Here is a 230686-nt window from a genome sequence, read left to right on the forward strand (position 1 = left end):
AGGAGACGCCCGGTCTCCGACGAACCCGTGAACATCAGGTAGTCGGTGTTCTCGACGATCGCGGTGCCCACCACGGTTCCGGGCCCGGTGACCACGGCGAAGACGTCGCGGGGAACGCCGGCCTCGTAGAGGAGTTCGACGACGGCGAGCGCGCAGTAGGGCGTCTGGCTGTCGGGCTTGAGCACCACACTGTTGCCGGCGAGCAGCGCCGGGATCGCGTCGGACACGGCGAGCGTCATCGGGTAGTTCCACGGTGCGATCACGCCGACGACACCCTTGGGATGGTGCAGGACGGTGGTCTTCGTCAGGCCCGGCAGCATGCCCGTGGCTTTGCGGGGGCGCAGCAGCTTCGGTGCGACGCGCGCGTAGAACCGCGCGGTCATCGAGATGTCGAGCACCTCCTCCTGCGCGGAGACACGGGACTTGCCGGTCTCGGCCTGCGCCATGTCCATGAGCTGCTCGCGCCGGGAGAGCACGAGTTCGCGGTAGCGGTGCATGATCGCGGCGCGCTTCTCCACGGGTAGCTTCGCCCAGGCGACCTGCGCGGTGCGGGCCCGGTCGATCGCGGCCTTCGTGTCCTCGGCCGTGCCGACCGGCACGGTGGCCAGTTCCCGTCCGGTGAACGCCTCGACGACGGGGCGGGTGGTCCGCTCGGCGGCGTCGGGGATCGCGATGAGGTCGGCAAGACGCTGGAAGGTCGCAGCGCTCGGAGCTGGCATGATGCACCCCTACCGGTGAGTAGTACTTGCGGTTTCACCAAACCTACCCGGGCGGGGTGTGTGCTGTCACACAGACGTGGGGTCGGCCCCCGCCTCGTGCTCGTGCTCGCCGCCCTTGCGCTCGGGACCGGCCTCGACGATCCGCTGGGCGACCTCGGCGAGGGGGACGTTGCTGTCCTGCGAGAGCCTGCGCAGAAGTTCGAAGGCCGCGACGGCGTCGATACCGAAACGTTCCATGATCATGCCCTTGGCCTGCCCGATGATGTCGCGGGTCGCCAGGGCGGAGGCGAACTGTCCCTGGCTGCGCGCCGCACTCATCGCCATCGCCGCGTGGGCGGCCAGGACCTCGGCGGTCGCCTCCGCGAGCGGATCGAACGCATCGGCCTCGAAGGAGAACATGTTCAGCGCACCCATGCTCTCCTGCTCGAGATACAACTGGAACGACAACGTGCTGAGTACACCCGCATCCACCGCGGCCTTCGCGAAACGCGGCCAGCGCGTCTCCGATCGAAGATCTTCCGAGCGCACCACCAGGTACTGGAAGCTCGCATCGAGGCACGGGCCCTCACCGAACTGCTCCTGGACGTCGTCGAGGTGTTCGGCGAGTTCCGAGGTCGCGGCGAGGGAACGGAACTGCTTGCGGCCGGTCACGATGAGGATGTCGGCGCAATCGGCCCCCTCCACCAGTTCGACCGCGGCCGCCGTCACGCCGCGCAGGGTCTCGTCGAGATCGGTGGGGTGGTAGAAACCGCGCGCGAGCTGCGCCATACGGCGTCCGATATCACCCGCTTCCGACGAACGTGTCATCGTTTCATCCCTTCTCCACAGAACTCGTCGCCCGCGGATTCGAGACCGGATTGCCCGATTCCGCGAGTTCTACACCGCCGCACTCCTCGTCGGAACACGGCCTCTTCAGTTTTTACCCCGATAGTCTGGACTGATGGATCCGCCGGTGACCCGGTATCTGCCCCGCGACGGTCACAATCTGGCCTACGGGGTGGTCGGAACGGGCCCGACCGACGTCGTGTGGTTCTTCGAGGTCCAGATGCATCTGGACCTGTTGTGGACCGATCCGTACATGCACTCGCTCTTCGAACGACTCGCCACCTATTCGCGCGCCGTCTACTTCCAGCGCCGCGGTTTCGGGCTCTCCGATCCCGTCGACCACGTGCCCACGATCGAACAGCAGGCCGAGGACGTCCTCGCCGTCATGGACGCCGAGCAGATCCGGCACGCCACCCTTGTCGGGATCCACAGCACGTGCGGCCCCCAAGTGCTCGTCGCGGCGACCGCCCCCGAACGGGTCAATGCGTTGATGCTGATCGCGCCGTACTGCGAACCGCTGCTCGACCACGACCGGCCACCGCACGGGTGGACGGAGGCCGAGATCGCCGAGTTCGTCGAGCTGTGGCGCGACGCCGTCCGGCACTGGGGTGAGGGACGCACGGTTCCGTTGACCGACGGCCACGTCGACAGTCCCTACAACCGCCGGTTGATGGCCATGCTCGAGCGGTGCTCCGCGTCGCCGAGCACGATGAGCGCGCACCTCGAGGCGAGCCTGCGGATCGACTATTCGCACGCCCTCGGCTCGGTGCAGTGCCCGACGAAGGTGGTGCTGGTCGCCGGGGGTTCGATACCGGTGGGTCCGGCGAGACATCTGGCCGATCTGGTGCCTCACGGAGAGCTCGTGATCACCCGGCCGTCACCGCGTGGCGCCGCGCTCGGCGAAGCGTGGTCGCAGGTCCAGACGATGGTCGAGGAACTCGTCCGCGGGTCCGTCCCACCCGTCGACGCCGGCCGGCGCTTCGCGGCGACCCTGTTCACCGACATCGTCGGGTCGACCAAGCTCCTCGCACGCATCGGCGACACCTCCTACCGGGCACTGCTCGCACGTCACGAACGCGACGTGCGGTTCGCCGTGACCGAAACGGGCGGGCAACTGGTGAGCACCGTCGGGGACGGCACCTTCAGCCTGTTCGACGGACCCGTGGCCGCCGTGCAGTGCGCGGCGCGGATCGTCGCGGAGGCCCGCCGCCTCGGGTTCGAGGTGCGCGCCGGGGTGCACGCCGGCACCGTCGAGCCGACCGGGACGGACGTCACCGGCCTGACGGTGCACGTGGGGGCGCGCATCGGCGCGGCGGCCCGTCCCGGCGAGGTGCTCGTCTCGAGCCACGTGCGTGAGCTGGCCGGTGGGTCGGGACTGCAGTTCGCCGACAGGGGATCGCATCGGCTCGCCGGTGTGCCGGGCAAGGTCCGCCTCTTCGCCCTGACCGGCGGCCGCCCGTCCCTGCAGGCACCGCGGAAGCGGGTCTCGCTCAACCCCTTCGACCGCGCCGTTCTCCGGGCGGCGCGACGCACGCCGCAGGTGCTGCGTTCGGCTGCCGCACACGCGAACGCCCGGCAGCGGCGTCGCTCGGACGACTGAACACGGCCTGCTGAGCACGAACATCGAGGACCGTTCGGCCCGACCGCGCTCACCGGATCGCGACCGCGCTCACCGGATCGACACCCACACACCCCACCCATATGGTCTGCGTCACATTCGATCGCGGAACGGTTCGCGGCAACGCGGCCGGAGGGGAGCGTGCACATGTGTGATGTTCTGGGACGGCTGCACACGGCCGGGGTATCCCGGCGAAAGTTGTTGGCCAGTTTCGCCGTCGGCGCGACGGCCGTGGCGGCCACCGCATGCAGTCCCGGTGCCGACACCGCTGTTGCGGCTCCGACACCCGATCGCCGGGTCGCGCCGGAGCCGTATCGAGGGCAACGGACACGCCTGGTCCTGCTCGGCACCTCGGGTGGTCCTCCCTACTGGCCCGGGAGCGAACGCGAAGGCATCTCCTCCGCCGTCGTGGTCGGAGACCGGTACTACCTCGTCGACGCCGGTCACGGTGTCATGCGACGCCTACGCGGGGCGGAACTCGGACCCAACTTCGCCACCGACCTCGACGGCCCCCTCGACGCGCTGGGCGGCATCTTCCTGACGCATCTCCATTCCGATCACGTTGTCGACCTCAACAACATCCTCACCGAGGGGATCTACAACGGACTGCAGCACGTGGAGAAGATCCCCGTCTACGGCCCGGGCAATCGCGGAGTACTTCCACCCCTGTTCGGGGAGGGCCCCGCACCGGAACCCGTGGCACCGGGCAATCCCACACCGGGCACCCGGGAGATGACCGACCTGCTCGTGCAGGCGTTCGCCACCGACTTCAACGACCGCCTGTTCGACAACCGTAAGCCCGCCCCCGACGCCTTGTGGGAGGCCTTCGACGTTCCGGTACCGGCGCAGTATCTCGCCGATCCGAACGGTAATCCCTGCCCGGACATGGAACCGTTCACCTTCTTCGAGGACGACCGCGTCCGGGTGTCCGCGATCCTGGTCGACCACGCTCCCGTCTTTCCCGCTCTCGCCTACCGTTTCGACAGCGACGACGGGTCGATCGTCTTCTCCGGGGACACCGGCCCCACCCCCAATCTCGTGAAACTCGCACGGGGAGCGGACGTTCTGGTGCATGAGGTGATCGACCCCGCCTGGCCGGAATCGTTGTTCCCCGAACCCCGCACGGATGCTCAGGAAGGGCTCTACCAGCACCTCATCCAATCCCACACCCTCATTGAGGATCTCGGTCCGATCGCCCAGGAAGCCGGCGTGGGAACCTTGGTGCTCTCGCACATGGTCCCGGGCAATCGCCCCGATTCCACTTGGGAAGGATGCGGCGCCGGATTCGACGGGCGCCTGGTCATCGGCCACGACCTCGACGTGGTCGGCGTCGGAGCCCCCGCCTGACCCACGTGCGTCGGAGACGCAGCCTGAGTCCGTTCTATCCGCCCGTGTAGAACGCACTCGTCCGCTCGGCGGCGGCGCGTGCCTGTTCGGGGTCCTCGCCCGCGGCGATGTCGGCCTCGCACCAGGCCGCGCTGCTGTCGCGGACGAACTGCAGACCTTCCTCGGACATCGACCACGTCTCGAATTCCTTCGGATCCACCGCCTCTCCCGATTCGATGTGCAGGCCGAGTCCGAGAAGGGCCTGATCCCAACCGATACCGACCGCGCCGGGTCCGTACTGCTCCCAGTGCTCGTCGGGACGGGCGATGTGTGTCAGTTCCAGGCGCGCACGGTCTCCCGGTTCGGGCAGGACCGACACCTCGATCCAACTCACCTGACCCGCGAATTCCCAGGTGGCCGTGAACGTCCGGGGCGGTTCGCAGGTGAGGACCTCGCCACCGGCGTTGCCCTGGAGTTGGTACCGGCCACCGACCTCGAGGTCGCCCTCGACGGGCAGGAACCAGCGGGGGATGCGCCGGGGGTCGGTGCACGCCTCCCACAGGTCCTCGGCGCTCGTGCGGTAGCTGCGCGAGATCGTGACGACCTTGGCCTCGTGGCCCTCGACGGTGCGACGACCGACCGTGCGGCGACTCGTCTCGTTGCTCGTGATCACGTTCTTCATGAGGATTTCCTTCTCTCGTCGGAAGCAGGGAGCGCGGGCGGGACGGCGTCGCGGCTCCGCCGCTCACGCTTGCCGCGCGCGATCTCGGTCTCCAGCGCGTCCAGAGCCGCGAAGACCGGGGGATGCAGACCCGCGAGCCAGTCCTCGAGCTCGACGAGGACCGCGGGATCGAGTTCGTAGTAGCGGCGGGTGCCGTCCTTGTGGACGACGGCGAACCGCTGGTCGCGCAGGATCTTGAGATGTTGCGAGACCGCCGGCTGGGAGATCGAGAACTCCCGGCCGATCGCCGCGACGATCTCGCCGGCCGCCTGTGGACCGCCCGCGAGCAGTTCGAGAATGCGGCGGCGAACCGGATCTGCGAGGACCTCGAACCCGTGCATGGCCCCACTATATAAGTTCCTACTTATATTCGCCAGAAGGACGGTTCCGCTACCTAGACTTCGAGTATGACGACAACGACGCGCGTCTCCGAGGAAAAGGTCGACCGAGCGGTCATCGACAAACGGGCCCCCTCGGTCGCCCGCCTGTTGATCGATCGAGTGGCCGCCACACCCGACGCCGAGGCCTTCCGCTTCCCCGACGGGAAGGACGGCTGGACGTCGGTCACCTGGGAACAGACCGGCGATCGGGTACGCCTGCTCGCGGCCGGCCTGATCTCCCTGGGTATCGAGCCCGAGGACCGCGTGGCCCTCGCGTCGTCCACCCGCTACGAATGGGTGCTCGGCGACCTCGCCGTCATGTGCGCGGGCGCCGCGACCACCACCGTCTACCCCACCACCCACGCCGACGACGTCGCGTTCATCGTCGCCGACTCCGGCAGCCGGATCGTCATCGCCGAGGACACCGGTCAGGTCGAGAAACTCGTGGGCCACCGAGACGATCTACCCGACGTGACGAAGGTCGTGGTCCTCGACGGCACCGGCGACGGCGACTGGGTCATCACCTTCGACGAGCTCGCCGAACTGGGCCGCGGCCTGCTCGCCGAGGACTCCGGAGCAGTGCTGAACCGGATCCACAGCATCAGGGCCGAGCACCTGGCCACCCTCATCTACACCTCGGGCACCACCGGCAAGCCCAAGGGAGTGCGCCTGCCGCACTCGGCGTGGACCTACGAGGCCGCCGCCATCGACGCTCTGCACATGCTCACCTCCGACGACCTGCAGTATCTGTGGCTGCCGCTGTCGCACGTCTTCGGCAAGGTGCTGCTCACCCTCCCCCTGCAGATCGGCTTCCCCACCGCAGTGGACGGACGCGTCGACAAGATCGTCGAGAACCTCGCGGTCGTCCGCCCGACCTTCATGGGTGCGGCCCCGCGCATCTTCGAGAAGGCCCACGCACGCGTCGAGGGAATGATGGAGGAGGAAGGCGGCGCCAAGAAGAAGATCTTCGACTGGGCCGTGGGCGTGGGCCGGAACGTGTCGAAGGCGACGCAGGCCGGCAGGTCGCCCAGACTGCTCGACAAGCTGCAGCACGGCCTCGCCGACAAGCTGGTCTTCTCCACCGTCCGCGAACGCTTCGGCGGCCGCCTGCGGTTCTTCATCTCCGGTTCGGCGGCGCTCAATCCCGAGGTCGGCGAGTGGTTCGACGCCGTCGGCATCCCCGTCCTCGAAGGTTACGGTCTCACCGAGACCTCGGCGGCGACGTTCGTCAACCGTCCCTACGCCAACCGGATCGGCACGGTGGGCTGGCCCGTCCCGGGCTCCGAGGTCCGCATCGCGGAGGACGGTGAGGTGCTCGTTCGCGGTCCCGGCGTGATGACCGGCTACCACAACCGGCCCGACGCGACCGCGGAGTCGCTCTCCGACGACGGGTGGTTCCGCACCGGCGACATCGGCAGCCTCGACGACGAGGGCTACCTGCGCATCACCGACCGCAAGAAGGACATGTTCAAGACGTCGCAGGGCAAGTACGTCGCGCCGTCGTCGCTGGCAGCGACGTTCAAGGGCATGTGCCCCTACGCCTCGGAGATCGTCGTCTACGGCGAGGGCAAGCCCTACTGCGTGGCGCTCGTGGCCCTGGATCCGGAGTCCGTCGGTGAGTGGGCGAACAGGAACGATGCGGGCGGTTCGTTCGAGGAGATCGCGCGGCACGAGAAGACCCACGGGCTGATCTCCGGGTACATCGACGAGCTGAACCTGCAGCTCAACCGGTGGGAGCAGATCAAGAAGTTCACGATCATCGAACGCGAACTGTCGGTCGAGTCGGGCGATCTGACGCCGAGTATGAAGCTGCGCCGGAAGGTCGTCGTCGACAACTTCGCGGACAGGCTGACCGGCCTGTACGAGAGGTGACGGCCTATCCTGGATCTCATGATGAGTAGTGCACGACCGAATTTCCCGCGGCGGATCGGCTACATGTTCGGTCGCACGCTACCGCCCGAGATGCGGGAGTGGGTACGCGACGACATCCTGGGCCCCGGCGGATCACGCCGGTACCTGCTGCGATGGAATCTTCCGGCGATCCCCTTGCTCCTGCTGTTCCTGCTGATCCCGGGACCGGTGTGGATCCCGATCTCGATGATGCTGTTGCTGCTGCTGCCGTGGACGTACTTCTCGGTGGCGTTGATGCCCATCTGGCAACGGCACCGGCTCCAGCAGCACGGCCTCGACCCGGAGCTGCTCAGCGCGAAGGCACGCGCACGCGCCGACCGCGAACGAGAGGACTACGAGCGTCGTTTCGGTCGCGCGTCCTGACCGGGCCTCCCACCGTGCGGGGAACCGCGCCCGCCTATCCTCACACCATGAGTGACGCCACTGCCTTCACAGCCACCGCCGACCTCGCCGACGAGATCGGCCCGGACATCCGCAGCTGCGACACGCAGTTCATCCAGTTCGGCGGCCGCACCGAGTTCGTCGGCCCCATCACCACCATCCGCTGCTTCCAGGACAACCTGCTCGTCAAGCAGACCCTTTCCGAGCCGGGCAACGGCGGCGTGCTCGTCGTCGACGGCGGCGGCAGCATCCACACCGCGCTCGTCGGCGACATCATCGCCGGTCGCGGTGTCGACAACGGCTGGGCCGGGGTCATCGTCAACGGCGCGGTCCGCGACTCCGCGATCCTGCGCACCCTCGACATCGGTATCAAGGCCCTCGGCACCAACCCGCGCAAGAGCACCCAGACCGGTTCGGGCGAGAAGAACGTGCCCGTCGAGATCGGCGGCGTGACGTTCAACCCCGGCGAGATCGTCTACAGCGACTCCGACGGCGTCGTCGTCCGCGCCGAGAACTGATCGCCGGGCGCGCGGGTCACCACATCATTCGTGCGCGACCCGCGCGCTCGCACCGGCGATCTCCACCACGTCGCCCACCTTCAGCTGACGGCCGCGACGCTCCTCCACCTCACCGTTGACCGACACGAGGCCGTCGGCGATCACTTCCTTGGCTTCTGCACCCGATTCGATGAGGCTCGCGAGCTTGAGGAACTGACCGAGCCGGATCGACTCGTCACGGATCGGTACATCGAATGCGTCGGACATGGCACCCATTGTCCCCGACACTGGATCCATGGCCCGCCCCAGCATCATCTGGTTCCGTCGTGATCTCCGGCTGAACGATCTGCCCACTCTGCTCACCGCCACCGAGGCCGCCGACGAGGTCCTCGCTCTGTTCGTCCTCGACGACGCACTGCTCCGGCCCTCCGGGGCGCGTCGTCGCGACTTCCTCACAGGTTGCCTGCGAGCACTCGACCGGGATCTCGGCGGGCGCCTGCTCGTCGTCCGGGGGGACCCCGCGACGGTCGTGCCGTCGGTGGTCGCCGAGTTCGACGCGACCGCAGTCCACATCAGTTCCGACCACGGCCCCTACGGCACGCGACGCGACCGGGCGGTCGCCGAGGCGCTCGGCGACGTCCCGTTGGTGGCCACCGGTTCCCCCTACGCCGTCACGCCGGGCCGCGTGACGAAACCCGACGGCACTGCATACAAGGTCTTCTCGGCCTTCCGCCGCGCCTGGAACGACCACGGATGGCACTCCCCCGCGGCGACCGGCCCGGACACCGCCGAGTGGGTGGACCCGAGCGGCTGCTCCGCACGCGTGCCGATTCCCGAGGCCGGTGACGAACCCGCACCTCCCGCCGGAGAAGCCGCCGCGCTGGAACGGTGGCGCGAATTCCTCGACGACGGTCTCGAGCGGTACGCCACCGACCGCGACCGGCCGGCCTTCGACGGCACGAGCGGCCTGTCCCCCTATCTGAAGTTTGGCTGCATCCATCCGCGGACCCTGCTGCACGACATGAGGAACCGGTCGGACGACGGGGCCGTCACCTTCCGCAGCGAACTGGCGTGGCGGGACTTCTACGCCGACGTCCTGTTCCAGCGGCCCGAGACCGCCCGGACCAACTACAACAGCGACTTCGACGCCATCACCTACGATTCCGGGCCCGACGCCGACGCCCTGTTCGCCGCGTGGTGCGAGGGCCGGACGGGATTCCCGATCGTGGACGCCGGGATGCGGCAGCTCCTCGCCGAGGGTGTCATGCACAACCGGGTGCGGATGATCGTCGCGTCGTTCCTGACGAAGGACCTGCACCTGCCGTGGTGGCGCGGGGCCCGGCATTTCATGAAGCATCTGGTGGACGGCGATCTGGCGTCCAACCAACACAATTGGCAGTGGACGGCGGGCAGCGGCACCGACGCCGCTCCCTACTTCCGGGTGTTCAATCCGACCCGGCAGGGTGAGAAGTTCGATCCGACGGGTGAATACGTGCGCAGGTGGGTACCCGAACTGCGGAGCATCGACGGCGCTCGTGTGCACAGCCTGCCCGACGGCCCTCCGGACGGATATCCGGAACCGGTCGTCGATCACGCACACGAACGTCGCGCCGCTCTGGACAGATACGAGCGGATTCGCTCGGCCCGATGAAAAAGACGGCGAAACGACCCATCCGGTCGTGGCGGTGCTCCGAACAACTTCTGGACGGACAACGTGTTCGCCGTACACCCAACGAAAGGACACCGCAGTGCGCGCTCTCGTCGAGGCAGCTTTCATGGCCATCCACACCCCGCTCGTCGATGCATACACCTTCCTGATCAGCGTCCTTCCTGCTTGAGTGGATACGGCGCCGGAGTTCGCTCCGGCGCCGTCACCACCGGGCGCTCCGGCGCCGTGACCACCGGGTGAGCACTCTGCAAACGGAGGTAGGGCATGGGCATCGAATTCTCGAGCGTCGTCGACGCACCGCGTGACGAAGTGTTCGACTGGCACTCCCGTCCCGGCGCCATCCTCCGTCTGATCCCGCCCTGGCAACCGATGAGCGTCGTCGCCGAGGCCGACTCCCTCGAATCCGGCACCGCCGTCCTCGGTCTCCCCGGCGGACTGCGCTGGATCTCCCGGCACAGACCCGACGATTACGATCCACCAGCACGTTTCGTCGACGAACTCTCACACGACGGCCTGTGGTCGCGCCCCGCCACCGTCATCGGCTCGTGGCGCCACGAACACCGCTTCGACGTCGTCGACGAATTCCGCACCCGCGTCACCGATCGCGTCGACACACCGGTACCGGGTCGTTTCCTCACCCAGACCTTCCGCTACCGGCACCGCCAGCTCGCCGACGATCTCGCGAGCCACCGCTGGTCGCACGCGCAGGGCATCCGGCCCGCGACGGTCGCGGTGACCGGATCGAGCGGGCTCGTGGGCACCGCCCTGACAGCCTTCCTGTCCACGGGTGGCTACCAGGTCGTCCGCCTGGTGCGCCGGGAACCGCGACGGTCCGACGAACGTCGCTGGGACCCGCAGGATCCGGCGCCCGATCTGCTCGAAGGCGTCGACGCCGTCGTCCATCTCGCGGGCGAGTCGATCGCGGGACGGTTCACCGACTCCCACAAGGCCGCGATCCGCGACAGCCGCATCGAACCGACACGCCGACTCGCCGAACTCGCCGCGAGGACACCCAACGGTCCCGCGACCTTCGTCTCCGCATCCGCGATCGGTCTCTACGGCTACGACCGGGGAGACACGCCACTCGACGAGAACGCATCGCATGGAACGGGTTTCCTCGCCGACGTCGTCGCCGACTGGGAGGCCGCGACGCATCCCGCGGAGAAGAAGGGCCTGCGGGTCGTGCACGTACGCACCGGCATCGTCCAGACACCCCGTGGTGGAACGCTGCAGTTGATGCGACCGCTGTTCGCGAGCGGTCTCGGAGGCCGGCTCGGCGACGGCCGGCAGTGGTTCTCCTGGATCGACATCGACGATCTCCTCGAGGTGTACCACCGCGCCCTCACCGATCCCGGGCTGGCCGGACCGGTGAACGCCGTTGCACCGCAACCGGTGCGCAACGAGGAGTACACCCGGGTCCTGGCGTCGGTGCTGCACCGTCCCGCGCTGCTGCCCGTCCCCGGTTTCGGCCCCCGTCTGTTGCTCGGCGACGAGGGTGCGCGGGAGGTCGCCCAGGCCGATCAGTTCGTCGTCCCGAAGGCGCTGATCGACGTCGGGCACCGGTTCCGGCGTCCCGATCTCGAAGCGTCGCTGCGCCACCAACTCGGCCACATCCTGGAGGAGCCGTGAGCGGAAAGCGTGTCCTGGTCACCGGAGCGACCGGCTACATCGGTGGCCGGCTCGCTCCGCGCCTGCTCGAGGCGGGTTACCGGGTACGGGTGCTCGCGCGCAGCCCCGACAAACTGCGCGACGTGCCGTGGGCCGGCGACGTCGAGATCGTCCGCGGCGACCTCGACGACGCCGAATCGCTGCGCGAGGCGTGCCGCGACATCGACGTCGTGTACTACCTGGTGCATTCGATGGGTGGCCGCGACGAGTTCGTCGACGCGGAGAAGCGAGCGGCGCAGAACGTCGCCGACGCGGCACGCGACAACGGCGTCTCCCGCATCGTGTACCTCGGTGGGCTGCACCCGGAGTCGGGTGATCTCTCACCGCACCTGTATTCACGTGCCCAGGTCGGACGCATCCTCATGGATTCCGGTGTGCCGACGCTCGTGTTGCAGGCCGGCGTCGTGATCGGTTCGGGTTCGGCGTCGTTCGAGATGATCCGGCATCTGAGCAACCGGCTCCCCGTCATGACGACCCCGCGCTGGGTGAACAACCGGATCCAGCCCATCGCGGTGCGCGACGTCCTGCACTATCTGCTCGCCGCCGCCGATGCACCCCTCTCCGGCAGCGGCACCTACGACATCGGTGGGCCCGACGTGCTGCGGTACGGCGAGATGATGCAGCAGTACTCGGAGGTCGCCGGTCTGACGAAACGCCGGATCCTCGTCCTGCCCGTCCTCACCCCGAAGCTCGCCGGCCTGTGGATCGGTCTGGTCACACCGATCCCTCCGCCCCTCGGTCGCGCGCTCCTCGAATCGCTGTCGACCGACGCGGTGATGCGCAACCACGACATCGACTCGATCATCCCCCCACCGGAATCCGGCCTCACCGGCTACCGCGACGCCGTCCGGCTCGCCCTCGGCCGTATCGAACGGGGAGAGGTCGAGACGACGTGGACGAACGCGTCCCCGGTCGGCGCACCCGCCGATCCGCTTCCGTCCGACCCGGACTGGGCCGGTGAGGTCGTCTTCACCGACGAACGGTCGCTCGAGTCGGATTCGTCTCCGGAGAAGGTGTTCGCCGTCGTCGAGAGCATCGGTGGCGAGAACGGGTGGTACTCCTTCCCGTTGGCGTGGACCATCCGGGGCTGGCTCGACCGCTTCGTCGGCGGCGTCGGTCTCGACCGGGGTCGCCGCGACCCGAAGACCCTGCACACCGGCGATGCCCTGGACTTCTGGCGCGTCGAACTGATCGAACGCCCGACGCTGCTGCGTCTGCGCGCGGAGATGCGGGCACCCGGTGGGGCGTGGCTCGAGTGGCGGGTCGAACCGCTGGAGTCGGGCCGGTCGCGTGTGCACCAGCGGGCGATCTTCTTCCCACGTGGAGTCGCCGGCCGTCTCTACTGGTACGTGCTGGTTCCCTTCCACGGCATCATCTTCCGGGGAATGCTCGAGAACATCGCAGGCACCGCCGGCCGCTAGAGTGATCCGCTACGTTCTTCGCCATCCGCCGCAGCAATTTGCCGTAGCGGATGGCGAATTCGTGAGCGGATAGTGCAGAGACAGCGAATCGGGGTGGTGTGCGGATCTTCCTCGGGATCCGCACACCACCCCGGTCGCCCCGAGAGTTACACGGTGCAGAGCGGTTTGATGTCCTGCAGTCCCTCGGTGGTGGGCGAGGTGAGCATCAGGCACGAGTTGTACCCGCTCGCCTCGACGACGTTCCGGATCTCGCGCCACGCGTCGTCACCGACGACGGGTGAACGCGACAGCACGAATCCGGAGATGCGCGTCGGGTCACCGACGAATGCCCACGAGTAATCGTCCGCGAGGTACGTGACGATGTAGTTGCTCGGTCCGTCGAGCGAATCCTGGAACGGCACCCCCGGGAACGACACGTGCAGTGCGGCAGTGTCGTTCACACGGGCGTTCCCGATGATCCCGCGACGATCACCGGTGAACGTGGTGCACGAGTTCTCCACGCGCACGTTGCGTTCGTCGAGCAGCGTGTAGAACGCCGTCGTGTCGCGAGCGCAGTCGATGTTGTAGGGAGCCGGATTGGCGGCGAGCTGATACCACTGCCCCACATACCGGTTCACGTCGAGCTGGGGAACCGGGGTGAGCGGCGCTGCGGCGGCGGGCGTGGCGAACAGGAGCGCGCCTGCGGCGGCGCCGATCGCCGCCGCAAGCCCCCGAACGCCGTGTCGGGACCAACGCATGTCTTCTACCTTTCCGTCGACCGGGTGGTGATTACTGGGGCTGGAGGACACCGTCGATCAGGTACACGGTGGCGTTCTCGGTCTCGATGCCACCGCAGATGACGTTGGCGTCGTTGACGGTCCACATGTCACCCTCACCGGCGACCTCGACGGTGCCGCCCTGGACGGTGGTCTGTGTGCCGGCGATGTCGGCGGTGGTCAGCTCACCGGGAACCACGTGGTAGGTGAGAATGTCGGTGAGCAGAGCCGAATCCGTCTGCAGCGTCTGGACGGTCTCCGGCGGCAGGGCGGCGAACGCGTCGTCGACCGGCGCGAAGACGGTGAACTCGCCACCGTTGAGCGTCTCGACCAGGTTGACGTCGGGGTTGAGCTGGCCGGACAGGGCCTGCGTGAGAGTGGTCAGGATCGGCACATTTCCGGCGGCCTCGGCGACGGGCTGGTTCGCGAGTTCCTCGACGGACGACGGGCCGGTCGGGTTCGCGGCGACATAGTCGGCACAACCCGGGCCGACGGGGCCGGCAGCGGGAGCAGCGGTTCCCGTTGCAGCAGTGGTGGTTTCCTCGACGATGGTCTCCTCGACGGTTTCCTCCATCGTGGTCTCGTTCGTGTCGCTTCCCGAATCGTCGGAACATGCAGCGACACCCAGGAGGGACATCGCACCGATTCCGACGGCGGCCAGGCTCTTGCGCGCAGTGATGTTCATGATCGTGGTTCCCTTCGTATGCCGTGACCGGAGAAGCGGCCACGTCGACCAGGTGTGTCACTGAGCATTCGATCCCCGGGGCGGTGCGGATGGGTCGGATCGAAAGAATTTTTTTCGGATCGGTATCCGGTGTTCGACCCATCCGTATCGCGGTCGGCTCCGAATGCAGGTCATGGACAATGTCGAGGATCTCCGACCGGCTCACGTACTCGTGCTGCCCGGTGGGCGTCCGGTCGGCACCACACCGCCGCGTGCGTGGCATCTGTCGCAGCTGCGCATGCGTCTGTTCACCGATGCCCTGCGCCTGCGGCTGAGCAGGTACGACATCGCGGTCGACCTCGTCGACTACCGGTACTGCGGGTGGAACGACGACCACATGAGCCCGGTCCGCGACGGTCTGCGGGCGATCGAGTCGGTGACCCGGCGTCGTGGGGACGTCCGGTTCGGTCTGGTCGGGCACGCGATGGGTGCGCGGGCGATCGCGCATCTCGCGGCCCAGCACGGGGTCGAGTCGCTCGTCGCTCTGGCACCGTGGTGGCCGGCCGACGACGCCGACCTGATCCCGGCGGGCCGGCACCTGCTGGTCGCGCACGGTACGGAGGACACCCGGACCGACCCGCGGATGGCGCAGAGCCAGACGATGGCGGCGGGAGACCGGGGCGTGAACACGCGCTGGCGTCCCCTGCCCGGAGCCGGGCACTTCCTCCTCACCGACCCGCGCTGGTGGGCCGACACCACAGCCGATTTCCTCACGTGCACACTGTCGGGGAAACCGACCACGTGCCCCGGAGACGACCATGCATCCTGACCTTCCCCGCGCAGTCGCGATGATCGGCGACGACGTCGAGTTCCCGGGTGGCCGGGAGGCGGTCGTGCCGGCGATCTACCGGACCTTCGTCCGCCACGCGCAGGGCTCGGCCGAGCGCCCCTCGCTCGAGTACCGCGGCTTCAGCTGGGTCATGGACGTCGACGAGTCGACGCCCTCGCCCTGGTGGCTGCGCACGCTGATGCGATTCGAGCCGTGGGACCACTTCGTCGCGAGCGATTCCGACACCTTCCGCGGCCGGGTCGAGGACCAGCTCGTGGCCGACGGGATGCGGGTTCCGGGCGGGCGGATCACAGCGCTGCTGAACATCCGGCGCCTCGGTCTCGGATCGGATCCGCTGAACCTGTTCTGGTGCCACGATCCGAGCGACTCGCTCGCGTGCGTGGTCGCGGAGATCCATACGCGCCGGAACGGACGGCACTGCTACACGCTGCGCTCGGACGAGATCGACATCATCACCCGGGCCGGAGACATGTTCGCGGTCTCGGTCGCCCTGCGGCGGCCCGGCGTCCCGGTGTTCACCGCGACCGTCAGCGGCGAACGACTGCCGGTCGATCTCGCGACGGTCCTGCGTGCTCGGATGTGGATGGGGTGACGCTCGTGGTCGACACGGTTGCCTTGAGTGGAGGGAATGTCCCGGCTAGGCTTTCCCCCGATGAGCGGACTGAGCCGATGACCGGCGTCGGAGGCCACACCGATACCCTCGGCGAACTGCTCGGGCGGGTGGCCCGGCAAGACCCCACGGCGTTCGCCGAACTGTACGACGCGACGCGTTCCCGAGTCTTCGGCATGGTGCTTCGGGTCCTGCGGGATCCCGGCTACAGCGAGGAGACCACCCAGGAGGTCTACCTCCAGGTGTGGAGGTCGGCCGACAAGTACGACCCGCGCCAGGGTTCCGCTCTGTCGTGGATCATCACGCTCGCCCATCGGCGCGCCGTCGACCGGGTCCGCAGCGAGCAGTCCGGAGCCGACCGCGAGTCGCACTACGGTTCGACGAACGTCGACGCGGCCTTCGACTCGGTCAGCGAGGAGGTCGCGCAGCGCGACGACCGCCGCCGGGTGAACGAGTGTCTGGGTTCTCTCACCGAACTGCAGCGACGCTCGGTCGAGCTCGCCTACTACAGAGGCTTTACATACACCGAAGTGGCAGAAGAACTTTCGTCCCCGTTGCCGACGGTCAAGTCGCGCATCCGGGACGGCCTGAAACGACTGAAGAATTGTCTGGGGGTGACCGTGGATGGCTGACGAGGCGAACGATTCCTCGCGCGACCTGCTCGACATGGCACCCGTCTTCGCATTGGATGCCGTCACACCCGACGAGCGTCGGAAGATCGCCGAGCGGCTCGCGGAAGCAGACCCGGAGGTGTCCGAACGGTTCGACGCCGAGGTCCGCGAGGTCCACGAGACCCTCGCAGCGATGTCGGCCGGTACCGCGACCGAGCCGCCGCCCGAACTCCGGGTGCGACTGCTCGATCTGGTCCACGCCGAACTCACCGCGAAGACGCCCGCCGAGAAGACGCACACGGAACGACCCGGTGAGCCGGAGGCGACCGAGGCACCTCGGGCGGAGGACGATCACCTTCCCCCGCCCGTCTCCCTCGACGAGCGCCGCCAGGCCCGGCGGCGGAACTTCCTGCTCGCCGCGGCAGCGGCCGTGATCGTCGCGATCGGCGGCGTCGTGGTGGCCGGTCAGTGGCAGACCACGACCGAGCCGGGCACGAGCGAGCGGGTCTTCGCCGCCGAGGACGTACGGACCTCGTCGGGCGAGCTCGACGGTGGCGGCACCGCGACCGTGGTGTTCTCGAAGGAGGAGGACGCGGGCGTGCTGGTGATGAACAACGTCGCCCCGCCGGCCGAGGGCAGCGTCTACCAGATGTGGCTGGTCGGCCCCGAGGGGATGGAACCCGCGGGCACGATGACACCCGACGACGTCGCGCCGTCGACGACCGCGGTGCTCGAGGACATCTCGGGTGCCACCGCGCTCGCCTTCAGCGTCGAGCCGACGGGCGGATCGACCCAGCCGACCGCGATCTTCGCTCAGCTGCCGCTCGACTGACATGTTCGCGGCAGCGAGCACGTCATCGGCGGGTGCCGATGACGACCGTCGCGTCGGCCTCCTCGGAACCCCGCGTGTCGGCGTCCAGTCCGGCCCGGGTCATGAGGTCGCGCACGACGGGCGCCTGCGACGCGGCCGACTCGACGAGCAGCGACCCACCCTCGGTGAGCCACCGGCCCGCGCCGGCGACGAGCCGGCGATGGACGTCCAGTCCGTCGGGTCCGCCGTCCAGTGCATGTCGCGGCTCGCTGCAGCGCGCCTCCCGCGGCATCGACCCGATCGACCCCGACGGCACATAGGGCGCGTTGGCGACGAGCACGTCGACGCGACCGCGCAGCGTGCCCGGCAGGGCGTCGAACAGATCGCCGTCGAACACCCGATGGGGCGGCAGGTTCAGGCGGGCACACGCGGTGGCGACGGGATCGATGTCGGTCGCGTAGACCTCGCAGTCCTCGACGGCGGTGGCGAGCGCGGCACCGACGGCACCGCACCCGCAACACATGTCGACGATCACGGCACCGGGCCGCGCGAGTTCGATCGCGCAGTCCACCAGATACTCGGTGCGTCGGCGAGGGACGAACACCCCCTCTCCCACCGCGATGCGCCTGCCGTGGAAGAAGACCTGCCCCAGTACGTGTTCGAGCGGTTCGCCGCCGACCCGCCGCGCGATGAGCCGCTCCAGATCCGCGGGTGTAGGAGCGGCTTCGACGAGCAGCTGCGCTTCCTCCTCGGCGAACACGCACCCGGCTGCTCGCAGTGCGGAGACGACGTCGGCGTGGGTCCGGGGTGCGGAGACCATGCGGCACCCTACCGCGCGCGCTTCGGGCGGATCTTCTCGTTTTCCGGAGAGGGTGGCAGCTCACATCCGGTGGAGGGGTGGACTCTCCCGATCCTGGGTACCCCCGGGGCTGTCACGAGGAGTGCTGTGCGAACGAACGATTTCGAGCAGGAGCCGGCGCAGGGTCGCCGGGTCCGACACCGCGACCGGAGAATCACCGCCGGGCGCGTCGTCGCGTTCGAGTTCGATCACCCGCCGATAGGCGTCCACGCCCGACGGCGTGATCTCCACCCGCATCCGGCGCTCGTCCTCCGGATCGACGGTGCGCGTGACGAAACCGCCGCGGACGAGATGGTCGACGGTCCGGCTCATGGTCTGGTCGGTCACCCGGCACGCGCGCGCCATCTCCCGTTGCGACAGCGGGGCGTGGGCCACCGCGTGCAGTGCGATCACCCCCGCGTGGGTGAGCCCTCGCCGTCGCAAGGACTGCTCCCAGGCCTGCTCGACGAGCCGGGCCGCGGTGGACAGCAGACGTCCGGTGGGCCACTCGTCGAGGTCGTCTCCACCCCCATCGTTCAGCACGCTGAATAATCTAGTTCCGACACATTCGCTCACGCCAGGAGGAATCTTGAGCACTGCTACCGAGCCCCCACGCAGAACCAGCCGATGGCGGTGGCTCCTACCTGCCCTGTTGCTCATCGCGTGGCTCGTGGCCGCCGGTGGCGGCGGTCCGTTCGCAGGCAAGCTCAGCGAGGTCGCCTCCAACGACGCGAGCACCTTCCTCCCGGCTTCCGCCGAATCCACCCGCGCGGACGAGCTGTACGCGCAGTTCAACGAGAGCGAGTTCATCCCCGCGATCGTCGTCGCCGAACGCGACGGCGGGATCACCGACGAGGACCTCGCCTTCCTTGCCACCGAATCCGCAGGACCGCCGCCGATCCCGGCCGAGGACGGCGCAGCGGCGCAGATGATCGTGCCGCTCGACGCCTCCGGGGAGGTCCAGGAGGCCGTCGAGGAACTCCGGACTGCCCTCGAAGGCGCACCGGACGGCCTGACCGTCTACGTCACCGGCCCCGCCGGGCAGGCCGCCGACCTGTCGTCTGCCTTCGGCGGCATCGACGGACTGCTCCTGCTCGTCGCGGGCGGAGTCGTCCTCGTCATCCTCATCGTGGTCTACCGCAGCCCGATCCTGCCGTTCGTCGTCATCATCTCGGCGGTGTTCGCTCTCGCGCTGGCCAGCCTGATCGTCTATCTGCTCGCCGATGCCGGAGCCATCGCCCTCAACGGCCAGAGCCAGGGCATCATGTTCATCCTGGTCTTCGGCGCCGCCACCGACTACGCCCTGCTGCTGGTCTCCCGGTTCCGGGAAGAACTGCGCATCGAACAGAACAAGTACGCGGCGATGCGTGCCGCGCTGCGTGGTGCGATCGAACCGATCGCGGCATCGGCCGGCACGGTGATCCTCGGTGTGCTGTGCCTGCTGCTGTCGGACCTGAACTCCAACCGCGGCCTCGGCCCGGTGGCCGCCATCGGCATCGCGACGTCCTTCCTGGCGTCGCTCACCTTCCTGCCCGCCGCTCTCGTCCTGCTCGGTCGCGCCGCGTTCTGGCCCAGTCGGCCCCGCTTCGAGCCGGACACCGATCGCAGCGATCTACAGAGCTCCCACAAGTTCTGGGGCCGCGTCGCCGGCTTCGTCGGATCGAAGCCGCGCCCCATCTGGATCGTGTGCAGCCTCGTGCTCGTCGCGTTCGCACTGTTCGCCCCGCAGTTCAAGGCGAGCGGTGTGGCCTCGTCGGATCTGTTCCTCCTGCAGACCGATTCGAAGTCCGGCCAGGAAGTGCTCGGTGAACACTTCGACGCCGGCACCGGTTCGCCCAGCATCGTCGTCGCCCGCGAAGGCGCGCTCGAGGGTGTCGTCAGCGCCACCGAGAGCGTCGAGGGCGTGACGACCGTCCAGCCCGTCCCCGGCCCCGACGGCGCACCGCGTGTGGTCGACGGACTCGTCGCGGTGCAGGCGACCCTGTCGGATCCCGCCGACTCCCTCGCCGCCGAGCAGACCGTCGAGCGCATCCGCGAGGCGGTGGGCTCCGTGCCCGACGCGGAGGCACTCGTCGGCGGACCCACGGCCGTCGACCTCGACACGAAGGACACCGCGACCCGCGACCGCACCGTCATCATCCCGGTGGTCACGATCGTGGTCCTGCTGGTGCTCATCGCACTGCTGCGGGCGATCGTCGCGCCGATCCTGCTGATGCTCACCGTGATCGTCTCGTTCGCGGCGACCCTCGGCGTCTCCTCGCTCGTGTTCAACCACCTGTTCGACTTCCCCGGTGCCGACCCGGTGGTGCCGCTGTTCGGCTTCGTCTTCCTCGTGGCGCTGGGCATCGACTACAACATCTTCCTCATGACCCGCGTCCGGGAGGAGACGAAGAGAGTCGGCACCCGCGACGGAACGCTGCGGGCCCTGACCGTGACCGGCGGCGTCATCACCTCCGCAGGAATCGTTCTCGCTGCCACCTTCTCCGCGCTGGCCGTGATTCCGCTGCTGTTCCTGGCGCAGATCGCGTTCATCGTCGCCTTCGGTGTCCTGCTCGACGCACTGCTCGTGCGGTCGCTGGTGGTACCGGCCCTGACGATCGACATCGGGAAGAAGATCTGGTGGCCGAGCAAGCTGGCGCGGACCGAACCGTCCGAGCCCGATGCCACCGAGGACGTCGCGACTGCGGGAGCGCCGCGCTCCTGACAGGCTCATGAGCGGATGAGAACGGCCGCGGGACCGGGAATGTGACCCGGTCCCGCGGCCGTTCGTCCCACGGCTGCCGCGTTTGCCCGTTACCGTTCTATTCCATGTCTGCGGATTCCGCCGCTCCTGTCGAGCGCCCGCGTCCGGTGGAGGACGCCCGACCGCCCTCACGGCCGTCGCTGACCGACCGCATCGGTGGACGTCTGTCCGCCGTACCGCACATCCTCGGCCTGATCCTGGGCGTCTACGCGGTCGTGGTCGCGCTGTGGTCGCTCTCGCCCACCTTGCGCTACTGGATCCATGCCCCGCGCGAATATCTCGACGAGTACTACTTCGACGCTCCCGACACGAGCCTGTCGTTCGCTCTCGTGCTCGGCCTGCTCGCCGGTGCCGTCGCCGGCCGCAAGCGCATCGCGTGGTGGATCCTCACGATCTACCTCGGCGGATTCACCATCACCAATCTCGTGATGAGCATCGTCGAGCGCGACCCGAACCACCTCGTCGCGTTGGTCGTCCACCTGCTGATCGTCGCGCTCCTGCTGCTGTCCTATCCCGAGTTCTACACGCGCGTGCGTCGCGGAAACGTCTGGGCCGCACTCGGTGTGCTCGTGGGTGGCCTGGTCGTCGGGACGCTGATCGGCTGGGGTCTGGTGGAGCTGTTCCCCGGCACCCTGCCCCCTCCCGACCGGTTCCTGTGGGCGCTCAACCGCGTCACCGCACTGACGTTCATCGACAACGACCAATTCGGTGGCCGCCCGAACGGGCTGGTCAACACGGTCCTCGGTCTGCTCGGTGCGCTCGCCGTGCTCGCGGCCGTCGTGGTGCTGTTCCGCTCGCAGCGAGCGAGCAACGCGCTCACCGGCAGTGACGAATCCGCCATCCGCGGCCTGCTCGCCCACAGCGACGATTCGCTCGGCTACTTCGCGACGCGCCGCGACAAGGCCGTCGTGTTCGCCCCCAGCGGCAAGGCCGCGGTGACCTATCGCGTCGAACTCGGGGTGTGCCTCGCGAGCGGTGATCCGGTCGGCAACCCCGAGGCGTGGCCGCACGCCATCGACGAATGGCTCGACCTCGCCCGCGCCTACGGCTGGACCCCCGCGGTGATGGGGGCGAGCGAGGACGGCGCGACGGCCTACCACCGGGCGGGGCTGAACGCGCTGCAACTCGGCGACGAGGCAGTCCTGCTCACCCGCGACTTCAGTCTCGCCGGACGCGACATGCGACCGGTGCGGCAGGCCGTCAACCGTGCCCGCAAACACGGTGTGACCGCGCGGATCATGCGTCACCGCGAACTGTCGCCCATCGAACTGTCGGCAGCGATCCAGCGCGCCGAGGCCTGGCGCGACACCGAGAACGAGCGCGGTTTCTCGATGGCCCTCGGCCGGCTCGGTGACCCGCTCGACGGCGACTGTCTGCTCGTCGAAGCGGTCGCGGACGGCAAGGTCGTCGCGATGCTCTCGCTCGTGCCGTGGGGATCGGACGGGGTGTCGCTCGACCTCATGCGCCGCGACCCGCAGGCCCCCAACGGCGTCGTCGAACTCATGGTCTCCGAACTCGCCTCACGCGGCGCCGAATTCGACGTCGAGCGGATCTCGCTGAACTTCGCGGTCTTCCGGTCGGTCTTCGAGGAGGGCGCACGGATCGGAGCCGGTCCGATCCTGCGGTTGTGGCGGTCGATCCTGCTGTTCTTCTCACGGTGGTGGCAGCTCGAGGCGCTGTACCGGTCCAACGTCAAGTACCACCCCGAATGGGTACCCCGCTTCCTGTGTTTCCGCGACAACCGGCTCATCCCGCGCGTCGCGCTCGCGTCGGCGATCGCCGAGGGCTTCCTCACCCTCCCCACCTTCGGTCGCCGGAACACCCAGCAGCACACGGGAACACACTCGGCGTTCCCCGAGGATCAGGTGGTCGCGGCGGAACTGCACGACGACGGCAGCGCACCCGGCGTCGAACTCACCGACGGCACGCCGGCCGTCGCGCACGGACGTCGCCGCCCCGAGCAGGTCCAGGTGCGGATGAACACCCTGCAGCGGATCGTCGAGCACGGTGTCGATCCCTATCCGGTCGCGCATCCCCCGACCCACACGGCCGCCGAGGCCCGGACCGCGAAGTCCGGCACCCCGGTGACCGTGGCGGGACGCCTACTGCGCATCCGCAACTTCGGCGGTGTGCTGTTCGCGGTGCTGCGCGACTGGTCGGGCGACATCCAGATCCTCGTCGACCGACAACGGGTTGCCGGACAACGCTTCCTGTTCGACCTGGGCGACCTCGTCGAGGTGTCCGGCGAGACGGGGCGCAGCCGCACCGGCGAGATCTCGGTGCTCGCCGATTCATGGCGCATCGACGGCAAGTGTCTGCACCCGCTGCCCGACAAATTTCACGGCCTCGTCGACCCGGAAGCCCGCGTGCGGCAACGCTATCTGCATCTCGCGATCGACCGCGGCGCACGCGACCACCTCGCGGCGCGCAGCGCGGTGGTGCGGTCGCTGCGCGACGAACTGCAGGCCCGCGGCTATCTCGAGGTGGAGACCCCGATCCTGCAGTCGGTGCACGGCGGCGCGAACGCCGCACCGTTCATCACGCACATCAACGCCTACGACGCCGATCTGTACCTGCGGATCGCACCCGAGTTGTACCTGAAACGGTTGTGCGTCGCGGGCATGGCGAAGGTCTTCGAGATCGGCCGGGTGTTCCGCAACGAGGGTGCGGATTTCAAGCACAACCCGGAGTTCACGATCCTCGAGGCGTACGAGGCACACAGCGACTACGAGAAGATGCGGGTCGTCGCACGCGAGTTGATCCAGGCAGCAGCCCGCGCGGCACACGGACGCGAGATCATCCTGCGGCCCGGACCCGACGGCACCCCGGTCGAGATCGACATCTCCGGCGAGTGGCCCGTCAAGACCTTCCACGACGCGATCTCCGAGGCGCTCGGGACGTTCGTCGACGCGCAGACCCCCGTCGACGTCCTGCGGCGCCTGTGCGACGAACACGAGATCCCCTACAACCCGGCCTGGGACGCCGGCGCCACCGCGCAGGAGATGTACGAGCACCTCGTCGAATCGAAGACGGAGTTCCCCACCTTCTACACCGACTTCCCGACCTCGGTGTCGCCGCTGACCCGGCCGCACCCCCGCAAGCCGGGGGTCGCGGCGAAGTGGGACCTGGTGGCCTGGGGTGTCGAGCTGGGGACCGCCTACAGCGAGCTCACCGATCCCCTCGACCAGCGTGCCCGCCTCACCGAGCAGTCGCTGCTCGCCGCGGGCGGTGACGAGGAGGCGATGGAACTCGACGAGGAGTTCCTCGAAGCCCTCGAATACGCGATGCCTCCCACCGGCGGCCTCGGCATGGGTGTCGACCGGATCGTGATGCTCGTGCTCGGAGGCAGCATCCGCGAGTCGCTGGCGTTCCCGTTCACGAAGCCGCGACGCTCCTGACGGGTGGTTTCACGTGAAACCGCTCCACCTGGCATCGTGAGGTCGTGCAGCTACTCCTGATCCGCCACGCCGAGCCGAACAACGCCCGCGCCGAGACCGGGGTCGCCGACCCGCCGCTCACGGAGACCGGTCGTCTCCAGGCGTCGCGGTTGCCGGACGCACTGTCCCCGTACAACATCACCCGCCTGTTCTCGAGCCCGCAGTTGCGGGCCCTGCAGACGGCCGAGCCGGTCGCGGAACGACGCGGGCTCGACGTGGAGAAGATGGAGGACATCGCCGAGTACGACTACGGCCACGACCACTACTTCACGATCGACGCCGCGAAGGACGTCGCACCGGCCGCCTACAAGCGCATCCTGGCAGGTCACCTGCCCGATTTCGTGGACGGGGACGCCTTCCGCACGCGGGTACTGCAAGGGATCGACCACGTGGTGGACACGTGCGACCACGCCGAGACCGTGGCGCTGTTCGTCCACGGCGGGGTCGTGAACATCGTGCTGCAGCACCTGCTCGAGCTGCCCCGGCCGTTGATGTTCCCCATCGAGTACGCGTCGGTGACGCGCATCCTCGTCTCACGCAGCGGCGCGCGCCGCGTCGCGTCGATCAACGAGACCGGGCACGTGCGCGACACCCTGCGCGTCTGAACCCCGGCAGCCGGCCGCGGGTGAGCCCCCAGCGCCCACCCGCGAGTCGTGGGTTCAGCGCCGTGCGCTCGCGAGGAGATCGCGGGCGGCGGTGCTGCCGTCGAGCAACCGCGACGTGCGGCGCACAATCTTCCAGCTGCCGTCGATCCGGGCGAGTTCGAAACGATTGGCGCTCACCCGCCACACCCGGAACGAATCCGAATCGGTGTTGCGGCGCAGCAGCAGGGAGTGACAGGTCGCGACGGCGGTGTCGCCGTCGACCCGGATGTGCACCGGGTCGAGCAGGTGACCACAGCCCTCCTCGATGTAGTCCTGGTGTGGCCGGGTGCGCACCATCTTCATGATGGCGTCGCGACCCTCCATCAGGCGGATGTCGACGTCGTAGATGGCGTCCTCGGCCCACAGTTCCCCCACCGCCTCGGCGTCACCGGCGTCGACGGCCGGGCCATAGGCCGTGAGGACCTCGTGGATCGCAGCCTTGTCCTCGAGGAGCTGCACGCGTTCGAGGAGGGAGGCCAGCAGGGCGGAGTCGGTCATCTCGATCCTTCCGGACGGGGGCGTCGCCACTCGTTCTACCGGGATCCGGAGCCCTGCCTCCCGGGCCGTCCCGGTGACCGGAAGCGCGGCCCTGACCAGGGGACGACCCAGGCGCCGACGTGATCTTCCCGCGCAGGATTGGTACGGTCACCGCCGGAGGTGCACCGGATGGATGCGGACAGGATCGACGAGCTCGTACAGGGCGGGATACGGACACAGGGCGAGCTCGAGGCCGTCCTGGGCATTCCGCACCCGGCGATCGTCGACAAGGCACGACCACACCTGACCCCGCTCATCAGGCATTTCTTGTCGCTGGCGCGGTTCTTCACGATCGCCACCGCCGACGCCGTCGGCAACTGCGACTGCTCGCCGCGTGGCGACATCGAGTCGGCGGTGCTCGTCCTCGACGACCACACGATCGCGCTGCCCGACCGGCCCGGCAACCGCCGCGCCGACTCGTACCGGAACATCCTCGAGAATCCTCACGTCGGGCTGCTGTTCTTCGTCCCCGGCGACGAGGAGGTGCTGCGGATCAACGGCCGCGCCACCCTGTCGACCGACCCCGACCTGCTCGAGAAGCTGTCGCTGCAGAACAAGCCGGCGCAGCTCGCTGTGATCGTGCAGATCGACGAGGTCTTCCTGCACTGCGCGCGGGCGTTGCTGCGCGCCAAACTGTGGGATCCGTCGACCTATCCCGACCGCGCGGCGGTCCCGTCGATGCGCGACATGCACGCCGAACTCCACTCGATCGAGATCCCGGCCGACGCCGAGCCGGGCAAGCGCGAGCTCTACCGCGAGTTCCTGTACTGACCGGACCACACGCGGCGAGTGCGTCACGATGGTGGGGTGCCCTCTCGGATCGCTCAGATACGCCGCTGGCGCGCCGGCGCTGCACTACGCAGCCGTCTGCGCGACTTGACCGGCGCCCTCGTCGTCGTCACCGGCGGCGGTAGCGGGATCGGCCGGGCGTCGGCGATCGCCTTCGCCGCCGAAGGCGCCATCGTCGTCGTCGCCGACAAGGATCTCGACAGTGCCCGCGAGACGGTGGCGCTCGTGAACGTCCCGGCTCCCGGCGCCGGCGGTTCCGAGGCCGTCTTCGGCGGCGCCGCCCACGCCTACGAACTCGACGTCTCCGACGAACAGCAGGTCCGGAAGTTCGCGCAGACCGTCCGCGAGCGGCACGGCGTCGCCGACGTGCTCGTCAACAACGCGGGCATCGGTGTCATCGGTGCCTTCGCCGACACCCCGCAGAGCGTCTTCGAGAACGTGATGGACGTGAACTTCTGGGGCGTGGTCTACGGCTGCCGTGCCTTCACCGAGCAGATGATCGAAGCCGGCACGGGCGGGCAGATCGTCAACGTCTCGTCGGCGGCGGCGTACATGCCGCAACGCAACCTCGCCGCCTACACGACGAGCAAGGCCGGGGTGTTCATGTTGTCGGAGTGCCTGCGCGCCGAACTGCTCGAACACGGGATCGGCGTGACCGTCGTGTGTCCCGACCTGGTGGACACCAACCTCACCCGGGCGACGGAGTACGTCGCGCCGAACAAGGAACTACGAGCAGCGCGACGCACCCGCACCCTCGCGATGTACCGGCGCCTGCACATCGCGCCGGAGAAGGTGGCCAAGGCGATCGTCGGGGCGGTCCGTCACAACAAACCTGTGGTGACGGTCGCCCCGGGTGCGAAGGTCCGCAAGTGGCTGATGCGCTTCGCGCCCCGTGTCATGCGTGTGGGCGCACGATTCGATATCGACTGATGGTCAGGCCTTGGAGGCGATCCAGTCGTGCAGCCACCGTGTGGCCGTCGTTCCGCGACCGTCGACCACGTAGTTCGAGTAGTCCTGGTGGATCTGCGACTCGTAGAAGGTGCGGATCTTCTGCTCGCGCAGCTCGTTCGCCTCGGGCGTGAGCTGCAGCTGCAGCATCGGGATGCCCCCGGCGGTCATGATGTCGTTGTAGAGCGCGGTCGCCTCGTCGCGGTAGTTCTCGAGCTGCTCGAACGGGCTGCCCGCCGAGATGGCGAGGAAGCCGGCCAGTCGCGTGACGAAGTCCTCCGGCGGCGTCGAGCAATAGAGGTCGCCCACCGCGCAGATGGTGCGCACGTTGGGCGTTACGAATCCGAAGCCTCCCGCGCGGGCACCTCCCGCACCGGTGCCGGCGACGGGCGGACCGACGAACGGGTCGAGTTCGGAGCGCCGCGGATCGGACAGCAGCCCCACCGCGACGAGGCGGTGCGGACCGATCACTCCCAGCCCGGTGCCGATCTCGGCAGCGAGATCGCCTGCGGCATCGGCACCCTGGCTGTAACCGACGAGGGCGAAGTTCGTGAGGGGGCACCGCTCGGCGGTGGCCGCGATGATGCCGCGCGCGTTGTCGACGGCGCGGTTGCGGGAGGCCGCGTACACGTCGCCCTCCCACGGGAAGGCGGTGGCGGGATACGCGACGTAGTCGACACGCGCCCCGGCGGGAAGATTGGACGTGACCTGGGCGAGCATGCCGTTCCCGCGGTCGGGGTCGGGGGTGTTCGAGGTCTCCCACGTGCCGGGCACAGCGACCACGTTCAGGGTCGGACATCCGGGCGGATTCGCTTGCGCTGCAGGCATTGCGACGAATACTGCTGCGCATGCTGCCACTGCGGCCACCGTTGCCGCCCACACTCTTCTCATAACCATGTCCCCGCCCCGCTACTGTCCTGGTGCCGCGTCCCTCCCCGGCAGTATCGAGTAGAAGGATGACATATTCGTGAACCGGATGTGATGTATCCGAGTCCGGAACGTTGTCGGGAAACGACGGCGCCGGCGGATCAGCCGCGGACGACGGTCACCTGTCCCCCGCCGATGTTCGTCACGAAGACGTTGCCCGTCCCGTAGTCGACCGCCGTTCCCGGGACCGGTCGCTCGACCACGCTCCCTTCGGCGGTCGAGGCGGGTTCTGCGACGACGATGTCGGGCCCGAAGAGGTTTGTAACATAGATGTTTCCGCTGAACGGATCGGTGACGACCGCACCCGGCGGAGGCGGAGGCGGGGGCGGGAGCTCCGCCGGCGCGACGGCACGGTCGACGACGGTGACACCGCCCGTACCGACGTTCGTGACGAAGACGCCGTCGGTTCCCGCGTCGAGGATCAGCTCCGGCATCCCGGGGATCGGGGCCTGCGCTGGTGCCGCGACCGGCTCGGGCGTGACCTCCGTCCGGTGCACCGTGACCGCGCCGGTACCGACGTTGGTGACGGCGACGTTACCGAGCCCGCCGTCGACCCGCATCTCCACGAGCGCGGTGGACACCTCGGTGCGTCCCGGGACGCGTCCCTCGGGGTGCGTGACGGTCACGGCTCCGGGCCCCACGTTGGTGATGCACGCGTTGCCGGCTCCGCCCTGGAGTCCGAGCAGGCGGGGGCCGTCGAATCCGAAAACCGGTGGGACGGGCTCGGCGCCGTCGATCGTCACGAGCCCACCACCGTTGCGGATGCACGCGTCCGCAGGGTCCGCGGCCGCGGCGGGAGCCGCCGCGACGGCGGCCACGACGGCACCCGCACCCATCACGACCATCGCCAGTGCCCGTCTCGTAGCCGTCATGCGCAGAACCATAACGGGTGCGACGCCCGGCGACACGGAAATATCACAGCGCAGCGCGTCCGGCGGTTGCTGTTGAACCGCGGAACGATGACCAAGCACCCTGTATGTAAGGGTAGGCATGCTTTACTTCCGCACGTGATGAACTCAGTGCGCCACTGGCCGGACCGTTTCGGCGACCACGCCGTCGCCGCCTTCCGCATCGTCGTCGGTTTCCTGTTCTTGTGCCACGGCACCACGAGCCTGTGGGCGTGGCCGACGGAACCCTACGGCGGAGCCACCGCACAACTCGGCGCATGGCCCGGCTGGTGGGGCGCGATCATCCAGGTCGTGTGCGGCACCGCCCTGATCCTCGGTCTCGGTACCCGGCTCGCGGCCTTCCTCGGCTCCGGATCGATGGCGTACGCCTACTTCTGGGGCCATCAGGCCGACGGCGCACTGCCCATCCAGAACGACGGTGAATCCGCCGCGCTGTTCTGCTGGGCGATGTTCGTCCTGATCTTCGTCGGCTCCGGATCGTGGGCCGTCGACCGCCTCCTCGCGCGGCGGCGCGAGGTGGCCACACCCGAACCGGCGCCGGCCACCGCATCCGACACCGATCCCGCGTCACTCGTCGACGCCTGACCTCACCCACGAACACCGCTGGGCCGCACACCTTCCGGTGTGCGGCCCAGCGGTCGTACCTCGTTCAGCGCTGCGACGCTGGAGCGCTCAACTCTCCGGCGCCACTCGGACGCCGGCAGATTCCGCGCTCAGCGCTGCGGCATCGTGGTGGTCGCGATCGGCGCCGGCAGTGCCGTCTCACCCTCGAGGAAGCGGTCCACCGCAGCGGCGCACGCGCGACCCTCGGCGATCGCCCAGACGATGAGCGACTGTCCGCGACCCATGTCGCCGGCGACGAAGACACCGTCGACGTTGGTGGCCCACTCCGACGAGCGGGCGACGTTGCCGCGCTGGTCGAAGTCGACACCGAGATCGGTGAGCAGACCGGGCTTCTCGGCACCGGTGAAGCCCATGGCGAGCAGCACCAGATCGGCCTCGAGTTCGAAGTCGCTGCCTTCGACCTTCTCGAAGCGACCGTCGACCATCTGTACCTCGTGTGCCTTGAGCGCGGCGACCTTGCCGTCCTTACCGACGAATTCCTCGGTGTTGACGGAGAAGACGCGCTCGCCGCCCTCCTCGTGCGCCGACGAGACGCGGTACATGAGGGGGTAGGTCGGCCACGGGGTGGACTCGGCGCGCTGCTCCGGCGGCCGCGGCATGATCTCGAACTGGTGGACGCTCGCCGCACCCTGACGGTGCGAGGTGCCCAGGCAGTCTGCGCCGGTGTCGCCACCGCCGATGATGACGACCTTCTTACCCTCGGCCGTGATGGTCGGGGCCGGCAGGTCGCCGAGCTGCACGCGGTTGGCGATCGGCAGGAATTCCATCGCCTGGTGGATGCCCTCGAGCTCGCGTCCGGGGATCTGCAGGTCTCGGGCGACGGTCGCGCCACCGGCGAGCACCACGGCGTCGAACTGCTCGCGCAGCTCGTCGGCGGTGATGTCGACACCCACGTTCACGCCCGGCTTGAAGACGGTGCCCTCGGCCTCCATCTGCGCGAGACGGCGGTCGATGAAGCGCTTCTCCATCTTGAACTCGGGGATGCCGTATCGGAGCAGACCACCGATGCGGTCGGCCCGCTCGAACACCGTCACGGAGTGACCGGCACGCGTGAGCTGCTGTGCCGCAGCGAGACCCGCAGGGCCGGAGCCGACGACCGCGACCTTGCGGCCGGTGAGCTTCGACGGCGGGACCGGCTTGACGCGGCCGTCGTCGAAGGCCTTCTCGATCAGCTCGACCTCGACCTGCTTGATGGTCACCGGGTCCTGGTTGATGCCGAGCACGCACGACGCCTCGCAGGGCGCCGGGCAGAGCCGGCCGGTGAACTCGGGGAAGTTGTTCGTGGCGTGGAGACGCTCGATCCCGTCCTCCCACTTGCCCTTGTAGGCGAGGTCGTTCCACTCGGGGATGAGATTCCCGAGCGGGCAACCGTTGTGGCAGAAGGGGATACCGCAATCCATGCAACGGCTGGCCTGGGTCTGGAGGGTGTCGAGCGGGAACGGCTCGTAGACCTCCTTCCAGTCGAGGAGTCGCAGCGGGACGGGCCGGCGGACCGGGGTCTCGCGGGAACCGTGCTTGAGGAAACCGGTGGGATCAGCCACGAGCAGCCTCCATGATCGCCTCGTCCACGTTCGCACCACGGATGGTGGCGTCCTTGATAGCCATGAGTACCTTCTTGTAATCGCGAGGCATGACCTTCGCGAAGTGGCTGACCTGTTGTGACCAGTCGGCCAGGATGCGGGCTGCGACCTCGGAGCCCGTTTCGTCACGATGCCGTTCGACGGCGCCCTTGAGCCACGCGAAGTCCTCGCCCTCGAGATCCTCGAGGTCGACGAGCTCGGTGTTCAGGTTGTTCTCGAAGTCCTTGTCCGGGTTGTACACGAACGCGACGCCACCGGACATGCCCGCACCGAAGTTGCGGCCGGTCTTGCCGAGGATGACGACCTTGCCACCCGTCATGTACTCGCAGCCGTGGTCGCCGACGCCTTCGACGACGGCCGTGGCTCCGGAGTTGCGGACCGCGAAGCGTTCACCCGCGATGCCGCGGATGAGGGCCTCGCCGCCGGTGGCACCGAACAGGATGACGTTGCCGGCGATGATGTTGTCCTCGGGTACGAAGCCCTCGGCCGCATTGTGCGGCGGGCGCACGATGATGCGACCACCCGACAGGCCCTTGCCGACGAAGTCGTTCGCGTCGCCATGGAGCCGCATCGTGATGCCGCGCGGGACGAACGCACCGAAGCTGTTGCCGGCCGAACCCGTGAAGGTGATGTCGATCGTGTTGTCCGGCAACCCTTCCGCACCGTACTTCTTGGTGAGCTCGTGGCCGAGCATCGTGCCGACGGTGCGGTTGACGTTGGTGATCGGGGTGTCGAACGAGACCGGCGTGCCCGACTCGAGAGCGGGCTGCGCCTTCGCGATCAGCTCGTTGTCGAGTGCCTTGTCGAGAGCGTGGTACTGCTCCTTGGTGCAGTGCATGTCCTGCTCCCCGTAGATCGGGGAGGTGACCTTCTCGAGCAGCGGCGACAGGTCGAGCTTCGACGCGCGGTAGTGCTCGACGGCCTTGCGGGTGTCGAGGACGTCCACCTGGCCGATGGCCTCGTCGAGGCTGCGGAAACCGAGCTCGGCGAGGTACTCGCGCACCTCTTCGGCGATGTACAGCATGAAGTTCTCGACGAACTCCGGCTTGCCGGTGAACCGCTTGCGCAGCACCGGGTTCTGCGTCGCGACACCCACGGGGCAGGTGTCGAGGTGGCACACGCGCATCATGATGCAGCCCGAGACCACGAGCGGCGCGGTCGCGAAACCGTACTCCTCGGCACCGAGGAGAGCGGCGACGACGACGTCGCGGCCGGTCTTCATCTGACCGTCGACCTGCACGACGATGCGGTCGCGCAGACCGTTGAGCATCAGCGTCTGCTGGGTCTCGGCGAGACCGATCTCCCAGGGAGCACCCGCGTGCTTGAGGGAGGTCAGCGGCGACGCACCGGTACCACCGTCGTGACCCGAGATGAGCACGACGTCGGCGTGTGCCTTCGACACACCCGCGGCGACCGTGCCGACACCGAGCTCGGAGACCAGCTTCACGTGGATGCGGGCCTTCGGGTTGGCGTTCTTCAGGTCGTGGATCAGCTGCGCGAGATCCTCGATCGAGTAGATGTCGTGGTGCGGCGGCGGCGAGATCAGGCCGACGCCCGGCGTCGAACCACGGACCTCGGCGACCCACGGGTACACCTTGTGCGGCGGCAGCTGGCCGCCCTCACCGGGCTTCGCGCCCTGCGCCATCTTGATCTGGATGTCGGTGCAGTTGCTCAGGTAGTGCGCGGTCACACCGAAGCGACCCGAGGCGACCTGCTTGATCGCCGAGCGCCGCCAGTCGCCGTTCTCGTCCGGGGTGAAACGGCTCGGGTGCTCGCCGCCCTCACCGGAGTTCGAGCGGCCACCGAGACGGTTCATCGCGATCGCGAGGGTCTCGTGCGCCTCGGCCGAGATGGAGCCGTAGCTCATCGCGCCGGTCGAGAAGCGCTTGACGATCTCGCTCGCCGGCTCGACCTCGTCGATCGGCACCGGTTGACGCACGCCCTTCTTGAACTCGAACAGACCGCGCAGCGACGCGAGTCGCTCCGACTGGTCGTCGACGAGCTTCGTGTACTCCTTGAAGATCGAGTACTGGCCGGTGCGGGTCGCGTGCTGGAGCTTGAACACCGTGTCCGGGTTGAACAGGTGGTACTCGCCCTCGCGACGCCACTGGTACTCGCCGCCCACCTCGAGTTCGCGGTGCGCGCGCTCGGACTGGCGGTCGAGGAAGGCCGTGCGGTGACGGGCCGCGACGTCCGCGGCGATCTCGTCGAGACCGACGCCGCCGAGCTGCGACTGCAGACCGGTGAAGTACTCGTCGACGAGTTCCTGCGACAGGCCGATGACCTGGAACAGCTGCGCACCGGTGTAGGAGGCGAGCGTGGAGATGCCCATCTTGGACATCACCTTGAGCACGCCCTTCGAGGCCGCCTTGATGTAGTTGGCGATGGCCTTGTCGAGGGTCATGCCCTCGGGCAGGTCGCCGTTCTGCAGCAGCTCGTCGATGCTCTCGAACGCCATGTACGGGTTGACCACGGCCGCACCGAAACCGCACAGGGCGGCGATGTGGTGGACCTCGCGGGCGTCGCCGGCCTCGACGAGCAGACCGACCTTGGTGCGGGTCTTCTCGCGGACGAGGTGGTGGTGCACGGCGGAGGTGAGCAGCAGCGACGGGATCGGCGCCAGCTTCTCGTCGGACTCGCGGTCGGACAGCACGATCAGGCGTGCGCCCTTCTCGATGGCCTGCGAGACCTGCTCGCGGATCGAGGCGAGCGCGCGACGCAGACCCTCACCGCCCTCCGCGACCGGGTACAGGCCGCGGATGATGACGCTGTTGAAGCCGGGGAACTGCTTCTCGTCGTTGACGTGGATGAGCTTCTGCAGGTCGTCGTTGTCGATGACCGGCGCACCGATGAGGATCTGCCGGCACGACGCCTCGGTCGGGTTCAGCAGGTCGCCCTCGGGGCCGAGCATGCCGCCCATGCTGGTGACGATCTCCTCGCGGATCGCGTCGAGCGGCGGGTTGGTGACCTGGGCGAACAGCTGCGAGAAGAAGTCGAAGAGCTGACGCGGACGCGACGACAGCACGGCGATCGGCGTGTCGGTGCCCATCGAGCCGAGTGCCTCGGCACCGGAGGCCGCCATCGGCTTGACGAGGAGGTCGACCTCTTCGCGGGTGTAGCCGAAGACCTGCTGCCGCAGCACGACACGCTCGTGCGACATGTAGGTGTACTTGCTCTCCGGCAGGTCCTCGAGACGGGTGACGCCGTTGGCGACCCATTCCTCGTAGGGATGCTCGGCGGCGAGCTCGCGCTTGATCTCCTCGTCCTCGACGATGCGGCCCTTGGCCGTGTCGACGAGGAACATGCGGCCCGGCTGCAGGCGGCGCTTGCTGACGATCTTCTCGGTGGGGATGTCGAGCACACCCACCTCGGAGGCCATGACGACGAGGCCGTCGTCGGTGACCCAGGCACGCGAGGGGCGCAGGCCGTTGCGGTCGAGCACGGCGCCGATGACGGTGCCGTCGGTGAAGCACACCGAGGCCGGTCCGTCCCACGGCTCCATGAGGGCCGCGTGGTACTCGTAGAACGCGCGACGGGCCGGATCCATCGAGTCGTGGCGCTCCCACGCCTCGGGGATCATCATGAGCACGGCGTGCGGCAGGCTGCGGCCACCGAGGTGCAGCAGTTCGAGCACCTCGTCGAAACGCGCGGTGTCGGACGCGCCCGGCGTGCAGACCGGGAAGATCTTCTCGAGCTTGTCGCGACCGCCGAAGACCTCGGTGTCGATGAGTGCCTCACGGGCGCGCATCCAGTTGGCGTTGCCCGTGACGGTGTTGATCTCGCCGTTGTGCGCCACGCGGCGGAAGGGATGCGCGAGCGGCCACGACGGGAACGTGTTGGTGGAGAACCGCGAGTGCACGAGGCCGAGGGCCGAGACGACGCGCTCGTCCTGCAGGTCGCGGTAGAAGCCCTTCATCTGGGGCGTGGTGAGCATGCCCTTGTAGACGAACGTCGACGCCGACAGGCTGGGGAAGTAGACGGTCTCGCTGCCGGGACCGTCCTCGCCCGCGCCGTGGTGGCCGAGCTCGTGCTCGGTGCGCTTGCGCACGACGTACGCGCGGCGCTCGAGCTCGAGGCCGGTGAGCGCGCGGGCGCCGGAGGCGACGAAGATCTGCCGGAAGGTGGGCATGGCGTCCTTGGCCATGGAACCCAGCTCGGACTCGTCGATCGGCACCTCGCGCCAGCCGAGGACCTCGAGGCCCTCTTCGGCGACGATGCGGTCGACCTCGGCGGCCGCGGCGTCGGCCTTGGCGGTGTCCTTGGGCAGGAACGCGATACCGGTCGCGTATGCGCCTTCGGCGGGAAGATCGAAGTCGACGACCTCACGGAAGTAGGCGTCGGGGACCTGGATCAGGATGCCGGCGCCGTCGCCGGTGTTCTGTTCCGCTCCCGCTGCACCGCGGTGTTCGAGATTCACCAGGGCGGTGATCGCCTTTTCCACGATGTCGCGACTGCGACGACCGTGCATGTCGACGACGAACGCGACGCCACAGGAGTCGTGCTCGTTCGCCGGGTGGTAGAGCCCTCGAGGCCCGGGGAGATGAGTCATACCTAGCCTTCGTTGATGCGATAGCACCGACGACCAGCAGCGCTGATGGCCATCTACTGCCGTAGACGGGTATCGGCCGGGTGCCCGATACCTTCGACATCGCCAGTATCCGCTCATCCGCGACGGTGCGGGTGCCTTTTTCGGCAGCACGAGCGTGGACCCGGCGACCGGTGGGACGTCGTGGTCCCACCGTCTTCGAAATGAACGATATGCCAGGTGGCAGGGGGTAATGCAAGCAAGCCTGCCCTATTCTCCCGCCCACCTGCGGAAACGCAGCCGTAACGCACCGGAATCGCGGGCGTCACCCGGCTGTGGGTAGCAACATGTGCACCATTCGGGACACGCCGTCGCGCGGGTCCGGTCCGTCGTCGTGCGAGGTGCAGCGATGCAGGATCAGTCCGTCCAGGTAGTCGATGAGAACCCGCGCGGCGGTGGCGGAATCGTCGACGCCGAGGCCCGCGAGCACGGTTCCGATCCATCCGCGCAGTTCGCTGCGGCGGGTCTCGACCCCGGCACGCAGTTCCGGCGTCGCCATCGCCTCGACGAACATCGCAAAGCGTGCGCGGGTTCGCACGAGGTCGTCCCCCGTCACGAACATCACATATCCGTGCATCAGGTCTTCGAGCTCACGCGCGTCGCCCGGCAACGCGGCGCCGATCGCGGCGAGCTGGATCCGGTCCTGCTCGAGGAGCCTGTCGAGCACCCCTTCTACGAGGGCCTGGCGGGTACGGAAGTAGTTGGACGTGGAGCCGGCGGGCACACCCGCGATGACATCGACGCGGCGGTGGGTGAGGGCGCGCAATCCTTCGGTCCCCACGAGTTCGATTGCGGCGTCGAGGACGGTGGCGCGTTTGTCGGTCACGAGAGGCATTCTACGAGGATCACTACAGGGGTAGTGACTGTCCACTACATACGTAGTACCGTCATGACATGACCGTGAAGCCAGGCAGTGCGGCGATCCTCGGCGGCGGAATCGGAGGGCTCACCGCCGCAAACACCCTCCTCCGCCACGGATGGCACATCGACGTGTTCGAACGATCTCCGGAGCCTCCGCGCACCGGCACCGCGCTCGGGATGTGGCCTCCTGCCCTGGCCGCACTCGAAGTTGCCGGCGTCGGCGGACGGGTGGAACAACTCGGCGTGACACAGCGCTCCGCGACGCTCAGACGCTGGGACGGTGTGGTGCTCGCCCACGTCGGGGACCTTCGTCGGGCACCGGTCATGGTTTCCCGGCCCGCCCTCCTCGACATCCTGCTGTCCGGCCTCCCCGACCACATCGTGAAGTTCGACGCCCCCGCGCCACCGCTCACGGCCCTCGCCGGATACGACGTGATGATCGGCGCGGACGGAATCGGCAGTGCGGTACGTGACGAGGTGTTCGGTCCGGCCTACCGGCCCGTGCACACCGGGTACGGAGCGTGGCGCGGCTGGGTCGGCGGCGCCACCACGAACCATGGAGAAACCTGGGGTCCCGGCGCGCTCTTCGGAATCACCGACCGCGACGGCGACCTCACCAACTGGTTCGCCGCCGTCCGCACCACCGAAGGCACCGGCGGCACCCTCGACGACCTGTACGGCCGCTTCCACGACTGGCACCCCGGCGTACGCGACATCCTCGGCCGCCTCGACCCCGACGACGTCATGTACCACGACCTGTACGAATCCCCCCGCCTCCCGTCGTACGTCCGCGGCAACACCGCACTGATCGGCGACGCGGCGCATGCGATGGCACCGAATCTCGGCCGCGGCGCATGCGAAGCAATCGTCGACGCCACGACACTCGCGACGCTGTTGTCCGAGCATCCGGTACCGATCGCTCTGCAGCGCTATGACCGTGCCCGTCGACGCCGCACCCAGCTCCTCGTGCCCGCGTCACGGGCGGTCGCCAGGATCGCGACCGCGTCCCGGCTGACATCTCTCCGCGACTCCTCCATCACAGCATTCGGCCGCATCGCCTGAAACGTTCCGAAAATCACCCGGTCGAGGGAACCGATCGTCACGCTGCTGCGTCCAACCCTGATGGAACGTCTGCCGGACAGGAGTTGGTGAGCTGATGTCAGCGCTGAAGGTCGACCCGGACTCGTTGAAGAGCCTGGCCCATGCCCTGGAGGGAGAAGCCGAGACCATCTACGCTTTGGAACCGTCCGCGGCGCTCGGGTCGGTAGCGGGCGCGATGCCATCCTCAGCGGTCGGTGGGGTCGCCGGACGCGCGGGAGCACCACTCGACACCGCCTACCGCGCTATGGCCAACTGCCTGCGACGCATGGCCGAGGCCACCGAAGCGGCCGCACGGAACTACGAGGTGGCCGAGGAGGAATTCGGCCGCCAACTCGCGGCCGTCGGATCCGACTTCGAAGGAACGGCCCCGTAGATGTTGTCTCCTTCCGCGATCCGCTCGCTCGATCCGGCTGCGCTCACCACGGCTGCCGACGCGGTCGAGTCCGCAAACAACACATTCCGGGAGTCGACCCACCGCGTCGACCGGAATGTGGATGCCACGTTCGGTGGATGGGACGGTGAAGGCGGGGCAGCCGCCGCGGCACGTGCGTGGAGTGATCGGGTGGCCGGCCAAGGCATCAGCCGCGCTGTCAGCGAGCAGGTCGACGCCCTCCGCGACGCTGCGAACACGCTCATTCCCGCCCGCGCCACCGTCGTCGGAATCGTCGACAATGCGGTTGCAGCCGGCTTCACCGTCCACGACGACGCGCGGGTCGAGGCACCCCGAACCCACACGGGCGACGCGCAGACCGACCTCGTCGTGCAAGCGGGTCTCGACGACACCGCCATGAACTTCGAGGTCCAACTGAAATCGGCGGTGCGCACATTCGACAAACTGGATCGAGACGCCGCCGCCCGACTCGAGCAGGTCAGCATCCGACTCTCCACGTTCGGCGGGGAATTCCGTTCCCAGAACACACATTCCATCGATGCTCCGGACGGTGCTGCCGACGCTGCGCTCCTAGCATCCGGGGCTGCACGCGATACCGATCTCGAACGCATCGGACGCACCCTGTCGCTACCGTCGGGTGCGAGCATCGAGTACCTCGACGCCTTCTACAACAGCCTCGACGAGGACGAACTGGCGAACCTGCACGAGACGTACAAGACATGGGAAGCCGAAGGCAACCCCGACGCGGCGCGCTGGGCCGACGGTCTCGGCAACGGTCTGCTCATCCTGTCGAATCCCGAATACGGCGGGTCGTGGGAGTCGGTGCCGCAGGACATCCGAGACACCATTCGATACGGCTACGAACCCGACCCGAACGCCGAGCACCCCGGTGAACCACTGGACCGGCTGGATCGACTCGGCGCGATACTCGGCGAGGCCAACCCTCAGTATCGACCCGGAACCGAGATGGGCATCGAGATGAGCCGGGTCGCCGGATATATGGCGGGCATCCCCACCTACGCCGATCCCCACATCATTCCCACCCCCGACCCTTCCTATTACGACCACACGGCAAGCACATTCCTCGACATCGCCACCCGGAACACCGACACGTCGTATCACCTGCTCACCGGCACCGACGTCGACGGCAGCCCTGCGGACTTCAGTAGGGACGAGGTGCTCGTTCCGCTGCTCACCCGCGAATGGGCCGACGACGGAGCAACTCTGGCCGGCCTTACGGATTGGATCGCTGCCGACGCGTTGCCCGCCGACCCGGGTGACCCCGTCGCAGTAATCCGAGCCGAACGTGCGGGCGAGGCAGCATTCGGTTTGGCCGAGGTGTTGTCTGCGCCGGAATCGGAGTGGAACTCCGACAACAACTTCAACCGTTTCCTCCATATGCCGGGTGCCTTCCGGGAGGAAACCGACCTGACCATAGGTGAAGTCAATCCTGTTGCTGTCCGTTCCTTCGCGACCGCCCTGTCACCGTTCGTCGGCGACATGGTCGGTTCCGTCGACGACGCCACCGCCACCAGCGGCTTCGGTGAACTCGGCCCCGTCCCGGCGACGCGCGTATTCACCCTCATGAACACCGACCCTGCGGCAGGTGCCCTTCTCAACGGTGCAGCAATCGCGCAGGCCACCGATTTCGACCGCCGGTTCGCTCTCGAACAACTCGACGGTGTGAACAAGTACAGCTACGGAACGTATTCGGGCCGGTTGCAAAGCCTCGTCGAGGTCGGTTTGAGCAGCACCTACGAGAACGAGAAGCTGGTCGAGCAGGCGGCGATCGACAACCGGAACCAGTCCAGAGCAGACGCGTATGCCGTGGCCCAAACCCTCGTCACCGGTGCGGTGACGGCGTTGCCGGGTGGCGTGGTCACGGGTCCGCTCGTGTACTCGACAGGGGTTCTGTTGCAATCCGAAATCGTCGATGCTGAAGGGCGATACGTGGGGCATCCGTCGGGGGTCGAGGGGTTCGATTCCGAAATGTATCTGACGGAGACGGGTGCTGAGAATACTCGGAGATACAACATGATCGGCGCGTTGGTCGATTCTGGCACAGTCGATCCGGCGAACCTCCCATTGGCATGGCACGAGAACGGCGTCCTCAAAGATCGCAACAACATCGGGGACGCTGCCTTGGCGAATATCGGGGATAACACGCTGGTCGAGTCAGGGATAGAACGGCATGCTATCGACGGCTATCTCCGTAGTTCCTTCTTGGGTCAGGGCGACCTCCGGAACATTGTCTACGCAGATCAAAGAGACGGTGAGGACAGTTTCCGCGACATTGTCGTGAACGATGTCGTTCCGCACGGAGGCGAACGCTGGAACTACGGTGCGTGATTTCGTGGCTGTATCTTCGTCGTCATCTTCACGAATACACGTTATCGAAAGGTCCGCAATGAATTATCCGCCGAGGCTATTCGTAGCGGTAATGAGTGCTCTTGCAATCGCTGCAACGGCATGTACAACCAACGAGATCACACCGGTCGAGACCAGCCGGCCTCCCGCCACGCCGACGATCTATCAGCCACCCGGACAGGTCCGAAACTCCACCTTCGTGTGGTCCGCAGAACCGGGAATCGACCTTGCGGATCAACGCGGCATCCTCACCCGAGCCGCGTACGAATCCATGATCATCGCCCACTACGGCGGACTCGATACCACCTATCCCGGGTTCGCCGGAGCACTCGTCCCTTCCTACGCACGCAAAGTCCCAACTGCGCTGGAAACGTCCCTCGTCGGAACATTTCGGGCGCACATCCTCCAGGTGCTCGATACGGCGGCTGGGTTCAAAGCAACCGTGTGCACCCAATGGTCGAAGGTGGGCATCAGGGTCCGAGACGGCGACTATCGCATCAACCAATTTTCCGGGCAGGAGGAATTTGTCGAGTTCACCCGTGACACCGAGGAACATCGGCTCGAAGGGCAACTCCACAGGCACGACCCGGAACCACCGACACCAAGCGATCAGTACCTGACTTCTCTCCCCACCACCGAGCACCAATGGTCCGCTCCTACGGAAGATCTGTTCACCGATACCGGACTCAGAATCGACTTCGGGGGCGACTTGGGCGAAACGATGTATCGATGCGAAGCATGGGGTCGCAGCATCGAACCCAGCTTGCCGCCCTACAGAAGTTCCGAAACCATCATCTCCCCCACCCCACCCGAAACCCTGCCCGCCTACCCGGGCTGGTGAGCACATGAACCGAATTATCTGCGCTGCAATAGCATTCCTTGTCGGATCATCCCTCCTTGCAAGCTGCACACCCGATCGAGCGCCGGCACCGGTTGCGCCCCAGACCATCATCACCGCCGAGTACGAACCACCCGGACAGGTCCGAAATACCACGTTCGTGTGGTCCGCAGAACCCGACGTCGACCTGTTCGATGAACGTGGCAGGTTGATTCGTGCAGCACAGGAATCGAAGATTATCGCCTACTACGCAGGAATCGATGTCACATACCCGGGCTTCGCCGAGGCGCTCGATCCACACTACGCAATCGGGATCAGTACAACACTGCAGACATCTCTCGCTGGCACCATCCGCGCACATATCCTCGAAATCAACGACATACACGAGGGATTCAAAGCGACCATCTGCAGTCAAGAATCGAATTTGGCCACACGAGTACGCGATGAGGACTATCGGATCAAGGTTTTCTCCGGCCGTGAAGAGTTTGTGGAATTCGGCCCGACAACCGAAGCGCACCGCCACGAAAAATGGATGCAACGGCACGAACCACCGCGCCCCGCGCCGGAAACACAATACTTGTCGGCGCTCCCCACCTCTGAGCATCGATGGTCTGCCCCAACGGAAGATCTGTTCACCGGAACGGGACTGACAGTCACCTTCGGCTCCGACCTCGGCGAGACGATGCATCGCTGCGAGGAGTGGGGTCGCAGTATCGAACCCGATGTGCCGGACAGAGGGTCCGAGCTCATCATCTCCCCCACCCCACCCGAAACTCTCCCCGCCTACCCGGGCTGGTGAGAAAGGAACCGTGTTGACGTATCCAGAAGAACTCTCTGTCACCGTCAGGCGTGTGCAGGACACGATCGAACGGATAGTAGGCAACGGATCGGTCCACGACATCCGTATCAGCGTCACCCCGACCGGCCGCATCGTCGCCCTCGAGATCCCGCCCGAGGCGTACAACTGGTCGCCGGACGTGCTCGCGACTCGCATTACCGCCGCCCACGACCTCGCATCCGCGGACGCCGACGAGCAGGCCCGCTACGCGCGCGTCGAGTTGGCCGACGACCCGCGTATCCGGCGCATCGTCTCTGGGATCGGGCAGCGCTGACCTCGAGGTGAACGGCCCGTAAATAACAACTGGCCGCAGCGATAAGAATCAGCTGCGGCCAGAGGTAACGAAAGAATAACTTGGGGCACCCGAAACCGTAAGCCCGTCTCAGGTGAGGTCTGTCACAAAGTGTCTCGTTCCCACACCCGGTGGGTACCGAGCAGATCGAGCACCTGCGTAACCGCCGTCTGGGGATCGTCCGCGACGACGACACCCGGTGCCGCCAGACCCTCGAGTGCCGCAGCTCCCGGACCCCACGCCGCCAGCGTTTTCTGGTGGCGGAACGTCTCGTCCACGAGGATCTGCACCCTCTTATCTGCGGGTGCAGCGGCCAGAATGACCGCGTCGAACTCGATCGAGCGGGCCGTGAGGAAGGTGCGCGAGATCGGCACGACTCCCCCGAGCATCCCACCGTGCGGGGCGACGACCAGCGGGACGCAGTCGGCCGCGTCCACGGCCTGCACGGCCGCGAGCACCTGGTCGACGTCGGTGGTGTCGTCGGCGACGATGCCGATCAATCGGCCCTGCACGGGCCACGTCTTGCCGACCTGCGCCAGCGCGGGGCTCTGCGGGAGATCGGAGACCTCGACGGTCGGCTTCGGAGCGGGCAGACCGAGACCGGCGGCCACCTTCTCGCACAGCCCGGTGTCGATGTTCGCCAGGATCTGCAGCTGCCGTTCCTTGATGGACTGCTCGTAGCACTTGCCCAGCTCGAAGGTGTAGGCGTAGGCCACGTGGTCCTGCTCGATCTCCGACAGGCTGAGGTAGAACTGGCGGACCTGCGTGTAGTGGTCGTCGAACGACCGGGAGACCTCACGCTCCTTCTTCGCCGCCGGCACCTCCACCGGCAGGTCGACGAAGGCACCCTCGGTGACGCCGGCCATGAACGGGCATCCCGCGTCGAGCGAGTTCGGCTTGTACGGAGCGACACCCGTGTGGACGGCGTGCTGGTGGAAGCCGTCACGGAACATGTCGTTGACGGGTGCGTGCGGACGGTTGATCGGGATCTGCCCGAAGTTCGGTCCGCCGAGTCGCGTCAGCTGGGTGTCGAGGTAGGAGAACAGACGGCCCTGCAGCAGCGGATCGTCGGTGACGTCGATGCCCGGAACGAGATGGCCCGGGTGGAAGGCGACCTGCTCGGTCTCGGCGAAGAAGTTGGTGGGGTTGGCGTTGAGGACCATCGTGCCGATGATCTGCACGGGAGCCAGTTCCTCGGGGACGATCTTGGTGGGATCGAGCAGGTCGATGCCCTCGAAGGTCTGCTCCGGGGTGTCCGGGAAGACCTGCACACCCAGATCCCACTCGGGGTAGGCACCGGCCTCGATCGCGTCGGCGAGGTCGCGGCGGTGGAAGTCGGGGTCGAAGCCGTTGATGAGCTGGGCTTCCTCCCACACCAGCGAATGCACGCCGAGGCGCGGCTTCCAGTGGAACTTCACCAGCGCGGTGTCGCCCTCGGCATTGACCACGCGGAAGGTGTGGACGCCGAAGCCCTCCATCATGCGGTAGGAGCGCGGGATGCCGCGATCGGACATGTTCCACATCGTGTGGGCCGTGGCCTCGGTGTGGAGCGAGACGAAGTCCCAGAAGGTGTCGTGGGCGCTCTGCGCCTGCGGGATCTCACGATCCGGGTGCGGCTTGCCCGCGTGGATGATGTCGGGGAACTTGATGGCGTCCTGGATGAAGAACACCGGGATGTTGTTGCCGACGAGGTCGAAAGTGCCTTCCTCGGTGTAGAACTTCGTCGCGAAACCGCGGGTGTCGCGCACCGTGTCGGCCGAGCCTCGGGAGCCGAGCACCGTCGAGAACCGCACGAACACCGGTGTCTCCACGTCCTTTTGGAGGAACTGGGCACGTGTGATCGAGCTCGCGGCGCCCGTCGCGCGGAAGACACCGTGGGCGCCGGCGCCGCGGGCGTGCACCACGCGTTCCGGGATGCGTTCGTGGTCGAAGTGGGTGATCTTCTCACGGAAGTGGTGATCCTGCAACAGGATCGGTCCGCGTCGACCGGCCTTGAGGGAGTGGTCGGTGTCCGTCAGCCGCGCACCCTGAGCCGTAGTCAGGTACTCCCCCTGCTGGGCACGACCGCGCGGCAGATCCGCGGGAGTACCGGTGGCCGTCCTGACCTCGGGCTCGGCCTGATCCGGCTTGGGCTCGGGCGGAGTCGTGGGCGTCGTGGGTTCCTCCACGGGCGGCACGGTGGACGAGGGAACACCGGGGATCTTCGGGGTGTCGGCGGGCATGGGAACTCCGATTCGTGGCTGTCGTCTGTCGAGTGGATATCCGGGGCTGGACACGTCTTTCCCCCGACTACCCGGGACGACGTAGATCAAACTCGGTCAGCGAATTCCGTCCCACAGCGTCCGCAGATCGGCCTCGTGGTCGTCGACGGTCGCACACGTGTCACCGAAGAGCATCTCGGTGCGTTCGTCCCCGTAGGGCGGCCATCCCGGTGAACCCGTGGTCGCGAAGTCCACCCACGCCCGGTGCATCCGCGTCGCCAGCTCCTGCGGAGGTGCGGATCCCGCGAGCGCCGCGGCCTGAGGGAGATGGAGATTGTCGAACACGAAACCGATGTCGAGCGCGTGGGTCGCGCCGAGCCGACCGTCGAACAGCGGCGACTTCCAATCGAACCGGTAGACATGGGTTTCGGCGTCGTGCACGGTACGCGCCTCGGCGACGCGGAGCACCGGGATGCGGTACATCCAGTCGCGCACGATGTGCATGGCCGTATCGCCGGGACGAGCATCGGGCCGAGCGCGACGGTAGGCGTCGAACGCCTCCGGATCGGTGAGTCCGTAGGCGGCGACGAGTCCGCGCGCAGCGGCCTCGTCGAGCAGTCCGTCGACCCCGAAGGGCACGAAGAACAACGTCATCTCGTCGTCGTTGTGGCCGATGAGCACATCGACGTCGGATCCCGCGCCCTTCCCCACGAGATCGATCGGCCGGCCCGGGAGCACGGTCCCGTCCACGCACGGTTCGAAGGCCATCGAATCGGTGGCGATCTCACCCCAGGTCGCCGGGTCGCGCTCACCGCGGCTCCGGGCCGTGAGACGTTCCTGCGCGTCGACGAGCACCTTCGGATCGATCCCGGCGAACGCCGCGCGGGTCGGGGCGACGCCGAGCATGTCGCCCAGCGCACCGGCGACCGTCCGCGCGGTGCCGGCCGACATCACCGAATGTCCGGCGCCGCTCTGGGCGATCGCGCGACGGAACAGCCCGCGCGCGGCGGGCATCGCCAGCAGCGAGACCACACTCATCGCCCCTGCGGATTCACCGGCGATCGTCACGCGGTCCGGATCGCCGCCGAAGGCCGCGATGTTGTCGCGGACCCATTCGAGCGCGGCGACCTGATCGAGGAGACCGCGGTTCGCCGGCGCGTCGTCGAGGAGCGCGAATCCCTCTGCGCCGAGCCGGTAGTTGATGCTGACGAAGACGACACCGTCGCGCGCGAAGTTCGCACCGTCGTACAGCGCCACCGCGCTGCTGCCGTGCACGAACGCGCCACCGTGGATCCACACGATCACGGGCAGCGAGCCCGAGAGATCGGGACTCCACACGTTGAGGCCGAGGACGTCCTCGCCCGGGATCGACGGTTCGTGCAGGAGCCGGTCGATCGGCGGGGCGTACGGCGCCTTCGGGGCGGTGGGACCGAACTCGGTCGCGGGACGCACGCCGTCCCATCGGGGAACAGGTGCGGGCGCCGCGAATCTCATCTCACCGAAAGGTGCGGCGGCGTACGGGACGCCCTTGAAGACGGCGGTGCCGCCGACGGTCGTACCGCGTACTCGGCCGCCGGTGGTGTCGACGACGGGTTCCATCCACGCTCCTCCTTCACCGGTTCCGGCGTCAGCATGGCACGGAAGACGTTCGCTCGAACCCGATTCGCGGCACGAGAACGGTCCGGCGGGTTGTCGTCACCCACCGGACCGTCGGGTCGTCACTGCGTCGTTCGGGTCAGAAGTCCTCGTCGATGCAGGCGAGCCGGTCGCCGGCCTGCCCGGCCTCACCCGGTGCGGTCATGGTGTGCTGAGCGTGGAGCACCACCGAGTTGGCCTCGCCGTCGCGGAACTCCCAGTCGACGGTCGTGGACGCCTCGGCATTGCCCTGCGCGTCGGTGGTGATGTCGAGCCAGATCTCGTTCTGCGGATTGGCGTAGGCGGGATCGGTGGACGGCGAGTCGGGGCTCGCCGCCGGGTCGACCTGGTTCTGGTAGTGCGGTCCCGAATCGGACGGGTTCGGCCCGCACGGCTGCGTGTGGACGTGCGCCCCGAAGTCCCGATCGGGTTGCAGACCCATCACCCTGAGAGTGACGGTGGTCCGGCCGTCCTCCTCCTCGGATTCGACGTCGAAGGTCGCGCCGACCGGCACGGCCGCTTCGTCGTAGGTGAAGGCGTTGTCGTCGTCGCCTCCCTCGTTCGGGAGACCGAAGGCGTCGCCGCTCATCCCGGGCAGCGGCGTGGGCATGGAGTCGGTGGTGGTGGTCGTGAGCGAAGTGGGTGGGGTCTCGACGGTGGTCTCGGTGTCGGTGGACGAGTCGTCGCTGCTGCACCCGGCGGCCACGAGCGTGGCGACGGAGAAGCCCGCGACGAGACATGCGTGGCGTGTGTTCATGACTTCGACATACCCCGAGGGGGCCGTCGGCGAACCTGGTCGCAGGGAACGTGCCCGCGCCGGGGGCGCGCAGGTCCTGCCCGGTGCTACGTCCCGGCCTCGCCGTCCTCGGCCTTCTGTGCCTCGACGATCGCGGCGAGATCCTCCGCGACCTTCTTCTCCACGGCGCTCCTGCTCACGCCGGCCGTCGAGAGCACACCGTCGCCGTTCTCGAGTTCGAGGAGCGCGAGGAGGATGTGTTCGGTGCCGATGTAGTTGTGCCCGAGGCGCAGGGCTTCGCGGAAGGTCAGTTCGAGGGCCTTGCGGGCGCCCGCGTCGTACGGGATGAGTTCGGGGACGTCGCTCGACGGTTCGGGGAGCGTCGCCACCGCGGCGGAACGCAGCGCCGCGAAGTCGACATCCTGGGCCGCGAGTGCGCGCGCGGCGAGCGACTCGGTGTCGACGAGCAGACCGAGGATCAGATGGACGGGCGTGATCTCGGGGCTACCCGTGGCACGCGCTTCGTTCATCGACGCCATCACGGTGTTCTGCGCGCGCGGTGTGAATCGCGAGAACCCCTGCTCGGGGTCGAGGTCGTTGTCGCTCTTCGACACGAACCGTTTCTGCGCGGCCTGCTTGGACACGCCCATGCTCTGGCCGATCTCGGACCACGACCTGCCGGACCGTCGGGCCTGGTCGACGAAGTGCCCGATCAGGTGATCGGCGACCTCACCGAGGTGCTCGGCCGCGATGGCGGCATCGGAGAGCTGTTGGAGTGGATCGTCGTGGACCTTCTTGATCGCATCGATGAGGTCGTCGAGCCGGATGGGATGGGAAGGACGAATGGGTTCCATGCGTCAACTCTAAGTTGACGCGTGGCTTCCGTCAACCTTGGGTTGACGATCAGGTTTGCGCGGTCGTCGTAGCAGAGAGCGTGACCTCGATGCGCGTGCCCTCGCCTCCCACCGCGAGCACGTCACCGAAGCCCTCCACCAGCGACTCGACGAGGACGGGCAGGTCGGGGACGGCGGCGGAGTCGGCGTTGATTCCGATGCAGCAGTGGCTCGTGTGCGACATCAGCGTGATGTTGACGGCCGAGCCGACGGTGGGAGCGAACGGGTAGTACCTCAGCACCTCCGCCCCGGCCATGTACAGCGGGATCGGGGAACCCGGGACGTTCGACGCGAGAAAGTCGATGTGCTCGAGGATCCCACCCAGCACACCGGCCGGGAGCACGTTCAGCACACCCGCGATTGCGGACGAGAGCGGCACGGCCGGTTCGTCCCGCCACGACCGGACGATCCGGCCCACCCGGTGCATCGACGCGACCGGATCGGCGACATCGAGGGGAAGAGCGAACCGCGCCAGGGTGATCCGGTTTCCTCCGATCGCGTCACTCTCGCGCCGGAGACTGATCGGCAGCGTCGTCCTCAGTTCGGCGACCTGCGCGCCGTGCCGGGAATGGTAGTGCCTCAGCCCCAACAGGATTCCGGCCAGGAAGGCGTCGTTGAGCGAGGAGTCCGCTGCCCGTCCGGCCTGCCGCAGAGCGTCGAGCGGCAGATCGAGGGCCGCGACCTCCCGAACGGTGCTGCGGCCGACCATCACCGGGGATAGCGTCGCGAACACCGGTTGCACGAACCGGGCCGTCGAGCGGGCCGTGTCCACCACGCTGCGCAGCGCTGCGACCGGATTCGTCACCGACCTCAGACCGGAACGCACGAGCCACGGCACACCCCTCCCCACCATCTCGCCGGCCGTCGAGAGGTACCAACCCACGGAATCGGCGAGATTCGATGCCGGAGCCGAGGTCGGCGGATCCTCGGGCAGTGGCCCGCGGTCGGTACCGTCGCGCTCGAAGTCGACCATCTCGTTCGCGATCTGGATGCCACCGATGCCGTCGGTGAGCGAGTGGTGCACCTTGAGAACGATCGCGGCGCGACCGTCGTCGAGGCCGTCGACGATCGTCGCCTCCCAGAGGGGACGGTCCTTGTCGAAGGCCGACATCGCCGCGGCGCGCACGAGCGGGAGCACGGCGTCCAATCCCCCGGGATGCGGGAGCGCGATGCGCCGCAGATGCCAGGACAGCTCGAAGTCGGGGTCGTCCACCCATCGCGGTGGGGTCCGCCCGAACGGGGATTCGACGAGCTTGCGGCGGAAGCTCGGCACCGCACGTGTTCCGCGCTCCATCATCCGGACGAAGCGCTCCTGGTCGGGTGACCGGTCGAGCAGAGCCACCGCGACGATCGTGGACCGCAGGACGGGGTCCTTCTCCATCCGCCAGGACATCAGATCCGGCTGCGACATGTGCCGACCGTCCGCACCCACGCGCACCACCTCCCCGGCCTCCGGTCTCCCTCGCACGGTAACCGCCGCGATGTGCGGATACCGGCGATATCGGCCCGCGAACAGCGCCGATTGGCCGGATCGAGGACCTTTCGCTCACGCTGACGCAAACCCTGGTTCCCCGCCGACGGATCGCACAGGATCGGTGACGACTTCGACGCCGTCGAAGAGCGCTCCCCATCGCCAGAACCGTGAGGAAGTCCATGCCCCGTCTACGTCGTGCCGGATCGACGGCCATCATCGCGCTCCTTCTGACCGCGGTCGCGGCATGTAGCTCCGGTTCCTCGGGCGACGGCCTCGCTTCCGACAGCGCGCTGCCCACGGAGATCCCGGCGGGCACCAAGCTCGTCATCGCCGACCAGGGTGAGCGGCAGCTGTCCCTCCTCACCGGCTCCGGACAGCTCGACGCGCTGCCGTTCGAGCACGAGTTCGCGACCTTCCAGGGCGCGCCCGCGATCCTCGAGGCGTTCCGCGCCGACGCGGTCGACGTCGCATGGGCCGGCGAGATCATGACCGTCCAGTCGCTGGTCGCCGGTGACGACGTGCAGGTCGTCGCGGCCATGCAGACGAACAACGGCCTCAACATGGGCATCGCTTCGAACGCTTCGGACATCGAGACGCTCGCGGACCTGAAGGGCAAGCGCATCGGCTACGCCGAGGGCACCTCGCAGCAGGCCTTCGTGCTCCGTGGCCTCGACAAGGCCGGCCTGTCGGTCGACGACGTCGAGCTCGTGTCGATGTCGCTGCCGGACTTCCCGGACGCACTGCGCTCCAACCAGATCGACGCTGCCCCGATGAGCGAACCGGTCTTCTCCCGCTACATGCAGACCCCGGGCGCGACGTCGCTGCCGCGCCCCGAGATCGAGGACCTCAGCGAAGGCATCTCGTACCTCTACTCGAGCAAGAAGGCCCTGTCCGACCCGGCGACCGCCGCAGCGGTCCGCGCCTACGTCACCGCGTACATCACGTCCGTCGACTGGGCCAACAACAACCGCGACGCGTACATCGACACCTACTTCGTGAAGAGCCAGGGCCTGACGGCCGAGGACGGCGAGCGCATCCTCGACACCTCCGGGATCACCACCTTCCCGCACCTCGACGAGGAGCTCATCGCGACCCAGCAGCACACCATCGACGTGATCGATGCCGCCGGTGAACTGCCCAAGCCCGTCGACGCCGCCGACGCCTTCGACCTGCGCTTCGACGAGGTCGTCACCGAAGCGGTCGCCGAGACCGGCGCCTCCCACACCCGCAGCTGACCTTCCGAGGGGAAATCCGACATGACGAACCGCCAGCTCAACCTCAACGCCTTCATCTACCCGACCGGCCACCACGAGGCCTCGTGGCGCCACTCCGGCAGCGTGCCCGAGCGTCTCTACGACGTCACCTACTTCCAGGAGCTCGCCCGCCTCGCGGAGAGCGCGAAGCTCGACGCGGTCTTCTTCGCGGACGGTCCGGCCCTGCGCACCGAGGTGAAGTACCGTCCGGACTACGGCCTCGAACCGATCACCACGCTGGTCGCGATGGCCACGGTCACCACGCATCTCGGGCTGATCGCCACCGCGTCGACCACCTATTACGAGCCCTACAACCTCGCCCGGTTGTTCTCCTCGCTCGACCACATCTCCGGTGGCCGCGCCGCCTGGAACATCGTCACCACCGCGACCGACGCCGCAGCGGCGAACTTCGGGTACACCGAACACCCCGACGTGCACGAGCGGTACGCCCGGGCACGCGAATTCGTCGACGCCGCGATCAAGCTGTGGGATTCGTGGGAGGACGACGCACTCGTCCTCGACAAGGCCGCCGGCGTCTACGCCGACCCGGACAAGATCCACCGCATCGACGTCGAGGGTGACTACGTCAAGGTGCGCGGCCCGTTCGGTTCGGCCCGCTCCCCGCAGGGACGACCGGTGCTCGTGCAGGCCGGCTCCTCCAACGACGGGCGCGATTTCGCGTCGACCTACGCCGAGGCGATCTTCACCGCGCACCAGCGCATCGAGGACGCCCAGGCCTTCTACACCGACATCAAGACCCGCGCAGCGGCATTCGGGCGCAACCCCGATCACGTGAAGATCCTTCCCGGCCTGAGCCCGTTCATCGGTGCGACCGAGGCCGAGGCGAAGGAACTGCAGCGCGAGTTCAACGAGCTGACCATCGTCGAATACGGCCTCGGGCAGCTCCAGAAGATGGGCCGCATCGACGTGTCCCGACTCGAGCTGGACGAGAAGGTGCCGGTCGAGTTGTTCGCCGGCGCAGGCGACATCACCGACAACAACAACAGCCGCCGCCTGGTCTTCGCGAAGATCGTCGAGCGCGAACAGCCGACCCTGCGTCAGCTGCTGCACAAGCTCGCCGGCGCACGCGGCCACAACGTCGTCGCGGGCACGCCGGTGCAGATCGCCGACATCATCGAGGAGTGGTTCACCAACGGTGCCGCGGACGGCTTCAACATCATGCCGCCGCAGTACCCGCAGGGCCTCGAGGCGTTCGCTTCCCAGGTGGTGCCGATCCTGCAGGAGCGCGGCCTGTTCCGGACCGAGTACACCGGCACCACGCTGCGCGACCACTACGGCCTGCCGCGTCCGGAGAGCCAGTACGCACACGAACTCGCTCCGGCCGGCGCCACCGGCGACTTCGCACTGTCCGGCGTCTGATCGAACCGACGAAAGGACTGGAGCCATGAGCGTCTCCGTCGAACCCCGGCGTTTCGGCAGTGGCCTGGCCGGTGACGCCGACACCGACCAGAAGCCCGATCCCGGCGCGACGGCCGACCTGTCGCCGCGCACGACCCGCAGCCGCCTCGCTCCCGGCAAGCCGATCAAGTTCGGCCTGGCGATCGGCCCGGCGCTGCTGCTGGTGGCATGGATCGTCACCTCGGCCACCGGGGTACTCGATCCGAAGACCCTCTCGGCGCCGTGGACGGTCGTCACCACCGCATGGGAACTGATCGGCGACGGGCGACTGCAGTCGAACCTGTGGACCTCCGTCCAGCGCGCCCTGATCGGCGGGGTCATCGGCGTCGCCCTCGGACTGGTGCTCGCCCTGGCCGCCGGCCTGTCGCGCATCGGTGAGGCGCTGATCGACGGTCCGGTGCAGATCAAGCGCTCCATCCCAACCCTGGCGTTGATGCCGCTGGCGATCCTGTGGTTCGGCATCGGCGAGGAGATGAAGATCCTGCTCATCGCCCTGTCGGTGTTCGTCCCCGTCTACATCAACACCTATTCGGCGCTGCGCGGCATCGACGCCCGCTACGTCGAACTGGCCGAGACGCTGGATCTGTCCCGCGCCCAGTTCGTCCGGCGCATCGCCCTACCGGGGGCGCTGCCCGGTTTCTTCACCGGCCTGCGCCTGGCGGTGACCATCGCATGGCTGGCCCTGGTGGTCGTCGAACAGGTCAATGCCTCGAGCGGCATCGGCTACCTGATGTACCAGGCCCGCAACTACGGCATGACCGAGATCATCATCGTCGGACTGGTGGTCTACGCGATCCTCGGATTCGGCAGCGACCTGCTGGTCCGTGCGGCAGAGAGGAAGGCGCTGGCATGGCGCAGGACGATCGGCAACTGACCGTACGCACCCGGGGCCTCAGCCGCGGCTTCGACGGCCGGGCGGTGCTGAACAACATCGACCTCGAGATCGCCCCCGGCGAGTTCGTGGCACTGCTCGGCCGCAGCGGCTCGGGCAAGAGCACCCTGTTGCGTGCCCTGGCCGAACTCGACCACGGCGTGCCCGGTTCCGGCACCCTCGAGGTGCCCCAGAAACGGGCGGTGGTCTTCCAGGACTCGCGACTGCTGCCCTGGGCTCGGGTGCTCGACAACGTGATCCTCGGTCTCGACGGCGACGACGCCGCCGAACGCGGCCGCACCGCCCTGGCGGAGGTCGGGCTCGCCGGACGCGAGAAGGCCTGGCCCACCGAACTGTCCGGTGGTGAACAGCAGCGGGTGTCGCTGGCGCGGTCGCTCGTGCGCGAACCCGAACTGCTGCTCGCCGACGAGCCGTTCGGCGCCCTCGACGCACTGACGAAGATCAAGATGCACGGACTGCTGCAGGAACTGTGCGCCAAGCACCGGCCCGCCGTGCTGCTCGTCACCCATGACGTGGACGAGGCCATCGCTCTCGCCGACCGCGTGCTCGTGCTCGACCACGGCTCGTTCGCCGTCGAACTGACCATCGACCTGCCGCACCCGCGGGCCGATCACGTCGTCGAGATCGCGGAGTACCGCCGCACCCTGCTCGAGGCACTGGGAGTCGAGGTCTCCGTCTGAGCGATCCGCTCCGGAGCGACCGGTGAGAGAGAATCGAATCGTCGCTCCGGAGTCGCCGACGGGAGATGCATCGTGTGTGGACGCTATGCCAGCACCAGTACCCGCGGGGATCTGCTTGCGGCCTACGACGCCGTCGAGGCCGTGGGTGAGGAACTGCCCCCGTCGTACAACATCGCGCCCACCCAGCGCGTGAACGTCGTGCTCGAGCGAGCGCCGCGCGAGGAACCGGACGCCGAACCGATCCGGATCGTGTCCTCGCAGATCAAATGGGGACTCGTGCCGTTCTGGGCGAAGGACCCGAAGATCGGGTCACGGATGATCAACGCCCGCTCCGAGACCATCACCCAGAAACCCGCCTTCAAGGCGGCCGCGGCGAAGCGTCGGTGCGTGCTGCCGGCCGACGGGTACTACGAGTGGATGAAGGGCGAGGACGGGAAGAAGATCCCGTTCTTCCTGCACGCGGACGGACCGATCTCCATGGCCGGGCTCTACGAGCTGTGGCCGGACCCGGAGTTGCCGGAGGACCATCCCGACCGCTGGTTGTGGACGTGCACCGTGCTCACCCGTCCCGCGACCGACGCCGCCGGGCACATCCACGAACGGTCGCCGGTGATCCTGCCCGACACCTTTGTCGATCCGTGGCTCGATCCCGAGCTGAACGACCGCGACGACGTCGACGCCCTGCTGAATTCGATTCCCGAACCGACCCTCGAACCGTACGAGGTGAGCACCGCGGTCAATTCGCCTCGGAACAACAATCCCGACCTGCTGCGACCTGTCGATTCGTGACATTCCGACCGTATGGCGTTCCCCACGTCGGACCGGAACGATTATCGGAATTGACTAAAGTTGCCGGGTGCGACAATCACGGCAGACTCCGATCGGTTCGACGACGCCTCCGTTCCTCACCGGACAGCGCGGTACCGCCGTCGCGGTGATCGCGTCGCTCGTCTCCGTGGGTGTGCTCGTCGCGATCCTCGTCGGGAGCGAACTCATCGACTTCCTGGTCTACCGGATGGGCGCGCGGGTCCTGCTCGACGGCGCCGACATCTACGGGCAGATGCCTCCGGTGACCGACGACTTCGCGTTGCCGTTCACCTACCCGCCGCTGTCGGCGATGCTCTTCGCTCCCCTGGCGCTGATCCCCGTGACGTTCGGCAAGATCGTCTTCACCCTCGTCTCGGTCGCGGCGCTCGTCATCACCCTGCGGGTCGTGCTGGATCGGCTCCGCCCGGACTTCGAGACGCGGACGGCGTGGATCGTCACGGCGGTCGCGGTCGCCGGAGCACTGTTGCTCGAACCTGTGCGCGAGACGATCTCGTTCGGGCAGATCAACCTCGTCCTGATGGCGCTCGTCGCCCTCGACGTCCTGGTGAAGACCCCGAAGTGGCCGCGCGGACTGCTGATCGGACTGGCCGCCGCCGTCAAGCTCACGCCGATCGCGTTCCTGCTGCTGTTCCTGCTGCGACGCGACCGGCGGACCAGCGCCACCATCATCGCGTCGACCTTCGGTTTCACCGCCCTCGCGTTCGCCGTGATGCCCGCGACCTCCACGAAGTACTGGCTGGACACCCTGCCCGACACCGGCCGGATCGGCGCGGCGTACTTCGCCACCAACCAGTCCTTCAAGGCCGTGATCTCCCGCTTCGGGCCGCCCGAACTCATGGGTTCCGTGCTGTGGCTGCTCGCCGTCGCGGTGATGCTGCTGGTCGCGGTGGTGGCCATCCGGCGTGCCCTCGAGCAGGGCGATCTCGTGCTCGCCCTGTTCGCGAACGCGACGGCTGTGCTGCTGGCGTCGCCGGTGTCGTGGTCGCACCACTGGGTGTGGGTCGCGCCGGCACTGTCGGCCCTCGCGCTCGCGGCGTGGCGCGCAACCGATGCGCAGAGGCTCACGGCGGTCGCCGCCGGTGTCGCGCTCGTATTCCTGATCGGCCCGCACCACCTGTTCCCCACGGGTGGCGATCTCGAACTCGGCTGGGCCGCATGGCAGCACCTGCTCGGCACGCTCTACGTCACGGCCGGATTCGGATTCCTGCTCTGGCTCGCCTTCGGTCGGCGGACCGATCCGGACTCCGCCTCGCCGGAACAACTGCCGAACGCGGAGACCGCGAGCTGATCGTGTAGACGGTGCGCCGGTTGTCGGGCATCCGGGTCGTTGTTCGCGAAAGGCCGACGGGAACCCGGAAAGAGCGTAATAGTGAGAGGGATGTCGCCGCCGCACAGGACGGTCGACAACTCGATTACGAGAAAGCCCATCAACTGCATCCGAGGGGAGAACACCGTGACCGATGTTTCGTCGCAGGGCCCGGCCCGGAGAGACGACCGACGTGTGTTGACCAACCGCCAGGGCCACCCCGTATACGACAACCAGAATCAGAGGACGGTGGGCCCACGCGGACCCGCGACGCTGGAGAACTATCAGTTCCTCGAAAAGATCAGCCATTTCGATCGAGAACGCATTCCGGAAAGAGTGGTGCACGCGCGCGGTTTCGTCGCCTACGGATATTTCGAAGCCACCGGGAAATGGGGCGATGAACCCATCACGAACTACACGCGCGCGAAACTCTTCGCCGAGCCGGGGAAGCGGACCGACGTCGCCATCCGGCTCTCCACGGTCATCGGTGGACGCGACTCGTCGGAAACCGCCCGCGATCCACGAGGTTTCGCGGTCAAGTTCTACACCGAGGACGGTAACTGGGATCTCGTCGGAAACAACCTCGCGGTCTTCTTCATTCGCGACGCGATCAAGTTCCCCGACGTCATCCATTCGCTGAAGCCCGACCCCGTCACTTTCCGGCAGGAACCCGCACGCATCTTCGACTTCATGTCGCAGACACCCGAAGCGATGCACATGCTGGTGAATCTGTTCAGTCCCCGGGGCATTCCGGCCAATTACCGGACTCAGCAGGGCTTCGGGGTCAACACCTACAAGTGGGTCAACGCCGAGGGTGTGACACACCTCGTGAAATACCATTGGATTCCGAAGATCGGTGTCAAGAGCCTGACAGAGGACGACGCGGCGGCCATTCAGGCGCACGATCTCGGGCATGCCAGCAAGGACATGTACGAGGCCATCGAGCGCGGTGACCACCCCGAATGGGAACTGCGCGTACAGATGATGAGCGACGACGACCATCCGGAGTTGAACTTCGATCCCCTGGACGACACGAAGGTCTGGCCTGAGAACGAGTTCCCCGCCAAGCCGGTGGGCAGGATGGTGATCGACCGCAACGTCGAGAACCACTTCCTCGAGAACGAACAGATCTCCTTCGGCACCGGCGTCCTCGTCGACGGACTCGACTTCTCCGACGACAAGATGCTCGTGGGACGCACGTTCTCCTATTCCGACACGCAGCGTTACCGGGTGGGTCCCAACTACCTGCAACTTCCGGTCAACTCGGCGAAGAACGCCCACGTGGCCACCAATCAGCAGGGCGGACCGATGGCATACGGCGTCGACGATGTCGGCGACAACCCGCACGTGAACTACGAACCGTCCATCACCGGCGGTCTGCGCGAGGCCGAGTTCCCGACCCACGATGATCAGGGGCCGGAGATCCGGGGTCGTCTCACGCGCAAACGTATTCCGCGTACCAACGACTACGAGCAGGCCGGTCAGCGCTACCAGCTCATGGAGCAGTGGGAGAAGGACGACCTGGTGAAGAATCTCGTCGGCGGTATCGGGCAGGCCGTCCGCGAGGTGCAGGAGCGGATGGTGTGGCATTTCTTCATGTGCGACGACGAGCTCGGACAACGCGTCGGCGACGGACTCGGTATCAGTGCCGACGACGTACGGGATCTACCGCCGTTGCAGAGCCAGACCCTCGATGAGGACGAACTGCAACGCGCAGCGAATCTCGGCAAGAACGGTCCCCGTGATGTGACCGGATTGCAGATGACGCATTGCGTGCCCAACGAGCGCGAGGTCCACGCGTCCTCGTAGCGTCCGTCCGTCTCGGCCCCGGTGGGCAGTCACTTGTCGAAGTGGCTGCCCACCGGTCGTTCTCCGGAACCGTTCTCAGGCGGTGACGTCGACGACCACCCGGCCGCGCACCTTGCCCGCCAGGATCTCCTCTGCGAGTCGCGGGACGTCCGAGAGCGGTTCGACCCGCGACAGCGAATCCAGGGTGCTCGCAGGCAGATCGCGGGCGAGACGATCCCACGCCGACCGGCGCAGCGAAGCCGGCGCCATCACCGAGTCGACGCCCAGCAAGGCGACGCCGCGCAGGATGTGCGGCATCACCGTGGCATCGGGCATCGACGGCGACTCCGTGAGACCGCACGCGGCAACCGCGCCGCCGTAGCGGATCTGCGACAGCACGTTCACGAGCGTCGAACCGCCCACCGCGTCCACCGCGGCATCCCAGCGTTCCTTACCCAGGGGCCGGCCCTTGCCCTGCAGTTCGGCGCGGTCGACGAACGACGACGCACCGAGTTCGCTCAGGAAGTCGTGGGTCTCGGGACGGCCGGTCGCGGCGACGACCGTGTGTCCCGCGGCAGCGGCGAGCGCGACGGCGATCGACCCGACGCCACCGGCCGCGCCGGTGACGAGCAGTTCCGCGTCGGATGCGATCCCGTACCGTTCGAGCGCGTCGAGGCACAGGGCAGAGGTGTAGCCGGCGGTGCCGATGGCCATGGCGTCGCGGGTGGAGAAGGCGTCGGGGATGCGCACGAGCCACTCGGGCTTCACGCGCTGGCGCCGGGTGTACCCGCCCGACTGGGTCTCGGACAGACCCCAGCCGTTGACGACGACGCGGTCGCCCGGCTTCCAGTCGGGGTTGCTGCTCTCGAGGACGGTGCCGGCGAGATCGGCTCCGGCGACCAGCGGGGTGCGTCGCGCCATCTTCTGCGGTCCCGCGATCACGAGACCGTCCTTGTAGTTCAGCGAGGAGTACTCGACCTCGACGAGGACGTCGTGGTCGGGAAGGTCGGTGTCGGTCAGTTCGCGGAACTGTGCCACCTGGCCGTCGTCGGTGTCGTCGACGACCAGGGCACGGAAGGAGGACGGCTGTGTCATGGATCCGATCCTGACAGGCCGTCCTCCTCGTTGCAGCCGAAAACGGTCAGGCTGCGTGTGCGCGGAACCGTCGCAGTCGCAGGCTGTTGGAGACCACGAACACCGACGAGAAGGCCATCGCGGCACCGGCCAGCATCGGGTTGAGCAGGCCCGCGGCCGCCAGCGGCAGAGCCGCGACGTTGTACGCGAACGCCCAGAACAGGTTGCCCTTGATCGTCGTCAGCGTGCGACGTGACAACCGGATGGCGTCGACCGCGACCATCAGGTCGCCGCGGACCAACGTCAGGTCGCTCGCCTCGATCGCGACGTCGGTGCCCGTGCCCATCGCCAGACCCAGGTCGGCCCGGGCGAGCGCCGCAGCGTCGTTGACACCGTCGCCGACCATCGCGACCACCGCACCTTCGCGCTGGAGTCGCTCGACCACGTCGACCTTGTCGGTGGGCAGCACGTCGGCGATCACGTCGGCCTCGTCGATGCCGACCTCGGCCGCCACGGTGTGCGCGACGGCGGCGTTGTCGCCGGTGAGCAGAATCGGACGCAGACCGAGTTCCCGCAGTTCGGCGACGGCCTTCGCAGAGGTCGGCTTGACCGCGTCCGCCACGACGACGATGCCGCGGGCCTTGCCGTCCCAGCCGACGGCGATGGCCGTGCCACCGGACTTCTGGGCCTGCTCGAACGCCTGCTGCAACTTCTCGGAGAGATGCTGCGACCAGTCGGCCAGCAACTTCGGGCGTCCCACCAGCACGGCGCGGCTCGTGTCGCCGTCGACGAGCACTCCCTGAACGCCGAGACCCTCGACGTTCGTGAAGTCCTCGACCTCGGGCAGACCGCCGAACCTGTCCGCCGCATCGCTGACGGCACGTGCGATCGGGTGTTCCGACGCCGACTCGAGTGCCCCGGCGTACCGCAGCACGTCGTCGGCGTTCTCACCGTCGTCGGCGACGACCTCGCGCAGGGTCATCCGGCCGGTGGTGACCGTACCGGTCTTGTCGAGGACCACGGTGTCGACCGAACGGGTCGACTCGAGGACCTCGGGTCCCTTGATGAGGATGCCGAGCTGGGCGCCGCGACCGGTACCGACCATCAGCGCGGTCGGGGTGGCGAGGCCGAGGGCACAGGGGCAGGCGATGATCAGCACCGCGACCGCCGCGGTGAAGGCCGCCGCGGGTCCGTTGCCGGTGCCGAGCCAGAAACCGAGTGTGCCGGCGGCGATCAGCAGGACGATCGGCACGAAGATGCCGGAGATCCGGTCGGCCAGGCGCTGCACCTGGGCCTTGCCGTTCTGGGCGTCCTCCACCAGCTTCGCCATCTGCGCGAGCTGGGTGTCGGAGCCGACGCGGGTCGCGCGCACCACGAGTCGTCCACCCACGTCGACCGTGCCGCCCACGACACTGTCGCCCACACCGACCTCGACGGGAACGGATTCACCGGTCAGCATCGACGCGTCGACCGCCGACGTGCCCCGCTCGATCACACCATCGGTGGCGATCTTCTCGCCCGGCCGCACGACGAACAGATCCCCGACCACCAACTGCTCCACCGGAACCCGGGTCTCGGTGGTCCCGTCCGGTCCGAGGACCGCGACGTCCTTGGCACCGAGTTCGAGCAGGGCACGCAGGGCGGCGCCTGCGCGTCGCTTCGACCGTTGCTCGAAGTAGCGTCCGGCGAGAATGAACGTCGTGACACCGGCCGCGGCCTCGAGATAGATGTTGCCGCTGCCGTCGCCCCGCGCGATGGTGAACTCGAACGGGTGGACCATCCCCGGTTCACCCGCCGTGCCCCAGAACAGGGCGTAGACCGACCATCCCAGGGCGGCAAGGGTTCCCAGCGACACGAGGGTGTCCATGGTGGACGTGCCGTGGCGCAGGTTGATCCACGCCGCCCGGTGGAACGGCCACGCACCCCACACCACGACCGGGGCGGCGAGGGTGAGCGAGAGCCACTGCCAGTTGGTGAACTGCAGGGCCGGGATCATCGCCATCGCGATCACCGGCACCGTCAGGATCGCCGAGACGACGAGCCTGTGACGAAGCGCCGCAACGGGATCGGCTTCGGGCACGTCATCGGTCCGGTCGGCCGCCTGCGCGGGCGGCGGCGGCAGTGCGGCGCCGTAGCCGGCCTGTTCGACGACCGTGACGAGATCCTCGGGTGTCACGTCGTCGGAGTAGGTGACCTTCGCCTTCTCGGTGGCATAGTTGACGGTCGCGGTGACGCCGTCGAGCTTGTTGAGCTTGCGCTCGATGCGATTGGCGCAGGATGCGCAGGTCATGCCGGTGATGGCGAGTTCGATCGATTCGGCGGCGACCGGCTGACTCTGCGTGGTCATGTGCATCTCCTCGGGAAAAGGGCCGTCAGCGGCCGGAATGGCTGTGGTCACCGTGCGCGCCGGACCCCGACTGCACCTCGCCGGTGCCCCCGGCGGTGAGGGTGAACGCCGCGGTGCGAACCACTCCGTCGTGCTGGAAGTCGAGATAGAGGTGATAGGTGCCGGCACTCGGGACGGAGGTGTGGAAGACGACCTCGGGACCGGGTCGTGTGGTGCCGTCGCCGGGTGTCCCGTCCGGGTGGACGTGGAGATAGGCGAGGTCGCCGCCGCGCAGTGCCACCAGGTGTCCATAGGCACCGAGATAGGGCTGCAGGTCGGTGATTGGCTGTCCGTCCTTGCTCACGGTGAGGGAGAGCATCGCGTCGCCACCCGACGACAGGTCGCCGTCGAGGGTGACCTCGTAGCCGTCGACGGTCGCGGTGCGGTTGTCGGCTTCCGTTGGGGCAGGGACGAATTCGCCCGCCACCGCGAGGTCGGTGCCCAACGTGAGCGCCTCTCCCCCGGTGGGCGTGAAGTCGGTGAAGACCCGCCACGTGCCGGGCGTGAGGTCGACGTCGACGGACCATATGCCGGTGTTCTCGTCGAGCACGGGATGGACGTGCTGGAAACCGGTGAAGTCGCGGCGCACGGCGATCAGATGCAGCTCTTTGTCGTGGGTGACGTCGAAGTCGGTCACCGGCGTGCCGTCGGGACCGTTGATCGCGAATGTCAGGTTCCTGCCCTCACCCGACTCGAGATTCTTCTCGGCGAGCGCGAGGGTATAACCGTTCCGATACGTCATCAGAACTCCCGGGATGTCTTCCACAGCAGGTGTTTCCGCGGCAGGTGTTTCCGCGGCACTGCCGGTGGCGGTGTCCTCACCGTGACCGGCGTCGTGGGCGCTCGCGGCCGGATCCTCGGTCTGCTCCTCCACCGGGCCGACGGTCGCGCCGACGAGCAGCGCGATACCGAAGACCGCGGCTACGGCGGCGACGAAGCCGGTGAGCTTGGCCGGGGTATTCATGCGAGGTTGTAACCGGCCTCCTCGACGGCGGCCGCGACGGCGGCATCGTCGAGGGACTCGGCGCTCGTGACGGTGACGGCACCGGTGGCCAGATCGACCGCGACGTTCTCGACGCCCGGGATCTCCTGGACCTCTTCGGTGACCGACGCGACGCAGTGCTGGCAGGTCATGCCGGTGACGGTGTAGGTGCTGGTCTGGCTCATGGGAACTCCTCGGATACGGGTCGTGAACGGGTCTGGACGATCAAGAACGGACGAGTCGCGCGATGGCGTCGCTGGCTTCCTTCAACTTGAGGTCGGCTTCGTCGCCGCCGGCGCGCACGGCACCGGCCACGCAATGCGCCATGTGTTCGTCGAGCAGACCGAGCGCGACGGCCTCGAGAGCTTTCTTCATCGCCGCGATCTGCGTGAGGATGTCGATGCAGTACTTCTCTTCCTCGACCATCCGCTGCAGGCCGCGGGCCTGCCCCTCGATGCGGCGCAGTCGCTTGAGGTAGTCGGCCTTGGTGTTGTTGGCGATGTAGCTGTGCTGATGTGCGTCGTCGTGTGCGACGGCATCGGTGTGCACGGTTTCGCTCGGAGTATTCGGCATCGGAGTCGTCCTTGTCGCTTCGGTCGTCCTGCCGGATACCATACCCCCCTAGGGTATGTACGGCAACCGGCTGGTGGGAACGCCGGAAACAAAAGGATCGGCCCCACATCCCTCGGGATGCGGGGCCGATCCGAAGAAGGTGTCCGACTCGTCAGATGACGGCACCTTCGAAGATGACGCTGTAGAGCCCTGTCAGGACGAACGCTGCGACGTAGAGCGGTCCCCGGATGGGGTCTCCCGCTTCCGCGCCCTCTTGAAGCCAGTTGATGATCTCGATCGATCCCATACGCACTGCTCCCGTCTCGAGGAAAACAACCACTCGAATGTCCGACACGCGGGTGTGTACGTCAAACGGAGGACACGCCCGTGCAGGTCACGGCGTGGTCGATCTCTCGGGACGTGTGTCAGGGGACATGCATCATCTTCCCGGCGAGGGTGAACAGCCGGCGGGAGAGCCGGATGACGGGGATGCCCAGCGGAATCAGCAGGATCGTCACGCACAACACCGCACCCAGGAGCATCACCACCGCGGCGACGATCCCCAGGACGGTGCCGAGCAGGGCGGTGAGAAGTCCGAGCACGACATCCAGTAGGCCACTCAGAGCACGCATGATGACCTCCTACCCCTACCCCCATCCCCCATTATGCGCCGGTCGCAGGCGTTCACTTCCTCCAGAACAGGTGATGCACCACCCCGCTCGCGCTGGGCACGACCTCGAGGTGGAAACGGTCCCGTAGTTCGTCCGGGGAGTCCCAGAGCTTCAGACCGGTGCCGTACCGCACCGGCGCCACCACGACGTGCATGGTGTCGACCAGATCGGCCTCCAGGAACTCACGGATGGTGGAGACGCCACCTCCGAGTCGGACGTCCTTGCCCTCCGCGGCGGCGCGAGCCTGTTCGAGCACCGCGGCCGGTTCACCGTTCACGAAATGGAAGGTGGTGTCGGAGAGTGCGAAGGACGGACGTTCGTGGTGGGTCAGAACGAACACGGGGGTATGGAACGGCGGCTCGTCACCCCACCAGCCCTGCCATTCGTGGTCCTGCCACGGACCCCGCTGAGGACCGAACTTGTTGCGTCCCATGATCTCCGCACCGACATTGCAGGAGAAGTCCCGGATGAAATAGTCGTCGAGCCCGCGGCTCCCGCCGGGTTCGGTGCGCAGGTGCCAACTGGCCGTGGCGCCGGCCCACTCGAACATCGGACCCGGATCCAGGCCGAAGGGACTCTCGAAGCTCTGGTCCTCCCTCGCGCCGATGCCGTCGCTCGACACCGAAAAGTTCTGTACTCGCAGCAACTGGCCCACTTTCTTCTCCTCACATCCCGATCGACCGGTACGAAGAGGAAGACCCCGTGAACCACGCGAAGTCATCGGACACTGCCCGGATCACGGAGACGGAACCGGCGCCGTTCCCACCCGGGCGAGAAGCACGAGAGCGACTCCACCGACCGCAGCGACGACCAGGGCCACCGGCGCGAGACGGTCGACGCCGGAACCGACCACCACGCCCCCGAGAGCGGCACCGGCGGCCACTCCGAGATTGAAGGTCGCAACCACCACCCCACCGGCGGTCGTGCGGAATCGCGCGGATGCGAGTCGGAGAACCCGGACCTGCATCGCAGGCGGGAACACCCCGGAGACGAGTCCCCACAGCACGATCGCGATCACGAACAACACCGGCACCGTCGGCGCGACGGTCACGATGACGAAGGCCGTGAGCAGGGCGAGGACCGTGGCGGGGACGGTTGCTCTCGGCCAGCGGTCCGACAACCATCCGGAGGCGGTGACACCGACAGCGCCGGCCGCTCCGAACACCGCCAGGAGAGTCGCCAGGGATCCGGATCCGAACCGAGCCTCGTCGGTGACGATCATCGAGATGTAGGTGAACACCACGAAATGTCCCAGGAGCACGAGTGTTCCTGCCAGAGCCGTGCCCGTCGACGAGATCGCGCTGCGGTCCCAGCCCGATCCCGAGGTGCGCTCGTCCGCCCCGAGGCTCCCACCGCCTCCGGTGGTTCTTCCGGGGTCGGTGAGGATCAGTGCGAGGGCGATCGCGGTGACAGCCAGGACCGCCGACGCCCCACCGAAGACGCCGCGCCAGCCCACGACGTCGACCAGTGCCGCCCCGATCGGAAGACCCACCAGTCCCGCGACCGCCGGACCCGCGAGCACGATCGCCAAGGCCCTCCCGATCCGGTCGGGTGCCACGATCTCGGAGACGTACACGACGATCACCGCCCAGAACACGCCGTGTGCGGCCGCGGAGACGATCCGGCCGGCGAGGGCGATCTCGAAGGTCGGAGCGAGCGACGTCGCCAGCACCGCGGCAGCCACCACCGCCAGCGCGGCCGGGAGCAGCCGGGTCCGGCGGACGTTCCGCGTGACCCGGACGAGCGGCATGCTCGTCACGGCGATCGTGAGCGCCCACGCGGTGACCAGACCTCCCACCACGGCAGGCTCGACACCCAGGCCGCCTCCGATCTGCGGTAGGAGGCCGGACGGGAGCATCTCCACGGTCACCGTCGCGAAGGTCGAGAAGGACAGGGCGATCAGCGTGGCCCGGGGAAGTGTGTGATCGGTCGAAGAAGCGTTCGACATCGTCGTCGCCGTGGGAATTCCCGTCGGTTCACGTGCGTCGGTATCGGTCATGGCACCATGCTGAACGTTGACATCAGTGTCAAGGTCAAGCCCGAAACGGGGAGAGTCATGCGAATCGGCGAGCTGTCCCGGCGAACCGGCCTCAGCACCCGGATGCTGCGGTACTACGAACAGGAAGGCCTGATCCATCCCGAACGGGGTGCGAACGGTTACCGCGACTACACCGACCACGACGTGTCACGCGCGAAACTGATCCGCGACCTCGTCACCTCGGGCGTACCCACGCGGCTGGTCGCGATCGTCCTCGAGCAACGTGACGACCGCGAGGGAACGTGGACGAACAAGTGCGACAGAGATTTCGCCGCTCGTCTCGTCGACGAGATCGAAGATCTCGACGGTCGGATCGCCTGCCTGACGCGTAGCCGTGACGCCCTCGGCGAGTTGCTGCACCTCACCCTGACGCAGGCGGGGTCGCGCGAAGCGAGCGTCTGAACGCGGGGTCTTCCCAGGTTCGACGACAGCCGTCCGGCCCGCTGACACCGCGCGTGCCTGCTGGTATTTTCGTGTCCAGTGATCAGCACCGTGTATCCGTGAGACAGATGTCCCGCGCCATCCGCGAACCGCGCCTGCAGGCGGCGGTGATTCCGTGTGCCCCGAAAGGGAACCCGCGCCAGGGTTCCCCGATCCCGTCATGCATCGGAATCGACTCTCGGAGTTCACATGCTCACCCCATCACTTCACTCGTCCCCATCACCGACCGTTCACCGATCCGATCTTCGGGGCGACTGCAGCCGTTGCTTCGCACTGTGTTGCACGGCTTTCGGATTCACGAGGTCTTCGGACTTCGCCGAGGACAAGCCTGCCGGGTCGCCGTGCCGGCATCTCGATGCGTCCTTCTCGTGCACCATCCATGAGACGCTGTCGTCCCGCGGCTTCCGCGGCTGCACGGTCTTCGACTGTTTCGGTGCGGGACAGGTGGTCTCCCAGCAGCTGTTCGCCGGCGTGAGTTGGCGGGACCGACCCGAGACCCGCGACGGGATGTTCTCGGCATTCGCCGTTGTGAAAGAACTGCACGAGATGATGTGGCACCTGCTCGAAGCCCAGCAACGTACCTACGATCCGGATATCGCCGACGACGCGCGGGAGCTCGTCGAATCCCTTGCCTCCCAGACCCGCCGGAGCGTGGACGAACTCGAGTCCCTCGAGACCGACGAGATGCGTGCATCCGTTCGACCGGTCCTCATGGAGGTCAGCGCGGAGGTCCGGGGGTCGTACTTCGCGGACGACGGATGGACGAATCCGGATCTGGTCCCGGGCGCCGATCTCGCCGGCACCGATCTGCGTGGCCACCGGTTGTGCGGCGCCGACCTCCGGAATGCACTGCTCATCGGCGCCGACCTCCGAGGATGCGTCCTCGCGGGAGCGGACCTGCTCGGCGCGGATCTCCGCGGCGCGCGGGTGGAGGACGCCGATCTGTCCCTCGCGCTGTATGTCACCGGACCGCAACTCGCCGCCGCGCGCGGCAATCGACGGACGCGAGTACCCACGGGCGTGCCGGTACCGCGGAGTTGGTCGAGCGAGTAGCCGGATTGGGAAGGGCGCGGCCACTCTGCGCCCTTCCTTTCGCTCAGGGAAACCCGATGCGGCGGCACACCAGCATGTGGTGGGCGCCCTTCTGGAATCGGTAGTCGACCTCCACGACCTCACCGTCGATGCCGTGTTCCCGGAGGTCGTCGAGCAGTTCGTCCAGATACGGACAACGGACCGAGGATCCGGACTCCACGAGCGGGAAGATGCGCAGTTCCTCACGGGCGACACGCATCAGTTCCCGGATCGCGTCGAGGTGGAAGGTGCGGTCGAGTCGGTCGGCGTAGCTGAACAGCAGGTGCGAACTGAGCACGAGATCGAAGGCCGCATCGGGGAACGGCAGGGACGGCAACCGCCCGGCGACATATCGGTGCGGATGCCGACGGATGTCCTCGGCGAAATCCCGGACCGCCTGCCGCCGCACCCGTGCGTGTTCGTCGGGGTCGGCGAAGAACGTCCAGTCGTAGTTCTCGGCGTGGTCCCGGATGTACCGGTTCCCGCGCTCGGTCTCAGCAGCGGCAACGACGGCGAGGTGCTCCGCGTCGGAGTCGGAGTAGGCCGTGTCGCAGGCCGTCACGTCACCACCGAGGCGGTTCACGGCGCCGGTGAACCCCGCCGCGCCGGCCGGGCAGTCCAGGATCCTCCGTGACAGATCGTCGTCGGAGAGGTCGAACATCGACCGGTATTCGTCCAGGGAGCGCGAGCTGATGAGGATCTCGCCGATATCTGCCGGGAAAGCGGTGTCACTGTCATGGGACACGGTGGTGGTTCCTCTCGGATCGAGGCCGGCAACGACAGCGGGCTCGGGCAAACGAAAACGAGGTCACGATCTCCGAAGAGTTCGTGACCTCGTCCGTCGCAGTTCGTGGAACTGCACTGTGGGCGAAGGGGGACTTGAACCCCCACGTCCCGAAGGACACTGGCACCTGAAGCCAGCGCGTCTGCCATTCCGCCACTCGCCCGAGCAACGCCGAAAACAGTAACACACACCGGAGCCAAACAACTATTCGCCTGGTCAGAGGGCTGCGAGCGCCGTCGGCCCGATCGCCGAGCACATCCGTCGGAGACGTGCCGAATACCGCAGGGTCGAATCCGAGGAAAAGTGGATACCATGCAGTGACGAGATCTGCATTGCGACACGCTGAGTACGGAAAGGGGGTCGCCATGGGTATCGCCCAGCGCTTCGAGCGCAAACTCCAGGCCGCGATCGGCGACGCTTTCGCCCGCGTGTTCGGCGGCGGCGTCGTGCCCCAGGAAGTCGAGGCGGCGCTGCAGCAGGAGGCAACGGACGGCGTCCAACAGCTCGATCGGGGCCACATGCTCGCCCCCAATCACTACGTCATCACGATCAGCGAAACCGATCACGACGCCCTCGCAGCGGATCGGGACTTGACTGTGAAGGCATTCTCCCGTCACCTTGAGGACTTCATCCGAGAACAGGGATGGCAGACATACGGTGAGATCCAAGTCGTCTTCGAGTCGTCGTCGGCACTGCACACCGGGCAGTTCCGGACTCGCGGCTCGGTAGATCCCGATGCGGGGCGCTCAGCGACGCGTGCTCCGTCACCGCGGAACCCACAGAACCGCCCACCCGTGACCTCTGAACCAGGAGCTGGCCCAATGACGCAGAACCCCGGCTACGACCCCAGCCGTGACCCCGCCGAGGCGGAACCGCAGTACGCACGCAACGGTCACGCGCACGTCGGCCAGGAGCAGCGCTACAACCAGGGCTACGGCAACGCCGGCTACGACCAGGCTCAGGGGGGCTACGACCAGCAGGGTGGTTACGACCAGCAGGCGTACGGCCAGGCCTACAGCGAGCAGGACTACCAACAGGGCGGCTACGACCAGGGCGGTTACGACCAGCAGGCCTACGGTGCCCAGGGCGCCCAGCCGCAGGCGTACAGCCAGGACTACGGCCACGACTACCCGCAGCAGGGTGGCTACGACCAGCAGGCGTACGGCCAGCAGGGTTACGCGCAGCCCGGTTACGACCAGGGTTACCAGGACCAGGGCTACCAGCAGGGCGGCTACGACCAGCAGGCCTACGGTCAGCAGAGCTACGCACAGCCGGGCTACGACCAGCAGTACGGCGCGCAGCAGGGCGGCTACGACCAGAATTACGCCGCCGCGGCCCCCGGCTACGACCAGGGCTACCAGCAGGCCGGCTACCAGTCTCCGACTGCCGGTCGCGTGCTGACCGCGACGCTCCAGCTCGAGGACGGCAGCGGTCGCTACTACCAGCTCCGCGAGGGCAGCAACATCATCGGTCGCGGCCAGGACGCACAGTTCCGCCTGCCCGACACCGGCGTCTCGCGTCGCCACATCGACATCCGCTGGGACGGCCAGGTCGCGATGCTCTCCGATCTCGGGTCGACGAACGGCACGACGGTCAACGGCGCCTCGGTGCAGGACTGGCAGCTCGCCGATGGTGACGTGATTCGCGCCGGGCACTCCGAAATCCTCGTGCGCATCCTCTGATCAGCCGGTATCGAAGGACCGACCGGACCCGTTCATACCGTCCGACGCGTGTGACAGCGCGTCGGACGCTGCATGGAGTCGTCCGGTGTCCGTATTGTGAGTGACCGCACGACCAGGAACACGACCGGTCGACTACCCCGAAGGAGGATGCACCGTGCAGGGGCTGATTCTGCAGCTGACCCGAGCGGGATTCCTCCTCCTGCTGTGGTTGTTCGTATGGGCGGTGTTGCGCACGCTCCGGTCCGACATCTACGCCGGTGCCGCGCGACCGCTCCCGCGTTACTCCCCCAAGCAGTCGGTGCTGCCGACGCTGAGCCGTAACAAGACCGCCAAGTATCTGGTGGTCACGCAGGGCGCGCTGGCCGGCACGAGGATCACACTCGGCACCCAACCGGTTCTCATCGGCCGTGCCGACGACTCCACACTCGTGCTGACCGACGACTACGCGTCCACGCGCCACGCACGCCTCTCGCCGCGAGGTTCCGACTGGTACGTCGAAGACCTGGGGTCGACGAACGGCACGTATCTCGACCGCGCGAAGGTCACCACCGCTGTCCGTGTCCCGCTCGGAACCCCGGTCCGTGTGGGCAAGACCGTGATCGAGCTCCGCCCGTGACCCTCGTACTCCGATATGCCGCCCGCAGCGACCGCGGCCTCGTGCGCTCCAACAACGAGGACTCCGTCTACGCCGGTGCCCGCCTGCTCGCCCTCGCCGACGGCATGGGCGGCCACGCAGCCGGTGAGGTCGCCTCGCAACTGATGATCGCGGCGCTCGCCCACCTCGACGACGACGAGCCGGGCGGCGATCTCCTCGGCAAGCTCGCCGCGGCCGTCCGCGAAGGCAACGCCTCGATCGCCGACCAGGTCGAGGAAGAGCCCGAACTCGACGGCATGGGCACGACGCTCACGGCCATCCTGTTCGCCGGTAGCAAGCTCGGCCTCGCGCACATCGGCGACTCCCGCGCCTACCTCCTACGCGACGGTCAGCTCACCCAGATCACCCGCGACGACACCTTCGTGCAGTCGCTCGTGGACGAGGGCCGCATCACCCCGGAGCAGGCGCACACGCACCCGCAGCGGTCGCTGATCATGCGCGCGCTGACGGGCAGCGAGGTCGAACCGACCCTCACCGTGCGCGAGGCCCGCGCCGGCGACCGTTACCTCGTGTGCTCCGACGGCCTGTCCGACGTCGTCAGCGACGAGACCATCGCCGACACCATGCGGCAGGGCACGCACGACGAGTGCGCCGACAGGCTCATCGAGCTGGCGTTGCGCAGCGGCGGCCCCGACAACGTCACCGTCGTCGTCGCCGACGTGATCGATCTCGACTACGGCCAGTCGCATCCCATCGTTGCCGGTGCGGCATCGGCGGACGACGACGAGGACACTCCCCCGCCGAATACCGCAGCGGGTCGCGCCGCTGCGATGCGACCGCCGCGCGCCACCCCCAAGCGGGTCATCAACAAGGCCCCGGAGCCCGAGCCGAAGAAGAAGCGCAGCCGCCTGTGGTGGCCCGTCGCCGCCATCGTGGTGATCGCAGTGCTGGTCGGCGGTCTGTTCGTCGGCCGTCAGTTGATCCGCAACAACTACTACGTCGGCGCCGACGACGGTCGTGTGACCGTGCTGCGCGGCATCCCCGGCGACGTCTTCGGCTATTCCCTGCAGGAGCCCGCGCGCGTCGGGTGCATCACCGACGAGGGCGACCTCACGCTCGTCGACCCCGCCAGCGCGTCGTGCCGGGTGATGCTCGTCGACGATCTGTGGCCCGCCGCCCGCGAACAGGTTCGTGCCGGTCTTCCGTCGGGGTCGCTCGACGACACCCGCGAACAGATGCAGCGGCTCGCCGAACTGGACCTGCTGCCGGTGTGCACCCCGGAGGAACCCGAGCCCACGCCCGGCACACCGGCCCCCGGTCCGGGAGAGCCGACGCCGGCTCCCGGACCGAACGGCACCCAGCCCACCGAGACACCCGCGGTGCAGCCGCCGGCGCCCGGTGAGCCGCAGCCGGGCGAACCGGCACCGGCCTCCCAGCCCGGCGAACCGCTCCCCGGTGAGCCACAGCCCGGTGAGCCGACTCCCGGCGAACCCGCTCCGAACATGGAGCCGGCTCCCGAGCCCGCGCCCCAGATCCCCGGTCAGAACTGCAGGGTGGGCGCCTGATGTCGGTGTCCCATGGTGTGGGGGCCTTCCCGAGCCCTCCGGGAGGTTTCGCCCCGGCTCCCGTCCAGTCGACCCGGCGCAACACCGAATTGGCTCTGATCATCGCGGCCATCGGTGTCACGACCGTGTCGCTCATGCTCGTCGAGGTCTCGATGGAGCAGGCGCTGACCCTCGACCTGCTCAAGTACGGGGCGACCTTCGCGGCGCTGTTCCTCGCCGCGCATCTCGCGGTCCGGCGCTTCGCGAAGTACGCCGATCCCCTGCTGTTGCCGATCGTCGCGCTGCTCAACGGTCTCGGACTCGTGCTCATCCACCGGCTCGACCTGTCCGACCAGGAGAACGCCCGCTACATGGGCCTGCCGCCGCCGTCGCCCGATGCGACGCAGCAGGTGCTGTGGACGGCGCTCGGCATCGCGCTGTTCATCGTCGTGCTCGTGTTCCTGCACGACTACCGCCTGCTCGCGCGGTTCAGCTACACGCTCGGTCTCATCGGCCTCATCGCACTCGCGATCCCGGCCCTGCTGCCGAGCAGGTTCTCCGAGGTCAACGGCGCCAAGATCTGGATCCGGCTGCCCGGTTTCAGCATCCAGCCCGGTGAGTTCGCGAAGATCCTGCTGATCATCTTCTTCGCATCGGTCCTCGTGGCGAAACGCGATCTGTTCACCACCGCGGGCAAGCACTTCCTGGGGATGGATTTCCCCCGTGCCCGCGATCTCGGCCCGATCCTGGCGGCCTGGATCATCTCGATCGGTGTGATGGTCTTCGAGAAGGACCTCGGCACGTCGCTGCTGCTGTTCACCACCGTGCTGGTGATGCTCTACATCGCGACCGAACGCGTCGGCTGGCTGATCATCGGATTCTCGCTGCTCGCCGTCGGTTTCTACGCGGCGTACCAGATGTTCGGTCACGTGCGGGTGCGTGTGGAGACCTGGCTCGATCCACTCGCCGACTACAACAACACCGGCTACCAGATCTCCCAGTCGCTGTTCGGTCTCGCGACCGGCGGAGTCGCCGGCACCGGCCTGGGCAGCGGACGGCCGGGGCAGGTGCCGTTCGCGAAGACCGACTTCATCGTCGCCGCGATCGGTGAGGAACTCGGCCTGATCGGCCTGGCCGCCATCCTGCTGTTGTTCCTGATCCTCGTCGTCCGCGGCATGCGCACGGCGCTGGCGGTGCGCGACAGCTTCGGCAAGCTGCTCGCCGCCGGCCTGTCGTTCACCCTCGCCGTCCAGCTGTTCGTGGTGGTCGGCGGTGTCACGAAGTTGATCCCCCTGACCGGCCTGACCACACCGTTCGTGTCCTACGGTGGTTCGTCGCTGCTCGCAAACTATCTGCTCCTGGCTCTGTTGATGAAGATCTCGCACGCTGCCCGCCAACCCGCGATCCCCCGTAAGAAGGCGCCCACGCCGATCGCCGAGGCCAAGACGGAAATGATGGGGCGCGAATGAACGGTCCGCTCCGCAAGGTCGCGATGGCCGTGATGTTCATGGTCGTCGCGCTGCTCGCAAACGCCACCTACGTGCAGGTCATCAAGGCCGACGATCTCCGCACCGATCCGCGCAACTCGCGTGTGCTGATCGACGAGTACTCCCGTCAGCGCGGACAGATCGTCGCGGCCGGTCAGGCTCTCGCGGTGTCGGTGCCCACCGACAGCCGCTACAAGTACCTGCGCGAATACCCGGCGCCGCCGACCCAGCCGATGAGCCCGCTGGCCTACGCGCCGGTGACCGGTTTCTACTCGATGCAGTACGGCAGCACCGGACTCGAGCGGTCCGAGGATTCGCTGCTCAACGGTTCCGACAACCTGCTGTTCGGACGTCGCCTGTTCGACCTGGTGTCGGGCCGCAACCCGCGCGGCGGAAACGTCGTGTCCACGATCGATCCGGTCGTTCAGCAGGTGGCCTACGACGAGCTGACCTCGAAGGGTTACACGGGCTCGGTGGTCGCGATCGAACCGAGCACCGGCAGGATCCTCGGGATGGTGAGCACTCCGAGCTACGACCCCAACCGGTTGTCGGGACACGACGGTGCCGCGACCTCACAGGCCTGGGACGAGCTCAACGCCGATCCCGAGAAGCCGATGCTCAACCGTGCGATCTCCCAGACCTACCCTCCGGGCTCGACCTTCAAGGTCGTCGTGACGGCGGCGGCGCTCGAGAACGGCGTCACCCCCGACACGCAGTTCACCGCGGCACCGCAGATCACCCTGCCCGACACCGCGACGACCCTCGAGAACTACGGCGGAGCGGCGTGCGGCGACGCACCGACGGTGACGCTGCGGGAGGCCTTCGCGCGGTCGTGCAACACGGCCTTCGTCGAGATGGGCATCGACGACGGACGCGAGGCCCTGGTCTCGCAGGCCGAGAAGCTCGGCATCGGCGAGACCCTCGACGTGCCGCTGCCCGTCGCGGCGAGCACCGTCGGGCCCATCCCGGACGGCGCGGCACTCGGCCAGTCGAGCATCGGCCAGCGTGATGTGGCCCTCACTCCGTTGCAGAACGCGTCGATCGCCGCGACCATCGCAAACGGCGGGGTGCGCATGAAGCCGTATCTCGTCGACCGTCGGCAGGGACCCGACCTGACGGTGCTCGAGGAGACCAAGCCCGAATCGCTGGGCCAGGCGATCTCGCCGGAGGTCTCGGCGACCCTCACCGACCTGATGATCGGTGCCGAGAACAATGCCGGCGGTGGCGGTGCCATCCAGGGCGTGCAGATCGCGTCGAAGACGGGCACCGCGGAACACGGCAACGATCCGCGGAACACCCCGCCGCACACCTGGTACATCGCATTCGCACCTGCACAACAACCCCGCATCGCCGTCGCGGTGATCGTGGAGGACGGCGGCGACCGAGCTCTCGCCGCGACCGGCGGCTCGGTGGCCGCCCCGATCGGACGGGCCGTCATCTCGGCCGGATTACAGGGAGGCTGACATGGCTCTGAGCAGCGGCGCCATGATCGCCGACCGTTACCGTCTCCAGCGACTCATCGCGACCGGCGGAATGGGTCAGGTGTGGGAAGGACTCGACACCCGGCTCGACCGGCGGGTCGCGGTGAAGGTCCTCAAGGCCGAGTTGTCCGGCGACGAGGATTTCCTCGCCCGGTTCCGCTTCGAGGCCCGCACCACCGCCCAGCTCAACCATCCCGGCATCGCCGGGGTGTTCGACTACGGCGAGACCACCGACGCCGAGGGCCAGTCCATCGCCTATCTGGTGATGGAACTCGTGCACGGCGAACCGCTCAACGCCGTCCTGTCGCGGCTCGGACGCCTGTCGCTACCGCACGCGCTCGACATGCTCGAGCAGACCGGACGCGCCCTGCAGGCCGCCCACAACGCCGGCGTGGTGCACCGCGACGTCAAGCCGGGCAACATCCTCATCACCCCGACAGGCCAGGTGAAGATCACCGACTTCGGTATCGCGAAGGCGGTCGACGCCTCCCCGGTCACCCGCACCGGCATGGTGATGGGCACCGCGCAGTACATCGCTCCCGAGCAGGCACTCGGCCAGGAGGCGACGTCCGCGAGCGACGTGTACTCGCTGGCCGTCGTCGGCTACGAGGTGCTGTCGGGACGCCGCCCCTTCCTCGGCGACAGCGTCGTGACGGTCGCGATGAAGCACGTCCAGGAGACCCCGGCACCGCTGCCGACGGATCTTCCGCCCGAGGTGCGCGAACTCATCGAGATCTCGATGTCGAAGGACCCCGCCTACCGCTATTCGAACGGCGGCGAGTTCGCCAACGCCGTCGCTGCGGTGAGGTCCGGACGACCCGTGCCCCCGCCCGGCAACGTGCCGCCGGTGACCAGCGCCAACCGGGTGCTTCCGCCCGGCGTTCCCGGGACCACGGCCCACACGTCCTCGACCCGTGCCCTGCACCCGACGCAGTACGACCAGACGGCCTATTCGTCGGTTCCCCGCTCGGCCCAGCCGCCCACGGCCGGCCGGCCGCCGGTGGCAGGCCCGCCGACCGCGGGAGTGCCCGCCGACGACGACGGACGACGGTCGCCGAGCCCCACCGCGCTGGCCTGGGCTGCAGGTGCGGCAGTGGTGCTCGCCCTCGTGACCCTCGGAATCGTGCTGTTCAGCAGCGACGACGAGGAGACCCCGCGCGCTCCCTCGCCGACGACGCAGCTCACCACGACCCGCGCGACCACCACGACGACGCGTCCGCCGCAGACCACGACGACGTTCGTGCCGCTGCCGCCGCCCGTCGAGCCGGAGACCTTCACTCCCCCTCCGACCACGACGACGCCGGAGCCGACGACGACCACGCCGGAACCGACGACCGAGCCGACCACGACGCAGCAGCCCACCACGACGACGGCCCCGACCACGACGACGGCAGCGACCACCACCACAGCGGAGGACACCGGTGGCGGCGATGGCGGCACAGGCGGCGCGGAGGGTGACGGCGACAACGAGACCGACCCCGAGGCCGCCGGTGGAGGGGACGACAATTCATCCGAAACCAGCAACGGTACGAACAATCAAGGAACGTCATGACCACACCCCGCAAGCTCTCCTCCCGCTACGAGCTGGGTGAGATCCTCGGCTTCGGCGGTATGTCCGAGGTGCACCTCGCGCGGGATCTGCGGCTCGGCCGGGATGTGGCCATCAAGGTGTTGCGTGCCGACCTCGCACGCGACCCCACGTTCTACCTGCGCTTCCGGCGCGAGGCGCAGAACGCCGCTGCGCTGAACCATCCGGCGATCGTCGCCGTCTACGACACCGGTGAGGCCGAGACCGAAGCCGGGCCGCTCCCGTACATCGTCATGGAGTACGTCGAGGGCGACACGCTGCGCGACATCGTGCGCGCCGACGGGCCGATGACCCCCAAGCGGGCGATGGAGATCATCGCCGACGTGTGCGCGGCCCTGGACTTCAGCCACCGCAACATGATCGTGCACCGCGACGTGAAGCCGGCCAACGTCATGATCAACAAGGCCGGCGCGGTGAAGGTCATGGACTTCGGCATCGCCCGGGCCATCTCCGATGCCGCGAGCCCCATGACGCAGACCGCCGCGGTGATCGGCACCGCGCAGTACCTCTCCCCGGAGCAGGCGCGCGGCGAACAGGTCGACGCCCGGTCCGACGTGTACTCGGTGGGCTGCGTCCTGTTCGAGATCCTCACCGGCGAGCCCCCCTTCAAAGGCGACTCGCCCGTCGCGGTGGCCTACCAGCACGTGCGGGAGGATCCGCCGCTGCCGTCGTCGGTGAATTCGTCGGTGCCGCCCGAGCTCGACTCGGTGATCCTCAAGGCGATGGCGAAGAACCCCGCGAACCGCTACCAGTCGGCCGCGGAGATGCGCAGCGACCTGATCCGCGTGCTGAGCGGGCAGCGTCCGAGTGCGCCGATGGTGATGACCGACGAGGACCGCACGACGCTGATCGACTCCGTCGACAACAACACGGGGCGGCACAGCCGCGTCGCGGCCGCCGGTGCCGCCGGGGCACCTGCCGAGGATTCCGGCGGCGGCTCGGTTCTCAAGAAGGTGCTGCTCGGCATCGCCGCAGTCGCCGTGGTCGGTATCGTCGGCGTCTTCCTGTGGTCGCTCGGCCCCGGTTCGACGGCCGCCCAGGTCGCGGTGCCCGACGTCCGCAACATCTCCGCCGAGCTCGCCGAGAGCCAGCTGCAGAACGCCGGCTTCCGGGTCTCGATCCAGCAGAAGAGCGATCCGGTCGTCGCGAACGGCAACGTCATCAACACCCGTCCCGTGCCCGGGAGCCAGGCCGAGGAAGGTTCGACCGTCACCCTCGAGGTGTCGAGCGGACCGGAACAGGTGCAGATCCCGCGGCTCGAAGGCATGACGCAGGAACGCGCAGCCCAGGAGCTGTCCGCCGTCGGTCTCCGGCTCGACCCGAACGTCGGACGCGCTCCGTCGGATGCCGACGACGAGGACCTCGTCGTCGACCAGAGCCCCGGTGCGGGAGCCAGCGTCGACCGCGACAGCCCCATCACCATCACTTTGGGATCCGGCCCCGAACTGGTGCGCGTCCCCAACGTCGTGGGCCAGACCGTCGAGGTGGCGAGCGACAACATCGAGGGCGCCGGTTTCAAGGTCGTCGTCGAACAGATCGATTCCAGCGAGACCGAGGGCACTGTCGTGTCGACGAGCCCGGCCGGCGGTGCCTCCACCGAACAGGGGTCGACGGTGACCGTGCGGGTGTCCAACGGCGACCGCATCGAGATGCCCGTCATCACCAACCGGTCGGTCTCGGACGCACTCGCTGCCCTGCGCGGCGCCGGTTGGACGGGCAACGCCTCCCAGCTCCAGCAGACGCGTGAGGCGACACTCGACGTCGATCTCGTCGGCACCGTGATCACGCAGGCCCAGCCGCCGGGATCGGAGATCTCGAAGAACCAGCCCATCTCCGTGGGAGTCGGTGTGCTCGGCATCCGCTGAGCGAGCTGACGACGAGAAAGGCGCCGGTCCTCGAAGGACCGGCGCCTTTCTCGTCGGATACGGAGTGGGTCAGGCGGCTCCGCCGTCGAGCGCGCGTGCCATCTGCGCCTCGAGGCGCGCGACGAGCGTCTCGTCCGGCGCCTCGCCGCAGGCCGCGAGCCAGTTCGCGAGCATCCGGTGACCGCCCTGGGTGAGCACCGACTCGGGGTGGAACTGCACACCGTGGATCGGCAGCTCGGCGTGACGCAAGGCCATGACGATGCCGGTCTCCGTGTGGCCGGTGGGCTCGAGTTCGGCGGGCATGGTCTCGGGCAGCACGGTCAGCGAGTGGTAGCGGGTCGCCGTGAACGGGTTGGGCAGACCCGCAAGAACTCCGGCACCGTTGTGGCGGACCAGGCTGGTCTTGCCGTGCAGCAACTCGGGGGCGCGGTCGACGATCGCGCCGAACGCGACACCGATGGACTGGTGGCCGAGGCACACACCGAGCAGCGGCGTGCTGCTGTCGGCACATGCCTTGACCAGGTCGATGCTCGCTCCGGCGCGTTCGGGTGTGCCCGGACCGGGGCTGAGGAGGATGCCGTCGTACTCCTTCGCGACCCGCGCGAGAGCACCCGGTGCGGTGAGCCGCTCGTCGTCGTTGCGCCACACGTCGGCCGTCGTTCCGAGCTGCCCCAGATACTGGACCAGGTTGAAGACGAAGCTGTCGTAGTTGTCGACGACGAGAATGCGCATGAGACGAGGGTACTCAGTGGTCGGTAGAGGGCGACCCGCCCGGTGTCCGATTCGGGCAATGGACCCCGGCACGTCTCAACGCGCGGACGAACTACCGGTGTAGGCGGGGACCGACAGATCCTCCGACGCCTGCTGCGTGTATCCGAGTTGATAACGGGCCGCGTACTGCTTGTAGATGCGGATACCGGGTTCGGCGTCGAGCGCGGCCTGCAAGCGTGCCGGGTCGCCGAGTGCGGTGACGACGTAGGGCGGTGAGTAGGTGCGTCCGTGCAGCAGCAGCGTGTTGCCGATGCAACGCGGTGCCGACGTCGCGACGATCCGCTGGTCCTGCATGGCCACGGCCTCGGCACCGCCGGCCCACATCGCGTTGAGCACGCTCTGCACGTCCTGCTGGTGCACGACGAGATCATCGGGTGAGGCACCGGACGGATAGCGCCCGTTGGCGTCGCGGGGCGCGTCGGTGAGGGTGACCGTCACGCCCGGCCCGCTCCGGGCCACGAGTCCGGCCGGGTCCTCGATCGCGGACAGGTCGTCGAGCACTGCGGCGACGTCCTCGTCGTTCACCGCGGCACGGTCCTGGAGTTCGTCGATGCGGGCGGTGAGATCGTCGCGGCTGGCGGCCAGTTCGTCGGCCTTCTCCTGCGCGGCACGAACGAGATCGGACAGTCGCGGGGAGTCGCCGGCGCGCAGTTCGTCACCCTCGGACACTCCGCGGGTGGTGCCCACGAGCAGACCGGCCACGAGGCACACGACGAGGGTCGCGACACCCCACACGGGCGCGCGCAGTCGTCGTTCCGACACGTCGTACCTCCGATCCTGGCCTTACGTTAGCGTGATCTCAACAGGTAGTTGACCGACCACTCCATCCGTAAGCGACGGGTGGAGACGTGAGAACGAGGACACCATGCCCAAGTCGAAGGTTCGCAAGAAGGACGTCTCCGCGACCCGGACGGTGAGCCGCACACCGGTGAAGGTCAAGGGCACGCCGTCGAGCACGTTGTACGTGACGGTGATGCTCGCCCTGATGGTCATCGGGCTGCTGTGGCTGATCGTCTACTACCTCGCGGCCGAGCAGATCACGTGGATGAACGATCTCGGCGCCTGGAACTTCCTGATCGGGTTCGGGTTCATGGTGGTCGGTCTGATCATGACGATGAACTGGCGCTGACCCCACCCACGTTCGGGTTACACCGATGTTATTCATCCCCACCTGGGGATAACACTGTGCACAACCCCGCGGCAGGTCCCCGGGGAACGGATCGGAAGAGGACGCAGATGCCCGACGACACACCGCCGCGGTGGGCGACACCGCCCGCCGCGATCGCGGCGTTGTCGGTCGCCGGTATCGCCCTCGCCGTGACGGCCGCCGTCGCGGTTCCCGACGCGGCCGGTCGCGTGCTGGTGGGGTTCGCGGCGCTGCTCGTCCTCGTGACGGTCGCGCTCGCATTGCGGCAGCGGCCGCGCCTCGAGGTGCTACCGGACGGGGCAGGGATCGCGACGATGCGGCTGACGGGTCGTCGCGAGTTCCCGCGCGCGGCGTTGCACCGCGTGCGGATCGTCGAGTACCCGCGCTTCGGGCGGCGCGTGCCGATGCTCGAGGTCGACACGATCGACCCCGCGACCGGCACGGAGAACCTGATGATCTTCGGCCGGTGGGATCTGGGCACCGACCCGAGGAACGTGCACGCCGCGCTGGCGGTGCGCGATCTCGCGCCCGATCAGACGCCCAGCTGATCGCGTAGCCGCACCACGGCGAACACGATCGCAAGCAGCGTCACCACCACGATCGCGACCAGCGCGATCCAGCCGGTGCGCACGATGCGGTCCCGGTCGGTGCCGGCACCGAGATACTGCGGGGCGTAGAGCAGGGCCGCGGTCGCGGCGGCACCGGCGACGAGACCACCCAGGTGACCCCACAGGGAGATGCCCGGGATGGTGATGCTGATTATCACGTTGAGGCCGACGATGGTCAGCACGGGTGCCGGGCTGCGACGCAGGCGCAGCAGGATGACGGCCTGTGCGCCGAGCAGACCGAAGACCGCTCCCGACGCACCGGCGGTGACCGCTCCGGTCTCCATGAACATGACCGCGGCGGACCCGCCGAGGATCGACACGAGGTAGACCGAGAGGTACCGGGCGCGCCCGAGCACGAGTTCGGTGTCGCGGCCGATCACCCACAGTGCGAACATGTTGACGGCCAGGTGGACCAGACCGAAGTGCAGGAAGCCACTGCCGAGGATCCGGATGTACTCGCCGTGCGCGGCGATGATGGGCGGCCACAGCGCCCAGTCGAGGAACAACGCCGAGCCCTGCTCGTTGGTCATCACGCTGCCCGACTGCGCGGCGGTGATGCCGAAGACGAGCACGTTCAACGCGATGAGCACGTACGTCACGATCGGCGAGGGCCGATCGGAGCGGACGGGTGCGCCCGCGATAGTGCGGGCCTGCGGTGTCGACCGTTCGGCCGCGGCGACACAGTCGACGCAGTGCTGTCCGACCGAGGCGGGGCGCAGGCACTCGGGGCACGCGGGCCGGCCGCAGCGGGAGCAGGCGAGCAGGGTCGGGCGGTCGGGATGGCGAACGCACCGCGGCTGAGGCTGCGGGCCACCACCCTCGGCCGCGGAGCCCCAGCCGGGGTTCGTCATGGGAACTCTCTCAGGAGATGGTGATGCTGTTGATCACGACGTCGTCGACCGGGCGATCGGCGCGGTCGGTGGCGGTGGTCGCGATCGCGTCGACGACCTTCTTCGACTCGGCGTCGACGACCTCACCGAAGATGGTGTGGCGACGGTTGAGGTGCGGGGTCGGGCCGACGGTGATGAAGAACTGCGAGCCGTTGGTGCCCGGACCGGCGTTCGCCATCGCGAGCAGGTAGCCGCGGTCGAACTGCAGCTCGGGGTGGAACTCGTCGCCGAACTGGTAGCCCGGACCGCCACGGCCGGTGCCGGTGGGGTCGCCACCCTGGATCATGAAGCCGTCGATGACGCGATGGAAGACCGCGCCGTCGTAGAACGGACCGCTGGTCTCGCCCTTGGCGTTCTGGGTCTTGTACTCCTTGGTGCCCTGAGCGAGGCCGACGAAGTTCTCGACCGTCTTCGGCGCGTGGTTGCCGAAGAGGGCAATCGCGATGTCGCCGCGGTTCGTGTGAAGCGTGGCCGTTGCTGTCTGATGCGGTGAAGTCACCCCACCATGGTGCCATTGCCCGCTTCCCGGGCAGGGCAGGCGGCGCGGGACACGCTCCTCCGGTCACGACCGCAGGTCCCGGGTGGTGTGGAAGAGTGGACGCATGAGCAAGCTGATTCATGCCGAGACCGACGACGTGTGGCTTCCGGCATTCGTGCGACGCCACGACGAATCCGGCAATCTCGCGGGTGCTCTCCGCGTGGCCGGCGAGGGTGCGGTAGCGCTCGCGCAGGGCTCGAGTGCGGCCGGACTGTTCGCAGCGCGCAAGGGTCTGGACGTCGCGGGCGGACTGCTCTCGGTGGTTCGGCGGGCCGCGGCCGAGCGGTGTGCCACGAAGTCGTCCTCGCGGCCGGAGCGCACGGGCAGGCGGGTCGGTCTCGTCGTCGCCGGCGCGGTTGCCGTCGTGGCTGCAGGCGGGGTCGTGTTCTACCGGCGACGCCGTCCGGCTCACCCTCCGATCGCTCCGGAACCGCCGCGTGTGCGGCCGGCAGAATCTGCCGCGACGACGACCGGCGAGGCCGCGTCGACGCCGGTCTCCCCCGAGTCCACCGACACCTCGGAGGCCTGATCGCCGGTCGCGTTGCCGAATTCTCGTTCCGCGGATCGGATCTCGTGGTCCACGATGAGGCGCGCCGCGAGGTAGAGCGCGCCGAGGAAGGTGAGCAGGACGGGGACGAGGGCCAGGAATTCCATGGCCACCTCCGTTCCGATCCGTCGTAGGGATCGGCGAGTGACGGGCGGGGCGCGTCGTCGGTGACGATTCGAGCGTAGGCGCGTCCGGGAGTACCGGCACGTCCCCGACGACCTCCTCGTCAGTGATCTCGTTCACATCCCGACCGCTTCATGATCGACTTGGCCGAATCTGTGATAAGCGACACATCCGGGTGCATACTCACCAGTAGGCACGCGACCCGGAGGCAGTCATGGCAGACAGCGCCGATGATCGAACCCCACAGGTCACCGAGCGGCAGGCTCACAAAGTAACCGAGCGGCAGGCTCGCGAAGTAGCGGAGCAGGCCCGCGAATCCGAGTGGAACAAGCCGTCCTTCGCGAAGGAACTGTTCCTCGGACGGCTCACCCTCGACCTCGTCCACCCCTTCCCGCGACCGACGCCCGACGAGGACTCCCGCACCGAGGAGTTCCTCGCACGCCTACGCGCGGCGTGCAGTGCGATGGACGGCGGCCGCATCGAACGCGACGCGCGGATACCCGACGAATACGTCCGTGAGCTGGCCGAACTCGGCTGCTTCGGCATGAAGATCCCGCAGGAGTACGGCGGCCTCGGCCTGTCGCAGGTCGCCTACAACCGGGCCTTGACGGTCGTCGCCTGCGTGCATCCCAGCATCGGCGCGTTGTTGTCGGCCCATCAGTCGATCGGTGTGCCGGAACCGTTGAAGCTCGCCGGCACCCCCGAGCAGAAGCAACGCTTCCTGCCGCGATGCGCACGCGGCGCCATCTCGGCCTTCCTGCTCACCGAACCCGACGTCGGGTCCGACCCCGCGCGACTCGCGTCCACCGCCACTCCGGTCGAGGACGGCAGCGCCTACGAACTCGAGGGCGTCAAGCTGTGGACGACCAACGGGGTGGTGGCCGAACTGCTCGTCGTCATGGCCCGCATACCGAAGAGCGAGGACCATCGCGGCGGGATCTCCGCTTTCGTCGTGGAAGCGGATTCGCCCGGCATCACCGTCGAGCGCCGGAACTCCTTCATGGGTCTGCGCGGCATCGAGAACGGCGTGACCCGGCTGCACAAGGTGCGGGTTCCGAAGGAGAACCTGATCGGGCGTGAGGGCGACGGGCTGAAGATCGCGTTGACGACGCTCAACGCCGGTCGCCTCGCCATCCCCGCGATGTGTTCGGGTGCCGGGAAGTGGGCGTTGAAGATCGCTCGCGAATGGTCGTCGGAGCGGGTGCAGTGGGGCAAGCCGGTCGGTGAGCACGAGGCCGTCGCCGCGAAGATCTCGTTCATCGCCGCGACCACCTACGCACTCGAGTCCGTCGTGGAACTGTCGGGTCAGATGAACGACGAGCAGCGCAACGACATCCGCATCGAGGCGGCGCTGGCGAAGTTGTGGGCGAGCGAGATGGGATGCCTCATCGCCGACGAGCTGGTGCAGATCCGCGGCGGGCGCGGATACGAGACCGCCGAGTCGCTCGCGGCGCGCGGCGAACGGGCAGTTCCCGCAGAGCAACTCGTCCGCGACCTGCGGATCAACCGGATCTTCGAGGGGTCGAGCGAGATCATGCGTCTGCTCGTCGCCCGCGAGGCGGTCGACGCCCACCTGCGCGCAGCCGGCGAACTTGCCGACCCCGATTCGACGGGCAAGGAGAAGGCGCAGGCCGCGGTACGGGCGAGCGGGTTCTACGTCCGGTGGCTCCCGAAGCTCGTCGCCGGCAAGGGACAACTACCGCGGACCTACAACGAATTCGGTTCACTGGCAACGCATCTGAGGTACATCGAACGCAGCTCGCGCAAGCTCGCCCGCTCGACCTTCTACGGGATGGCCCGCTGGCAGGCCGGACTCGAGAAGCGGGAGAACTTCCTCGGCCGGATCGTCGACATCGGAGGCGAACTATTCGCCGCGACCGCCGTGTGCGTGCGCGCCGAACGGCAACGCGTGGACGGGCATCCGGGAGCCGACGCAGCCTTCGAACTGGCCGACGCCTTCTGCAAGCAGTCGCGGCTGCGCGTGGAGAAGTTGTTCGACGCCCTGTGGACGAACACCGACGCCGAGGACCGGCGCACCGCGGCCGGCGTTCTCGAGGGCAGATACGAGTGGCTCGAGCGCGGCGTGCTCGATCCGAGCGAGGGCACCGGCCCGTGGATCTCCCGCTGGGAACCGGGCCCGTCGACCGAGACGAACGTCGCGCGCCGGATCATCGACACCCGACACTCGGTGTAGTCCCTGCACACGGATCCGGCCCGCACCCCCGGAAGGGAGTGCGGGCCGGATCGGCTGCGGATTCGAAGGAGCGTCAGAAGGCTCCGCAGTTCGACGGTGCGGGCTCACCGCGCAGTCGCGCTTCGATGTACGCGACGGACTCGGGCAGCCCGCCGATCATCGGCACCGCGTGGTTGATGATGAAACCGGGCAGGATCGGCGGCGTCGTGTTGGGCAGGAACTGCACCGTCGCGCCCTTGTCGCACCAGTCCAGCGCCAGCTGACGGCCCTGACCGTAGGGGACGGTGTCGTCCTGTGTGCCGTGCTGGAGCAGGACGGGCACGGCCGGCGTGCGGTTGCCGATGCGCTGCTCCGCGAGGATCTTCTGGACCTGCGGCAGGCGGTCGAGCACCACGTCGAGGGGCTCACCCGTGCGGGTGTAGTCGCCGGTGCGCTGGAACGCGAAGTTCGCGACCGTCTCCGGGACGCACTGGTTCGCCACGGCAGCGAGCATCTCGCGGCCGCGATCGCTGACCTCGGCGTCGATCTCGTCGCGGATCTCCGGGTAGGCGTCGGCCAGGCCGTTGATCGTGTACCCGATGGCACCGGTGAGCAGCGTGCCGTCGATCTGCTTCAGCGTGGCCACCAGGTCGGCGGGCGGAGCACCCACGTAGGCACCGACGAGGTTCAGTTCGGGGGCGTACTCGGGAGCGAGCTCTGCCGCAGCGCCCGACGCGCCGCCGCCCTGCGAGTAACCGAACAGGCCGACCGGGCTGTTCTCCGTCACCGACGCGTTCTCGAGCTTCAGTGCCGCACGCACCGAGTCGAGCACCGCGTGGGCCTCGGCGGCGCGATTCACGTAGGTGTGGTGCCCCGGCGTACCGAGACCGTCGTAGTCGGTGACGACCACGGCGATGCCGCGCAGCAGCAGCGCGTTGATCGACAGCACCTCGTATTCGGTGAAGAAGTCGAGGGGCGGGTTGTAGTTCACGAGCGCCCCGAGATTGCGGGACGGTGCGCACTGGTCACCCTGACCGTGGGTGCCGATGGCCAGCGCGACGAGCGGACGGTCGCCGGGACCGTTCCACGGCGTCGACGGCTCGATGTAGGTGCCGCTCACCGCGTTGGGCGCGCCCTTGGCGTCGTTGCTGCGATACAGCAGTTTGGTGCCCTGACCGGGGAAGACGCCGTCGGCGACCGGCGCGCGCAGCGCCAGATCGGACGGTGCCGTGCGCAGGACGTCGCCGGGGGCACCCGTCGGCAGCGGTTCGGGCGGGAGATAGAAGTCCGTTTCGGCTCCCGCTGTCGTCGCGGTTCCGAGAAGCCCGCCCACGAGGACCGTCGACGTCACCGCCGCGGCCATCCACTTCCGAGCACGCCCCACCATGTTGTTCCTCCACCTGGATCCACCGGAGCCGTGTGTCCCTCGTCACGGCGGTACGGACTGTAACACGTACTTACCGGAAAGTAAGATCGGCACTTCCCTCCCTGTCTGCCACAATCGTTCTTCGCGCCCGAAGCGGTGCATTTGTCCGGCGCACCCGGAGCGAGTCGGGTCCTCGGCAGCAAGACGGACGAGCAGCCTCTCGAGGAAGGGAAGACATGGCAATCGGTGTCGGCCTCCGGATCGGGCGAGTCGTGTCCACGGCGGTCATCGCATCCAACGAACCCGGCACTCCCGACCCTGTCGTCCTCGCCCGCGACTCCGTCCTGCACGTCGACCACGACGGCAACACGTCGCTCGGCAGCGTGGCGCACGGGGACGAAGCGCGCACGATCGCGGGCTTCCTCACGCGGGTCGGCGACGCCTCGGGCATCACCGCGAGCGACGGTCGCATGTACCGCGCCGAGGACGCGATGGCCACCGCCATCCACTGCCTGCTGCGGGAGTGCCACCCACTGCCGACCTTCGGTGGCATGGACCGCGACAGCGATCCCGGCTACGCCGCGACCTACCCGTCGCACTGGGATCCGCACACCATCGCGACATTGCGCGCGGCCCTGGACTACGCGGATCTGCGCCACGTCGACCTCGTGTCCGACGCGCAGGCGGCCGCCGCCTGGTACGCCTCCGAGATATCCGAGACCCCAGGACAGCTCGTGGGGGTCTTCCATCTCGACGACGGCGGCTCGACCGTCACCCTCGTACGTTCGGGCGTGCCCGCCGGCAAGGCCTACCGCACCCCCGCTCAGGGCGCTCCGTCCCCGGCGGCCCAACTCGCCACGGCCCTCGGATCGTTCGGCTGGATGCCGGACAATCTCGAGGCCGTCGTCGTCATGGGCGACGGTCTCGTCGCCCGCGACCGCACCCACATCCAGGAGATCGCGAACAGCCTCGCCACGAAGCTCACGGTGCGCAGCCTCGTCGGGCCGGGCCCGGAGCAGACCGCGGCGCTCGGCGCGGCAATCCTCGCGGCCGGGTTCACCCCGGCGCGGGAGACCAACAAGACCCGGATCGGACTACCACCCTCCTACGACGAAACCGACGTTCTCACCGGTGGTCTCGCGCGACTGCGGGAACTCGAGGAGCGGCGTGTCGAGGCCGAGGGCGTCGCGGACGTGCGCGGCGCCGCGGAGGAGTCCGCGCCCGTTCCCGTTCTCACCGCCGACACCGAGGAAGAGAGCAGCAGCGGCGGCAACACGAGAACGGTGGTCGTCGGGGTCGTCGCCGTTCTCGTGTTGATCGCGCTCGTCGTCGGCGTGCTGCTCTGACTACTGCCCCGCTCGCTCCGCGGGGGCACGATCGGGAGTGGGTACCGCGGCGAGCGCGGCCGCGTCCTCGTCGCCGAAACGTTCCTCGAGCACCGCGGGAGCGTAATCGAGGTCGATCTCCTCGAGCGGACGTCCGCGCGCGGATTCGATTGCGCCGAGCCGCCTCTGGGCCCGGTCCGCCGCGTAGGAGATGAACTCGTCGTTGTCGAGACCGTAGGGCTGTTCGTCGAACTGCTCGTTCTGCCACTGGATCATGCCGGTCGCGAGGGGAAGCAGTTCCTCCATCCGCTGCAGCACGACGTTCCAGTTCGAATCGTCCGCTGCCACATGCCGTCTGCAGGTGAACGTGCCCCAGGCCATGTGCCGTCGCTCGTCGGAGCCGATGCGCCGGATGATCTCCTGCATGCCCGGCAGGATCCCGAACTTCGTGCACACCTTCTGCCACGCGTAGTACCCCGTCAGCGCGAGGCTGCCCTCGATGACGTGGTTGTAGGTGACGCTCGCGCGGACCTGGTTGGCCGGCGACGGATCGCTCTCGAGGATGCGCAGGCTGTGCGGTAGTTCCTCGTAGAACAGCTTCCGGTAGTAGGGATTCTCGGCGACGAAGGGATGCAGGTCGGACGTCAGTCCCACGGTATCCATCCAGCGACGGAACACCTGGACGTGCTTGGCCTCCTCGTAACAGAACTGCGTCAGGTACATCTCGTCGCCCAGCCGCCCTTCCACCTCCATCGCGCGGAGGAACGGGAGGATGTCCTGCGTGACGGCCTCCTCACCGGCGACGAACAACGCGACCAGATAGGTCGAACTGCGGCGCTGCTCGGAGTTGAGCGAGGCCCAGTCGTCGGCGTCGTGGGAGAAGTCGATGTCCATCGGGTCCCAATGTGCTGCGTTGCCCTTCGCGAACAGACGCAGCGGGAAGGCGTCCCAATTCAGACCGCCTTCCCGCAGCGACGCGAAGCCTTGACGTATCTGTGTAATCTCGGTCACACAATCGAGGCTAGACCTCGATTCCACATCCGTCGCGGACTTGTCTCAGACACCCAGCAGGACGTCACCGGGATAGCCGTCGGGACCGAAACCCGGCGGGAGGAGGAAGACGGCCGACCCGATCGGGGTGATCCACGGATTCAGCGCGTCGTGTTCGGCGAGGCGCTGCTGCACCGGGACGAACTGACGCTCCACGTCCACCTGGTAGGCGGCGAACAACAGTCCGGCGCCGTCCTGGTCGTCGTAGTTGTACCCCCGTCGCAGGAACTGCTCGTCGCCCGTGCGGGGACGCGCCCGCGCGACGTGCGATTCCGGTGGGATCACCGGGATGCCGAACCGGTCGGTCGCCTCGAAGTCGGCATCGTCGTGCTCCTCCGAGCCCGTCAGCGGAGCACCGTTCGACAGTCGCCGGCCGACGGCGAGTTCCCGAGCGGGACGGTCCAGCTCGTCCCAGGTGTCGAGTTCCATGCGGATCCGGCGTAACACGAGCGAGGTGCCACCGGCCATCCACGGCGGGTCGCCCGGATTCCACACCTGCCGGTCGAAGTCCGGGCTGTGCGGCGCGGGATTGACGGTGCCGTCGACCTGCCCCATGAGGTTGCGCATCGTCGTCCCGTCGGGTCGCGTGCCGGCCGCACGCCGGAATCCGCGCTGGATCCAACGGACCGTCGCCACCGATCGCACACTCTTGGTGAGTGTGCGGACCGCGTGCGAGACGGTCACCGGGTCGTCGGCGCAGACCTGCAACAGCAGGTCGCCGCCCGACCATCGTTCCTCGAGCCGGTCGATCGGGAAGGCCGGCAGCGGCTTCAGCCACGCGGGTCGCCGGTCGGTCAGGCCCGCGGCGTCGAAGACCGCGGGACCGTAGCCGACGGTGACCGTCAGCCGGGCCGGGTCGACGGCGAGTTCGGGTTCGGTGTCACCCAACGCCGGTGTCCCGGTGGTGAGCCGCCGGGCGTCCTCGGCCCACACCCGCATGATCCCGACGAGCCCGTCACGATCGACACCCTCGGCGAGGTCCAGTGCCACGAACGACGCGAACGACTGCGCGGAGGTGTCGATACCGGCCTGATGAGCGCCGTGGATCTCCACGGTCCGCGCGCCGATCGGTTCGGGGATGCGGGACGCGACCGCCGTCCCACCTCCGACCGCGCCGAGTCCCGCGGCACCCAGTGCTGCGACACCGCCCCCGAGCAACGCGCGTCGGGTGAACCTAGCCATCGTGCGCCGCTCCGTCGGCCGGCACGTATTCCTCCTGCGCTCCGGCGAAGTCGCGGACCTGGGCGGTGAACTCCTCGGTGGAACCGTCCGCGAACTCGAGCGTGAAGCTCACCGTGCTGCCGGGCCTCAGAGGTTCGGCGAGGTCCATGAGCATGAGGTGATCACCGCCGGGAGCGAGGGTGTGGGTGGTCCCGGCAGGAACGACGAGCCCGTCGCCCATCTCCTGCATGACCATCGAGGTGCCCTCCGCGGACACCATCTCGTGAAGTTCGGTGGAGGCGGACGAGGGGCTGGACGCGCCCACGATGTGCACGTCGCCGCTTCCGGTGTTCTCGATCTCGGCGAAGGCTCCGGTCATCCCGGTGTCGGAGGCCTTCACCCAGGCATCGGCGACGACGACGGCATCCGCCGAGGTCGTGGTGGTCTCGGATCCGCAGGCGGTTGCGAACAGTGCGGTGGCGACGGCGACGCTCGCGGTGCAGAGCAGGGTCTTCTTCATGATTCTCCGTGGATCGGTGGCGGCATACGGGCACGCCGAACGAACGGTCGTCGAGAGACGACCGAATGAGGGACCTAGCGGAGAACTGCGGGTGGCCCGCGACTTCCCACCCCGCCGACGAGCAGGACCCCCGGGCCCACACGGGGCCGGTGGGCGATGCGGGTGGGTTCCGTGACGGCCACGGGCAGCGCGCGGAACAGCTCGGGGACCATCCGGTGCAAGGCCGCGAGCGCCACCTCGCAGCCCTTCTCGGCGCCGCGCAGGAGCAGAGCCGCCACGGCGACCGCGGCGACGTGGGCGACGAGCATCCCGGCTGTCGGGGTGTGCAGATGGCCGTCGTGCAGTCCGAGCACGAGGTGCCCTGTCACCTGAGCGAGGACGAGGAGCAGCGGCACCGGAAGGCGGGTCTCCGCGGCGAGCAGACCGGAGGCGACAGCCGAACCGGCGAGGAACACCAGCACGTCCTGATGCGGCACGGCACCGCCCGCGACGGCGTGCGCGGCGATGCTCAGGGTGACCGATATTGCGCCCACGAAGACCGCGCGCATGCGCCTCACGGTCTCCACGTCGACGGCCATGGGGTCAGAATACTTCTCTCACCTGCAATTACTACCTAATGTAGTAACAGTCACATAAAGATGCCGACAGCATGTCGGTAAGATATCGACGTGCCGTCGAGAAGATCGGGGGTACCTGTCCGGTCCAGCCCACGAAGGACTCCGCATGTTTCTTGCCCTGCGCGAACTGTGGTTCGCGCGTACCCGCTTCCTGTTGATGGGCGCCGTCGTCGCGCTCATCTCGATCCTCATGGTCATCCTGTCCGGCCTGTCGTCCGGCCTCGTCGTCGACGGTGTCTCCGCCCTGCAGCGCACACCCGTCCAGGCGTTCGCCTTCGCCGAGGGGACCAAGACCGACTCCGCGTTCTCCCGATCCGTGGTCACGGAGGACCAGGCCGACGCCTGGCGTGCCCGCCCGGACGTCGCCCGGGCCGAACTGTTCGGCAACACCATCGTCAACGCCAAGACCGACAGTGGGGTCCCCGTCGACCTCACCCTGTTCGGCATCCGGCCGGGCTCGTTTCTCGAACCCTCGGTCGCCGAGGGGACACCGATCGGCGGTGACACCGACGTCGTCCTCAGCGACAGCGCCCGCGACACCGGCGTCGAACTCGGCGACACCATCGTCATCGATCGTCTCGGCACCCGGTTGACCGTCGTCGGCTTCACCTCCGACAAGCGCACCTTCGGACACGTCGACGTCGCCTACCTGCCACTGAACACCTGGCAGGAGATCCACGCCGGCGTCCGCCTCGGTGAGCAGGTCCCCCCGAGCGCGTACACCGAAGCCAGCGTGGTCGCGATCGAGGGCCTCGGCGGAACGCTGCCCGACCTCGCCGCCGGCGACACCGAGGCCGGTACGGCCGCGAAGACCCTCGAGGAATCGTTCGACGCCTCCCCCGGCTACAGCGCCGAGATGATGACGATGTCGATGATCATCGCGTTCCTCTACGCGATCTCCGCCCTCGTCGTCGGAGCGTTCTTCACGATCTGGACGGTGCAGCGCAGCCGGGAGATCGCCGTGCTCCGCGCGATGGGTGCCTCCACCGGCTTCCTCCTGCGCGACTCGCTCCTGCAGGCCGTGATCGTGCTCGTCGGCTCCGTGGCCGTCGGCGTACTCATCGGACTCGGTCTCGGATCGGGCCTCGAAGGCAGCGGCATGCCGTTCGTCCTCGAGACCGGGCCGATCGTGCAGGGCGCCGTCCTGCTCGTCGTCCTCGGCCTCGTCGGCGCCGCCCTCGCCGTGACCCGCATCGTCCGCGTCGACCCGCTCGCAGCACTGGGAGAGAATCGATGACCGTCACCACCACGGGTCTGGACCTGGCCGACGTCTGTCTGTCCTTCGGCGACGGTGACAGCACGGTCCACGCCCTCGACCACGTCGACCTGGATGTCGCGCCGGGCGAACTCGTCGCGATCGTCGGCCCGTCCGGCGCCGGCAAGTCGAGCCTGCTGGCGGTCGCGGGCGGCCTGAGCCGACCCACCTCCGGCACCGTGAAGGTCGACGGGATCGACCTGACCGAGCTCGACCGGAAGGCCACCACGAAGCTGCGGCGCGAACGCATCGGTTTCGTGTTCCAGTCCGGCAACCTCCTCCCCGCCCTCACGGCGCGCGATCAACTGCTCCTCGTCGAGAAGATCACCGGACGGCCCGGGCGGAACCCCGCCGAACTGCTCGCCTCGGTGGGCATGGAGCACCGCGCCGACCGTCGTCCGGGACAGCTCTCGGGCGGTGAGCGTCAGCGGGTCGGCATCGCACGTGCTCTGATGGCCGAACCGTCGCTGCTGCTCGTCGACGAACCCACCGCGGCCCTCGATCGCACACGCAGCCACGAGGTCGTCGAACTGCTGGCACGGGAAACCCACACCAGCGGAGTGGCTACGATCATGGTCACCCACGACCACGAAGTCCTGCGGCACTGCGACCGCGTGCTGGAGATGGTCGACGGAAGACTTCGACCACACGACTGAGTGATCGACACCTGAACGAGGAGGGCCGGCGGTGCCGAAGATTTCCGCAGCGACGGTCGCGGAGCATCGCGCCGCGCAGCGCCGTGCCCTCCTCGACGCAGCGCTCGAACTCCTCGCCGAGACGCCGGAACAGGCACCTTCCCTCGGCGACGTCGCCCGCCGTGCCGGTCTGGCACGGTCGAGCGTCTACAACTACTTCGATTCTCGCGACGACCTGCTGCACGCAGTCGTCGTCGACCTGTTCCCCCGCTGGAACGAGCGCGTGGTCGAGGCGATGGACAAGGTCTCCGATCCGACCGAGCGGGTGCTGACGTACATCGACGTCAACCTGCAGCTGGTCGCGGAGGGGGAACACGCGATCGTCGGTGCTCTCGCCACCTTCACGCCCCAGGCGTTCAGCGACGAGAGCATGCACGCGATGCACCAGGATCTGGTCCTCCCCCTCGTCGAGGCGCTGCGCGCCCGAGGAGTCGCGGATCCCGAACTCGACGCCGAACTCGTCACCGCCCTCGTGCACAAGGGCACGGAACTGATCGAATCCGGCCGCAAGCTCGACGAGGTGCGCTCCTCGATCCGCAGGGTTCTCACCACCGCGCTCTCCTGATGTTTCACGTGAAACGGACCGTCGATTCGGGACCGTTCACGATCACCTCGGGATGCCAAGCTCCCGGAGCGGGTCACCACCGTCGACGAACAGGCGCGCCTCCGGCCGTGTCGCCGCCGCGATCCGCTCCAGAGCGACCCTGCCGGCTTCGGGATGCCGACCGTCGAGTGCACCGACCCTGATCGCGAAGACGAGGTCGAACGGCTCCTCCCCCTCCCCTACGACGAAGTCCTCGATGGCGACGTGGCGCGCACTCAGCCGCCCCGACGCGATGAGGTCGCCGGACGAGGCGATCAGTTGGTCGATCGCCGTGCGGGAACGGTCGACGGCGAGGATGTGTCCGGTGGTCAGCCGTTCGGCGACGGCCCGTGCTGCGGCACCGGGACCGCACCCGATCTCCAGCACCCGCAGGTGCGGCTCCAGCGGCAGCGCGGCGACGATCTCGGCGAGTCGCGGAGAGAGGCGGGGTGTCACCCTTCGAGTGTGGAATGTGGGCACACGGGCCGGGGAAGCAACAGAGAAAGGGCGCTTCCGAAATATCGGAAACGCCCTCTACCTGTATTCATGTGATTGTGGAGCCTAGGAGATTCGAACTCCTGACATCTGCCTTGCAAAGGCAGCGCTCTACCAACTGAGCTAAGGCCCCGTCCGCCGCGTCAGCGACTGGGAACCGCGTGCCATTCGTCTTCGCTCCGAAGCACGCGAGCGATTCCGAGAACGATCAGAATCCCGGTTCCCACGAGTGCGAGAACCTTCATTCCGATCACCCTTCCGGCACGGGAGTGGGCCTAGGAGGACTTGAACCTCCGACCTCTTCGTTATCAGCGAAGCGCTCTAACCGCCTGAGCTATAGGCCCTCGAACCGAGATGGAACACTACCCCACCGGGGCCGCCGGAAACAAATCGCCTCGGCGGGGCAGCGTTCCTGCAGGTCAATCGGGGTCTGCGAGGGTGGCCTGGACGCCGCCCACTAGATCGGTGCAGAGGTTGTAGATGAACGCACCGAGGGTCGCGAGAGCCGTCAGCAACACCGTGTTGGCGATGCCGATGATCGTCGCGTAGCCGAACACCTGGCCGGCCGAGACGAGCGCACCGCTACCGGCGTCGGAGACGATGTCGGTGAACGCACTGTTGAGGCGTTCCCACACCCCCATGCCGGCCAGCACGCCGTAGAGCAGGCCGACGGCAATCATCCACACGAAGAACAACGACACCGAGATCACCGACGAGATCTTCAGCATCGACCAGGGGTCGATACGGCGGATCTGCACGGTGGCCCGCAGCGGTCCGGTAGCGGGGATCGCCGTGGGAACCGCAGTGGTCGAAGGAGCACTCACCTGCGGGGTCTCCCCCGTGCTCGGCGAACCGGCCGACGGATGCTTCACCGCGGACAGATCCGGCAGGTCCTTGGCGAGATCCTTGCGCTCGATGTGCCGCGTCGGGCCGTCGATGACCGCCGACTTCGCCTTCGCCGCAGCAGCCCGATCGCCCGCGCCACCGGCCGGGCGAGCCCCTCCGGCGGCCTTGGGAGCCGCTGTACCCGTCACGACGGGACGCGTCGACGGCGCCGGGCCTCCGGACACGGAACCCTTGGCCGAGGCCGCAGCGGGACGCTGAGGCGCGCCGGCCTGCTTGGACAGACCCGGACCCACACCCGGAACGTTCGTCTGCGGAGCGTTCTGCGGAGCGCCCGACTGCGACTGTGCCGACGCCGTTCCCCGCTGCCAGGGAGGGGTCGGGCCGCCGGAGCGGGGCATCTGCGTGGTGCGCTGCTGACCCGTGGCTTGCTGATCGGCCGCAGCCGACCCGTTCTTGCCGTCCGCCGAGGCACCACCGGACTTCTGGGAGCCGCCCTGAACAGGCGTGTCCTGCGCTGCTTTCGCCGTCGGCTCGGCGGCCTTCTGCCCTGCTGCGGGCGGCTGGTCGGCCGCACCCTGCGCGGGTGCCGGGTCCGCCGGTGCCCCAGGAGCCTGCGAAGGCTGGGCCGGTGACGCCTGCGACGGCCGGTTCTCCGGCGCCGGTTTCTGCTCCGAGGCCGGGCCCTGCTGCGTGCCCTTGTTCTCGGGCTTCACCTCGTTCTCTGTACGGTCCTCCGGCTTCCGACCGGGTTGCCCGCGATCGGCCCCGTTCGGTCCCTGGGGAGTGCTCACTTACGACTCCTTAGCTCCGGCTGCGTCGGCTTCGTCCGGCTCGTCGGCGTTGCGCGCGATCGCGAGCAATGTATCGCCCTCGGCCAGGTTCATGAGCCGCACGCCCTTGGTCTGACGGCCTGCCTTGCGCACCTGCTTCGCCGCAGTGCGGATGACACCGCCGCTCGAGGTGATGGCGTACAACTCGTCGTCGTCCTCGACGATGCGCGCCCCGACCAGGTTGCCACGCTTGCGGTCGTACTGGATGGTCAGAACACCCTTACCGCCGCGGCCCTGGACCGGGTAGTCCTCCATCGGGGTGCGCTTGGCGTAACCACCCGAGGTAGCGACCAGCAGGTAGGTGCCCTCCTTGACGACGTTGAGCGAGAGCAGCTTGTCCTCACCGTTGAACCGCATGCCCTGCACGCCGGAGGTCGCGCGGCCCATCGGACGCAGCGCCTCGTCGGTGGCCGAGAAGCGGATCGACTGGCCCTGGTGCGAGACGAGCAGCAGATCGTCGTCGGCGGAGCACAGCACCGCGCCGACGAGCTCGTCGTCGCCGCGCAGGTTGATCGCGACGATGCCGCCCGAACGGTTGGAGTCGAAGTCCGACAGGCGGGACTTCTTGACCAGGCCGTTGCGGGTCGCGAGCACCAGGTACGGCGCATCCTCGTAGGTCTTGAGTCGGATGACGCCCTGGATGCGCTCGTCGGGCTGGAAGGCCAGCAGGTTCGCGACGTGCTGACCACGCGCCGTGCGGTTCGCTTCGGGCAGCTCGTACGCCTTCGCGCGGTAGACGCGGCCCTTGGTGGTGAAGAACAGCAGCCAGTCGTGCGTGGACGTCACGAAGAAGTGCTTGACGATGTCGTCCTGCTTGAGCTCGGCACCCTTGACGCCCTTGCCACCGCGCTTCTGCGAGCGGTACAGGTCGGTGCGCGTGCGCTTGGCGTAGCCGGTCTCGGTGATGGTGACGACGACGTCCTCGCGTGCGATGAGGTCCTCGTCGTTGACATCGCCGTCGGCCGCGACGAGTCGCGTGCGACGCTCGTCGCCGTACTTGTCGACGATCTCCTTGAGCTCGTCGCGGACGATGGCACGCTGCCGCTCGGGGCGGGCCAGGATGTCCTTGTAGTCCTCGATCTCGCGCTCGATCTCGGCGAGGTCGTCGACGATCTTCTGACGCTCGAGGGCGGCGAGGCGACGCAGCTGCATCGCCAGGATGGCGTCGGCCTGGATCTCGTCGACCGTGAGCAGCTCGATCAGGCCGGCACGCGCGATGTCGACGGTCTGCGACGCGCGGATGAGCGCGATGACCTCGTCGAGCGCGTCGAGGGCCTTGACCAGGCCACGCAGGATGTGGGCGCGTTCCTCGGCCTTGCGCAGCAGGTACCGCGTACGCCGGACGATGACCTCGATCTGGTGGTTGACGTACAACCGGATCATCTGGTCGAGGCGCAGCGTGCGCGGCACCCCGTCGACGATCGACAGCATGTTGCAGCCGAAGCTCGTCTGCAGCTGCGTGTGCTTGTAGAGGTTGTTGAGAACCACCTTGGCCACCGCGTCGCGGCGGACGGTGACGACGATGCGCATGCCGACGCGGTCGGACGACTCGTCGTGGATGTCGGAGATGCCCGCGATCTTGCCGTCGCGGACCTGCTCGGCGATCGACGTGATGAGGTTGTCCGGGTTGACCATGTAGGGCAGCTCGGTGATGACGATGCTGGTGCGGCCCTTGGAGTCCTCTTCGATCTCCACGACGCCGCGCATCTTCACCGATCCGCGACCGGTCGTGTAGGCATCGTGGATGCCCTGCGAGCCGGTGATCAGGCCGGCGGTCGGGAAGTCCGGTCCCTTGATCCGCTCCATCACGGCGGCGAGGGTGGTCTCCTCGTCGGCCTCGAAGTTCTCGAGCGCCCAGTAGATGGCCTCCGCCACCTCGCCGAGATTGTGCGGCGGGATGTTGGTGGCCATACCGACCGCGATACCGCCCGAACCGTTGATCAACAGGTTGGGGATACGGCTGGGGAGAACCGTCGGTTCCTGCGTGCGGCCGTCGTAGTTCGGCTGGAAATCGACCGTCTCGTGGTCGATCTCCCGCAGCATCTCCATCGCGAGCGGCGTGAGCCGGCACTCGGTGTACCGCATGGCGGCGGCGCCGTCGTTGCCGCGGGAACCGAAGTTGCCCTGGCCGTCGACGAGCGGATAGCGCATCGACCACGGCTGTGCCAGACGCACGAGCGTGTCGTAGATCGACGCGTCGCCGTGCGGGTGGTAGTTGCCCATGGTCTCGGCAACCGCGCGCGCCGACTTCACGTACCCGCGGTCGGGACGGAAGCCGTTGTCGAACATCGCGTAGAGCACGCGACGGTGCACCGGTTTGAGACCGTCACGCACGTCGGGCAGAGCACGGCCCACGATCACGCTCATCGCGTAATCGATGTAGCTGCTCTGCATCTCCTGCTGGATGTCGACGGGCTCGATGCGGTCGTGCCCCGGCCCCTCCGGAGGCAACGTGGTGTCGGTCATGAGCTCCTTCTTCTACTCGGCTCGCACGCCCGGCTCCGGCCTTCGGCCCGACGGACGTCTCGCAACCACACGAGTCTATAGGTGCAGGTCAGACAATGCCGAGAAGGACAGGCACTTCACATGCCGAGATCCGTCCGGAACCGAGCTCTCACATGTGGGATCCGGTGACCGGGTCGCGGTCCACCTGCCGTTCCACCTCCGACGCCCACTGCTCGAGCCGGGCGTCGCGCACGGCGTCCTCCGGGTCGGAGGCGAGCAGCAGCGCGGTGATCGGCACGGCCAGGACGATGATGCCGAGCACGAACGCCGGGAACAGCAGCGACATCACGGTCATGCCTTCCGGCGCGGCCATGCTCGGATCGAGGGTGACCCGCACGCCGGCCATGCCGGTGTAGTGCAGTGCCACGACCGCGCATCCCATGACGAAGGCCGCGACGACGCGGATCTCGAGACGCCGTGCGCGGCGGGCCAGTGCGAGAGCGGCCGTGGAGGCGACGACGCCGATGATCACCGATGCGATCACGTACCCCGTCTCGTGTGAGATCGTGCCCCGGATGCGGATGGCGAACATGCCGCTGTAGTGCATCATGCTCACCGCGGCGCCCATCAGCAGACCACCGATGAGCAACCGCACCGATTCGGGTACACGGTGCTTGCTGACGTCGTGCACGTCGGCGATCCGCAGGCCCACGAGCGTCGCGACGACGGCGAGCACGACGGAGAAGACCGTCGGTGCCAGTTCGTATCGGATGGTCGTACCCGGCACGGAGAAGCCCATCATGCCGATGAAGTGCATGAGCCAGATGCCCACGCCGCCGATGGACAGCGACGCCATGAGGAGCCACCAGTTGCCGCTGCGCCGCGGCTCTTCGAGCGACCGCCGGACGCAGGACAATCCGACGAAGGAGCCCATCACGGCGGTGGCGTAGGAGAGGAAGAATACCCACATCCCCATGGAGAAATGGTGTACGTCGTGCGACACGTGAGGTCCTCACAGCGGCGCGCTGTCACCACCGCGCTCGGAGGGCGCGCGCCACGACCTACCCGATGCGAGCTGCACCCCGACTGTCCAGCAGCGTAAGAGACCTTATCGCACTGTGGGCGTTCACATCACATCACCGTTTCACATGTCGCCCGTGAGGACGGGAGACCGTCTCGGGGCCGTCCCCACCGAGCCAGGTCGCCACTTCCCGCTCCTGCTCGAGGTCCTGAGTGCTCGCCGATGCCATCAGAGCCACGACCGGCACCGCGAGCAGCGCGACGCCGATGATGAAGCCGGGGAACAACAGGGTCATGATGGTCATCCCCTCCGGATTCGGAGCGGACGGATCGACGGCCACCGCGATCCCGGCCATGCCCGTGTAGTGCAGTGCCACCACGGCACATCCCATGACGGCGGCGGCCGGGATCCGCACGGCGGGCCGTTCCGCGACCCGCGACAGCCACAGCGCGACGATCGATGCGACGACACCGATCGCCACGGACGCCGCGACGTACGACCGCCCCTGCTCGAGTTCGCCCTGGATCCGTACCGCGGCCATACCGCTGTAGTGCATGCCGGCGACGGCGAAGCCCATGATCACGCCACCGATGAGGAGCCGGACGTCCGACGGCAACGCGCGGATCCACTGCACGTCGGTGTCGAGGATCCGCAGTCCGAACAGGGTGGCCGTCACGGCGAGCGCGACCGACAGCAGCGTCAGCCCGAGGTCGTAACGGATGGCGGAACCGGGTACGTCGAAACCCATCATCCCGATGAAGTGCATCAACCAGATTCCGACGCCCCCGATGGACAGGGCTGCCATGAGTGTCCATCGGGTCCGGGCGACCGGCGTCCATGCGTTCGCAGCCTTGCGCGCACAGGACAGACCGGCATAGCACCCGACTGCGGACGTGATGTAGGCGAGAGCGAAAAGCCAACCGCCCATGGAGAAATGGTGAACCTCGTGCGACATGTTGCCCCCAGGAAGCGGCACGCACGGCGCATCGGTCCGTGTCGTGCCGAGTAGACCGACAGCGACCCCCGACGCTGCGCAGAAGGTTACTCCACTTCCGGGATTTCAACCAGATATGTTGACTTACAACATGTTCTGACGATATTCAGAAGATCCGACCGTCGACGGGTTCTGCCGGGCCGTCCGCCGCCCACCGCTCGGATTCCTCTTCCAGCTCCGCCGCAAGACGATCCGGAGCCTGGAGCACCAGGACGATCGGAACGGCCAGCAGCAGCAGGCCGACGACGAAGAGCGGGAAGAGAATCGAGAAGACCTCGATCCCACCGGAAACCACCACGGCGGGGTCGATCTCCACACGGACCGACGCGGCGGCGAGGAAGTGCACCGCGATCACGGCGGCACCGGCCAACGCGCTGCTCAGCAGGCGCTTGGGCCACGTGTCCGCGGTCTTCACCTGGGCCAGGAAGCCCACGGCCGTCGCGATCGCCAGCCCCACCGCTGCGGCGACCCAGAGCGGATCGAAGGTCAGCGACCCCTGGATCCGCACCGCTGCGAGGACCGAGAACGGCACGCCCGCGAGGCCGGCGCCCAGCACGAGAGCACCCGTGACCGTCCGGACGAGGGTGGCGGGAGCGTTGTTCGGGATCGCGACGAGCAGCGCCACGTACACCGACACCAGCGCGACGAGCATCGAGAACACGATGGTGACGGTGTCGAACCGCACCACGCTGTCCTCGACGTTGAAGCCTGCCATCGGCAGGAACATGGCGAGCCAGACACCCACGCCACCGCTCACCAGAGCCGCGAGAATCATCCAGTACGAACGCAATCGGTCACTGGAGGTGGTGCGGACCCGTCGAGCACCGGTGACCCCGACGAACACCCCGATCGCCGAGGTCAGATAGGCGAGGACCGTGACCCACGAGCCCATCGTGAAGAGTTCGAGGCCCTCCCCCATTACTGGGTCACCGGCTGGTGCAGCTTCCGCAGGGCGTATTCGGTGACGGTGACCAGAGCCTGCTTCGCCGACTCGCGTGCGCGCGCGTCGATCGACACGATCGGCACGTCCGCCGAGATCGCCATCGCCTGACGGATGTCCTCGAGCGGATACCGGGGAGCATCGTCGAATTCGTTGATGGCGACGATGAACGGGAGATTGCGCGCCTCGAAGAAGTCGACGGCGGCGAAGCTCTCGTCCAGGCGACGCGTATCGATCAGCACGATCGCACCGATGGCGCCGCGGATCAGGTCGTCCCACATGAACCAGAAGCGGTGCTGTCCGGGCGTGCCGAACAGATAGAGGACGAGGTCGTCGGCCAGACTGATACGACCGAAGTCCATGGCGACCGTGGTGGTCGCCTTCTGCGGTGTCGCAGAGAGGTTGTCGACGCCGTCGCTGGCGTTCGTCACGAGCGCCTCGGTACGAAGCGGCACGATTTCCGACACCGCCCCGACCAGAGTCGTCTTACCGACGCCGAAGCCTCCGGCGATCACGATCTTGGTCGAGGTCACGCGCTTCGTGGCGTTAGAGTTCGCGAAGTCCACTGAGGACCCTTTCAATCAGCTCACGACGCTCCGCGTCGCTCGAATCGTCTTTCAGCGTGGCCAGGATCTGTACGTGTCCGGCTTCGACGAGATCGGCGACGAGCACGCGTGCCACGCCGATCGGCACCCCCACGCGCGCGGCGATCTCCGCGACGGAGGGTGATTCCTTGCACAGCTCCAGGATCGTGGCGTTGATGTTGTCCAGATCCCGGGACCGATCGTCGGTTCCCGGAATGGCCTGGATGAGCGCCTCCAACGCCAGTTCGACCGCAGGACTCGTACGTCCCGAAGTCAGGGAGTAGGGCCGGACCAGACTGGGCTGGTCCGGCACCGACTCCGGCTTCCGCGATTCCATGGCCACCTCGACGTCAGGACCCTAGACCGACCCGCGGGGTGGCTTCGACCGAAGCACCCACTCGATCGACCAGGAGCGCCATCTCGTAACCGACCTGTCCGATGTCGCACTCGGAGGCGGTCAGAGCCGCCAGGTGCGAGCCGTCGCCGACGCTCATCAGCAGCAGGTAGCCGTGCTGCATCTCCACGACGGACTGCAGCACACCCCCACCGTCGAACAGCTGCGACACACCGTTGGACAGGCTGGCCAGACCCGAGGTCACCGCAGCGAGCTGCTCGGCACGATCCACCGGGAGGTGGGCGCTGGCGGCCATGAGCAGACCGTCGGCGGACACGAGCACGGCATGCGAGACACCCGGGACTTCGCGCGCGAAGTTGGAAACCAACCAGTCCAATGGACGAGCTGCGTCGGATCCATGATCAATATTCATCGAACTCCCTGTTCGTCGTTCTCGCGATTGCTGGAATTCGCCGAGGCGCGTCCGTTGCGGACACCCTGCTGATGGCGGCTCAAGTTGGCCCGGATGGCTTCCGGGTCCCGACGTCGAATGGTCCTCGGCAGCTCACCCGTTGCCGGTGCCCGAACGGCACCCGGCACCAGACGTTCACCGGGAGCGCGCCGCGGAAGACCCGCGGTGGTGTGCTCCTCCACGGGGGCCTCGGTAGCACGCTGTGCGGCTTCCCATCCCGCGTCCGCGGCGGAGTGCCATTCCCGCTTCCTGCGGTCCTCCGGAAGACTCGTCGGGTCGACGAGCCAGTCCGACATCATCGTGGTGAAGATCGGGGTGTTCGCCGGCTGCGGACGGGCCGACGCGAGGTCGGACCGAGGCTGGAAGAACGATGCCGTCTTCGCCGAGTTGGTTCGGTAACGATGGCGGGCCGCCTGCTGTGCATCGCTGTGCGGCGAGACGGAGCCGCCGTCGGCGATGCTCGGACCGGAGACCGTTGCGGCCGAATCGGGTTCGGAACCGTTGGTGGCCGCAGCGGGTCGCTGCGGAAGCCCCGGTGTGCTCCCCGGCTGACGACGCGGCAGACCGGGCGTGCTGCCCGGACGGCGCTGCGGGAGACCCGACGAGGGTTCCTGCTGCCGGCGGTCCGCGTCCTGCGCGGGTGCGCGCTGTGCATCCTGCGCGGGTGCGCGCTGGGGCAGGTCGGGACGGTTCGGTGCGTCCGGCCGGCCCACGGAGTCGCCACCTGCGAGCGGTCCCGCCGACGGCTGCTGCTGCAGCCGGTTCTGCGGAACGGACGGGGACGATCCGGCAGCCCGTCCCGGCAGGCCGGGAGTTGCACCCGGCCGGCGCTGCGGAAGACCGGGGGACGCGGGTCGCTGCGGCGGGGCCGGTGCGCGATGCGCCGAACCCTGCTGGGCGTCCCGTCCCTGCGGCTGGTCCTGCCGCGTGTCGCGGGTGGGTGCGGAATCCGTCGGCGGCAGACCCGGTGTGGAACCGGGGCGACGCTGCGGAAGACCCGAAAGTCCTTCCCGGCGGCCCTGATCGGCGTCGGGTCGCGGACCGGCACCGATGCGGCCGTCGCCGTTTCGTCCATCACCGTTGCGGCCGTCGAACGAGTGACCGTTGGTCTCGTCCGGTCCGCGACGAGGACCGCGCGGAGGCAGTGACGACGCGAAGGCTGCTGCGGCATCCGGTTCGATCCGGCGCGGCTGCGGCGACCGGGGCGGAGTCGGAAGACCCGGCGTCTCGCCCGGCTGACGCGTGGGCAGGCCCGGGGTTCCACCGGGGCGACGCTGCGGAAGACCCGACGGACCGAACTCGCGGGATGCCGGCGGTACCTGATTGTCGCGGGGCGACGGTGCCTGATTGTCGCGGGGCGACGGTCCCTGCGGGTCGCGCGGCGGCGGGCCCTGAGGCTCGCGGGACGGCGGTGCCTGGAACGACGACGCGGACTGCGCGGACTGGGCGAACTCGTTCCGTCCCGCTTCGCGCTGCGGCTCGTCGCGTCGCTCGTCCTCGTAGGACGGCTCCGTATCCCGTACAGCGGAAGCGCTCTCGTCGACATCGTCGGCGTAGCCGTTGTTCGCGTAACCGTTGTCGGCGTAGGCATCCTCGGACTCGTCCGCACGGACGTCGTCGACGGAGCCGGCCTGCGATGTCGCGTATTCGTGCTGTTCGTCGCCCGCGGGCAGACCCTGCTGTGCGACGGGCGCCGAGAGCGCCGGCGGTGCCGAGTACTCCTCCGCCTCGATCTCGATGCGAGTCTGAGGACCGGTGTGCGACAACGCCAACGGGGAGACCAGCAGGACGTCCGGGATGTGGACGCTCGCGGTGATACCCGGGTTGCGTGCGGTGTCGAAGGTCGGGCGCAGACGCACGGTGAGACCGTGCCGCTCGGCGAGTCGCGACACCACGAACAGACCCATGTGGCGTGCGGTGTCCGGACCGACCTCGCCGCCCTTGGCGAGACGCTGGTTGATGACCTCGAGTTCGTCGGCCGGGATACCGATACCGCGGTCGGCGATCTCGACGAGCAGACCGCCGTCGACGGCACGCGCGAAGCTGAAGGTGACGTTGCTGTCGGGCGGTGACGCACGCAACGAGTTGTCGACCAGCTCGGCCAGGAGGTGCACGATGTCGGTCGCGACCGCGCCACTGAGAGCACCGTCGGGCGTCGAGCCGATCTGCACGCGCTGGTAATCCTCGACCTCCGACATCGCGGCGCGCAGGATGTCGCCGAGCTGAACGGGCGCGGAGTGACCACGACGCATGCGCGTACCGGAGAGAATCAGCAGGTTGTCGCCGTTACGACGCATACGCGCGGCGAGGTGGTCGAGACGGAACAGGCTCTCGAGTCGAGCGGGGTCCTTCTCCTCGTACTCGAGTCGTTCGATGAGACCGAGCTGCTGCTCCACGAGCGACTTCGACCGACGCGCGAGCGTCTCGAACATGTCGCTGATCTGCAGACGCAGGTGGGCCTGCTCGCCGGCGAGGCGCAGAGCCTGCCCGTGCATGTCGTCGACCGCGCGAGCGAGCTGCCCGATCTCCTCGGTGGTGTGCACCGGGACGCGGGTGAACTCGATGTCCTCGATGTTGTCGCCGACCTTGATTCGGTCGATCGCCTCGGGAAGCTCCTGCCGCGCCACCTTCAGGGTGCCGTAGCGCAGACGACGGATCGGCCCGACGAGCGAACGCGACACGAGCAGTGCGAGCACGAGTGCCGCGAGCAGGGCCGCGAGCACGATCGCGGTATCGCGGAGCGCAGCCGAGCGGGTTTCCGCCGCGCGTTCCTGAATGGTGGTGCTGACCTGGTTCGACGCTTCTTCGATGATGGTGCCGTAGATGTCGACACTGTTGAGCAACGACGCGCGGAGGTTGAGAATCGGGAGCGGGCCCGAACCGGCCGCGTCGACCATGTCGGCGCGCTCCTGGACGCCGGACCGGAGTTCCGCGATCTGCGCGTCGGCCATGGGGTAGGAGCGGGCGAGCAGATCGAGCATCGCGAGCTCGGCACCGGACGCCGACACCAGGGCGGTGCCGGGCTGGGTCGGGTCGCCGATCAGCTGGAGCAGACCGAGAACCTGACCGAAGAGGTAGCGCTGCGAGTACCACGCGTTGATCAGCTGGTCGCCGTAACCGATGATCTCGCGGTCCTCGACCTCGCCGAGGATGGCCTCGACGATACGGTTGAGGCTGTCGCGCACCTCGTTGGTGACGGCACCGATCTCCTCGATCGGCACCGGACCCGCCTGGATCTTCGTGTAGAGCGACTGGGCCGTGGCGGCGGTGCGGCTGAGGTCGGCGGTCACGGCGGGATCGAGCTCGGGGTTCTCCGTGATCGAGGCGATCGTGCCGAAAGCGTCACCGAGAGCCGCCATTTCCTCGGGGGTCGCCGTTCCGACCGCGGCATCCGCGGTGGCGGTGGCGAACGCCGTCGAGAAATCGACGATGTCCGGCACGGCCGCAACCTGATCGGCTGCGGACGAGAAGTGGACGGCGTTGCTGAGCTCGTTCTCGACCCGAAGACCACCGAGGACCATTGCCACGGTCACGGGGACAGCGAGAACAGCGGTGACCTTCCTGCGAAGACCCCACCCCTCGATGTTCCACCACCGCTGCTGGGGCGGCGACTTGTCACTCATGGATCACAGCTCTCCTTCCACCCCGTCCGCGCCGGGCGACGAACACCAGTCGGCACTGCACTCCGATGAGCGCGTTTTCGATCGAGTGCAGTCGAACGAGACGTTTCGGGTGAGGGCACCATATCGGGACATACAGCGGATACGGAAGAGTGAGTTCTTCCCGTACCCCCGCGCTGCCCCGGCCCCCTCGTCGGCAGCCACACGTACAGATGGCCGATAGGAGTGTACTCACGAGTAACGAAGAAGGCTAACGGCCCTTCCCACTTCCGGGCGCACGACATGCGAATCCCCGCCGTGATGTACGACACAGCGGGGATTCGCATGCAGTTCTCCGGCGGGGCCGGCCGTGATCAGACGTCGAGGAAGCGGACATCCTTCGCGTTACGGGTGATGAAGCTCCGTCGTGCCGCGACGTCCTCGCCCATGAGGACGCTGAACAACTCGTCGGCCGCGGCGGCGTCGTCGAGGGTCACCTGACGCAGGACGCGGACGCTCGGATCCATCGTGGTCTCCCACAGTTCCTTGGCGTTCATCTCACCGAGACCCTTGTAACGCTGGATACCGTCGTCCTTGTTGATCTTCTTGCCCGCGGCGAGGCCCGCCTCGAGCAGGGCGTCGCGCTCACGGTCCGAGTACGCGAACTCCGGCTCGCTGCGCTGCCACTTGAGCTTGTACAGCGGCGGCTGCGCCAGGAAGACGTGACCTTCCTCGACCAGCGGGCGCATGAAGCGGAACAGCAGCGTGAGCAGCAGCGTCGCGATGTGCTGACCGTCGACGTCGGCGTCGGCCATCAGGACGATCTTGTGATAGCGCAGCTTCGCGATGTCGAACTCTTCGTGGATGCCGGTACCGAACGCCGTGATGATCGACTGGACCTCGGCGTTCTTGAGCACCTTGTCGATACGGGCCTTCTCGACGTTGATGATCTTGCCGCGCAACGGAAGGATCGCCTGGTACATCGAGTCGCGACCCGACTTGGCGGACCCACCTGCGGAGTCACCCTCCACGATGTAGATCTCGCACTTGCTCGGATCCTTCGACCGGCAGTCGGCCAGCTTGCCGGGCAGACCACCGATGTCGGTCGCGCTCTTGCGGCGGACGAGCTCGCGCGCCTTACGGGCGGCGACGCGGGCGTGCGCCGACGACACGGCCTTGGTGACGATCGTCTTCGCATCGGCCGGGTTGGCCTCGAACCAGTGCGAGATGTGCTCGTTGCACGCCTTCTGCACGAAGGACTTCACCTCGGTGTTGCCGAGCTTGGTCTTCGTCTGGCCCTCGAACTGCGGCTCACCGACCTTGACGGAGATGATGGCCGCGAGACCCTCGCGGATGTCGTCGCCCGTGAGGTTCGGATCCTTCTCCTTGAGGAGCTTCTTGTCCTTCGCGTAACGGTTGACGACCGTGGTCAGCGCCGCACGGAAGCCTTCCTCGTGCGTGCCGCCCTCGTGGGTGTTGATGGTGTTGGCGAAGGTGTGGACGGATTCGGAGTAACCCGAGTTCCACTGCATCGCGACCTCGAGTTCGTGACCGGTGCCCTTGGCGGTGAACCCGACGACCGAGTTGTGGATCGGCGTCTTCGTGCGGTTGATGTGGCGCACGTAGTCCTCGAGACCACCCGGGTAGTGGTAGGTGCGGACCTTGACCTTGTGCACCTCGGGCTCGGCGGCCTCGACGGCCTGGTCCTCGGCGGTCTTCGGTGCCTCGGCGGTCTCCGGGACGTCCTCGTCGGTGACCTCTTCGGGCGCGACACGCTCGTCGGTGAGGGTGATGGTCAGTCCCTTGTTGAGGAACGCCATCTCCTGCAGGCGACGCGCGACGGTCTCGAAGTTGAACGTCGTGGTCTCGAAGATCTCCGGGTCCGGCCAGAAACGGACGGTGGTACCGGTCCGCTTGGTGGCCTCGCCGCGGACGAGCTCGCCCGGCTTCGAGGCGGTGTACGTCTGCTCCCAGTGGTAGCCGTCGTTGTCGATCTCGACCTCGAGGGTCGTGGACAGGGCGTTCACCACGGAGATACCGACACCGTGCAGACCGCCGGAGACGGCGTAGGCATCGGAGTCGAACTTGCCGCCGGCGTGGAGCTGGGTGAGGACGACCTCGACCGTGGGGGCGCCGGAGGCGTGCATACCGACGGGGATACCGCGACCGTCGTCGACGACCTGGACGCCGCCGTCGGCGAGGAGGGTGACCTCCACCTTCGACGCGTAACCGGCCATGGCCTCGTCGACGGAGTTGTCGACGACCTCCCAGATCAGGTGGTGCAGGCCACGCTCTCCGGTGGAACCGATGTACATACCGGGGCGCTTGCGCACCGCCTCGAGACCCTCGAGGACGGTGATGGACGACGCACCGTACTCACTCTTGTTGTTGTTCGACTTCTGGGCAGCCACGGGTGGGTAGCTCTCCTTCTCCGATCGGCCCCGCGCACGCGCGCGACGCATTCCTGTCCATCCTACGTGCCCGTGAGCCTTGTGCCGGGGTGGACACGAAAGCGGGCGTTCCGCACCGCTGACGTCCCCGTAGCGGCCCCTTTGCGACCCGGACAGCGTGATTTCCTACGCGCTCCGATTTTCGCCCCTCGTACGGCCCGGGAGCGAGCCCGGGATCACCCGTAGGTGTCGCGTGGTCCGCGGCCGCGGATGTGGCGTTCGCCCTTCCGCCAGCTCGGCGCCGTCGGGCCGGTGATCCGCAGTTCCTTGACCACCCCGTGCCCCACGGCCGCGGCGATCTTGGCGAGGATCTGCGACTGCATCATCCGCAGCTGCGTGGCCCAGGCCGTCGACTCGGCCGAGACGTGCAGGATCCCGTCGCGCAGTGTGGTCGGCTGGGCATGGCTCGCGATGTCGTCGCCGACGACCCGCGCCCAGCTTCCCATGACGGTGCCCTCGGACACGTGCGCCGACCAGCCCCGCTGCTTGGACAGCGACTGCGCGAGCGACCCGAGGGTCTGGGGATCGCGGTCGTCCGGGCCGGGCCCCGACCAGCCACGACGTCGGCGTTTCGGGCGCAGCGGGCCACGCGACGCGCGTCCCTGGCCGACGGCCTTGCCGCTCGCCTTCGCGGCAGCCCGAGCCTCCTCGAGCGCGCGGCGGGCCAGATCGATGCCCTTCAGCTCCGGCTCGCCCGCACTGCGCTCCGATTCGGCACCGCGTTCGGGACCTGCATGTTCGTCGTTCATCCGACCTCCCCGGTGATCGGGTCCGTCTCCCGTTGCACCGATCCCAGCACAGAGATACGACCATCTTCGGTGTCCTCGGCATGCACGGGGAATCGGGCACCGTTCAGCTCGGCCGGCACGTCCTCCGGCACGGCCGCCGTGATCAGCACCTGTTCGGCCGTCGCGGCCACCTCGGCGAGGGCGGAGCGGCGTCGTCGATCGAGTTCGGCGAAGACGTCGTCGAGCATGAGGACCGGGTCGGTGCCGTCGGTACGCAGCAGGGCGAACGCGCCGAGCCGCAGCGCGAGCGCGAAGGACCACGATTCGCCGTGGCTCGCATAGCCTTTCGCGGGTTCGGCACCGAGCATCAGGTCGAGATCGTCGCGGTGGGGTCCGACGAGGCAGACACCGCGTTCGATCTCCTTCGACCGCACCTCCGCGAGGCGGTGGAGGAAGACGGTCTCGAGAAACTCCCAGTCGTCCGGCGCCGGTGTCCGGGCCGGGTCGGAGAACTCCGGCGGCAGCGCGTCGGCGAGGCTGCTGCGATAACGCAGGCTCGCCGGACGCGACTCGGGCGCGATCGACCGGTACGCCTCGGAGACGTGCGGGGCCAGTTCGTGCAGCAACGTGATGCGCGCGGCGAGCAACTCGGCTCCATGGGCGGCGAGATGGCCGTCCCACACGTCGAGGGTCGCCAGAGCGCTCGCCCCGTCGCTCGAGCGGCTCCCGCGCCGCAGTGCTCCACCCGCCGTCTTGAGCAGGGCGGATCGTTGACGCAGCACCTTGTCGTAGTCGGCCCGCACCCCGCTCATCCGCGGGAAACGTGTGCTGAGCAGTTCGTCGAGGAACCGCCGACGGTCACCCGGGTCGCCGCGCACGAGCGACAGATCCTCCGGGGCGAAGAGCACCGTGCGGAGGATGCCGAGGATCTCTCGAGGACGCCGGGCCGGCGACTGGTTGATCCGCGCCCGGTTCTGCTTGCCCTCGTTGATCTCGATGTCGATGCCGAGCTCACGACCGTTGTTGACGACCAGCGCCCCGGCGAACGCCCGCGACGTGCCGGCCCGCAGCAGCGGACCGTCGGAGGACACTCGGTGCGACGACAGCGTCGACAGATATCCGAGGGCCTCGAGCAGGTTGGTCTTCCCGTGTCCGTTGCGCCCGACGAAGACCGTCGCCCCCGGAGCGAGGTCGACGGAAACCGTTCTCCACGATCGGAAGTCGCGCAGCGAAAAGGTGCGAACGTACACGGGGGTCCAGTCTCGGGGCCGGTCAGCCCGGCAGGCGCACCGGCATCAGCAGATAGGTGTAATCGCTGTCCGGAGCGGCGAACGTACCCGAGGAATCCGGCACGGGCTCCTCGTCGAGCGCCGGCCGCAGCACGGCCGGACGACTCGAGGTGGTGAACCCGAACGAGACCTTGTCGGTGTGCAGCGACGTCAGGCCGTCGAGCAGGTAGCCGGGGTTGAACGCGATGATCAGCGGCTCACCGAAGAACTCCGCGGGATGCGATTCCTCGGCGCGGCCGGCGTCGTCGCCACCGGCCGACAACATCACGCTGCCCTCGGTGAACTCGAGTCGGACCTGCGCACCGCGCTCGGCGACCAGCGCGACACGCTTGATCGCGTCGACCAGCGGCGCGATCTCCACGGTCGCCATCGCGGTGTGCTCGTTGGGGAGCAACTGGCGGAACTTGGGGAATTCGGCGTCGAGCAGGCGCGTGGTGGTGCGGCGACCCTCGGCGACGATGCCGAGCAGACCTTCGGCACCCACCGACGACCCGCTGCCGAGAGCGAGCTGGACCGGGGAGTTGGACGAGCCGCCAACGGTTTTCGCGGCCTCGGAGAGGGTCTTGGCGGGCACGAGCACGGCCGAGCTGGTGGACTCCGCGGTGGGCATCCACTCGAGCTTGCGCACCGCGAGACGGAACCGGTCGGTGGCCGCGAGCACCATGTCGGTGCCCTCGATCTCCACCCGGATGCCCGTGAGCATCGGGAGCGTGTCGTCCTTGCCGGCGGCGACCGCGACCTGGCTGATGGCCTCGGCGAACAGATCGCCGGACAGCGCACCGGTCTGCTGCGGGAGCTCGGGCAGCTGCGGGTAGTCCTCCACAGGCATGGTGGGGAGCGAGAACTTGGCGCTACCGCACGTGATGAGCACGCGGGTGCCGTCGAGCACGACATCCACAGGCTTGTGGGGCAACGCGCGGGTGATGTCGGCGAGCAGCTTGCCGGACACCAGCACCTGGCCGGGGGTGATGACCTCGGCCGAGACGTGGACCTGCGCGGATACCTCGTAGTCGAAGCCCGAGACCGTCAGCCCGCGCTCGTCGGCTCCGAGCAGGACACCGCCCAGGACGGGCACAGGGGGTCGCGACGGAAGGCTTCGGGCAACCCATGCAACGGAATCAGCGAAGTCCTCGCGAGGCACACGAAACTTCATACTTCCCAGCTCCATCGCCCGGTGGATCCCTTCGATCGTGGTCTCGACAAGTCTACGAAGTCTGTCACAGAACCCCGACACCGATGAGGCGGAGCCGGGGGATGCGGGTCCACGTTATGCCTTCCCTCGCTGCTTGGAAAGCCGGGAGGCTCGAGGCGTGAGCCTCACTCGAGGGCCTGTGGACCGACGCTCTCCACACACCTGTTTTGAAAGAAGATTTCTGAAGAGAACTCACAGAAGTAGTAATAGGGCCTGTGGAATCTGTGGACGAACGACCGTCTAGGCTGGTGGGGCGACGTTCTCGAGGGGGTCGAACTCGAGGATGAACTCGAGGAGTTCTTGAGGACGAATGTGGATTCCTCGAGACTGTTCATTCTTTGTCCACCGTTCGTCCACAAAGATCCCACGTTCTGCACACCCTTGTCCACAGGTGTGGGGACCGGAAATTTCTCGAGATATAGGACAGGGAGCGCCCTGTGGACGCTCCCTGTGGATGGAAACTCGAGGCTCGAGGAATCAGCGCTTGGACCGCTGCTTGATACGCGCGGTGAGCTCCTGCACCTGGTCGTAGACCTTGCGGCGCTCGGTCATCTCCTTGCGAATCTTCTTGTCCGCGTACATGACTGTGGTGTGGTCACGACCGAAGGTCTGCCCGATCTTCGGCAGCGACAGATCGGTGAGCTCGCGGCACAGATACATCGCAATCTGACGTGCCTGCGCCAGCGGCCGTGCCTTTCCGGGCCCGCACAGGTCGTCGATCGACGTTCCGAAGTACTCCGCGGTCACGGCCATGATCGTGGCGGCGTTGATCTCGAGAGCCGAGGAATCCGGCATCAGATCACGCAGCACGACCTCGGCGAGGGTGAGATCGAGCGGCTGCCGGTTGAGCGACGCGAAGGCCGTCACACGGATCAGGGCACCCTCGAGTTCGCGGATGTTGCGTTCGATCCGGCTCGCGATCAGCTCGAGCACGTCGTGCGGCACGTTCAGGCCGTCCATGCGCGCCTTCTTCGACAGGATCGCGATGCGCGTCTCGAGTTCCGGGGGCTGGACGTCGGTGATGAGGCCCCACTCGAACCGGGTCCGCAGTCGTTCCTCGAGCGTCGCGAGCTGCTTGGGCGGCCGGTCGGACGAGACGACGATCTGCTTGTTGGCGTTGTGGAGGGTGTTGAAAGTGTGGAAGAACTCCTCCTGGATACCTTCCTTGCCTTCGATGAACTGGATGTCGTCGACGAGGAGGATGTCGGTCTCGCGGTAGCGCCGCTTGAACGCGACCTTGCGGTCGTCGCGGAGGCTGTTGATGAAGTCGTTCGTGAACTCCTCGGTGGAGACGTACTTCACCCGCATGCCCGGGAAGAGTCGTTGTGCATAGTGGCCGGCGGCATGCAGCAGATGGGTCTTCCCCAGGCCCGAGGCGCCCCAGATGAACAGCGGGTTGTAGGCCCGGGCCGGTGCCTCGGCGATCGCCACCGCCGCGGCGTGCGCGAACCGGTTCGACGCACCGATCACGAAGGTGTCGAAGGTGTACTTCGCGTTGAGGCTGCTGCTACCGATGGGCGGCGTCTCGGGCGGCGGGGGCTGGGTGAAATAGGACGGCCACGACTCGCGGACGGCGGTCATCGCCTCCCGGTCGTCGTCGACCTCCTCGAGTTCGCCGTGGTCCGCCTCGAGCATGTCGTGATCACGCGACGGGATCATGCGACGTCGATAGGCACCTTCACCGGGGAACATTCCGTCCCGCTGGTATCCCCCGTCCCGCGCGGCGACGGCATCCCCGGATCCTGCAGGATCCCTGGTCACAGCGCCGTCGCGCGGTCCGACGCCGTCGCGGGGCATCGGAGGATCGCGGCGCAGATCACGACTGCGGGGCTCTACCGTGCGCGGGTCACGGTTGCGGGCCTCCGCCGTGCGCGGATTCACAGGCTGTGCATCTTCGGGGAGACCCTCGAGAGGCAGTGTGTCGCGGGGTTCGGCGTAGGGATCCTCGGCGGGGTCGTCCACGCGTTCCCGCGGTTCGACGCGCACACCGAGACCCTCGACCCGGTGACCGAGGTGCCGGTTGAGGGTGCGGAGGATGGGTTCGCGCAGATCACGTTCGATCGACTGCTGGGCGAGGGTCGACGGCACCGAGAGCAGGGCGAATCCCTGTGCGAGCGTGATCGGTTTGACCAGCGCGAGCCATGCCTTCTGGCTCTTCGTCAGCATTCCGTCGTCGATGGTCAGCTCGGATACGACGTCCGTCCACACATCGGCCAGCGCGTTCGGCTCGTCGCTCACGCAGCTTCCCTCCCTTTGATCACCGGTTTTCCACACGATTATCCACAGGTGTGGACAACCGGGGGAATCACCCGGTGGATGTGTGGATGGGAGGTGTGTATTCGCTCGGCGGGGCTCGTGGGCCCGGGCGGTCTGCGGGGATCAGTGTGACACACGATGCGACGCGATCCGACTCCGTGTTCGGTGAACGCGCCCGGAGGAGCTGCGCGACGGCGCCCGAAGGAGCGTGGGGCAGCGGGCCGTCACCGGCCGGCACATCGTCGTCGAACGGAGCGTGACGCGGGACTGCACAGGTAGTCGCGATGCGCCGTCGAAGACATGGCCCACAGCGTACCCGAGCTGTGCTCTGGATCACATACCTTCTGGGCGAGTAGTTTTCGCCGAACGCGTCCGGCGTGTCGCGTTGATCGCCACTGTTCGTCGCGGTTTGATTTCGCGCCCGCGTCCGAGTAGCCTCGAACAGTCACTCATACCGAGGTGACGGGTTCGTCCTGCTCGAGTCGAGCAATACGGATCCTGCGAATTCACGTACACGTTGGACGACGGTGCTTGCCGCGCCGTCGCAGAATTATCGAGGAGTGTCGACCGTGGCCAAGGGCAAGCGGACGTTCCAGCCGAACAACCGACGCCGCGCGCGCGTTCACGGCTTCCGTCTCCGGATGCGCACCCGTGCGGGTCGCGCGATCGTTTCGGCGCGTCGCCGTAAGGGCCGCGCTTCTCTCACCGCCTGATTCCCTAACGGGAGCTCGGGGTGCTACCTGAGCCGTATCGACTGCGGCGCCACTCGGATTTCTCGGACACCGTCCGCCGAGGGCGTCGTCAGGGGCGGCGGGATCTGGTCGTTCACGTTCTCGAACGCGATCGCACCGAGTCCTTGGTGAGTGTCGGCGGTCCGCGTTTCGGACTGATCGTGAGCAAGGCTGTCGGGCCGGCGGTGATTCGACATCGAGTCGCACGCCGGCTTCGTCATATCTGTGCAGGTCTCGTCGAGGCTCTGCCCTCCGAGACCGACATCGTGCTGCGCGCACTACCCGGTGCTGCCACCGCGGATTCCCGCGAGCTCGACAAGCAGGTGCGGTCGGGCCTCGCCCGCCTCGGACTGTTCGACGCCGCTGCTCCCGCCTCGCGTGGGAGTGCTCGCGCATGAACGAGCCCGAGCAGAGGTCGTGGTGGCGGTCCCTGAGGTCCGCCCCGGCCCGGGCACTGATCTTCTGTATCGAGCTCTATCGCACCTATGTGTCGCCCACACGGATGCCGACCTGCCGATTCACCCCGACCTGTAGCGAGTACGCCGTGGAGGCGCTGCGCACGCGGGGTGTCGTCGTCGGTTCGGTCCTGGCATCGGTGAGACTGCTCAAGTGTGGCCCCTGGCACCCTGGTGGGTGGGATCCGGTACCCGAACGGAAACATCGGTCGTCCCCAGTGGGTACCTGACCGGAGCCGAGACCCGAGACCGACGCCTCTTCGTGGCGATCATGGACGACCAGAGGAGTACATAGAGCCGTGCTCGACTTCATCTACTATCCCGTGTCCTGGATCCTGTGGGTCTGGCACAAAGTGTTCTCGTTCGTGCTGGCACCCGACAGTGGTTGGGCATGGGCGCTGTCGGTGGTGTTCCTCGTGTTCACGCTGCGCGCGATCCTGTACAAGCCGTTCGTCAAGCAGGTCCGTACGACCCGCCAGATGCAGGAACTGCAGCCCCAGATCAAGGCGCTCCAGAAGAAGTACGCCAAGGATCGGCAGCGCCAGGCGCTCGAGATGCAGAAGCTCCAGAAGGAGCACGGCTTCAACCCGTTGATGGGATGTCTGCCCGTCCTGCTGCAGGTTCCCGTCTTCATCGGCCTGTTCCACGTGCTGCGGTCGTTCAACCGCACCGGCACGGGTGTCGGTCAGCTCGGCCTGAGCCCCGAACAGAACGCCCAGCTCGGCAACTACGCGTTCAGCCCGGAGGATGTCCAGTCGTTCCTGAGCGCCCGCCTGTTCGGCGCTCCGATCTCGTCGTGGATCACCCAGCCGATGGCCTCTCTCGAGGCGTTCGAGCCGTTCGGTGGCATTCCCACGCGCTGGCAGATCGCCGCTGTCGCCGTGCCGCTCATGATCGTCGCGGGCATCGCCACGCACTTCAACGCTCGTGCCTCGGTCGCCCGCCAGAGTGCTCAGGCCGCCGCGAACCCGCAGGCCGCGATCATGAACAAGCTGGCCCTGTACGTCTTCCCGCTCGGTGTGCTCGTCGGTGGTCCGTTCCTGCCGATCGCCGTCATCATCTACTGGGTCAGCAACAACATCTGGACCTACGGACAGCAGCACCTCGTCTTCCGCCGTATCGACAAGGAGGAAGAGGAGAAGAAGGCTGCGGCTCTGGCCCGCCGGAACGAGAACGCACCGAAGCCGGGTGCTCGCCCCGACAAGGCCAAGAAGAAGGGCGCGGCCGCAGCGGCAGCGTCCGACGCCGTCGACGCCACGGTCGACGAGACCGGTGAGGTGTCGCTGCAGAAGGACTCCGCGGCCGGCGACGGCTCCCCCGCGGCATCGAAGTCCGGTGCGTCCGCTCCCAAGCCGGGCAGCCGTCCCAAGAACTCCAAGCGCAAGCGGCGCTGACCGAAGTAGAAGAGAGCTGAAACATGGCCAGTGACCTGGACAAGGTGGAAGAGGACCTCGCGGTGGCACCCGAGGAGAGCGACGCTGCTGCGGACGCCGATCTCGATGACGACGACTACCTCATCGAAGAAGGCGAGATCGCCGGCGACTACCTGGAGCAGTTGCTCGACGTTCTCGATTTCGACGGCGACATCGACCTCGACGTCGAGGGCGACCGCGCGGTCGTGAGCATCGACGGTGGCAAGGATCTGACCAAGCTCGTGGGTCGCAACGGTGAGGTTCTCGACGCTCTGCAGGAGCTCACCCGTCTCGCCGTGCAGCAGGCGACCGGCGAGCGCAGCAAGCTCATGCTCGACATCGCGGGATGGCGTGCGGGCAAGCGCGCCGAGCTCTCCTCGCTCGGCACGTCGGCCGCGAAGCGCGTGCTCGAGACCGGTAAGCGTGAGGAACTCGAGCCGATGACGCCGTTCGAGCGCAAGATCGTGCACGACGCCGTCGCGAAGATCGACGGTGTGTCCAGCGAGAGCGAGGGTGCGGAGCCGCACCGCCGTGTGGTGATCGTCAAGGATTGAGTCGGCCCACGCCGACCGAAGAGGGACTCTGCGTCGTCAGGGTCCCTCTTCGCCTTTTCGGAACTGATGCTGTGGGCCCCGATGTTGTTTCGGGTGAGCCGACAGGAAAGGATGTTTCACGTGGAACAGCACGAGGCGGAACTGTCGGCGGTCGCGCAGAGGGTGTTCGGGGATCGGATCGAACTTGCCGAGCGGTACCACCATTCGTTGTCGACGGCAGGTGTGGAGCGCGGACTCATCGGACCGCGCGAGGTGCCGCGCCTGTGGGAACGGCACATTCTCAACTGCGCTGTGGTGGGCGAACTCATTCAGGACGGTGAGACGGTCGTCGACGTGGGCAGTGGCGCCGGTCTGCCGGGCATTCCTCTCGCCCTCGCCCGTCCCGACCTCCAGGTCACTCTCGTCGAACCGCTGCTGCGCCGCACCGTCTATCTGGCGGAGTTCGTCGAATCCAACGGGATCGAGAACATCCTCGTGGTCCGCGGCCGCGCCGAGCAGCCGAGCGTCCTCCAGGAGGCCGGCGGCGCAGACGTCGTGACCTCCCGTGCCGTCGCACCTCTCGCCAAGCTCGCCAAGTGGTCGCTCCCCCTCGTCCACGAGGGCGGCCGGATGCTGGCATTGAAGGGTTCGTCTGCTCGAGAAGAGATCGACCGCGATCACGACGAGCTTGCTCGTCTCGGTGCCGGCAATCTCGAGGTGCTCGAGTGCGGAGGCGATCTCCTTCCGACGCCGACGATCGTCGTGAAGGCCGAGCGGATTCCGCGGCCGGCGCGGCGTCGCAAGAAGCGCTGACCGAATCGGCCGGCGCGACGATCGCCCCCAACGCCCTCCCCTCCCCCCGCCGGGTCGGGAGGGTGTTGTCGTTTCCGAGACATCTTTTTTCGACTCGAGGAATCTACTCGAGTACTTTTCCGGTGCGAAACGGTTGTTTCGGGCGTTGTCACACCAGACCCAATCACCCCAGCAAGTTTCGTCACTGTGATGTTTCAGACGTCACGATATTTGGCTATCGTGAATTATCGTCCTGTGCAATGCAATTGAAATTACAGAATGTGAATTAGTTTGCGGGGCAAAGAATTTCTACCTGAAGGTTCGCTGTTCTCGAATGCGCCCTATGCGGGTCGGCAGTGTTTCACGTGAAACCGTCGCGACCCCTCGTGGGCCTGTTTCACGTGAAACAACTCCGCGTGTCGTTTCACGTGAAACGTCACCCGGCCATGTCGCCGACGGAACCTAGAATGCGGATGGGATACTGAACCAACCGAGAATGCGTGCGCGTGGTCGGGAGGCCGGGGACAGCTCCGGGCCCGGGACTCGCATTCTCTTCGGCGCCTCGACCCGGCCTTCGAAGTCGCGACCGGGAAGCGACGAGGATGTAGCGTGCGAACCGAGCGGATCTACGTGTAAGGAGTGTTCTATGACGGGTGGATCTGAATCCGCTGTTTCACGTGAAACCGGAGGCGTCGAGGACGACTTCTCCCCCGTACCCTTCGACGGTTTCTCCACCGTCGACACCCCGATCGGCGCGGCTGCTCATCGCGCCACCCAGGTTCTGCATCCGAGCGACGCCAACGCACTGCCCAAGCCGCGCGAGCGTCGCGTCTTCACGATCGCCAATCAGAAGGGCGGGGTCGGTAAGACCACCACGGCGGTGAACATCGCCTCCGCACTCGCCGTGCAGGGATTGTCGGTCCTTGTGGTCGACCTCGATCCGCAGGGCAACGCGAGCACCGCGCTGGGTGTGCCGCACTACTCCGGTGTGCCCTCGAGCTACGAGATCCTTCTCGGCGAGATCAATGCCGCCGAGGCCGTGCAGCAGAGCCCGCACAACGAACGTCTCTTCTGCATCCCCGCCACGATCGATCTTGCGGGTGCCGAGATCGAACTTGTCTCGATGGTCGCGCGCGAGAACCGTCTCCGGAACGCCCTCACCAAGGAGGCGCTCGGCGACCGCGAGTTCGACTACGTGATCATCGACTGCCCGCCGTCGCTCGGCCTGCTCACCGTCAACGCGCTCGTCGCGGCGAAGGAAGTCCTCATCCCCATCCAGTGCGAGTACTACGCACTCGAGGGTGTCGGGCAGCTCCTGCGCAACATCGAGCTCGTCCAGTCGCACCTCAACCCTGAACTGCATGTCTCCACCGTCCTCCTGACGATGTACGACGGTCGCACCAAGCTGGCCGATCAGGTCGCCGCTGAGGTGCGTGCGCACTTCGGCAGCGCGGTGCTGCGTTCGGTCATCCCCCGCAGCGTGAAGGTTTCCGAAGCTCCCGGTTACGGGATGACGGTTCTCGACTACGATCCTGGATCGCGCGGCGCGATGAGCTACCTCGACGCCGGGCGCGAGTTGGCGGCACGCGGGGTACACGAGAATCAGGGGAACGGATGAGCGCGACACGTAAAGGCGGGCTCGGTCGAGGTCTGGCAGCACTCATCCCTACCGGTCCTCCGGTAGACGCAGAGCAGAAGCCCACGACGGCCTCCGGCTCCATGGCCACCGCACCCACGGCCACCGCACCCGCCAAGACCGCGGCTCCGGCTTCCCCTGCGCCGGCCAAGTCCGCACCGGCGGCGGGTGCACCCTCGAAGCCGGCTTCGGGCGGGCAGTCCAAGTCGGCCGCGTCGCGTCGCCCGGGCTCCTCGGTCCTGAACCTCCCGTCGTCCGGTCTGGGCACAGCAGCCGCCGATCTCATCATCGGCGACGGCAGGACGCCGGGGCCCGCGTCCCCGGCGGAGCCGGTCGAGGCCGACGCGGCACGAGCGTCCGGAGCGACGTCCGAGAGCGAACCCCTCCCCTCCCCCACCGGAGCGGTGTACCTCGAGATCCCGATCGGGCGGATCGAGCCCAACCCGAAGCAGCCGCGTCAGGTCTTCGACGAGGAAGCGCTCGCCGAGCTCGTCCACTCCGTCCGCGAGTTCGGGCTCATGCAGCCGGTCGTGGTCCGCCGTCTCGAAGGCGACCGCTTCCAGCTCGTGATGGGTGAGCGTCGCTGGCGTGCCGTCCAGGAGGCCGGGCTCGACACGATCCCCGCGATCGTCCGCGACACCGAGGACGAGTCGCTGCTGCGCGACGCGCTGCTCGAGAACATCCACCGGGTGCAGCTCAACCCCCTCGAAGAGGCGGCGGCCTATCAGCAGTTGCTCGAGGAGTTCGAGGTCACCCACGAGGAACTCGCGAGCCGACTCGGACGGTCGCGTCCGGTCATCACCAACATGATCCGGCTGCTCAAGTTGCCGGTCGCGGTGCAACGACGCGTGGCGGCCGGAGTGCTGTCGGCCGGGCACGCGCGTGCCCTGTTGGCGCTCGAAGCCGGCGCCGACGCTCAGGAGGCACTTGCCGCACGCATCGTCGCCGAGGGTCTGTCCGTGCGCGCGACGGAAGAAGCCGTCGTGCTCGCCAACCGCAACGACACCCCCGACACTCCACAGCAGAAGCGTCGGAAGCCCATCCAGATGCCCGGGCTGCAGGACGTCGCGGAGCGCCTGTCGAACTCCTTCGACACGCGCGTGACCGTGAGCCTCGGCAAGCGCAAGGGCAAGATCGTGGTGGAGTTCGGTTCGGTCGACGACCTCGAACGCATCGTGAAGATGATGGAGTCGCAGACCGACCTTTCTTGACTCCTCGTCGGAGCAGGACAACAGTCTGTAGACGAAAGACGTGGAGGCGAGCTATCCCGTGTCGACCCGAGTATCACCGCTCACGCTGAGTGGGATCGAGCAGCTGCCTGCTCATGCGCGACGGTGCGTGTTCTGGGAGTTGGATCCCACCGCGGCGCCCGACGTTCAGCAATTCGCCGACCCCGAATTCGAGAAGGAAGCATGGCTGTCCATGGTCCTTCTCGAATGGGGGTCGTGCGGCCAGATCGCGACGATCGGCGACAAGGCCGCCGGGTGCGCGCTCTACGCTCCCCCGGGCATGGTGCCCCGCGCGCAGGCCTTCCCCACCGCACCCGTCAGCGCCGACGCGATCCTGCTGACGTCCATGCGGACCGAACCGCACGCGGACGAGCTGGATGTCGGTGCCGACCTCATTCGTGGGGTCGTCGCCGATCTCGTCCGCCGCAACGTCCGTGCCATCGAGGCCTTCGGGATCCGGCGCAACGCCGACGCGGAGGTGAGCGATGTGCCGCACGCGACGGCCGCACTCGGGTGCTCCGACACGGAGTGCATGATCGACGCCGACTTCCTCGAGGACATGGGCTTCGAGGTCGTCGCACCGCACTACCGCTACCCGCGGCTACGTCTCGAACTCGACCGCGACCACGAATGGAAGCTCGCCGTCGAGGCCGCCCTCGATCGGCTCCTCGAGGAGTCCTCCCTCACCGTCGCGGATCTGACCGCAGGTTCGGCGGTCGGCGCCCACTGAGGTCCTCGGAAACACTGAGGTCCTCGGAAACACTGACAAAAAAGGACCGCCCCCCGCAGACTCTGCGGGGGGCGGTCCTCTTCGTGCGTACGGGGTCGGCTAGCGGCTGTCGGAGATGGACAGCTCCTCGGCGAGCAACTCGGCGAAGGTGTACGTGCCGGTCGGCTGGTCGTCCTGGCCGAGCAGGTACAGCCGCTTCACCGCGATGAGGATCGCCTCGGCGATGATGTCGCGGCTGCGCGGATCGGCGAGCAGCGCGGCGTCGTGCTCGTTGGTGAGGTAACCGAGATCGATCTGCACCGTCGGCATGTTCGTCAGGCGCAGCAGATCCCAGGTGCGGCCGTGGCTGCGGCAGTCCTGCAGGCTCGTGCGGGCGACGATCTCGCGCTGGATGTAACAGGAGAGCACCTGGCCGATCATCGACTCGGACCCGTGCGAGTTGCCGTAGTGGAAGCTCGCGATGCCGTTCGCGGCGGGGCTGCGACTCGCGTCGCACCGCAGCGAGATCATGAGGTCGGCACCGAACGCGTTGGAGGTGCCCGCGCGTTCGACGTCGGTCGGATTCACGTGGTACGGCCGCGACAGGAAGGTCTCCATGCCCGTCGCCGCCATCCGGCCCTCGAGCCGGCGCGCGAGATCCCACAGGATGTCGGCCTCGGAGATCGGGCCGTGGGGGCTCGGCACGATGATGCCGTGGGTGTTGCCGCCGAGACCCGGGTCGATGACGATGCGCTTGCCGCTGAGCTGCGGCCCGGAGCGGCGCACGATCTCCTCCTCGGAGATCGCGTGGGGTGACCCGCCCGACACGCGCGTGCCGAGCAGTTCGAGCGAGCGCAGCGTCTCGGCACCACAGATGCCGTCGGAGGCGAGTCCGATCTCGCGCTGGAAGGAGCACAGACCCTCGTGGGTCTTGGGGCCGAAGTAGCCGTCCACGCGGTCGACGTAGAAGCCGAGATCCTGCAGACGGGTCTGCAGGGCCGCGACATCGTCGCCGTAGAGCGGAGCGGAGAGCTGATACATCAGGGTGCGCGCACCGAGCTTGTACGACGCTTCCTTCAGGGAACGGTAGGTCGCGGGTCCCACGATGCCGTCGACGAGCAGACCGCGCTGCTGCTGGAACGCGCGCACGGCTCCGTCGAGTTCACGATCGAAGGGGACGTCCGATCCCATCCAGTCGCCCGACTCCTCGGGCTCGTTGTGCAGGAAGCCCAGGCCGGCCAAGGTGCTCCGGATCTCGGCGACCGCCGGACCGTGGTCGCCGTGACGAAGAGGGCGCATGTATCGGGCCTTTCCGTGCTGACCGGATCGGTGCCCGGCGTGAGGGCTGGGCAGCATCGAACGGGGGTTGGATGAAGGATGTGCCCGTGAAGACGGGCTCACGGGCACATCCGAGAGGTTGATCCTGGGACGGTACTACAGGACGTCCGCGAGGTCCCGAAGCAACGCCGCCTTGCCCTTGGCCCCCACGATCGTCTTCGTCGGCTTGCCGCCGGAGAAGAGGATCATCGTGGGAATCGACATGACCTGGTAGTCGCGTGCGGCCGACGGATTGGCGTCGATGTCGAGCTTGGCGACGGTCAGCTTGTCGCCGTGCTCGGCCGCGATCTCCTCGAGAACCGGAGCGACCATCTTGCACGGACCGCACCAGGTGGCCCAGAAGTCGACGAGGACGGGCTTCTCGGACTGCAGTACGTCCTCGACGAACGACGAGTCGGTGATGGTGACGGTGTTCTTGTCGGCCACGGATGTCTCCTGAATCTCGGGATGGAATGTGGAACGGGTGGTGGGATCAGGCCTCGGCGAGCGTGGGCGCCTCGACCTCGCGGTTCGCGACGAGCCACCGCTCCGCGTCGATGGACGCCGAGCATCCGGTGCCGGCGGCGGTGATCGCCTGACGGTAGGTGTGGTCGACGAGGTCGCCCGCGGCGAAGACACCCGGAACGGAGGTCGCGGTGGACGGCGCCGAGACCTTCACGTAGCCCTCGTCGTCGAGCTCGACCTGACCCTTGACGAGGGAGCTGCGCGGGTCGTGGCCGACGGCGACGAACAGGCCGGTGACCGGCAGGTCGCTGCGCTCGCCGGTGACGGTGTCCTCGAGGACGAGGTTGGTGACGCTGTTCTCGCCCTGCACCTCGGCGACCTTCGCGTTGGTGACGAAGCGGATCTTCTCGTTGGCGCGGGCACGCTCGAGCATGATCTTCGAGGCGCGGAACTCCTCGCGGCGGTGGATGAGGGTGACGCTGCGCGCGAAGCGCGTCAGGAAGGTCGCCTCCTCCATCGCGGAGTCACCGCCGCCGACGACGGCGATATCCTGGTCGCGGAAGAAGAAGCCGTCGCAGGTCGCGCAGGCGGAGACGCCGCGGCCGAGCAGCTGCGACTCACCGGGCACACCGAGGTAACGCGGCTCGGCGCCCATCGCGAGGATGACGGCGTGGCTGCGGTAGGTCTCGCCGTTGGCGACGACCGTCTTGACCGCACCGGTGAGGTCCATCTCGTCGACGTCCTCGGTGCGCAGATCGGCACCGAAACGCAGTGCCTGCTCGCGCATCTGATCCATGAGTTCCGGACCCATGATCCCGTCCTTGAAGCCCGGGAAGTTCTCGACCTCGGTGGTGGTCATGAGTTCGCCACCGAACTGCGTTCCCTCGAAGACGAGCGGGGAGAGTTCGGCGCGGGCCGCGTAGACGGCGGCGGTGTATCCGGCCGGTCCCGAACCGACGATGATGAGGTCGTGAATCGTGGGCGAGGTCGTCATGCGGCGGAGCCTTCCGGTTGGGTGATCGGGGGCGCAAGGACTGCGGGCGGTCCGGCCGAAACCGGACGGCAGCCTACAGATACTGTCAACACCAGGGTAAACGGTGTTGTTCCCCTTCCGTCGTGCGTCCCGCCACAGACGGCCTGTACGGACCGGTCGGTCGCCCGACCGGCCCGCCCCCGATGCGAACCGGGACGGTCTCAGACCGCGTCGGGCACGTCCCGCAGCGTCTCGCGGATCACACAACGCGTGCCCGTGTAGATGGTCGGCATGCACTTGTTGCAGTGGATGCACAGACCTTCGTGTGCGGTCTTCTCTTCGAACTTGCGGACGAGATACGGATCACGCAGCAGCGCGCGTCCCATGGCGACGAACTCGAAGCCTTCGTCGAGGGCCGTCTCGATGGTGTCGAGCCGGTTGATGCCGCCGAGCAGGATCAGCGGGATCTTCAGTTCCTCCCGGAACTGCCGGGCCATGGGCAGGAAGAAGGCCTCCTCGAACGGGAGCTTCGGGAAGATCTTCGGTCCGTACACCTTCAGTCCCCAGCCGACGACCTTCGGCTGCGACTCCTGGAACTCCTTCATCGGGACGTCGCCGCGGAAGAAGTACATCCCGTTCAGCAGCGAGCTGCCACCGGTGAGCTGCATGGCGTCGATGGTGCCGTCGGATTCGATGAGCTTGGCCATGGGCAGCGACTCGTCGAGCCACAGGCCCTGGGGCACGCCGTCGGTCATGTTGAACTTCGCGATGACGGCGACCCCCTCCCCCACTGCCGTGCGGACGGCCTCGAGCACGCGACGCGGGAAGGCGGTGCGGTTGGCGATGCTGCCGCCGTACTTGTCGGAGCGCTTGTTGAGATTCGGGCTCATGAAGGAGCTGAGCAGATAGTTGTGGCCGAGGTGGACCTCGACGGCGTCGAATCCGGCCTCGACGGCGAGGCGTGCGGCGCGTGCGTAGTCCTCGACCACCCGGTCGAGTTGCTCGAGTGTCGCGCCGCGGACGAGCCCCATGGCGGGGGCGCTGATGCGCGTGGACGGCGCGAGCGTCTTCATCTTGTTGGAGATCTGGTTGGCGACGAGTCCGGCGTGGCCGATCTGCGCGGACGCCAGGCCGCCGGCGGTGTGCACGGCGTCGGTGAGCCGGGTCAGTCCGGGGACGGAGTCGGCGTCGAGCACGAGGGTGTCGCGGTGGACGCGACCGTCGTGGGAGACCGAGCAGTACGCGACGGTCGTGAGGGCGGTGCCGCCGCGGGCGACCTCGGCGTGGAACTCGACGAGTTCGTCGCTGACGGCGCCCCGGGGCATGACGCCTTCGAAGGTCGCCGCCTTGACGATGCGGTTGCGGAGGGTGAGCGGCCCGAGTCGGGCCGGTTCGAACACGGTGGGTCGCGGCGAAGACATGCCCCTACTTTCGATGCCAGTGGTACCGTAATTGCGTTTCGACTATAACGCTCGTCACACTCCGCGCCAGATCGATTCCCACTCGGTCCCGACATCACGGATCCCATGCCCAGCACCGCTCCGGGGCGTCCCCGCGACCCCCGAATAGACAACGACGTCCTCACCGCCACCCGCGAGATGCTCCGTTCCCACGGCTGGGACGGGCTGAGTCTGCGGGCTGTCGCCGCCCGCGCCGGTGTCGGCCGTGCCGCACTCACGCGCCGGTGGCCGACCAAGGCCCACCTCGTGCTCGACGCCTTGCTCGGCTCCGCACCCGATCTGACGCCCTACGACGGCATCGACCGCAAGGGCTGGATCGAATGGGTGGTCACCGGGAGTATCGAGTTGTTCTCCCGGCCCGAGGTGCGCGCTGCGCTCCCCGGGCTCCTCGCTGCACTGCGGGACCACGAGGACCTCCGCAACACGCTCTGGCGCACGTTCAGCGGCCCCAGCACCGCCCTGTTCGCCGATGGTGACGGTTCGGACGTCGAGATCGACGCCAAGGCGGTGCTCGTGATGGCAGCGGGGTCGGCACTGTTCGCCGGACTCATCGCCGCGGAGGACGACACGCCCGCGCTGCGCGCGCGGATCCTGGAACTGTTGTCGACCGTCGCGTAGCGCTCGGACCCGGGCGGCGGGTCAGCCGATCGTCTTCCGGGCGAGCGTCGCGGGATCGTCTGCGTCGCAGCCGGTTCCGACCACCAGTGCGGTGAGCGCCGGTGCGTCCGGCCCGCTCATCAGGACGAGGACGGCGTCGTCGCCGGCGAACCGCACCGCACGGGAACCGATCGGTGACCGGCCCGCAAAACCGTTCGCGTCCAAGCATTCCCGGAGACGATCGGCTCCACCGAGGAGGCCGGGATCGGTGTCGCCGATCATCGCCCGCAGGGTGGAGGGTTCGAACAGGCCCTCGTCCTCCGCTGCCGCGACGGGAACACCGGTCGGGTCGTCGCTACCGAAAGCCGTTCCGCGCACGACCACCACGAGCATCACCGCCACGGCGGCCGCGACCGCGGTACCGGCCACCGCCCACCGGCGACGCCGTGCGATCCGGGACGGAACGGACCGGACCTCGGACCGGTCCTCTGCGAGCGCGGCACCGATACGCGCGGCGATCTCGGGTGGAATCGTTTCCGTCGGTGGAGCGTCGCGCAGGGCCGACAACCGTGCCTGCGTCGCATCGAGACGTTCCAGATATGCGAGGGCCTCGGGATCGCGGCGCACACGCGGCCACAATCGGGCGGCGAGTTCGTCGTCGAGCACCCCGGCATGCAGATCGGCGAGCAACTCCGCAGAGTACGGCGGACGCACCCCGTCGGACTCCGACGGGCGCACCTCGGCGGAGTTCGACGGACGCACCTCGTCCTCGTTCATGCGCGACTCTCCTCCGCGGCTCGGCATCCCTCACCAGAGTAAGACGGAGGAGGGTCACGATCGGTTCCCCTCGGAGCGAAGGTCGTCGAGAAGAACTGCGAGCCGGCTCCGCGCGCGGGCGCAACGGCTCTTCACCGTTCCCTCCGGAACACCGAGCCGTCGCGCCGCCTCCCGGACGGAGAAACCTTCCACATCCACCGCGACGACGGCGGCCCGCTGGTCGGGTGGCAGTGCGAACAGGGCGGATTCGACGTCGAGGGCTATCTCGGTGTCGTGGATGGGATCGCGCGGGGTACGCAGGTCGTGCGAATCGTCCTCGAACAGCGGGACGGTCACGCGGACACGATTGCGGCGGATGCGATCGAGGCACGCGTTGACGACGATCGAATGCAACCAGCTGCGGACCGCGGCGTCCTCCCGGAAACCCGAAGCCCTCCGGTGCGCCGAGAGCAGTGCCTCCTGCAGCGCGTCGGCCGCGTCCTCGTTCGAGTAACTCGTCCGTCGCGCGACCTGCCACAGATGGTCGTGGTGTCGTGCCAGCAAGGCGGAGAAGGCATGCCGATCGCCTGCGACGTGTGCTGCGAGCAGCTCGGCATCCGACACCACCCCGTCCGACCCGCTCCCGCCGTCCTCGACACCCCCGTCGGGCACGGCGATTTTTGCGATCCCCCCGAAAATTCGCACGCGCGGATGGTAGCCGATCCGGACGATTCCGCCCGGCTGTCCGCGGTCAGCGTGCGGCTTCGAATTCCACTTCGGAGATGGAGCTCTTGTTGCTTCCGCCGCTCGAGCTCAGATCGGTGATCCACACCAGCACGTGCGAGGTCTGGCCGTCCGCCTCGACCGGGATCGTGGTCTCACCGGAAGCCAGTGTGCCCGAACCGATCACCTGCGTCTGATCGAGCGACGTCGACTCGGACGGTGCGCTGCGCACCTCGACGACCGTGCCCGGGGTGTCGGTGGTGACCTTCACCGCGGACAGCTCCGACGCGTCGGCGAGCGTGAACAGAAGTCCGACACCGTTCTTCAGCGACGGGAACGGATCGAAGTAGGCGTCGGTGCTCCACGAGGTGGACGGATCACCGTCGATCGCCTGCGAGGCGGTGGCGGGCGAATCGGGTGTGCCCTGGGGCGAGAACACCGAGACGGAGGTCGCGGAGACCGGAGCGCTCGCCGCGGGTCGCGGCGGCGCGGCCTCGGCCTGCTCGTCGCCCGCCCCGTCCTCGGCGGGTGCCTCGGCGGTGGGGGTCAGGCCGAATTCCTGGCTCGTCAGCGGGGCATCGTTGGCATCGCCGGCGAGCAGGTTCGCGATCCACCATCCGATGAGCGCGAGCAGCAGCACGGTGGTGGCACCGAGGGCGGCCAGGGCGATGAGCATCCGCTGCGAATGCTTCTTCTTCTGTTCCAGCGCTTCGGGATCCGCGAGTGCGTGCGTCTCCGCGGCGGCAGCGCGCTGCCCGATCCGCAGTGCCGGGATCATCTCGGTCTTCTGGTCGACGACCGACGCCTGGTCGAGGATGTGCTGCACGGTCGCGGCGGTCCGGATACCGCCGTCCTCGGACAGGGCACGCACCGCGACCGCCGAGATCTCGAACGGCACATCGGGGCGCAGGACGCGCGGCTCCACCGGCACACCGTCCTTGCGGTCGGGCTCCGGCATTCCTCCGACGGTGGCACCGCTGTGGTGCGCGACGGGAGCGCCGCCCGGAGCCGACGGCTCGCCGAGCGGCCACCGTCCGGTGATGAGTCCGTACAGGCTCGCGCCGAGGCCGCGCACGTCGGACATCGCGTCGGAGTCGGAGAACGTCGCGGGGAAGGCCAGCACGGCGTCGCCCGCCACGCTGATCCGGATGCGGTCGGGGTGATCGATCGACAGGGCACTGCCCGCACGGTGCGACGCCTCGGCGGCGGCCGCGAGCGCGCGGATCGCGCGTGCCGCACCGATCGGCGACGGCTCGGTGGTGGACATCTCCTTCAGCGACCGGCCGGGGGTCCACTCCGAGACGACGATGCCGCCCGAGCTGCCGCGCACCACGTCGAGGACGCGGGCGAGACCGGGCGAGTTGATGCGACCGAGGCGCAGGGTGCGCGAGAGCACGGCCTGCGGCGAGTCGGGACCGGTGCCGTCGGCCGCGCGCTGTTCCGCGTCGACGAAGGTCAGCGCGACCTCACGATCGAGCTTGACGTCGAGTGCCTGCCAGAAACGCAGGCCCCGCGCGCCACCGTGCGGGGCGAGCAGACGGTAACGACCACCGGCGACCGAGGCACCGGCGATGAGATCGGGGCCGCGCATCGGACGGCGCGGCTGGGAGGCCGGACCCGCGACACGCACCGGAGGCAGCTGCGGGGATCCGACCGGGATGACACCCGTGTCGAGGTTCGGATCGCGCGGCGGGCGCTTGCCGTCCTTGTCGGCGGACTTCTGCCGTGCGGCGGCATCGATGGTGGACTTGCCGGCAGCGTGGTCGTCGCTCACCCTCACTCCTTCGTTGTCGACTCGTCCACTTCCGGTGTGCAGACGCGGGTCGCCGCTGGGGGCCGCGAAGAACCGTGGTCGACGGCTCCCGGACCGTACCTGCTGCTGATCAGGGTACGGGAGTTGTCCGTGCGCATTGTTGCGACCGGGCACGTCCCTGATGGCGGGCATGACCTCTGTGATGGCGTCATAAGGTCCGACGCCGTACTCGCCGTAGTCGATACGCGGCAGGATGACGGTCTTCTCGGCATCCGATTCGGCGTAGCGCGGACGCGGGACGGGGGCGGGAACAGGTGCCTCGTCGGAGGTGGTTCCGGTCTCGGGTTCGGCGGGGACCTCCTCGACGGGGGCGGTGCCGCGCAGCGCCGCGACCTTCCGTCGCACGGCCGCTTCGATCGCGAGGATCTCGGGCACCTTGAGCAGGTACATCCCGACCAGCGCGACGAGCACCATGAGCACACCGTTGAGCCCGACCCGCACGAGTGAGCCGATGCCCCCGAATCGGTCGGCGAGCACGTCGAGCTGTAGCAGACGGTCGGTGACCAGCACGACGACCGCCCCGGCGAGGGACGCGAGCACGACGTGCCAGACGGTGCGTCCGACGTTCGCCATCTGCAGGTTGCCGAGTGTGCGGTGCAGCAGATAGCCGCCGATGAACGCTCCGACGGTGAATGCGACGCCGGTGGCCGCGCCGAGGAGCAGCACCACCTGCTCGTCGTCCGCCGCGACGACGGGTGCCAGCGCGGACAGGCCGATCTTGACGGCGGTGATGCCGAGGATGATCCAGGTGGGGGTCCAGGCCTGTTCCCGGGCGTAGAACACGCGCAGGTGGATGAGCACCAGGGCGTACGGGATGAGCGTGAACGCCGACCAGCTCACCGCCTGGCCGAGGCGTTCGGCGTTGCTGCCGCCGAAGTTGCCGTAGCCGTACAGCGCGGCGCCGACCTGCGACCCCGCGATCGTCAGGAAGGTGACGATCGGGATGAGCGAGATCATGGTCAGGCGGGTCGCGACGGACAGGTCGTCGACGACGGCCGGGGTGTCGTCCGCGGCGGCGTTGCGGCTCAGGCGCGGCATGATCGCGGTGAGCACGGTGACACCGAGCACGCCGTAGGGCAGCTGCAGCAGGAGCCATGCGTTGTTGTAGATCGCCGGCCCGGCCTCGTCGGCCCCCGACGACACGCGTGTGGCGAAGACCATGCCGGCCTGGCTGATCAGCACGTACAGCACGATCGCCGCGGCCATGCCACCGAACTGCCGGAGCCGGTCGTCGAGACCCCACAGCGGCCTGAGGTTGATGCCCTCACGGCGCAGCGCGGGGACCAGGCACATCGCCTGTGTGACGACGCCGAGCAGCACACCGATGCCGAGGACGAGCAGTTTCGGATCGCTCATCCGCACCGGATCGAGGGTGATCTCGCCCGGCATCAGGTAGTAGATCACCAGGACGGTGAGCACCACGAGGTTGTTGCAGACCGGGGCCCAGGCGCCCGGCTTGAACACCTGACGGGTGTTGAGGATGCCCGTGAACAGGCCCGACAGGCCGTAGAACATGATCGCGGGCAGGAGCAGGTACGACAGCGCCGTGGTCAGCGACGTCGAGACCTTGCCGGACTCGTCGAGGAAGACGTGGGTGGTCAGCACCGGAGCCGCGGCCACCGCGAGAACGGTCGCCGTGCCGAGCAGCACCAGCGCCGCGGTGAACAACCGCCGGACGAAGGCCTCACCGCCGTCGGGGTCCTCCCGCTCGGCCCGCACCAGCACCGGCACGACGATCGAGGTCAGAACGGCGCCGAGCACCAGCTCGGAGATCATGTTGGGGATCTGGTGCGCGACGGTGAACGACGACGCGACGCTCGCACCGAGCAGGGTCAGGATCAGCAGCTGCTTGAGGAAGCCGGTGATGCGGCTGACCAGGGTCGCGACGGCGATGGAGCCGGTCGCCGCGAGCAGGCTCTGCGGCTTCCTGCGACCGGACGCGACGCCCGTGATGTCCGGCGAGGTGGTGGGAGAGTCCGACGGTCCCGGGTTCGGGTGTGTCTCCACGTCGTCCCGTGTGGAGTTCCCGGTCATTTCTCATACCCTTCGTCGGCTGGATCCGGCTCTCCCCGGAACCGGTGCAGAAGTCGTCTGCCCGCCAGGAACAGCAGGAGTGCTCCCGCACATCCCGTGACGACGGCGAGGATCTGGCCGTACGCATTGGAACGTACCGTCACCGTCGTCGAGCTGCCGAGAGGCAGGCCGGACTCGGTGGTGAGTGCGAACTCCAGCCGGAGGTTCCGCGAGTCGCTGATCTGCGCCGGCACCGTGAGGGTCCGGCTGCCGCGCGGCGGGAGCTGGGTGGGGCCGATATCGGTGATGTCCACCGTGTCGGGCGCGTCCACCTGCAGTCGCACGGTGATACCCACGGGCAGGTCGTTGCGCGCGGTGAGCAGCAGCGGACTCTGTTCGGACGTCAGGGTGTAGACACCGCCGGTCGAGATGACCGTCACGGCGTCGTAGATGTCGTCGACGGCCTCCCGCACCTCGGCGGCGCGGTGCTCGCCGGTCGCGTAGGCACCGTCGGCGTCGGCACCGCGACGACCGGCCAGGCTCATCGCGCGCAGCAGGTCCTCACGCAGCGGGGCGGTGAACTGCTGCGGGGTGAGCTGGGCCTGCGGGTCCTCGACCAGCGCCGTCTGGATCGCATCGAGTCGGCCGATCTGTTCCTCTGCCTCGGACACGACCGCGGCGGAGGCACCGTCGGTGATCGCCTGTTCGGGATAGACCAGCAGCGAGGCGGTCGGATCGTTCGCGGTGTTCGCGGCCGCGTCGACGAGCGCGGTGAGCGGTCGCGGCGTGGTCAGGCCCGAGCGGACGAGCGTGGAGAGCATCGACAGCACCGACGCGGCGTCGTCGGGCGATGCCGACCAGTTCTGCGGCGGCGCGAACAGCACCGATCGGCCCGCGGCCGGCGGTGCCGCCCCGGTGACCTCGCTGACCGTCGGCACCATGGCCGGCCAGGCCAGCGCGCCGAGGGCGTCCTGCAGGCGGGCCGTCGAGGAGTCGCGGGAGAGGTCGTAGCGCGCCGAGGAGGGGACGAAGGACGGCGTCTGCGGATCGGTGCCCATCCCCGCCAGTGCCGCGGACGCGGACGAGTCGAACAGGGCGGCGGTGAGGCCGGAGACACCGGAGATCCGGAAGCCGTTGCCACCCGGCGCGGTGGACGGCGTCGACGACGTGCCCGCGAGCAGGGCGCGTCCACCCTCGACGGCGTTGTCGGACACCAGAGCGGTCACCGGGCCGTCGGCGGCAAGCATCGATCCGGTCTTCTCGGTGAGCACGCCGGAGTCGGGCCACATCACGCCCGGAGTGGAGGTGACGCCGAGGATGGAGTCGACGATCGCCGCCGGCGATTCGAGCGCGGAGTCGGTCAGGGACGAGTCGGCGAGGTCGGCGAGCGCGGTCAGGTCGACCTGCGCGAACGGCACGGCCATCGTGCAGGTCGTCGCCGCGAGGGCACGCAACCGCTCGAGCCAGGCGACCGCGGCATCCGTGCCCGACCCCGGCCGCGCCTCACCGGTCGGTTCGTCCGGGTCCTCGACGACGAGATAGTCGCGCGTCATGTTCGCGACGGTCACGAGCAGATCCGGGTCGATCGCCAGGCACAGTCCCTCGAGGACGCGGGGCTCGGTGCGGGCGGTGTCCTCGACGGCGCGCAGCAGACCGTCCAGCCTGCCGCCCTCGGCGAGCGAGGTCGCGAGGTCGTCGTCGACCAGGCGTACCGGCTCGGTGCCGGAACCGGCCACGCCGGCGGCGAGCCTCGGCCGGTCGGCCAGCGGCCACAGCATCGTGACCGCGGCGGGACGGGACACATCGGGCGGTACGGCAGGGAACGCCTTGTCGTCGCTGTCGAGCAGGCCGTCGTCGGACGAGCGGGTCGTGCCGCGCGACCCGCCGTTGCCCGTCCGGGTGTCCCCTGTGTTCTCGGTGACCTCGCCGTCCTCGGTGACCTCGTCGCTCGCCGGGAGCGCGAGGACGGGCAACAGGAAGCGTGCGTCGTCGAGCCGGGCCGCGCCGCCGTACTCGGGGACACCGTTGACGTTCACCAGCAGCGGGTAGACGCCGGGAGTGTCGATGTCGAGCGACGGCACGAGATCGGAGCGCAGCGGCAGTTCGAGTTCGAAGTCGGCACGCTCGCCCTGCCCCAGCCGGTCGGCGACCTCCTCGAACTCACCGACCGTGTCGAAACCGGCCTGGTCGAGGGACAGCGAGGTGCGCAGCGCCGCGGAGTCGGAGACCACCGGTGCGCGCTGCAGCCGCACCCAGACGTCCTCGACGTCCCGGTCGCCGATGTTCGCCACCGTGCCACGGACCGTGACGACGGACTCGCTCGTGAGGGTCACCGTCTGCGGCGTCACCTCGTCGATGCTCAGCTCGAGGAAGCGCGGCTCGTCGGGGTCGGTCTGGGCTGCGGCCGGGTTCGCCGTGGCCGTCGGGAGAAGAGTCGTCGGCAGAAGAGGCGTCACGCCTGCCGTTGTGAGGACGAGTACGAGCACGGCGAGCACCGCGGCGCCCGCCCGGGACACCACCACCGTCATCCGCGTGGGGCCCCCGGTTCGTCGACGTCGGGGAGTCGTGTGTGGTCCATCTCGGCGATGAGCCGGTCGGCGATGTCGGCGAGCTTGCGTTCGTCGGCATACGCCAGGCGGGTCCGCAGTTCGCGCAGCGGCACCCACGCCACCTCGGTGACCTCGACGTCCGCGTCGGAGAGCTCTCCGCCGAGATAACGCAGCAGGTAGTGGTGCACGGTCTTGTGGACCCGGCGACCCTCGGTGACGAACCAGTAGTCGATGCTGCCCAGTTCGGCGAGCACCGAGCTGCGCACGCCGGTCTCCTCGCGGACCTCACGCATCGCGGTCTGCTCGGCGGTCTCGCCCTGCTCGATGTGCCCTTTCGGCAACGACCACAGCAGGCGGCCCCGCCGGTCGGTGCGGCCGATCAGGGCTGCGCAGAGTTTCTCGGGCGGACCACCGAGTCCGTCGACCACCAGACCTCCCGCGGAGGTCTCGCGGACGGTCCGCATACGAGGTCCGGGCGAAGCGGACGATCCGGGCGAAGCACCGTGTGCGGTCTTCTTTGCGCCCGCGCCACGCCGCCGCGAGCTGCGGCGGTTACGGTTGGCACGTTCGGCGGGCGACACCTCATAGATAGTAGATGGACCGACGTCGGTCCCGGCTCAACCACACGAACGCGCTGCTCGGTAAGGTGCAAAGACGTGAACTCCCCCACCGCAGACACCGACCGTCGTACCCGGCTGCTCGCCGGAGCCGAGGCCACTCTGCGCGACCTGTCCGACATCCTCGCCCCGCTGGGGGCGCGATTCGCCGAAGCCGGGCACGAGCTGTATCTCGTCGGGGGCAGCGTGCGCGACGCGGTGCTCGGTCGCCTCGGCACCGACCTCGACTTCACCACCGACGCGCGACCGGAGGCCGTGCAGGAGCTGCTGCGCGGATTCGTCGACCACCAGTGGGACACCGGTATCGACTTCGGGACGATCAGTGCGGTGAAGGGACTCGAGCAACTCGAGATCACCACCTTCCGCAGCGACGCCTACGACCGTGTCACGCGTCACCCCATCGTGAAGTACGGCACGAGTCTCGAGGACGATCTCGTGCGCCGCGACTTCACCGTCAACGCGATGGCCGTGCGGATCGGACCGGACGGTGCGGGCGAGTTCGTCGACCCGCTCGGCGGCATGGACTCCCTGCTCGCCGGCGTGCTCGACACCCCCGCGAAGCCCGAGGACTCCTTCCACGACGATCCGCTGCGCATGCTGCGCGCGGCGCGGTTCGTCTCCCAGCTCGGCTTCGCCCTCACCGAGCGCGTGCACACCGCGATCGTCGCGATGGCCGACGAGATCCTGCGGATCAGCGCCGAACGGGTGCAGGCCGAGCTCGACAAGCTCATTCTCGGCGACTACCCGATCGAGGGCATCGACACGATGGTCGAGACCGGTCTCGCGCAGCGGGTGATCCCCGAGATCCCCGCGATGAAACTCGAGATCGACGAGCACCACCAGCACAAAGACGTGTACTGGCACTCGCTGACCGTCCTGAAGCAGGCCATCGACCTCGAGGACGGCGATCCCGATCTCGTCCTGCGGTGGGCCGCGCTGCTGCACGACATCGGCAAGCCCGACACCAAGCGCAACGAGCCGCAGGGCGGCGTCAGCTTCCACCACCACGAGGTGGTCGGGGCGAAGCTCGTGCGCAAGCGCATGCGCGCGCTCAAGTACTCGAAGCAGATGATCGAGGACGTCAGCCGCCTGGTCTTCCTGCACCTGCGCTTCCACGGCTACGGCAAGGGACAGTGGACGGATTCGGCGGTGCGCCGCTACGTCCACGACGCCGGGCCGCTGCTGCCCAGGCTCCACAAGCTCGTGCGCGCCGACTGCACGACCCGCAACAAACGTCGTGCCGCCGCACTGCAGGCGACCTACGACGGTCTCGAGGAACGGATCGAGCGGATCGCCGCGGAGGAGGATCTCGCCAAGGTCCGGCCCGACCTCGACGGCAACGCGATCATGGAACTGCTGGGTATCTCCGCAGGTCCGACGGTCGGCAAGGCGTGGAACTTCCTCAAGGAACTGCGGCTCGACCGTGGCCCGCTCGAGCGCGACGAGGCCGAGGCCGCGCTGCTCGAATGGTGGGCGGAACAGCAGAAGGCCCAGCCCCCGAACGCCTGATCTCACATCGCCGTGACGGCGGCGTGAGCCAGATGTCACCGCGTGCTCACCGCGGGTGACGCCACCGCAACACCGCTTCTCCAGCATGGACACCGGCGTAGTCGAGACGGTGTCTAGGAGTTGCGGGATGCAGGACGAGATCACCACGGTGAAATCCACCTGCTCCTACTGCGGTGTGGGATGCGGGATGCTCCTCGACGTCGCCGTCGACCCGGAGACGGGCGACCGACGCGTGGTGAGGGCATACGGAGACAAGGATCATCCGACCAACAGGGGTCGGTTGTGCACGAAGGGCGCGACGAGCGCGGAGATGCTCGCGGCCGGGGGCCGGCTCGATACGGCGTGGATGCGTTCCGAGCGGGCGGCCGAGGTGGCTCCGCTCCCCCTCGACGAGGCGATCGCCGCGACCGCGCGGCGCCTGAGCGACATCGTCGCGGCCCACGGCCCCGACGCGGTGGCCCTCTACGTCTCGGGACAGATGTCGCTCGAGGCCCAGTACCTCGCGACGAAACTCGCGAAGGGATATCTGCGCACCTCGCACATGGAGTCGAACTCGAGACTGTGCATGGCCGGCGCCGCGACCGGTTACAAGCAGTCGCTCGGATCCGACGGTCCGCCCGGCTCGTACGAGGACTTCGACCACGCCGACGTGTTCTTCGTGTCGGGTTCCAACATGGCCGACTGCCACCCCATCCTGTTCCTGCGCATGATGGATCGGGTCAAGGCGGGAGCGCGATTGATCGTCGTCGATCCGCGGCGCAGCGCGACCGCCGACAAGGCCGACCTGTTCCTGCAGATCACGCCGGGCACCGATCTGGCGCTGCTCAACGGTCTGCTGCACCTGATCGTCGAGAACGGGCACGTCGACCGCGCCTTCGTCGAGGAGTACACCGACGGCTGGGACGCGATGGAGTCCTTCCTCGCCGATTACCCACCGCACGTCGTCGCCGAGGTCACCGGCCTGGCCGAGGCCGACATCCGCACCGCGGCGCAGTGGATCGGCGAGGCCGGCGAGTGGATGAGCTGCTGGACGATGGGGCTCAACCAGAGCACCCACGGCACGTGGAACACCAACGCCATCTGCAATCTGCACCTCGCGACCGGGGCGATCTCCCGCACCGGCAGCGGGCCGTTCTCCCTCACCGGCCAGCCCAACGCCATGGGCGGCCGCGAGATGGGATACATGGGACCGGGCCTGCCCGGTCAGCGCAGTGTCCTCTCCGACGACGACCGCGCGTTCGTCGAGGATCGCTGGTCGCTGCCGCGCGGCACGCTGCGCACCGAGGGCGGCGCCGGCACCGTCGACATGTTCGAGCGGATGGCCGCCGGCGAGATCAAGGCGTGCTGGATCATCTGCACCAATCCCGTGGCGTCGATCGCGAATCGCTCCACCGTTCTCGAGGCGCTCGGGAAGGCCGAACTGGTGGTCGTGCAGGACGTCTATCGCGAGACCGAAACTGCCTCGTACGCAGACGTTCTCCTCCCCGCGGCATTGTGGGCGGAATCGGAGTACGTTACCGTCGGATCAGACCGCACCGTCAATCTCCTGCAGCAGGCCGTCGAACCCGTCGGTGAGTCGCTGCCCGACTGGGAGATCATCGCGCGGGTCGCGCAGGAGATGGGTTTCGGCGACGCCTTCGACTATGCGAGTGCCGAGGAGATCTTCGAGGAGATCACCGGATTCGCCAATCCGCAGACCGGATACGACCTGCGCGGCATGACCTACGACCGTCTGCGGGAAGGGCCGGTGCAGTGGCCGTGCCCGCCGGAGTCGGACGAGACGCGTCATCCCGTCCGCTATCTCAACGACGGGGCGAGCCGGACGCCGGTGGTGCGCGAGGACGGTTCCCGTCCGCGACTGGCGTTCGCGACCCCCGACGGACGCGTCCGCTTCTTCCCGCGTCCGCACATGCCCGCCGCGGAGATGCCGGACGACGAGCACCCCTTCGTCCTGAACACCGGGCGCGTCCAGCACCAGTGGCACACCCTCACCAAGACGGGGAAGGTCGAGAAACTCACCAAACTGAATCCCGGACCGTTCGTCGAGATCAACCCCGCTGATGCACAGCGACTGTCGATCGTCGACGGTGACCGGGTCGAGATCGCGTCGCGGCGTGGCCGGGCCGTGCTGCCGGCCGTCGTCACCGACCGCGTGCTGCCCGGGAACTGCTTCGCACCCTTCCACTGGAACGACCTCTTCGGCGACGACCTCACCATCAACGCCGTGACGAACGACGCCGTCGACCCGGTATCGCTGCAGCCCGAGTTCAAGGTCTGTGCCGTGTCGGTACAGAAGGTCGCGGGTGCGGTCGAACCGGTACTCGAGAGCGGTTCGGTGCTCGACCGTCTCGAGTCGGCGCTGGGGCTCGAGACGATCCCCGCACCCACCTTCGACGACACCGAACGTGGTTATCTCGCAGGTCTTCTCGCCGGACTCAGGACGGCGGATGTCACTGCCGCGCCGACCCTTCCGCCGACCGCGCCGTTCCCGGCCGACAAGCGGGCCTGGGTCGACGGACTGCTCGCCGGGATGTACGCGCACTCGGCTCCCGTTCCCGACGCGACGCCCACCGAGGCGGTGCCGGACGGGCCGGCCGTCGTGGTGGCCTGGGCATCGCAGACGGGCAATGCCGAATCCTTCGCGGCGAGTTGCGCACAACGACTCCGCGACGCCGGTCGGGCCGTGCGGCTGACGGGACTGAACGAACTCGACATCACCGCACTGGTCGATATCGACGACCTCGTGGTCGTCACGAGCACCTTCGGCGACGGTGACCCGCCCGACAACGGCGGGTCGTTCTGGCGATCGCTCGCAGCGGACACCGCACCCGAACTGCACGGAACACGTTACGCAGTACTGGCTTTCGGTGACTCGAGTTACGACGATTTCTGCGGCTTCGGGCGTCGTGTCGATGACCGTCTGAGCACTCTCGGCGCGACCCGCCTGGCCGAGCGCGTCGACTGCGAACCCGGAGAGGACGAGCGCGCACAGAGCTGGCTCGACGCGCTCGTACCGCTGCTGGGAGGCTCGACGACCCCGGTCGCATCGGTCGCGCCGGCTCCCGCGTCCCCCGCCTACACCCGCAACTCGCCGCTCGTCACCCGGATCACCCGCAACATCGCACTGAGCGGTGCGGGTTCGGCGAAGGACGTGCGCCAGTTCGGATTCGAGATATTCGATCCCACATTCGAATACGAGGCCGGCGACGCCCTCGGCGTGATGCCGACGAACGGCCCGGAGGCTGTCGACGAATGGCTCCAGGTCACCGCCCTCGACCCGGAGACCGCCGTCGAACTCGGCGACCGTCCCACCGTGCCGCTGCGCGAGGCCGCGACCCGGCACCTCGATATCACCCGGGTGACACCGGAACTGCTCCGTTTCGTGCAGAAGCAGAGCGGCAGTGCCGAACTCGCGAAGCTGCTGCGACCGGGCAACAAGATCGAGCTGCAGCAGTGGCTGTACGGGCGGCAGGCGATGGACGTCATCGCCGAGTACCCGTTCAAGGCGCCCTGGGACGAATGGAAGGACCTCCTCGGCCGTCTGCGTCCGCGCTTGTACTCGATCTCGTCGAGCCCGAAGACGAACCCGCGCGAGGTGCAGCTGACGGTGTCGGTGGTGCGCTACGAATTCGAGGGTCGCTCCCGGGCGGGTGTGTGCTCGTCGTTCCTCGCCGATCACAGCAAGGGCGTGGACATCCCGATCTTCGTGCAGCGCAACGAACACTTCCGGCCGCCGGCGCCGGAGACCGACATGATCATGGTCGGTCCCGGTACGGGCATCGCACCGTTCCGCGGTTTCCTCCACGACCGTCGCGAGGCCGGGCACACGGGCCGCAACTGGTTGTTCTTCGGCGACCAGCGATCCGAGACCGACTATCTCTACCGCGACGAGATCGAGTCGATGCACGCCGACGGTTTCCTCACCGAGCTGGGACTGGCCTTCTCCCGCGACCAGCGGCAGAAGATCTACGTACAGGACCGGATGCGCGAGCACGGCGCGCAGGTGTGGAAGTGGCTGCAGAACGGTGCCCACTTCTACGTGTGCGGCGACGCCGGACGTATGGCGAAGGACGTCGACGCGGCCCTGCGTGAGGTGGTGCAGGCGCACGGACGGCTCGACCGCGACGCCGCCGCGGCGTACGTCGAGCAGATGGCCGCCGACAAGCGGTACGTCCGCGACGTCTACTGATCTGCTTGTCGGTCCGCAGATGCGGATATAGCGTGTTGTTCATGACGCATCTGCGGAGACAACTGTGAGCTCGCTCCGGATCCGCGACGCCGCGTCGTTGCTGGGGGTCAGCGACGACACGGTCCGTCGCTGGATCGACCAGGGGCTGCTGCACGCCGGTAAGGACCCCGCTGGGCGCAAGACCGTCGACGGTCGCGAGCTGGCGGAGTTCGCCCGCGCTCAGGCCGATGCCGGCCCCGATCCGCTCGGGGTGGGCAGTTCCGCCCGCAACCGCTTCGTCGGGCTGGTCACGCGCGTCGTCTCCGACACAGTCATGTCGCAGGTGGAGATGCAGTGCGGCCCCCACCGGATCGTCTCGCTCATGAGCACCGAGGCCGTGAACGAACTCGGTCTCGAGCCGGGCAGCGTCGGGGTGGCCGTCGTCAAGGCGACCACCGTCATCGTCGAGACACCCGGAGGGGACGGATGAGGCGCGGGGCGCTCGCCGCGCTCGCTGCCGGTCTCACCGCTGCGGCGCTGACGTCGTGCGGCACCGGCGGTGGCTCGGATGTGCTCACCGTCTATGCGGCGGCCTCGCTCCGTGCACCGTTCACCGAGATCGCCGAACGATTCGAGGAGGCGAACCCCGGAGTGACGGTGGAGCTCTCGTTCGCCGGCTCGTCCGATCTCGAGACCCAACTCGGGCAGGGCGCACCCGCCGACGTCTTCGCCTCCGCCGACACCCGGACGATGGACGCCGCCGTCGACGCCGGAGTCGTTGCCGGTGAACCGGTCCCGTTCGCGACCAACACACTCACGATCGTCACCGAACCGGGGAACCCGAAGAACATCACCTCGTTCGACGATCTCACCGGTGGCGGTCTCTCGGTGGTCGTGTGCGCCCCTCAGGTGCCGTGCGGGGCGGCCACCGAGCGACTCGAGGAGACCGCCGGTGTCGAGCTCGCGCCGGTGTCCGAGGAGTCGTCGGTGACCGACGTGCTCGGCAAGGTCACCTCCGGGCAGGCCGACGCCGGTCTGGTCTACGTCACCGACGCGACGGGCGCCGGTGAGAAGGTCACCGTCGTCTCCGTCCCGGAGGCCGCGGAGGTCGTCAACATCTATCCCGTTGCGACACTGTCCGATTCTCGCGATCCCGGTCGCGCGAACGCCTTCGTGCGCTTCGTCACCGGTACGGACGGCCGCGCCGTTCTCGCCGACGCAGGATTCGGTGCGCCGTGACCGCGACGGGACTGCCCCGGTGGTTGTTCGTTCCCGCGGTCCTCGGGTTGCTGTTCGTCGTCGTGCCCCTGGTGTCGATGCTGCTCACCGTCGACTGGACGACCTTCTCCTCGCTCGTGACGTCCCCGGCGTCCCTCGACGCGCTCGTCCTGAGTCTGCGCACCTCCGCGGCCGCCACGATCCTGTGCATCCTGCTCGGCGTACCTCTCGCAGTGGTGCTGGCGCGCAGTAGTTTCCGATGGATGTCGGTGATCCGCGGGTTCGTCCTCCTGCCGCTCGTGCTGCCTCCGGTCGTGGGTGGCATCGCCCTGCTCTACACCTTCGGTCGGCGCGGGTTGATCGGTGAGCACCTCGACGCGCTCGGGATCCACATCGCGTTCACCACCACGGCGGTCGTGCTCGCGCAGACCTTCGTCGCACTGCCCTTCCTCGTCACGAGTCTCGAAGGTGCGCTGCGCAGTGCGGGTTCGCGTTACGAGGACGTCGCGGCGACACTCGGGGCGCGCCCCACGACGGTCTTCCGGCGTATCACCCTGCCCCTCGTGCTACCGGGCCTGATCTCGGGTTCGGTACTCGCATTCGCCCGTGCTCTGGGCGAATTCGGCGCGACCCTCACCTTCGCCGGGAGCCTGCAGGGTGTGACGCGCACGCTGCCGCTCGAGATCTACCTGCAGCGGGAGACCGATCCCGACGCTGCCGTCGCGCTGTCACTGGTGCTGATCGGGGTGGCCGTCGTGATCGTCGTGGCCGTGTACTCGCGGCGGAAGGACCGGCCGCTGTGAGCCTGACGGTGCGGACCCGGGTCGCCGCACGCGACGTCGACATCGATCTCGAGGTCGCGCAGGGTGAGATCGTCGCGGTGCTCGGCCCCAACGGAGCCGGCAAGTCGACGCTGCTGGGGGTGGTGTCCGGTCTGCTGCGTCCCGATGCGGGTCGTGTGGAACTCGACGGTCGCGTCCTCACCGACACCGCGACCGGCATCGCCGTGGCTCCGCACGACCGGTCGGTGGTGTTGCTCGCCCAGCAGGCCCTGCTCTTCCCGCACCTGACGGTCGCGGGCAACGTCGAGTTCGCACCACGCAGCGCGGGTGCGGGCCGGCGGGAGGCCCGTGCCCGCGCCGAGAGGTGGCTGCGGAAGGTCGACGCCGCAGATCTCACCGATCGTCGTCCGCACGAACTCTCGGGTGGACAGGCACAGCGGGTCGCGCTCGCGCGTGCCCTGGCGGCCGAACCGCACCTGTTGCTGCTCGACGAGCCGATGGCCGCGCTCGACGTCACCGCGACTCCGGTGCTGCGGTCGTTGCTGCGACGCGTCCTGCGCGACAGCGGGCGCACGGCCCTGCTCGTCACCCACGACCCGCTGGACGTGCTCGCCCTCGCCGATCGGGTGATCGTGATCGAGGCCGGTCGGATCGTCGAGGACGGGCCGGTCCGTCGGGTGCTGACGCGACCGCGCAGCGCCTTCGCCGCCCGCATCGCGGGGACCAATCTCGTCACCGGAACCGTGCGACAGGACGCCTTGGAATCCGCGGACGGTCTCGTCCACGGCCGGGTCCACGACGACTGCGTCCCGGGTACGGCCGCCGTCGCCGTCTTCGCGCCGTCGGCGGTCGCCGTCTACACCGAGGCCCCGCACGGGAGCCCGCGCAACGCCCTGCGGGTGAGGATCGCGGAACTCGAGGCGCAGGGGTCGACGGTGCTCGTGTGGTCGGATACGGGTATCGCCGCGGAGATCACGACGGCGGCACTCGCCGACCTCGACGTCCATCCGGGCGACTCCGTGTGGTTCGTCGTCAAGGCCACGGAGGTGGGAATCCACCCGGCCGCGCTGAGCACGTGATCGCTGCCGCGCTGAGCGCGTGATCGCTACTGCTGTGGATGCGTGATCAGTACCGTGTGCGGCGCACGACGAGCACGGCGACGAGCCCGATCAGGTAGACGACCCCACCTGCGACGGCCAGTTCGGGCGTGCGCCCGTCGGGGTCGATGAGGAAGGCCGCCACGACGATCGCGCCGAGGAAGGCGATGTTGAAGACGGTGTCCTGCAGCGCGAAGACCCGTCCTCGGCGCGCGTCGTCGATGTCGATCTGCATGGCCGCGTCGCCGGTGAGTTTGATGGTCTGACCGGCGAGGCCGAGCAGGAAGGCCGCGACGAGCAGCGGCCCGGCCGACACGGTGGTGACGAACGCGAACTGCACGATCGCGGCGGCGATCAACCCGACGGTGACGGTGCGCGGCCGGCCCAGTCGCGGGATCAGGATCGGTGCGAGCACCGCTGCGAGGAGCATGCCGGCGGCGGTGCAGGCCACCGCGACACCGAACCCGGAGAATCCCCCGAGCAGGTCGGAGTCCTTCTCGTCGGCGCGCAGGACGAGCACCATGATGAGCGTGTCGATGCCGAACACGATGCGGTGCGCGCCGATTCCGAGCATCGCGATCGTCACACCCGGCGCTTCGAGGACGGCTCCCGCACCGGTCCGCAGACCCGACAGGACGGTGCGGATCACGTCGCGGGGACGTATTCCCTCGGGGCCGAGCGCATTCGCGGCGAATCCCGCTGCGGCGACCGCGCCGACGAGCGAGCCGCTCACTCCGAGAAGGACGGCCGTCCCGGAACCGGTGTCGCCCGCGCCCACGAATCCGATGGTCGCGACCGCCGTGGCGGCCCCGACCGCCGAGACACCCGAACCGACCGTCGCCAGAACGGAATTGACCGGGACGAGCCACGACTGGGCGACCACGTGTGGGAGCGAGGCCGAGACGCCTGCCAGGACGAATCTGCTCACGCCGACGGCGGCGAGCGCGAGCAGCATGAGTGGGGTCTGCGGTCCTCCGAGAAGCAACACGGCCGCGGCCGCCGCGATGAACACTCCGCGGAGCAGGTTGGCCCAGACGAGGACGAGACGTCGGTCCCATCGGTCGAGCAGGGCGCCGGCGAACGGACCGATCACCGAGTACGGCAACAGCAGCACGGCGAAGCCTGCCGCGATCGTGACGGGGTCGGTGTGACGCTCGGGGTTGAACAGGATCGCCCCGCCGAGTGCGGCCTGGAACAGTCCGTCGCCGAACTGGCTCGCGAACCGCACCCCGGTCAGTCGTACGAGACCCGGCGAGTTCCGCAGGGCGGTCGCGGTCGATCGCCACGCCCGCTGCCTGGACTGCTGCCCGGAGTCTCGCACAAGCACGACACTATCGGCTCCGCCACCATTCGACCGTGCGGGCGGCCGCCTCGTCGAGCGGGGTGGGTGACAGGCCGAGTACCTGTTCGGTGTGGGTCGAGTCCATGACGAACGGAGCGTCGAACTGGTAGAGCATCTCCGCGAGTTCCTTCATGTCCCGGTTCACGACGCCGCCGGCCCGCACCAGCCAGGACGGGATCGTCCCCACCGCGGGCGCGGGAAGGCCGGCCGCCCGGGTGAAGGCTGTGGCGATCTCCCGCTGTGTCACAGCCGGTCCGGTGGGTGCGTGGATCACGGTGTTCCACACCGCCGGCTCCCCCGCTGCCGCGATCATCGCCGCGGCCAGGTCGGGAACGTAGGTGAACGAGTGCGGGAGGTCGGCCGAGCCGAGCACCCGCACCTTCTTCCCGGCGAGCACGGTGGGCACCATGCGTTCTCCGGCCATCGCGTTCAGTGCCCGCGGACCGAAGAAGTCCGATGCCACGACGCTCACCGTCGGGGCGCGATGGGCGGCGCGGGCGGTGAGGAGTTGCCGCCGGACACCGCGCTTGCCGGTGTCGGCCTCACGGGGTGAGTCCTCGGTCATGACCCGGTCGGGCTCGCTGTACGAGTAGAGGCTCTCGGGGAAGACGACGACCATCTTCTCCGACAGGTTCGCGGCGGCGTCGAGAACGACCCGCTCGGCGACGGGAAGTTCGCGTGCCCACACGTCGGCACGGTAGGCCGACCCGTGGACGCACATGTACACGGCGTCGGCAACTAGTCCGTCCTCGTCGACGAGCGCTGCGGCCACGGCCTCGGGGTCGGTGACGTCGACGCGCAGGCGTTCGATGCCCGCGCCTTCCGGTCCGCTGCCCGATCGGGTCAGAACACGCACGCGATGTCCTTGTGCGGCAAGTTGTTCGGCGACGGTCCAGCCCACGGGTCCGGCTCCTGCGACCACCTGTAGATGCGACATGATTCCTCGATTCGAAAAGTGTGAGCACTGCTCTCTGATGGCTTCGACGATCCTCTGTGTGGCCGAGATTGTCAAGAGCACTGCTCTCGTTTGTTGACGGTGCTCTCTGTTCGACGCAGAATGGTCCGGTGACGACACCACGGGCACGCGCACGCGCACAGACGATGGCCGACATCCTCCGGATCGGCCGCGAGCATCTCGGCACCCACGGAGCGGCGGCGCTGTCGCTGCGCGCCGTCGCCCGAGACCTGGGCGTCGTCTCCTCCGCCGTCTACCGCTACGTCTCGAGCCGCGACGAGCTGCTCACCCTGCTCGTCGTCGACGCCTACGACGAACTGGGCGACAGTGTCGACCGTGCTGTCGACGCGGTCGACCCCTCCGACCACCGCGAACGGTTCCTCACCCTCGGCCGTGCTGTGCGCTCGTGGGCGCTGGCCGAACCGGCCCGCTACGGGCTGCTGTACGGAAGTCCGGTGCCCGGTTACGCCGCCCCGGCCGAGCGCACCACCGCACCCGGTATCCGCGTGGTCCTGCGACTGGCCCGGATCGTGGACGAGGCCTACGCTGCGGGTGTATTGGACGACGCGGCCGGTACCCCACCGCTGGAGAGCCTGGGGGAACCGCTGGGCCGGATCCGGGACGAGTTCTCCCTCACCGCCCCGGATTCCGTACTGGCACGCGGTCTCTGGGCGTGGCCGTCGCTGTTCGGGTCCGTGAGCTTCGAGGTCTTCGGGCAGTACGGCCCCGACACTTTTCCGGACCGCGAGGTCCTGTTCGAACATCATCTCGCCTTGTTGGCACAGACCGTCGGGTTCCACCCCACACGCCGCTGACGGCGGTGACAGAATGGCTGACGTGGCGCAGCATCAGGACGAACCCGAGGACCGCACCGCACCCTCGACACCCAGGGTGCGGGCCGGCAGCCTGCTCGTCTCCGCCACCGAACTCACCGAGCCGACCTTCCGCCGCACCGTCGTCTACATCATCGAGCACACCGATGCCGGCAGCTTCGGTGTCGTCCTGAACCGCATCAGCGACACCTCCGTCGACGCGATGCTGCCGCAATGGTCGTGGCTCGCCGCCGAACCGAAGACCCTGTTCGTGGGCGGTCCCGTCCACCGCAGTTCGGCACTGTGCCTCGGCACGCTGCGGGTGGGCGCCGACATCACCGATGTCCCCGGCATCCGTCACGTCGACGGCCGAGTGGTGATGATCGACCTCGACGCCGATCCCGGGCACATCGCCCACTACGTCGAGGGTGTGCGGATCTTCGCGGGATACGCGGGGTGGAGCGCAGGTCAGCTCGACGGCGAACTGCGCAACGACGACTGGATGGTGGTCTCGGGTCTGCCCGCCGACGTGCTCGCTCCCGCGCACCTCGACCTGTGGGCGAGGGTGCTGCGCCGGCAGCCGCTGCCGATGGCGTTGCTCGCGACCCACCCCATCGAGGTCGAACGCAACTGAGTTCCGTCGGGCGACCGGGGACCCGTCAGCGGGCGTCGGCGAGCGTGTTGAGCGCGCCGGCCATCTCCTCGGCCTTCGTTGCGGTCACGGTCAATTCGTGTCCCGACGCCGTGGTCACCACGACGGCAGGTCCGGTGCGCGTGACCAGGCCGTACCGCTTGCCACCCTTGGCCCGCAGCCCCCAGCCGCCCCAGTCCTGGAACGGGCGGGTCTCGGTGACCTTCGCGCCGACGATCTCGTCGAGGTCGTATCCGAGCGCGTCGGTGGCCAGATTCGACACCCGGATCCCGTCCGCGTCAACCACCACGGTGTAGCGCAGCAGACCCAGCACGAGCAGGGCGACGGGCGCGATCAGGCCCAGCGGCCACCAGCTCTGCGTCGCACCGCACACGACGAGCGCGGGGACCAGGACGAGCAGCGACAGTCCCGCAGTGGTGCCCGCACCGGTGCCCACCTGCTCGACGATCGGCAGTTCGGCACGACCGCGCGGCAGTGACGGATCCGGAGCCGCTGTCGCGGTCTTCCGCTCCCGGCCGTCGCGCAGCAGCCGTCCCCCGAACCAGCCCACCGCGATACCCACCCACATGCCGAGCACCGCCGGCCAACCCTCCAACGGGGTCTGCGTGGCGTCGGTCGTGTCGAGCTGCCCCGCGAGACCGGCGAGGAACAGCGCGGTGATCGTGCCGGTGACCCCGAGACCGATCGCGAGCATGTAGCGGCGCATGAGCAGCTGCGCCTGCGCGAGCGCGGCGATCGCGCAGCACCCACCCCCGACGAGCACGATCAACAGAGCGGCGGTCCACGCCGAGGTCATGGGCGAGCCGAACGAATCGGGGGCCGTACCCGACCAGTGCGTGGCGATCTCACCGGGCAACCGCGGGAGCCACGAACGGGTGAGCACGAGTACGGCCACGGCACACAGCAACGGAACGACCAGTCCGAGCAGCACACCCACGGGGTCGACCTGACGCGTCGTCGTCATGGGGGTCAGCCTAGGGTGCGGGCCTCCACCGGCGCCGTCCTCGTTCCGCTCTCGTCGAACCATCCGTCGGGTCGCAGGTCGCCACCGAACCGGGGCATGTACTCGGTACACGCGAGTCGCGAGACGAGGCTGCGCCGGCTGTTCACACCGGTCTTGGTGAAGATGTTCTTCAGGTGGTCCTGCACGGTGTACGGGCTGATGAACAACCGCTTCGCGATCTCGTTGCGCGACCGTCCGGCGAGCACTTCGACGAGCACCTCCGATTCACGGGGCGTCAGACCGTAGGCCGCGGTGACCAGCGTGACGATCTCGGGCAGGCGTGCCTGTTCGAGGGTTATGACGACGCGACCGGTCTCGTCGAAGATCGCGGCGCGCAACACCACCCATTCACCGTCGAGGGTGCGCAGGCGCACCGTCGCAGGGGCGGGTCGTGTCCTGCGGACCTGGCGGGCGATCACGTGCGCCGGCCCGGGACGGCCCCGGACGGGACTGCCCCAGCCGAGACGCTCGAACCAGACCGCCGCCGAGGCGGTCACGGAATCGAAGTCGTCGTCCGCCCCGATCACGACCACGGCCGGACCCGGACACCCGGCCGCAATCTCCGTGTGTCGCACCCGCGCCGACGCGTCCCGGATGAGTGTGGTGCGGAAACCGTTCGCGATGTCGCCGAGCACGTCGTCGAGCATCGCGAGTTCGGCATCGGTGAAGCCGCGTCCCGGTTCGCGCATCAGCTCTCCGACACCCCAGCACCGACGGTCGCCGTCCCGGAAGACCAACTGCAGTTCGTGTCCCATGCCCAGCTGCGACACGAGTTCGAGATAGCGGCGGTGTCCGTCTCGAGTCCCGTCGTCCGCCGGTTCGCCGATGCGGCGCAGTCCGGTCGGACGCCGGAGGAGCACGTAGAGACTGTCCGGATCGGGGTCCGGGCCGTACTCGATCTCGATCGACAACCGGAGGGCCTCGACCGGGTCGTCGAGACCTCGGGTGGTGAAGCCGGTGGGAACCACGACGGCAGGGTCGACGGGTGCCAGGCAACCCCCGTCGTACGGAACGAAGGCGCCGAGCACGTCCATGACGATCTCGCGGAACTGCGCGCCGTCCGCAGCCGCGGAGGCCGCGTCGTGAATGCCTGCCCTCAACCGCTGCGCAGAGCGCATCCCTCGAAGTATCCCCCTCGAATGTGGGATTGAGAACACCTCGCGCGGCGACGAGGCTCCATGGACACGGGGACATTCATACGGAAGTCGAGGTACCCGCCATGACCACCACTCACGCCACGCCGTTGTCCGCCGAGGATCTGGAGGTCGTGCATCTGATCCACTCCGCCCTGCGTCGGGACACCGAACGTCTCGCCGACTTCGCGCAGAGGTGGCGGACCGCCGATCCCGGCACGCACGATGCGCTGCTCCTCGGCTGGCACGGATTCAGTACCGAACTGCACACGCACCACTCCATCGAGGACGTCTACGTCTGGCCGTTCATGCGGCCTCGGCTCGCCCACGACACGGCGGCGATGGAGGTGCTCGACGCGATGGAGGCCGAACATGCCGTGATCGACCCGGCCCTGGCCGAGATCGAGACCGCACTCGACGACCGGGAGACCGCGACCGAGCGGCTCGGCGGTCTGCTCGACGGGCTCGTCACGTCACTGGGTGCACACCTCGCGCACGAGGAACGCGACGCCTTCCCGCTGATCGAGCAGACGATCACCAAGGAGGAATGGCACGACATCTCGATGCGCGCGTTCGCGCAGCTCGAGAAGCGCGAGGTCTCCGAGATGCTGCCCTACCTCTTCGAGGGGGCGCCGAAGGACCGCGTGGCCACGGTGGTGAAGAGCCTCCCGGTACCGGTGCGGGTGCTCAACCGGTTCTGGTGGACGCCGCGCTACGCACGGGAGCGCCGCTGGGAGTGAGGACTGCCGGTGGGAGGACCGTCAGGCGGTCGGCTCGCACGCCCCGCGCAGGCTGCACGCGCCGCACGAGGTACCGCAGCCGGCCGTCTCCTCCGGCTTGGTCGCCGCAGCGACGCGCGCTGCGACGGATCCGCCGGCTCCGGCGGTGATCAGGGCGGCCACCACCGTGACGACGACCGCGATGATCCCGGCGACGGTGGGCAGGGTCAGCGACGCGACTCCACCGAGGGCGAGGAGCACCGCGGACCCGAGCATGCTGGGTGCGGCGACCTTGTTGGCCAGTGCGAACGCGTCGTCGTCACGCAGCGCGTCGGGGGTGCGCACACCGGCCCAGCGGTTGCGTGGGAGCTTGCCGGTCAGTGCCGCGACACCCACCGCGCCGACGACGAGAGCGAGCACGAAGAGCAGGACAGCGACGATGAGCACCCGACCAGGATACGCGGCCGGTGGTGCCACCGGTCTGCGCGGGTGCGGGCACGTTCTACCCTGGTGGGAGCACTCACACGCCCGGCCGAGTAGATAGTGATCACCGTGACCCGTCCCGAACAGAACTCCCAGCACGAACCCGGCAGCACTCCGCAGCATCGGTACACCGCCGAGCTCGCGGGGCGGATCGAGCAGCGCTGGCAGGAGCTCTGGCGCGAGCGCGGCACCTTCCATGCCCCCAATCCGGTGGGCGATCTCGCCGGCGAGGTGCCCTCCGACAAGCTGTTCGTGCAGGACATGTTCCCGTACCCGTCGGGCTCGGGCCTGCACGTAGGGCACCCGCTCGGGTACATCGCCACCGACGTGTACGCGCGCTTCAACCGCATGCAGGGCCGCAACGTGCTGCACACCCTCGGTTACGACGCCTTCGGCCTGCCGGCCGAGCAGTACGCCGTGCAGACGGGCACGCACCCGCGCACGACCACCGAGGCCAACATCGGAAACATGAAGCGGCAGCTCTCCCGGCTCGGTCTCGGGCACGACGAGCGTCGCTCGGTCGCGACGACCGACGTCGACTTCTACCGCTGGACACAGTGGATCTTCCTGACGATCTACAACGCCTGGTACGACCGCGAGGCCGGACGGGCTCGCCGCATCTCCGAACTCGAGGCCGAGTTCGCCGACGGCACGCGTCGTCTCGAGGACGGACGCGACTGGGCGTCGCTGTCGGAGGGTGAGCGCGCCGACATCATCGACTCGTACCGTCTGGTGTACCGGTCGGATTCGCTCGTCAACTGGTGCCCGGGCCTGGGTACGGTGCTCGCCAACGAGGAGGTCACGGCCGACGGCCGTTCCGAGCGCGGCAACTTCCCGGTCTTCCGGAAGAACCTGCGTCAGTGGATGATGCGGATCACCGCCTACTCCGACCGTCTGATCGACGATCTTGAGCCCCTGGACTGGACCGACAAGGTCAAGTCCATGCAGCGCAACTGGATCGGGCGCTCGCACGGCGCTCAGGTGAAGTTCGCCGTCGCCGACCACGATTCGGCGATCGAGGTGTTCACGACCCGGCCCGACACCCTGTTCGGTGCCAGCTACGTGACCCTCGCTCCCGAGCACGAACTCGTCGACCGGATCGTCGGTGCGTCCTGGCCCGAGGGTGTCGACGAGCGCTGGACCGGTGGCGCCGCCGATCCGGCTGCCGCGGTTGCGGCCTACCGTGCATCGATCGCCGCGAAGTCCGATCTCGAGCGGCAGGAGTCGAAGGAGAAGACCGGTGTGTTCCTCGGCGCCTACGCCGTGAACCCGGTCAACGGCGAGCGACTGCCGATCTTCATCGCCGACTACGTCCTCACCGGCTACGGCACCGGCGCGATCATGGCCGTTCCCGGCCACGACCAGCGCGACTGGGAGTTCGCGACCGCCTTCGGCCTGCCCGTCCGCGAAGTCATCTCCGGCGGCGACGTCACCGCCGAGGCGTACACCGGCGACGGTGTGCTGGTGAACTCCGGCCTGCTCGACGGTCTCGACGTCGCCGAGGCGAAGAAGACGATCGTCGCGAAACTCGAGGAGGACGGCGCCGGACGCGGCACCATCCAGTACAAGCTGCGCGACTGGTTGTTCGCGCGGCAGCGGTACTGGGGCGAGCCCTTCCCGATCGTCTACGACGAGCAGGGACGCGCCCATGCGCTGCCCGAATCCGCTCTGCCCGTGGAACTTCCGGAGGTCGAGGATTACGCGCCGGTCTCCTTCGATCCGGACGACGCCGATTCCGAACCGTCCCCGCCGCTCGCGAAGGCGGTGGACTGGATGAACGTCGAGCTCGATCTCGGCGACGGCCTCAAGCGCTACACGCGCGACACCAACGTGATGCCGCAGTGGGCCGGCAGCTCCTGGTACCAGCTGCGCTACATCGACCCCACCAACTCGGAAGCCTTCTGCGACAAGGAGAACGAGGCGTACTGGACCGGTCCGCGCCCGGAACTGCACGGCCCGAACGATCCGGGTGGCGTCGACCTCTACGTCGGTGGTGTCGAGCATGCGGTGCTGCACCTGCTGTACGCCCGGTTCTGGCACAAGGTGCTCTTCGACCTCGGGTACGTCACCTCCTCGGAGCCGTACCGTCGCCTGTTCAACCAGGGTTACATCCAGGCCTACGCCTACACCGACTCGCGCGGTGTGTACGTGCCGGCCGAGGAGGTCGTCGAGCGCGACGGCACGTTCTACTGGACCGGCCCGGACGGTGAGCAGGAGGTCGCTCGCGAGTACGGGAAGATGGGCAAGTCGCTCAAGAACTCCGTCAGCCCCGACCAGATCTTCGACGAGTACGGCGCCGACACCCTGCGCGTCTACGAGATGTCGATGGGTCCGCTCGATCAGTCGCGTCCGTGGGCGACCAAGGACGTCGTCGGCGCGCACCGCTTCCTGCAGCGCGTGTGGCGTCTGGTGGTCGAGGAGGAGAGCGGCGCGCTGCGCGTCACCGACGAGACCCCCGGTGACGACACGCTGCGGGCGCTCAACAAGACGGTCGCGGGCGTGTCCGACGACTTCACCCACCTGCGCGACAACACGGCGATCGCCAAGCTCATCGAGTACACGAACCATCTGACGAAGCAGTACCCGTCGGGTGCGCCGCGCAGCGCCGTCGAACCGCTCGTGCTCATGCTCGGCCCGGTCGCCCCGCACCTCGCCGAGGAGATGTGGTCGCGTCTCGGACACACCGAATCGCTTGCGCACGGCCCGTTCCCGGTCGCCGACGAGAAGTGGCTCGTCGAGGACAGCGTCGAGTACCCGATCCAGGTCAACGGCAAGGTGCGCAGCCGCATCACCGTCCCGGCCGACGCCGCACCCGACGCGATCGAGGCCGCTGCGCTCGCGGACGAGAAGATCGCCGACCTGCTCGGCGGTGCCGCACCGCGCAAGGTGATCGTGGTTCCCGGCAAGATGGTCAATGTCGTGAAGTAGCAACACTTCCGACGAGCGAGACCCCGGTGCATCCTGTGCACCGGGGTCTCGTCGTCTGTGCTGTGCGCTCGGATTTCACCGAGAGCGACTCTCGCTCAGGGGTTCTTGTGTTCGATCTTCTCGAACTCGGCGACCTCGCCCGCATCGTGTGCGCGCTCCTCCGCCTCCTTCGCCTCGAGCTGCTTGGCGACGGCATCCTTGAGGGAGACCTTGGCGGGCTCGGCGGCCTCCTCCTCGGCCTTGCGGATGCGCTCCTCGTCCTTCTTCTTCGCCGTCTCGGCGGCACGGCGCTTCGCGGCGGCCTCCTGATCGGCCTTCGCGGTCTCGGCGGCCTTCTTCTGCTCGGCTTCCTTCTCCGCCTGCTTCGCGCGTTCCTGCGCACGCTCGCGGGCCTGCTGGACCTCCTTCTCACGGTCGCGCCGTGCGGCTTCCTGCTCGGCCTCGGCGCGCTCACGCGTCCGGCGGAGTTCGGCGTCCGCCGCGCGATTCTCGGCCGCGGCCTGGGCGTCGAGTTTCTCGGCGCGCTTCACCGCATCGGCACGTTCGGTGGCGAGTGCCCCGCGCGTGGCGATCTCCTGGTCGTCAAGCACACTGCCGACGATGCCGTCCAGCATGCCCAGTCCCCGCTCGTACATCAGGCGCGGCGGGGCGTCGGTGGGCAGGAACCGCAACTGCTGCTCGATCAACCCCAACGGGAAGCGGGCGATCTTGTACTGCAGTCGCAGAACGCTCTTGGGCAGAGTGGTGAGGTTCATGGGCGCATCTCCAACTTCGATGGGGGTACAGCTCCGGTAGGGAATGTCGGTGGTGTTCGTCAGCGATCCGGCTCGTCGGTCAGCGTGCGTTCGAGGGCTTCGGCCTTGCGGCGTTCCTCCTCGGCCTGCAGGCGTGCACGTTCGGCGTCGTGGGAGGCGCGTCGGTGGTCCTCGTCGGCGGCCGCGACCTCTGCCGCGGCATCCGTGACCTGGTCGTTCTCCTCACGGCGTGCCTGCTGCTCGGCGGCTGTGGCATCGCGGACGGCGTCGGACCGCCCTCGGACGATGTTCTCCTGACATTCGAGGTCGGCGGCCTGTTTGCGGACCCGTGCCTCCCGCTCGGCCTGCGTCTCGACGGCGTCGGTCCGCTGCTGCACGGTCTCGCGTTCCTGCTGTCCGGCCTCGCGGACGGCGTCGAGCTGCTCGACCGCCTCGTCGCTCTCGGCCTCGGCCATGTGCGAGAGGGTGTCGGCCTTCCTGGTCTGCCGGGCCTGCTCCTGCTCGAGTCGGCCTTCGGCGGTGAGGGAATCGTTGCCGGTCAGAGCGCCGGCGACCTCCTTTGCCTTGCCGAACACCGTCTGCTTCAACCCGAGGCGTGCCTTGTCGGCCGGGCCAGGGCGAGCCCTGTCGGATGGGCTGTCTTCGACCACGGTCATCTCCTTCCGTACGGGACACGAAGGGGACGGCCCCATGGCTTGGGGTAGCCAGGCGCGGTCGGCTTCAATCCTCGAGAGTCTCGAGAGGGTGCATATGGGTGCCGACGAAGTCGACGACATCGCCCAGGACCTCGTCCCGATTCGTCTCGTTGAAGATCTCGTGCCGTGCCTCGGGATAGGTCTTCGACGACGACCCGCGACCTGCCAGCGACGACCATCCGGTGGCGGTGCCGTCGAGGGGAACCAGCCGATCGTCCTCACCGTGGAGCCACAGCACGGGCACGTCGTCGACGGCACCGGCGGCGGTGATCGTGTCGATGCAGGTCTTCAGCGCCTGCACGGTGGTGCGCTTGAACGGGCCGTGCCAGACGAGCGGGTCGGCCACGTAGGCGCGACCCACCTCGGGATCACGGGAGAGGGTGGACGGATCGATGGGGGTGTCCGGGATCTCCTCGGCCGTGAGCAGGGCGTCGACCGCCGCCCATCTGCCGAGGACCGGGCCGGACAGGACGACCGCGGCCAGTTCCGAGCCGTATCGCTGCGCGTACCGGGCGGCGATCATGCCGCCCATCGAGTGTCCGACGAGCACGACCGGCAGGTCGGGATGCTCGCGTCGCGCCGTGAGATCGAGCAGGCGGAAGTCGTCGACCACCTTCTCGAAGTCGTCGATGAGGACGCGTTCGCCGTCGCTGAGGCCGTGACCGATGTGGTCCACCGCGTAGACGGCGGCGCCGTCGGCGACGAGGCGCGCGGCCACGTATTCGTAGCGTCCGCAGTGCTCGCCGTAGCCGTGGCACAGCAACGCCACGTAGCGCGGGGTCTCGCCGACCCATGTGCGCGCTGCGAGGGCGCCGGCGTGTCCGTCGAGGGTGAAGGCGACAGCGTCGATCATCGGGTCTCCGATCGTTCCGGGTGATGGCGATGTCATCGTCCTCCGACGCGGGGTCTTCCGAGTGGGAATCGCGAGTGCATCCGCGGATCCGGCCCACTACCGTCGAAGTGAAACGTGTTCCAGATTCGAACGAAGGAGACCTCATGGCACCGAGTCGGGACGCGATCCGCGCCACCGTCGAGAACTACGTGAAGTCCGTTGCCTCGGGCACCGTCGACGACGTCCTCGCTCTGTACGCGCCGGGCGCGACCGTCGAGGATCCGGTCGGCACGCCGGTCCGCGCCACCGAGGCCGAGATCCGCGAGTTCTACGGAGTGGTCGAACCGCTCGCGCAGACCGGTGAGGTGATCACCCTCAAGATCGCGGAGAACAACGCGGCTTTCGTGTTCCGCCTGGTCACGCACCTGGGTGAGCAGGATCTGGTCATGGAGGTCGTCGACGTGATGACCTTCGACGACGACGCGAGGATCACGAGCATGAGGGCGTTCTGGAGCCAGGAGGACATGCAGACCGTCCCCGCTTCCTGATGGGCAGCCGCATCGTCGAGGTCGATGGTTTCACGTGGAACATCGACGATCGGGGTGACGGGCCCGCGGTCGTCATGTGCCACGGATTCCCCGGCCTGGGGTACAGCTACCGGCACCAGTTCGCGCCGCTCGTCGACGCCGGATACCGTGCCGTCGCCCCGGACATGCCCGGTTACGGCCGCACCGACCGGCCCCGGGAGGTCGAGGAGTACACGAACGTCGCGGTCGCCGATCGCCTCGTCCGGCTGCTCGACGTCCTCGGGATCGACAGCGCGATCGTCGTCGGTCACGACTTCGGTGCGCCCGTCGCGTGGACGACGGCGCTGCGACATCCGGATCGCGTCGCCGGTCTCGTCCTGCTCGCCGTGCCCTACTCGCCCGATCGGATGCCGGCACGACCCAGCGAGATCTTCCGCGGTCTCGCCGACAAGCATTTCCTCCACCTCCACTACTTCCAGGAACCGGGGGTCGCGGAGGCGGAACTCGATCCCCGCCCGCGCGAGTTCCTGCAGCGGCTGTTCTTCGCGCTGTCGGGCGGATACCGCTATCTCGACGTGTGGTCGCATCCGTCCGAGGGACGCGGATATCTCGACGTGCTGCCCACCGCTCCCGAGCTGCCGTGGGACTGGCTCGACGACGACGAACTCGCGCACTACGCGGCCGAGTTCGCCCGCACCGGATTCGGCGGGGGTCTGTCCTGGTACCGCGCCTACGACGCGAACTGGGAGGCGTCGCGTCCCTACGAGGGCGCGAAGGTGCAGGTACCGACGCTGTTCGTGGCCGGCGACCGGGATCCTGTCGTCGCGATGTCGGGGTCGTCGGCGCTCGAACGGATGCGTGCCTTCGTCCCCGATCTGCGCGGTGTCCACCTGCTCGAGGGCGCGGGGCATTTCGTACAGATGGAACGTCGCGACGAGGTGAACGACCTCCTCCTGCGTTTCCTCTCCGGGATCCGGATACCGACGAGAACCGCCGAACAGCACTTTCACCGGCGATCATCGACCTAGCATGACGGCGTGGCCAGCGACACGGTTCGTGGATTCGGTCTGGCACTCGCCCTGACGGCACTGGTGGCGGGTGCCTGCTCGTCGGGCGGTTCGGTCGAGACGACGACGCCCGTGCAACTGCATGTCGCCACCGCCCAGGACGACCCGTGGACGCCGCGTCTCGTGCCGCCGCAGGTGCCGGTCGCGGTGCCGCCCCCACCTCCCGAAGTCGTCGAGGACGGCGGCGACCCGGTCACCGCGACCGCCGGGACCCCGGCCGTCCCCGGTGACCGGCCGGCCCTCTACGGGGGCAGTCTCGACCGGCCCCTGTGCGACCGCGAAGGACTCATCCTTCATCTGGAGGAGGACCCGGCCAAGGCCGAGGCGTGGCGCGGTGTCCTCGGCGTGCCCGACATCCGCGGGTACACCGACACCCTCACGGCGGTCCTGTTGCGCGCCGACACCCGGGTGACCATGCACGAGTACCGCGACGGTGCCGCGCGGCCCGTGCAGTCGCTGCTCGAGCGCGGCACGATCGTCCTCGTCGACGAACTCGGTGTTCCGCGCGTGCGGTGCGTGCGCGGTAATCCGTTGTCCGCGCCGGTGCTCACCGGCAACGACGAACTCGAAGGCCCGAAATGGCCCGGACTGAACGCCGAGCGGATGTTCGTCGTCCAGCCCGCCGCGACTGCCGTGCGGGAGTTGGAGGTCGTCGACATCACGACCGGTGCGATGGTCCCCGTGCCGGTCGGTGAGGCCCTGCCGAAGACCTCGGCTCCGGCCGCACCGGAGACCACGGAGGAGTCCCGCCCCGAGACCGAGGCGCTGCAGGTACCCGTTCCCGCGCCGCGGCGCGATCCCGTGCCGGAAGCCGCGGCACCGCCGCCGCCTCCTCCCCCGGAACCACCACCGCCTCCGCCTCCGCCCGCTCCGGAACCGCCGCCACCACCGCCGGCTCCGGAACCCGCTCCTGCGCCGGCACCGGCACCGGCACCCCCGCCGGCGCCGCGGGCTCCCGCGCCTCCGCCTCCGCAGATCCAGATCCAGATCCCAGGCGCTCCCCCGGTAGTGATTCCGCTGCCGTTCTGAGCCGTCAGCCGTTCCGAGCCGTCAGCCGTTCCGAGTCGTCAGCGAGGACGCAGAACGACCTCGGTGGGGTGGGCGTCGACCGGCGCCTCGACGACCTGCCGCACCGCGCGCGCCACCGTGCCGGGGCTGAGGAACTGCGACGGGTCGTACTCGCGGCCTTCCGACGCGACGATCGCGCGTTGCATGTCGGTGTCGATCCGGCCCGGGTGGATCGAGGTGACCCGCAGCGCGGGTTCCTCCTCGCGCAGTGCGTCGCCGAACGCCCGCAGGGCGAACTTGCTCGCGGCATAGGCACCCCACCCGGGGCGAGCACGCAGACCCGCCCCCGAGTTGATGAGCACCACGTGGCCGTTCGCCGCGCGCAGGGCCGGCAGTAGCACCTGCGTCAGGGCGACGACGGCGACGACGTTCGCCTCGAACGTCTCGCGCCACTGCCGGGGCTCGCTGTCGGCGATCGTGCCCAGTTCGGCGACGCCCGCGTTGTGGACGAGGACGTCGAGCCGGTCGATGTCGGCGGCGGCCGCGGCGACGGCGTCGTGGTCGAGCAGGTCCACGGGCCACGGCGTGGCGTCGGGTAGTTCCTCGAGGATCGCGTCGAGCGACTCGCGACGCCGGCCGCCGAGGAGCAGATCGTGGGTGGGAGCGAGTTCGTGGGCGATCGCGGCACCGAGACCGCGACCCCCTCCGGTGACGAGAGCTGTGGGGCGCATGATCACGAGCCTAGGAAGCAGACGGTGGGGCGGCCACCGCACCGTGCTCGAGACCGGCCAGGATCTCGGCGAGCCGGTCGTCCGGCGGGGTCTCCACCGCGGGGTCGCGCGGGAACCGGAGTTCGAGGAACGCCTTGGGGCGCGACAGCACGTACTCGCGTGCCAGATTCCTCAGCCGCGTGCGCAGTCGCACGTCGTTCGCGGCGCGGACTCCGGCGATGTCGATGCCCGCCCGCCGGCACAACGCCACTGCGCGCGGAAGGTGGAAGGCCTGGGTCGTGATCAGTGCCTGCCGCACGCCGTAGGTGGCGACGGCACGCCGGGCGGTGTCGTAGGTGTCGAGACCGTACGGGTCGGCGACGATCCGTTCCCGGTTCACGCCCTGCTCGACGAGATACGCGATCATCGCCTCGATCTCGTCGCCCGAGGTTCCGGCCCCGTCGCCCGAGACGAGCACGGCCTGCACCCGTCCCCGCTCCATCAACGCAACCGCGACGTCGAGGCGGCTGCGGAGCACCCGCATCGGACGGCCCTCGTGCACCCGCGCGCCCGGCACGATCACCACCGGGGCGGGCGGCGCGTCGTCCACCTCGTACATGAGGTCCTTCGCCTCCGACGCCACGCGGGCGGAGACGAGTGTCAGCGCGGACACGGCACCGACGACCAGTGCGGAGACCGCACCGAGGGGGGACGACGACCGGACGGATTCGAGCATGCGTCCCAGATTACGGACGCCCGGCGGCCACAATGGAGGGGTGGACCCCGTCGACGCACTCCGCGAAGTCGCCTTCTGGCTCGAACGCGAACACGCCGACACCTACCGCGTGCAGGCCTATCGTCGCGCGGCGGAGGTGCTCGCCGAGGTGAGCGACCACAAGCGGGAGGTGCTGCGGAAGACCGACTCGTGGACCGATCTGCCGGGTGTCGGGAAGAAGACCGCGACCGTCGTCCGGGAGTCGTTCGACGGAGTGCCCGCCTATCTCGAGCAGTTGCGCGAGGAGGCCGACCCGATCGGCCGCGGCGGCCGCGACCTGCTCGAGTCCCTGCGCGGCGACCTGCACACCCACTCGAACTGGTCCGACGGCGGCAGCCCCATCGACGAAATGCACCGCGTCGCGTCGACGATGATCGGGCACGAGTACTTCGCCCTCACCGACCACTCCCCTCGCCTGAAGGTCGCGAACGGCCTCACCGCGGAACGGTTGCGCTCGCAGCTCGCCATCGTCGCGGACATCAACGAGAACAGCAGTGGTGCAAGGATTCTCACGGGTATCGAGGTCGACATCCTCGACGACGGGTCACTCGACCAGGACGAAGGACTGCTCGCCGAACTCGACGTCGTCGTCGCGAGCGTGCACTCGAACCTGCGGGCCGACCGGTCGGCGATGACGAAACGCATGCTGCGTGCGGCGGCGAATCCCCACGTCGACGTCCTCGGGCACTGCACCGGCCGTCTCGTCGCCGGAGGTCGCGGAAGTCGTCCGGAATCGAAGTTCGACGCCGAGAAGGTCTTCGCCGCGTGTCGCGACCACGACACCGCCGTCGAGATCAACTGCCGGCCCGAACGCCGCGACCCGCCGTCGCGTCTCATCGACCTCGCGCTCGAGACGGGCTGCCTGTTCTCCATCGACACCGATGCGCACGCACCCGGGCAGCTCGACTGGCTCGGGTACGGTTGCGAACGTGCCGTCGAGCGGGGTGTCGAACCCGAACAGGTGATCAACACCTGGGAGGTCGACGACCTGCTGGCGTGGACCGACAGGTAGGGGATGCGCGTGGAACACGTCGACGTACTGATCGTGGGAGCCGGACTGTCCGGCATCGATGCCGGCTACCGGTTGCAGACGCAGTGCCCGGATCTCGGGTACGCCATCCTCGAGAGTCGCGACGCGATCGGTGGTACGTGGGATCTGTTCCGCTATCCCGGGATCCGATCGGACAGCGACATGTACACGCTCGGATTCCCGTTCCGCCCGTGGCGGGGTGAGAAGTCCATCGCCGACGGCCCCGACATCCTGCAGTACATCCGCGACACCGCTGCCGAATTCGGTATCGACCGGCGGATCCGGTTCGGTCACAAGGTGATCGATGCATCGTGGTCGTCGGAGGACGCCCGGTGGACGGTGCGTGCCTCGACCGGGCAGGGCACGGTGGAGATGTCCTGTTCCTTCCTCTACCTCTGCAGCGGCTACTACAGCTACGAGTCCGGTTATCTCCCCGACATCCCGGGCCTGCAGGACTTCGCGGGCACGATCGTGCATCCGCAGTTCTGGCCCGACGACCTCGACTACGAGGGGAAGAAGATCGTGGTGATCGGCAGTGGCGCCACGGCCGTCACGCTCGTGCCCGCACTCGCGGAGAAGGCCGAGCACGTGACGATGCTGCAGCGCTCCCCCACCTACGTGATGTCGCTGCCCGCGCGCGACCCGATCGCGACGCGGATACGACGCCTGTTGCCCGACAAGCCGGCCCACCGCGCGGTGCGGACGAAGAACGTCATCGTCAATCTCGGCTTCTACCAGTTCTGCCAGCGGTTCCCCTCCGCCGCGAAACGCGTGCTGCGCACCCTCACCGAACGTCGTCTGCGCGGCAGGATCCCGGTCGATCCCCATTTCTCACCGCGCTACGACCCGTGGGATCAGCGACTGTGCGTGGTCCCCGACTCCGATCTGTTCCGCACCCTGCGCGCAGGGAAGGCCGAGATCGTCACCGACCGGATCGACACCGTCACCGAGAAGAGTGTCCGCCTCGAGTCCGGTCGCGAACTCGAGGCCGAGATCCTGATCCCCGCAACGGGTCTGCAACTGGTGCCCGCCGGCGGAATCGAGTTCGTCGTCGACGGGGAGAAGATCGACCTGTCCACCCGGTTCATCTACCGCGGCATGATGCTCGACGGCCTGCCCAATGCCGCGATGTGCCTCGGCTACACCAACGCGTCGTGGACCCTGCGTGCCGATCTCGCGTCCCTCTACGTGTGCCGGTTGCTGCGGTACATGCGCCGTAACGGTTACCGCTCGGCGATGCCGCGATATTCGGGCGACGGCCGCACCCGTCCACTGCTCGGTCTCGACTCCGGTTACATCCACCGCGCGGAAGGTGCTCTGCCCAAGCAGGGTTCGCGCAGCCCGTGGCTGATGCGGCAGAACTATCTCCTCGACCTGCCCACCATGCGGCTCGGACGTATCGACGAATCGATGCAGTTCACACCCTGACCGTCAGCGCCGGCGCGCCGCCAGGTGGACGTCGGGGAAGCGATGGTCGGCGTCGGGGCGGCTGACCGTCCGCCACACCTCGTCGAATCCGGCATCGGACAACGCCGTGGCGAGACGATCCGGGTGCCATCGCCACGCCGGCGCCACCGCGTGGTCGAACTCGATCACTTCGCCGGGGGTGTCGGTGGTCTGGCCCGCGACGAGCACCACGCCGCCGGACGGAATCCGCTCCGCCCACCCGTCGAGGATCCCGGGGATCTCGGACGGCGGAACATGGATGAGGCTGCACCGCGCGATGATCGCGCTCGGAACCACTTCGCGGAGTTCGTCGGACCCGAGTCGTGCATCGTCCCGGACGAATCGCAGCGCGGAGTGTGCGCCGCGCGCGATGCGCAGCATCTCGGTGCTGGGATCGAGGCCGATCACGTCGAGTCCGCGTTCGGCGAGGTCCGCGGCTACGTATCCGGGTCCGCAACCCACATCCAGCACGACGCCCTGCACCGGGCTCTGCCGCACCATTTCGGCGAAGGCGGCGACGGTGTGGCGTTCGAGGGGCGTCAGGTACGGATCGGGGAACAGCTCGACGTACAGATCCGCGAGGGCGTCGTATCCGGGCTGGGTCACTCCGGCATGGTACGACGGTGTCGCGATGAGTTCGACCGCGTTCGCAGGTCCTACCCACCACGAGGCAGTGACCACGGGAGGGGATTCATGATCATCGTCGCAGGACATCTCACCGTCGACGCCGACAGGCGTGAGTTCTATCTGGCGACCTGCAGGTCCGTCGTCGAGGCCGCCCGCAGAGCGCCGGGCTGCCTCGACTTCGCTGTCACCGCGGACCTGATCGAACCCGACCGCGTCTGCATCTACGAACGGTGGGAGTCACGGGCACAGCTCGACGACTTCCGCGGCAGCGGACCCGACGACGATCAGGCCCGGGAGATCCGGTCGATGGAGGTCTCGGAGTACCTCGTCCCGGACGTGCAGCCGTCGAACGAGTAGTTCTCGTCGCAGATCCTGCCGGAGATCGACAGGATCTTCGCACGCGGTCAGCGTTGTTCGAGCTGCTCGTCGGGATACCGCGCGAACCGGCCGGCGTCGCGGTCGTGCACGGGACCGTCGCTGTCCCACGGCCATCCACCGAAACCGGTGCGACGGTAATCCTCGAACGCCTGCCGGACACCCGCCTCGTCGTTGAGCACGAACGGGCCGTACGAGACGACGGGTTCGCCGATCGGGCGACCCTGCAGCATCAGGATCTGCGTGCCCTCGTCGCCACCGGTGAGGTGCACCGGCACCGACGCGTCGACGACGACCCCGTGCCCGGACTCGATCGTCCGGTCACCGATCCGCACGGGGGAACCGTTGTACACGTACAGGACCCGTTGCGTCTGCTCATCGCGCGCGGCCGGCAGTTCCCAGCGCGCACCGGACGACAGGTCGATGTTCCAGATCGCCACATCGGTGCCGGGTCGGGACGCCCACGAATTCGGCGGGGGCGGCGGCGGAGTCGCGCCGTCGAGTTCACCGGCGATGACGCGGACGGAGACGGTGCGCCCGTCCTCGTCCGTCACCGTCACGGTGGGGGTGTCCTCGTTCCACAGCATCGAGAAGTGCGGGTCGACGGTCTTCGACTCTGCAGGCAGGTTCAACCAGATCTGGAACAGTTCGAGGGGATTGTCCGAATCCTTGTTCAGCAGAGGGAACATCTCGCTGTGGACGACCCCGTTGCCGGCGGTGAGCCACTGCGTGTCACCCTCACCGAAACGCGCCGCCGCACCCACCGAATCGGAGTGGTCGACGAAACCCGAGCGCACGAAGGTCACCGTCTCGAAGCCGCGGTGCGGATGACCGGGGAATCCCGGGACGGTGGTGCCGTGGTACATGCTCCAGCCCGCCGGGTTGCCGAAGTCCTGGCCGAGCGGGCGGCCGTCGAGCGACGCGTCGGGTCCGAGCTCGTCGTTACCCGCCGGATACGCGTCGACATGGTGCGCGACGAACAGGAACGGATCGATCGTCTGCCAGGGCATACCGAGCCGGAAGACCTGGAGTACCGGAGTAGGGGCTGCTGACGTCATGCCCCGTGCAACTCCGTGCCCGTGCTCTTTGTTCCGGGCGGTGTAGTGGCCTCGCTGTCGTCCAGGACCCGCGCCCCGGCGGCGAACTTCCCCACCTGGTCACCCAACTTGATCTGTGCGGGGACGGCCCCGCCGAGCAGGTCGCGGGCCAGGGCCGGGGAGTCGCCGAGCGGCAGGTCGCTGCCGGCGATGACGACGTTGCCGTAGCGACGACCCTTGAGCATCGCGGGGTCGGCGATGATCACGGTGTGCTCGAAGACCTCACCGATCGTCGCGGCCTCACGTTTCGCGACGGCCAGGTCGCGGAAGTCGCCGCAGTTGACGACGTAGACGCCACCGGGCGCGAGCACGCGCCGCGCGTGCTGCGTGAACTGGAGGGTCGTGAGTGCGACGGGAGTGCGGTTGTAGGCGAAGACATCCCGCACGATCACGTCGCGGCTCGCATCGGAGAGCGAGGTGAGGACCTGGCGGGCCTCCCCCACCCGGATGCGCAGCAACGGGGCGCGGGGCAGGTCGAACCAGTGGCGGACGAGTTCGGCGAGGCGACCGTCGATCTCGACGACCACCTGCCGCGCGTCGGGGTAGACCGCGGCGAAGTAGCGTGCCATCGTGCACGCACCCCCACCGAGGTGCAGCACGCGCAGTCGCGAGTCGCGTTCGAACCTGCTCTCGACGAGCATCGCGATCCACCGCATGTACTCGAACTCGAGCAGGGCCGGGTCGCTCAGATCGATGTGCGAGCTGGGCACCCCGTTGATCTCGAGTACCCATCCGTCGGCGAGATAGCGGTCCTTGACGAGCTCGCACGTGCCCGTGTCGATGTCGTAGAGCCCCTCGACCGGGCCGCCCGGTGTACCGGTCTTCTCCTTGCGCGGCGACGATGCGGCGCGGCCACCTCGTTGCCTGCTCATACGACGAGCCTAGTACCGGCTCCGTCACCTCCGATCAGAGGTGGAGGTCCTCCCTGCACATCATCGAGGTCGCAACGACGCTGATCACGGACGTGAGGACGAGATAGCCGCAGGCGAGCCACGGACCGCCGGCCACGGCGATGAGCGCGGTGAGGATCATCGGGGTGATGCCCGACGCGTAGATGCCGGAGAACTGGTAGACGACCGACAGGCCCGTGTAGCGGATCTCCGCCGGGTACAGGCTCGCGTACAGCGTTCCCTGCGCGCCGTAGAACAGGGCGTGGACGACGCCGAACACGAGGATCATCGCCACGGCGAACCAGAACAGGTTGTTCGTGCCGAACAGGGCGAAGGTCGGGAACACCGCGATGCCGTAGGCGGCGATGCCGACGGTGTAGACCTGCTTCGCACCGAACCGGTCGACCAGGGTGCCCGACACCGGGAGCAGCACGGCCATGACCAGCGCGGCGAGGGTGACGACGAGGAGCACCGGCACCTTCTCGAAGTCGAGGTCCTTGGTAGCGTAGGTGATGGCGAAGACGCCCCACGTGTTGAACGCCGCGCCCTCACCCCACCGCGACAGCAGACCGAGAACGGTGCTGCGACGCACGCCGGTCCGGAAGACGTCCACGAGCGGCGCCGACGACTTCTTCGCGAGCTCCTGCACCTCGCGGAAGGCCGGGGTCTCGTCGACCTTCAGGCGCACGACGAAACCGACGGCGACGAGTACGAGGCTGAGCAGGAACGCGATCCGCCAGCCGTACGACAGGAACTGCTGCTCGTCGAAGATCACCTGCAGCGCCGCGAACACCGCGGTGCCCAACGCGAGACCGAGCGCGAGGCCGACCTGCGGGATGCTGCCGAACAGACCGCGCTTCTTCCCCGGGCTGTGCTCGACGGCGAGCAGCACGGCCCCGGCCCATTCGCCACCGAGGGCGAAGCCCTGCAGAATGCGCAGCAGGAGCAGCAGGATCGGCGCGACCACACCCACCTGCGCGTGGGTGGGCAGAAGGCCCATCAGCGCGGTGGCGACGCCCATGATGAACATCGTCAGCGCGAGGGTCTTCTTGCGTCCGATCCGGTCACCGATGTGGCCGAAGACGACACCGCCGATGGGGCGGACCACGAAGCCCACCGCGAAGGTCGCGAAGGCCAGCATCGTGCCGACGAACGAACTCTGGTCCGGGAAGAACAGCTGGTTGAACACCAGGCTCGCAGCCGTCGCGTAGAGGAAGAAGTCGTACCACTCCACCGTGGTGCCGAGCAGGCTCGCCGCGACCACGGTGCGTAGTCTCCTGCGGCGATCGAGATCGGACTCGGGTGCGGAACTGGGCTGTGACAGCGTGGTCATGGACTCGATTCCCGGTGGTGGACAGCGTGCAACCCGGCGACGCTAACCACGCCCGACGCATTCACGCACGGGTTCCGATCATGCTGATTGCAAATGTTGCCGGGACCCCTCGGCGGCTGTTCTCCTGGATGTCACGCTTGCCTGTCGTCGACTCGAGGACTTCGTCTTGTCTCTGCATATGCACTGGTTCCTGCCCACCTACGGCGACTCGCGAAACCTGATGGCAGGGGGCCACGGCAGTTCGATGTCGGGCGATCGGCCGGCGACGCTGCGCTACCTGAACCAGATCGCCGCCGCCGCGGAGTCGAGCGGATTCGAATCGGTCCTCACCCCCACCGGCGCGTGGTGTGAGGACGCGTGGCTGACGACGGCGATGCTGATCGACACCACCGAGACCCTCGAGTTCCTCGTCGCGCTGCGCCCCGGGCTCATCAGCCCCACGCTGGCCGCGCAGATGGCCGCGACCTTCCAGTGGCAGTCGCAGGGACGTCTGCTGCTCAACGTCGTCACCGGCGGTGAGGACCACGAACAGCGCACCTTCGGCGACTTCCTCGACAAGAACCAGCGCTACGCACGCTGCGGCGAGTACCTCGACGTGATCAAGCGCCTGTGGGCGGGCAACGGCCCGGTCGACTTCAAGGGCGAGTACATCCAGGTCGAGAACGCCCAGCTCCAGCGCATCCCCGATCCGGTGCCGCCGCTCTTCTTCGGCGGATCCTCCCCCGCTGCCGGCACCGTCGCGTCGCAGTTCTGCGACACCTACCTCACGTGGGGTGAACCGCCGGCCGCCGTCGCCGACAAGATCGCGTGGATCCGCGGCCTCGCCGACATCCAGGGCCGCACCCTCGACTACGGCATCCGCCTGCACGTCATCAGCCGCGACACCTCCGAGGAGGCGTGGGCCGAGGCCGATCGTCTGCTCTCCGCACTCGACCCCGCGACGATCGAGAAGGCTCAGCAGAGCCTGGCCCGTTCCGGTTCCGAGGGGCAGCGCCGGATGGTCGAGCTGCACGGCGGCGGCAGCGCCTACGCTGCGAGCAAGGACGCCCGCAGCCTCGAGGTCTCCCCCAACCTGTGGGCAGGCGTCGGACTCGTCCGCGGTGGCGCGGGCACCGCGCTCGTGGGTTCCCACGAGGAGGTCGCCGACCGCATCGCCGAGTACGCCGAGATCGGACTCGACCACTTCGTGCTGTCGGGCTACCCGCATCTCGAGGAGGCCTACCGCTTCGGTGAGGGTGTGCGTCCGATCCTCGAGCGTCGCGGCCTGCTCGCCCTGGCCTCCCACCGCCCGGGCGACCTGTCGGGTTCGACGGCCTTCCTGCCCTCCGCGCACTGATCACCATCTGACAGCTCGATACAGCACAGCTCGACACAGCGCCGGCACGAAATGTGTCGGCGCTGTTACAGCTGCGGCCCTCGTCGTGCGGATCCGCCCGCAGCACAGAGAATGGGGCCATGCCGGACCGAGGATTCACGCCCACACAGCTCGCCGCACGCGCGGCGTACCTGTTGCGTGGGAACGACCTGGGCACCATGACGAGTGCCGCTCCCAAGCTTTATCCACACATGTGGAGTTGGGATGCGGCGTTCGTCGCCGTGGGGCTCGCGCCGCTGAGTGTCGAACGGGCGGTGGTCGAACTCGACACCCTGCTCTCGGCGCAGTGGAAGAACGGCATGATCCCGCACATCGTCTTCGCCAACGGTGTCGACGGCTACTTCCCCGGCCCGGCACGTTGGGCGGTGTCCGAACTGGCCGCGCACGCACCGGCGCAGGTGCAGACCTCGGGCATCACACAGCCTCCCGTGCACGCCATCGCCGTGCAGCGCATCCTCGAGCATTCACGGCGGCACGGTCGTTCGACACGTGCTGTCGCCGAGGAGTTCCTGGATCGCCGGTGGGCGGATCTCGTGCGCTGGCACCGCTGGCTCGCGCACGCGCGCGATCTCGACGGCAACGGCCGCATCGCGCTGTACCACGGGTGGGAGTCGGGTATGGACAACTCCCCGCGCTGGGATACGGCATACGCCAATGTCGTCGCCGGTCCGGTACCGCCCTTCCATCGTGAGGATCTCGAGCACGTCGCCGACGCCACCCAGCGACCCACCGACCGTGAGTACGCGCGCTATCTGTGGCTGCTCGAGGAGATGAAGACGGCGCGCTACGAGGACGGCGTGCTCGCGAAGGCCATGAGCTTTGCGGTCGAGGACGTCTTCGTCAGCGCGGTGTTCTCGCTCTCGTGCGAGGTGCTCGCGACCATCGGTGAGGAACATTCCCGTCCCAATGCCGATGTGCGCGAGTTGTATTCGTGGTCCGAGCGGTTCCGGAAGGGTGTGATCGCCACGACCGACCCGCGCACGGGCGCGGCGAAGGACTTCGACCTGCGCAGCGGGAAGTGGGTCGCCACCGACACTCTCGCGATGTTCGCCCCGCTGCTGTGCGGTGGTCTCGACCGGCAGGCCGAGCGGGCGCTGCTGCGCACCTTCGAAGGGCCGAAGTTCTGCGGGCATCCGGATCTCCGCTATGCGGTGCCGCCGTCGACCTCCCCCGTCTCGGGCGACTTCCGTCCCCGCGAGTACTGGCGCGGGCCGGTGTGGCCCGTGATGACGTGGCTGTTCTCATGGGCGTTCGCCCGTCGCGGTTGGGCCGAACGGGCGAACGTGCTTCGCGCGGAAGGGCTCCGGCAGGCGAGCGACGGCACCTTCGCCGAGTACTACGAGCCGTTCACCGGCGACCCGCTCGGCAGCATGCAGCAGTCGTGGACCGCCGCAGCGGTACTGGACTGGCTCGGATGAGCCGTGCGTGGTTCCGGTAGCGAGCGCAGTAGTGAGCGCAACCGGAACCACGCACGAAGACGTCAGACCCCGATGCGTCCGCCGTCCGACTTCCATGCCGCGACCACGGCGGGACGCGGCTGGGAGTCGCCTCCGTCGGGCCAGTGCGAGGCCGGCGACGCCCACGACGCCTCGTCCGTCTCCCCGGGATGCTGCACGCACACCACGACCCGGCCGTCCTGCACGATCGGACCGCACGTCTCGGCGCCGATCGGCACGGTGAGGAACTGCTTCGTCTCACCGCGGCGCGGTCCGTCGAGGACGACGCTGAACAACCCGTCGTTGGAGCCGAGTGCGTTGCCGTCGGTGGAGATCCACAGGTTGCCGTAGGAATCGAAGGCCAGGTTGTCGGGGCACGAGATCGGGCTGACCTGCGACTTGTCGAAGCCGCCGAAGTAGGTGTCGGCCTCGTTCGGGTCCCCACACACGAGCAGCAGCGTCCACGTGAAGGACGTACCCGCGTGGTCGTCGTCGATCTCGAGGACCTGACCGTTCTTGTTGTTCTCGCGCGGATTCGCCTCGTCGGCCGGGGCGGCGCCGTCGACACCACGCTTGGTGTTGTTGGTCAGGGCGACGTAGACCTTGCCGGTCACCGGATTCGGTTCGAAGTCCTCGGGGCGATCCATCTTCGTCGCCCCCACCCGGTCGCCGGCGAGGCGGGTGAACACCGCGACCTCCTCGGCGTTCATGCCGTCGACCAGCGACTCGGCGCTGCCGTCCTCGTTCGCGCGCAGCAGCGGGATCCACTCGCCGCTGCCGCGGAACTCGCCGGCCTCGGGAAGTGTTCCGGATCCGTCGATCTCGTCCGGATGGTCACCGCTGAGCTTCGCGACGTACAGCGTGCCGGCGTCGAGCAGGGTCATGTTGTGCCGCATCGCCGCTCGTGAGTTACCGGGCTGCATCTTCCGCGACGAGACGAACTTGTACATGTAGTCGAAGCGTTCGTCGTCACCGCTGTACGACACGACGGTGCCGTCGTCGGTGATGTGGACGGTGGCCGCTTCGTGCTTGAACCGTCCCAGAGCGGTGTGCTTGACGGGCACCGAGTTCGGATCCCACGGATCGATCTCGACGATCCACCCGAACCGGTTGACCTCGTTGGGTTCCGTGGCGATGTCGAAGCGCCGGTCGAATCGTTCCCACTTCCGTTCGGTGTCCGCGCCCTCGAGTCCGTACCGGGTGAGACGTTCGGCGGCGACCGGGTCGGTCACACTCTCGGCGTTGGCGAAGTACTGGTCGAAATTCTCCTCGCCCGACAGCACGGTGCCCCACGGGGTGAGCCCGCCGGCGCAGTTGTTGAACGTTCCCGCGACCCGCGTGCCCGTCGGGTCGGCGGTGGTCTTCAACAGGTCGCTGCCCGCGGCCGGTCCGGTGAGGAGGAACTCGGTGGTTCCGGTGATACGACGGTTGTACTCGCCGAATTGCGGTGTCAGGCGGCCGGTCCCGGGTTCGCCCTTCACCTGGACGACCGACATCCCGTGACCGGCGATGCCGATGCGCACCTGTTCCTCGGTGGGGTCGTCCGGGTCGTAGTCGGCGAACATGAACGGTTCGGTGGTGTATTCGTGATTGACGACGAGCAGGTAGGTGTCGGGTCGGCCGTCCACCGGGAGCAGGCCGGCGAAGTCGTTGTTGAACCCGAACTGCTTCTCCTGCGCGGTCGCCGTCTGGTTGCCGATGTCGAAGGCCGGGGCATCGGGCAGCACCGGATCGCCCCAGCGGATGACGACGTCGTTCTCGTATCCTTCCGGAACCGTCACCGCGTCATCGGTGTTCGGTGCGACCGCCGTGAAGTTCGTGCCGTCGGGCGCCGGTCCGAGATCACCGGCCGCCGCGGCGTCACTGCCGGCGGCCGCGGCGGAATCGTCCGCACAGGCCGTCAGGACACCACCGGCGCCGACGGCGAGCACGGCCATGGCACCGCCCCGCAGGACCCCGCGACGCGAGACGGCGGCGCGCACGATGTCGCCGAAGTATTCACCGCCGGAGGTGTTCGGGACGGCGTGCGAACAGGCATCCCCGCACTTGTACTTGCACGTGATGTTCGAGCGCGATGATATGCCGTCGTGCGTGACGAACAAGGGCAGGACTCTACGGGCCACAACGTTCTCCTCGGAATCGGTTCGACGCCGGAACCGTAGGAGCGCCAGGCGAGTCGGACGGAACGAGAAGGTGAACACCCGATGAGCATTCTGCGGACGTGAGACGGCGGTCACAGAACGGGTCGAGGTCAACCCGGGGCGATGCGGTCGAGATCCACGATCGGCCGGACACCGGGACGGTCGACATCGGAGAACTCCCCGTCCTGCGATTGCTCGTCCTCGTCCTCGACCTCGCCGGGCCTGCCGTCGACGAACGGCACCACCCGATCGGTGATCGCCGTGTTGTATTCGGCGGGAGCCTGGATGGGATTGGCGTGGCCGGTGCGGTCGAGTTTCGACACCAGCAGCGTGCCGTCGACACCGCCGGACTGGTCGATCAGGATCCGGTGGCTGTACTCGACGTCGACGACGTTGTCGGACAGTGCGTTCCGAGGCCGGAGGAACACCACAGCGGGACGGATTTTGTCGTCGCGTTCGTCGGCGAGTGCCCGCAGGTTGTCGATCGCACCGGATGCGACGATCGCCCGGAACTGCGATTCGATCAGCCCGTTGCTCGCGGCGTCGGTGGAGAAGATCTTGTCGTTGAGCACCTCGACCGCGACGTCGCGCAACTCCTCGGTGTCGATGCGTCGGTACCACCGGTCCGAGGGGAGTACGAAACGGTCCATGCGGGCGACCACCTCGACGAGCATGCGCATGCTGCGGCTCTCCCGCGCGCCGGGCAGCCAGCCGATCCACCGCAACAGGTCCTCACCGGCACTGCGCGCGTCGGCGCGCACGGCATGCAGGTCGAGTGGGGTGCAGTCGAGGATCACGCCGGTCACCTCGAGATCGGTGTCCTGGTACAGGTGCTGGGCGACCTCGAGGGCGATGATGCCGCCCATGCTGTGCCCGGTGAGCACGATGTTCTCGATCCCCGACCACGCCGCACGCTCGTGGATCAGGCGGCTGACGACGGCGGTGTCGAGACCGCTGTTGTCGTACTCGACCGCCCACACCTGCCCGAGTTCGCTCAGCGCGGGCAGTGCCGTGGCGGTCTCGGTCGCGTCGAGATTGCCCAGGCCCACGAGGTCGACGACCGCCGTGTCGCGGTCCTCCCGCGACGCCGCGTCGTGGATCGGATGCAGTTGCGGCTGCGTGAGAGCGAGTCGCTCACGGACCGGCGCGACGTCCCATGCCCAGTACTGGGTGAACAGGGCGACGAGCGGGAGCGCCGCGACGGCCGTGCGTGCGAGGGCTCGGCGGAGCCGGCCGAATCGCACCCAGTGATGACCGGTGCGGGTATCGCGGAGACGTCGCCACCGACGACCGTCGTCCCAGTCGTCGGCGGTGCAGGGCGGTAGCCATGGTGCGTTCGACATGCACCACCGATGCTACCGACGTGCTGTGCTCGGTTCAGGGCCCGTCGGCACGGGCCGGGATCAGCTCAGGCCCGTCAGTGGGGGTGCGGAGTTGTCGTCGCGCCACGCGATGGCTTCGCGCAGTTCGGTGAGGTCGTAGTCGGGACCGCCGGAACTCACCGTGAACTGCGTGATCCCCAGTTCGACGTAGGACGGGGCCGCGTCGGCACCGGGCCACTTGGTGGACCGTTCGATGTCCTCGGGGCGACGGCCGGCCTCGGCGCAGCGCTGCGCGAGGATCCCGGACTTCTCGGCGTGGGTCTCCACCTCGTCGAAGCTGTGCCAGATGTCGGCGTACTTCGCGACCATCGGCAGCGTCTTCTTCGGGCCACTACCACCGATGAGGATGGGAATGTGCCGGGTGGGCTGCGGGTTCAGCTTGCCGAGTCGGTTGACGATGCGGGGCATGTACTCGGCGAGCAGGTCGAGGCGGGAGCCCGCGGTGCCGAATTCGTAGCCGTACTCGGCGTAGTCCCGTTCGAACCAGCCCGAGCCGATGCCGAGGATGAGACGGCCGCCGCTGATGTGGTCGACGGTGCGGGCCATGTCGGCGAGCAGGTCGGGGTTGCGGTAGCCGCCACCGGTGACCAGTGCGCCGATCTCCACGCGTTCGGTCTGCTCCGCCCAGGCGCCGAGCATCGTCCAGCACTCGAAGTGGGCGCCGTCGGGGTCGCCGTAGAGCGGGTAGAAGTGGTCCCAGTTGAACACGATGTCGACGCCTGCGTCCTCGGCGCGGAGCACGGTGTCGCGGATGACGCCGTAGTCGGGTTGCTGCTGGGGCTGTAGTTGGAGTCCGATGCGAATGGGGCGCGTCATGGAGTCCACGTTAAGGCAACATCTCGTATCGTCGCCCGAGTTCCCGCAGGAAGGACTCGAGAACGAGGTCGAAGCTCTCGGCGTCGATCTCGGCTGCGTACTCGCGGAGCCGATGCGCCTGCGACAGATGCGGATACCGCTCGTTGTAGGTGTCGATGTGATCGTCGAATCCGCCCGCGAACGAGGTGATGGCGGAACCGATGACGATGTACTTGATCGAGGCGCCGATCATCGTCGCGAAGCGGGGCGGCCAGCCGGCGCGGGTGAGGCCGCCGTGGATGGCGTCGGACGCCTGGAGGGAGACGGGTCGGGTGCCGGGGCTCGAGGCGAGGAAGGGCACCATGTTCGGGTGCGCGGCGAGCGCGTCCCGGTAGGTGCGGGCCCAGCGTCGGAGCGCTTCCTGCCAGTCATCCTCGGCGAACCCGCTGACGTCGACCGATTCGCCGATGGCGTCGGCGATGTCGTCGAGCAGTTCTTCCTTGGTGGCGTAGTGGCTGTACAGCGACGGTGCGCGAACACCCAGTTCGGCGGCGATCCGACGCATCGAGACGGCGTCGAGGCCGTGCTCGTCGACGAGTCGCAGCGTGACGTCGCGGATGAGTTCACGGCTGAGCAGAGGCGTGCGCGGGCGCGCCATCCATCGTCCTCCTTCCGGCCCGGCCTGGACGAGCTAACAATGTAAGGTTAGTTTGGAATCGCGAGAAGCGCTACGGCGCCGGCATCCCTGGAAGGCCCCTCCATGAACCTGAAGCTCACCGAGGAGGAGCGTGCGTTCCGCGACGAACTGCGCACCTTCTTCACCACCGAGATCCCCGCCGAAGTGCGTGCGAAGACCGCCTCCGGTACCCCGCTGGGCAAGGACGACTACGTCGCCGTCCAGCGCATCCTGCATTCGCGCGGCCTCGCCGTTCCCAACTGGCCCGTCGAATGGGGCGGTCAGGACTGGACGCCGATGCAGCGCAACATCTGGCTCAGCGAGCTGCAGCTCGCGTCGGTGCCCGACCCGCTGCCGTTCAACGCCTCCATGATCGGGCCGGTCATCGCGCAGTTCGGCTCGCAGGAGATGAAGGAACGCTTCCTCCCCGCCACCGCCAACCTCGACATCTGGTGGTGCCAGGGCTTCTCCGAGCCCGAGGCCGGCTCCGACCTCGCGTCCCTCAAGACCCGCGCCGTCCGCGACGGTGACGACTACATCGTCAACGGGCAGAAGACGTGGACGACGCTCGCGCAGCACGCCGACTGGATCTTCTGCCTCGTCCGCACCGATCCGAACGCGAAGAAGCAGGCCGGCATCTCGATGCTGCTCTTCCCGATGGACACCCCGGGCGTCACCCGCCGTCCGATCAAGCTGATCGACGGCGGCTACGAGGTCAACGAGGTCTTCTTCGAGGACGTGCGCGTTCCCGCCGAGAACCTCGTCGGCGAGGAGAACACCGGCTGGACGCAGGCGAAGTTCCTGCTCGGCAACGAGCGCACCGGCATCGCACGGGTCGGCGCCACCAAGGTCAAGCTCGCGCGGGCGAAGTCCCTCGCGGCCGAGACCCGCTACGGCAGCGGCTCGCTGCTCGACGACCCGATCTTCGCGGCACGCCTGGCCGAACTCGAGAACGAGCTGCTCGCTCTCGAGCTCACCCAGCTGCGCGTCGTCGCCGGTTCGGCCGACGGCAAGCCCAATCCGGCATCGTCGCTGCTCAAGATGCGCGGCTCCGAGCTGCAGCAGGCCGCGACCGAACTGCTCGTCGACATCGCCGGTCCCGATTCGCTGCCCGCCGGCGAGGCCGACATCGACTCACCCGACTGGGCGCAGCTGACGATGCCGACCTACCTCAACAACCGCAAGGTCACCATCTACGGCGGGTCGAACGAGGTTCAGCGTTCGATCATCGCTTCCTCGATTCTCGGACTGTGAGGCCCCGGACATGAATTTCGAACTCGACACCGAACAGGACATGCTCCGCGCGACCGTCCGCGACCTGCTCTCGGGTGCGTACGACGTCGAGTCGCGCAACCGGGTGGCCGAAGGTGACCTGGGCTGGAACCGCGACGTGTGGAAGCAGCTCGCCGAACTCGGCGTGCTCGGCCTGCCCTTCGCGGAGGAGCACGGCGGCATGGGCGCCGGACCGGTGGAGGTCATGGCCGTCATGACCGAGATCGGCCGCGCGCTCGCACCCGAGCCCGTGCTCGACTGCGTCTACCTGCCCGGCCGGCTCGTCGCCGAGGTCGGCACCGACGCGCAGCGCTCCGACATCCTGCCGCGACTGTCCGAGGGCACCGTGCTCCTCGCGTTCGCGCACGACGAGCCGGGCAGCCGCTGGCCGCACACCGAGGTGGCCACCACCGCGGCGCGCGACGGCGACTCGTGGACCGTCTCCGGTCGCAAGAACCCTGTGCTGCACGGTGATTGCGCCGACACCTTCATCGTCTCCGCGAAGCTGCCGGAGGGCGGCGTCGGACTGTTCGTCGTCGACGCATCGGCCGACGGTCTGGTCCGCACTCCGTACCGCACCCACGACGAGCGTCGCGGTGCGCAGCTCGTGCTCGACGACGTCGCGGCCACCCCCCTCGGTGAGGCGGCCGACGCGTTCGCAGCCATCACCGCGGCGCAGGTGCACGCACAGGCGGCACTGTGCGCCGAGGCGGTCGGTGCCCTCGACTCCTCGGTTCAGCTGACGACGAGCTACCTCAAGCAGCGCAAGCAGTTCGGTGTGCCGCTGTCGATGTTCCAGGCGCTCACCCACCGTGCGGCCGACATGTACGTGCTGTACGAGCTGGCGTCGAGCATGAGCCTGTACGCGACCATGGCCCTCGCCGACGGCATCGTCGACCCGACCATCGCGTCGCGCGCCAAGCTGCAGGTCGGCCGGTCCGCACGGAAGATCGGACAGGAGTCCGTGCAGATGCACGGTGGCATCGGTGTCACGGCCGAGCACTCCATCGGCCACTACCTGAGCCGCCTGACCGCGATCGAGCACACCCTCGGCACCATGGACGATCACCTGCGGGTGCTCGCCGGTGGCGTGAAGGACTACGAGCTCGTGGAGATCGCCGGAATGTGACCGATCGGGCTCACTCCCGGGGCAGCAGTGTCCCCAGCGGACCGAGATCGATGTTGAGATCCTCGGGGGTGAGCCCGAAATGGTCGCGCAGTTCGCCCATGCGCTGTTCGAGCAGCATCAGTGTCGTGCCGAGACGTTCGATCTGCTCGTCGCTGAGATCCCCCGCATCCATGCGGTGCAGGGCCTGACGCTCCATCAGCTGCCGGAGCAGTTCGACGAGCGTGAGCACCAGCGTCACAAGGCCCCGTTCCACGGATTCGGGATCGGCGTCGATACGCGACGGGAAGTTCACCGGCTCGCTCACGAACCCTCCCGGGCCCCGCGGGGAACGGGGACGTCGACGCCGGGCAGCGACAGGGTGCTGATCGACGAGATCAACGCACGCAACGAGATCCGCACCAGGTCGATCTCCGCGATCGACAACGTGATGTCGCCGGTGATGACCACGCCGCCGGACAGCACCCGGTCCAGCAGGTCGATCAGAGCGATCCGCCGTTCCTCGTCCACCGATCCGTCGGCGTACCTCACGGCGAGATCCGTTCTGCTCCGGCGAACGAGTAGGGCGGCCACGGACCGCTCGTCTCGAGCCTGATCCCCTGATTCAGCGACCCGAGTTCCTCTACCTCGGAACGGAATTCGTCCGTCCTGTCGTCGTCGACGAGGTATGTCCCGTTGAGCAGCATCCACTCGTGGCTGCCGCTCAGTGCCGGATCGGTCGGCGCGCCCCGGCGACCCGCAGCGGATACGCGCAGCAGCCGCTCGTGGATCTCGGAGGCGCGTTCGGCCGCGTCGCGTTCGACGCTCTCCTGCGCCGCCAGTTGCGCGCGACGACGCAGCAGATAGGCCGTGCCCGCACCGGAACCCGCCCCTTCCGCCTGCGCTTCGGCGACGGCCGCGGTCAGCGCCTTGCGGTCGGCGAACGCCTTGACCCCCCATTCGGTACGACCCGTCACGAGTGCGAGCGCCGACGAGAACTGCTCCCGGTGCTCGGTGAGCAGGGCACGGACCCGTTCGTCGTCGAGGCAGACGGTCGCGAGTCGCAGCGGTACCACGGAGACGTGCCGTGCCAATCCGGCGACGACCGAATCGTGGGCGCGGGCCACTCTTTCCAGCCAGTCCAGGTCTTCGAGATTGCGTGCCAGTGCGGCCTCGCCGAAATCGTCCAGGGGCACCGTTCCGACCACGGCGGTCAGCCCACCTTCCTGCACCGTGCGGACCTGCTCGCCGGCGACACCGGAGGCGCCCTCGGTCTCGTGGCCGACGAGCGTCCCGTCGGTCACGGCGTACATCCAGATCCCGGTCGTGTCAGTCACGGTCCTCCTCGTCCACGATCTCCGCCGGTTCCGGCTCCAGCTCCTCCGCTCGGGCCTCGAGTGCGGCCAACCGCTCACGCAGCTGCCGGTTCTCCAACTCGAGTTCCGCCCGGCTCGAATCGACCTCGGGTGCACGGGCCTTGCTCGTCAACCACGGATCGCTCTCCCACCAGTCGATCCCGACGGCCTTGGCCGTCTCGAGCGATGCGATGACGAGACGGAGCTTGATCGTGAGCAGTTCGATGTCGAGCAGATTCACCTGGATGTCGCCGGCGATGACCAATCCCTTGTCGAGGACACGCTCGAGGATGTCGCCGAGATTGGTCGACCGGCCTCCGCCCCCGTAGGGTTGCGGCGACGACGTGCCGCCTCCCCCACCGACCACCGTCATGACCCGGTCCTCGCGCCGATGTCGCTGCTACCGCGTCCGTAACGCCGGGTCCGCCGGTACGCGAGCAGATTCCCGTCGAGGTCGATCTCCACCTCGTAGAGCGCGAGCATGTCGGCGGACGACGGAATCCGCCTGTCCTCCACGACCTCCACCTCGACGACCCATCCGTCCTCGGTGGGTTCGACGGAGGTCACCCCCTGAGCTTCCTTGGAGGTCAGTTCCTTCAGATGTGTGAGGGCCGCCGATGCGGCCTCGGCCGCCGAGATCGCGGGCGGGCCGGTGTCCTGCGCCACGGCATCACTCCTTTCCCTCGGCGGAACCGGAGCCGCCCCGGGAGATCATCCGGTTCAGCACGGCCTGCTGCGCCTCGTCCTTCTCCTCGGGCGTCAGCTCGCCCGCCTCCGCCGCTTCCTCGATCTCCTCGAGTTCGCGCCGCACATTGGCGGGATCGTGCAGTTGCTGTTCGACCTGCTCCTGGATGATCTCTCCGAGCCACATCACTCCCTTGACGGGAGCGAGGGGCAACGTGAGCAGGGAGGTCAGCAGACCCATCATCAACCTCCTTCACCGGGATCGGATTTCGCCACGAAGTCGTAGGCCGCCATCGGACCGAGCAACGAGATCTCGACCCGGCCCTCCCACTCCCGGCCCAGTTCCTGCAGGGTCTGTTCGAGCTCGTCCTGCCGTTCGAGTTCGACGAGGACGGCGATGTGCACGGCATCCTGCTCGTGCGTGGGTTGCCGTTCGTTGACCATCGGTTCGAGCGACGACAGGGCCTCGACCGTGTGACGGGTGTCCTCGTTACGTTTGGCCTCGATCGTCGCGTTGATGATCTCCCCGAGCGCCATCCGGGCCTCGCGGGTCGCGTCCTCGGATTGCCCGCGGATCTGTTCCCGCAACTGCGCCGCCTCGGAGTTCTCCTCGAGGATCTCCTGCAGGATCGCCCTCTCGTCGTACCGCCCCTTCACGACGAACTGGGCGAGCCCGTCGAGTTGGTCGAGGGCCGAGGCGAGTTCGTCCTCGTTCCCCTCGAGCAACTCCGCGGCCACCGCATCCCGATCGGTGAGGACCGCACCGAATCTCAACGGGAGCACCGGGGCAACCGTCACGGTCCCGTCGAGCAACGCGGCGTGGGCCTTGAGATCGTCCGGTGTGCCGAGGGCACGATCGGTCGGGATCTCGCTCACCAGCGCAGCGATGCGACCGGACTTGACGACCGACACCTCGGCCGGCGGATTGCCCACCCCTTCCGCGTGATCCTCCGGTTCCACATCCGACGGGACGATTCCGTAGACGTAGACCGCAGTGGTCGTGGCGGTTTCGTCGCTGTCACCCTGCTCGGGCCGTTCGGTCTGTTCCGTGGACATCAGTCCTCACCCCTGCGTGATCGTCGAGCGGGCTCCCGCTGCTCCTGGACGTCGCCGAGGAACTCGCTGACCTTCTCCCCCGCAGCCTCGAGTGCTCCCTTCGTCTTGTGCTTGGAACCGCCGGAAGTGATGTCGCCGACGAGATCCGGAAGGCCCTTCGGCTCGTTGTCGGAGATTTCGAGCCGGTTCACCGCCTCCGCGAAACGCAGGTAGGTGTCGACACTGGCCACGACGACGCGGGCGTCGATGGTGAGCAGTTCGATACCGACGAGCGAGACACGCACGAACGCGTCGATGACGAGACCCTTGTCGAGGATGGTGTCGATGACGTCGGCGAGGCCGGACGAATTGGGACGGGCCATACCGCCCCCGCCGCCTCCACCGCCGCCCCCTGCAGGTTGGATGGTCATGACCGGGATCCTCTCGAGCGGGCCGAGCGCGTACCGGTGGACTTCGTCGCGCGGGTCCGTTTCGCGGGCGCACGCTTCCGGGGCGGTTCGGGCTCGTCCTCTTCGTCGTCGGGTTCTTCGCCGGAGGACTCGTCCTCCTCGGTCTCGTCCTCCTCTTCGGGATACTCGTCCTCGAGATCCTCCTCATCCTCGGGCGACTCCTCGTCGCCTGTGTCCTCGGGTGACTCCTCGTCGCCTGTGTACTCGGCCGACTCCTCGTCCTCGGGCGCCTCGTCCTCGTATTCGCCCTCGGACGGTTCACCCTCCTCGAAATCCTCGTCCTCGTCGCGGATCTCGTCCTCGTCACCGGAGGTGTCGGTCTCCCCCTCGTCCCCCTCCTCGCCGTTCTCGCGGGCGTCCTCCTGCTCGCGCTCCTCTTCTTCCTGACGCGCGGTCTCGTCGTCCTTGACGACCTCGCTCTCGCGGATCTCGCCGTGCCAGCCGACGATGTCGTCGGGATGCAGGATTGCCTCGGTCATGGCGTAGCGCCGGAAGTGCTTCAGCTCCAGGCGTGATCGGCGGCCGACCGCCCGCCACAGATTCGCGGTGCGCTCGAACAGACCCCGGGGGTGGTACTCGAGCACCATGAGGATCCGGGTGAGATCGGGTGTGAGTTCGTGGAAGGTCACCGCGCCGTCGATGTATCCCTTGCCGCCCTTGGACCGCCACACGATCCGTTCGAACGGGACCTGTTCGAGGATCGTGGACTCCCAGTTCCGGCGCGACCAGAACACCTTGCCGGTCCAGTGGAGCTTCTCGTCCTGGACCTGCTCGACCTGTTCGACCTTCTTCATGAACTTCGGCCAGTCGGCGAACTGGGTCCACAGGTCGTAGGCGAGGTCGATCGGCACACCGACGTCGATGCTCTCGACGATGTTGGTGAGCTTGAGTTTCTTTCCGCCCCCGCCCTTGCCTCCGCCACCGCCGGTGACGGACTCCTTGACGTCCTCGAACTTGTCCTTCGCGGTGTTCTTCAGGTTCTCGAATCCCGAACTCGCCGCCGCCTTCAACGGCGAATCGCCCTGAGCGAGCTTGTCGACACCGGTCAGCGCACTGGCCAGATTGCCGCCCTTGCCCTCGGAGTAATCCTGTAATCGTCCTGCCGTACCGGTGACCCTGTCGGACAGGCTCGACAGCGCATTCTGCGCGACGGTTCCTGCGAGGCCCTGCAACGACTGCTGCAGACCGCCGGTCAGTCCGCCCGTGGCCTTCCCGGCCGTGTCCGTGGCGCTGCGGCCGGCCTTACCGGCGGTATCGGTCGCGGTCTTCCCGGCCTTGCCCACCGCGTCGGCGACTCCGCCCGATACATCGCTCAATCTGGCCATCGCTCTCACCGCTTCGTTCGACGTACGGGCGCACGACCGGAGGAAGAGGACGACGCAGTGCTACGCGCTGCGCGCTTGCGCGGCTTCGGAGGTGCCTCCTCCGAGTCGTCCGAGTCCTCGTTGTCGGCTGTCTTCTTGCTGCGGGAAGTCCGCGGACGGGATGTGGCGCGGGCTGCACGGCGCCGCGGTGCGGGACGCTCGGGTTCCGGCTCCTCTTCGTCGCCCGAATCCTCCTCGTCGGAACCCTCTTCGTCCGTCTCGTCGTACTCCGGCTCCTCGTCGCGATTCCGGCTGCCGCGACGCCTGCCGCCGCGACCTTCCTCCTCGTCGCGTGATTCGTCGTATTCGTCCTCGTATTCGGCGTCCTCGGGTTCCTCCTCCGATCGTCCGCCGCCACCGCTCGCGCGGGACTGCAGACGTTCGTTGAGGGCGTCGATCCGGTTGCTGGCCGCGGTCACAGCAGCGGCACGAGCCGCATGCATGAGTTCTCCGCGAACGGATTCGGTGATCTTGTTGATCTCGGGAGACGAGCCGAGCATCGAGGCGCTGCGCTGCAGGAGTTCCTGCGGATTGCTGGGCAGTTTGCCGGTCATTCCGGCGCCGGCGAGCATCATGGCCACCCGCATCTTCTTGGTACGGCCGAGGAAATATCCGATGCCCACACCGAGGGCGACTCGTGCTCCGGGTTTCATCACCGTTCTCCTTCGTATGCCGCGCGTCGTGTGGCGTGCTCGGAAGGGGCCGGGGAGGTCTCGGTACGGTACGCAGCCGATGCGCGTCTTTGTGTGATGCAAACCACAGTACGTCACTCGAGGCCTTGATTCGCGTGCTTCGTCGGCACACGGATTCCGGAGTGGACGACGGGCTCGAAAAGTACCAATCAGTATGTTGTGCAGCAGGATACGAGGCTTGCTACAGATCTCGACCGGCCGTCCGCGGGCATGCCAAAGAAAGGTTCTCGAGCCGGTAAGGATTCCGAAAACCGGAGGCTATCGCCGCGGATGCACCGGGGTGGCGATCCCTGTCGCCTGCAAAGCGAATGCTGCTTCCGGACCGATGATTTCGCCGACGAGTGCGAGGAAGCGGTCGACGAAGGCCGGCCCGTGGGCCCCCTCGGTGGCGTCGTCGGGATCCTGCGGATCGAGATGGTGCGCGAGTTCGTGCAACACCACCATCTCGCGGAACGCCCACGCGGTGTTCACCCGGTGCTCGGGAAGAGCGATCGTCGCGCAGTCGCGTTCGTAGTGTGCGGCCGCGTTGCCCGCACGGGCCCGCACGCGCACCGGCACGGCGGCGCGCTCCCACCGGGTGCGTACCCAGTCGAGGGCGAGCACGGCGTCGATGTAGTCCTGGACCGAGGCGATGGAGGCGAACCGTCTCTCCACCGGGAGCGTGACGTGGGAACCGGCGACCTCGACGGTCCGCAGACCGCGCTCGTCGGCGCGGTCGAGCATCTTCCGTACGATGGACTCCGCTTCGTACACAGCGGTTCTGCGGGTGTCGCGCACCTTGGTCACCGTTCCAGCCTCCTCGGAGCCGACGGCAGTTCGGGTGCCGTTCCCAGCCGGGCCGCGCGTCCGGCGCGGTCGCCCGCGCGCCGGGCATCGGCCGAGCGCGCCGACGGGGCCCGGTTTCCCCGCCAACTGCCCCGTGCCTGCGACGTACTGCGGTAGAAGTCCTGCAGTTCCAGACTCTTCCCACGCAACACCAACGCCGTACCGGGCGCGGATGTTTCCACCTCGCGTTCGATCTCCTGCTTCGCCTCGGCCAGCCGGGCGCCGATGCGGGCGGCAAACGCCGACTGGAAGTTCAGCCGGGCCGTCACCGCGGCAACGGGCTTGCGCACGCGTGTGCGCACACGGCGGCCACCGCGTTCCTCGACGACGGTGCGCACCGTGGTCTCGTTCCGGTAGGTGCCCTCGCGCAGATATGCGTCGGACGCCCGCACCATCTGCACGAGCAGGGAGGAGTACAGCGCCTCGCACACGTCGATGTCGTCGGCGAAGCCGTAGGCGTAGATGACGGTGGAGTTCGCGGTGATGTCGCACTGCACGTCGTTGGCCGCCGCGATCGCGATGAACAACTGGGCGTAGGTGCGCAGTCCCTTCTTCCCCGTCTCGCCGATGGTGATCAGCCGCTGCACGGGAGTCGCGCGGCGTTCCTTCGCCGCCGTGTGACTGCGCGCGACCGCCAGATCGATCGAGGAGGACGTCGCGAGCCGCTGCGCCGCGGCGAGGAAGGCGTCGGCCTCGTGAGGGTTGTCGGTGGACTCCGCTTGGCGGAGCAACCCGCCGATACGGCTCAACATCTTGTCCGAACTCACCCAGCGAGCGTAGAGCGTGGCACCGACTCCGCCCACGAGACCGGGAACACGCACGAAATTCCTGCGAAACCGCCCGCGACCCACCAAGATCGTGCAGATGGACACTGCGGTCGATTTCGTCACCGATATCAACGACACGTTCTGGTATGCGGTGATCGCACTGCTCATCGGTTCGGGCCTGTACTACACGATCCGGTCCCGGTTCATCCAGATCCGGCTCCTGCCCGACATGCTGCGTTCCATCGTGGAGAAACCCGAGAGACAACCCAACGGCGAACCGGGCCTGTCCGCCTTCCGGGCCTTCTCCGTCTCGGCCGCCTCCCGAGTGGGAACGGGCAATGTCGCCGGTGTCGCGATCGCGATCAGCCTCGGTGGTCCCGGCGCGGTGTTCTGGATGTGGGCGATGGCTCTGGTCGGTGCGGCGACCGCCTTCCTCGAGTCCACCCTCGCCCAGCTGTACAAGGTGCGCGACGAGGACGGCACCTTCCGCGGCGGCCCCGCCTACTACATGCAGTACGGGCTGCGGAAGCGCTGGATGGGCATGATCTTCGCGGTCATCATCACGATCACCTACGGCTTCGTGTTCAACGCGGTGCAGACCAACTCGATCGTCGACGCCGTCGCGGGTTCGGTCGGGGAGAAGACCATGACACTCCAGGTGATCGTGGGCCTGGTCGTCGCCCTCATCGTCGGCGTGGTGATCTTCGGCGGTATCCGCCGCATCTCCGGCGTGTCCCAGATCGTCGTGCCGGTCCTGGCGTTCGTCTACCTGGTCATCGGCATCATCGTCGTGGTCCTCAACATCGGCGAGGTTCCGACCATGTTCCGCCTCATCGTCGAGAACGCCTTCGGTCTCGAGGAGATCGTCGGTGGTGGTTTCGGTGCAGCCTTCATGAACGGCATCCGCCGAGGTCTCTTCTCGAACGAGGCCGGCATGGGCTCGGCGCCCAACGCCGGTGCCGCCGCCGCGGTCTCCCACCCGGTCAAGCAGGGTCTGGTCCAGAGCCTCGGCGTCTATTTCGACACCCTGCTGGTCTGCTCGATCACGGCCTTCATCATCCTGCTGTCCGAGCCCGAATTCGGCAGCGGCCTGGAGGGTGCCGCTCTGACGCAGAACGCGCTCGCGCTGCAGCTCGGCGACTGGACGGTGCACTTCCTCGCCGTGCTGATCTTCTTCCTCGCGTTCACCTCGGTGATCGGCAACTACTACTACAGCGAATCCAACATGGAGTTCCTCACCGGATCGCGCCGCATCCTGCCCTACCTGCGCTCGGCGGTCGTGCTGTGCGTCTTCCTCGGGGCGATCGGTTCGCTGCCGCTGGTGTGGGCCCTGGCCGACCTCGCCATGGGGATCATGGCCACCGTCAACCTCATCGCCCTGATCCCGCTGTCGGGTATCGCCTACGCCCTGTTCCACCACTACAGCGCGCAGCGCAAGCAGGGCCGCGACGCGGTCTTCCGCGCCGGTGACGTCCCGGGCATCCGTGGGATCCAGGTCTGGAACGACGACGACATCACGCCAGTCGAGAGCCGATCGAGCGACGCACGGTAGATTCCCCTACCGCACGAGCGTGTACCGCTTCGGAAAGGATCTTTCGAGATGGCGTCGGTGACCTTCGACAAGGCCACGTGCCTGTTCCCCGGCTCGAGTACGCCCGCGGTCGACGCGCTCGACCTCGAGATCGAGGACGGCGAGTTCCTCGTCCTGGTCGGGCCGTCGGGTTGCGGCAAGTCGACCTCGTTGCGCATGCTCGCCGGCCTCGAGGAGGTGCACAGCGGGCGCATCCTCATCGGCGACCAGGACGTCACCGGGCAGGATCCGAAGGAACGCGACATCGCGATGGTGTTCCAGAACTACGCCCTCTACCCGCACATGTCGGTCGCGGAGAACATGGGCTTCGCGCTGAAGCTGGCCAAGACACCCAAGAACGAGATCCGCGAACGGGTCGTCGAGGTCGCGAAGATGCTCGACCTCGAGCAGTTCCTCGACCGCAAGCCCAAGGCGCTGTCCGGCGGTCAGCGTCAGCGCGTCGCGATGGGCCGCGCCATCGTCCGCCAGCCGCAGGTCTTCCTCATGGACGAGCCGCTGTCGAACCTCGACGCCAAGCTCCGCGTGCAGACCCGCACGCAGATCGCGCAGCTGCAGCGCCGCCTCGGCACCACCACCGTCTACGTCACCCACGACCAGGTCGAGGCCATGACGATGGGCGACCGCGTCGCCGTGCTCGAGAAGGGCATCCTGCAGCAGTGCGCGTCGCCGCGCGTGCTCTACAACAAGCCCGCGAACGTCTTCGTCGCCGGCTTCATGGGCTCGCCCGCGATGAACCTCTTCCGACTCCCGGTCTTCGACCGCGGCGCGATGATCGGCGACACCCACGTACCGGTGCCGCGCGACGTGGTCGGCCAGGTCACCGAGAAGGAGGTCGTGCTCGGGATCCGGCCCGAACACCTCGAGATCTCGAACGAGGGTCTGGCCATGGACGTCGACGTGGTCGAGGAGCTCGGCTCGGAGGCCTACGTCTACGGCCGGGCCGACGTCGGCGGGATCGTGCAGGAGATCGTCGCCCGCAGCGACTGGCGCAACCCTCCGCAGAAGGGCGACCGGCTGTACCTGCGCTTCGACCCCGAGCACGTGCACGTCTTCGGAACGTCCGACGGGAAGCGGATCGGCTGATCACCGCTCCGGGAGCGGTCGGGGAGTGACACTCGACCGATTCAGGATGGGCGGAATGCCGACTTTTACCGGTGCTGCGTGCCACAGTAGTGGCCGGTGTCGGTGCACCTGGGTCACCGACGTGTGTTTTTCGACCTCGAAATGGGGAGTTGTTGATGGTTCTGAATACGAAGGCGATGCGGAGGGCTGCGATCGCCGCTACGGCCGCGACCGCGCTCGTTCTCGCCGGCTGCTCGTCGGACAACGGTGGCGACGACACCTCGACCGGCGGCGAGGGCACCGCTGCTTCCGGTGAGGGCCGCGGCCCGATCACGATCGTCGAGGGGCAGGATCCCCTGAACGCGGCGCTCGAGAGCATCATCGCCGACTGGAACGCCGAGCATCCCGACGAGCAGGTGACGTTCAAACCGCTGGCCAAGGAAGCCAACGACCAGTACGACGACATCGCCCAGCGGATGCAGGCCAAGAGCGACGAGTACGACCTCATCGCCGTCGACGTCACCAACACCGCGGAGTTCGCCGCGAACGGCTGGCTGCTCCCCCTCGAGGGCGACCTGGAGATCGACACCGAGGGTGTGCTGCCCGCGACCGTCGAGTCGGGCACCTACAACGGCACCCTGTACGCCGCACCGAAGAACACCAACGGCGCGTTCCTCTACTACCGCACCGACCTCGTCGACGAGGCGCCCGCAACCTGGGACGACCTGAAGGCCGAGTGCCCGAAGGCCGAGGAGGCGGGTATCGCCTGCTACATCGGTCAGTTCAAGAACTACGAAGGCCTGACGGTCAACGTCACCGAGATCGTCAACGCCTTCGGTGGCTCCTTCGTCGGCGAGGACGGCCTCACCCCGGCCATCGACGAGCAGACCGCCGAGGGCCTGCAGTTCATCGTCGACAACTTCGAGGACGGCACCATCCCGGCCGCCGCGCAGACCTACACCGAGGGCGAGTCGCAGACCGCCTTCGGCAACGGCGAGGCACTGTTCCTGCGCACGTGGCCCGGCTTCTACACCGACGGTGAGAGCTCATCGGTCGCCGGTAACTACGGCATCGCCGTCCTGCCCGGCGTCGACGGCCCCGGCGTCTCGACGCTCGGCGGCTACAACGTAGGCATCAGCGCGTTCTCGGATGCTCCCGCCACCGCGCGCGACTTCCTCGAGTTCATGCAGACCCGCCAGTCGCAGATGTACTACGCGGAAGCGGGCGGCGCCCCGGTCCTCGCCGAGGTCTACGACGACGCCTCGATCCTCGAGCAGTACCCCTACTTCTCGACGCTGAAGGAGGCCCTCGAGGCCGCCAAGCCGCGTCCGGCGTCGCCGTACTACTCGGCCGTGTCGAAGGCGATCGCCGACAACGCCTACGCTGCGATCCGTGGCGAGAAGACCGTCCAGCAGGCGCTGGACGACACCCAGGCCGGCATCGAGACCGCCGGCAACTGATGCTCTAGGAGCAGTACATGGCTGACCCGCAGGTCGACAATCCCGCGGATCCGCCACACGCCCCCGCGGTCGGGACCGTCCCCGGTCCCGACCGCGGACGTGTCGGCGGACGTCACCGCGTGCCCGCACCTCCCGCCACGGCGGTGAAGACGCGGCGCAAGGTTCCGGTATGGATGTTCGTCGCCCCGTCGATGCTCGTCCTGGCCGTGATCATCCTGTACCCGCTCGGGCGAGCGGTGTGGATGTCGCTGCACGGTGACTCGAAGCGACTCGATCCCGAGACGGGCCGGTTCGTCACCGGCGGTTTCGTGGGGATCGAGAACTACACGCGCTGGATCACCCAGACCTGCAATACCGCCACCGGTTCGATCCCGTGCCCTCCGGGCACCCTCGGCTCCCAGTTCTGGCAGTCGATCTTCAACACCTTCTTCTTCACCGTCGTCACGGTCTCGCTCGAGACGGTGATCGGTTTCGCGATGGCGATCGTGATGGCCAAGTCGTTCCGGGGTCGCGGCCTGCTGCGCGCCTCGGTGCTCGTGCCGTGGGCGATCCCCACCGCCGTCACCGCCAAGCTGTGGTTCTTCATCTTCGCCAACGACGGTGCCGCCAACAAACTGCTCGGCACCGACTACCTGTGGACCGCCGATCCGTGGCCCGCGCGCTTCGCGATCATCGTCGCCGACGTGTGGAAGACGGCACCGTTCATGGCGCTGCTCATCCTCGCCGGCCTGCAGATGATCCCGCAGGACGTCTACGAGGCCGCGAAGGTCGACGGCGCGAACGCCTGGCAGCGGTTCAAGATGATCACGCTGCCGCTGGTCAAGCCCGCCCTCATGGTGGCGATCCTGTTCCGCACCATGGACGCGCTGCGCATGTACGACCTGCCCGCGATCATGATGGGGTCCAATCCCGCGACGTCCACGATCTCGGTGCTCGTCGTCGACCAGATGCGTCAGGGCTCGAACTCCGCGTCGGCCCTGTCGACGATCACCTTCCTGCTCATCTTCGCCGTCGCCTTCGTGCTGGTGCGGTTCCTCGGCGCCAACGCGGTGAGTACGCAGGAGAAGCAGCGTAAGGGGGAGGTCGTATGACCGTCACCACCGAGATTCCCCGCATCCAACCGGAGCCCGAACCCACACCGGTGCAGCCCCGCAAGGTGCCGTTCAAGCGCCGGCTGAGCACGGTCGGTACCTATCTGGGTGTCGCGCTGATCATCGTGTGGGGCCTCGCCCCCTGCTACTGGATGATCGTCACGGCCCTGCGCGACCCGTCGGAGACGTTCAGCACGACCCTGTGGCCGTCGAACCCGACGCTGCAGAACTTCGCCGACGCGCTCGACCCCGACGCCAAGGTCAACTTCTCGCGGGCGTTGCTCAACAGCGTCATCATCGCCGGCGCCACCACGGCGGTCGCACTGCTGCTCGGCGTGTTCACCGCCTACGCGCTGTCGCGGTTCGAGTTCCGCGGCAAGTACTTCGTCACCGGCATCATCCTCGGCGCGTCGATGTTCCCGGTCGTCGCGCTCGTGACGCCGCTGTTCCAGCTGTTCACCGACATCGGCTGGATCGGCAAGTACCAGGCGCTGATCATCCCGAACATCTCGTTCGTGCTGCCGCTGACCGTCTACACGCTCACCTCGTTCTTCTCCGAACTGCCGTGGGAACTCGAGGAGGCCGCCCGCATGGACGGCGCGACCCGCGGGCAGGCGTTCCGCCTGGTCATGCTGCCGCTCGCGGCACCCGCGCTGTTCACCACGGCGATCCTCGCCTTCATCGCGACCGTCAACGAGTACCTGCTGATGTCGCAGCTGTCGAGCGAGAGCACGGCCCCGGTGACGGTGGCGATGGCACGGTTCACCGGCACCGACCCGTACGTCACCCCGTACGCGTCGATCATGGCCGGCGGCACGCTCGTCATGGTGCCGCTCGTGGTGATGGTGCTGATCTTCCAGCGACGCATCATCTCGGGTCTGACCGCGGGTGGCGTCAAGTCGTGAGGAAGGTTCCGCGCCGGAACCGACTCGAGATGCTGCTCGGCCTGCTCACGGTGTTCACGGTGATGGCCGTGATCTCCGCCGTCGCCGAGCTGACGTCGCCGCAACCCGGCATCGTGCCGTCCCTCGTGCTGCTCGCATTCGTCGTGATGTGGGGGTTCGCGTTCCGCGCGTGGCGCCGATCGGGGTGAACCTGGGGTGACGTGAGAAGGAGCACCGTACCGGTGTTCCGGAGGCGTCGTGTGGTCGTTTCCGTACCATACGGTGGGCGGGTGACCCTCCCGTCCGGATTTCCGGTACCGAGAAAGTGGAACGAGTGACGAGCCCCAAAAGGTCGACATCCTCGCGCGCCGCCGCGGCCGCGGCGAAGAAGCGGAGGGGACGCATCGTTCGCTACGCCGTACTCGTCGCGTTCGTTCTCGCCGTGCTCGTACCGCTCGGAATCTTCGCCTCCGCCTACTACTCGGCGAAGGTGCCGACCCCGGCGGACATGAAGACGAACCAGCTCGCGCGGGTGTACGCGTCCGACGACGCCACCGAGATCACCCGGGTGGTCCCACCGGAGGGCAATCGTCTCGAGGTCGGCATCGCGCAGATCCCCGAGCACGTCCGCAACGCCGTGCTGTCGGCGGAGGACCGCAACTTCTACAGCAACCCCGGTTTCTCGATCACCGGTTTCGCGCGCGCGGCCCGCGACAACGTCATGGGCAAGGACACCGCCGGCGGTGGGTCCACGATCACCCAGCAGTACGTCAAGAACGTGCTCGTCGGCGCCGATCGCACGCTCGAACGCAAGATGCGGGAGCTCGTCATCTCCACCAAGATGGCGCGGCAGTGGTCGAAGGACGAGATCCTCGAGGCGTATCTCAACACCATCTACTTCGGTCGTGGCGCCTACGGCATCGGCGCGGCGTCCCAGGCGTACTTCGGCAAGCCCGTCGAGGAGCTGTCGGTCTCCGAGGGAGCCGTCCTGGCCGGGGTGATCCAGACGCCGTCGTCGCTCGACCCCGAGTTCAACCTGCCGGCCATCGAGGAGCGCTGGAACTACGTGCTCGACGGCATGGTCGAGATGAAGGTTCTCGACCCGGCCGAGCGGTCGGACCAGGTCTTCCCCCCGACCGTGCCGTCGGACACCCTCGTGCTGGCCACGGAGGCGACGGGCCCGGAAGGACACATCCGTACGCAGGTGCTGCGCGAGCTGTCCGCGGCGGGGATCAGCGAACAGGACCTCAACACCGAGGGTCTGCGCATCACCACCACCATCGACCTGAAGGCCCAGCAGGCGGCGATCGACGCCGCCCGGTCCACGTTGTCCGGCGAACCCGGGGAACTGCGCACCGCAGTGGTCTCGGTCGACCCCCGCTCGGGTGCCGTGCGCGCCTACTACGGCGGTGAGGATGGCGCCGGTTTCGACTTCGCGCAGGCCCCCGTCCAGACGGGTTCGGCGTTCAAGGTGTTCGGCCTGCTCGCCGCGCTCGACAACGGGATCGGCCTCAACGCGCGTTTCGACAGTTCCCCGCTCACGGTGGGCAACGTCCGCATCGGCAACGTCGAGGGCGAGTCGTGCGGACGCTGCACGATCGCCGAGGCACTCAAGCGGTCGCTGAACACGAGCTTCTACCGGCTCATGATGTCCATGTCGAACGGCCCGCAGAAGATCGCCGACGCCGCGCACGCAGCGGGAATCCCGTTGACGATCCCCGGGGTCGAGGGGCAGACGCTCAGCGAGAACGGCGGTCCGCCGGAAGGTGGCATCGTCCTCGGCCAGTACCAGGCGCGGGTCATCGACATGGCCTCCGCCTACGCGACGATCGCCGCGTCCGGTGTCTTCCACGAGCCGTACTTCGTGCAGAAGGTCGTCACGGCCGACGGTGTCGTGCTCCTCGATCGTCCGCCGTCACCCGGTGAACAGCGCTTCGACGCCGCGGTCGCCGACAACGCGACCCAGGCCATGATGCCGATCGCCGCCTACTCGCGTGGGCACGCGCTCGCCGGTGGCCGGCCGTCGGCGTCGAAGACCGGCACCACGCAGCTCGGCGACACCGGGTTGAACAAGGACGCCTGGATGGTCGGGTACACGCCGTCGCTGTCGACGGCCGTGTGGATGGGCACCCCCGACGCCGGGGCGATCACCAACAGCTGGGGTGGCTCGATCTACGGTTCCGGACTGCCGTCGGACATCTGGAAGGGGACGATGGACGGCGCGCTCGAGGGCACGCCCGTCGAGAGCTTCCCGTGGCCGGCGCCGATCGGTGGCCAGGCGGGTGTCCCGAAGGACGCCGGTATCGAGACCACCACCACTGCTCCCCCACCGACCTTCCAGTTGCCCGACCTGTCGAACCTGCCGCCGATCACGATTCCCGCGCCGCCGGTCGATCTGCCCGTCCCGGTGCCCTCGCAGATCGAGGTGTTCCCCGGCGTGACGATCCAGATCCCCGGCTTGTAGGTCCGTACTCCACCCATCGAGGGGGAGGTCGTGTGCGTTTTCCCGCCCGGGGACGCACACAACCTCCCCTCGTTGTCGAGGCGGTCCGCGTCTACGGCCCGTTCAGTACCGTCGGCAGCAGCGCGGCCGAACAGTCGACGACCTCGTCGACGCTCGGCGAGCCTTCGCGGAACCGGTCGATCGCCAGCGACTCCACGAATGCCCACCACGCCCGCAGCCGCATGCGGGTGACGGGGGTGTCGTCGCAGCCCAGCGCCGTGACAACCCGCTCGACCATGGTGTCGCGCATCGAGTCGTGGATGTCGCGGATCTGGGGGTCGGAGCCGACGCCGCTGTGGAAGAACGCCTGGAAGTTGTCGCCGTGGCGGTCGATGAACGACACGAATGGGTGCAGCACCGCCCGGAGCGGATCCTGCTCGTCCGGATCGGGGTCCGCCGCGCGGAGCAACCGGCGTGACGCGGCGCCGACGACGGCGACGTAGAAGTCCTGCTTCGTGGGGAAGTAGCGGAACAGCAGACCACGGGAGATGCCGGCGATCTCGGCGACGCGATCGATCGACAGGGCGTGGATCGGGCGCGTCGACAGCTCCTGCAGCCCGATCGCCACGAGTTGTCGTCGACGTTCCTCGGGCGGCAGACGACGCCGTCCCTTGGACGCCTCTTGTCGTGGGGTGCTCACACCGATAGCCTAACTGAGCATCGCTCAGTTACGACCGCCTGACCGGGCAGATTCCCGGTCGAACTCGACGGAAGGCACCCGATGGATTTCGCACAGTCCGAGCGCAGTCGCGACTATCTCGAACGCCTCCGAGCGTTCATCGCCGCCGAGGTCACGCCCGTCGAACAGCGACTGCGGGCCGAGCGGCGCACCGCGGGCGAGGGACGACGCGACATCGATGCCGCCGAGAGGTGGGCCGTCTCCCCCGAGTTTCGCGAGCTGCAGCGCAAGGCCCGCGCCGAGGGCCTGTGGAACCTCTTCCTGCCCGACGCCGAACTCGGCGCCGGACTGTCGAACGTCGACTACGCCCCGCTCGCCGAGGAGATGGGTCGCTCGCAGTTCGCCTCCGCGGTGTTCAACTGCGACGCCCCCGACACCGGTAACATGGAGGTCCTCTACCACTACGGCAGCGAGGCGCAGAAGGAACAGTGGCTGCGCCCCCTGCTCGACGGTGAAATCCGTTCGGCCTTCTGCATGACCGAACCCGAGGTTGCGTCGTCGGACGCGACGAACATGGCCGCGACCGCCGTGGTCGAGGGCGACGAGATCGTGCTCAACGGCCGCAAGTGGTGGAGCACCGGCGTCGGCCACCCCGACTGCAAGGTGCTCATCTTCATGGGCCTGACCGATCCGGAAGCCCACAAGTACCAGCGACATTCGATGGTCCTCGTGCCCTTCGACACCCCGGGTGTGAAGGTCGAGCGCATGCTCCCGACCATGGGCTTCTTCGACGAGCCCAGCGGCCACGGTGAGGTGTCCTTCACCGACGTGCGACTGCCGCTCGATGCCGTCATCGCCGGTCCCGGACGGGGATTCGAGATCGCCCAGGGCCGCCTCGGTCCCGGTCGCATCCATCACTGCATGCGCCTCGTCGGGCTGGCCGAGCACACCCTCGAACTCGCGTGCCGCCGAGGTCTCGAGCGCACCGCCTTCGGTAAGCCGATCATCAACCTCGGTGGCAACCGCGAACGCATCGCCGACGCCCGCATCGCGATCAACCAGTTGCGCCTGCTCGTCCTGCACGCGGCCTGGCTGCTCGACACGCAGGGCCTCGCCGGGGCGCGCTCGGCGGTCTCGGAGATCAAGGTCGTCGCACCGCGCGTCACCCAGCAGATCGTCGACTTCGCCATCCAGATCCACGGCGGCGGAGGACTTTCCGACGACTTCCCCCTCGCCGGTGCGTGGACGGCGGCGCGAGCCCTGCGTCTCGCCGACGGCCCCGACGAGGTGCACCAGGGGCTCGTCGCCCGGTTCGAACTCGGCAAGTACGCGTGAGAGGGAATTTCCGACGATGACCACCCTTCCCGAGAACGCCCGTACCGTTCGCGACGAGGACGCCTTCGACGTCGACGTGGTCGCAGCCTGGCTCGCCGAGAACGCGGGCATCGCAGGGGTGCCGGAGGTCCGCCAGTTCTCCGGCGGCGCATCCAATCTCACCTACCTGCTGCGCTATCCGGATCGCGATCTCGTGCTGCGTCGCCCGCCCGCCGGGGCGAAGCCGTCGTCGGGTCACGACATGGCACGCGAGTACCGCATCCAGTCGATGCTCGCGCCGGTCTACCCCTACGTTCCCACCATGGTCGGCCTGTGCACCGATCACAGCGTGCTCGGCAGCGACTTCTACGTCATGGACCGGGTTCCCGGCACCATCCTGCGTACGAATCCGCCCACGCAGCTCGACCTCTCCGAAGCGGACACCCGCACCCTGTGCCTACGCATCGTCGACCTGCTCGTCGAACTGCACGGCATCGATCCGGAGTCCGCAGGACTGTCCGGTCTGGGTCGCGGATCCGGCTACGTCGCACGGCAGGTCGCGGGGTGGACGTCGCGCTACGCCAAGGCCCGCACCGACAACGTCCCCGACTTCGCCCGCGTCACCGAGTGGCTGGCGGCGCGGCAGCCGCAGGACGTCGCGCAGACCGTCATCCACGGTGACTTCCGGCTCGACAACATCGTGCTCGACGAGAACGATCCGTTGAAGCCGCTCGCGGTGCTGGACTGGGAGCTTGCCACCATCGGCGACCCCCTGATGGACCTCGGCTCGTCGCTCGCCTACTGGGTCCAGGCGGACGACGACGACATGCTGCTGCTGACGAAGCGTCAGCCGTCCGATCTGCCCGGCATGCTCACCCGGCAGGAGATCGTCGAATACTATTCCGAGCGAACCGGACTGCCGGTGGACGGCTGGGGATTCTACGAGGTGTTCGGACTGTTCCGCCTCGCCGTGATCGCCCAGCAGATCTACTACCGCTACCACCACGGCCACACCACCAATCCGGCCTTCAAGGACTTCTGGATCGTGGTCGGCTACCTCGAATCCCGTTGCAGTGCATTGATCGATCGATACGAGAAGGAGAGCCGATGAGCCGCCCGCAGCGACGGAACATCCTCATCACCGGTGCGAGTTCCGGCCTCGGTGCCGGAATGGCGCGTGAATTCGCCGCTCGAGGAAGGAATCTCGCACTCGCCGCCCGGCGCGTCGAACGGCTCGAGGAGCTGCGGGACGAATTGCTCGCCGCGCACCCGGGTATCACGGTGAGCGTGCGCGCCCTCGATGTGAACAAGCACGACGACGTGTTCACCGTCTTCCGCGAGTTCGACGAGGAGCTCGGTGGTCTCGACCGGGTGATCGTGAACGCCGGCCTCGGCAAGGGACAACCGCTCGGTACCGGCTACTTCCGCGCGAACGCCCAGACGGCGAACACCAACTTCCTCGGTGCACTGGCGCAGAGCGAAGCGGCCCTCGAACTCATGCGGCCCCGTGGGCGCGGGCACGTCGTCCTCATCTCGTCCATGAGCGCGGTGCGGGGCATGCCACGCAACCTGACGACCTACGCCGCGTCGAAGGCCGCCGTCGCCTCGCTCGGTGAAGGGATGCGGGCCGACCTGGCGGACACCGACATTTCGGTGAGCACGATCTTCCCGGGCTACATCCGGTCGGAGATCAACGAGAAGGTGAAGAAGGTCCCGTTCATCGTCGACACCGAAACAGGGTGTCGCGCACTGGCGGCTGCGATCGAGAAGGAACCGGCCAAGGCGTACGTGCCGGGCTGGCCGTGGATTCCGCTCGGCTACGCGATGAAGGTGCTGCCGCTGTCGGTGATCCGGAAGATGGCGTAGGCGGGTCCGGAACCCGCACAGTGGGAACGACGAAGGCCGCACCCCGGTGAGGGATGCGGCCTTCGTCGGAAATACTGCCGGAGAACGACTTACGCGTCGGCTCCGATGATGAACGCCTCGAGCTCGGCACGAGCCTTGTCGTCGGCCATCTGGACCGGCGGGGACTTCATCAGATATGCCGAGGCCGGGAGGATCGGGCCGCCGATGCCGCGGTCCTTGGCGATCTTCGCCGCGCGGATGGCGTCGATGATGATGCCGGCCGAGTTCGGGGAGTCCCAGACCTCGAGCTTGTACTCGAGGTTCAGCGGGGCGTCACCGAAGGCGCGACCCTCGAGGCGGACGTACGCCCACTTGCGGTCGTCGAGCCACTGCACGTAGTCGGAGGGGCCGATGTGCACGTCGCGGTCGTGGACCTTGCCGGCGAGGGGGCCGTTGAGGTTCGACGTGACGGCCTGGGTCTTGGAGACCTTCTTCGACTCCAGACGCTCGCGCTCGAGCATGTTCTTGAAGTCCATGTTGCCGCCGACGTTGAGCTGGTACGTGCGGTCGAGCACGACACCGCGGTCCTCGAACAGCTTCGCCATCACGCGGTGGGTGATGGTGGCGCCGACCTGCGACTTGATGTCGTCGCCGACGATCGGGACACCGGCGTCGGCGAACTTCTGCGCCCACTCGGGGTCGGAGGCGATGAACACGGGGAGAGCGTTGACGAAGGCGACGCCCGCGTCGATGGCGCACTGCGCGTAGAACTTGTCGGCCTCCTCGGAACCCACGGGGAGGTAGGAGACGAGAACGTCGACCCGGGCGTCCTTGAGCGCCTGAACCACGTCGACGGGCTCGGCGTCGGACAGCTCGATGGTCTCGGAGTAGTACTTGCCGATGCCGTCGAGCGTGTGGCCGCGCTGGACGGGCACACCGAGCGGCGGCACGTCGGCGATCTTGATGGTGTTGTTCTCGCTCGCGAGGATCGCCTCGGACAGGTCGAAGCCGACCTTCTTGGCATCCACGTCGAACGCAGCGACGAACTGGACGTCGCGCACGTGGTAGGAACCGAATTCGACGTGCATCAGGCCGGGGACGGTGGTCTCGGCGTCCGCATCCTTGTAGTACTCGACGCCCTGGACCAGGGAAGAGGCACAGTTCCCCACGCCCACAATGGCCACGCGCACCGCGGTGCTGTTCTCACCCATGGTCGGGTTCTCCTTCTTTGTTGCGTGCTGCTGACGACTGCTCGGCGGCAATGAGTTCGTTGAGCCAGCGGACTTCGCGCTCGCTGGACTCGAGGCCGAGCTGATGGAGCTGACGGGTGTAACGATCGAGTGTGCCGCTGGCCCGTCCGATCGCATCGCGGAGCGCTTCTCTGCGCTCCTCGACCTGGCGGCGCCTGCCTTCGAGAATTCGCATCCGCGCTTCGGCGGGAGTGCGACCGAAGAAGGCGAGGTGCACGCCGAATCCGTCATCGGTGTAGTTCTGCGGTCCCGTGTCGGCGACCAGCTCGGTGAAGCGTTCTCGACCCTTCGGGGTGAGCTGGTAGACGCGGCGGGCACGTCGCTTCACGGGACCGGGAGTCCCCGAATCCTCTTCGATGAGGCCATCCGCCTGCATTCTCCGCAGAGTCGGATAGAGCGACCCGTACGAGAAGGCGCGGAAGGCCCCGAGAAGCCCGGTCAGACGCTTGCGCAGCTCGTAGCCGTGCATGGGCGATTCGAGGAGGAGCCCGAGTATCGCCAGTTCCAGCACGGGTCACCTCCTGTTTCCGTTCGAACCAACCGATTGATACGACGCAGAACTATATCGCGCCGATATATACGACGATACGCCCCACACGGTTCGTGTCACGTCCGGTTGCGGACGACCGCCCTCCTCGAGGCCCGATCGGAAATGCATCGGTACCGCCTCGACCACCCGACTTCGATGTCCGGTGGGCCACTCCGCGCCCATCGCCGCATCGCCCGCACGTACTCTGGAAGCCGTGCGAATTCAGCGGCAGGTGGTGGACTACGCGTTGCAGCGACGCTCGCTGCTCGCCGAGGTCTACTCGGGGCGGCGCGGAGTCAGCGAGGTCTGCGACGCGAGCCCCTATCTGCTGCGGGCGGCGAAATTTCACGGACGGGGCAGCGATGTGATGTGCCCCATCTGCCGTAAGGAGCAGTTGACCCTCGTCTCGTGGGTCTTCGGCGACAAACTCGGTCCGGTGTCCGGGTCGGCGCGCACTCCCGAAGAGTTGGTGCGTCTGGCCGCCAGCCAGGAAGAATTCTCGGTTCACGTGGTCGAGGTGTGCCGTACCTGCAGCTGGAATCACCTGGTGCAGTCGTACGTCCTGGGATCGCAACCCGCCCCCAAGAGCCCGCGTCGCCGGTCGACGGGATCGAGCCGTCGTACCGCCAGCGAGTGAAGGGGTACCGGCAACGTGCCCGTACGCTTTCTCGTGGAGTTCGCTCCTGGGTCCGACCCGCACGACCTGATCGTCGCGTCGTCCGCTGCGCACAATCGTGGATCGGCTGCCGTCCGCCGGCATCGCCGATCGGCCGTTCGTGGAGCAGTGTCGAGGCCGCGGCGTGATGCGTCGCGAGAACAGTTGGAGATGAGTACGTGAGTTCCCCCGACAACGAACCCGAGGACAACAAGGCCGTTCCGCCCCAGCGCGGCGGTCCCGCCGGGCCGCAGCCCGGGCAGCAACGTCCCGGTCCTCCTGCCGGTGCCGGTCCGGGACAGCAGCGCCCTGCCCAGGGACCGGTGCAGGGTCGTCCGTTGCCGCCGCAACCGCGACCGCAGGGTCAGCCGGGAGCGCAGGGTCAGCCGGGTGTGCAGGGACAGCCGGGTCGACCGGGCGGACAGCCCGGCCCCGCAGGTCAGCAGCCGCCGCGCCCCGGCGGCCGGCCGCCGTACCCGCCCCAGGGCCCCGGTCAGGGGCAGCGTCCTCAAGCCCCCGGTCAGGGGCAGCGTCCTCCGGCTCCCGGTCAGGGGCAGGGACCGCAGGGTCCGGGCCCCCAGCAGGGCCGGTCGGGACAGCCGTACCCGCCGCGCGGACCGGTACCCGCTCCGGGCGCCAACCAGCCGCGCAACCCGAACCAGTCGTTGCCGCCGCGTCCCGGCACGTTGCCGCCCGGCGCGGTGCCTCCCGTCCAGCGCACGCCGCAGGCCGATCCGACCGTCGCCATGCGTCCCGGAGCGGACGCACCAGGTGCGCAGCGTCCCGGAGCGGATGCCCCGACGCAGCGGGTCTCCGCTGCGATGGGTGCGAGCGCTGCAGCGGGTGCTGCAGGGACTGCGAGCGCTGCGAACGATGCACCCACGACGCGCGTCGCCGGCGGCCCGCCCGCAGGCGGACCTCCCACCGTTCCGCCCGGGGGCGGTTCGGGTGGCGGCGCCGGCGGTGGAAAGGGCGGCGGCAAGAGCAACCGCTGGCGCACGATCCGCCGGATCGGGTACGTCGTGGTCGCCGCCGGCATCCTCGTCCCGATCCTCATGTTCATGTTGGCGTACGTCGTCCAGGACGTGCCGCGCCCCGGTGAGCTGCAGACGAACCAGGCCGCGACCATCTACAACTCCGACGGCGAGGGCGTCATCACGAAGGTGATCCCGCCGGAGGGCAACCGCAGCGAGGTCGAACTCGACGCGATTCCCGTGCACGTCCGCAACGCCGTGCTCGCCGCCGAGGACCGCGACTTCTACAGCAATCCGGGCTTCTCGGTCACCGGTTTCGCGCGTGCCGCCCGCGACAACGTGCTCGGCCGAGACAGCGCCGGTGGTGGTTCGACCATCACCCAGCAGTACGTGAAGGTCGCTGTCGTCGGTTCCGAGCGGACGTTGACGCGAAAGCTCAAGGAGCTGGTGCTGTCGACGAAGATGGCGAACCAGTGGGCCAAGGACGACATCCTCGCGGCCTATCTCAACACCATCTACTTCGGTCGCGGTGCCTACGGCATCGCTGCCGCGTCGAATGCGTACTTCGGCAAGCCCGTCGGTGAGCTCACCGTCGAGGAAGGCGCCGTGCTCGCGTCGTCGATCCAGCTGCCGTCGCTGCTCGATCCCGAGCAGAACCCCGAGGGCGCGGAGGCGCGCTGGAATTACGTGCTCGACGGCATGGTCGCCGCCGGCACGCTCGATGCGGCCGAGCGGGCGGGCATGAAGTACCCGGCCTACGTGCCGATCGCGGAGCTCGACAACGGCGACCAGTCGTCCGGCCCCGAAGGCCTGATCAAGAACCAGGTGCTGGCCGAGCTGTCCCGCGAGGGCATCGACGAGAACCTCCTCAACACGGCCGGTCTGCAGATCACCACGACGATCGACGCGCAGGCCCAGCAGTCGGCGGTCGAGGCGGCGCAGAGCAATCTCGAGGGTGAACCCGAGGAGTTGCGTACCGCGGTGGTGTCGGTCGATCCCCGGTCGGGGGCGATCCGCGCCTACTACGGCGGTGAGAGCGGTGTCGGTTACGACTTCGCCCAGTCCGGTCTGCAGACGGGTTCGTCGTTCAAGGTGTTCGGCCTGGCTGCCAACCTCGACCAGGGTGTGCCGTTGTCGAAGACCTACGACAGCGGTCCGCTGACGGTCAACGGCATCAAGATCGGCAACGTCGAGGGCGAGTCGTGCGGGCAGTGCACCATCGCCGAAGCACTCAAGCGGTCTTTGAACACGAGCTTCTACCGGATGATGCTCGAGATGGACAACGGTCCGCAGGCCATCGCCGACATGGCGCACAAGCTGGGTATCGCGAAGGAACTGCCGGGCATCGGTGAGACGCTCACCGAGCCGGGTGGCATCGGTCCCAACTACGGCATCGTGCTGGGCCAGTACCAGTCGCGTGTGCTCGACATGGCCTCGGCGTATGCGACGCTCGCAGCGTCCGGCCGTCATCACGAGCCGTACTTCGTGCAGAAGGTCGTGACGTCCGACGGTGAGGTGCTCCTCGATCGCGGTACCCCCGCCGGTGAGCAGGTCGTGGACGCGGCGGTGGCCGACAACACCACCTCCGCGATGACCCCGATCGCCGCGTACTCGAACGGGCACGCCCTCGCCGGCGGCCGCCCGTCCGCAGCGAAGACCGGTACCGCCCAGCTCGGCGACACCGGCTCCAACAAGGACGCGTGGATGGTCGGCTACACGCCGTCGCTGTCGACTGCGGTGTGGGTCGGCACCGAGGAGGGCCTGCCCCTCGAGAACAGCTGGGGCGGCATGATCTACGGCTCGGGCATCCCGTCGGACATCTGGAAGGACACGATGGACGGCGCTCTCGAGGGCACCGACGTCGAGTCGTTCCCGAAGCCGGAACCGATCGCCGGTGTCTCCGGCGTGCCGGCGTGGACCGCGTCGACGACGGCGCCGGCCACCCGTGAGGAGACCACCACCTCGCGTGTCGTGCCGAGCCTTCCCGAGGTTCCAGAGATCACCACGCAGAACGTGGAGATCTTCCCCGGCGTCACGATTCCTGTTCCGGGTGTCGCCCCGCAGACGACCACCCAGAACGCGCCCTCCCGTCCCGGCACCGGCGGTCAGCAGGAGGAGAGCGAGGACACCGGCGGCGGAACCGGCGGCGGTGGTACCGGCGACGACTCCGACGAGGGTGGATCGCCTCCGCAGAACCGCATCCCGGGACTCGAGAGCCCCGCGATCCCGGGCGCGCAGGGAGGCGGATTCCAGGGCGCGCAGGGCGGTAGCCCCCAGGGCGCGTTCGAATACGCTCCGGCCGGGTAGCCTCGCCGCGTGAGCGACGACCGGGGATCCGACGCCCGGCCGGTGGTGTCCGCTGCACCACCGGCCGAGGATCGTCGTTCCCTGGACTGGCGTGACACCCCCGGGCGTACCGACCCGACGGTGTCGCGCCTGACCGCCGTCATCGGCGGTCCGGTGGGCCGGCACGCCGTGCTCGGGCGCACCCGCTTCTTCACTCCCCTGCGGGCGATGTTGCTGCTCGCGGTCGTCTTCCTCGCCTTCGGCTGGTTCACGAAGGCGGCCTGCGTCCAGCAGGGACCCGTCGGTCCCGACGGTGCGCTCGGCCTGGACTGGAGCGGCAACCGGCAGTACGTGGCGATGTGTTATTCCGACATCGTTCCGCTCTACGGCGCCGAACGGCTCGCCGAGGGCGCCTTCCCGTACCGGACGTCGTGGGAGGAACCCGGCCCCGACGGGCAGATGCAGACCCGGTACATGGAGTATCCGGTGCTCGCGGGTCTCTACCAGTACGGCTCGATGCGCATCGCGAAGGCGTGGGACGCCACGCCGTGGTTGCCCGACGCATTGCAGGTCGCGATCTACTTCGCCGTCGTCGCAGTCGGTCTCGCGCTCGCCTGGCTCGTCACGGTGTGGGCCACCGCGATGTCGGCGGGCCGCAGGATCTGGGACGCCGCACTCGTCGCCGCGTCACCGCTGGTCGTGGTGCACGCCTTCACCAACTTCGACGCCCTGGCCACGGCCTTCGCCGCCGGTGGCCTGCTGGCGTGGGCCCGCCGTCGACCGGTTCTCGCCGGCGTGCTGCTCGGCCTCGGTGCGGCGACGAAGTTGTATCCCTTGCTGTTGCTCGGTCCGCTGCTGGTGCTGTGCCTGCGGACCGGCCACCTGCGGTCGTTCGCCCGCACCGCGGGAGCGGCCGCGGCGGCGTGGCTGGTGGTGAACCTGCCGATCATGGTGCTGTACCCGCGCGGATGGGCGGAGTTCTTCCGGCTCAACTCCGATCGCGGAGCGGACCCGGATTCGATCTACAACGTGCTGCACTCGTTCGTGGGTTGGCCGGCCTGGTCGGCCTCGACCTTCAACGGGGTCTCGCTCGTGTTGTTCGCCGCGGCCTGCGCCGCGATCGGGTGGATCGGGCTCACCGCGCCGCGCCGCCCCCGCCTCGCGCAACTGTGTTTCCTCCTCGTCGCGGCCTTCCTGCTCACGAACAAGGTGTGGAGTCCGCAGTATTCGCTGTGGCTCGTGCCGCTCGCCGTGCTGGCCGTACCCCACCGGCGCGCACTGGTCGCCTGGATGACGATCGATGCGCTGGTGTGGGTTCCGCGCATGTACTACTACCTCGGTCCCGATCGGAAGGGGCTGCCGGAGCAGTGGTTCACCGCCACCGTCTTCCTGCGCGACGTCGCCGTCGTGGCACTGTGCGCGGTCGTGCTGTGGCAGATCCGGCGTCCGGTACGGGATCCCGTGCGATACGGCTTCGTCGACGATCCGGTCGGTGGCGTGCTCGACCAGGCTCCCGACCGTCCGCCGCGGTGGTTGCCCGCCAGGTTGCGGCCTGCTCACCATCGGGTCACGAGAGAAGAATCATCCGAACGATGTATATCGGAGGCTTCGCCGGCGCCCTAGGCTCGGGAACGAGCACGAGGGGGGAGAATGGCGAGCGGCGGACGGAGATTCGGAGCGGGGACGGATGTCACCGCATCACAGTTCACGACGTGTGAGCTGGCGTGGACGGTCGCGGCCGGCGACGCCACCGCGATCCCACGACTCCTGCACGACCTGCATCCGCTCGTGATCGCCTACTTCCGGGCCCGCGCGAAAGCCGCCGGAGGTACTTTCGCCGACGCCGATCGTCTCGCCCTGGCCGCCTGCCGGGCGATCCTCGCCGAACTCACCGCCCCGTCCGGGGCCGACCGGCCCTTCCTGCGGTTGGCCTACACGGTGGTCGTCGACGCGGCCGATGCGGAGTTCGTGAACCCGCGGGCCTTCCCTCTGACCCGGCTCCAGCAGGAGATCCTCATCCTCCGCACCATTGTGGGCCTCGACTCGCGGCAGACCGCGGTGGCTCTCGCCGTGGCGCCGGGGCGGGTCGGTGTCGAGCAGCACGCGGCGCTGAGTTCCCTGCGCGCGGCCTGAACCGGGTGGACAGAGTCCGCATCCACGGGTGCGAGATGAACAGCCGCCTCGCCGCTTCGGTCTTCGAGTCCGCTGCCAGTCAGGTGAGCAGAACTTCCTTTTCGCGGGCGGGGTAACTCCCGGGGAGTGGTGGGAATCTGGTGAGGACATCCGGACAGGTCCACGGCGTGTCGATCCCTCACCGGGGGTGGGCCATCGCGTAGTGATCAACGAGTGAACTACCACAGTGACTCACAGAAAGCAGCTATGCGATGACCCACGATCATCCTGCCCTGCCCTGCCCTGCCCTGCCCTGCTCGCTCAGCTCGACGCACTCACCGGCGCCGACAGCGCCAGCGTGTTCGCCGAACTGATCCGCACCGGCCTGCAGGCCTGCAGGCGCTGATCGAAGCCGAGGCCACCGACAAACTCGGTGCCGGCCGGTATGAGCGCACCGCCACCCGCACCACGCAGGCGTTGAGTTTGGCCAGGGTTCGTTTTGCCGAGATTCGCAGTACGAACTACCAGCCAGAGATAGGCGGCCGCACCGACGCGCACCACAGGCATCGGATCGGACCAGCTGCCGAACCACATTCGTCGGGCGTACCCGCACCTGCACGCGGGTACTCGCCCGGCCATGGCCACCGATCGCACCCACGCAGATCCGTCGCTGCGACTGTCCGTCGGCCGGGAGCAGGTCGTGATCGACAACCGGTACGAGACAGCCTCGATCGTCAACGACGTCCTGATCGCGGTGTTCTTCACCGTCGGCAGCGTGTTGTTCTTCTTCGACTCCACCCAGACCGCCGGCACCTGGCTGTTCTTGCTCGGCTCGCTCGATTTTCTCGCCCGGCCTGTGATCCGCCTGAGCCGGCGCACTCATCTGCGACGGCTGGGACATCACTCCGGCGCCACCGGCGGTGACTACGACTACTGACCGTCCCGATCTGGGTCCGCGATCCGCGCACGAGCCCGCTCGTTGAGCCGTGCAGGATTGCCAGAGGTCGATCCGGGAATGCGACGGTCATGCACATCGATGTCGTTCTCGCCGTGGTCGGCGCGCTCGGCGTGGTCGTGGCAGCGATTTCCTCGACGATGCGACGCCTGCCGTTGTCCGAACCCTTACTCGGTCTGCTTGCCGGGGTACTGCTCGGTCCCCAACTGCTCGATGCGTTGCCGATTGCACCGGTGACGGTCGAGCACGGTCTGTTCCATGAACTCGCCCGGATCCTGCTGGCCGTGTCCGTCATGGCGGTTGCGTTGCGTTATCCCATCGCCGCGGTGCGTCGCCACCGCCGCGCACTGGCGGTGTTGCTGTTGATCGTCATGCCCGCGATGGCGGCGATCTCGGCCGGACTCGGATGGGCGGTGGCCGGTTTACCGTTGGCCGCGGCGCTGTTGTTCGGGGCCGCGATCTGCCCGACCGATCCGGTGCTGGCCTCGAGTGTGGTCACTGGCGATCTTGCAGAACGTGACCTTCCCGCCCGGGACCGACAGCTGCTCTCGCTCGAATCCGGCGCGAACGACGGCCTGGCGCTGCCACTGGTGGTCGCCGCGATCGCGGTCGCCGGCCCACTCAGCGCCGGTGCGGCGGTCAGCGAATCACTGTGGCAGGTCCTCGGCGCCCTGGTCGCCGGCGCACTCCTCGGCGCCGTCGGCGGTGCAGCACTGCGACTGGGTGACAAGCACGGCGCCACCGCACACGGCCCGGCCCTGTTATTCACCGTTGTGTTGGCCCTGGGCATCCTCGGCGTGGCCGGTCTGCTGCACGTCGACGGGGTGCTCGCCGTATTCGTCGGCGGCCTGGCCTTCAACGCCGTCGGCACCGGCGCCGAACGGACTTCCGAAGTCGAGATCGACGAGGCCGTCAATAGGTTCGCAGTCCTGCCGTTGTTCTTCCTGCTCGGCGCCGCCCTGCCGTGGCAACAGTGGGCCGAGCTGGGCTGGAAGGCACCCGCCCTGGTGGTCGCTGTCCTGCTTCTGCGGCGGATCCCGGTCGTACTGTTGTTGCGACGGCCACTGCATCTACCGCTGCGCGACGCGGTGTATCTCGGCTGGTTCGGGCCGGTGGGGGTATCCGCATTGTTCTATCTGACGATGGAAGCCGAACGCCTCGGCGTCGACGACGCCGTGCTCGGCGCCGGCACGCTCGTGCTGACCGCAAGCACGGTCGCGTTCGGTCTCACCGGCGCGGCGGGACGCAAACTCTACATCCGGGCCGGAGCAGGACGAGGCGATCGCGTGCAACCGACCCCTGATAGGGACCGGAGGTAGACGGCAATGACGTGGTTACTCAGTGCGCTCGGCGCAGGGGGAACCCCCCGGCACTCATCGCAGGGGCGTTGCGGGACATCTATGCAACGTTGTGGCATCCCCACGGGCTGGGCACGCTGAGCCGCTGGGTGTGCCGAATCATCTGGTCGATCGCCGGGAGGATCCGCCGGCACGGCCGGACGCTCGGCTCCGCGGCCGTTGAGGATGACCTACTGTCAAGCGCGCGCGATTCCCGGATTTCGTATCCTCACTGGCGTGGGCAGCCAGGACAATTGCGCCGGTGGTGACGTACCGTCGACCAAGTGTGTGCACCCTGCTGTGTCCTTTCCACCGGGAGGCAGACACGATGACTGATCCTGCCGATCCCATTGTCGTTCTGCTTGTCGAAGACGATCCCGAAGACGAGTTGAGGACCCGGGACGCTTTTGCCGACCACAAGATCACCAACGCGGTGCACGTGGTGCGCACTGGCGAGCAAGCCTTGCAGTTCCTGCACCGCCACGGGGCCTGTACAGAGATGCGCTCCGCCCGGATCTGGTCCTGCTCGATTTGAATCTCCACAGCCGCGATGGCCGTGAGGTGCTGGCTGACCTCCTCCGCAGCCGAAGAAGACTTGCTACGCAGTTACCGGCTGCACGCCAACGCCTGCATCACCAAACCCGTCGACTTCGATCAGTTCGCCGACGTGATCCGCAAGATCGACAACTCTTTCTTGCATGTGGTGCGGCTACCCGGCCACCCTCCCACACCCAGCACGCTCTGAGTCCGAGCGGCCGGCGCAGAGTTGAGATCACCGCAACGCTCGCCTTCCGGCTCGTCGAACGTGGCGGCGGACGGGACGAGGCGAACCAGGCCGCTGCCTGGGCTGAGGTCACCGCGATCGCCGCTACGCGCACACCCTTTCTGCCTGCGGCCTCGAGGAGCGTGACCGGTAGCCCTGTCGTGAGAGGGACGGATCATTCCGGGCACGAATTGACCCGGACCGCACCGAGTGATTGCAATCGCATAACCATCAACCCACATCCTCCCTCCTGCCTTGGCACGCCTCCACCGCGTCACTAGGGTGGACCGTAGAAACGAAAGCACAAGATCCACCGCCGATTTCACGATGCACCATAGATCGCAACAGTTGCTTCGCCGCAACGAACAGCGTATCGGAGGGCGCACCCGCCGGGTAACGCCGATCGGATCGAGCACCCAGTCCCGCACACAGCACACCTCGGGTTGGGACGGCGGACCGAGCACCGTGCGCGATGCCGCCACTTTCGTGGACAGGAGCACACGATGCGAACCAGAAGCCGTCTATCCGGCCTGCTCAGCCTCCTGATACTGATCTGGTTGATCATCGGCGCCGTCGCCGCAGGACAACGCGGATACTACGGTGACGCCTCGACCAACTGCGCCAGCGTCGGCACCATCGCCGTAACCATCGTGGCCGGACCCCTGAACTACATGGGAATCAACCCGACCGTGGACTGCGAGTATCCGCAACCCACCAGCTGAGCAGGATCATGAACTCGCACTTCTTTCTCCCCCGGACCGTGGCCACCGAATGGATCAAGCTGCACCTGGACCGCATGTACGCGCGACCTCAGCAGACCGGCCCGAGCGCGACACCACGGTCGGCGACACACGGCCGAACACCTCCACCGAACCGCACTGAACTGGCCTCGGACAGCGCGTGGCGCCCATGTCGAGCACCCCTCGAGATCTCGACCCCTCACACTGCCTCGCAGCAGTGATGTCACATCGCCCCGTGCGGCCCATGTAAAGCATGCTGAGGAACATCGATGAATCCCTACTATCCCCTCGCTGTCGCCATCTACCTCCTCGTGGCCGTGTGGCAGGGCACCCTCGGCACATTCTGACCACCCACGGGATCGCCCTGGTGCCTGCTTCGGACCGATGAAGAGAGAAACCGATCATGCGTACCCACAACTCACACCCCGCCCGGCGTTCCGGTGACGCCGACCCAACCCCCACCGGGTCCGCAGACCACACCGCACCCGCAGCTGGAGCGGTCGAACCGACCCGCACCGGCCGGATGCTGGTGGCACTGACAGTAGGAGCTGTGGTCACCATCGCGCTGCTGGTGTTCATCCTGCAGAACACCGAACGCACCGCCATTGCCTTCTTCGGCTGGAATTTCACCCTCCCGCTGGGCGTGGCGCTACTGTTCGCAGCTCTGGCGGGACTGCTGATCGCCGCGGTGATCGGCGGCGCCCGGATCTGGCAGCTGCGCCACGCCTACCGCAAAGCGCAGTGATCCGGCGAACGTCCGAACCGACGCCCGGTCGATCACGACGAAAGGAGACCCTGTGGAACCCCCTGCACGACATCGCCTACCCACCCACCGCATCTCGGCCGCGCGTCGCCGCGCCTGGTCGCTCATCGTTCTCGCATCAACAACACTACTGCTCGTCGCATGTGGGGCAGGGCAGATCACCCAAACCGATACCCAGCAGGCCGCCATCAACGGCACCAACGCCGAACTCGGCGACCTGCTGCTGCGCAATGTGTACTTCGAGGTCGAACCCACCGATCCTGCCGTCCCCCGATACGGACAGGTCACCCTGGCCTTCACCGTCGTCAACCAGTCCTCCACGACCGACCGGCTCGTCTCGATCGACTCCCCCGCCGGAGAGTTGACACTCGATGCCTCCGATCAGGTACGCGAACTTCTGCCCGGCAGTTCCCTGGCCGCCGGAGAACCCATCGAACAACTCCGACCGACCACGGCACCGGATCGACCTCTGACGGTGCGCGGCCGATTCCCCGCCGAAGCGATCCGCCCCGGCCTGACCCACCCGGTGACCTTCACCTTCGAACGAGCCGGCACGGTCACCTTCGAGGTGCCCTTCGACGCCTGGACCCCGAACGAACCGCTGCCCACCGAGCGGCCGCTCCCGCCCCAGCCGGCGAGCCCTTGATATCTCGACGTCTCTGCACGACAGGAATTCTCAACCATTCTCACACCGATGCGGCCCTGCCCTTCGCGGTGTACGCCCTCGATGACCCGGTCCGTGTGGTCATCGACGTCGCCCCCTGATTCAGGAACGCACCCAGGAATCCCGGCACAGCGACAACTGCCTCGACCCACCGGCACGACCCACCCCGGCATCGGCCGAGCGGAGTTCTCAGCCCGAGCACCGACCATCGGGTTCGTAGGCGAACATGAACATGCACATCCGGGCCACGCCCGTTGTCGCCGGGCGGCCCAGGAAGCCCGCACCCGGGCCGTAGTCGACGGGGACGCCGCGCCGAAGTCCGCACGGTTTGTGACAGTCACCGCGAAGGGCCGGCGGCTGGACACTGCCTCGCTCGAACGCGCCAGGATGCTCGTCGGCCTGAAAGGCTACGTCACCAACCTTCTTGTCTCCCTGATGGATCCGAGCGAGATCATCGGCAAGTATCACGAGTTGTGGCATGTCGAACAGTCGTTCCGGATGTCGAAGACGGATCTGCGGGCCCGGCCGATCTTCCACCGCACCCGCGATGCGATCGAGGCGCACCTGACGGTGGTGTTCGCGGCATTGGCGGTCTCCCGGGTGGTGCAGGAACGCAGCGGTCTCGCGATCGTCAAGGTCGTCAAACTGCTGCGTCCGCTGCGGTCGGCGACCATCGCGATCAACGGCACCCGACACATCTTCCCACCGCAGGTCGACGCCGACCTACAAGGACTGCTCGAACGGATTTCGGGGTCCTCACTCACGCACTAACGAAAGGAGCCAACTCGGGCGGCGGAGGACGGTCGAATGGTTTGCCGCTGTGGGACATCGCCGATACCGTTGCGGCGGTGGAACTGCCGTCTCTGAGCCCATCCGTCGAGGATCGGTTCAGCGGTGCCGCGGCACTGTCGAAGACCGGATCACTCGCTGCAGCAGGAACATCCGGCGGGTCCGTGCACCTGTGGATCTGGCGGACCCTGCAGCGCCGCAGTTCGCCGGGACAACCGAGGGCGTCGTCACGGTGTCGTCGGAGTGGTCGAGTTCGCTCCCGACCGACCCGTCGTGGCGGTAACGGCGACGGGGAACGCGAAAGTCGCGATCGTCGGCGCCTCCGATCTCGCTGCTCCGCGTGTCGTCGGCACCTTCGAAGCCGACAACTATCCGTACATGCTGTCGTGGCATCCCACTGCCGACATCGTGGCTGTAGCGAGTGCCGGCGGTCTCGTCGAACTGTGGGATCCTTCCGATCCCACCGACCCGACTCGGATCTCCGAGTCGTCCGGATTCGAGAGTCAGGCGCAGACGGTCGCGTTCGGTGGCGACGGAACGATCCTGGCCGCGGCGAGCACCGACCGCAGTGTGCGCCTGTGGGATGTCGCGGAGCCTGCCGCCCCACGCGAACTGGCACGGATCACCGGGCCGGCGGACGCGGTGTACTCGCTGCACTTCTCCCCCGACGGGGATCGTCTCGCGGCGGGCGTCGGCGACGGGTCGGCGTGGATCTGGGACGTCACCCGACCGGACTCCCCCATCACCCACGCGGTGCTCACCGCTTACGGAAGCCGTGTCTACGACGCCACCTTCGCGCACGACGGAGCGGTGCTCGTCGGAGGCGGTCCGGACCTTTCCGTGCGGCTGTGGCAACTCGATCCCGAGACCGTCGCGGCGACACTGTGTTCCACGGTCGGGACTCCGGTGACCGAGGACGAATGGGAACGGCACCTGCCGGGCGTGCCCTTCCGGCCGCCGTGCGGCGACACGGCATGAATCGGGAGGATCGGAAGATGTTCCGACCGAGCCGGATTCATCCGATTGCAGGATACGCACGCGCCGCGCGGTGTGGGAATGTCCAGGTGGGGGATTCAACGCATCGATCATCGGAGGAAGCATGTCTCGTATTCGCAGGTCGGGTCTGCGCGTGGTTCTGACGGCCGCCACGGTGGCGGCGGTCGCATTCGGTGCGCCCGTTGCCGCTTCGGCCGCTCCCACCGGCAGCGCCGGCAGCAACGATCTGCCGGGCAGTGTCGCCGATCTGCCCGGCAGCGTGTCCGAACTGCCCGGCAGCGTGGTGGATCTGGGCGGGCGCGCGATCGATCTCGGCAGTGCGATCCTGGGCAACGGGTCGTCGCTGCCGACGACGCAGAAGTGCGACCAGTCGCGGCAGTCCGGAGGGGAAGGTGTCACCAGCACCTACCACGAGCTGGGTCGCAGTGGTCCCACGTCGTTCCTGCTGGACTGGGAGACCTTCGACGTTCCCGACCGAATCCAGGTGTTCTACGGTGGTTCCCAGATCCACGACACCGGTCGTATCGGTGACAGCATCAACGAAGGCACCGGATCGGCTGTGGTGAACGTGCCGGCCGGGAGTGCGTCCTCGGTTCTCGTCCGAGTGACCGGTGAGCCCGGGACGGCGTGGGAGTACACGGTCAACTGCCCGATCCTCTGACGGTCAGATCCGTAGGGCGGTGAACGGCGCGACCGGGATGTTGCGCACGACGAACCACACCGCCGTCAGGACCAGCACGAGGTGCGGGGCCCACCGGTATCGTGTCCACCGCGGCATCGGTGTGCCCCGCACCCTGCTCCACGTCCACAGACCGAAGACCACGGTCAGCACGCCCAGCGCGACGAGACCGAGGGCGTTGTAGTGCAACGCTGCCGGTACGTCGAGATGGACGAGCGAGTACAGCATCCGTGACGAACCGCAACCGGGACAGAGGATTCCGAACAGCGAGTAGGTGGGGCACGGCGGAATGATCCCGCCCGGCGTGGTCGGGTCGGCCCACGCCACCGCGGCGCACACCGCGACCGCGCCCACGGCGATCGCCATGGGGGCTGCGAGCGCGCGCCTCGTCCTCATCGCACCGGGCGCTCCTCGAGCCGGGCGCGCACCCCGGGCCATTCGTCGTCCGTGAGGGAGAACAGGGCGGTGGTCCGCCAGCTGCCGTCACGGCGCCTGCGGTGCTTGCGGAGCAGACCCTCCTCGGTGGCGCCGAGCCGGCGCAGGGCGTCGCGTGAACGGGTGTTGCGTTCGTCGGCGTGCCAGGTCACGCGTACGGCCCCGAGGTCGTCGAAGGCGCGCTGCAGCAGAAGCAGTTTCGACTCGCTGTTCACGTGGGTCCGCTGCACTCGGGTCGACAGCCAGGTGTAGCCGATCACCAGTGTGCGGTGGGCCGGTTCGAGGAGGTAGTAGGACGTCGACCCCAGCACCTCACCGGTCGCCTTGTCGACGATCGCGTAGGGCAGCCGGGACGGATCGGCCACGGCCTGGCGCACGAACGTGCGCGCGTCGTCGAGGTCGCGGATCACGAGGTGCGTCCAGGCGAAGATCGTGTCGGGATCGTCGGCGGCCTTCAGCAGTCCTTCGGCGTGCGCGTCGTCGAGGGGCTCGAGTCGGATCCGGGGACCCTCGAGGAGGGGATGTTCCGTCCAGTTGTCGTTCATCGCGTTCTCCCGGTCGTCGTCGGACGGCGAGCGTAGTCCGTCCGTTCCGTCTTCTGCCACGGAGTTCTGGGTGGGACGCGCAGGAAGACGAAGAACAGCACGACCAGCAGGACCGCGCGTCCCCACACCCCGATGTGGACGAGGGTGAGCGGCACGGCCATGTCCGCTTCGCCGGCGGTCGCGGCGAACCACCGGAAGATGCCGATGCCGATGGCGAGATCGGCGAGGAGATAGGCGGCGACGAGCCCCCACGGCACGCGCAGCAGGATCAGCAGCGGCAGCAGCCACAGCGTGTACTGCGGTGAGTGCACCTTGTGGAAGAGCATGAACCCGCACAGCATCGCGGCACCGGTACCGAGCCAAGGATAGATGCCGTCGCGGAGGTATCGGCGCCATCCGAGCCACAGTGCGAGCGCGAACGACAGCGCGATCAGCGTCGGCGACAGCTGGGCGACGAGGTCGTTGTACTGGGGGGTGTTCTCGTATTCCTGGTAGCCGCCCATCAACGGCCGCAGACCCCAGTACCAGATCGAATTGCTGGTCCCGTCCGCTTCCCGGTTCTGCTGGAAGGCGAACGACGCCCGCCAGCCCTCGTAGCCGAGGATCGCGAAGGGCAGGTTGATCGCGGCGACCGTCGCCGCCGCCGTGCCCGCGACGGCGAGGGCGCCGGGGACGTCCCGCTTCCGGTCGGGTGAGCTCCCGCCGGTGAGGACGTAGGCGATGAGCGGCAGCACGAAGATGCCCGGATAGAGCTTGAGACAGAAGCCCACGCCCAGCAGTAGCGCGGCGACCACTCCGCGGGTCCGCAGCGACCAGCGTTCGATCGTCAGCACCGCGACGGCGGCGACGGTGACCGCCACGACCGGCAGGTCCCAGTTGAGGAAGGCGTAGAGCACGATCGGCGGAGTGAGCGACCACAACAGCGCCGCCCATCCCGCCATCCGGGCGAGCAACCACGCGGTGATCAGCCCGAAGGGGGCGAGCAACAGCGCCGACTGCAGGAGGAACTCCGCGTCGGTGTGGGCACCGATCGCTCCGATCCACATGAGCACCCCGCTGAGCACGGGATATTCGACGGTGCCTCCGGTCAGTGCCCCCGACGAGGTGATGCCCCCGTCGACGAAGGGGAAGACGTGGAGGTTGATGCCGCGGCCGATCCACAGCTGCTGGATGTCGGAATAGCAGACGTCGGCGTCCTTGATGTCCTCGAACCGCAGCGTGCGGCCCTCGGCGTCGAAGGTGGGGCCGGCGCACCGGGCCTTGTTCAGGTAGCCGAAGCACATCATCACCGCGCACGTCAGGACGGCGACGAGCGAGACGGTCCCGGAGCTCGTGCGCATGCCCTCACCCTAGGACAAATCCCCTGCCCGCGACGGTCGGCGATTTCGCTGGTCGCCGGGCCGTCGTGTACCCTTCATGGGTTGCTGACGCAACGACCCTCCTGTCACGGAACGTCCGTGACCGTTCACAGTCCATAGGAGGTGATGAGGTCTTATGCGTCATTACGAATTGATGATCATCCTGGACCCCAGCCTGGACGAGCGCACCGTCGCTCCCTCGCTGGAGACGTTCCTCAACGTCATTCGCCAGGAAGGCGGCAAGGTCGACAAGGTCGACGTGTGGGGTAAGCGCCGTCTCGCCTACGAGATCGCCAAGAACAGCGAAGGCATCTACGCGGTGATCGACATCAGCGCGACGCCTGCTGCCGTTGCAGAGCTGGATCGCCAGCTCGGCCTGAACGAGTCGGTGCTCCGCACCAAGGTTCTGCGCCACGGCAAGTGAGCCTGTCGGCGCCGGGCCGTAGGCTCTGGCGCATCAGGACTCCCCACACTGCAGGAGGAACCACATGGCAGGCGACACCGTCATCACCGTGGTCGGCAATCTGACCGCCGACCCCGAACTGCGTTTCACCCCCGCGGGTGCTGCGGTTGCGAACTTCACCGTCGCATCCACGCCCCGCGTGTTCGACCGTCAGTCCAACGAATGGAAGGACGGCGAGGCTCTGTTCCTGCGCTGCAACATCTGGCGTGAGGCAGCGGAGAACGTGGCCGAGAGCTTGACTCGCGGCTCGCGTGTGATCGTGCAGGGCCGGCTCAAGCAGCGCAGCTACGAGACGCGTGAAGGCGAGAAGCGCACTGTCGTGGAGCTCGAGGTCGACGAGATCGGCCCCTCGCTCCGTTACGCCACGGCCAAGGTCACCAAGGCCGGTCGCGGTGGCGGTGGCGGAGGCTTCGGTGGTTCCTCCGGTGGATCGGGCGGTGGCCGTCCCGCTCAGAACACGAACGTCGGCGGAGACGACCCGTGGGGCGACGCCCCGCAGTCGGGCTCCTTCGGCGGTTCCGGGGACGACGAGCCTCCGTTCTGATCCGACCTCGATCGGAACATCCAAAATTACGGAGAACGACCATGCCTAAGTCGCCCGCGCGCGAGAAGGTTTTGAAGAAGAAGGTCTGCACCTTCTGCAAGGAAAAGAACGTGCAGATCGATTACAAGGACACGACGCTGCTGCGCAAGTACGTCAGCGATCGCGGCAAGATCCGCGCTCGCCGCGTCACCGGCAACTGCGTGCAGCACCAGCGCGACGTCGCTGTTGCTGTCAAGAACTCTCGTGAGGTGGCTCTGCTCCCTTACGTCTCGACGACTCGCTGAGGAAAGGGAGGGACACGATGAAGCTCATCCTTACTGCTGACGTGGACAACCTCGGTGCGCCTGGCGACACCGTTGAGGTCAAGGACGGCTACGGCCGCAACTACCTGCTGCCCCGCGGCCTGGCGATCGTCGCCACCCGCGGTGCCCAGAAGCAGGTCGAGGGCATCCGCCGTGCTCAGGAGGCTCGCGCCGTGCGTGGCCTCGAGCACGCCCAGGAGCTCAAGGCCGCCATCGAAAGCCTCGAGGACGTCTCGCTGAGCGTCAAGACCTCGAGCGACTCGGGCAAGCTGTTCGGCTCGGTCACCGCTGCCGATGTCGCCGGTGCTCTCAAGGCTGCCGGTGGCCCGGTTGTCGACAAGCGCATCGTCGAGCTGCCCAAGGCTCACATCAAGGCGACCGGCAAGCACCAGATCGTCGTGAAGCTGCACCCGGACGTCACCGCGAAGTTCACGCTGAACGTCGTGGCTGCCTGATTCCGGCCCCGAGGAGCCCCGCGCCTGGTCGGCGTGGGGCTCCTCGTCGTCTGTGCACAGCCTGTGGATAAACCGGGGGGTAAACCACACCGTTGTGACTCCTCGGAATGTCGTTCGGGGAACGAATGGGTGAACACGCCCGGCCCTCCGACACGCCGAAATTCTTTTTCTCCACAGGTGTGAACAGGCATTTTTCCGTTCCTACCTGCAGTTATGGGAGATGTGAGATGTGTTGTCCCCAGGTTGTACACATCCGGTGCACAAGGCTGTCCTCCTCTTTCCACAATTCATCCCCAACTGTGTGCACAACCCGAGTTGTGGCGGGTCATCCGGATCCCTAACGTCGGGCGCACGACTCCACACACAGGATGTCGGTAGGGGCGAGTAGAACCGGACACGAAACCCCGGGTACCGACACCGGGAGTGCGTGCAGGTATCCGCCGGAGCACAGCGCGCCGGACGGGGACATGTGGAGGAAGGCAGGCACTGCAGTGGCCGTCGTTGACGATCGTGGAAATCCCGAATATTCGGGACCTCCCGAGGAACCGAGTGGAGACTTCGGTCGACAGCCCCCTCAGGATCTCGTGGCCGAGCAGTCCGTGCTCGGCGGCATGCTGCTGAGCAAGGACGCCATCGCCGACGTCCTCGAAGTGCTGAGGCCCGGCGACTTCTACCGTCCGGCCCACCAGGCCGTGTACGACGCGATCCTCGATCTCTACAGCCGTGGCGAACCCGCCGACCCGGTCACCGTGTCGGCCGAGCTCGACCGGCGCGGCGAACTCAAGCGTCTCGGCGGAGCCGCCTATCTCGTCACGCTCACCCAGACCGTCCCCACCGCGGCCAATGCCGGCTACTACGCCGAGATCGTCGCCGAGAAGGCCGTCCTGCGTCGTCTCGTCGAGGCGGGCACGCGCATCGTCCAGTACGGCTACGCCGGCGCCGACGGCCAGGACGTCGCCGAGATCGTCGACCGCGCGCAGGCGGAGGTCTTCGAGGTCGCCGAACGACGCACCACCGAAGACTTCGTGCCGCTCGAAGAACTCCTGCAGCCCACGATGGACGAGATCGACTCCATCGCCAGCCGCGGCGGTATCTCCCTCGGCGTGCCCACCGGCTTCGCCGAACTCGACGAGCTCACCAACGGGCTGCACGCCGGCCAGATGATCATCGTCGCCGCGCGTCCCGGTGTGGGTAAGGCCCTCGCGCTCGACACTCCCCTGCCCACCCCCACCGGCTGGACCACGATGGGCGAGGTCGGTGTGGGCGACGAACTCCTCGGCGCCGACGGCCGCCCCGTCCGCGTCCTCGCCGCCACCGAGGTCATGCACGGCCGTCCGTGCTTCGACGTCGTGTTCTCCGACGGCACCGTGATCGTCGCCGACGAGCAGCACCAGTGGCGCACCGGCGACGGCGCGATCCGCACCACGGGCGAACTCGCCGCCACCGCCGACGCCGGGCACACCGTCGCGAACACCGAGGCACTGTCGTTCCCGGCAACCGAGCTGCCCGTCTCCCCCTTCACGCTCGGTGCGTGGCTCGGCGGCCCGTCGTCCGATCCCGAACTGCACATGCGTATCGACGGCGAAGGTGGTTTCACGAGCGCCCTCGTCGCGCTCGGCGCCCACATCCCCGCCGAATACCAGCGGGCATCCGAACCGCAGCGTCGCGAGCTCCTCGCGGGTCTGCTCGACGCCGGTGGAGAGATCGACCACGACGGCACCATCCGGTTCGTCGGCTCGTCCGAGCGACTGACGCAGGGCGTCGCCGAACTCCTGTCGGGCCTCGGTTACGCACCGGTGCTCGACGGCACCGAGATCGCCTTCACTGCCGACGACGACGTCTTCGTCCTGCCCAGCAAGGCCGTGCGGCACAAGGAATGCCGCGCCACCGTGCCGCGCGAACGCCGCATCGTCGCCGTCCGCCCGGTCCCCTCGGTCCCGGTGCGGTGCGTCGAGGTCGACGGCGACCACATGTACCTCGCGGGTCGCGCGATGGTGCCCACGCACAACTCCACGCTGAGCATGGATTTCATGCGGTCGTGTTCCATCAAGCACGGCATGGCGTCGGTCATCTTCTCGCTCGAGATGGGCAAGACCGAGATCGTCATGCGTCTGCTGTCCGCGGAGGCGAAGATCAAGCTCGGCGACATGCGATCCGGACGGATGACCGACGACGACTGGACGCGTCTCGCCCGTCGCATGAGCGAGATCAGCGAAGCGCCGTTGTTCATCGACGACTCGCCGAACCTCACGATGATGGAGATCCGCGCAAAAGCGCGGCGGCTCAAGCAGAAACACGACATCCGTCTCATCGTCATCGACTACCTGCAGCTCATGTCGTCCGGCAAGAAGGTCGAGTCGCGTCAGCAGGAGGTCTCCGAATTCTCGCGTAGCCTCAAGCTTCTCGCGAAGGAACTCGAGGTTCCGGTCGTCGCGGTGTGTCAGCTCAACCGTGGTCCCGAGCAGCGCACCGACAAGCGGCCGCAGGTCTCCGACCTCCGTGAGTCGGGCTGCCTGCCGGCGTCCACGCGCATCATGCGCGCCGACACCGGTGCCGAGGTCACGCTCGGCGAGCTGCTCGAGTCGGGCGAACAGCCCCTCGTGTGGTCGCTCGACGAACGCATGCGGATGGTCGTCCGGCCTATGGTGAAGGTCTTCCCCAGCGGCCGTAAGGAAGTCTTCCGGTTGGAGCTTGCCTCGGGGCGTCGTGTCGAAGCCACCGCGAACCATCCCTTCCTCACCATCGACGGCTGGATGCCGTTGGGCGAGTTGGTCGCCGGTGAGCGTGTCGCAGTGCCGCGTGCGGTGCCCGCACCCCTCGACGTGATACCCGCATCCGACGACGAGGTGGCAGCTCTCGCGGACACCGCCGTGGCCGGCCGACTGATCCCCACCCGCGCGTTCTCGCTCCCCAAGGAGCAGGTCGCCGAGCTCGTCTGCCACATCTGGGAAGACAGCGGTGAGGTCGCATGGGACGCAGGCGCTGCCGCCGCCGTCGTCCGCTACCGGTCGGCGGATCGTCGTCTCGCCGACGACCTCGCGCGCCTGCTCCTGCGCATCGGCGTGTTCGCGCGGATCACCGATGCCGGCGAGGGCTGTGACCTCACGGTCACCGGGGCGGAGAACCAGGCGGTCTTCCTCCACGACGTGGGCAAGCACGGAACCGCGGCGCAGTGGGTCCTGGCGCAGCTCGGACCGAAGCTCGTCAAGCACAGCCCCGACACCGTCACCCCCGAGATCGAAGCCGAGCTCGGCGAATTGCTCGCCGTCGAGCAGCTCGCTCCGATCGGGCCGGTCGCGTCCGCCACCCCGCGCACCACCGAGGGTGCACGCTCGCGGCTCGCCCGGGTCGCCGATGTCCTCGACACGGCCGACATCGACATGGTCGCCACCAACAACGTGTTCTGGGACGAGATCGTCTCCGTCACGAGTCTCGGCGAGCAGGACGTCTACGACGGAACGGTGCCCGGCACACACAATTTCGTCGCCGACGGCATCGCGGTGCACAACAGCCTCGAGCAGGACGCCGACATGGTCATCCTGCTGCACCGCCCCGACGCGTTCGAGCGCGACGACCCGCGTGGTGGCGAGGCCGACCTCATCGTCGGCAAGCACCGTAACGGCCCGACCGCGACCATCACCGTTGCCCACCAGCTGCACCTGTCGCGGTTCGTGGACATGGCGCGCGGCTGATACGAGTCGTCGCCCCGCCCGGCGGCGGGGCGACAGATCGTGTCCCGAGGACGTGGAACCTTCGGCGAAAGACGTTCAGCAGCAGGTAGGTGCGGCTCCTGTCGTCGAAGGTTCGTTCTGGCGCTCGTCTGCCGTGCCCGCGGTGCAGCACGCCACGTCGCCGGTCTCTCGCGGGCTGTCGAGATGCTGCGGGCTCGACCCGAAGGTCTCCGAATCTGCGAGGACGGTGTACACCTCCCACTTCTCCCCTGCCGGCCCGGTGACCCACGCCTTGTCCTGAGTGGCGTAGCAACAGGTCGTGCCGATCTCCTCGTCGGCGAACAGGCCCGCCTCGGTCAAGCGGGCGATCTCGGTGTGCACCTTCTCGGACGAGTCGACCTCGACCCCGAGGTGGTTGATCGTGCCGCCCTTGCCCGGGTTCTCGAACAGCACCAGCTTCAACGGTGGATCGGCGATCGCGAAGTTGGCGTAGCCCGGTTCGAGCTTGGCCGGCTCGGTGCCGAACAGTGCCGTATAGAAGGCGACCGCTTCGGACAGGTCCTCGACGTTGAGGGCGAACTGGATGCGTGACATGACTGCCTCCACCTGTGTGACATATATCGAATTACCTCTCACAGGATGCTCCTGCATTTCGACATATGTCAAGAAGGTAGTTAGGCTCGAATCATGCCGAAAGCTCTACCCGTGATCGATGTCCGCGCTCCGATCTGCTGCGAGCCGGTATCGGCCGCGCCGATGAGCGACGACGCCGCCCTCGAGGTCGCGTTGCGGCTGAAGGCCCTGGCCGACCCGGTGCGCATCAAGCTCATGTCGATCCTGCTCACCGCCGACGAAGGTGCGGTGTGCACGTGCGATCTCGCCGCCGGTGTGGATCTGGCGGAATCCACGGTGAGCCATCACCTCGGGCAACTGCGCAAGGCGGGCATGGTCGAATCCGAACGACGCGGGATGAACGTCTATCACCGTGCCCGCTCCGAGTCCCTCGAGGCGCTCAGGGTCGTCCTGGATCCGAACTGCTGCCGCTGACGGTCGCAGACATATCCTCGAGATGGAGAAGCGGCGAGGAAGGTAGTGATGACGTTCATTAAGATGTGCGGACTGCAGGACGAGGCGACGGTCGATCTCGCCGTCGAACTGGGCGTCGACGCGGTCGGTTTCGTCCTCGTGAAGAGCCCTCGTCGCATCTCTCCCGACCGGGCCGCGACGCTCCGCACCCGCGTGCCGGCGGGAACACTCGCCGTCGGCGTCTATGTGAATGCGTCCCTCGACGAGATCATTGCGACGGCCCGGGCTGCGAATCTCGATCACGTCCAGGTGCACGACCTGCGATCGCCCGACGACGTGCGCGTGCTGCACGACGCGGGATTCACGGTGATCCGCGCGATCAACACCGGAGGAGCCGAGGCGCTGTCGGAGGACTTCGGCGCCGACCTGTTGCTCGTCGACGGCGCAGTCGCCGGTGCCGGGAAGACATGGGACTGGCAGGACCGCAGTGCCCTGCCGTCCGGCCGGTGGGTCCTTGCGGGCGGGCTGAACCCCGACAACGTCGAGAGGGCACTTTCCACGTCCGGGGCGTGGGGTGTCGACGTCTCCAGCGGCATCGAGGCCGAGCGCGGCGTCAAGGATCCGGGTCTCATGCGGGCGTTCGCGCAGGCGGTCCGGAGAAACGCCTCGGAGTGACCCGTCCGGGGGATCCGGCGGCGTCAGTGCGCGGCGTCGGCCTTCTTCCGCCGCGGGATCAGGTGCATGATCAGCACGACGATCGCACCGACGACCAGGCCCACCAGAGCGGATGCCACGGTCCCCGCGGTCCACGACAGCACGCCGCCGAATCCGCCGTGCACGAGCTCGCCGAACCAGTGCTCGAGATCGTGCAGACGATCCGCAGGCCAATGGAATCCGGCCTCGCCGACGTTGACGAGCAGGATGTGCCCACCGACCCACAGCATGGCGGCGATGCCGACCACGGTGAGAACGGTCATCAGCTTCGGCATCGCCGTCACGAGACCGCGACCGACGCGCTGAGCGAAAGTGGACTTCCGTTTCGCGAGCGCCAGGCCGACGTCATCCATCTTCACGATCAGGGCGACCACGCCGTACACCAGGACGGTAATGAGGACGGCGACGACGATGAGGACGAGCAGGCGGGTCAGGAAGGGTTCGTCCTCGACCGAGGCCAGCGAGATCACCATGATCTCGGCGGACAGGATCAGGTCGGTGCGGATCGCGCCGCCGATCATGGCCTTCTCGAACTCGGGACCCTTCTCCGCTGCGGTGGCCTCTTCTTCGTGGTGGCCGCCGGTGAGCGCTTCGTAGACCTTCTCGGCGCCCTCGTAGCAGAGGAACAGACCACCGGCGATGAGCAGATACGGCAGGGCCTGCGGGAGGAACTGACTCAGGATCATCGCGACCGGCAGGATGATCAGGAGCTTGTTGCGGATCGACCCGATCGCGATCTTGCGGATGATCGGCAGTTCGCGATCGGGGGTGAACCCGTGCACGTAGCGGGGGGTGACGGCCGTGTCGTCGACCACCACGCCCGCTGCCTTGACGCTCGCCCTGCCGGCTGCGGCGCCGATGTCGTCTATGGATGCCGCGGCTGCCTTCGCAAGTACCGCGACGTCGTCCAGAAGGGCGACGAGACCACCAGCCACGGGAACCTCCCACAGTTCGGCTGCACCGAGCCGATCGACCGACACGCGATTACGAGTCGTCTCGGAACGCTACCGGACCTGCGACGACGTGCAACGCGGTGTCCGGAGCATGTCGGGGACGACTTCGTCCACACCGAGCGCCCTACGCGGACGCCCGGCGTGACAGGCCTGTGGGTACCCGGTGGATGCGGTTACCGAACTCGATCATGCCGGCGACGTCAGTTCGGCGATCAACGCCTCGACCTTCGCCCGGATCTCGTCACGGATCGGACGCACGGCGTCGATTCCTCGTCCGGCCGGGTCGTCGAGCACCCAGTCCCGGTAGGACGTACCGGGGAATACCGGGCAGGTGTCGCCGCATCCCATCGTGATCACGACGTCGGAGGCCTGCACGGCGTCGGCGGTGAGGATCTTCGGGTTCTCGCCGGAGATGTCGATTCCGACCTCGGCCATCGCCGCGACCGCAGCAGGGTTCACCTCCTCGGCGGGTGCGGACCCGGCGGAACGGACTGTGATGCGGTCCCCCGCGAGACGGCTCAGGAACCCGGCGGCCATCTGGGACCGACCGGCATTGTGCACACACACGAACAACACCGACGGGACCGTGGTCACGACGCACCTCCGGCGCGTGCGGCGAAACGTGTGCGCAGAGCCAGAGCCACGTACACGAGTGCGACGAGGACGGGCACTTCGATGAGGGGGCCGACGACTCCCGCCAGTGCCTGCCCGGACGCGACCCCGAACGTGCCGATCGCGACGGCGATGGCGAGCTCGAAGTTGTTGCCCGCGGCGGTGAAGGCGAGTGTGGTGGTGCGTTCGTAGCCGAGTCCTACTGCAGCGCCGAACAGATACCCGCTCCCCCACATGATCGCGAAGTACGCCAGCAGGGGCAGCGCGATGCGTACGACGTCGAGTGGTCGCGAGGTGATCTGTTCACCCTGCAGCGCGAACAGGACCACGATGGTGAACAGCAGTCCGTACAGCGCCCACGGTCCGATGCGCGGCAGGAAGGTCTGCTCGTACCAGCTGCGGCCCTTGGCCTTCTCGCCGAATCGACGAGTGAGGAAACCGGCGACGAGCGGGATCCCGAGGAAGATCAGCACGGATTTCGCGATCTCCCACGGGGAGACGTCGAGACCGGTCTGCTCGAGGCCGAGCCATCCGGGCAGCACCGACAGGTAGAACCAGCCGAGAGCGGCGAACATGATCACCTGGAAGACCGAGTTGATCGCGACCAGCACGGCTGCGGCTTCCCGGTCGCCGCACGCGAGGTCGTTCCAGATGATCACCATCGCGATGCAGCGCGCGAGGCCGACGATGATCAGACCGGTGCGGTATTCGGGCAGATCCGGCAACATCAGCCACGCGAGCGCGAACATCAGTGCGGGACCGACGATCCAGTTGAGGATCAGCGACGAGATCAACAGGGTGCGGTCGCCGGTGACCGTGTCGAGACGGTCGTAGCGCACCTTCGCCAGCACCGGGTACATCATGATCAGCAAGCCGAGGGCGATCGGCAGCGAGATCCCGTCGATCTCGATGAAACCCAGGGCTTCTCCGAGTCCGGGAATCGTGCGGCCGAGCAGCAGGCCGACGACGATGGCGGTGCCGATCCACACGGGAAGGAAGCGGTCGAGTGTCGACATCCTGCCCATCACGGGAGTGTCCACCGCAGTTCGCTCACTCATGCGGGTACCTCGATCGACTCGATCCCGAGTACATCGGAGAGTTGCCGTAGTGCAGCCGGAACCACCCAGTAGTACACCCAGGTGCCGCGACGCTCGCACTCGAGCAGGCCTGCCTCGCGCAGAACTCTGAGGTGGTGCGAGATCGTCGGTTGGGACAGATCGAACGATCCCGAGATGTCGCATACGCACGCCTCACCGCCGGCATGACTCGCGACGAGCGACAGCAACCGCAGACGCACCGGATCGCCGAGGGCCTTGAACATCCGGGCGAGGCCGACGGCGCGATCGCCCGTCAGGGGTTCGCGCACGAGCGGAGAGCAACACGCGTCGTCACTCACGAGATCTTGATTCGACACACGTCTATATTGACAGATGTCGAAGCCGTCCACGGATCCGGGTGGTGAGGCCGTCCGGATCGGACACGCAACAATGGCGGCATGGCCAACTCGCCGTCCGGTGACTCGATGCTCGATCGCGTCGTTCGCATCCTCGAGTCGTTCGACGACACCCAGCCCCGCCTGACCGTCGGGAGTCTTGCCCGCAGGTCCGGCATCCCGCAGGCCACGGCCTATCGGCTCGTCGGCGAGTTGGTGCAGCACGGTCTGCTCACCCGGGACGACGACGGGCGGGTGCGGCTCGGTCTGCGCCTGTGGGAACTCGTCGCGCGCAGCGCACCCGCGCGCGATCTGCGGGAGGCGGCACTGCCCTTCCTGCAGGACGTGCAGTCGGTGGTGCACCAGCACACCCAGCTCGCGGTCCTGCAGGACGACGAGGTTCTCGTCCTCGAACGGCTGTCGGCATCCGATTCGGTGGTCAACCAGGCGTCGGTCGCGCGCCGGCTCCCCGTCCACGACACGTCGCTGGGCATGTCGATGCTCGCGTTCTCGCCTGCGGAGGTGCAGGAGTCCTATCGGCGACGACATCCCGAAGTGGAGAGGCGGTTCGCTGCGACGACGAGAGATTTCCGGCGCGCGCTCGCGGAGGTCCGCCGACGGGGCTATGCGCGCTTCGACGGTGTGCTCGACGAGGGCACCACGGGCATCGCGGTCCCCGTCCTCACGCGGTCGGGTCATGCCCTGGCGGCGCTCGGCGTGGTGGTCCCCACCGGCGCGTCCCGGCAGCAGGCCGTCGTGCCCGTCCTCATGGCCGCGGCCCGCGGTATCGCGCGCGGAGTGGGTGAGCGACCGCCGGACTGACCCGACCGTTTTCTCATTGAACGAGAAGACGACGTGTGCGGTGGGTGACGCGCACGACACTCGACGGGACGCGAATCGGATACGCGCAGCGAAGGACGAACACATGAACGCAACCCGTACGGTCGTCAGCACCGAGGTCGGCATCGTCGGCGGCGGCCCGGCAGGTCTCATTCTCTCCCACCTCCTCGCGAAGGCGGGGATCGACAATATCGTCGTCGAGAAGCGTGATCACGAGACCATCCGGACCACCCACCGTGCGGGCATCCTCGAGCACGGCTCGGTGTCGCTGCTCACCGAGAGCGGAGTCGACACCCGTGTCCTGAACGAAGGGCACCGCCACGACGGCATCGATCTGCGCTTCGGAGGCGAGAGCCACCGCATCGATTTCCGGGACCTCGTGGGTGAGTCGGTGTGGTTGTATCCGCAGAACGAGGTTTTCGTCGACCTGGCCGCCTCGCGCGAACGCGACGGTGGCGATGTGCGCTACAGCGTTTGCGACACAGAGGTTCTCGACATCACCACCGACACACCCAAGATCCGGTTCACCGAATCCGACGGCACGCCGGTCGAGATCCGGTGCCGATTCCTCGTCGGAGCCGACGGATCACAGAGCATCTGCCGCAAGGCGATTCCGGGGGACGTCCGTACCGATCACTTCATCGAGTACCCCTTCGCATGGTTCGGGATCCTCACCGAGGCTCCGCCGAGTGCGCCAGAGTTGATCTATGCGCGTTCGGATCACGGATTCGCCCTCATCAGCCAGCGCAACGAGTCGGTGCAGCGGATGTACTTCCAGTGCGATCCGTCCGAGGACGCGTCGGCGTGGAGCGAGGACCGGATCTGGGACGAACTGCAGCGGCGTGTCGACGGCCCCGACGGTTTCGAACTGAAGCGCGGCCGGATCTTCGAGCAGATGGTCCTGCCCTTCCGTTCGTACGTGTGCGAACCGATGCGGCACGGAAACCTCTTCCTGGCAGGCGATGCCGGCCACACCGTTCCGCCGACCGGTGCCAAGGGACTCAACCTCGCCCTGGCCGACGTCCGGGTGCTCTTCCGCGCGCTCGACTCGTTCTTCTCCACCGGCTCGTCCGACCTGCTCGACGCCTACAGCGACACGGCGCTGCAGCGCGTGTGGAAGGCGCAGAACTTCTCGTACTGGATGACCTCGATGCTCCACACCCGTGAGGACGCAACGTCGTTCGAGAACAAGCGGGCGCTGGGTGAACTCGCCGGGGTCGTCGGTTCCCGGTACGGGCAGCAGTATCTCGCGGAGGCGTACACGGGCTGGCCCGACCGCTGATCGTCAGGGCGTGCGGGCCAGGAGTTCGTCGAGCCGATCGAGAACCCGCCTGTTGAGGAGGGTGCGGTTGCCCATCTCGCAATGCCCACCCGCACCCTCGGCGTCGGTGAACGGGATGAGAGTCACCGTGTCGCCGAGCCGATCTCCGAATGTTCCCGCACCGCGTGCGAGGGCATCGCTCTCGGCCGCCGTCACCACGACCGGGCACGAGATGCGTTCCCCGACCTCGTCGAGCGTGTACTCGTTCAGTGCCGCGAACAGTTCCCGGATGTCCGAGACTCCGTTGACCCAGAATCCGCGCGAGACGAGTTTCCAGCGCAGCGACGGATCCGCCTGCACCGCAGCCATGATCGCGTCGGCGTCCTGCGTGTGCATCGAGAGAGGATCGTCCAGGACCTCGGGGGACAGGCCGAATGCTGCCCCGAGGGCCCGGGTGCCGGCCGCGACGCTCCACTGACCGGGATCGGCGACCACCGCTGCCAGGCGATGCTCACCGGACGCTGCGCGCGGCGCGAGATACCCCCCGAGACTCCATCCGCTCAGGACGATGCGTTCGGGGTCCACGATGGGGGAGGCCGTCGCATGATCGATCACCGCGCGCACGACCACTTCCCAGTCCGGGCGCATCGGCATGTTCTGCTTGTAGAGCATCTCGCCCTGGCCCGGTCCGTCGAACAGGAGACAGTGGTAGCCGCGTCGCAGTGCTGCAACCGCCGACGCGAAGTACATGTCGGTGATCGTGGCGTCGTATCCGTTGGTGAAGACGATGAGCGGCCGCACGCTGTTCTCGTGGCCGGGTGCGGGGATCAGGTAGCCCGGCAACGTGGTGTCCTCGAACGGAATCCTGGCAGCCTCGACGGGTGTGTCCCCGATCGCCAGCCCGGCATCGAAGGCCGCGACCTGCTTGTCGAAGGCGGCGATCAGACGTGGGTCGACGGGAGATCCGTACAGCGGGTGGTAGGCGGTCGCGTAGTAGGCGCTCGCCCGCAGGAACAACTCGCGTGCCGAGTCGTCGTGCCCGGCGGTCGCGCAGGACTCCGCTTCGGCGACGAGACGGTCCCCGCTCTCGACCCACGCCCGGTAGAAGTCCCCGTCGTCCCCGTCCCCCACCTGCCGGGCCACTGCGGCGATCTCGCCGAAGTCGGCACCGCCGTAGGGGATGTAGGCCAGCGGCCAGGTTCCGAACTCGTCGTGCAGATGATCGTGGAACAGCAGACCCATGCCGGTGCTCCTTCGAGCCGAGGTTCGCGGATCGGGATTCTCTTTGCACGGTGACGGCACGACGACGTCACCGATACCCGAATCAGCGGATTTCACCCTCGATTTCGTCGAACAGGAGTCCGAGCACCGTGTGCACGGCCGGATTGGGATCGTTCCGCCGCCATGCGGCGCGCAGATCGACGTCGGGTGTCGGCTCGTCGACCGGGACGAAGGCGACGTGCGGGTCGTCGACGTTCGCGGCGACGGACGCCAACGTGAGGTGGCTCTGCAGTCGCAGAGGGATAACCGTTTGCGTATTCAATGTGCATTTCGTAGGTTCGTGGCCTACGAAATGCACATTGGAAGGTTGTACGGACTGTGAGCATGACACGGGGAACACCGCTGCCGGCGGAGCTGGCGCGATCCGCGATGCGAACCTTCCGGCCCCAGGACGTAGCGCACGTATACGCGCATCCCCGACCGGAACTGGCACGCCTCACCGATAAAGGCCTTCTTCACAGAGTCGCCCCCGGCTACTACATCGTCGTCCCGCAAGATCAGGTGGGACGTCACTGGGTTCCCGGCCTCGAAGCTGCAGCAGCAGGGATCGCCTCGGCAATCTACGGCGCCGACCACATTGCACTGATGGGTGTCAGCGCAGCCCGATTGCTAGGGGCGATTCCACGTGCACTGGCCACCGCGGTCCTCACGGTTCCTCGTGCTCACAGACCCATCGAGCTGAGCGATCGCGACGCCACGGTGCGGTTTGTGCAGCGTGACACCAGCGTGCTCGATGTAGAGCGGGTGGAGACATCGCTCGGAGCTGCACTCGTCACAAGTCCTGAACAGACACTGCTCGACCTCGCCCGCCGGCCACTTCTCGGTAACGCAGAGAACGAGATCCCGGCTGCGGTCGCAAACCTGTACCGTCGCAGCGACCCTGAACGACTCGAACAGCTGGCCAGACCTCAGCGTCTCGTCGCCGCATTGCGGCGCGCCGAGATATGGGCGGGAGTGCACCCGTGAACTTCGACGAACGTGACGCTGTTGCCGCCCGGTTCGGGGTCTCACCGGAACAGGTTGAGCGTGACCACCTCATATCTCACGTGCTCGCCGCGATTGCGGATCGATTCGCCGACCGTGTGCACTTCATCGGCGGCACCGCGCTCGCACGCACCCATCTCCCCCATGGTCGCCTCAGCGAAGACATCGACCTCGTTGCCTTGGGCAACCGCACCACGCTGGCCACCGAGCTCGACGCTGCACTCGTACGTGCCGTCGCGCGCACCCATGGCCGGTTGATCTGGGGACCAACGCTTGCTGAGATCAAAGACACCGAGGCCGCGAATCTCCGCACCACCACCGGCCTGTCCATCAAGATCCAGTTGCTGTCGTCGCGAGATCGCACCGTGTGGCCTGCAGAAACCCGAGATCTGGAACAGCGCTACAGCGACGCGCCGCGGGCAACGTTGACGGTGCCGACCTTGGCCGCGTTTGCAGCGGCCAAGACCGCGACATGGCACGATCGACGCGCGCCGCGTGACCTGTGGGATCTGTGTGCATTGGCCGAGATCGGGGTCAAGTCCCGTGAGGTGGTGTGCGAGGTCGTCGCGTGATTCCTCATCGTCATCAGGTGGGCAACTCCACCTGCGGAAGCGGCGTGTGGATGGACTCCTGCCTGCGGGGCGCGCTTGCCTGTCCTGTTAGACGATCGGATGATCCCCAAACAGCACACCCCGAAACGGTCCGGCGCTCGATCGTGTCCTGGGAAGACGGCCGTCCGACCGTCCTGTTTATCCGTCCTGCATGTCAGTCTCATACAGCTGACCCAAACAGCACGGTGGTCGCCGTCATGGACGGAATCCTGATCGGCTATGCCTGTCGAGATGTAGTGAAGATTAGCGAGATGGACCCGACAGATTAACTGGATGCTGCGAGGTCTGTGCGCCCGACCTGCGTTCTCCCGGGTGCTGTGAACATGCCACGGTCTATGTAGAAGCGCCGCCCCCGTCGAACCACTGGTCTGCCTTGCGCAGCACGGAGAGCGGAGGTGGGCGGACGCCACCGGACCGGTGATCGGGCCGCGTGCGTACACAAACCTGCGGTTCATGGGTGTTCGGCTACCGGAGGCGGGAGCGGTCGAGCAGCTCGGCGACGTCGAGCAGTTCCGGCGGGTTCATGTGCTGGCGCGGCAGGACGTGCACGCCCGCAGCGGTGACCCACACGGTGCCGGCTCCGTCGATGGTGACATCCGGGCGGGGACTGCGGATCGGGGTGCTCGAGATCGGCTCCCAGGTGACCGGATCGAGGCGGGTGAACAGCCAGTATTGGTGGTGATCGGCCGGATACACGGCCGGTCCCGGCAGTGGCCACCACCGCCCACGGCCGGAACCGTCCGGGGGATGGCCGACGATCCAGAGCAGATTATCGATCTGTCCGCCGCCGAGGACATGATCAGGCAGCGAGTTCGGCGGGGCGAGGGTGAGATCGTCGAGTATCCGATAGGCGGAGGTGCCGTCGACGATCGTCGGTGGAAGACCGGTCAGAAACGGCCGATAGGACGTCATGGCGGTTTCCAGCGGCGGACCGACGGTTATCGTGCCGTGCAGATCGACCCGGACCAGGCGCGCCGCTCCGAGCGCGCCGGTGCTCGGGTCACGCCGGCGAAAGAGCAGGACAAACCCACCTTCGCAGGTCGTCATCGATTCGAGGTCGCCCCACTGCTCGGCAGGGTGCCTCACCAGGTCCTGTCCCGGGCGAGCGAGGATCAGCTCGGCGGTGCCGCGGTCCGGCACCGCCACGGCGAGCAGGGTCTGGGCATGGGCTGCGCCGTCTCGAATCGGTGTGTCGGTGATCGCCTCGACGGTGCCGCCCCGGGTGCAGTGGAAGATTCCGTCCCAGCCGCCCACCCAGCAGCCGTCGGTGTGTGCCCATACCGAGCGGGTGCGATTAGCCGGCGGAGTATCGAAGATCTGCCCGGGCACGATGTACTCGCG

Annotated in this window: 218 protein-coding genes, 3 tRNA genes and 2 pseudogenes (2 of these 223 running past the window's edge); 112 read left to right on the plus strand and 111 right to left on the minus strand. The window is 67.8% G+C overall.

Annotated features, from left to right (window positions below):
- Positions 1-719, minus strand: partial view of a succinic semialdehyde dehydrogenase gene (locus tag ACPCXD_RS11320; protein ID WP_145690295.1) — the 5' portion only. Its footprint begins 835 nt before the window's first position; the window shows 719 of its 1554 coding nt (coding positions 1-719); the start codon lies at positions 717-719; its stop codon lies off the left edge, out of view.
- A 66-nt stretch (positions 720-785) separates the two neighbouring features.
- Positions 786-1526: a GAF and ANTAR domain-containing protein gene (locus tag ACPCXD_RS11325; RefSeq protein WP_423659584.1), complete on the minus strand. Its 741-nt coding sequence runs from the start codon at positions 1524-1526 to the stop codon at positions 786-788.
- Between the two features lie 133 nt (positions 1527-1659).
- On the opposite strand from ACPCXD_RS11325, the gene ACPCXD_RS11330 reads away from it, so the two are divergent.
- Both ACPCXD_RS11330 and ACPCXD_RS11335 read left to right on the plus strand, forming a co-directional pair.
- A complete protein-coding gene (locus tag ACPCXD_RS11330; protein WP_106200855.1) occupies positions 1660-3144 on the plus strand; it encodes an adenylate/guanylate cyclase domain-containing protein in 1485 nt (494 codons plus the stop codon).
- Positions 3145-3360: 216 nt separating this feature from the next.
- On the plus strand, positions 3361-4509 hold the full coding sequence (locus tag ACPCXD_RS11335) for an MBL fold metallo-hydrolase (RefSeq protein ID WP_423659587.1): 1149 nt from the start codon (positions 3361-3363) through the stop codon (positions 4507-4509).
- 34 nt (positions 4510-4543) lie between these two features.
- Here ACPCXD_RS11335 and ACPCXD_RS11340 read toward each other — a convergent pair whose 3' ends face one another.
- Together ACPCXD_RS11340 and ACPCXD_RS11345 are read right to left on the minus strand one after the other, a co-directional pair.
- Entirely contained in the window at positions 4544-5170 is a 627-nt protein-coding gene (locus tag ACPCXD_RS11340) for an SRPBCC family protein (RefSeq protein ID WP_016695040.1), read from the minus strand.
- Positions 5167-5550, minus strand: a complete 384-nt coding sequence (locus ACPCXD_RS11345) for an ArsR/SmtB family transcription factor (RefSeq protein WP_016695037.1) — start codon at positions 5548-5550, stop codon at positions 5167-5169. The genes ACPCXD_RS11340 and ACPCXD_RS11345 overlap by 4 nt, the downstream gene beginning before the upstream one ends.
- 66 nt (positions 5551-5616) lie before the next feature.
- On the opposite strand from ACPCXD_RS11345, the gene ACPCXD_RS11350 reads away from it, so the two are divergent.
- The 3 genes from ACPCXD_RS11350 to rraA are packed head-to-tail and all read left to right on the plus strand — an operon-like array spanning position 5617 to position 8399.
- Positions 5617-7461 carry an AMP-binding protein gene (locus ACPCXD_RS11350; protein WP_160876590.1) on the plus strand — a complete coding sequence of 615 codons (1845 nt, stop codon included), beginning with the start codon at positions 5617-5619 and terminating at the stop codon, positions 7459-7461.
- An 18-nt stretch (positions 7462-7479) separates the two neighbouring features.
- Complete coding sequence (locus ACPCXD_RS11355) at positions 7480-7863, plus strand: DUF5313 family protein (protein WP_026003270.1); 384 nt, start codon at positions 7480-7482, stop codon at positions 7861-7863.
- Positions 7864-7910: 47 nt separating this feature from the next.
- The gene (rraA, locus tag ACPCXD_RS11360) at positions 7911-8399 is read left to right on the plus strand and encodes a ribonuclease E activity regulator RraA (RefSeq protein WP_016934073.1); all 489 of its coding nucleotides are present in this window, start codon (positions 7911-7913) and stop codon (positions 8397-8399) included.
- 24 nt (positions 8400-8423) lie between these two features.
- Here rraA and ACPCXD_RS11365 read toward each other — a convergent pair whose 3' ends face one another.
- Positions 8424-8645 (minus strand): RNA-binding S4 domain-containing protein, encoded by a 222-nt coding sequence (locus tag ACPCXD_RS11365; protein ID WP_064064212.1) that lies wholly within the window; start codon positions 8643-8645, stop codon positions 8424-8426.
- Positions 8646-8673: 28 nt separating this feature from the next.
- On the opposite strand from ACPCXD_RS11365, the gene ACPCXD_RS11370 reads away from it, so the two are divergent.
- The 3 genes from ACPCXD_RS11370 (at position 8674) to ACPCXD_RS11380 (ending at position 13136) form a co-directional block, all read left to right on the plus strand.
- Positions 8674-10029 carry a cryptochrome/photolyase family protein gene (locus ACPCXD_RS11370; protein WP_423659591.1) on the plus strand — a complete coding sequence of 452 codons (1356 nt, stop codon included), beginning with the start codon at positions 8674-8676 and terminating at the stop codon, positions 10027-10029.
- 282 nt (positions 10030-10311) lie between these two features.
- The gene (locus tag ACPCXD_RS11375; RefSeq protein ID WP_106200862.1) at positions 10312-11676 is read left to right on the plus strand and encodes a TIGR01777 family oxidoreductase; all 1365 of its coding nucleotides are present in this window, start codon (positions 10312-10314) and stop codon (positions 11674-11676) included.
- On the plus strand, positions 11673-13136 hold the full coding sequence (locus ACPCXD_RS11380) for a DUF2867 domain-containing protein (RefSeq protein ID WP_160876586.1): 1464 nt from the start codon (positions 11673-11675) through the stop codon (positions 13134-13136). The genes ACPCXD_RS11375 and ACPCXD_RS11380 overlap by 4 nt, the downstream gene beginning before the upstream one ends.
- A gap of 146 nt (positions 13137-13282) precedes the next feature.
- On the opposite strand, the gene ACPCXD_RS11385 is transcribed toward ACPCXD_RS11380, so the two are convergent.
- Together ACPCXD_RS11385 and ACPCXD_RS11390 are read right to left on the minus strand one after the other, a co-directional pair.
- Positions 13283-13873, minus strand: a complete 591-nt coding sequence (locus tag ACPCXD_RS11385) for a lipocalin family protein (RefSeq protein ID WP_160876584.1) — start codon at positions 13871-13873, stop codon at positions 13283-13285.
- 31 nt (positions 13874-13904) lie between these two features.
- Positions 13905-14576 (minus strand): fasciclin domain-containing protein, encoded by a 672-nt coding sequence (locus ACPCXD_RS11390; RefSeq protein WP_309137504.1) that lies wholly within the window; start codon positions 14574-14576, stop codon positions 13905-13907.
- A gap of 172 nt (positions 14577-14748) precedes the next feature.
- Between ACPCXD_RS11390 and ACPCXD_RS11395 the strand changes: the two genes are divergently transcribed.
- The 4 genes from ACPCXD_RS11395 (at position 14749) to ACPCXD_RS11410 (ending at position 17458) form a co-directional block, all read left to right on the plus strand.
- Entirely contained in the window at positions 14749-15384 is a 636-nt protein-coding gene (locus tag ACPCXD_RS11395; RefSeq protein WP_423659594.1) for an alpha/beta hydrolase family protein, read from the plus strand.
- Positions 15374-15997, plus strand: a complete 624-nt coding sequence (locus ACPCXD_RS11400) for a DUF1365 family protein (RefSeq protein WP_272266342.1) — start codon at positions 15374-15376, stop codon at positions 15995-15997. The genes ACPCXD_RS11395 and ACPCXD_RS11400 overlap by 11 nt, the downstream gene beginning before the upstream one ends.
- 77 nt (positions 15998-16074) lie before the next feature.
- Positions 16075-16647: a sigma-70 family RNA polymerase sigma factor gene (locus tag ACPCXD_RS11405; protein ID WP_272266340.1), complete on the plus strand. Its 573-nt coding sequence runs from the start codon at positions 16075-16077 to the stop codon at positions 16645-16647.
- The gene (locus ACPCXD_RS11410) at positions 16640-17458 is read left to right on the plus strand and encodes an anti-sigma factor (RefSeq protein WP_423659597.1); all 819 of its coding nucleotides are present in this window, start codon (positions 16640-16642) and stop codon (positions 17456-17458) included. The genes ACPCXD_RS11405 and ACPCXD_RS11410 overlap by 8 nt, the downstream gene beginning before the upstream one ends.
- 22 nt (positions 17459-17480) lie before the next feature.
- Here the strand turns inward: ACPCXD_RS11410 and ACPCXD_RS11415 are convergent, their stop codons facing one another.
- Both ACPCXD_RS11415 and ACPCXD_RS11420 read right to left on the minus strand, forming a co-directional pair.
- Positions 17481-18257, minus strand: a complete 777-nt coding sequence (locus ACPCXD_RS11415) for a putative protein N(5)-glutamine methyltransferase (protein WP_423659599.1) — start codon at positions 18255-18257, stop codon at positions 17481-17483.
- Positions 18258-18317: 60 nt separating this feature from the next.
- Positions 18318-18818, minus strand: a complete 501-nt coding sequence (locus tag ACPCXD_RS11420) for a MarR family winged helix-turn-helix transcriptional regulator (RefSeq protein WP_423659601.1) — start codon at positions 18816-18818, stop codon at positions 18318-18320.
- 46 nt (positions 18819-18864) lie between these two features.
- Here ACPCXD_RS11420 and ACPCXD_RS11425 point away from each other — a divergent pair, with 46 nt between their 5' ends.
- From ACPCXD_RS11425 to ACPCXD_RS11435, 3 genes are all read left to right on the plus strand, one after another.
- Positions 18865-20979, plus strand: a complete 2115-nt coding sequence (locus ACPCXD_RS11425) for an MMPL family transporter (protein ID WP_423659603.1) — start codon at positions 18865-18867, stop codon at positions 20977-20979.
- A gap of 104 nt (positions 20980-21083) precedes the next feature.
- A complete protein-coding gene (gene lysX / locus ACPCXD_RS11430) occupies positions 21084-24416 on the plus strand; it encodes a bifunctional lysylphosphatidylglycerol synthetase/lysine--tRNA ligase LysX (protein ID WP_202400172.1) in 3333 nt (1110 codons plus the stop codon).
- A gap of 44 nt (positions 24417-24460) precedes the next feature.
- Entirely contained in the window at positions 24461-25060 is a 600-nt protein-coding gene (locus tag ACPCXD_RS11435; RefSeq protein ID WP_160876572.1) for a histidine phosphatase family protein, read from the plus strand.
- A 54-nt stretch (positions 25061-25114) separates the two neighbouring features.
- On the opposite strand, the gene ACPCXD_RS11440 is transcribed toward ACPCXD_RS11435, so the two are convergent.
- Positions 25115-25597, minus strand: a complete 483-nt coding sequence (locus ACPCXD_RS11440) for a nuclear transport factor 2 family protein (protein ID WP_088896867.1) — start codon at positions 25595-25597, stop codon at positions 25115-25117.
- A 168-nt stretch (positions 25598-25765) separates the two neighbouring features.
- On the opposite strand from ACPCXD_RS11440, the gene ACPCXD_RS11445 reads away from it, so the two are divergent.
- Positions 25766-26407: an MSMEG_1061 family FMN-dependent PPOX-type flavoprotein gene (locus tag ACPCXD_RS11445; protein WP_088896868.1), complete on the plus strand. Its 642-nt coding sequence runs from the start codon at positions 25766-25768 to the stop codon at positions 26405-26407.
- 36 nt (positions 26408-26443) lie between these two features.
- Positions 26444-27355, plus strand: coding sequence for an SDR family NAD(P)-dependent oxidoreductase (locus ACPCXD_RS11450; RefSeq protein ID WP_120280994.1), 912 nt, complete (start codon positions 26444-26446; stop codon positions 27353-27355).
- Positions 27356-27358: 3 nt separating this feature from the next.
- On the opposite strand, the gene ACPCXD_RS11455 is transcribed toward ACPCXD_RS11450, so the two are convergent.
- A complete protein-coding gene (locus ACPCXD_RS11455) occupies positions 27359-28201 on the minus strand; it encodes a cutinase family protein (protein ID WP_423659607.1) in 843 nt (280 codons plus the stop codon).
- Positions 28202-28401: 200 nt separating this feature from the next.
- A complete protein-coding gene (locus tag ACPCXD_RS11460; protein ID WP_423659608.1) occupies positions 28402-29172 on the minus strand; it encodes a hypothetical protein in 771 nt (256 codons plus the stop codon).
- Between the two features lie 138 nt (positions 29173-29310).
- Here ACPCXD_RS11460 and ACPCXD_RS11465 point away from each other — a divergent pair, with 138 nt between their 5' ends.
- The gene (locus ACPCXD_RS11465) at positions 29311-29793 is read left to right on the plus strand and encodes a DoxX family protein (RefSeq protein ID WP_088896872.1); all 483 of its coding nucleotides are present in this window, start codon (positions 29311-29313) and stop codon (positions 29791-29793) included.
- A 128-nt stretch (positions 29794-29921) separates the two neighbouring features.
- Here ACPCXD_RS11465 and ACPCXD_RS11470 read toward each other — a convergent pair whose 3' ends face one another.
- From ACPCXD_RS11470 to ACPCXD_RS11480, 3 genes are all read right to left on the minus strand, one after another.
- Entirely contained in the window at positions 29922-31373 is a 1452-nt protein-coding gene (locus ACPCXD_RS11470) for a glutamate synthase subunit beta (protein ID WP_423659610.1), read from the minus strand.
- On the minus strand, positions 31366-35961 hold the full coding sequence (gltB, locus tag ACPCXD_RS11475) for a glutamate synthase large subunit (RefSeq protein ID WP_423659612.1): 4596 nt from the start codon (positions 35959-35961) through the stop codon (positions 31366-31368). The genes ACPCXD_RS11470 and gltB overlap by 8 nt, the downstream gene beginning before the upstream one ends.
- Before the next feature lie 301 nt (positions 35962-36262).
- Positions 36263-36832, minus strand: coding sequence for a TetR/AcrR family transcriptional regulator (locus ACPCXD_RS11480; RefSeq protein ID WP_423659614.1), 570 nt, complete (start codon positions 36830-36832; stop codon positions 36263-36265).
- 59 nt (positions 36833-36891) lie between these two features.
- Between ACPCXD_RS11480 and ACPCXD_RS11485 the strand changes: the two genes are divergently transcribed.
- The 6 genes from ACPCXD_RS11485 (at position 36892) to ACPCXD_RS11510 (ending at position 42667) form a co-directional block, all read left to right on the plus strand.
- Entirely contained in the window at positions 36892-37920 is a 1029-nt protein-coding gene (locus tag ACPCXD_RS11485; protein ID WP_423659616.1) for an FAD-dependent monooxygenase, read from the plus strand.
- A 94-nt stretch (positions 37921-38014) separates the two neighbouring features.
- Complete coding sequence (locus ACPCXD_RS11490) at positions 38015-38332, plus strand: type VII secretion target (RefSeq protein ID WP_258912804.1); 318 nt, start codon at positions 38015-38017, stop codon at positions 38330-38332.
- Positions 38333-40699, plus strand: a complete 2367-nt coding sequence (locus ACPCXD_RS11495; protein ID WP_423659618.1) for a TPR repeat domain-containing protein — start codon at positions 38333-38335, stop codon at positions 40697-40699.
- A gap of 91 nt (positions 40700-40790) precedes the next feature.
- Positions 40791-41558, plus strand: coding sequence for a hypothetical protein (locus tag ACPCXD_RS11500; RefSeq protein ID WP_423659620.1), 768 nt, complete (start codon positions 40791-40793; stop codon positions 41556-41558).
- A gap of 4 nt (positions 41559-41562) precedes the next feature.
- A complete protein-coding gene (locus ACPCXD_RS11505; RefSeq protein ID WP_230826330.1) occupies positions 41563-42354 on the plus strand; it encodes a hypothetical protein in 792 nt (263 codons plus the stop codon).
- A 52-nt stretch (positions 42355-42406) separates the two neighbouring features.
- Positions 42407-42667, plus strand: a complete 261-nt coding sequence (locus tag ACPCXD_RS11510) for a YbaB/EbfC family nucleoid-associated protein (RefSeq protein WP_248689271.1) — start codon at positions 42407-42409, stop codon at positions 42665-42667.
- Positions 42668-42789: 122 nt separating this feature from the next.
- On the opposite strand, the gene ACPCXD_RS11515 is transcribed toward ACPCXD_RS11510, so the two are convergent.
- The 5 genes from ACPCXD_RS11515 to ACPCXD_RS11535 all read right to left on the minus strand — a co-directional run bounded on the left by ACPCXD_RS11515 (position 42790) and on the right by ACPCXD_RS11535 (position 49561).
- On the minus strand, positions 42790-44907 hold the full coding sequence (locus tag ACPCXD_RS11515) for a catalase (protein ID WP_423659622.1): 2118 nt from the start codon (positions 44905-44907) through the stop codon (positions 42790-42792).
- Between the two features lie 96 nt (positions 44908-45003).
- Positions 45004-46485, minus strand: a complete 1482-nt coding sequence (locus tag ACPCXD_RS11520; protein WP_423659624.1) for a carboxylesterase/lipase family protein — start codon at positions 46483-46485, stop codon at positions 45004-45006.
- Positions 46486-46621: 136 nt separating this feature from the next.
- Complete coding sequence (locus ACPCXD_RS11525) at positions 46622-47278, minus strand: superoxide dismutase family protein (RefSeq protein ID WP_016691136.1); 657 nt, start codon at positions 47276-47278, stop codon at positions 46622-46624.
- Between the two features lie 86 nt (positions 47279-47364).
- Complete coding sequence (locus ACPCXD_RS11530) at positions 47365-48111, minus strand: Clp protease N-terminal domain-containing protein (protein ID WP_423659627.1); 747 nt, start codon at positions 48109-48111, stop codon at positions 47365-47367.
- A gap of 49 nt (positions 48112-48160) precedes the next feature.
- Positions 48161-49561 carry a wax ester/triacylglycerol synthase domain-containing protein gene (locus ACPCXD_RS11535; protein ID WP_423659770.1) on the minus strand — a complete coding sequence of 467 codons (1401 nt, stop codon included), beginning with the start codon at positions 49559-49561 and terminating at the stop codon, positions 48161-48163.
- 242 nt (positions 49562-49803) lie between these two features.
- Between ACPCXD_RS11535 and ACPCXD_RS11540 the strand changes: the two genes are divergently transcribed.
- The 7 genes from ACPCXD_RS11540 to ACPCXD_RS11570 all read left to right on the plus strand — a co-directional run bounded on the left by ACPCXD_RS11540 (position 49804) and on the right by ACPCXD_RS11570 (position 57811).
- A complete protein-coding gene (locus tag ACPCXD_RS11540) occupies positions 49804-50859 on the plus strand; it encodes an ABC transporter substrate-binding protein (protein ID WP_423659629.1) in 1056 nt (351 codons plus the stop codon).
- 21 nt (positions 50860-50880) lie between these two features.
- A complete protein-coding gene (locus ACPCXD_RS11545) occupies positions 50881-52257 on the plus strand; it encodes an LLM class flavin-dependent oxidoreductase (protein ID WP_423659630.1) in 1377 nt (458 codons plus the stop codon).
- Between the two features lie 25 nt (positions 52258-52282).
- Positions 52283-53170 (plus strand): ABC transporter permease, encoded by an 888-nt coding sequence (locus tag ACPCXD_RS11550; protein WP_423659632.1) that lies wholly within the window; start codon positions 52283-52285, stop codon positions 53168-53170.
- Entirely contained in the window at positions 53146-53868 is a 723-nt protein-coding gene (locus tag ACPCXD_RS11555; protein WP_016691118.1) for an ABC transporter ATP-binding protein, read from the plus strand. The genes ACPCXD_RS11550 and ACPCXD_RS11555 overlap by 25 nt, the downstream gene beginning before the upstream one ends.
- 72 nt (positions 53869-53940) lie before the next feature.
- Entirely contained in the window at positions 53941-54657 is a 717-nt protein-coding gene (locus tag ACPCXD_RS11560) for an SOS response-associated peptidase (protein WP_016691117.1), read from the plus strand.
- Positions 54658-54724: 67 nt separating this feature from the next.
- Entirely contained in the window at positions 54725-55984 is a 1260-nt protein-coding gene (locus tag ACPCXD_RS11565) for a glycosyltransferase 87 family protein (RefSeq protein WP_423659635.1), read from the plus strand.
- Between the two features lie 165 nt (positions 55985-56149).
- Positions 56150-57811 carry a catalase gene (locus ACPCXD_RS11570; RefSeq protein ID WP_229566660.1) on the plus strand — a complete coding sequence of 554 codons (1662 nt, stop codon included), beginning with the start codon at positions 56150-56152 and terminating at the stop codon, positions 57809-57811.
- 75 nt (positions 57812-57886) lie between these two features.
- On the opposite strand, the gene ACPCXD_RS11575 is transcribed toward ACPCXD_RS11570, so the two are convergent.
- The 9 genes from ACPCXD_RS11575 to ACPCXD_RS11615 all read right to left on the minus strand — a co-directional run bounded on the left by ACPCXD_RS11575 (position 57887) and on the right by ACPCXD_RS11615 (position 65454).
- Complete coding sequence (locus ACPCXD_RS11575; protein ID WP_006553312.1) at positions 57887-58885, minus strand: MDR family oxidoreductase; 999 nt, start codon at positions 58883-58885, stop codon at positions 57887-57889.
- A gap of 46 nt (positions 58886-58931) precedes the next feature.
- Positions 58932-61211 carry a heavy metal translocating P-type ATPase gene (locus ACPCXD_RS11580; protein WP_423659637.1) on the minus strand — a complete coding sequence of 760 codons (2280 nt, stop codon included), beginning with the start codon at positions 61209-61211 and terminating at the stop codon, positions 58932-58934.
- A gap of 25 nt (positions 61212-61236) precedes the next feature.
- A complete protein-coding gene (locus ACPCXD_RS11585; protein ID WP_423659639.1) occupies positions 61237-62214 on the minus strand; it encodes a DUF8832 domain-containing protein in 978 nt (325 codons plus the stop codon).
- Complete coding sequence (locus tag ACPCXD_RS11590; protein ID WP_160877039.1) at positions 62211-62417, minus strand: heavy-metal-associated domain-containing protein; 207 nt, start codon at positions 62415-62417, stop codon at positions 62211-62213. Before ACPCXD_RS11590 ends, ACPCXD_RS11585 begins: the two co-directional genes overlap by 4 nt.
- A gap of 40 nt (positions 62418-62457) precedes the next feature.
- On the minus strand, positions 62458-62805 hold the full coding sequence (locus tag ACPCXD_RS11595; RefSeq protein WP_024102573.1) for a metal-sensitive transcriptional regulator: 348 nt from the start codon (positions 62803-62805) through the stop codon (positions 62458-62460).
- Between the two features lie 151 nt (positions 62806-62956).
- A complete protein-coding gene (locus ACPCXD_RS11600; protein ID WP_258259953.1) occupies positions 62957-63091 on the minus strand; it encodes a hypothetical protein in 135 nt (44 codons plus the stop codon).
- Positions 63092-63209: 118 nt separating this feature from the next.
- Positions 63210-63416: a hypothetical protein gene (locus ACPCXD_RS11605; protein ID WP_006553307.1), complete on the minus strand. Its 207-nt coding sequence runs from the start codon at positions 63414-63416 to the stop codon at positions 63210-63212.
- A 52-nt stretch (positions 63417-63468) separates the two neighbouring features.
- Positions 63469-64110 (minus strand): dihydrofolate reductase family protein, encoded by a 642-nt coding sequence (locus ACPCXD_RS11610; protein WP_160877041.1) that lies wholly within the window; start codon positions 64108-64110, stop codon positions 63469-63471.
- 81 nt (positions 64111-64191) lie between these two features.
- Positions 64192-65454 carry an MFS transporter gene (locus ACPCXD_RS11615; protein WP_423659643.1) on the minus strand — a complete coding sequence of 421 codons (1263 nt, stop codon included), beginning with the start codon at positions 65452-65454 and terminating at the stop codon, positions 64192-64194.
- 57 nt (positions 65455-65511) lie between these two features.
- Between ACPCXD_RS11615 and ACPCXD_RS11620 the strand changes: the two genes are divergently transcribed.
- Positions 65512-65895, plus strand: coding sequence for a MerR family transcriptional regulator (locus ACPCXD_RS11620; protein WP_423659645.1), 384 nt, complete (start codon positions 65512-65514; stop codon positions 65893-65895).
- A 483-nt stretch (positions 65896-66378) separates the two neighbouring features.
- Positions 66379-66987: a pentapeptide repeat-containing protein gene (locus tag ACPCXD_RS11625; RefSeq protein ID WP_337201506.1), complete on the plus strand. Its 609-nt coding sequence runs from the start codon at positions 66379-66381 to the stop codon at positions 66985-66987.
- Positions 66988-67030: 43 nt separating this feature from the next.
- Here ACPCXD_RS11625 and ACPCXD_RS11630 read toward each other — a convergent pair whose 3' ends face one another.
- Together ACPCXD_RS11630 and ACPCXD_RS11635 are read right to left on the minus strand one after the other, a co-directional pair.
- Positions 67031-67750, minus strand: a complete 720-nt coding sequence (locus tag ACPCXD_RS11630) for a methyltransferase domain-containing protein (RefSeq protein ID WP_160877045.1) — start codon at positions 67748-67750, stop codon at positions 67031-67033.
- A gap of 119 nt (positions 67751-67869) precedes the next feature.
- Positions 67870-67952, minus strand: a tRNA-Leu gene (locus ACPCXD_RS11635).
- Positions 67953-68154: 202 nt separating this feature from the next.
- Between ACPCXD_RS11635 and ACPCXD_RS11640 the strand changes: the two genes are divergently transcribed.
- The 7 genes from ACPCXD_RS11640 to pknB all read left to right on the plus strand — a co-directional run bounded on the left by ACPCXD_RS11640 (position 68155) and on the right by pknB (position 78031).
- A complete protein-coding gene (locus tag ACPCXD_RS11640) occupies positions 68155-69471 on the plus strand; it encodes an FHA domain-containing protein (RefSeq protein ID WP_258259956.1) in 1317 nt (438 codons plus the stop codon).
- Positions 69472-69625: 154 nt separating this feature from the next.
- Positions 69626-70087 carry an FHA domain-containing protein FhaB/FipA gene (locus tag ACPCXD_RS11645; protein WP_006550946.1) on the plus strand — a complete coding sequence of 154 codons (462 nt, stop codon included), beginning with the start codon at positions 69626-69628 and terminating at the stop codon, positions 70085-70087.
- The gene (locus ACPCXD_RS11650) at positions 70084-71631 is read left to right on the plus strand and encodes a protein phosphatase 2C domain-containing protein (protein WP_160877049.1); all 1548 of its coding nucleotides are present in this window, start codon (positions 70084-70086) and stop codon (positions 71629-71631) included. Before ACPCXD_RS11645 ends, ACPCXD_RS11650 begins: the two co-directional genes overlap by 4 nt.
- Positions 71631-73079 carry an FtsW/RodA/SpoVE family cell cycle protein gene (locus ACPCXD_RS11655; RefSeq protein ID WP_159417094.1) on the plus strand — a complete coding sequence of 483 codons (1449 nt, stop codon included), beginning with the start codon at positions 71631-71633 and terminating at the stop codon, positions 73077-73079. Before ACPCXD_RS11650 ends, ACPCXD_RS11655 begins: the two co-directional genes overlap by 1 nt.
- On the plus strand, positions 73076-74560 hold the full coding sequence (locus tag ACPCXD_RS11660) for a peptidoglycan D,D-transpeptidase FtsI family protein (RefSeq protein WP_106200896.1): 1485 nt from the start codon (positions 73076-73078) through the stop codon (positions 74558-74560). Before ACPCXD_RS11655 ends, ACPCXD_RS11660 begins: the two co-directional genes overlap by 4 nt.
- Before the next feature lies 1 nt (position 74561).
- Entirely contained in the window at positions 74562-76130 is a 1569-nt protein-coding gene (locus tag ACPCXD_RS11665; RefSeq protein ID WP_423659649.1) for a serine/threonine-protein kinase, read from the plus strand.
- Positions 76127-78031: a Stk1 family PASTA domain-containing Ser/Thr kinase gene (gene pknB, locus ACPCXD_RS11670; RefSeq protein ID WP_423659651.1), complete on the plus strand. Its 1905-nt coding sequence runs from the start codon at positions 76127-76129 to the stop codon at positions 78029-78031. Before ACPCXD_RS11665 ends, pknB begins: the two co-directional genes overlap by 4 nt.
- A 69-nt stretch (positions 78032-78100) precedes the next feature.
- On the opposite strand, the gene ACPCXD_RS11675 is transcribed toward pknB, so the two are convergent.
- Both ACPCXD_RS11675 and ACPCXD_RS11680 read right to left on the minus strand, forming a co-directional pair.
- Positions 78101-78763 (minus strand): aminodeoxychorismate/anthranilate synthase component II, encoded by a 663-nt coding sequence (locus ACPCXD_RS11675; RefSeq protein WP_423659653.1) that lies wholly within the window; start codon positions 78761-78763, stop codon positions 78101-78103.
- A 75-nt stretch (positions 78764-78838) separates the two neighbouring features.
- Positions 78839-79564, minus strand: coding sequence for a DUF881 domain-containing protein (locus ACPCXD_RS11680; RefSeq protein WP_160877053.1), 726 nt, complete (start codon positions 79562-79564; stop codon positions 78839-78841).
- Between the two features lie 103 nt (positions 79565-79667).
- Here ACPCXD_RS11680 and crgA point away from each other — a divergent pair, with 103 nt between their 5' ends.
- Together crgA and ACPCXD_RS11690 are read left to right on the plus strand one after the other, a co-directional pair.
- A complete protein-coding gene (gene crgA, locus ACPCXD_RS11685; protein ID WP_006550938.1) occupies positions 79668-79931 on the plus strand; it encodes a cell division protein CrgA in 264 nt (87 codons plus the stop codon).
- 107 nt (positions 79932-80038) lie between these two features.
- Positions 80039-80497 (plus strand): PH domain-containing protein, encoded by a 459-nt coding sequence (locus tag ACPCXD_RS11690; protein ID WP_160877055.1) that lies wholly within the window; start codon positions 80039-80041, stop codon positions 80495-80497.
- On the opposite strand, the gene ACPCXD_RS11695 is transcribed toward ACPCXD_RS11690, so the two are convergent.
- Positions 80482-81408, minus strand: coding sequence for a rhomboid family intramembrane serine protease (locus ACPCXD_RS11695; RefSeq protein WP_160877057.1), 927 nt, complete (start codon positions 81406-81408; stop codon positions 80482-80484). The genes ACPCXD_RS11690 and ACPCXD_RS11695 overlap by 16 nt on opposite strands.
- A 10-nt stretch (positions 81409-81418) precedes the next feature.
- Positions 81419-81946 (minus strand): peptidylprolyl isomerase, encoded by a 528-nt coding sequence (locus tag ACPCXD_RS11700; protein WP_016691095.1) that lies wholly within the window; start codon positions 81944-81946, stop codon positions 81419-81421.
- 103 nt (positions 81947-82049) lie between these two features.
- Here ACPCXD_RS11700 and ACPCXD_RS11705 point away from each other — a divergent pair, with 103 nt between their 5' ends.
- Both ACPCXD_RS11705 and ACPCXD_RS11710 read left to right on the plus strand, forming a co-directional pair.
- Entirely contained in the window at positions 82050-82514 is a 465-nt protein-coding gene (locus tag ACPCXD_RS11705) for a hypothetical protein (RefSeq protein ID WP_423659657.1), read from the plus strand.
- Positions 82515-82869: 355 nt separating this feature from the next.
- Positions 82870-84849, plus strand: coding sequence for an acyl-CoA dehydrogenase family protein (locus ACPCXD_RS11710; protein WP_423659659.1), 1980 nt, complete (start codon positions 82870-82872; stop codon positions 84847-84849).
- Positions 84850-84922: 73 nt separating this feature from the next.
- Here ACPCXD_RS11710 and ACPCXD_RS11715 read toward each other — a convergent pair whose 3' ends face one another.
- A complete protein-coding gene (locus ACPCXD_RS11715; protein WP_160877061.1) occupies positions 84923-86215 on the minus strand; it encodes a lipase family protein in 1293 nt (430 codons plus the stop codon).
- A 215-nt stretch (positions 86216-86430) separates the two neighbouring features.
- Between ACPCXD_RS11715 and ACPCXD_RS11720 the strand changes: the two genes are divergently transcribed.
- Positions 86431-87540, plus strand: coding sequence for a DUF7159 family protein (locus ACPCXD_RS11720; RefSeq protein ID WP_120280959.1), 1110 nt, complete (start codon positions 86431-86433; stop codon positions 87538-87540).
- Here the strand turns inward: ACPCXD_RS11720 and ACPCXD_RS11725 are convergent, their stop codons facing one another.
- The 4 genes from ACPCXD_RS11725 to ACPCXD_RS11740 form a co-directional block, all read right to left on the minus strand.
- Positions 87541-88530: a R2-like ligand-binding oxidase gene (locus tag ACPCXD_RS11725; protein ID WP_423659661.1), complete on the minus strand. Its 990-nt coding sequence runs from the start codon at positions 88528-88530 to the stop codon at positions 87541-87543. It lies immediately after the preceding gene.
- Positions 88531-88575: 45 nt separating this feature from the next.
- The gene (locus ACPCXD_RS11730) at positions 88576-89751 is read right to left on the minus strand and encodes a Dyp-type peroxidase (protein WP_423659663.1); all 1176 of its coding nucleotides are present in this window, start codon (positions 89749-89751) and stop codon (positions 88576-88578) included.
- Positions 89744-90250, minus strand: coding sequence for a copper chaperone PCu(A)C domain-containing protein (locus ACPCXD_RS11735; RefSeq protein WP_160877065.1), 507 nt, complete (start codon positions 90248-90250; stop codon positions 89744-89746). Before ACPCXD_RS11735 ends, ACPCXD_RS11730 begins: the two co-directional genes overlap by 8 nt.
- A 74-nt stretch (positions 90251-90324) precedes the next feature.
- The gene (locus ACPCXD_RS11740) at positions 90325-90828 is read right to left on the minus strand and encodes a hypothetical protein (RefSeq protein ID WP_160877067.1); all 504 of its coding nucleotides are present in this window, start codon (positions 90826-90828) and stop codon (positions 90325-90327) included.
- Positions 90829-90973: 145 nt separating this feature from the next.
- Between ACPCXD_RS11740 and ACPCXD_RS11745 the strand changes: the two genes are divergently transcribed.
- The 3 genes from ACPCXD_RS11745 to ACPCXD_RS11755 are packed head-to-tail and all read left to right on the plus strand — an operon-like array spanning position 90974 to position 93382.
- The gene (locus ACPCXD_RS11745) at positions 90974-92104 is read left to right on the plus strand and encodes an ABC transporter permease (RefSeq protein WP_423659664.1); all 1131 of its coding nucleotides are present in this window, start codon (positions 90974-90976) and stop codon (positions 92102-92104) included.
- The gene (locus ACPCXD_RS11750) at positions 92101-92778 is read left to right on the plus strand and encodes an ABC transporter ATP-binding protein (RefSeq protein ID WP_423659666.1); all 678 of its coding nucleotides are present in this window, start codon (positions 92101-92103) and stop codon (positions 92776-92778) included. Before ACPCXD_RS11745 ends, ACPCXD_RS11750 begins: the two co-directional genes overlap by 4 nt.
- Before the next feature lie 31 nt (positions 92779-92809).
- Entirely contained in the window at positions 92810-93382 is a 573-nt protein-coding gene (locus ACPCXD_RS11755; RefSeq protein ID WP_423659668.1) for a TetR/AcrR family transcriptional regulator, read from the plus strand.
- A 42-nt stretch (positions 93383-93424) separates the two neighbouring features.
- Here ACPCXD_RS11755 and ACPCXD_RS11760 read toward each other — a convergent pair whose 3' ends face one another.
- The 17 genes from ACPCXD_RS11760 to dnaA all read right to left on the minus strand — a co-directional run bounded on the left by ACPCXD_RS11760 (position 93425) and on the right by dnaA (position 113785).
- Positions 93425-93856 carry an SAM-dependent methyltransferase gene (locus ACPCXD_RS11760; protein ID WP_423659670.1) on the minus strand — a complete coding sequence of 144 codons (432 nt, stop codon included), beginning with the start codon at positions 93854-93856 and terminating at the stop codon, positions 93425-93427.
- 99 nt (positions 93857-93955) lie between these two features.
- Positions 93956-94028, minus strand: a tRNA-Ala gene (locus tag ACPCXD_RS11765).
- 137 nt (positions 94029-94165) lie between these two features.
- Positions 94166-94239, minus strand: a tRNA-Ile gene (locus ACPCXD_RS11770).
- 75 nt (positions 94240-94314) lie between these two features.
- On the minus strand, positions 94315-95532 hold the full coding sequence (locus tag ACPCXD_RS11775; protein WP_423659672.1) for a DUF3566 domain-containing protein: 1218 nt from the start codon (positions 95530-95532) through the stop codon (positions 94315-94317).
- The gene (gyrA, locus tag ACPCXD_RS11780; protein WP_423659674.1) at positions 95533-98037 is read right to left on the minus strand and encodes a DNA gyrase subunit A; all 2505 of its coding nucleotides are present in this window, start codon (positions 98035-98037) and stop codon (positions 95533-95535) included. It lies immediately after the preceding gene.
- A gap of 148 nt (positions 98038-98185) precedes the next feature.
- The gene (locus tag ACPCXD_RS11785) at positions 98186-98992 is read right to left on the minus strand and encodes an MHYT domain-containing protein (protein ID WP_232622078.1); all 807 of its coding nucleotides are present in this window, start codon (positions 98990-98992) and stop codon (positions 98186-98188) included.
- 160 nt (positions 98993-99152) lie between these two features.
- Positions 99153-99992 carry an MHYT domain-containing protein gene (locus ACPCXD_RS11790; protein ID WP_423659676.1) on the minus strand — a complete coding sequence of 280 codons (840 nt, stop codon included), beginning with the start codon at positions 99990-99992 and terminating at the stop codon, positions 99153-99155.
- 145 nt (positions 99993-100137) lie between these two features.
- The gene (locus ACPCXD_RS11795) at positions 100138-100950 is read right to left on the minus strand and encodes an MHYT domain-containing protein (protein ID WP_016691077.1); all 813 of its coding nucleotides are present in this window, start codon (positions 100948-100950) and stop codon (positions 100138-100140) included.
- Entirely contained in the window at positions 100950-101504 is a 555-nt protein-coding gene (locus ACPCXD_RS11800; RefSeq protein WP_016691076.1) for a GTP-binding protein, read from the minus strand. Before ACPCXD_RS11800 ends, ACPCXD_RS11795 begins: the two co-directional genes overlap by 1 nt.
- A 13-nt stretch (positions 101505-101517) precedes the next feature.
- Positions 101518-101892, minus strand: coding sequence for a DUF742 domain-containing protein (locus tag ACPCXD_RS11805; protein ID WP_006550918.1), 375 nt, complete (start codon positions 101890-101892; stop codon positions 101518-101520).
- A gap of 13 nt (positions 101893-101905) precedes the next feature.
- Complete coding sequence (locus tag ACPCXD_RS11810) at positions 101906-102322, minus strand: roadblock/LC7 domain-containing protein (RefSeq protein ID WP_006550917.1); 417 nt, start codon at positions 102320-102322, stop codon at positions 101906-101908.
- Complete coding sequence (locus ACPCXD_RS11815) at positions 102319-105984, minus strand: sensor histidine kinase (RefSeq protein WP_423659679.1); 3666 nt, start codon at positions 105982-105984, stop codon at positions 102319-102321. The genes ACPCXD_RS11810 and ACPCXD_RS11815 overlap by 4 nt, the downstream gene beginning before the upstream one ends.
- Before the next feature lie 350 nt (positions 105985-106334).
- Positions 106335-108371 carry a DNA topoisomerase (ATP-hydrolyzing) subunit B gene (gyrB, locus tag ACPCXD_RS11820; RefSeq protein ID WP_423659681.1) on the minus strand — a complete coding sequence of 679 codons (2037 nt, stop codon included), beginning with the start codon at positions 108369-108371 and terminating at the stop codon, positions 106335-106337.
- A 215-nt stretch (positions 108372-108586) separates the two neighbouring features.
- Positions 108587-109159, minus strand: a complete 573-nt coding sequence (locus ACPCXD_RS11825; RefSeq protein WP_016691072.1) for a DUF721 family protein — start codon at positions 109157-109159, stop codon at positions 108587-108589.
- Positions 109156-110388, minus strand: a complete 1233-nt coding sequence (gene recF, locus ACPCXD_RS11830; protein WP_423659683.1) for a DNA replication/repair protein RecF — start codon at positions 110386-110388, stop codon at positions 109156-109158. Before recF ends, ACPCXD_RS11825 begins: the two co-directional genes overlap by 4 nt.
- A gap of 22 nt (positions 110389-110410) precedes the next feature.
- Positions 110411-111595, minus strand: a complete 1185-nt coding sequence (gene dnaN, locus ACPCXD_RS11835) for a DNA polymerase III subunit beta (RefSeq protein ID WP_026060921.1) — start codon at positions 111593-111595, stop codon at positions 110411-110413.
- Positions 111596-112096: 501 nt separating this feature from the next.
- Entirely contained in the window at positions 112097-113785 is a 1689-nt protein-coding gene (gene dnaA, locus ACPCXD_RS11840) for a chromosomal replication initiator protein DnaA (RefSeq protein ID WP_419957103.1), read from the minus strand.
- Positions 113786-114444: 659 nt separating this feature from the next.
- Here dnaA and rpmH point away from each other — a divergent pair.
- From rpmH to ACPCXD_RS11885, 9 genes are all read left to right on the plus strand, one after another.
- Positions 114445-114588, plus strand: coding sequence for a 50S ribosomal protein L34 (gene rpmH, locus ACPCXD_RS11845; protein ID WP_006550910.1), 144 nt, complete (start codon positions 114445-114447; stop codon positions 114586-114588).
- Between the two features lie 20 nt (positions 114589-114608).
- Entirely contained in the window at positions 114609-115004 is a 396-nt protein-coding gene (gene rnpA, locus ACPCXD_RS11850) for a ribonuclease P protein component (RefSeq protein ID WP_026060920.1), read from the plus strand.
- Entirely contained in the window at positions 115001-115291 is a 291-nt protein-coding gene (yidD, locus tag ACPCXD_RS11855; RefSeq protein ID WP_160877079.1) for a membrane protein insertion efficiency factor YidD, read from the plus strand. The genes rnpA and yidD overlap by 4 nt, the downstream gene beginning before the upstream one ends.
- Positions 115292-115360: 69 nt before the next feature.
- Entirely contained in the window at positions 115361-116455 is a 1095-nt protein-coding gene (yidC, locus tag ACPCXD_RS11860; RefSeq protein WP_423659687.1) for a membrane protein insertase YidC, read from the plus strand.
- A gap of 23 nt (positions 116456-116478) precedes the next feature.
- Complete coding sequence (locus ACPCXD_RS11865; RefSeq protein WP_160877081.1) at positions 116479-117027, plus strand: R3H domain-containing nucleic acid-binding protein; 549 nt, start codon at positions 116479-116481, stop codon at positions 117025-117027.
- Positions 117028-117138: 111 nt separating this feature from the next.
- Entirely contained in the window at positions 117139-117819 is a 681-nt protein-coding gene (rsmG, locus tag ACPCXD_RS11870; RefSeq protein ID WP_037189661.1) for a 16S rRNA (guanine(527)-N(7))-methyltransferase RsmG, read from the plus strand.
- A gap of 625 nt (positions 117820-118444) precedes the next feature.
- Positions 118445-119416, plus strand: coding sequence for a ParA family protein (locus tag ACPCXD_RS11875; protein WP_016691064.1), 972 nt, complete (start codon positions 118445-118447; stop codon positions 119414-119416).
- On the plus strand, positions 119413-120645 hold the full coding sequence (locus ACPCXD_RS11880; RefSeq protein ID WP_160877580.1) for a ParB/RepB/Spo0J family partition protein: 1233 nt from the start codon (positions 119413-119415) through the stop codon (positions 120643-120645). The genes ACPCXD_RS11875 and ACPCXD_RS11880 overlap by 4 nt, the downstream gene beginning before the upstream one ends.
- A 58-nt stretch (positions 120646-120703) precedes the next feature.
- Positions 120704-121393 (plus strand): GNAT family N-acetyltransferase, encoded by a 690-nt coding sequence (locus ACPCXD_RS11885; RefSeq protein ID WP_337201807.1) that lies wholly within the window; start codon positions 120704-120706, stop codon positions 121391-121393.
- A 99-nt stretch (positions 121394-121492) separates the two neighbouring features.
- Here the strand turns inward: ACPCXD_RS11885 and ACPCXD_RS11890 are convergent, their stop codons facing one another.
- The 4 genes from ACPCXD_RS11890 to ACPCXD_RS11905 all read right to left on the minus strand — a co-directional run bounded on the left by ACPCXD_RS11890 (position 121493) and on the right by ACPCXD_RS11905 (position 125548).
- Positions 121493-122671, minus strand: a complete 1179-nt coding sequence (locus ACPCXD_RS11890) for an N-acetylmuramoyl-L-alanine amidase (RefSeq protein WP_160877576.1) — start codon at positions 122669-122671, stop codon at positions 121493-121495.
- Between the two features lie 135 nt (positions 122672-122806).
- The gene (trxA, locus tag ACPCXD_RS11895; RefSeq protein ID WP_006550900.1) at positions 122807-123136 is read right to left on the minus strand and encodes a thioredoxin; all 330 of its coding nucleotides are present in this window, start codon (positions 123134-123136) and stop codon (positions 122807-122809) included.
- Positions 123137-123182: 46 nt separating this feature from the next.
- Complete coding sequence (gene trxB, locus ACPCXD_RS11900; RefSeq protein ID WP_016691059.1) at positions 123183-124148, minus strand: thioredoxin-disulfide reductase; 966 nt, start codon at positions 124146-124148, stop codon at positions 123183-123185.
- 200 nt (positions 124149-124348) lie between these two features.
- Positions 124349-125548, minus strand: coding sequence for an NADH:flavin oxidoreductase (locus ACPCXD_RS11905; protein ID WP_423659692.1), 1200 nt, complete (start codon positions 125546-125548; stop codon positions 124349-124351).
- Between the two features lie 105 nt (positions 125549-125653).
- On the opposite strand from ACPCXD_RS11905, the gene ACPCXD_RS11910 reads away from it, so the two are divergent.
- Positions 125654-126205, plus strand: coding sequence for a TetR family transcriptional regulator (locus ACPCXD_RS11910; protein ID WP_145690365.1), 552 nt, complete (start codon positions 125654-125656; stop codon positions 126203-126205).
- A gap of 21 nt (positions 126206-126226) precedes the next feature.
- Here the strand turns inward: ACPCXD_RS11910 and ACPCXD_RS11915 are convergent, their stop codons facing one another.
- The 5 genes from ACPCXD_RS11915 to ACPCXD_RS11935 all read right to left on the minus strand — a co-directional run bounded on the left by ACPCXD_RS11915 (position 126227) and on the right by ACPCXD_RS11935 (position 134619).
- Positions 126227-126961, minus strand: a complete 735-nt coding sequence (locus ACPCXD_RS11915; RefSeq protein ID WP_230824214.1) for an RsmA family anti-sigma factor — start codon at positions 126959-126961, stop codon at positions 126227-126229.
- A gap of 54 nt (positions 126962-127015) precedes the next feature.
- Positions 127016-127564, minus strand: coding sequence for an RNA polymerase sigma factor SigM (gene sigM / locus ACPCXD_RS11920; RefSeq protein ID WP_026060916.1), 549 nt, complete (start codon positions 127562-127564; stop codon positions 127016-127018).
- A gap of 127 nt (positions 127565-127691) precedes the next feature.
- The gene (gene murJ / locus ACPCXD_RS11925; protein ID WP_145690368.1) at positions 127692-131510 is read right to left on the minus strand and encodes a murein biosynthesis integral membrane protein MurJ; all 3819 of its coding nucleotides are present in this window, start codon (positions 131508-131510) and stop codon (positions 127692-127694) included.
- On the minus strand, positions 131507-134017 hold the full coding sequence (locus tag ACPCXD_RS11930) for a DUF6049 family protein (RefSeq protein WP_423659695.1): 2511 nt from the start codon (positions 134015-134017) through the stop codon (positions 131507-131509). The genes murJ and ACPCXD_RS11930 overlap by 4 nt, the downstream gene beginning before the upstream one ends.
- On the minus strand, positions 134014-134619 hold the full coding sequence (locus tag ACPCXD_RS11935) for an NUDIX hydrolase (RefSeq protein WP_026060915.1): 606 nt from the start codon (positions 134617-134619) through the stop codon (positions 134014-134016). Before ACPCXD_RS11935 ends, ACPCXD_RS11930 begins: the two co-directional genes overlap by 4 nt.
- Before the next feature lie 75 nt (positions 134620-134694).
- On the opposite strand from ACPCXD_RS11935, the gene ACPCXD_RS11940 reads away from it, so the two are divergent.
- From ACPCXD_RS11940 to ACPCXD_RS11965, 6 genes are all read left to right on the plus strand, one after another.
- On the plus strand, positions 134695-136164 hold the full coding sequence (locus tag ACPCXD_RS11940) for a CCA tRNA nucleotidyltransferase (protein WP_160877568.1): 1470 nt from the start codon (positions 134695-134697) through the stop codon (positions 136162-136164).
- A gap of 127 nt (positions 136165-136291) precedes the next feature.
- Positions 136292-140353, plus strand: a complete 4062-nt coding sequence (locus ACPCXD_RS11945; RefSeq protein ID WP_423659697.1) for a bifunctional nitrate reductase/sulfite reductase flavoprotein subunit alpha — start codon at positions 136292-136294, stop codon at positions 140351-140353.
- A 64-nt stretch (positions 140354-140417) separates the two neighbouring features.
- On the plus strand, positions 140418-140822 hold the full coding sequence (locus tag ACPCXD_RS11950; protein ID WP_160877564.1) for a TOBE domain-containing protein: 405 nt from the start codon (positions 140418-140420) through the stop codon (positions 140820-140822).
- On the plus strand, positions 140819-141571 hold the full coding sequence (modA, locus tag ACPCXD_RS11955) for a molybdate ABC transporter substrate-binding protein (protein WP_423659699.1): 753 nt from the start codon (positions 140819-140821) through the stop codon (positions 141569-141571). Before ACPCXD_RS11950 ends, modA begins: the two co-directional genes overlap by 4 nt.
- Positions 141568-142353, plus strand: coding sequence for an ABC transporter permease (locus ACPCXD_RS11960; RefSeq protein ID WP_423659700.1), 786 nt, complete (start codon positions 141568-141570; stop codon positions 142351-142353). The genes modA and ACPCXD_RS11960 overlap by 4 nt, the downstream gene beginning before the upstream one ends.
- The gene (locus tag ACPCXD_RS11965) at positions 142350-143411 is read left to right on the plus strand and encodes a sulfate/molybdate ABC transporter ATP-binding protein (protein WP_423659702.1); all 1062 of its coding nucleotides are present in this window, start codon (positions 142350-142352) and stop codon (positions 143409-143411) included. The genes ACPCXD_RS11960 and ACPCXD_RS11965 overlap by 4 nt, the downstream gene beginning before the upstream one ends.
- A gap of 46 nt (positions 143412-143457) precedes the next feature.
- Here ACPCXD_RS11965 and ACPCXD_RS11970 read toward each other — a convergent pair whose 3' ends face one another.
- Both ACPCXD_RS11970 and ACPCXD_RS11975 read right to left on the minus strand, forming a co-directional pair.
- Complete coding sequence (locus ACPCXD_RS11970; protein WP_423659704.1) at positions 143458-144756, minus strand: MFS transporter; 1299 nt, start codon at positions 144754-144756, stop codon at positions 143458-143460.
- A 4-nt stretch (positions 144757-144760) separates the two neighbouring features.
- Positions 144761-145708, minus strand: coding sequence for an NAD-dependent epimerase/dehydratase family protein (locus ACPCXD_RS11975; RefSeq protein WP_423659706.1), 948 nt, complete (start codon positions 145706-145708; stop codon positions 144761-144763).
- A gap of 164 nt (positions 145709-145872) precedes the next feature.
- On the opposite strand from ACPCXD_RS11975, the gene ACPCXD_RS11980 reads away from it, so the two are divergent.
- A complete protein-coding gene (locus ACPCXD_RS11980) occupies positions 145873-146541 on the plus strand; it encodes a WHG domain-containing protein (protein ID WP_160877582.1) in 669 nt (222 codons plus the stop codon).
- A gap of 13 nt (positions 146542-146554) precedes the next feature.
- The gene (locus tag ACPCXD_RS11985; RefSeq protein WP_202400440.1) at positions 146555-147172 is read left to right on the plus strand and encodes a YqgE/AlgH family protein; all 618 of its coding nucleotides are present in this window, start codon (positions 146555-146557) and stop codon (positions 147170-147172) included.
- A 25-nt stretch (positions 147173-147197) separates the two neighbouring features.
- Here the strand turns inward: ACPCXD_RS11985 and ACPCXD_RS11990 are convergent, their stop codons facing one another.
- Complete coding sequence (locus ACPCXD_RS11990) at positions 147198-148154, minus strand: DUF1648 domain-containing protein (protein WP_423659708.1); 957 nt, start codon at positions 148152-148154, stop codon at positions 147198-147200.
- A 5-nt stretch (positions 148155-148159) separates the two neighbouring features.
- On the minus strand, positions 148160-149311 hold the full coding sequence (locus ACPCXD_RS11995; protein WP_160877548.1) for a LuxR C-terminal-related transcriptional regulator: 1152 nt from the start codon (positions 149309-149311) through the stop codon (positions 148160-148162).
- A gap of 101 nt (positions 149312-149412) precedes the next feature.
- On the opposite strand from ACPCXD_RS11995, the gene ACPCXD_RS12000 reads away from it, so the two are divergent.
- Positions 149413-150066 (plus strand): hemerythrin domain-containing protein, encoded by a 654-nt coding sequence (locus ACPCXD_RS12000; RefSeq protein ID WP_160877546.1) that lies wholly within the window; start codon positions 149413-149415, stop codon positions 150064-150066.
- Positions 150067-150087: 21 nt separating this feature from the next.
- On the opposite strand, the gene ACPCXD_RS12005 is transcribed toward ACPCXD_RS12000, so the two are convergent.
- Positions 150088-150492 carry an SdpI family protein gene (locus tag ACPCXD_RS12005; protein WP_088896917.1) on the minus strand — a complete coding sequence of 135 codons (405 nt, stop codon included), beginning with the start codon at positions 150490-150492 and terminating at the stop codon, positions 150088-150090.
- 96 nt (positions 150493-150588) lie between these two features.
- Here ACPCXD_RS12005 and leuS point away from each other — a divergent pair, with 96 nt between their 5' ends.
- Positions 150589-153456 carry a leucine--tRNA ligase gene (gene leuS, locus ACPCXD_RS12010; protein WP_423659710.1) on the plus strand — a complete coding sequence of 956 codons (2868 nt, stop codon included), beginning with the start codon at positions 150589-150591 and terminating at the stop codon, positions 153454-153456.
- A 95-nt stretch (positions 153457-153551) separates the two neighbouring features.
- Here the strand turns inward: leuS and ACPCXD_RS12015 are convergent, their stop codons facing one another.
- The 3 genes from ACPCXD_RS12015 to ACPCXD_RS12025 all read right to left on the minus strand — a co-directional run bounded on the left by ACPCXD_RS12015 (position 153552) and on the right by ACPCXD_RS12025 (position 155759).
- A complete protein-coding gene (locus tag ACPCXD_RS12015; protein WP_106200930.1) occupies positions 153552-154211 on the minus strand; it encodes an IF2 family translation initiation factor in 660 nt (219 codons plus the stop codon).
- Between the two features lie 59 nt (positions 154212-154270).
- Positions 154271-154867 carry a CsbD family protein gene (locus ACPCXD_RS12020; protein WP_106200932.1) on the minus strand — a complete coding sequence of 199 codons (597 nt, stop codon included), beginning with the start codon at positions 154865-154867 and terminating at the stop codon, positions 154271-154273.
- Between the two features lie 64 nt (positions 154868-154931).
- Positions 154932-155759: an alpha/beta hydrolase gene (locus ACPCXD_RS12025; protein ID WP_423659713.1), complete on the minus strand. Its 828-nt coding sequence runs from the start codon at positions 155757-155759 to the stop codon at positions 154932-154934.
- Between the two features lie 143 nt (positions 155760-155902).
- Here ACPCXD_RS12025 and ACPCXD_RS12030 point away from each other — a divergent pair, with 143 nt between their 5' ends.
- From ACPCXD_RS12030 to ACPCXD_RS12040, 3 genes are read left to right on the plus strand one after another with little or no spacing between them, the layout of a single operon-like run.
- A complete protein-coding gene (locus ACPCXD_RS12030; RefSeq protein WP_016691032.1) occupies positions 155903-156286 on the plus strand; it encodes a nuclear transport factor 2 family protein in 384 nt (127 codons plus the stop codon).
- On the plus strand, positions 156286-157293 hold the full coding sequence (locus ACPCXD_RS12035) for an alpha/beta fold hydrolase (RefSeq protein ID WP_160877538.1): 1008 nt from the start codon (positions 156286-156288) through the stop codon (positions 157291-157293). Before ACPCXD_RS12030 ends, ACPCXD_RS12035 begins: the two co-directional genes overlap by 1 nt.
- A 9-nt stretch (positions 157294-157302) precedes the next feature.
- Complete coding sequence (locus ACPCXD_RS12040) at positions 157303-158361, plus strand: DUF6777 domain-containing protein (RefSeq protein WP_423659715.1); 1059 nt, start codon at positions 157303-157305, stop codon at positions 158359-158361.
- Between the two features lie 38 nt (positions 158362-158399).
- Here the strand turns inward: ACPCXD_RS12040 and ACPCXD_RS12045 are convergent, their stop codons facing one another.
- On the minus strand, positions 158400-159071 hold the full coding sequence (locus ACPCXD_RS12045) for an SDR family oxidoreductase (protein WP_039584495.1): 672 nt from the start codon (positions 159069-159071) through the stop codon (positions 158400-158402).
- Between the two features lie 10 nt (positions 159072-159081).
- Positions 159082-159786: a SanA/YdcF family protein gene (locus ACPCXD_RS12050; protein WP_088896921.1), complete on the minus strand. Its 705-nt coding sequence runs from the start codon at positions 159784-159786 to the stop codon at positions 159082-159084.
- A gap of 40 nt (positions 159787-159826) precedes the next feature.
- Here ACPCXD_RS12050 and ACPCXD_RS12055 point away from each other — a divergent pair, with 40 nt between their 5' ends.
- Both ACPCXD_RS12055 and ACPCXD_RS12060 read left to right on the plus strand, forming a co-directional pair.
- Positions 159827-160837, plus strand: a complete 1011-nt coding sequence (locus ACPCXD_RS12055; RefSeq protein WP_160877347.1) for a PHP domain-containing protein — start codon at positions 159827-159829, stop codon at positions 160835-160837.
- A 3-nt stretch (positions 160838-160840) separates the two neighbouring features.
- Entirely contained in the window at positions 160841-162283 is a 1443-nt protein-coding gene (locus ACPCXD_RS12060) for a flavin-containing monooxygenase (RefSeq protein ID WP_016694020.1), read from the plus strand.
- A 3-nt stretch (positions 162284-162286) separates the two neighbouring features.
- On the opposite strand, the gene ACPCXD_RS12065 is transcribed toward ACPCXD_RS12060, so the two are convergent.
- Positions 162287-162907 carry a class I SAM-dependent methyltransferase gene (locus ACPCXD_RS12065; RefSeq protein ID WP_026061529.1) on the minus strand — a complete coding sequence of 207 codons (621 nt, stop codon included), beginning with the start codon at positions 162905-162907 and terminating at the stop codon, positions 162287-162289.
- Between the two features lie 87 nt (positions 162908-162994).
- On the opposite strand from ACPCXD_RS12065, the gene ACPCXD_RS12070 reads away from it, so the two are divergent.
- Positions 162995-163285 carry a putative quinol monooxygenase gene (locus ACPCXD_RS12070; protein ID WP_016694018.1) on the plus strand — a complete coding sequence of 97 codons (291 nt, stop codon included), beginning with the start codon at positions 162995-162997 and terminating at the stop codon, positions 163283-163285.
- A gap of 47 nt (positions 163286-163332) precedes the next feature.
- Here the strand turns inward: ACPCXD_RS12070 and ACPCXD_RS12075 are convergent, their stop codons facing one another.
- From ACPCXD_RS12075 to ACPCXD_RS12085, 3 genes are read right to left on the minus strand one after another with little or no spacing between them, the layout of a single operon-like run.
- Positions 163333-164313, minus strand: a complete 981-nt coding sequence (locus ACPCXD_RS12075) for a pirin family protein (protein WP_088896924.1) — start codon at positions 164311-164313, stop codon at positions 163333-163335.
- Positions 164314-164357: 44 nt separating this feature from the next.
- Positions 164358-165272 (minus strand): spermidine synthase, encoded by a 915-nt coding sequence (locus tag ACPCXD_RS12080; RefSeq protein ID WP_106200941.1) that lies wholly within the window; start codon positions 165270-165272, stop codon positions 164358-164360.
- A gap of 34 nt (positions 165273-165306) precedes the next feature.
- Positions 165307-166623 carry an MFS transporter gene (locus ACPCXD_RS12085; RefSeq protein WP_423659719.1) on the minus strand — a complete coding sequence of 439 codons (1317 nt, stop codon included), beginning with the start codon at positions 166621-166623 and terminating at the stop codon, positions 165307-165309.
- A gap of 166 nt (positions 166624-166789) precedes the next feature.
- On the opposite strand from ACPCXD_RS12085, the gene ACPCXD_RS12090 reads away from it, so the two are divergent.
- A complete protein-coding gene (locus ACPCXD_RS12090; RefSeq protein WP_423659721.1) occupies positions 166790-167959 on the plus strand; it encodes an LLM class flavin-dependent oxidoreductase in 1170 nt (389 codons plus the stop codon).
- A 119-nt stretch (positions 167960-168078) separates the two neighbouring features.
- Positions 168079-169416, plus strand: coding sequence for a glucosylglycerate hydrolase (ggh, locus tag ACPCXD_RS12095; protein WP_160877339.1), 1338 nt, complete (start codon positions 168079-168081; stop codon positions 169414-169416).
- Positions 169417-169478: 62 nt separating this feature from the next.
- Here ggh and ACPCXD_RS12100 read toward each other — a convergent pair whose 3' ends face one another.
- From ACPCXD_RS12100 to ACPCXD_RS12115, 4 genes are all read right to left on the minus strand, one after another.
- Positions 169479-171557, minus strand: a complete 2079-nt coding sequence (locus ACPCXD_RS12100; protein WP_106201631.1) for a PhoX family protein — start codon at positions 171555-171557, stop codon at positions 169479-169481.
- 128 nt (positions 171558-171685) lie between these two features.
- Positions 171686-172918, minus strand: coding sequence for an alpha/beta fold hydrolase (locus tag ACPCXD_RS12105; RefSeq protein WP_423659723.1), 1233 nt, complete (start codon positions 172916-172918; stop codon positions 171686-171688).
- A gap of 60 nt (positions 172919-172978) precedes the next feature.
- Positions 172979-173773, minus strand: coding sequence for an LLM class F420-dependent oxidoreductase (locus ACPCXD_RS12110; protein WP_145690400.1), 795 nt, complete (start codon positions 173771-173773; stop codon positions 172979-172981).
- A gap of 10 nt (positions 173774-173783) precedes the next feature.
- Entirely contained in the window at positions 173784-174410 is a 627-nt protein-coding gene (locus ACPCXD_RS12115) for a TetR/AcrR family transcriptional regulator (RefSeq protein ID WP_088896930.1), read from the minus strand.
- Positions 174411-174512: 102 nt separating this feature from the next.
- Here ACPCXD_RS12115 and ACPCXD_RS12120 point away from each other — a divergent pair, with 102 nt between their 5' ends.
- The gene (locus ACPCXD_RS12120; protein WP_088896931.1) at positions 174513-175682 is read left to right on the plus strand and encodes an acyl-CoA dehydrogenase family protein; all 1170 of its coding nucleotides are present in this window, start codon (positions 174513-174515) and stop codon (positions 175680-175682) included.
- 10 nt (positions 175683-175692) lie between these two features.
- Positions 175693-176829 carry an acyl-CoA dehydrogenase family protein gene (locus ACPCXD_RS12125; protein WP_423659726.1) on the plus strand — a complete coding sequence of 379 codons (1137 nt, stop codon included), beginning with the start codon at positions 175693-175695 and terminating at the stop codon, positions 176827-176829.
- A 10-nt stretch (positions 176830-176839) separates the two neighbouring features.
- On the opposite strand, the gene ACPCXD_RS12130 is transcribed toward ACPCXD_RS12125, so the two are convergent.
- From ACPCXD_RS12130 to ACPCXD_RS12185, 12 genes are all read right to left on the minus strand, one after another.
- Entirely contained in the window at positions 176840-177133 is a 294-nt protein-coding gene (locus ACPCXD_RS12130; protein WP_016693994.1) for a gas vesicle protein K, read from the minus strand.
- Positions 177130-177357: a gas vesicle protein gene (locus ACPCXD_RS12135; protein ID WP_060652494.1), complete on the minus strand. Its 228-nt coding sequence runs from the start codon at positions 177355-177357 to the stop codon at positions 177130-177132. The genes ACPCXD_RS12130 and ACPCXD_RS12135 overlap by 4 nt, the downstream gene beginning before the upstream one ends.
- On the minus strand, positions 177354-178142 hold the full coding sequence (locus tag ACPCXD_RS12140) for a GvpL/GvpF family gas vesicle protein (RefSeq protein WP_088896933.1): 789 nt from the start codon (positions 178140-178142) through the stop codon (positions 177354-177356). The genes ACPCXD_RS12135 and ACPCXD_RS12140 overlap by 4 nt, the downstream gene beginning before the upstream one ends.
- Complete coding sequence (gene gvpJ, locus ACPCXD_RS12145) at positions 178135-178533, minus strand: gas vesicle protein GvpJ (protein ID WP_060652496.1); 399 nt, start codon at positions 178531-178533, stop codon at positions 178135-178137. The genes ACPCXD_RS12140 and gvpJ (ACPCXD_RS12145) overlap by 8 nt, the downstream gene beginning before the upstream one ends.
- Positions 178530-178826: a gas vesicle protein GvpO gene (gene gvpO, locus ACPCXD_RS12150; RefSeq protein WP_059381900.1), complete on the minus strand. Its 297-nt coding sequence runs from the start codon at positions 178824-178826 to the stop codon at positions 178530-178532. Before gvpO ends, gvpJ (ACPCXD_RS12145) begins: the two co-directional genes overlap by 4 nt.
- Before the next feature lie 4 nt (positions 178827-178830).
- The gene (locus tag ACPCXD_RS12155; RefSeq protein WP_088896936.1) at positions 178831-179085 is read right to left on the minus strand and encodes a gas vesicle protein GvpG; all 255 of its coding nucleotides are present in this window, start codon (positions 179083-179085) and stop codon (positions 178831-178833) included.
- A gap of 2 nt (positions 179086-179087) precedes the next feature.
- A complete protein-coding gene (locus tag ACPCXD_RS12160; protein WP_423659730.1) occupies positions 179088-179900 on the minus strand; it encodes a GvpL/GvpF family gas vesicle protein in 813 nt (270 codons plus the stop codon).
- Positions 179900-180310 (minus strand): gas vesicle protein GvpJ, encoded by a 411-nt coding sequence (gene gvpJ, locus ACPCXD_RS12165; RefSeq protein ID WP_202400395.1) that lies wholly within the window; start codon positions 180308-180310, stop codon positions 179900-179902. Before gvpJ (ACPCXD_RS12165) ends, ACPCXD_RS12160 begins: the two co-directional genes overlap by 1 nt.
- On the minus strand, positions 180307-181674 hold the full coding sequence (locus ACPCXD_RS12170) for an SRPBCC family protein (protein WP_160877331.1): 1368 nt from the start codon (positions 181672-181674) through the stop codon (positions 180307-180309). The genes gvpJ (ACPCXD_RS12165) and ACPCXD_RS12170 overlap by 4 nt, the downstream gene beginning before the upstream one ends.
- 5 nt (positions 181675-181679) lie before the next feature.
- The gene (locus tag ACPCXD_RS12175; RefSeq protein WP_088896939.1) at positions 181680-182366 is read right to left on the minus strand and encodes a hypothetical protein; all 687 of its coding nucleotides are present in this window, start codon (positions 182364-182366) and stop codon (positions 181680-181682) included.
- 297 nt (positions 182367-182663) lie between these two features.
- Positions 182664-183191 (minus strand): TIGR04338 family metallohydrolase, encoded by a 528-nt coding sequence (locus tag ACPCXD_RS12180; protein ID WP_019290529.1) that lies wholly within the window; start codon positions 183189-183191, stop codon positions 182664-182666.
- Positions 183188-183997 (minus strand): DUF2786 domain-containing protein, encoded by an 810-nt coding sequence (locus tag ACPCXD_RS12185; protein WP_145690407.1) that lies wholly within the window; start codon positions 183995-183997, stop codon positions 183188-183190. The genes ACPCXD_RS12180 and ACPCXD_RS12185 overlap by 4 nt, the downstream gene beginning before the upstream one ends.
- Positions 183998-184094: 97 nt before the next feature.
- On the opposite strand from ACPCXD_RS12185, the gene ACPCXD_RS12190 reads away from it, so the two are divergent.
- The 7 genes from ACPCXD_RS12190 (at position 184095) to ACPCXD_RS12220 (ending at position 192549) form a co-directional block, all read left to right on the plus strand.
- Positions 184095-185549, plus strand: a complete 1455-nt coding sequence (locus tag ACPCXD_RS12190) for an alanine/glycine:cation symporter family protein (RefSeq protein ID WP_088896941.1) — start codon at positions 184095-184097, stop codon at positions 185547-185549.
- Positions 185550-185597: 48 nt separating this feature from the next.
- Positions 185598-186671 (plus strand): ABC transporter ATP-binding protein, encoded by a 1074-nt coding sequence (locus ACPCXD_RS12195; protein ID WP_088896942.1) that lies wholly within the window; start codon positions 185598-185600, stop codon positions 186669-186671.
- Between the two features lie 155 nt (positions 186672-186826).
- Complete coding sequence (locus ACPCXD_RS12200) at positions 186827-188110, plus strand: ABC transporter substrate-binding protein (RefSeq protein WP_016694952.1); 1284 nt, start codon at positions 186827-186829, stop codon at positions 188108-188110.
- Between the two features lie 17 nt (positions 188111-188127).
- Entirely contained in the window at positions 188128-189201 is a 1074-nt protein-coding gene (locus tag ACPCXD_RS12205; protein ID WP_145690411.1) for a carbohydrate ABC transporter permease, read from the plus strand.
- Positions 189198-190106: a carbohydrate ABC transporter permease gene (locus ACPCXD_RS12210; RefSeq protein WP_237451367.1), complete on the plus strand. Its 909-nt coding sequence runs from the start codon at positions 189198-189200 to the stop codon at positions 190104-190106. Before ACPCXD_RS12205 ends, ACPCXD_RS12210 begins: the two co-directional genes overlap by 4 nt.
- Positions 190103-190294 (plus strand): hypothetical protein, encoded by a 192-nt coding sequence (locus ACPCXD_RS12215; RefSeq protein WP_006550829.1) that lies wholly within the window; start codon positions 190103-190105, stop codon positions 190292-190294. Before ACPCXD_RS12210 ends, ACPCXD_RS12215 begins: the two co-directional genes overlap by 4 nt.
- A gap of 125 nt (positions 190295-190419) precedes the next feature.
- Positions 190420-192549: a transglycosylase domain-containing protein gene (locus ACPCXD_RS12220; protein WP_145690413.1), complete on the plus strand. Its 2130-nt coding sequence runs from the start codon at positions 190420-190422 to the stop codon at positions 192547-192549.
- Positions 192550-192640: 91 nt separating this feature from the next.
- Here the strand turns inward: ACPCXD_RS12220 and ACPCXD_RS12225 are convergent, their stop codons facing one another.
- Positions 192641-193228 (minus strand): TetR/AcrR family transcriptional regulator, encoded by a 588-nt coding sequence (locus tag ACPCXD_RS12225; protein WP_423659736.1) that lies wholly within the window; start codon positions 193226-193228, stop codon positions 192641-192643.
- 81 nt (positions 193229-193309) lie between these two features.
- Here ACPCXD_RS12225 and ACPCXD_RS12230 point away from each other — a divergent pair, with 81 nt between their 5' ends.
- Genes ACPCXD_RS12230 through ACPCXD_RS12240 form a run of 3 tightly spaced genes read left to right on the plus strand, consistent with a single transcriptional unit; the run spans position 193310 to position 196387 of the window.
- Positions 193310-194542 carry an acyl-CoA dehydrogenase family protein gene (locus tag ACPCXD_RS12230; RefSeq protein ID WP_088896944.1) on the plus strand — a complete coding sequence of 411 codons (1233 nt, stop codon included), beginning with the start codon at positions 193310-193312 and terminating at the stop codon, positions 194540-194542.
- A 16-nt stretch (positions 194543-194558) separates the two neighbouring features.
- Positions 194559-195632, plus strand: coding sequence for a phosphotransferase family protein (locus ACPCXD_RS12235; protein WP_088896945.1), 1074 nt, complete (start codon positions 194559-194561; stop codon positions 195630-195632).
- Positions 195629-196387 carry an SDR family oxidoreductase gene (locus ACPCXD_RS12240; RefSeq protein WP_016694959.1) on the plus strand — a complete coding sequence of 253 codons (759 nt, stop codon included), beginning with the start codon at positions 195629-195631 and terminating at the stop codon, positions 196385-196387. The genes ACPCXD_RS12235 and ACPCXD_RS12240 overlap by 4 nt, the downstream gene beginning before the upstream one ends.
- An 89-nt stretch (positions 196388-196476) precedes the next feature.
- On the opposite strand, the gene ACPCXD_RS12245 is transcribed toward ACPCXD_RS12240, so the two are convergent.
- Positions 196477-197577 carry an inositol-3-phosphate synthase gene (locus ACPCXD_RS12245; RefSeq protein WP_145690416.1) on the minus strand — a complete coding sequence of 367 codons (1101 nt, stop codon included), beginning with the start codon at positions 197575-197577 and terminating at the stop codon, positions 196477-196479.
- A complete protein-coding gene (locus ACPCXD_RS12250; protein ID WP_016932952.1) occupies positions 197570-198127 on the minus strand; it encodes a PadR family transcriptional regulator in 558 nt (185 codons plus the stop codon). Before ACPCXD_RS12250 ends, ACPCXD_RS12245 begins: the two co-directional genes overlap by 8 nt.
- 232 nt (positions 198128-198359) lie before the next feature.
- Between ACPCXD_RS12250 and ACPCXD_RS12255 the strand changes: the two genes are divergently transcribed.
- The 4 genes from ACPCXD_RS12255 to ACPCXD_RS12270 all read left to right on the plus strand — a co-directional run bounded on the left by ACPCXD_RS12255 (position 198360) and on the right by ACPCXD_RS12270 (position 204193).
- On the plus strand, positions 198360-198782 hold the full coding sequence (locus ACPCXD_RS12255) for a DUF5318 domain-containing protein (protein WP_172414849.1): 423 nt from the start codon (positions 198360-198362) through the stop codon (positions 198780-198782).
- A gap of 683 nt (positions 198783-199465) precedes the next feature.
- The gene (locus tag ACPCXD_RS12260; RefSeq protein WP_423659773.1) at positions 199466-202081 is read left to right on the plus strand and encodes a transglycosylase domain-containing protein; all 2616 of its coding nucleotides are present in this window, start codon (positions 199466-199468) and stop codon (positions 202079-202081) included.
- Positions 202082-202090: 9 nt separating this feature from the next.
- On the plus strand, positions 202091-203683 hold the full coding sequence (locus ACPCXD_RS12265; protein WP_088896948.1) for a glycosyltransferase family 87 protein: 1593 nt from the start codon (positions 202091-202093) through the stop codon (positions 203681-203683).
- A 27-nt stretch (positions 203684-203710) separates the two neighbouring features.
- Entirely contained in the window at positions 203711-204193 is a 483-nt protein-coding gene (locus tag ACPCXD_RS12270; RefSeq protein WP_160877323.1) for an RNA polymerase subunit sigma-24, read from the plus strand.
- Positions 204194-204493: 300 nt separating this feature from the next.
- Here ACPCXD_RS12270 and ACPCXD_RS12275 read toward each other — a convergent pair whose 3' ends face one another.
- On the minus strand, positions 204494-204766 hold the full coding sequence (locus tag ACPCXD_RS12275; protein ID WP_019290541.1) for a hypothetical protein: 273 nt from the start codon (positions 204764-204766) through the stop codon (positions 204494-204496).
- Between the two features lie 43 nt (positions 204767-204809).
- Here ACPCXD_RS12275 and ACPCXD_RS12280 point away from each other — a divergent pair, with 43 nt between their 5' ends.
- From ACPCXD_RS12280 to ACPCXD_RS12320, 9 genes and pseudogenes are all read left to right on the plus strand, one after another.
- Entirely contained in the window at positions 204810-205109 is a 300-nt protein-coding gene (locus tag ACPCXD_RS12280) for a YrhK family protein (protein ID WP_019290542.1), read from the plus strand.
- Between the two features lie 89 nt (positions 205110-205198).
- A complete protein-coding gene (locus tag ACPCXD_RS12285) occupies positions 205199-206446 on the plus strand; it encodes a cation:proton antiporter domain-containing protein (RefSeq protein ID WP_423659741.1) in 1248 nt (415 codons plus the stop codon).
- Between the two features lie 346 nt (positions 206447-206792).
- Positions 206793-207209 (plus strand): annotated as a pseudogene (locus tag ACPCXD_RS12290) (response regulator).
- Between the two features lie 521 nt (positions 207210-207730).
- Complete coding sequence (locus ACPCXD_RS12295; protein ID WP_006550812.1) at positions 207731-207949, plus strand: hypothetical protein; 219 nt, start codon at positions 207731-207733, stop codon at positions 207947-207949.
- A 421-nt stretch (positions 207950-208370) separates the two neighbouring features.
- Positions 208371-208712: a lipopolysaccharide assembly protein LapA domain-containing protein gene (locus ACPCXD_RS12300; RefSeq protein ID WP_232333413.1), complete on the plus strand. Its 342-nt coding sequence runs from the start codon at positions 208371-208373 to the stop codon at positions 208710-208712.
- 52 nt (positions 208713-208764) lie between these two features.
- The gene (locus tag ACPCXD_RS12305; RefSeq protein WP_423659743.1) at positions 208765-209376 is read left to right on the plus strand and encodes a copper chaperone PCu(A)C domain-containing protein; all 612 of its coding nucleotides are present in this window, start codon (positions 208765-208767) and stop codon (positions 209374-209376) included.
- 282 nt (positions 209377-209658) lie between these two features.
- Positions 209659-210165: pseudogene (locus ACPCXD_RS12310) on the plus strand (IS1634 family transposase); the annotation flags it as partial.
- Positions 210166-210426: 261 nt separating this feature from the next.
- On the plus strand, positions 210427-211161 hold the full coding sequence (locus tag ACPCXD_RS12315) for a WD40 repeat domain-containing protein (protein WP_423659745.1): 735 nt from the start codon (positions 210427-210429) through the stop codon (positions 211159-211161).
- Between the two features lie 121 nt (positions 211162-211282).
- Positions 211283-211840: a hypothetical protein gene (locus tag ACPCXD_RS12320; RefSeq protein WP_145690423.1), complete on the plus strand. Its 558-nt coding sequence runs from the start codon at positions 211283-211285 to the stop codon at positions 211838-211840.
- Between the two features lie 3 nt (positions 211841-211843).
- Here the strand turns inward: ACPCXD_RS12320 and ACPCXD_RS12325 are convergent, their stop codons facing one another.
- From ACPCXD_RS12325 to ACPCXD_RS12335, 3 genes are read right to left on the minus strand one after another with little or no spacing between them, the layout of a single operon-like run.
- Complete coding sequence (locus tag ACPCXD_RS12325) at positions 211844-212224, minus strand: DUF2752 domain-containing protein (protein ID WP_016692176.1); 381 nt, start codon at positions 212222-212224, stop codon at positions 211844-211846.
- 26 nt (positions 212225-212250) lie between these two features.
- Entirely contained in the window at positions 212251-212838 is a 588-nt protein-coding gene (locus ACPCXD_RS12330) for a GNAT family N-acetyltransferase (protein WP_423659747.1), read from the minus strand.
- Complete coding sequence (locus ACPCXD_RS12335) at positions 212835-214178, minus strand: glycosyltransferase 87 family protein (protein WP_016692174.1); 1344 nt, start codon at positions 214176-214178, stop codon at positions 212835-212837. Before ACPCXD_RS12335 ends, ACPCXD_RS12330 begins: the two co-directional genes overlap by 4 nt.
- A 154-nt stretch (positions 214179-214332) precedes the next feature.
- Here ACPCXD_RS12335 and rpsF point away from each other — a divergent pair, with 154 nt between their 5' ends.
- The 5 genes from rpsF (at position 214333) to dnaB (ending at position 219652) form a co-directional block, all read left to right on the plus strand.
- Positions 214333-214620 carry a 30S ribosomal protein S6 gene (gene rpsF, locus ACPCXD_RS12340; RefSeq protein WP_006550802.1) on the plus strand — a complete coding sequence of 96 codons (288 nt, stop codon included), beginning with the start codon at positions 214333-214335 and terminating at the stop codon, positions 214618-214620.
- A 64-nt stretch (positions 214621-214684) separates the two neighbouring features.
- A complete protein-coding gene (locus tag ACPCXD_RS12345; RefSeq protein ID WP_006550801.1) occupies positions 214685-215203 on the plus strand; it encodes a single-stranded DNA-binding protein in 519 nt (172 codons plus the stop codon).
- 41 nt (positions 215204-215244) lie between these two features.
- Entirely contained in the window at positions 215245-215487 is a 243-nt protein-coding gene (gene rpsR / locus ACPCXD_RS12350) for a 30S ribosomal protein S18 (protein WP_006550800.1), read from the plus strand.
- Between the two features lie 17 nt (positions 215488-215504).
- Positions 215505-215960, plus strand: coding sequence for a 50S ribosomal protein L9 (gene rplI, locus ACPCXD_RS12355; RefSeq protein ID WP_088896956.1), 456 nt, complete (start codon positions 215505-215507; stop codon positions 215958-215960).
- Between the two features lie 491 nt (positions 215961-216451).
- Entirely contained in the window at positions 216452-219652 is a 3201-nt protein-coding gene (gene dnaB / locus ACPCXD_RS12360) for a replicative DNA helicase (RefSeq protein ID WP_423659750.1), read from the plus strand.
- 75 nt (positions 219653-219727) lie between these two features.
- Here dnaB and ACPCXD_RS12365 read toward each other — a convergent pair whose 3' ends face one another.
- Complete coding sequence (locus tag ACPCXD_RS12365; protein WP_085468795.1) at positions 219728-220225, minus strand: ArsI/CadI family heavy metal resistance metalloenzyme; 498 nt, start codon at positions 220223-220225, stop codon at positions 219728-219730.
- Positions 220226-220318: 93 nt separating this feature from the next.
- Here ACPCXD_RS12365 and ACPCXD_RS12370 point away from each other — a divergent pair, with 93 nt between their 5' ends.
- Positions 220319-220678, plus strand: a complete 360-nt coding sequence (locus tag ACPCXD_RS12370; RefSeq protein ID WP_026061130.1) for an Rv2640c family ArsR-like transcriptional regulator — start codon at positions 220319-220321, stop codon at positions 220676-220678.
- A gap of 48 nt (positions 220679-220726) precedes the next feature.
- Positions 220727-221332: a phosphoribosylanthranilate isomerase gene (locus ACPCXD_RS12375; RefSeq protein WP_016692166.1), complete on the plus strand. Its 606-nt coding sequence runs from the start codon at positions 220727-220729 to the stop codon at positions 221330-221332.
- Between the two features lie 23 nt (positions 221333-221355).
- Here the strand turns inward: ACPCXD_RS12375 and ACPCXD_RS12380 are convergent, their stop codons facing one another.
- The 4 genes from ACPCXD_RS12380 to ACPCXD_RS12395 form a co-directional block, all read right to left on the minus strand.
- Positions 221356-222306, minus strand: a complete 951-nt coding sequence (locus ACPCXD_RS12380) for a DUF808 domain-containing protein (protein WP_174479605.1) — start codon at positions 222304-222306, stop codon at positions 221356-221358.
- Positions 222307-222510: 204 nt separating this feature from the next.
- Positions 222511-222918 (minus strand): arsenate reductase ArsC, encoded by a 408-nt coding sequence (locus tag ACPCXD_RS12385; protein ID WP_059381871.1) that lies wholly within the window; start codon positions 222916-222918, stop codon positions 222511-222513.
- Positions 222915-223994, minus strand: coding sequence for an ACR3 family arsenite efflux transporter (gene arsB / locus ACPCXD_RS12390; RefSeq protein WP_106200956.1), 1080 nt, complete (start codon positions 223992-223994; stop codon positions 222915-222917). Before arsB ends, ACPCXD_RS12385 begins: the two co-directional genes overlap by 4 nt.
- Positions 223991-224350, minus strand: coding sequence for an ArsR/SmtB family transcription factor (locus ACPCXD_RS12395; protein ID WP_059381869.1), 360 nt, complete (start codon positions 224348-224350; stop codon positions 223991-223993). Before ACPCXD_RS12395 ends, arsB begins: the two co-directional genes overlap by 4 nt.
- 81 nt (positions 224351-224431) lie before the next feature.
- On the opposite strand from ACPCXD_RS12395, the gene ACPCXD_RS12400 reads away from it, so the two are divergent.
- Both ACPCXD_RS12400 and ACPCXD_RS12405 read left to right on the plus strand, forming a co-directional pair.
- Complete coding sequence (locus tag ACPCXD_RS12400; RefSeq protein ID WP_088896985.1) at positions 224432-225190, plus strand: IclR family transcriptional regulator; 759 nt, start codon at positions 224432-224434, stop codon at positions 225188-225190.
- Positions 225191-225293: 103 nt separating this feature from the next.
- The gene (locus ACPCXD_RS12405) at positions 225294-226490 is read left to right on the plus strand and encodes a 4-hydroxybenzoate 3-monooxygenase (protein ID WP_423659754.1); all 1197 of its coding nucleotides are present in this window, start codon (positions 225294-225296) and stop codon (positions 226488-226490) included.
- A gap of 3 nt (positions 226491-226493) precedes the next feature.
- Here the strand turns inward: ACPCXD_RS12405 and ACPCXD_RS12410 are convergent, their stop codons facing one another.
- Together ACPCXD_RS12410 and ACPCXD_RS12415 are read right to left on the minus strand one after the other, a co-directional pair.
- Positions 226494-227711: an alpha/beta hydrolase gene (locus ACPCXD_RS12410; protein WP_423659756.1), complete on the minus strand. Its 1218-nt coding sequence runs from the start codon at positions 227709-227711 to the stop codon at positions 226494-226496.
- 82 nt (positions 227712-227793) lie between these two features.
- On the minus strand, positions 227794-228012 hold the full coding sequence (locus ACPCXD_RS12415) for a type 2 periplasmic-binding domain-containing protein (protein ID WP_216359287.1): 219 nt from the start codon (positions 228010-228012) through the stop codon (positions 227794-227796).
- Between the two features lie 62 nt (positions 228013-228074).
- Here ACPCXD_RS12415 and ACPCXD_RS12420 point away from each other — a divergent pair, with 62 nt between their 5' ends.
- Both ACPCXD_RS12420 and ACPCXD_RS12425 read left to right on the plus strand, forming a co-directional pair.
- Positions 228075-228716 carry a type IV toxin-antitoxin system AbiEi family antitoxin domain-containing protein gene (locus ACPCXD_RS12420; RefSeq protein ID WP_423659775.1) on the plus strand — a complete coding sequence of 214 codons (642 nt, stop codon included), beginning with the start codon at positions 228075-228077 and terminating at the stop codon, positions 228714-228716.
- Positions 228713-229306: a nucleotidyl transferase AbiEii/AbiGii toxin family protein gene (locus ACPCXD_RS12425; protein WP_423659758.1), complete on the plus strand. Its 594-nt coding sequence runs from the start codon at positions 228713-228715 to the stop codon at positions 229304-229306. Before ACPCXD_RS12420 ends, ACPCXD_RS12425 begins: the two co-directional genes overlap by 4 nt.
- 504 nt (positions 229307-229810) lie before the next feature.
- On the opposite strand, the gene ACPCXD_RS12430 is transcribed toward ACPCXD_RS12425, so the two are convergent.
- Positions 229811-230686, minus strand: the 3' portion of a protein-coding gene (locus ACPCXD_RS12430) for a hypothetical protein (RefSeq protein WP_253249965.1). Its footprint extends 717 nt past the window's final position; only the last 876 of its 1593 coding nucleotides appear in the window; its start codon lies off the right edge, out of view — the gene reads right to left on this strand; its stop codon occupies positions 229811-229813.

The sequence above is a fragment of the Rhodococcus sp. AB351 genome, from assembly GCF_049538275.1.
Classification (GTDB): domain Bacteria; phylum Actinomycetota; class Actinomycetes; order Mycobacteriales; family Mycobacteriaceae; genus Rhodococcus.

Bases quoted from the DNA above. Each gene is read 5' to 3' on its own strand.
- ACPCXD_RS11325 (WP_423659584.1), bottom strand. From the start codon at position 1,526: ATGACACGTTCGTCGGAAGCGGGTGATATCGGACGCCGTATGGCGCAG.
- ACPCXD_RS11330 (WP_106200855.1), top strand. From the start codon at position 1,660: ATGGATCCGCCGGTGACCCGGTATCTGCCCCGCGACGGTCACAATCTG.
- ACPCXD_RS11340 (WP_016695040.1), bottom strand. From the start codon at position 5,170: ATGAAGAACGTGATCACGAGCAACGAGACGAGTCGCCGCACGGTCGGT.
- ACPCXD_RS11345 (WP_016695037.1), bottom strand. From the start codon at position 5,550: ATGCACGGGTTCGAGGTCCTCGCAGATCCGGTTCGCCGCCGCATTCTC.
- ACPCXD_RS11350 (WP_160876590.1), top strand. From the start codon at position 5,617: ATGACGACAACGACGCGCGTCTCCGAGGAAAAGGTCGACCGAGCGGTC.
- ACPCXD_RS11355 (WP_026003270.1), top strand. From the start codon at position 7,480: ATGATGAGTAGTGCACGACCGAATTTCCCGCGGCGGATCGGCTACATG.
- rraA (WP_016934073.1), top strand. From the start codon at position 7,911: ATGAGTGACGCCACTGCCTTCACAGCCACCGCCGACCTCGCCGACGAG.
- ACPCXD_RS11365 (WP_064064212.1), bottom strand. From the start codon at position 8,645: ATGTCCGACGCATTCGATGTACCGATCCGTGACGAGTCGATCCGGCTC.
- ACPCXD_RS11370 (WP_423659591.1), top strand. From the start codon at position 8,674: ATGGCCCGCCCCAGCATCATCTGGTTCCGTCGTGATCTCCGGCTGAAC.
- ACPCXD_RS11375 (WP_106200862.1), top strand. From the start codon at position 10,312: ATGGGCATCGAATTCTCGAGCGTCGTCGACGCACCGCGTGACGAAGTG.
- ACPCXD_RS11385 (WP_160876584.1), bottom strand. From the start codon at position 13,873: ATGCGTTGGTCCCGACACGGCGTTCGGGGGCTTGCGGCGGCGATCGGC.
- ACPCXD_RS11390 (WP_309137504.1), bottom strand. From the start codon at position 14,576: ATGAACATCACTGCGCGCAAGAGCCTGGCCGCCGTCGGAATCGGTGCG.
- ACPCXD_RS11395 (WP_423659594.1), top strand. From the start codon at position 14,749: ATGGACAATGTCGAGGATCTCCGACCGGCTCACGTACTCGTGCTGCCC.
- ACPCXD_RS11400 (WP_272266342.1), top strand. From the start codon at position 15,374: ATGCATCCTGACCTTCCCCGCGCAGTCGCGATGATCGGCGACGACGTC.
- ACPCXD_RS11405 (WP_272266340.1), top strand. From the start codon at position 16,075: ATGACCGGCGTCGGAGGCCACACCGATACCCTCGGCGAACTGCTCGGG.
- ACPCXD_RS11410 (WP_423659597.1), top strand. From the start codon at position 16,640: ATGGCTGACGAGGCGAACGATTCCTCGCGCGACCTGCTCGACATGGCA.
- ACPCXD_RS11415 (WP_423659599.1), bottom strand. From the start codon at position 18,257: ATGGTCTCCGCACCCCGGACCCACGCCGACGTCGTCTCCGCACTGCGA.
- lysX (WP_202400172.1), top strand. From the start codon at position 21,084: ATGTCTGCGGATTCCGCCGCTCCTGTCGAGCGCCCGCGTCCGGTGGAG.
- ACPCXD_RS11440 (WP_088896867.1), bottom strand. From the start codon at position 25,597: ATGACCGACTCCGCCCTGCTGGCCTCCCTCCTCGAACGCGTGCAGCTC.
- ACPCXD_RS11445 (WP_088896868.1), top strand. From the start codon at position 25,766: ATGGATGCGGACAGGATCGACGAGCTCGTACAGGGCGGGATACGGACA.
- ACPCXD_RS11455 (WP_423659607.1), bottom strand. From the start codon at position 28,201: ATGCCTGCAGCGCAAGCGAATCCGCCCGGATGTCCGACCCTGAACGTG.
- ACPCXD_RS11460 (WP_423659608.1), bottom strand. From the start codon at position 29,172: ATGACGGCTACGAGACGGGCACTGGCGATGGTCGTGATGGGTGCGGGT.
- ACPCXD_RS11465 (WP_088896872.1), top strand. From the start codon at position 29,311: ATGAACTCAGTGCGCCACTGGCCGGACCGTTTCGGCGACCACGCCGTC.
- gltB (WP_423659612.1), bottom strand. From the start codon at position 35,961: ATGACTCATCTCCCCGGGCCTCGAGGGCTCTACCACCCGGCGAACGAG.
- ACPCXD_RS11480 (WP_423659614.1), bottom strand. From the start codon at position 36,832: ATGCCTCTCGTGACCGACAAACGCGCCACCGTCCTCGACGCCGCAATC.
- ACPCXD_RS11485 (WP_423659616.1), top strand. From the start codon at position 36,892: ATGACCGTGAAGCCAGGCAGTGCGGCGATCCTCGGCGGCGGAATCGGA.
- ACPCXD_RS11490 (WP_258912804.1), top strand. From the start codon at position 38,015: ATGTCAGCGCTGAAGGTCGACCCGGACTCGTTGAAGAGCCTGGCCCAT.
- ACPCXD_RS11495 (WP_423659618.1), top strand. From the start codon at position 38,333: ATGTTGTCTCCTTCCGCGATCCGCTCGCTCGATCCGGCTGCGCTCACC.
- ACPCXD_RS11500 (WP_423659620.1), top strand. From the start codon at position 40,791: ATGAGTGCTCTTGCAATCGCTGCAACGGCATGTACAACCAACGAGATC.
- ACPCXD_RS11505 (WP_230826330.1), top strand. From the start codon at position 41,563: ATGAACCGAATTATCTGCGCTGCAATAGCATTCCTTGTCGGATCATCC.
- ACPCXD_RS11515 (WP_423659622.1), bottom strand. From the start codon at position 44,907: ATGCCCGCCGACACCCCGAAGATCCCCGGTGTTCCCTCGTCCACCGTG.
- ACPCXD_RS11520 (WP_423659624.1), bottom strand. From the start codon at position 46,485: ATGGAACCCGTCGTCGACACCACCGGCGGCCGAGTACGCGGTACGACC.
- ACPCXD_RS11525 (WP_016691136.1), bottom strand. From the start codon at position 47,278: ATGAACACACGCCACGCATGTCTCGTCGCGGGCTTCTCCGTCGCCACG.
- ACPCXD_RS11530 (WP_423659627.1), bottom strand. From the start codon at position 48,111: ATGGAACCCATTCGTCCTTCCCATCCCATCCGGCTCGACGACCTCATC.
- ACPCXD_RS11535 (WP_423659770.1), bottom strand. From the start codon at position 49,561: ATGTCGCAGCCGGATCTGATGTCCTGGCGGATGGAGAAGGACCCCGTC.
- ACPCXD_RS11540 (WP_423659629.1), top strand. From the start codon at position 49,804: ATGCCCCGTCTACGTCGTGCCGGATCGACGGCCATCATCGCGCTCCTT.
- ACPCXD_RS11545 (WP_423659630.1), top strand. From the start codon at position 50,881: ATGACGAACCGCCAGCTCAACCTCAACGCCTTCATCTACCCGACCGGC.
- ACPCXD_RS11550 (WP_423659632.1), top strand. From the start codon at position 52,283: ATGAGCGTCTCCGTCGAACCCCGGCGTTTCGGCAGTGGCCTGGCCGGT.
- ACPCXD_RS11555 (WP_016691118.1), top strand. From the start codon at position 53,146: ATGGCGCAGGACGATCGGCAACTGACCGTACGCACCCGGGGCCTCAGC.
- ACPCXD_RS11575 (WP_006553312.1), bottom strand. From the start codon at position 58,885: ATGACACAGCCGTCCTCCTTCCGTGCCCTGGTCGTCGACGACACCGAC.
- ACPCXD_RS11580 (WP_423659637.1), bottom strand. From the start codon at position 61,211: ATGACCACGCAGAGTCAGCCGGTCGCCGCCGAATCGATCGAACTCGCC.
- ACPCXD_RS11585 (WP_423659639.1), bottom strand. From the start codon at position 62,214: ATGAATACCCCGGCCAAGCTCACCGGCTTCGTCGCCGCCGTAGCCGCG.
- ACPCXD_RS11590 (WP_160877039.1), bottom strand. From the start codon at position 62,417: ATGAGCCAGACCAGCACCTACACCGTCACCGGCATGACCTGCCAGCAC.
- ACPCXD_RS11595 (WP_024102573.1), bottom strand. From the start codon at position 62,805: ATGCCGAATACTCCGAGCGAAACCGTGCACACCGATGCCGTCGCACAC.
- ACPCXD_RS11600 (WP_258259953.1), bottom strand. From the start codon at position 63,091: ATGGGATCGATCGAGATCATCAACTGGCTTCAAGAGGGCGCGGAAGCG.
- ACPCXD_RS11605 (WP_006553307.1), bottom strand. From the start codon at position 63,416: ATGCGTGCTCTGAGTGGCCTACTGGATGTCGTGCTCGGACTTCTCACC.
- ACPCXD_RS11615 (WP_423659643.1), bottom strand. From the start codon at position 65,454: ATGACCGATACCGACGCACGTGAACCGACGGGAATTCCCACGGCGACG.
- ACPCXD_RS11620 (WP_423659645.1), top strand. From the start codon at position 65,512: ATGCGAATCGGCGAGCTGTCCCGGCGAACCGGCCTCAGCACCCGGATG.
- ACPCXD_RS11640 (WP_258259956.1), top strand. From the start codon at position 68,155: ATGGGTATCGCCCAGCGCTTCGAGCGCAAACTCCAGGCCGCGATCGGC.
- ACPCXD_RS11655 (WP_159417094.1), top strand. From the start codon at position 71,631: ATGTCGGTGTCCCATGGTGTGGGGGCCTTCCCGAGCCCTCCGGGAGGT.
- ACPCXD_RS11660 (WP_106200896.1), top strand. From the start codon at position 73,076: ATGAACGGTCCGCTCCGCAAGGTCGCGATGGCCGTGATGTTCATGGTC.
- ACPCXD_RS11665 (WP_423659649.1), top strand. From the start codon at position 74,562: ATGGCTCTGAGCAGCGGCGCCATGATCGCCGACCGTTACCGTCTCCAG.
- pknB (WP_423659651.1), top strand. From the start codon at position 76,127: ATGACCACACCCCGCAAGCTCTCCTCCCGCTACGAGCTGGGTGAGATC.
- ACPCXD_RS11675 (WP_423659653.1), bottom strand. From the start codon at position 78,763: ATGCGCATTCTCGTCGTCGACAACTACGACAGCTTCGTCTTCAACCTG.
- crgA (WP_006550938.1), top strand. From the start codon at position 79,668: ATGCCCAAGTCGAAGGTTCGCAAGAAGGACGTCTCCGCGACCCGGACG.
- ACPCXD_RS11690 (WP_160877055.1), top strand. From the start codon at position 80,039: ATGCCCGACGACACACCGCCGCGGTGGGCGACACCGCCCGCCGCGATC.
- ACPCXD_RS11695 (WP_160877057.1), bottom strand. From the start codon at position 81,408: ATGACGAACCCCGGCTGGGGCTCCGCGGCCGAGGGTGGTGGCCCGCAG.
- ACPCXD_RS11705 (WP_423659657.1), top strand. From the start codon at position 82,050: ATGAGCAAGCTGATTCATGCCGAGACCGACGACGTGTGGCTTCCGGCA.
- ACPCXD_RS11710 (WP_423659659.1), top strand. From the start codon at position 82,870: ATGGCAGACAGCGCCGATGATCGAACCCCACAGGTCACCGAGCGGCAG.
- ACPCXD_RS11715 (WP_160877061.1), bottom strand. From the start codon at position 86,215: ATGGTGGGGCGTGCTCGGAAGTGGATGGCCGCGGCGGTGACGTCGACG.
- ACPCXD_RS11720 (WP_120280959.1), top strand. From the start codon at position 86,431: ATGGCAATCGGTGTCGGCCTCCGGATCGGGCGAGTCGTGTCCACGGCG.
- ACPCXD_RS11730 (WP_423659663.1), bottom strand. From the start codon at position 89,751: ATGGCTAGGTTCACCCGACGCGCGTTGCTCGGGGGCGGTGTCGCAGCA.
- ACPCXD_RS11735 (WP_160877065.1), bottom strand. From the start codon at position 90,250: ATGAAGAAGACCCTGCTCTGCACCGCGAGCGTCGCCGTCGCCACCGCA.
- ACPCXD_RS11740 (WP_160877067.1), bottom strand. From the start codon at position 90,828: ATGGCCGTCGACGTGGAGACCGTGAGGCGCATGCGCGCGGTCTTCGTG.
- ACPCXD_RS11745 (WP_423659664.1), top strand. From the start codon at position 90,974: ATGTTTCTTGCCCTGCGCGAACTGTGGTTCGCGCGTACCCGCTTCCTG.
- ACPCXD_RS11750 (WP_423659666.1), top strand. From the start codon at position 92,101: ATGACCGTCACCACCACGGGTCTGGACCTGGCCGACGTCTGTCTGTCC.
- gyrA (WP_423659674.1), bottom strand. From the start codon at position 98,037: ATGACCGACACCACGTTGCCTCCGGAGGGGCCGGGGCACGACCGCATC.
- ACPCXD_RS11785 (WP_232622078.1), bottom strand. From the start codon at position 98,992: ATGGGGATGTGGGTATTCTTCCTCTCCTACGCCACCGCCGTGATGGGC.
- ACPCXD_RS11790 (WP_423659676.1), bottom strand. From the start codon at position 99,992: ATGTCGCACGAGGTTCACCATTTCTCCATGGGCGGTTGGCTTTTCGCT.
- ACPCXD_RS11795 (WP_016691077.1), bottom strand. From the start codon at position 100,950: ATGGGGGAGGGCCTCGAACTCTTCACGATGGGCTCGTGGGTCACGGTC.
- ACPCXD_RS11805 (WP_006550918.1), bottom strand. From the start codon at position 101,892: ATGGAATCGCGGAAGCCGGAGTCGGTGCCGGACCAGCCCAGTCTGGTC.
- ACPCXD_RS11810 (WP_006550917.1), bottom strand. From the start codon at position 102,322: ATGAATATTGATCATGGATCCGACGCAGCTCGTCCATTGGACTGGTTG.
- ACPCXD_RS11815 (WP_423659679.1), bottom strand. From the start codon at position 105,984: ATGAGTGACAAGTCGCCGCCCCAGCAGCGGTGGTGGAACATCGAGGGG.
- ACPCXD_RS11825 (WP_016691072.1), bottom strand. From the start codon at position 109,159: ATGAACGACGAACATGCAGGTCCCGAACGCGGTGCCGAATCGGAGCGC.
- dnaN (WP_026060921.1), bottom strand. From the start codon at position 111,595: ATGGAGCTGGGAAGTATGAAGTTTCGTGTGCCTCGCGAGGACTTCGCT.
- dnaA (WP_419957103.1), bottom strand. From the start codon at position 113,785: ATGCTGACGAAGAGCCAGAAGGCATGGCTCGCGCTGGTCAAACCGATC.
- yidD (WP_160877079.1), top strand. From the start codon at position 115,001: ATGAACGAGCCCGAGCAGAGGTCGTGGTGGCGGTCCCTGAGGTCCGCC.
- ACPCXD_RS11865 (WP_160877081.1), top strand. From the start codon at position 116,479: ATGGCCAGTGACCTGGACAAGGTGGAAGAGGACCTCGCGGTGGCACCC.
- rsmG (WP_037189661.1), top strand. From the start codon at position 117,139: ATGTTTCACGTGGAACAGCACGAGGCGGAACTGTCGGCGGTCGCGCAG.
- ACPCXD_RS11875 (WP_016691064.1), top strand. From the start codon at position 118,445: ATGACGGGTGGATCTGAATCCGCTGTTTCACGTGAAACCGGAGGCGTC.
- ACPCXD_RS11880 (WP_160877580.1), top strand. From the start codon at position 119,413: ATGAGCGCGACACGTAAAGGCGGGCTCGGTCGAGGTCTGGCAGCACTC.
- ACPCXD_RS11890 (WP_160877576.1), bottom strand. From the start codon at position 122,671: ATGCGCCCTCTTCGTCACGGCGACCACGGTCCGGCGGTCGCCGAGATC.
- trxB (WP_016691059.1), bottom strand. From the start codon at position 124,148: ATGACGACCTCGCCCACGATTCACGACCTCATCATCGTCGGTTCGGGA.
- ACPCXD_RS11905 (WP_423659692.1), bottom strand. From the start codon at position 125,548: ATGTCTTCGCCGCGACCCACCGTGTTCGAACCGGCCCGACTCGGGCCG.
- ACPCXD_RS11910 (WP_145690365.1), top strand. From the start codon at position 125,654: ATGCCCAGCACCGCTCCGGGGCGTCCCCGCGACCCCCGAATAGACAAC.
- ACPCXD_RS11915 (WP_230824214.1), bottom strand. From the start codon at position 126,961: ATGAACGAGGACGAGGTGCGTCCGTCGAACTCCGCCGAGGTGCGCCCG.
- murJ (WP_145690368.1), bottom strand. From the start codon at position 131,510: ATGACCGGGAACTCCACACGGGACGACGTGGAGACACACCCGAACCCG.
- ACPCXD_RS11930 (WP_423659695.1), bottom strand. From the start codon at position 134,017: ATGACGGTGGTGGTGTCCCGGGCGGGCGCCGCGGTGCTCGCCGTGCTC.
- ACPCXD_RS11945 (WP_423659697.1), top strand. From the start codon at position 136,292: ATGCAGGACGAGATCACCACGGTGAAATCCACCTGCTCCTACTGCGGT.
- modA (WP_423659699.1), top strand. From the start codon at position 140,819: ATGAGGCGCGGGGCGCTCGCCGCGCTCGCTGCCGGTCTCACCGCTGCG.
- ACPCXD_RS11975 (WP_423659706.1), bottom strand. From the start codon at position 145,708: ATGTCGCATCTACAGGTGGTCGCAGGAGCCGGACCCGTGGGCTGGACC.
- ACPCXD_RS11980 (WP_160877582.1), top strand. From the start codon at position 145,873: ATGGCCGACATCCTCCGGATCGGCCGCGAGCATCTCGGCACCCACGGA.
- ACPCXD_RS11985 (WP_202400440.1), top strand. From the start codon at position 146,555: ATGGCTGACGTGGCGCAGCATCAGGACGAACCCGAGGACCGCACCGCA.
- ACPCXD_RS11990 (WP_423659708.1), bottom strand. From the start codon at position 148,154: ATGACGACGACGCGTCAGGTCGACCCCGTGGGTGTGCTGCTCGGACTG.
- ACPCXD_RS11995 (WP_160877548.1), bottom strand. From the start codon at position 149,311: ATGCGCTCTGCGCAGCGGTTGAGGGCAGGCATTCACGACGCGGCCTCC.
- ACPCXD_RS12000 (WP_160877546.1), top strand. From the start codon at position 149,413: ATGACCACCACTCACGCCACGCCGTTGTCCGCCGAGGATCTGGAGGTC.
- ACPCXD_RS12015 (WP_106200930.1), bottom strand. From the start codon at position 154,211: ATGAACCTCACCACTCTGCCCAAGAGCGTTCTGCGACTGCAGTACAAG.
- ACPCXD_RS12020 (WP_106200932.1), bottom strand. From the start codon at position 154,867: ATGACCGTGGTCGAAGACAGCCCATCCGACAGGGCTCGCCCTGGCCCG.
- ACPCXD_RS12025 (WP_423659713.1), bottom strand. From the start codon at position 155,759: ATGATCGACGCTGTCGCCTTCACCCTCGACGGACACGCCGGCGCCCTC.
- ACPCXD_RS12030 (WP_016691032.1), top strand. From the start codon at position 155,903: ATGGCACCGAGTCGGGACGCGATCCGCGCCACCGTCGAGAACTACGTG.
- ACPCXD_RS12035 (WP_160877538.1), top strand. From the start codon at position 156,286: ATGGGCAGCCGCATCGTCGAGGTCGATGGTTTCACGTGGAACATCGAC.
- ACPCXD_RS12045 (WP_039584495.1), bottom strand. From the start codon at position 159,071: ATGCGCCCCACAGCTCTCGTCACCGGAGGGGGTCGCGGTCTCGGTGCC.
- ACPCXD_RS12050 (WP_088896921.1), bottom strand. From the start codon at position 159,786: ATGCTCGAATCCGTCCGGTCGTCGTCCCCCCTCGGTGCGGTCTCCGCA.
- ACPCXD_RS12060 (WP_016694020.1), top strand. From the start codon at position 160,841: ATGCGCGTGGAACACGTCGACGTACTGATCGTGGGAGCCGGACTGTCC.
- ACPCXD_RS12070 (WP_016694018.1), top strand. From the start codon at position 162,995: ATGATCATCGTCGCAGGACATCTCACCGTCGACGCCGACAGGCGTGAG.
- ACPCXD_RS12075 (WP_088896924.1), bottom strand. From the start codon at position 164,313: ATGCCCTGGCAGACGATCGATCCGTTCCTGTTCGTCGCGCACCATGTC.
- ACPCXD_RS12080 (WP_106200941.1), bottom strand. From the start codon at position 165,272: ATGAGCAGGCAACGAGGTGGCCGCGCCGCATCGTCGCCGCGCAAGGAG.
- ACPCXD_RS12085 (WP_423659719.1), bottom strand. From the start codon at position 166,623: ATGACCACGCTGTCACAGCCCAGTTCCGCACCCGAGTCCGATCTCGAT.
- ggh (WP_160877339.1), top strand. From the start codon at position 168,079: ATGCCGGACCGAGGATTCACGCCCACACAGCTCGCCGCACGCGCGGCG.
- ACPCXD_RS12105 (WP_423659723.1), bottom strand. From the start codon at position 172,918: ATGTCGAACGCACCATGGCTACCGCCCTGCACCGCCGACGACTGGGAC.
- ACPCXD_RS12110 (WP_145690400.1), bottom strand. From the start codon at position 173,773: ATGACGCGCCCCATTCGCATCGGACTCCAACTACAGCCCCAGCAGCAA.
- ACPCXD_RS12115 (WP_088896930.1), bottom strand. From the start codon at position 174,410: ATGGCGCGCCCGCGCACGCCTCTGCTCAGCCGTGAACTCATCCGCGAC.
- ACPCXD_RS12120 (WP_088896931.1), top strand. From the start codon at position 174,513: ATGAACCTGAAGCTCACCGAGGAGGAGCGTGCGTTCCGCGACGAACTG.
- ACPCXD_RS12125 (WP_423659726.1), top strand. From the start codon at position 175,693: ATGAATTTCGAACTCGACACCGAACAGGACATGCTCCGCGCGACCGTC.
- gvpJ (WP_060652496.1), bottom strand. From the start codon at position 178,533: ATGACGGTGGTCGGTGGGGGAGGCGGCACGTCGTCGCCGCAACCCTAC.
- ACPCXD_RS12155 (WP_088896936.1), bottom strand. From the start codon at position 179,085: ATGGGTCTGCTGACCTCCCTGCTCACGTTGCCCCTCGCTCCCGTCAAG.
- ACPCXD_RS12160 (WP_423659730.1), bottom strand. From the start codon at position 179,900: ATGTCCACGGAACAGACCGAACGGCCCGAGCAGGGTGACAGCGACGAA.
- gvpJ (WP_202400395.1), bottom strand. From the start codon at position 180,310: ATGACCATCCAACCTGCAGGGGGCGGCGGTGGAGGCGGCGGGGGCGGT.
- ACPCXD_RS12170 (WP_160877331.1), bottom strand. From the start codon at position 181,674: ATGGCCAGATTGAGCGATGTATCGGGCGGAGTCGCCGACGCGGTGGGC.
- ACPCXD_RS12175 (WP_088896939.1), bottom strand. From the start codon at position 182,366: ATGAAACCCGGAGCACGAGTCGCCCTCGGTGTGGGCATCGGATATTTC.
- ACPCXD_RS12190 (WP_088896941.1), top strand. From the start codon at position 184,095: ATGGACACTGCGGTCGATTTCGTCACCGATATCAACGACACGTTCTGG.
- ACPCXD_RS12195 (WP_088896942.1), top strand. From the start codon at position 185,598: ATGGCGTCGGTGACCTTCGACAAGGCCACGTGCCTGTTCCCCGGCTCG.
- ACPCXD_RS12200 (WP_016694952.1), top strand. From the start codon at position 186,827: ATGGTTCTGAATACGAAGGCGATGCGGAGGGCTGCGATCGCCGCTACG.
- ACPCXD_RS12205 (WP_145690411.1), top strand. From the start codon at position 188,128: ATGGCTGACCCGCAGGTCGACAATCCCGCGGATCCGCCACACGCCCCC.
- ACPCXD_RS12210 (WP_237451367.1), top strand. From the start codon at position 189,198: ATGACCGTCACCACCGAGATTCCCCGCATCCAACCGGAGCCCGAACCC.
- ACPCXD_RS12230 (WP_088896944.1), top strand. From the start codon at position 193,310: ATGGATTTCGCACAGTCCGAGCGCAGTCGCGACTATCTCGAACGCCTC.
- ACPCXD_RS12235 (WP_088896945.1), top strand. From the start codon at position 194,559: ATGACCACCCTTCCCGAGAACGCCCGTACCGTTCGCGACGAGGACGCC.
- ACPCXD_RS12240 (WP_016694959.1), top strand. From the start codon at position 195,629: ATGAGCCGCCCGCAGCGACGGAACATCCTCATCACCGGTGCGAGTTCC.
- ACPCXD_RS12245 (WP_145690416.1), bottom strand. From the start codon at position 197,577: ATGGGTGAGAACAGCACCGCGGTGCGCGTGGCCATTGTGGGCGTGGGG.
- ACPCXD_RS12270 (WP_160877323.1), top strand. From the start codon at position 203,711: ATGGCGAGCGGCGGACGGAGATTCGGAGCGGGGACGGATGTCACCGCA.
- ACPCXD_RS12275 (WP_019290541.1), bottom strand. From the start codon at position 204,766: ATGTGGTTCGGCAGCTGGTCCGATCCGATGCCTGTGGTGCGCGTCGGT.
- ACPCXD_RS12280 (WP_019290542.1), top strand. From the start codon at position 204,810: ATGGCCACCGATCGCACCCACGCAGATCCGTCGCTGCGACTGTCCGTC.
- ACPCXD_RS12285 (WP_423659741.1), top strand. From the start codon at position 205,199: ATGCACATCGATGTCGTTCTCGCCGTGGTCGGCGCGCTCGGCGTGGTC.
- ACPCXD_RS12295 (WP_006550812.1), top strand. From the start codon at position 207,731: ATGCGAACCAGAAGCCGTCTATCCGGCCTGCTCAGCCTCCTGATACTG.
- ACPCXD_RS12300 (WP_232333413.1), top strand. From the start codon at position 208,371: ATGCGTACCCACAACTCACACCCCGCCCGGCGTTCCGGTGACGCCGAC.
- ACPCXD_RS12320 (WP_145690423.1), top strand. From the start codon at position 211,283: ATGTCTCGTATTCGCAGGTCGGGTCTGCGCGTGGTTCTGACGGCCGCC.
- ACPCXD_RS12325 (WP_016692176.1), bottom strand. From the start codon at position 212,224: ATGGCGATCGCCGTGGGCGCGGTCGCGGTGTGCGCCGCGGTGGCGTGG.
- ACPCXD_RS12330 (WP_423659747.1), bottom strand. From the start codon at position 212,838: ATGAACGACAACTGGACGGAACATCCCCTCCTCGAGGGTCCCCGGATC.
- ACPCXD_RS12335 (WP_016692174.1), bottom strand. From the start codon at position 214,178: ATGCGCACGAGCTCCGGGACCGTCTCGCTCGTCGCCGTCCTGACGTGC.
- rpsF (WP_006550802.1), top strand. From the start codon at position 214,333: ATGCGTCATTACGAATTGATGATCATCCTGGACCCCAGCCTGGACGAG.
- ACPCXD_RS12345 (WP_006550801.1), top strand. From the start codon at position 214,685: ATGGCAGGCGACACCGTCATCACCGTGGTCGGCAATCTGACCGCCGAC.
- rpsR (WP_006550800.1), top strand. From the start codon at position 215,245: ATGCCTAAGTCGCCCGCGCGCGAGAAGGTTTTGAAGAAGAAGGTCTGC.
- rplI (WP_088896956.1), top strand. From the start codon at position 215,505: ATGAAGCTCATCCTTACTGCTGACGTGGACAACCTCGGTGCGCCTGGC.
- ACPCXD_RS12365 (WP_085468795.1), bottom strand. From the start codon at position 220,225: ATGTCACGCATCCAGTTCGCCCTCAACGTCGAGGACCTGTCCGAAGCG.
- ACPCXD_RS12370 (WP_026061130.1), top strand. From the start codon at position 220,319: ATGCCGAAAGCTCTACCCGTGATCGATGTCCGCGCTCCGATCTGCTGC.
- ACPCXD_RS12375 (WP_016692166.1), top strand. From the start codon at position 220,727: ATGACGTTCATTAAGATGTGCGGACTGCAGGACGAGGCGACGGTCGAT.
- arsB (WP_106200956.1), bottom strand. From the start codon at position 223,994: ATGAGTGAGCGAACTGCGGTGGACACTCCCGTGATGGGCAGGATGTCG.
- ACPCXD_RS12400 (WP_088896985.1), top strand. From the start codon at position 224,432: ATGGCCAACTCGCCGTCCGGTGACTCGATGCTCGATCGCGTCGTTCGC.
- ACPCXD_RS12405 (WP_423659754.1), top strand. From the start codon at position 225,294: ATGAACGCAACCCGTACGGTCGTCAGCACCGAGGTCGGCATCGTCGGC.
- ACPCXD_RS12410 (WP_423659756.1), bottom strand. From the start codon at position 227,711: ATGGGTCTGCTGTTCCACGATCATCTGCACGACGAGTTCGGAACCTGG.
- ACPCXD_RS12420 (WP_423659775.1), top strand. From the start codon at position 228,075: ATGACACGGGGAACACCGCTGCCGGCGGAGCTGGCGCGATCCGCGATG.